Source organism: Pararhodospirillum photometricum DSM 122 (genome assembly GCF_000284415.1).
Taxonomy (GTDB): domain Bacteria; phylum Pseudomonadota; class Alphaproteobacteria; order Rhodospirillales; family Rhodospirillaceae; genus Pararhodospirillum; species Pararhodospirillum photometricum.
The window spans coordinates 1,407,686-1,630,834 of sequence record NC_017059.1 but is presented as its reverse complement, the minus strand read 5'-3'; the positions used below and the strand labels follow the sequence as shown (position 1 = coordinate 1,630,834).

Here is a 223,149-nt window from a genome sequence, read left to right as displayed (position 1 = left end):
GCAAGGTGGGGGCGATGATGTCGTTCATCACCTGATCGCGCAGGGCCTCGGTAAAGACCGGGGCCGGGGAGTAGGCGCCCATGCCGCCGGTGTTGGGGCCGGTGTCGCCGTCGCCCACCGCCTTGTGGTCCTGGGCGCCGACCAGGGGTAGGGCGCGCAAGCCGTCACACAGGGCAAAGAAGCTGACCTCCTCGCCTTCCAGAAACTCCTCAATGACCACCCGGTCGCCGGCGGCGCCGAACACCCGTGCGACCATGATGTCCTCGACCGCGGCCAGGGCCTCGGCGGCGGAGGGACACAGGATAACGCCCTTGCCAGCGGCCAAGCCATCGGCCTTGACCACCAAGGCGCCGTCGAAGGCACGGATGAAGGCGCGCGCCGCCTCGACCGTATCAAAGGAGCCGTAGCGCGCGGTGGGCACTCCGGCGCGGGTTAGCACATCCTTCATGAAGGCCTTGGAGCCCTCCAGGGCGGCGGCCGCCGCCCCGGGACCAAACACCGGGACCCCTTCCTCGCGCAGGCGATCGGCCAGCCCGAGAACCAGAGGCGCCTCGGGCCCCACGACCACCAACCCACCCCCTCGGCGAGGGCGATGGCCACCAAGGCGTCGATGTCGGTCACCGATCCGGGAATGCACCGGGCCACCTGGGCGATACCGGGATTGCCGGGCACGCACAAAATCTCGTCAGCTAGCGGGGAGCGGGCAAGCTTCCAACACAGTGCGTGTTCCCGTCCGCCGGATCCAATGACCAGGACCTTCATCGTGGGCTACTTCCTTATCTTCCGAGGGTCTTAACGGTCGAGAAGCCGACCACGCAAAGGAATGGAGGGGTCTGGGGAGGCCCGCCTCCCCAGCCTGCTTTTTTTACTTTAAAGGAACAAGCTCGACACCGACGCCTCCTGACTGACCCGGCGCATGGCCTCGGCCATCAGGGGCGCGATGGAGATCTGATGAATGTTGCGCGCCAGACGCATGGCCTCGGTGGCCTGGATGCTGTCGGTGATGCACAGGGAATCGAGGGGCGACGACGCCACGCGGGCCACGGCGCCGCCCGAAAGCACGCCATGGGTGACATAGGCCGCCACCGAGTTGGCCCCCGAGGCCTTGAGCGCCACCGCCGCGTTGCACAAGGTGCCGGCCGAGTCCACGATGTCATCGACCAAGATACAGTCGCGGCCGCGCACGTCGCCGATGATGTTCATCACCTCGGACACGCCGGCGCGCTCGCGGCGCTTGTCGATGATGGCGAGGTCGGCATCAATGCGCTTGGCGAGGTCGCGCGCGCGCACCACGCCGCCCACGTCGGGCGAGACCACCATGGGCCGTTCGCCCCGGAAATGCTCGATGATGTGCTTGGAGAACACCGGCGCGGCATACAGGTTGTCGAGCGGGATATCGAAAAAGCCCTGGATCTGGCCCGAGTGCAGGTCGAGCGTCACCACGCGGTTGGCGCCGGCGCTGGTGATCAGGTTGGCCACCAGCTTGGCGGTGATCGGGGTGCGCGGTCCGGTCTTGCGGTCCTGACGGGCGTAGCCAAAATAGGGGATCACCGCCGTGACGCGCCGCGCCGAGCCGCGCTTGAGGGCGTCGAGGGTGACCAGCAGTTCCATCAGATTGTCGTTGGCAGGGTAGCTGGTGGACTGAACGACGAAGACGTCTTCGCCGCGCACGTTTTCGAGGATCTCCACCCAAACTTCCATGTCGCTGAATCGCTTGACACTGGCGTGAGTGAGTTCAAGATTGAGAAAGCTGGCGATCGCCTCGGCCAGAGGGCGATTGCTGTTGCAGGCCAGGATTTTCATTCCGGGATTCCCAGTTGGCGGCGCGGGCAGGTGTCCGGGGGGCGGCGCAAAGGGCGGGGGGACCTCCCCGGTCCAGTCGGCGCGGACCTTAGCAACCCGTCATCAAGCTGTAAACCGCGCGCCGGGGAAATCCGCATGGCAGAGCCTCGGGCCTTGGGGGGTAAGTGCTCGTCACGAGCGCACAAACAGGGCGACCAGGACCACCAGCAGCAAAAACGAGGATCAGGATAATGGCCACGCTGACCAGGGCGGTCAGGATGTAGACCCAGCGCGTCAGTCGGGTGAGGCGGGTCGATAGGTTTTGGGTGTCGGCGTGGATTTGCCCCAAGGTCGCCAGGGTGTCGCGCACCTTGGCCACGGTATCGCTCAAGGGCGAGGCGGGGCCGGGAGTCCGGGGAACCGGAGAGGCCATGAGCGGTGTCCTTGTTGGGAGAGGGAAGGGAAGGCCGGGGAGGCGGGGCCTCCCCAGACCCCTCGGTCACGGGGGGSCTGCGGGAGCTTTGGCGGACGTGTGGGCTTCCTTGAGGCGCTCGTGGCTCTCGGCGTTGATCCGCCCTTGCTGGAACAGCTCGTCAAGCCAAGCCGTGTGCAGGGGCTCCAGCGCGGAGGTCTTGGTCAGGCGATCGGCGGCAGGCGCCATCACCACATTGAACCGCTCGAAGAAAAACAGTTTCGACGCCAGGCAGACCAGGGGAATATAGGCCTGGGGGCAAAAAATGTAGCCACAGCGCTTTTGCTGATCGTAGGCGTTCGACCATTTTTCCGGGTCGAAAAACAAAGTGGGCAGGCCAACCTCGCCGGCTTCGGTGCGCGTGAGGAGTAAGGTGCCCGAGGGTTTCATTTTGTTGGACGGGAAGTCCACCAGGACATGCTCGGGCTGTAAGGTCCTGGCGAGAGCGGCGAGGGCGGGAAGGGCTTGGCCAATTTCCCGGGCCTTGTCATAAATCCTGGTTGCGACATCCAGGGCTTGGTCTAGGCGCGCCACGGCGCGCGGAATTTGATGCCACAGCGCGGCCCGTTCCCGATCCTTGGCCTCCTCCGTCCAGTGGTCCAAACCGGCGATGAAGCGAACCGCGAAGGCAAAGGCCCGGTGGTAGAGCCGGCGCTCCAGGAGATTGCGGGCCAGCGCCAGGGAGCGGGGGCCGCCGCCTTGAAAGCCCTCAAGGGTTACGACGCCCCCCAGCAGGGCAATCATCAGGTCATCCGGCACGGTGGTATAAAGATCGTGGACGCCAAAGGGGGCGCCGCGCTCCTCCTCGGCCAGGATCACCAAGCGCTGGGCCATGGCTTCGGCCGCCCGGGTTTTGTGGTGGTAATAAAGGCGGTCGTACAGCAACACGCGCCCGACCAGCATTTGCTCATAAGCTCCGATGCCCGACAGGGAAATTCCCATTTCGTGCAGGCGCTGGTCGCGCGCCCTTTCGGCCCGCTTTTGCACGGCCCGGGCCCCGGACGGGGCGTTGGTGGGGGTCACTGTGATGACCTCCAGTTTGCTGATCAGGCGGTTGAGGTCGAGCCCCAGGGAGAGGCCGGCGTGGTGGCTGTCGCGGGCCATGTAATCAAGCTTGTCGGCATCGGTGGGGCCGCTCACGATCCCGCAGAGATAGTCGGCCTGCAAATGGCCGCGTGCTCCCAGGATCCGCGCCGCCACCGCAAGGCCCAAGGCCTCGCGCCGGCCGGGAAAGGGGAAGGCGGGATCGGCGAAGATTGCCCCCAGGGCCGGGCTGACAACCAGAAAAACAGCGACCAATTCCGACGCCGAGGGGGTGCCAATCCCCTCGAAATGTTCCTGCATCAGCCGGCGGGCGGCGCGCAGTTCCCCATCGTGGCGGGCCTCCAGGAGAGGCTCGCTGGCGTGGCTGAAAGGGCCATGCCCGATGTCGTGGAGCAAGGCGGCCAATCGGCAGACCATGCGGTCTTGCAGGGAAACCTCGGGAATGGCGGTGTCARGGGGGGCGTCGTAGTGTCGGCGATGATCCGCATGGCGCTCCAACCGCGTGATGATGCGCTCGGTAGCTTCCACAACCCCCCGAACATGCTCCAGGCGGTCGTGCCCTGCGCCGGGGTAAACGTAATGGGCGAGGCCAAGTTGGCGGACGCCACGCAGGCGTTGCAGCATCGGGCTATCGAGCAGGAGCACTTCCCAAGGCATCAGCTCGATGCTGCCCCACACCGGATCGTTGAACACTTTGGGGTGGGTCGGGACCCGGCGCTCGGCAAGCGCGGCACGGACATCCTCGGTCCAGTGCTCCGCCAAGGTGTCGAGCGCGGTCTTCAAGGTGGGGCACTGCTCCTTCAGCGCCGCCCCAAGGTCCTGGCGAGAAGGGGTCATGGGGAGCCTCGTGCGCGAGAGAGCCAAAGGCTCTGGAAAAGGGGAGCTAGGCCGCCGCGACCCAAGGTTCGTTGCCTTCGGTTTGCGTCAAGCGATCTGTTTCCTCGCCCAGGAACCGTCCCCACGCTGATGTTGGGAGGCGGCGCGTGGGATAGGCCACTTTCCAGCTGGCGACAAGCCATTCGGCCAACCGATACAGGTCAAGCATGGACCGCTTCCTCCTCTCCCTCAAGGACGACGTCTTCTTCCCACAGTAGGGAGGTCGAACCTCTTATAAACGAAAGTTCATTTTCACGAACGGTATCCAAAGCAACACTATCACGATCCCCTTTGGGGTCAACAATGACAGGGGCGGGGCTATCGGCTAAGTGGTGCTTGTTTGCCGAGACAAGTCGAGCGGAGAGCATTTCGCACATGCGGTAAATATAGTGCGCTGCAAAATCCGAGAAGATTCCCCAAGGCAAGAACACGTGTCGGAACGCCAAGAAGGGTGTTGATTCATCCGACGCGCGCACCCATACTCAGCCAGAGAAAAACGGGCGCAAGACCCGTCAGGAGGTTTCAGGAGCATGAACGGATCACCCGGAATCGGGGGCGTTGTGCTTGATTTCACTGTCTGAAAAAAAATCGATAAGGGAGACGTATCGTATGTCGGAGACCCATGACACCCCCACCTCGTCTGTTTCCCGTCGCGGCGTTTTGAAGGGCACGGTGGCGGCCGGTGCGGCGCTGGGTGCGCTCAGTCTGCCCACGATCTTGACCCGGCCCGCGTGGGCGCAAACGCCGTTTCGCAATGACCCCGGCAGCGCCAGCACCGTGACCTTTGGCTTCAACGTGCCGCAGACCGGCGCCTACGCCGACGAGGGCGCCGACGAACTGCGGGCCTTTGAGCTGGCGGTCAAGCACATCAACGGCGAGGGGGATGGCGGTCTGCTCAAGACGATGAAGCCGCTGGCCCTGCGCGGCAACGGCATCTTGGGCAAGAAGGTCCTGTTTGTGACCGGCGACACCCAGACCAAGGCCGACGCCGCCCGCGCCTCGGCCAAGCGCATGATCGAAAAGGACGGCGTGGTGATGTTCTCCGGCGGCTCGTCGTCGGCCGAAGCCATCGCCCAGCAGGCCCTGGCCCAGGAAATGGGCGTCATCTTCATGAACGGCCTGACCCACTCTAACGACACCACGGGCAAGGACCGGCGGCGCTATGGCTTCCGCCACTTCTTCAATGCCTACATGTCGGGTGTCGCCCTGGCCCCCGTGCTGAAGGAAGAACTGGGCTCGGATCGCCGCGCCTACCATCTGACCGCTGACTACACCTGGGGCTGGACCCAAGAAGAGTCGCTGAAAAAGGCTACCGAAGCCCTGGGCTGGGAAACCGTGGCCACCGTGCGCACCCCGCTGGGCGCCGGCGACTTCTCGCAGTATCTCACGCCGATCCTCAATTCCGGCGCCGACGTCTTGATCTTGAACCACTACGGCAAGGACATGGTCAACTCCCTGACCCAAGCCGTGCAGTTCGGGCTGCGTGGCAAGCAGGTCAACGGCAAGTCTTTTGAAATTGTTGTGCCGCTCTACTCGCGTCTGATGGCTCAGGGCGCCGGCGAGAACATCAAGGGGATTCTTGGCACCAAGAACTGGAACTGGTCTTTGCAGGACGAGGCCTCCCAGACCTTCGTCAAGTCGTTTGGTCAGGCCTTTGGCTTCCCGCCGTCGCAGGCGGCCCAGACCTGCTACGTCCAGACCCTGCTGTATGCCGACGCCGTGGAGCGGGCCGGGACCTTTGCCCCGCCGGCGGTGATCCGCGCCCTGGAAGATTATCGTTTCGATGGCACCGGCGATGGCCCGACCCTCTATCGCGGCGCCGACCACCAGTGCTTCAAGCGGGTGCTCGTCGTGCGCGGCAATATGAAGCCGAGCAGCCAGTTCGATCTGCTTGAAGTGGTCAAGGAAGTGCCGGCCGATGTCGTGACCTACGACCCGGCGATGTTCGGTGGCGAGCTCGGCCCCTACGAGGTCTGATTTTCGATCCTCGCCCGGAGACCGGCGGCCCGCGCTGAGGCAGGCCGCCGGCTCCGTCGTCTCCCGCCGACGCGAAAGCCCACCGCCATGGACGCATTTCTGCTGCAAGTCCTAAACGGACTTGACAAGGGGGGCGCGTATGCGCTGATCGCCCTTGGCCTGACACTGGTTTTTGGAACCCTCGGGGTTGTCAACTTCGCCCACGGCGCCTTGTTCATGCTGGGTGCCTTTTGCACGGTCACCCTGAACAAGCTGCTCAATACCTCGGTGCGGGTGCGCGACGAGAGCATCACCTTTTTCGAGGCCTACAAGGAGGTTCCCTACCTTGTGAAGTGGTTCGGCGCCACCGGCACCAGCATTTTGCAATGGACCGTACCGTTGTCGATCCTGCTGGCCATTCCGGTGATGATGCTGATCGGCCTCGTGATGGAACGGGGCTTGATCCGCCATTTTTACAAGCGGCCGCACGCCGAGCAGATCCTGGTGACTTTTGGCCTCGCGATTGTCCTGCAAGAGGTGGTCAAAGCCTTTTTCGGCGCCAATCCCATTCCACAAAGCGCGCCGCCCGGGGTGTCGGGCTCGGCGCCGCTGGGGGCGTGGTTCGGGCTGTCCGACACCTTGTCCTATCCCTGGTGGCGCTTGATCTACCTCGCCTTCTCGCTCTCGGTGATTGGCGCGGTGTTTGCCTTCCTGCAACGCACCACCTACGGCATGACCGTGCGCGCCGGCATGGCCGATCGCGAGACCGTGGGCCTGCTGGGCATCGACATCGAAAACCGCTTCACCTTGGTGTTCGGTCTGGCCGCCGTGGTCGCCGGTCTGGCCGGCGTCATGTACACCCCGGTGCTGCCGCCTGACTATCACATGGGCATGGACTTTTTGGTGTTGTCCTTCGTGGTGGTGGTGGTCGGCGGCATGGGCTCGCTGGGCGGCGCGGTGGCGGCCGGGTTCATGCTGGGCATTCTCCAGTCCTTTGCCTCCATGACCTTCTTTAAGAGCCTCGTGCCCGGCATCGACCAGATCATCATCTACGTCGTGGCCGTCGTCATCTTGCTGACCCGCCCCCGAGGCCTGATGGGCCGCAAGGGCGTGATGGAGAGCTGAGCATGACCCTGGAGTCTCCCCGCCGCGAGGCGCTGACGATGGCGGTGTTTTCCGCCGTGATCCTCGCCATGCCGCTCTGGCTGATACCCTTTGGCGCGGCGTATCCCGATCTTTTGCAGAAATTCGCGATCTACGGCATTTTTGCGATTGGCTTCAATCTTTTGTTTGGCCTGACCGGCTACTTGTCCTTCGGTCATGCCGCGTTTTTGGGCGTGGGCTCTTATACCGCCGTGTGGTCGTTCAAGTTGCTGACCATGAATGTGCTGCCGGCGGTGCTGTTTTCCACCGTACTGGCCGGGGGCTTTGCCGCCCTGATTGGCTATGTCTGCTTGCGGCGCTCGGGCATTTACTTCTCGATCCTGACCTTGGCCCTGGCCCAGATGTCCTACAACATGGCCTATTCGGTGCTCACGCCGATCACCAACGGCGAGACCGGCTTGCAGTTGGCCCTGGGCGATGCCCGGATCCTTGATCGCCTGTTTGGCATCGTGCCGGGCGCTGGTCTGCCGTCCACCAGCTTTTTCGGCCTGTCTATGCAGGGTTACAGCGGCTTTTACTTCTGTGCTATCATCTTGATTGGCGCCTTTTACATGGCCTTGCGCATTTTCAACTCGCCGTTCGGCCTCAAGCTGCGGGCGATCAAGTCGAACCAGACGCGCATGCTCTACACCGGCTTTCACCCCCGCCCCCACCTGCTCGCCGCCTTCATTTTGTCGGGCATGTACGCGGGGCTGGCGGGCAGCTTGCTCGCCGTCACCGACCCCTTGGCCGGTGCCGAGCGCATGCAGTGGACGGCCTCGGGCGAGGTGGTGCTCATGACCATCCTGGGCGGGGTCGGCACCTTGGTAGGGCCGCTGCTGGGCGCCGGGCTCATCAAGTACTTCGAGAACATCTTCAGCAGCTTCAACAGCCAGACCCTGCACGAGGTCTTTTCCTTTCTGCCGGGCTTCCTGGAAGACCCCTTGGTGTTCGTTCTCAGCCCCTTTGTGGGCGACGGCTGGAACCTGACCTTAGGCGTTTTGTTCATGCTGGTGGTCATCTTCCTGCCGGGCGGTCTCATGGAGGGCATCCGGCGGCTGGTCACCTTGGCCCGGCGGCTGGTGCGGGAACGGGCCCAGGCGCAAGAGCTGTTGGCGTCGTCGCGGGAGGGCCAGCGTCATGGCTGACGTCGTGTTGCATGTGAAGGACGTGTTCAAGAGCTTCGGTGGTCTGCGCGCCCTCAACAACGTCAACCTCGCCATCGAGCGCGGCAAGACCCACGCCATCATCGGGCCCAACGGCGCGGGCAAGTCTACCTTGCTCAACGCCATCATCGGCCGCCTCGTTCCCGACAGCGGATCCGTGACCTTCGAGGGCGACTCCATCACCGGCTTGCAGCCCTACGAGATCAACCAGAAGGGCGTGGTGCGCGTGTTCCAAACGCCCGAGATCTTTCCTGATCTCAGCTTGCTGCAAAACGTCATGATCCCGGTGTTGGCCAAGCGCGAAGGGTCGTTTCGCTTCAATCCGTTCGCCCGCCTGTTCGAGGACAAGGCGGTACGCGAGGAGGCGATGCGCATGCTGGAGGACGTGGGCCTCCAGGATCAAAGCCACCGCGAGGCGGCCAACCTCTCGCGCGGCGACAAGCGGCGCTTGGAAATGGCCATGGGTCTCGTCCAGCGCCCGCGCTTGCTGCTGCTCGACGAACCCACCGCCGGCATGTCGCGCCACGATACCAACCGCACCATCGACCTGCTCCAGGAGGTCAAGGCGCGGGGCCTGACCAAGGTCATCATCGAGCACGACATGCACGTGGTGTTCTCGCTGGCCGACCGCATCACGGTGCTGGCCCAAGGCACCATCATTTGCGAGGGGACGCCCGATGAAGTGCGGGGCAACCCCAAGGTTCAAGAAGCCTATCTGGGAGGTGCCCATCTATGAGTTCCGCTCCCGACACGACCCTGGTGCTGCCCGATCTCGAGGGTAAAAAGGCGCCAGGCCTCAAGCCGATCCAGTCCCTGGGCACCGCGCCGGCCTTTTTTTACTGCCGCGATGTTCATGCCTATTACGGCGAAAGCTATGTGGTGCAGGGCGTCAGCTTCGACATTCGCGAGGGCGAGATCCTGGCCTTTCTCGGGCGCAACGGCGCCGGCAAGACTTCGACCTTGCGGACCTTGGCCCGGCTCGACAACCCGGACCTGCGCCACGGTGAAATCTGGCTGGATCACAAGCCGCTCCATCGCATGAAGGCTCACCAAGCGGCGCGCAACGGCGTGGCTCTGGTGCCCGAGGACCGGCGCATCATTCCGGGACTCACCGTGGAGGAAAACCTGATCTTGGCCCAGATCGCGCCGCCCGTGGGCTGGTCGCTGGACCGCATCTACGAACTGTTTCCCCGGCTGGGGGAACGGCGCCACCAAGAAGGCATCACCTTGTCGGGCGGCGAGCAGCAGATGCTCGCCATCAGCCGGGCGTTGGCGCGCGATATCAAGCTGTTGCTGCTCGATGAGCCCTATGAGGGGCTGGCGCCGGTGATCGTCAAGGAAATCGAGCGGACCTTGGAGAGTGTGAAGACGCTTGGGATTACTACGATTATCGTTGAGCAGAATGCCATTGCCGCACTTCATTTGGCAGATCGGGCCATCATCATGGATATGGGGGAGATTGTCTTTGATGGGACGGCTCAGGAGGTGCTTGATAATGCCGAGTTGAGGCAGACGTATTTGGCGATTTAGGAAAAGAGAGAAAAGGCTGGGGAGGCGTGGCCTCCCCAGGCCCCTCGGTTCATGGGGGGAGACAAAGGGGGGAGGGAATGACGCCGAGGCATTTGTTTGTGCATCTCGATAGTTCGGCGGTGTGCGGTCGGCGGGTTGGCGTGACCCTGGCCTTGGCGCGGCGTTTTGACGCCCATGTCAGTGCGCTCTTTGCCCAGATCGACGGGGTGGTGCCGACCTATGGCTTGCCCGAGGGCTTGCCCAAGACGACCACCCACACGGGGGCCCATGCGTTGGAGCGCTTTGGTCAGCAAGCCCGGGCCGCCGAGGTTCGTTTCGAGGCCCATCTGGCGCCACCGGGCACGGCTGCCGATGTGGTCAAGCATACCCTGGAAGGGGCACGCGACAGCGATCTCGCCATCCTTGGTCAGTTTCTCGAGAGCCAGTCCGGGGGCGAGGTTCCGGCCGATCTGGTGGGGCAGGTCGTTGCCCACTGCGGCCGGCCGGCGCTGGTCATTCCCGGACACGGCGCCTTCGAGACCCTTGGGCGGCGGGTCCTTGTGGGCTGGAACGGCACCCGCGAGGCAGCCCGCGCGGTCAACGATGCCATTCCCTTGATGCGGGCCGCCGAGAGTGTCTATCTGTTGTCGATCGCCCCGCCCGCCGACATGAGCTTGGATCTGGAGACTCTGTCGGGCGGCTTGGTCCGCCACCTGCTGCGCCACGGCATCACGGCAACCCCCGTGCGCGAGCCGCGCCATGGCCTGTCGATTGCCGACACCCTGGTCTCGCGCGTTACTGATTATGGCTGCGACCTGCTGGTGCTCGGGGCCTACGGCCATCAGGGCCTGCACGCCATGGTTCGCACCGGCGTAACCCGGCCCTTGATCTCGCAAATGACCGTGCCGACCCTGCTCTCGCACTGAGGGGGTGGGGGGGGGCCGCCTCCCCAGCCTTCTTCTATCCGACCAGCCGCGGGGTATCGTGCCCGGTGGCCAGGGTGGTGACCCGGTTGCGACCCTCGCGCTTGGCCACGTACATCGCCTCATCGGCGTGGCGCTGAATCTCGGCGAGGCTCTGGCCGCTTGTGCTTTCGGCCACGCCGATACTGGCCGTGACCCCCAGGACCAGCGACCCGGTGGGAATGCGCAAGGCCTCGATGTCGCGGCGCAGGCTTTCCCCCAGGTCGAGGGCCCCGGCCAGGGCGGTATCGGGCAACAGCAAGGAAAACTCCTCGCCGCCAATGCGCCCGACCAGATCACTAGCTCGAACCGACCGACGCAAGGTGCCCGCCACGGTTTTCAGCACATCGTCGCCGGCTTCGTGGCCGTATTGGTCGTTGATCCGCTTGAAGTGGTCGAGGTCGATGAACAGCACGCAGCACGGCCGCCCGCCACGCTGGCTGGCGCGCAGCAGCCGCTCGCCCAGGGCGTAATAGGTGCGGCTGTTGAGCAAGTCGGTCAGGGGATCGCGCGTGGCCAGGGCATGCAGGCGCTGGTTGGCCTCGACCATGGCATGGTGAAACGAGATCGACTTGGCGGTAAAGGCGTGGATGAAGGCGGTGATGTACAAGATGGCGATGATCATCGTCATCTGGCCATTCAAGGAATAGGGCTGATCCAACAGGGGGTTGGCCAGCAGAATAAAGGCAATGGACGCCGCCGCCGTGACGGTTCCCGCGAGAGGCCCCAAAATCAGATGAACGGCCGGGATGTTGAGGAAAAACCAAACCACCCGCATCTCGTCCATCACGTTGAAAAAGAACGCCATGACATAGTTGGCGAAGGCCAGAACAGCATAATACCAAGCGACCGGAAACATCCACTGCCGCCGTCCCCGCAAAACGATCGCCATGACCAGCGTGGACAGCAGGAAAAACCAGTGAAACCGGAGAAAGACCGGATCGAACTCGATGAGTCCAGCATGCACCGTGCTTAGGAACAAGGCGGTGAGGAAAAACCCACAGTAAACAATGGCGTACAGCAGACGGAACTTGAACCGCAGATATTCCTCGCCTTCCTCGAAGGTGCTTTTGCCAAAAAACAACCCCTCCATGTCCCACATGATGCGCTCCCCCTCTKTTCTGATCAAGGATAGCACACTTCGATTGTAGACCAAAAGACAAGCTTCCAGGGGTGAGGGGTCTGGGGAGGCCCGCCTCCCCGGCCGTTCTTTTTTCCCGCTACCGGGCCTCGTCTTGCTCCGGCGCCCTCTGGGTAAACGCGCCGCGCAGTCCCTCGGGGTCGGTCGTCGCCCAGATCAGGCCGCCGATCCCCCCGGTAGCGACCGCCGACAGCCCATAAAGCACCGAACAGGTCAAGGCGAGGTCGGCCGGCAGGCCCAAAAGGCCAAAGCCCACGACCAAGGCCCCCTCGCGCAAGCCCCAGCCGGCGATCGAGACCGGGACGGCCGAGGTCAGGATGGCCGGGGGCACCACCAAGGCCAGGGCCAGCCAGGGCACCGGGGTCCCCAGGGCGTGGGTCGCCAGCCAGACCACGCTAATATCGAGAACGTGAGGCAAAACCATCAGGCCGGCGACGACGGGAGCGACGCGAGGGGTGAGCAACACGGCCCAGGCGCCGCGCGACAAGGCCACCGCCCCGGCCAGGGCCGGCATCCCGGCCAGCCGAGCGGGCACAAAACGCAAGGACAGCAAGATCACCAGACAGGCCAGACCGCCCAGCACCAGGGACAGCAAGCCGCTGATCACCACGGGGTCGTCGGTCTTGCTGGCTAGGAACGGCAGGCCGGCCACACAGACGCCGATCAGTCCGACGAAGCTGAACACGCGATCCGTGATGAGGGAGCGGGTGGCAAGACCAAGCGGCAAGCCCAGACGCCAGCCGTGCCACACCCGCAGCGCGTCGCCGCCAAAGGTCGAGGGCAGAGCTTGGTTGACGAACAGCCCCAACAGCACATTGCGCCAGCAGCGCGCGAAGGGCAGGGCCCAGCCCTGGACACCAAGCGCGAGCCGCCAGCGCTGGGCCGCGCCAAGGGCCTGGATCTGCAACAGGGCCAGGGCGGGGATCAGCATCCAGACCTGCGCCCCTTGCAGCCGCCCCAGGGGCCGCTCCATATCGAGGGAAGAGAGGATCAACGCTAGGAGCCCCATCGAGACGCCCAGTTTGAGCCCCCCAAAACCAACCGGCGCGCGCGCGGGCGTGTCATGCCAAACCATCCTTGTTTGTCGCGGGAAAACGCCGGAAGTGGAGAATGCGCCCCGGTCTTTGTCAAGCCATCCCCACGATCACGCTCTCGTCTCCTCGTCGCAAATGATGCCGCGATCAGAGGCAACCTTTTTGAGTTCTTTTAAAAAGTCCGCCAACAAAACAAAGACAAATAAATGCCCCGGGGATGACACACGACACGGCAACAGGGGCGTGATACACTCGCGCGTCCGGGAGCCGGCGTCACCCGAGCCCCCTTCGCCGGCCGGTCGCGTTTTGCGGCGAGCCTTTCTTCTTCGATCATGACGGGTGAGACGCCCATGAGACGCAACCGTTGCGCCAAGATTCTGGCCACCCTGGGCCCTGCGACCAGCACCGAAGGCACCTTGGAGGCCCTGATCCGGGCCGGGGCCGACATCGTGCGCCTGAACTTCAGCCATGGCTCCTTTGAGGATCATCGGCGCCGCTACGATCTGGTGCGCTCCGTGGAGCGCAAGCTCAACCGGCCCATCGGCGTGTTGATGGATCTGCAAGGCCCCAAGCTGCGGGTCGGTAGTTTTGTCGGCGGCAAGATCAAGCTGGAGACCGGCAACCACTTCCAGCTCGACATGGATCCCGAACTGGGCACCTTGGAACGGGTTCGGCTGCCCCATCCCGAGATTTTTCGCGCCGTTTCGGTCGGAACCGATCTGTTGCTCGATGATGGCCGCCTGCGCCTGCGCGTCGAGAGCATCGCCGAGAACGTGTTGATTACCCGGGTGATCGTGGGCGGGGTGCTCTCGGACAAAAAGGGCCTTAACGTGCCTAATGCCGTGCTGCCCATTTCGGCCCTGACCGAAAAAGACCGGCGCGACTTGGTCTTCGGCCTGGATCTGGGGGTGGACTGGGTGGCCCTGTCCTTTGTCCAGCGACCCGAGGACGTGGAAGAGGCCCGCACCTTGATCGGCGGGCGGGCCGGCATCATCAGCAAGCTCGAAAAGCCGAGCGCCATTGAGCACCTCAACGAGATCATCGACCTTTCCGACGCCATCATGGTGGCGCGCGGTGATCTGGGGGTCGAGGTGCCCCCCGAGCGGGTGCCCATCTTGCAAAAGCGGGTGCTCCAAGCCTGCCAGCAGGCGGGCAAGCCGGTGGTGGTGGCGACCCAGATGCTGGAGAGCATGGTGCAAGCGCCTACTCCCACCCGCGCCGAGGCCTCGGACGTGGCGACCGCCATCTATGATGGGGCCGATGCCGTGATGCTCTCGGCCGAGACCGCCGTGGGACAGTTCCCGGTCGAGGCGGTGGCGATCATGGACAAGATCATCCAGCAGGTCGAAAACGACGACTATTACCAAAGGCTGCGGGACAATCGGCGCGAAACGCCCGAAGGCACTGCCGCCGACGCGATTGCTGCTGCTGCGAGTCAGGTGGCGCAAACCATCGGCGCCGCCGTGATCGTGGCCTACACCTCCTCGGGCTCCACGCCGCTGCGCGTGGCCCGTCAGCGCCCGAGCGTGCCCATTCTCTGTCTCACCGCCCGTCAGCGCATCGCTCGGCGCATGGCCATTGTTTGGGGGATTCACTCCACCGTGGTGGGGCGCGACATTTCCAGTTTTTCGGAGATGGTCGAGATGGCCACCGACCGCGTTCTGACCGAGGGTTTTGCTGATATCGGCGAGCGCATCGTGGTGACGGCCGGGGTGCCGTTTGGCACGTCGGGCACCACCAATACCTTGCGCATCGCCTGGGTCGAGGGCAAGGACGGTCCCTGGGCCGAGTAAGGGGGACCAACGAGGGCGGGGGAGGCGGGACCTCCCCCAGATCCCTGCGACCCCTTGGGTGGACCAAAAGGAAAGGTTGGGAGGCGTTCGCCTCTCCCTGGGGTCGGCAGCGGCCCTTTTTTGTTGAGCTTTTCTCGGGAGACCAACAGATGAAGTATCTTCATACCATGGTGCGCGTCGCCGATCTTGAGGCGTCGCTGGGCTTTTACCGCGATCTGCTGGGGCTTGTGGAAGTGCGGCGCCTGGAGAGTGAAAAAGGACGTTACACTTTGGTCTACCTGGCTGCGCCCGATGATGCGGCCCGGGCGCGAGCCGAGCAGGCGCCCTTGGTGGAGCTGACCTATAACTGGGACCCCGAGGTCTATACCGGGGGGCGTAATTTTGGGCATCTCGCCTTTCAGGTCGAGAATATTTACGAGACCTGCCAGCGCTTTCTCGACGCCGGCCACCTCGTTAACCGGCCGCCGCGCGATGGATACATGGCTTTTGTGCGCTCACCCGACGGGATTTCCATCGAGTTCTTGCAAAAGGGAGCGCCGCTGCCGCCGGCCGCCCCGTGGACTGACATGCCCAACACCGGAAGCTGGTAAGGCATGAGGTAAGGCAATCTGCGCCGGGCGCGGTGTTCCACTTTCCGTTGATACGGGTCCGGGTTTTCGTTGACCGGGGCGTTGGTTGACGATACTTTCGGGTATACGTCTCTCCCCCCCTCCCGGGGAGCGGGGGGGAGCCCGCAAGAACAAGACGTCTGCACCAAGACGCCCTTCCTCGGAAAGCAGGGAGTGCCACGATGAACCGTTTTTCCATCGGACTTCGTATAGGGGCCGGCTTTCTTATCACCTTGCTGTTGCTCGCGTGCATCTCCCTGGTGGGGTTGCAGGGGATTTCGGAGGCCCGGTATGCGTTCTCCGACTACGCGCGTATCGCCGGCAACACCTTGGTGCTCAAAGGCATTGACCGTGACGTGGCAAACCTGCGCCGGACCATCTTGACCTTTGTCTCTTCCGGCGATCCCAAGGTTCTTGATCAGATCAAGGATCTGCAAGACGCCCTAGCGCGCGATCTCACTACCGTTCACGCCGCCGTCCATGACTCCGTGGTCCGTGAGGGGGTGGGGCGGATGAAGGGGCTGTTTGACGCGTACGCTCAGGACGTGGCCGAGGTGGTGCGGCTGCGCCAGGAACGCGATCGCCAAACCGCTAATTCCGATGGCTTTGGCCCCAAGCTGTCGGGCTTGGCGAACGGTCTGCAAGCGGCCGCCTTGGAGGAGGGCGAGTGGGGAGCCCTGGCCCGCAGCGTGGCGATTACGGCGTTGATCACCGACGCGCGCCTTTATGTTGTGCGCTTTCAGGGCCGCATCGAGCCGGCCTCGGCGCAAAAGGCGCTGAGTTTGCTGGCCGATCTGCAAACAAAAATCCGGGAGATCCTGCCTCAGGAAGAGGACCCCCGGCGGCGCGAAACCCTGAGCCAACTTCTGGAGACCGCCGCCGCCTATGCCAAGGCCTTCGACACCCAGGCCCAGGCCACCTTGGCCTATCAGACCCTCACCACCGACGCCATGCCCAAAAAAGCCGCAGCTTTCGGCGATGTGGCGCGCGAGGTGTCTCAGCGTCAAACCGACACCCTTGAGAGCTTGATGCAAACAACGACGCTGGACCTCGACGATACTTGGACCCTGGATATTGCCTTGTCGGTCCTGGCCCTGGTGTTTGGGATCGGGGCGGCGGCGGTGATCGCGCGCGGCATCACCGGGCCGGTCACGGCCATGACCGATGCCATGCGGCGGCTGGCCGAGGGCGATAAAACCATTCTCATCCCCGGGCAAGGGGCGCGCGATGAGATTGGGGCCATGGCCAAGGCTGTCCAAGTCTTTAAGGATAACGCCCGCCACGTCGAGAAGCTCCAGCAAGAGCAGGAAGAAAACAAGCGCCGCGCCGAGATCGAGCGCAAGGCGGCGGTGCGGCAGATGGCCGACGCCTTTGAAGCCAGCGTGGGGCAGGTGGTTCAGACCGTGACCTCGGCCGCCACCCAGCTTCAGGCCTCGTCGGCGCAAATGGCGGCCACGGCGCGTCAGACCAGCGCCCAGGCCGTGACGGTGGCGACCGCCGCCGAGCAGGCCTCCAACAACGTGGGCACCGTGGCCTCGGCCGCCGAGGAGTTGGCCAGTTCGGAAGCCGAAATCGGCCAGCACATTCAGCGCTCGGCCGTAGTGGCCGATCAGGCGGCCCAGCAAGCCCAGACCACCCATGCCACCGTGACCCAGATGGTCGAGGCCGTGGGCAAGATTGGCGAAATCGTCACCTTGATCAACGACATCGCCAGCCAGACCAACCTGCTGGCCTTGAACGCCACCATCGAGGCGGCCCGGGCCGGCGATGCTGGCAAGGGCTTTGCCGTCGTGGCGAACGAGGTCAAAACCCTGGCCACCCAGACGGCCCGGGCCACCGGCGAGATCGAAAGCCAGATCAGCCGGGTTCAGGCCGTGACCCACGAGGCGGCGCGGGCCATCGAAACGGTGATTACCACCATCACCGAGATCGACCGCATTTCCGGTTCGATCGCGGTGGCGATCGAGGAGCAGACCGCCGCCACCTCGGAAATCGCCCGCAATGTCGATCAGGCGTCCCAGGGCACCTTGGCGGTGACCGAAAACATTCAGTCCGTGCGCCAAGCGGCCGGGGAAACAGGCCATGCCGCCGAGGATATTGCCAATGCCGCCGCCGACCTGTCCCGTCAGGCCGAGATGCTGCGCGAGGAGGTCAAGAAGTTCCTCGATCAGGTCCGCCTCGACGATACCGAACGGACCTTGTTCACCTGGGACCGCAGCCTGGAAACCGGGGTGGCCGAGATTGACCGCCATCATCGTGACATGGTTGAAATGACCAACGGATTCTATCAAGACATGCTATCCGGCAAGGGAACGGTCCGTTTCCCCGAGGTCTTCGATACCGTCAATCGCACGTTCGACCAGCATTTCCAGGACGAAGAGCGCCTGATGCAGCGCTACACCTACGCCGACTACACGCAACACCGCGAGGTTCACCGCGAGACCCTCGAGACCATTGTTGCCTTCAAGGCACGGTATGCGCGCGGAGAAGACATCGGGCTTGAGTTTTTCCGCTATCTGACCCAATGGCTTCAAGAGCATCTGTCCACCCATGATGCCCGCTTGGCCCATTTCCTGCGGCAGAAGGGGACAGCGTGAGCGGGCAGCCCCAAAACAGACCGAGGGGTCTGGGGAGGCAAGCCTCCCCAGCCTTCTTTTTTTAATGGAGCGTGATGGTGCCGTCCGATCTTCCCGCCCTCGCCCAGACCCTGTTAGCCCGCCTGGGCGTCCCCGCTGCCACGACCGGGGCGCGCTTGGTGATCTCTCCCGTCGATGGCGCCGTCCTTGGAGCCGTGGACAACACCCCCCCCGAGGCCCTGGACGCCCTGATCGGCCGCGCCCAGGCGGCCTTCCTGGCATGGCGGGCGGTCCCCGCACCGGAGCGGGGCGCCTTGGTCCGTCTGCTCGGCGAGGAGCTTCGCCGCCACAAGGACGATCTCGGCCAACTGGTCAGCCTAGAAAGCGGCAAGATCCTCTCCGAAGGCTTGGGCGAAGTGCAGGAGATGATCGACATCTGCGACTTTGCCGTGGGCCTGTCGCGGCAACTGCACGGCCTGACCATCGCCTCCGAGCGCCCGGGCCACACCCTGCGCGAAACGTGGCATCCGCTGGGGGTGGTCGGCATCATCACGGCCTTCAACTTTCCCGTGGCGGTGTGGGCGTGGAATGCGGCGCTGGCCCTGGTGTGCGGCAATGCCCTGATCTGGAAGCCGTCCGAGCGCACCCCCCTGACGGCCCTTGCCTCGGCGGCCCTGCTGGCCCGGGCTAGCGTCACCTGGGCCGCGACCACGGGCCGACCGGTGCCGACCGATCTGTCAAGCGTGGTGATCGGTGACGCCCGGCTGGGCCAAGCCCTGGCCGACGACCGGCGGGTGCCTTTGGTCAGCGCCACCGGCTCGACCCGCATGGGCAAGGCCCTGGCACCCCGGGTGGCGGCCCGCCTGGGGCGCTCGCTTCTGGAACTGGGCGGCAACAACGCGGCCATCGTGGCGCCCAGCGCCGATCTTGATCTGGCGGTGCGGGCCATCACCTTTGCCGCCGTTGGGACCTGCGGCCAGCGCTGCACCAGCTTGCGCCGGCTGATTATCCACCACAGCGTGCGTCCGGCCCTGATGGCGCGGTTGCGGACGGTCTACGAGCGCCTGCGCATCGGTTCGCCTCTGGTGGACGGCACCTTGGTCGGTCCGCTGATTGGCGCCGATGCCTATCAGGCTTTCGAGCAGGCCCTGGAGCAGGCCCGCGCCGAAGGCGGCGTGGTCTGGGGCGGGGGGCGGGTGACGGTGCCGGGCTGCGAGGGAGGATTCTATCCCCGGCCGGCCCTGGTCGAGATGCCGGGCCAAACCGCCATGATGCGCGAGGAGACCTTTGCCCCGATTCTCTATGCGGTCGGCTACGACACGCTCGACGAGGCGATCGCCTTGCAAAACGATGTGCCGCAAGGACTGGCCTCCGCGCTGTTCACCACCGATCTGCGCGAGGCCGAAACCTTCCTGTCGGCCGAGGGCAGCGATTGCGGCATTGCCAACATCAACATCGGCCCGAGCGGTGCCGAGATTGGCGGCGCCTTTGGCGGCGAGAAGGACACCGGCGGCGGCCGCGAGTCGGGCTCCGATGCCTGGAAGGCCTACATGCGCCGCGCTACCAACACCGTCAACTACTCGCACGCCCTGCCCCTGGCCCAAGGCGTCCGCTTCGACCTCCAGGACTGAGGGGTCTGGGGAGGCCCGCCTCCCCAGCCTGTCTCTTTCTTTAGGGCGTCGGCGTGAACTCAGGCACCAGGGAAGCGACCGCCGCCAACGCCTGCTCGGTATCCTGCCCGGCACAGGCCTCGGCCAGCCGGGCAAAGGCCTCCCCCAACACCCGGGGATCCAACACCCGGGGCGCCGCCACCAGAAGCCCCGGGGTCGGAGTCGGCAGGGGCTGCTCGCGGCCGTGGAAAATTTCCTCGTACAGCTTTTCGCCCGGACGCAGCCCGGTGAAGTGGATGGCCACGTCCACCTCGGGCCGCAGGCCGGCCAACCGGATCATCTGGCGCGCCAAGTCGGCAATGCGCACCGGCTCGCCCATGTCGAGCACAAACAAGGACCCGCGATAACTCTCGTCGCCGCCCCCTAGGGCCGCAGCCTGCAACACCAGTTCCACCGCCTCGCGGATAGTCATGAAATAGCGGGTGATGTCGGGGTGGGTCACGGTCAGCGGCCCGCCCTTGGCCAACTGACGCTGGAACAGGGGCACGACCGAGCCGGTGGAGCCCAAAACGTTGCCAAAGCGCACGGTGACAAAGTGGGGGGCGCCGGGCTGGCCTCGGCCGGCCTGATCCAGGGACTGGCACCAGCTTTCGGCGAGGCGCTTTGAGGCCCCCATGACGCTGGTCGGGTTGACCGCCTTGTCGGTGGAGATCAGCACCATCACCGCGACGCCATGAGCCCGGCAGGCGTCGGCAACGATGCGGGTGCCAAGCGCGTTGGTGCACAGACCCTCCACCGGGTTGGCCTCGACCATGGGCACGTGCTTGAGGGCGGCGGCGTGGAAGACCAGATCGGGCCGCTCCTCGTGCATCAGCCGATGGATGCGTGCCCTGTCGCGCACGTCGGCCACGGCGGCGCGGCGCTCCAGGGGGGCCGCGCGCTCGGCCAGTTCCATGTCGATGCGATAGAGGGCGTATTCGCTGCTGTCGGCCAGGACGAGGCGGGCCGGCTCCAGGTCGGCGATCTGGCGCACCAGCTCGGAGCCAATGGAGCCGCCGGCCCCCGTCACCAGCACGCGCCGCCCCTTGACCAAGCTTAAAACCGGTTGGCGGTCGAGGATGGTTTGCGGCCGGCCCAGCAGGTCTTCCAGGGCCACCGGGCGCACGTCGAGGCGGTCCTCGCCGCTCTTGAGTTCGGTCAGGCGGGGCAGGCGGGCGAGGCTGAGGCCAAGGGCATCGGCGGCATCAAGCAAGGCCCGCACCCGGGCGCCGTCGAAGGTGTCCTTGGTCAGGATGACCTTGTGCGGGCGACGACCCTGGGCCTCGAGGGCCGCCACCACCCGCTCCAACTCATCCAAGGTGCCCAGAACCTCCAGGCCGCGCAGGCGCCGTCCCACCCGGGCGTCGGTCTCGCCCACGATGCCCACCGGCACATAGGGGGGATCGGTCTCGCGCTCGACGGCCCGCAGGAACATCTCGCACGGATCGCCCGCGCCCACCAGCAGCACCGGAATGCCCGTGCCGGTTGGGACCCGCTTGGCGTCAAAGGTACGATCCTTGAGCAGGCGGTAGAGAAAACGCGGGCCCCCCAGCAAGATGACCAGCACCAAGGCGTTGATGATTGGCACCGAGCGCGGCACATACTCGACCCGGTCCAGCAAAAAGATCGCGGGCAGGAACAAGATCAAGGTCAGGGCCGTGCCCCGCAAGATCGCCGCCAAGTCGTCGAGCGAGGCATACCGCCAGATTCCGACGTACATTTTTTGTGTATAAAAAGCGACCGCCGCGCACAGGGCAAACACCAAAGACCCGGTGGCGATGTCGGTCAGGCTGGCGTAGCCCGGCAAGGCGTCGCCCAGGCGCAAGGCCAGCGACAGCGGAAAGGACAACGCGGCCATGACCACGTCGTGGACAAAAACGATGCGGGCGCGGGCCGGCATGCGGGTGATCAGCGAGGAGAGTTTCACGCCAGCGTTCCTTGCAGGGCGTCAGGTCTTGGCCCCGACCCGGGCCAACGTCACAAGAAGGGCCGTCACCAGGGCCACCGCCCCGGCAAGGGCGGGCAGCGGGGACGCCAACGACAGCAGAGCCAGCAAGAAAAGCCCCCCATTGGTCAGGGCGTAGGCCCGCGCGACCCGGTCATGGGACCAGCCGCCCTGGACGGCCTTTTGGTAAAAGTGCTCGCGGTGAGCTTCCCAGGGCTTATGCCCCCGGCGCACGCGGTTGAGCAGGGTCAAGGTGGCATCGGCGAGGTAGGCGCCCGGCAAGATCACGGCCGCCGCCGCATGGCCCTGGGCGGCCAGCCCGAGCAGGGCGGCGCCGAGCAGGAAGCCAAGGGGGATGGACCCGACATCGCCCAGGAAAATGCGAGCCGGATGCCAGTTCCAGCGCAAAAAGCCCAACGCCGCGCCGGCCAGGATCGGGGCCACGGCCAAGCCCGGTCCCCCAACGTCTCCGGCCACGGCGGCCACGGCGAGGAGGCCCAGGCCCAGGCTAACGGTTTCAACACCGGCCAGCCCGTCAATGCCGTCCATGAAATTATAGAGGTTGAGGAACCACACCCACCCCAAGCCGATCCCCACCGCGCCAAGCCAGGGCGACACCAGCCCGCCCAGCGTCAAAGCGCCGGCCGGCAGGCAAAGCATCCCCAGAGCCACCGCGAGCAGATGGGCCAGCAGGCGCTTGCCCGCCGGCAACGGCCGCAGATCGTCCCAAAACGACAGGGCAGCCAATCCCGCCGCCAGCAGGCCCAGGCCAAAGACCCCGATCGGGGCTCCCGTCAACGCCCAGGTCAGCCCGGCCAGCGGCAGCGCCACGCCCATGACGGCCAAGCCGCCGCCCCGGGGAGTCGGGACCACGTGGCTGGACCGCGCGTTGGGAAGATCGAGAATGTGGCGTGCCCGCAGCACGGCAGCCAGCTTTCCCGTGGCCAGGGCCGACAGGGGAACGGCCACGGCGGCCGGAAGCAGGGCGGGCAGAAGGTCGTTGAGCATGGGCTTGTATAGTCTTGGCCAGCCCGAACCGCAATCCTGCTCGGTGTGACGGCAGTCATGCAGACCCTTCGCGCAGGAAAGGAGGGGTCTGGGGAGGCTCGCCTCCCCAGCCTTCTCTCATGCGGGGCCCTCGGTCAGACTGCCGTAAAGCGCGAGCACCGCGTCGCCGACCGCTTGGTCGGAATAGGCGCGGGCCACCCGCTCACGCGCTTGGAGGCCAAGGCGCCGGCAACGCTCGAGATCCTGGGCCAGCGTCGCCAAGGCATCGGCCAGCGCCTCGGCATCGCGGGCGGGGACGATCAGGCCGGTTTCGTTGGCCACCACAAGGTCGCGACAGCCGGGCACGTCGGTGGTGACGGCCGGCCGGGCGCAGGCGGCGGCTTCCAGCAGGGATTTGGGGAGGCCTTCGCGGTAGCTAGGCAGGACGGCCACGTGCGAGGTGGCCCACAGGGCCGGGATATCGTCGCGTTGCCCGAGGTACTCAACCACCCCCTCGGCGTGCCACGCCTGCAAGGTGGCTTCGTCCAGGCTGGCCGGGTTGCCGGGGTCGGGGGCACCAACAAGCCGGAGGCGATGCGCCACGCCCCGCTGGCGCAGCAGGCGGGCCGCCTGGATCAGTTCCCCCAAGCCCTTGTCGATCAGCATGCGCCCGACATAGGTGATGACGCAGGGCCCCTCGGGCAGGGGGGTGGGGGCGAAGGTGGTCAGATCGACGCCGGCCCCCGGGATCAGGGCAATGCGCTCGGGACGCACCAAGCCCCGATCGCGAAAAAAGGCCTGATCGTCGGTGTTTTGCACCACCAGCCGCCGCCGGGGACGGTTGAGGAACAGCCGCAACGCGGTTTCGATCACCGGCCGGACCAGCCGGGCCTTCAGGGTGTTGTTGATAAAAACATAGCCCAGGCCTTCGACCGAGCCGACCACCGGGACCCGCGCGGCCACGTCGGCCGCCAGGGCGCCATGGACCACGGGTTTCAGGGCGGCGGCGTGGATCAGGTCTGGCCGCTCGCGGCGCAGCACCCGGACCACCCGGGCCAGCAAGGCGAGTTCGGTCAGGGGGTTGACGCCCTGGCGGTTCCACGGCAGCTCAATGACCCGCACGCCTAAGCCTTCGATCGCCGCGCGATGGTGCTGCACGCGACACGCCACGGCCACGTCCCAGCCAGCGGCCACGGCGGCCTGGGCCATGGCGCGGCGATGCAGCCAAAAGGCCCAGTCCTCGGTGACCAGATACAACAGGCGCCGGCGCGGGGGGGGCTCGGGAGCCTTGGAGGGATCCATGAGGACCTCAGACCGTGGCAAAGCGGGCGCTGGTGCCGCGTTCCAGGGCGGCGGCGGTCAGGCGGTCGATTTTGAGGGAGTGGCGCATGATTTCCAGCAGCCGCAATTCCTCTTGCTTGAGCTCGCCATCGGCGGCGGCCACGTCGCAGGCCAGCGCGTAGGCGGTGGCTTTGAGGCGCGGCGGCAGGCTGGCGTCGATGAGGGCCATGGCTTCCTCAGCCCCGTCATCCTTTTCCAGGAGCCCGGCGCAGGCGCTGGCCACGGCGGGCAGGTCATCCAGGTCGAAATCGCGGAAAACGGGCAGGGTTCGCACCAAATCGCCGATCATGCGCAACTCGCTGTCGGACATTTCGGTATCGACGGCGGAAACCAGAACCATGCCATAGATCAGGGCCGCCTGAGGATTAAGCATGTCACCTCTCCGGGAGTGGTCAGAACGACGCAACCGGCTCCCCCCTAGGGAACCGGCGCCGATCATGGTGGGAAGGCCAGGGCGCCGCCGTCAAGGGGCTTCACGGGGCCAGCGTGGGGGAGGGGAAAAGAAAGGCTGGGAAGGCGGGGCCTCCCCCCAGACCTCTCGTTTCCGCTTCAGGGGCGCACGTTCTGCAAGAAGTCGTTGACCGCCCGCGACAGGGCCTGCATCTGCTGCGAGAGGCGGGTCCCGGCCTCGGAGAGGGAGCGCACGGTGGTGTTAAGGCTGTCGGCCCCCTGGCGCACGGCGCTGATGTCGTCGGCCACCTGTCCGGTGGCGCTGGAGGCTTGTTCGGCGCTGTGGGCGATGGCCCCCGAGGTGGCTCCTTGCTGCTCGACCGCCGAGGCGATGGACGAGGCCACGCCCTCCAGTTCTCCCAGCCGGCGGCTGATGGCGCCAATGGCCGCCACCGCGTCGCGCGAGGCTCTCTGGATGGCATCGACCTGACCGCTGATCTGTTCGGTGGCCTTGCTGGTCTGGTTGGCCAGGGTCTTGACCTCGCCCGCCACCACGGCAAAGCCCTTGCCCGCCTCGCCGGCCCGCGCCGCCTCGATGGTGGCGTTGAGGGCCAGCAGATTGGTTTGGCTGGCAATGTCGGTGATGAGCCCCATGACTTGACCGATCGCTTCGGCGGTGCCCAGCAGGCTGTCTACTTTGCCGTTGGCGAGGTCGGCCTCGCGGGCGGCGGCGCTGGCGGCTTCGGACGAGCGGGCGGCCTGTTGGGCGATCTCGCGCACCGAGGCGGCCAGTTCCTCAATGGCGGCGGCCACCGACTGAACGTTGTGGGCGGCATCGTCGGTGGCGGCGCCAGCCTGGGCACTCACCCGGTTGAGGCCGCTCGCTTCGTGGTCCAACTCAGTGGCCCCGGCGCTTACCGCGTCGGCCACGTGGCGCAAGGTTTCGAGCACGCCGCGAATGGTGCCCTCAAAGCTGGTGATGGCCTGTTCCAGGCGCTGGCGTCGGGTGCGGTCCGCCTCGGCCTGGGCTTGCTGTTCGCTCTTGAGCCGGTCCATGGTGGCCATGCCGTCGCGCAGGTTGACCAACGCCCGAGCCATGACGCCCAGTTCGTCGCCGCTGTCGCTGTCGGGCACCGGGGCCCTGTGATCGCCGCCGGCCACCCGGTCCATGACCTGGGACAAGCCCAGCAGGCGTTGCGAGACCAGCCGGTTGACAAAGCCGCTGGCCAGGACGACGCCGGCCAGGGCCAGCAGCCCCACCACGCTCAAAACGGCGATCATCTGCTGGCCCAGGCTGACCAACTGATCGCTGGTTTCGCGCATGTCGGCCTGGATTTCGCCTTCGGCGGTGTCGATGCGGGCGATAAAGCGGTCGAACGCTGCATCGAAGGCCTGGTCTTCGGTAGAGCCGGCGGCAACGTTGCCGCTTGATCCTCTGACATACAGTCGATGTCGCTCTTCGGCCGCCCGGCGGAAGGCGCTTAACGCCGCCTCGCTGTCGTCGAGGGCCGCGCGGATCTTGGGGTCGGTGACGGGCAGGAAGGAGCCTTCGTTGTTGCGGCCGCCGTTCTTGAGGGCGCCGACATACCAAGCGGCCTCGTCGAGCAGCGCCCAGACTTCCCCCGCCTCTTCGCCGCCATCCCCAGAGAGAATTTCTTCCAAGATCAAATGGGCGTGGGTGGCGGCCAGCTTGGCTTCCATGGTGGCGTCCACCTGTGGTGCCAGGGCCTGGATGGCGTATTCGCCGGTCTCGCGTTCCAGGAGGGCATAAGTCAGGCCCACACCTCCCACGCAGACCACGGCCAGGGCAGCGACCAGAAAGGCAAAACCTAGTTTTGCCCGGATGGAGCGTCCCGATGTCGTCATGATGGCTTGTCTCCCCTTGCCCGTCTCCCGGGGCGTGTTCCTACTCCGCCTTTGTTGATCGGGCGTGAGCTCTTGCAGAATACCACGTTTGGTTCAGGGGGCGTACCAGCAAAGGGAGAAGACTGGGGCGGTACGGTCTCGCTAGATCCTTCCCTCCCTAGGGCAACGAGGGGGCTCTTGCCGTCAGGGTTAGGCAGTGGGCCCGCACAATGGCCACCGCCTCGGCCAGGCCGACGCGCTCCACCGTCACGCCGGCGGGAAAGGCGCTGGTCAGGCGGGTGGGCATGCGGTTGTCGAGCATGACGAACACTCCTCGATCGTCGGCACGGCGTACCAATCGTCCAAAGGCCTGCTTGAGGCGGAGCCGGGTCAGGCGGTCGTCATAGGCCGACCCGCCCCAGGTTGCGCGCCGGGCCTTGTGCAGCAGATCGGGGCGGGGCCAGGGCACGCGGTCGAAGACGATCAGGCGCAAGGAGCGGCCCGGCACGTCCACGCCGTCGCGCACCGCGTCGGTGCCCAGCAGGCAGGCGTCTTCTTCGTCGCGGAAAATGGCGATCAGGGTGCCGATGTCCATGGCATCGACGTGCTGGGCATAAAGTGGCAGGCCGGCTTCCTCCAGGAGCGGCGCAATGCGGGCGTGCACGGCGCGCAGGCGGGCCACCGCCGTGAACAAGCCCAGGGCCCCGCCCCCCGCCGCCAGAAACAAAACCCGAAAGGCCGCCGCCACCTGCGCCGCATCTTCGCGGGGGACGTCGGTGACCACCAACACCCGGGTCGCATTGACGTAATCGAAGGGGGAGGGCACGGCGGCGCGCACACAGGAACCGGGCAGGTGCCGCAGGCCAACCCGGGCCTCGGCGGCGATCCAGGCCGCTTCGCTGTCGGTATTGCCGTCGCGCAGGGTGGCCGAGGTGACCAAAAAGCCCTGGGCCCGGCGCCCCAGAGTTTGGGCGAAGGGCTGGGTCGGGTCCACCCAATGGCGATGCAAGCCTACGTCCATCTCGCGGCCGTCTACCCGATCTAGGGTCAGCCACTCCACGAACTCGGCCGGCACGTCTTTGGCCAAACCATCGGCCATCGCCTTCCACGCCGCGAGCGGGCCGATGGCCCGGCGCTCCAGCGAGCGGACCATGGAGTCCAAGCGGGTGCGGGTCGAGGTTTCCAAGGTGTCGGCCTCGCTGTCCAGGCGTCGCGCCAAGGCACCGGCGTAGGCCTTGAGGGGCTCGACAAGGTCGGTGAGGGCGGCGGCCACGGCGCGCGCCGCTTCCAGAAGCTCGGGCTCGGCCGGGCGGGCTTCGGCCTCCAGGCTGTGGGGGCCCTCGACGCCTGGGGCGCGGGCCAGAACCTGCCGGCGGACCTCGATCAAGAAGTGTTCCACCGCACCCTTTGGTTGGGCGCCGGCCAGCCGGGCCGCCCAGCCGGGGCCGGGCAGGGCGCGGGCCGCCTCCAGGGCGTCGCTCAGGAGGGCGGCGGCGTCGCCCTCGGGATCAACCAGCCCCTCGGCGCGGCGGGCTAGGCCCCGGGCCCGCGAGCGGCCGCTCTCCTCGGCGCCCAGCAGCCAGCGCCGGGCCTCGGCGGTTTCAACGGCGCTCAGGTGGGCGGCAAAGGCGGCGTCGGCGGCATCGAACAGGTGATGGCCCTCGTCGAACACAAAGCGACCGGGCCGGCTGTCGTCGTCGATCCCCCCCAGCGCCGCTTGCACCATCACCAAAGCGTGGTTGGCCACCACCAGCCGCGCCCGTCGCGCCCGGCGAATGGTGCGCTCGATAAAACAACGATGGACGTGCTCGCAGGCCGAAAACAGGCATTCGCCGCGTCGGTCGGCCAGCCCCAAGGTGACCTCGCGTCCCAGCAGGTCGGCCAGCCAGCCCGGGAAGTCGCTGCCCACCATGTCGCCGTCGCGCGTGGCGAGAATCCAGCGCGCCATCAGGCCCAGGGCCGGGGCCTCGCTGGGCACGGCGGCAACCCGCGCCGCCGCTTCCTCGAAGTTGAGCAGGCAGAGGTAGTTTTCTCGCCCCTTGCGCACGACCACATGGGTGTTCTTGTCGTCGGGATTGGGGTAGAGGCGATCCAATTCGGTGTCGAGCTGGCGCTGGAGATTGCGGGTGTAGGTGCTGATCCACACCGTGGCCTCGTTGCGCTCGGCCCACAGGCTGGCCGGGGCAATGTAGCCCAGAGTCTTGCCCACGCCGGTCCCCGCCTCGGCCAACACCACCTGGGGGGTGTCGGGGTGGTGTCGGGGATCGAACGCCGCACACACCGCGCCCGTGTATTGGGCTTGTTGCGGTCGCGATTCTGCCTGCGGTCCCAGGACCTGGGCCAAGCGGGCCTGGGCCTCGCGCGGGCTGATGGGGGTGGTGCCGGGTGGCGGCTCCGGGGCCAACTCGGGCACCTCGGGCAGGGCGGTCCAGACAGCCAGCGCCCGCAGTTGGGCGGCCTGGGGCGGGGGCGGCCCGTCGCCCAGGGCTTGCAGCACCGCACTCCCCCAAGGCCAGCCCCCCCGCGCCATCAGGTGGGCCAGGGCCCGGACCTCGGGGCGGTGCTTGGCCGGGGTCAGGGCCAAATCATCAAGGAGGGTTTGCACGGCCCAGGGCAGAAGGCGGGCTTGCTCGGCCGGGGTTTCGGGCACCGGCAAGCCCAGGCTGCGGGCCAGACCGCGCGGCGTGGGGGCGCAAAACCGGGCGGGCCGCACGACTGTTCATGGCCCTCCCTTCCCCCCCCCTGTGTTTTGAAAAGCACGCTTTTCAAAACACAGGGGGGGGAAGGGAGGGCCAATTAATAAAAGAAAGCGGAGGTCTGGAGGCGTCAGCCTCCAGGCGGGGCCCGGGGCGGCAGCCCCGCGTCACTCCATTTGATGATCGCTCTTCGTTCCCGGCCTGCCCCCCCTGCTCTCGCTTGGCAGGAACCTTGACGCAGGCGCATGGGGGGCTTAAGTGGGCTTTTTGGCCCGATAGCAAGCGGATTTTCCTGCCATGGCCCTGCTTCCCATTCTGACGGCGCCCGATCCGCGCCTGAAACGCAAGGCCCTGCCGGTCGAGCGGGTTGATGCTGCCGTGGTGCGGCTGATGAACGACATGGTGGAGACCATGTATGCCGCGCCGGGGATTGGTCTGGCGGCGCCGCAGGTTGGGGTCCTCAAGCGGGTGATTGTTGTGGATCCGGCCCGCGAGGGTGAGGCGCCGCGTCCGATGCGCCTCGCCAATCCTGAGATTCTGTGGGCGTCCGAGGAGACCAAGCCGTATGAGGAAGGGTGCCTCTCGGTGCCCGAGCAATACGACACCGTGGTGCGGCCGGCCCAGGTCAAGGTGGCGTATCTGGACGAAACCGGGACCGCGCGGGAGATCGAGGCCGATGGGCTGCTGGCCGTGGTGTTGCAGCACGAGATCGACCACCTGAACGGCACCTTGTTTGTTGATCACCTCTCGGCCCTCAAGCGGGGGATGCTGCTGCGTCGGGCTAAGAAAGCGACCCGGTCGGGCGGGCCGCGCCGGGCAGCGGGCGAGGAAACGGGGGTGGTGGCGTGACGCTTTCGGTTGTTTTCATGGGGACCCCCGGGTTCTCCGTGCCGATCTTGGAGGCGCTGCACGCGCGCTTTTCGGTCGTTCATGTGTATTGCCAGCCGCCGCGCGCCGCCGGGCGGGGTCAGGCGCCCCGGCCGACCCCGGTGCACGCGGCGGCCCTGGACCTGGGCCTGCCGGTGTCCACCCCGGCGCGGTTGCGTGATGCCGAGGAGCAGGCCCGCTTTGCCGCGCTGAAGGCCGATGTGGCGGTGGTGGCGGCTTATGGCCTGATCCTGCCGCGCGCCATTTTGGAGGCGCCGCGCCTGGGCTGCGTCAACGTTCATGCCTCGCTGCTGCCGCGTTGGCGGGGGGCAGCGCCGATTCAGCGGGCCGTGTTGGCTGGCGATGCCGAGACCGGCGTGACCTTGATGCAGATGGACGAGGGCCTGGATACCGGGGCCATGCTGGCGGTTGAGCGCCTGCCCCTGACCGCCGAGGCTACGGGGGTGAGTGTGCACGATGCCCTGTCGGCCCTGGGGGCGCGCATGATCGTTCCGGGGCTTGAGGGCTTGGCCGCTGGCACCTTGGAGGCCCGTCCTCAGCCGGACGAGGGCATTACCTATGCCGCCAAGATCGACAAGGCCGAGGCCCGGCTTGATTGGAGCCAGACGGCCGACGAGGTGGACCGGCGCATTCGGGCTTTCTCGCCGTTCCCCGGGGCGTGGTTTCCCTTGGGCGACGAACGGGTGAAAGTGTTGATGAGCCGGGCCGAGGAGGGCAGCGGGGCGCCGGGCACCGTGCTCGACGACGGCTTGCTGGTGGCCTGTGGCCGGGGGGCCGTCCGGCTGCTCAGTGTGCAGCGGGCCGGCCGCGCGCCCTTGGCGGCCGCCGACTTCCTGCGCGGCCGGGCCTTGCCGGTGGGCAGCGTGTTGGCCGGCGCCTGACCATGCCGCGCTATCGTTTGACCGTGGAATATGACGGTCGGCCGTTTGTCGGCTGGCAACGCCAGGACAACGGCTTGTCGGTGCAAGAGGCCTTAGAGACGGCGGCCGAGCGCCTGTGCGGCCAGCCGGTGCGGGTCCATGGCTCGGGGCGTACCGATTCCGGGGTGCATGCCCTGGGGCAGGTGGCGCATCTTGATTTGCCGCGAGCCTATGGGGCGCCCACCGTGCGCAAGGCGCTGAACGCCCACGTGCGGCCGTGGCCGGTGGCGGTGGTTGCCAGTCAGGAGGTGGACGACACCTTTCACGCCCGTTTTTCGGCGGTTGAGCGGTCTTATCTTTATCGCCTGCTGAACCGCGAGGCGCCCCCGACCCTGGATCAGGGCAAGGTGTGGTGGGTGACGCGGCCGCTGGATGCCCAGGCCATGGACGAGGCGGCCCAGGTCTTGGTCGGGCGGCACGACTTCTCCAGCTTCCGCGCCAGCGAGTGCCAGGCCGAGAGCCCGGTCAAGACCCTGGCGGCCCTTCGGGTGCGTCGGGTGGGTGACGAGATCCACGTGACGACACGGGCCCGCTCGTTCCTTCATCACCAAGTGCGCAACATGGTGGGAACCTTGGAACTGGTAGGGGCGGGGCGTTGGACGCGGGCGGACGTGGCCGATGCTTTGGCGGCGTGTTCGCGTGCGGCGGCGGGGCCGACGGCGCCGGCGGAGGGGCTTTATTTTCGGGCGGTTCGGTACGACGGCGAGCCGCCGTTGGAGCCCTGATAAAGGAAGGCTGGGGAGGCGAGCCTCCCCAGACCCCTCCATTCCTGGGGATACGCTTCGATCGCAGGGCCAAAGGGACCGTGGGGTCTGGGGAGGCCTGCCTCCCCAGCCTTCCTTTTCTTTCACAACCCCTCCAATAAATCCCCTTGCTCCGCCGCCTCCTTGGCCTTGCGCCCGCGCGGCCGAGCCGGCTGGCCCGCCGTGGCCGGCACGGCGCCATCATGGAAATCAAGGGTCAGGGCCATGCCCGGGCTGACAGCCGCAGCGTTGGCCAGAATGCGGCCATCCTCGGCCCGGCGCACCACCACATACCCCCGGCGCAGCGCGGCGCGGTAGGACACGCTGTCCAGGCGCAAGGCGAGTTGGTTTAAGCGCTCGGCGCGGCGGGCGGTGTCGCGGGTTAAGCCTGCGTCCAGGCGCTGGGTCAGGTCGGCCAGGGTGCGCCGGCCCTGGGTTTCCAGGCGGGCGACGCTTTCGGGGCGCAGGCGACGGCCCATCTGCTCCAAGACGCGCGCCGCCTCGCGCAGGCCACGGGTTAGGGCGGCGTCGAGGCCGTGCTGGGCCCGCTCCAGGCTGTCGGCCTTGCGGGCGATGAGATCGGCGGGGCGGCGCAGGCGGGCGGCGACCAGCCGGACCCGCTCCTGGGCTTGATCGAGGAGGCGCCGGGGCGCGGCGTCCAAGCGGGCGGCGCGGTCGTCCAGGCGCTGCACATAGCCTTCCAGCAGGCGCTCCAACTGGGGCAGGCCGCGCGCGAGGCCGGCAACCCGAACCTCGCGGTCTTGTAAAAAGCGGCGCAGGGCGCCGTCTTGGCGGGTGGTGAGGTCGCGGACCTGGGCTTGCAGGTCAAGGCGCACCGGCACCGCCCGTTCCGCCGCTCCGGTGGGGGTCGGGGCGCGGTAGTCGGCGGCGTGGTCGATGAGGGTGACGTCGGTTTCGTGGCCCACGGCCGAGATCAGGGGGATGGCGCTGGCCGCCGCTGCGCGGACCACGGCCTCGTCGTTGAAGGCCATCAGGTCTTCCAGGCTGCCGCCGCCGCGCGCTACGATGAGAAGGTCGGGCCGGGGCACGGGGCCATCGGGGGCCAGGGCGTTGAAGCCTTCCAGAGCGGCGACGATTTGGGCCGGCGCTGCGTCGCCTTGCACCGCCACGGGCCAGACCAGGACTCGCACCGGGAAGCGGTCGGAGAGCCGGTGCAAGATGTCGCGGATCACCGCCCCGGTCGGCGAGGTCACAACGCCGATCACGCGGGGCAAGAAGGGCAGGGGGCGCTTGCGCTGGGGGTCGAACAGGCCTTCGGCGGCGAGACGGCGGCGGCGCTCCTCCAGCATTTTGAGCAAGGCGCCTTCGCCGGCCAGTTCCAGGCTTTCGATGATGATCTGATAGCTGGAGCGTCCGGGATAGGTGGTGAGGCGGCCGGTGGCGATGACCTCCAGGCCTTCTTCGGGGCGCAGGGTCATCTTGGCGAGGCTGCCGCGCCAGATGATGGCGTCGATCACCGCCTGATCGTCCTTGAGCCGCAAGTAGCAGTGGCCGGAGGACGCGGTTTTGGGCTGGCTGATTTCGCCGCGCACGCGCACATGGCCGAACGCTTCCTCAAGCGTGCGACGCAAGGCGCCGGAGAGTTCCGAGACCGAGAGCTCTGGAACGTTGCGGGCGGGGGAGGCGGCGGGATCGGTCATGATGGCGCCAGAGTGCCGCAAGCCCCGCAGCGGTGCAAGCCCGGCGGGGAACGAGAGAAGGCTGGGGAGGCGAGCCTTCTCTCTTCGTAAACGCCCCAGTCCCTTGATGGCCCTGAGGGGTGGCGGAGGTCCTATGGTCATCCGCGAGCAAAGAAGCTATGCTGTGCTCTCCCCAGTATGCAATGTGCATCGTTCCGGTCCGTCCCGTTTTCCCCGGCCCGAAAGGGCGTCCCTTCCTGTTTTCTGGCGAACAATGGCTCTCTGCCCTGAAGATCTCAGTCGGCGCCTCGCCGAACTTCACGATCAGTTTCAGCGTCAATACCCGGCCTTGTGTCGGATCGCCGTTGCCGTTTACGACAACGAGAGCGATCTGCTTAAGACGTTTGTTCACAGTACGCGCGGTGCGTCGCCCTTGCGATTATACGAAGCCAAGTTGTCAGACGTGCCGTCCTTGCAAGCTCTGGCCGAAACGGGTTTAAGCCGGGTCATCCCCGATCTGGCGGTCCTGCCGGGCTCGCTCAGTCACCACACCCAGGCCATTCGCGAGACCCCCTATCGCTCCAGCTACACCGTGCCGATTCGTCAGGGGGCGACGCTCCATGGTTTTTTGTTTTTTAATGCGACCGAGCCCGGATTCTTTAACGAGAGGGTGGTGGCAAGCCTTGATATTTATGCCCAGTTGATCAGCTTGCTGGTCATCAACGAAATTCTGCCGATCAACACCCTCAAGGGAGCGGTGCAGGCCGCCCGGGTGTTCAGTCGCCATCGGGACGACGAAACCGGGCAGCACCTGGAGCGCATGGCCCGCTACGCCCGCCTGATCGCGTGGGTCCTGGCGCCGCGCCATGATCTTGAGGATTGGTGGGTTGAATACGTCTATCGCTTTGCCCCGCTGCACGACGTGGGTAAGGTAGCCATTCCTGATGCGGTGTTGCTCAAGCCCGGTCGCCTGACCAGCGAGGAACTGAGGGTGATGCGGACCCACGTGGCCAAGGGAACGGAAATCATCGACGCCATGATCCAGAGCTTCGGTCTTGAGACCGTGCCCCATGTCTCGATCCTGCGCAACATCGTGACCTATCATCACGAGGCCCTAGACGGTACTGGCTATCCCCATGGGTTGACCGGCAGTGCCATTCCGCTGGAAGCCCGCATTACCGCCATCGCCGATGTGTTCGACGCCTTGACCAGCAAGCGTCCCTACAAGGGGGCGTGGTCGAACGAGGAGGCGGCGGCTTATTTGCGCGAGCATGCCGGTGTGCGGTTTGACGCCGAGGCGGTTGAGGCCTTGTTGTCGTGTCCCAACGAGATTCAGGCGATTCAGGCGCGCTATCGGGAGGATCCTTTGGGGTAAGGGGAACAAAAAAGGAAGGCTGGGGAGGCGGGCCTCCCCAGACCCCTCCTTATGATTAGAGGGCGCGGAGGGACTGGGTGACGGCGGCTTGGTCGAGGCCTTTGAGGCCGATGACGACGAGGCGAGACGCCGGGGTTTCGGTGGGGCGCCAGGGGCGGTCGTAGTAGCCGGAAACGCGCGGTCCCACCGCCTGGAGCAGGTGGCGCATGGGTTTACCGGGCACCATCAGGCCGCCTTTGATCCGCAAGATGTCGTGGGTGGTGATCACCGCGTGCAGGTCCTGGGCAAAGCGTGCCGGGTCGGCGACCGGTGCGAGGTCCACGCAGAAGCTTACAAAATCGTCGTGATCATGATCGGTGGCGGTGTCGTGGTGGCTGGGGCGGCTGTCCAGGTCGTCCTCAGCCCCGGCGGCGAGGCCCAGCGCGATGGCCGGATCCACCACGCCCTGGACCGTTTCCAGCACCTGGGTACCCGGGCGGCTCTGGGCGGCGACCAGGGCGTGGGCGCGGGCGATGGCCGGGGCGTCCAGCAGATCGACCTTGTTCAAGATCACCAGATCGGCGCAGCGCAGTTGGTCGGAGAACACTTCTTCCAGGGGATTGTCGTGGTCGGCGGCGGGCTCCTGCCCCGGGGCCGGTTCCTCGAAGCGGCCGGTGAGGAGAGCCGGGGCATCGACCACCGCAAGCACCCCATCCACCGTGACCCGGGCGCGGATGGCCGGCCAGTCGAAGGCCCGCACTAAGGGTTTGGGCAGGGCCAGCCCCGAGGTCTCGATCACGATGTGGTCGGGCGGGTTGGGGCGGTCAAGGAGGGCTTCCATGGTCGGGATGAAGGCGTCGGCCACGGTGCAGCACAGGCAGCCGTTGGCCAACTCGACGATTTCATCCTCAGCGCAGCCGGCCACGCCACAGGCGGCCAAGATGTCGCGGTCCATGCCCACGTCGCCGAACTCGTTGATGATCAAGGCGATGCGCCGCCCTTGGGCGTGAGTCATCATGTGACGCACCAAGGTGGTCTTGCCGGCGCCGAGAAAGCCGGTGATGACGGTGGCGGGCAGGACCCCTTGCGCGCCGCCCTGGAGGCCGTCGCCGCCACGGTGCGCGACTGCCCGGTGTGCGGCAATGTCGATACGCAAACCCCGTGCGGCATTTGTGCCGACTCTCGGCGCGATCCGAGCGTGGTGTGTGTGGTGCGCGACGTGGCCGACCTGTGGGCCCTGGAGCGCGGGGGCGCCTTTCGCGGGCGCTACCATGTGTTGGGCGGCTTGCTGTCCGCCCTGGACGGCATTGGGCCCGATGACTTGGGCCTTGACCGTCTGGAGGCCCGCCTGGGGCCCGAGGCGGTGCGCGAAGTGATCTTGGCATTGCCTGCTACGGTTGAGGGGCAGACGACGGCCCATGTCGTCGCCGATCGCCTGGAGCCCCGGGGCGTGCTGGTCTCCGGCTTGGCGCAGGGGGTGCCGGTCGGGGGGGAGCTGGAGTATCTTGATGACGGGACCTTGAGCGCGGCCTTGGCGGCGCGGCGTCCCGTGTAGGGGAAAAGGAAGGCTGGGGAGGCGCGGCCTCCCCAGACCCCTCGTGTCTTGGGGCTTTTTCYTCTCGTCCGATGGCCCCGGGATTTCCCCTGGCTTCTCCCGCGTTGCAACGCTATCCTTACTCAAACGGGGGCCAGGGGGGTAATCCGCCACCTAGCCAGAGGACCTGACGGGAGAAGCGGGCATGCCGTCCAAGGGATCAAAGAGCGCCGGTGCCGAAGCGCCGATCACCATCAAGAAATACGCCAATCGTCGTCTTTATAATACGGCGACCAGCAGTTACGTGACCCTTGATTATCTGTCGGGTATGGTTCGTGAGAATAAGGATTTTGTCGTTTACGATGCCAAGACGGGTGAGGACATCACCCGCTCAGTCTTGACCCAGATTATCGTCGAAGAAGAAGCCAAGGGGCAAAACCTGTTGCCGATCGGCTTTTTGCGTCAGCTCATCAGCTTTTATGGTGATAGTCTGGGGGGAGTTGTGCCCCAATACCTTGAATACACCATGCAGTCCTTTTCGCGGAACGAGGAGCAGATGCGCTCGATGATGAAATCGGCGCTGGATGGCCTCTTTCCTTTTCAGAACTTTGAAGAGATGAACAAGCGCAACCTCTCTTTTTTCGAGAACGCGCTCACCAGCTTTTTTAATCCTTTTCAGACCACGGGGGACGCGGCGGCGCCGCCGTCTCCGGCCTCTCCCCCCCGGGATGCCGAGGCGCTGCGCCAGGAACTGGAAGCCTTGCAGCAACAGTTGGCCCGCCTGACCGAAAACGAAAAAAAGGCGCCCCCCGCCGACGCCTCCTGAGCCCTCCCCCTCCCAGAAACGAGGGGTCTGGGGAGGCCTCGCCTCCCCAGCCGTTCCTTTTTTAGCGTCGTCTCACGCATCGTGCCGAGCACGAGAACTCACGTAAGTTTTCTCCTGCCGCTCGACAAACTCCAGAATGTAATCCCGCAACAAGTCGGCGCTACTGCGGTCGAGTGTTCTGGCGAGAGTCGTAAAACGCAGCTTCAAGTCTTCTTCCAGGCGGAAGGTGAACGTCGCATCCTTCATGACAGGGCGTCCTCTTGCGCTGTGAAGCGGGCCTGACCCGGCAAACCAGCCCTTGAATTTGCCAGGGAGACAGGCAAACTAATTCCTTTGCCGTTGGTCGCGCGCTCAGAAAGAACGCGCTGGTTTCGGCCTTTCCCCACCCAGGGAAAGCCAACGGGCAGTCCTCCTGGAAAGAGGGAGAGATCATGCTGATCGTCAAAGCTCTTGATGCCTCCTTGCGGGATGTTCCACCCGCTCCCCCTGCCGTGGCATCATCGAACGTCGGCGTTTTTGCGGGGGCCCTGGCGGCGCGCAGTCCGTCCGTTGATGCGGTCCGTCCATCTGGTGCCGACGCCTCGCGCGAGCGCCCCGCGCCGCCGACCCCACCGGAAGGGGGCGATACCGAGGAGGGAAGCCTTGCCGCCGCTCAAGCCTTGCGGTCGGTCGGCTTTGTCGCTCAAACCTTGGCCGAGGGCGTCAAGGCCGAGGGGGCGGACCGCCCCGTCACCTCCTTGTTGCGCCGCACTGCGGCCGCTGTTTACAGCTTTGTGATCAATGCCGTAAGCCATTTGTGGGGGGGCGCACGGCCCGGCTCGACCCTGGTCATGGGGCAAGAGGCCGCCGGTATGGGGATTGATCTGGAAGCGTGATGAGCCTTCGCCGCGACCGTCTCCCGGGACCCCGAAGGGGGGCGCCGGGAGGCGGGAAGGCAGAAGAACGCTCATTCGGCCGCGCGCGCCAGGGTGGGGTGCAGCTGTCGGCTCCCGCGTGTGAGCACCAGCAGGTTGCCCGCCACGACCAGGCCGAGGCCAAGGCCGGCTTCCAGGGTCCACTGGTAGCCCTCGAACACGGTGGACAGGGCCAGCGCCACCACCGGGAACATGACAGAGGCATACGACGCCCGGTCGGCGCCGATCCGCCCGAGCAAGGTGAGGTAGCACCAAAACGCCACCACCGAGCCCAGGACCGCGAGATAGAGCAGCGACAGCAGGTAGGGCGCCGAAAGATCAAGGACGAAGGACCGCCCCATGACCACCGCCATGCCCGCCAGGAACAAGGCCCCGTAGCCCATGCCCACAGCGGTGCCTTGCAAGACCGGAATGCCGGCGCGCTGATTGCGACCGGAAATCAGGTTGCCAAACGAGGCGAAAATGGTCGCGGCCACGCACAGCAATAAGCCCTTGAGCGCGCTGTCGGCGAGGGAGAGGTGGCCCAGTTCGGGGGCAAAGATCAGGGCAATGCCGCCCAAGCCCAAGGCAGCTCCCGCCACCACCCGCCCGCGCAGCGGCTGACGGAAGAACAAGGCGCCGAACAAGATGTTGAAGACGACAATGGAGGAGAAGGAAACCGCCACCAAGCCGCTGGTGAGAAGGCCCGTCGCATTATAAAACAGCAGGTAGTTCGCGCAAAACAGGCAAAAGCCGAGGGCAGCGGACCACAGGTGCTGAGAAAGGGAGAAGCGGGGCCATCCGCCTTGAAACCGCGACCACACGAGCATCAGCCCGCTGGCCAGGGCGAAGCGCCACACGAGGGAGACGGCAGGATCAACCACCCCGAGCTGGAACTCGATTGCCAGCCATGTTGATCCCCAAATTAAGACAGTCGTGATATAAAGCAGCGTATTTCTGGAGGGCATGTCCCTATCCTAATCTAAGACGTTGACTGTCTTCGGGGCCGTAGCCGATGTCGGCCATCATGCGGTCGTCGAGGCTCGACAGAAGGGCTTCGCTTTCTTTGCGCTCGGCGCGGGCGGCCATGGCGTCATAATGGCGGGCGAGCCAGCCTTCCATGCGGGATACCATATGGAATACGCCGTGATGTTTTGCGCTCTTTACGCGTGCGGACAGCGGAGCAGAGACGGTAATGCGGTGAGTGGTCATGATGAACCTCCTCGTTGGGATGACTGTCGGGAATGAGAGAGAGCGGGGGGGAGCGGGGGGGAGATGAAGGGTCATCCCCACCAACAAAATCATCTTGCGCCCTGGCCTCTTAAACCACAAACGAGTAATGTTGCCGGGTTGCATGAGGAAAACTAATCCGAAGGACGTGGAGAATGTCGCCTTCGCTTCCCCCCCTTAACGCACTCAGAACGTTTTCCGTTGCCGCGCGGCGGCTGTCCTTCACCTTGGCGGCCCAGGATCTTGGGGTTACGCAAGCCGCCGTCAGCCACCAGATCCGCAGCCTGGAGACTTGGCTGGGCGTTGATCTTTTTCGCCGACGCAACAAACAGGTGGTGCTCACCGAGGCCGGGCAGGTCTATGCCGTGGCGGTGGGACAGGCGCTCGACGAAATCGCCGAGGCCACCGCGGCCCTCGTGCGCCATGACCCGAGAGCGGGCAATCTCACACTGTCCACAATGTCGAGTTTCGCCATCAAGTGGATGGTTCACCGTCTCAGTGCCTTCATCAACACCCACCCTGAGGTGGCCGTCCGCCTGCACACCAGCATGGAACTCGCTTCCTTTGCCGGGGACGGCGTGGACGTGGCGATTCGCATGGCCCGCAAGATCGCCGATGGCCTGCATGCCGATCTGCTGTTGGAGGAAGAGCTGTTTCCGGTGTGCAGTCCGGCCTTGCTGCGCGGCGCGCGTCCGTTGGCCGCGCCGTCCGATCTGCGCTTCCATGTGCTTTTGCAAGACGTGGGGATCTCCTGGGCCTCGTGGCTCGACCCCCTGGGGCTCGGTGGGGTTGATGGCCTGCGACCGGCGCGTGGCCCGGGCTATCTCGATTCGGCCCTGGCCATCCAGGCATGTATCGACGGTCAGGGCGTGATGCTGGGGCGCACCGTGATCGTCGAGGAGGACATCAAGGCCGGCCGTCTGGTCGAGCCCTTCCACTTCCGGGTGCCCAATCCCATGAAATACTGGCTGGTCTGCCCCCCGAGCCACCTCACCCGCCCCGGAGTGCGTTCCTTTCGCGAGTGGATCCTGGCCGAGGCCGAGACCTGGGCCCGCGACCACCCCCCGGGCGCCGTGCTCGTGGCCCAGCCCGGGGCCTGAAAGGTGAGGGGGCTGGGCTCCCAGCCTTCCCTCCTTTTCTGGCCTCAGTCCGGGGTCAAGGACGCCGTTGGTCCTCCCGCCGCGCACACCCGATTGCGCCCCCCTTCCTTGGCCCGGTACAGCGCGTCGTCGGCCCGTTCCAGCACCCTGGCCAGGGATTCGCCGGGGGAGCGTACCGCCACGCCAAACGACGCGGTGATGCTCTGCGTCATCGGCGCCCCAAAGTCGAGCTCGGCCACCGCGCCGCGCAGGCGTTCGGCCATGACGCGCAGGGTTTCCAAGGAACTGCCAACCACGAAGATGGCAAACTCCTCCCCGCCCAGCCGAACCGGCAGATCGCTGGGCCGCATGTCACTCATCAGGCAGCGGGCCACGGCCCGCAAGACCTCATCGCCCTGGGCATGACCATAGCGGTCGTTCACGTGTTTGAAGTGGTCGATGTCGGCCATGATCACCCCCACGGCGGCATGGGGATCGCGGTCGTGCAGATCCATGAGCCGTCCCAGGGCTTCTTGCATGTAATAGCGCGAGAACAAGCCGGTCAGGGGATCGCGGATGGCGGTTTCGTAAAAGCGCTGGCGCTCGAGATCAAGGGCTCGATGCAAGATTTCTCGCTCAACCGCCACTTGGAGAGGCACGGTCATCTGGCGCAGCAGACCTTCCAGGGCGCCGCAGGCGGGCAGGGGGTTTTTTAAGGCTGGGGAGGCGCGGCCTCCCCAGACCCCTCATTCCCTTGATCGCCCTGATTTTGCCCCGGACCTGCCATGAGGTCGCCCCTTGGGATTGAGGCGAGGCTGCCGTATCCTCGAACGCTTTTTCCCCTCTCCAGTCTCCTCAAGGAGCCACCATGACCGAAGGATCCTCCGCCCTCGCCTCCGTTTGCGCCGCCGGGCTGCTGCCGGGCAAGGCGTATGTTGCCGGCGCCTGGATTGACGCCGATGCGGGCGGCACCTTCCCGGTCCTGGATCCGGCAAGCGGGGCCGAGATTGCCCGCGTGCCGGACCTGGGCGCCGCCGAAACCGAACGCGCCGTTGCCGCCGCCGAGGCCGCGTGGCCGGCGTGGCGCTCGCGCACGGCCAAGGAGCGCGCCACTGTGCTCAAGGCGTGGTACGCCCTCATCATGGAGCACCAAGACGCCCTGGCGCTGTTGATGAGCGCCGAGAACGGCAAGCCCCTGACCGAGGCGCGCGGCGAAGTGGCCTACGGCGCCAGCTTTGTGGAGTGGTTTGCCGAGGAAGCCAAGCGCCTGTATGGCGATGTGGTGCCCTCGCACGGCCGCGACAAGCGCCTCTTGGTGCTGCGCCAGCCGATTGGCGTGGTGGCGGCGATCACGCCTTGGAACTTCCCCTCGGCCATGATCACCCGCAAGGTCGCCCCGGCCCTGGCGGCGGGCTGCCCCGTGGTCATCAAGCCGGCCGAGGACACCCCGCTGTCGGCCCTGGCCCTGGCCGTGCTGGCGGAAAAGGCCGGGATGCCTGCCGGCCTTTTCAACGTGGTGACCTCGGCTGATCCGCGCGCCGTGGGCGGGGTTTTGACCGGCAGCCCGGTGGTGCGCAAATTGTCGTTCACCGGTTCGACCGAGGTCGGCAAGATCTTGATGGCCCAGTGCGCTGGCACCGTGAAGAAGGTCTCGCTGGAACTGGGCGGCAACGCGCCCTTTATCGTGTTCGACGATGCCGATCTCGATGCCGCCGTGGCCGGGGCGATTGCCTCCAAGTACCGCAACGCCGGCCAGACCTGTGTGTGCGCCAACCGCTTGTTGATCCAAGACAAGGTCTACGACGCCTTTGCCGAAAAGCTGGCGGCCCATGTGCGGACCATCACGGTGGGCCCGGCTCTGGAAGGCAAGGCGACCCAGGGGCCGCTGATCAATGCCGAGGGGTTGGCCAAGGTCGAGGCCCTGGTTGAGGATGCCCTGGGCAAGGGCGCTTGTGCCCTGGTGGGCGGCAAGCGGCACGCCCTGGGGGGGACCTTCTTTGAACCGACCATCCTGACCAACGTCACCGCCGACATGCGCATTGCCCGCGAGGAGATCTTTGGCCCGGTGGCGCCGCTCTATCGCTTCTCGACCGAGGAAGAGGCGATCCGTCTGGCTAACGACACCCCGTTTGGTCTCGCCGCCTACTTCTATGCCCGCGACGTGGGCCGGGTGTGGCGGGTGGCCGAGGGCCTGGAATACGGCATCGTTGGCATCAACGAGGGCATCATTTCCACCGAGGTGGCGCCGTTTGGCGGCATCAAGGAGTCGGGGATCGGGCGGGAGGGGTCTCGGTACGGGCTCGATGACTTTACGGAGCTGGGGGAGGCTCAATAAATAAAAAAGAAGAGGAGGTCTGGAGGCGTAGCCTCCAGGCGGGGTTCGGGGCGGCAGCCCCGCGTCCCCTGCGGCTTACGGACGCGAACAGCGCGGAAACACGCGAAAAAAGGCCTCGGTACTCAGGGCCTGGAACGCCTCGACGCTTACCCCCTTCAGCTCGGCCACGCGGGCCGCCGTGTGCACCACGTGGGCCGGCTCGTTGCGTTTGCCGCGAAACGGCACCGGCGCGAGGTATGGTGCATCGGTTTCGACGAGCAGGCGCTCGACCGGAACCTCGGCCAGAACATCGCGCACGTTCTGGGCTTTGGGGAAGGTGACAATGCCGGAGATGGAGAGATAAAGCCCGAGATCGAGGGCGGTGCGGGCGAGAGCCGGGCCGGAACTAAAGCAGTGGATCAGACCCGTGAACGGCCCTTTCTTCGCCTCGTCCTCCAAGATCCGCGCCATGTCCTCGTCGGCGTCGCGGGTATGGATGACCACGGGCAAGCCGCTCAAGCGCGCCGCCTCGAGATGGGCGCGAAAGGCGCGCTGCTGGGCCTCGCGCGGGCTGTGGTCGTAGAAGTAGTCGAGACCGGTCTCGCCAAAGCCCACCACCTTGGGCGACTGGGCAAGACGCACCAGGGTTTCGGCGTCGGTTTCCGGTTCCCGCCCCGCCTCGTGCGGATGGATGCCCACCGTGCACCAGACGTTGGGGAACCGCTCGGCCACGGCCAGCACCGCCGGAAAGCGGGTGACATGGGTCCCAATGGTCAGCACGGTGCCGACGCCCGCCGTGTGGGCCCGGGCCACCACCGTGTCCAGGTCCTCGGCGAAGTCGGGAAAATCCAGGTGGCAATGGCTGTCCACCAACATGGTCGTCTTCCTTGTCGCGAACGGGCGTCGTGCGGTCGGAAAAAAACCAAAGGCTGGGGAGGTGAGCCTCCCCAGGCTCCTCGGTCCTGGGGGGTCAGGCCTCCTCGACAAAGCGGGGGAACACCCCAGACGGCGCGGGCAGGACGAGACCGGGCTTGAGGCGATATCCCGGTGCCAGGGTGGCGAAGGTCCGCTCCTCGGGGTCCTGGCCCACCTGTTCGAGCAACCGGCCGGCGCTGTCGGGCACCACGGGCAGCAGGAGCAGGGCCAAGCGACGGATGACCTCGGCCAAAACATAAAGCACGGTGCCCATGCGCGCCACGTCGGTTTTACGCAGGGCCCAGGGGGCCTGACGATCAACGTAGCCGTTGGCGGCGCGCACAACGACCCACACGCTTTCCAGAGCCTCATGGAAGGCTTGACGGTCCAGGGCGGCCCGCATCGTCGGCAACAAGGCCTCGGCCGGCCCCAGAAGGGCCAGATCGTCCTCGGTCAGCGGCCCGGGTTCGGGCACGACGCCCCCGCAGTTGCGTGCGATCATTGAAAGCGTGCGCTGGGCGAGATTGCCCAGGTCGTTGGCCAACTCGCTGTTCATGCGTCCGACCATAGCCCGGTGGCTGAAGTCGCCATCGTTGCCAAACGGCACCTCGCGCAACAGAAAATAGCGCACGGGGTCCAGGCCATAGGTCTCGATCAAAGCCAGGGGGTCGATGACATTGCCGACGCTCTTGGAGATCTTGCGGCCCTCGTTGGTCCACCAGCCGTGGGCAAAGACCCGCTTGGGCGGTTCCAGGCCGGCGGCCATCAGGAAGGCCGGCCAATAGACCGTGTGGAAGCGCAGGATATCCTTGCCGACCATGTGCAAGTCGGCGGGCCAGCGCTCGGCATACTCGCCCGTGGTGTCGGGATAACCGACGGCGGTGATATAGTTGGTCAGGGCGTCGAGCCACACGTACATGATGTGCTTATCGTCACCCGGCACGGGCACGCCCCAGGAGAACGTGGTGCGCGAGACCGACAGGTCGGTCAGCCCCCCCTCGACGAAGCGGATGACTTCGTTTCGCCGGCTCTCGGGGGCAATGAAATCGGGGACGCGAGCGTAATAATCCAGCAGGGGCTGCTGCCACTTGGACAGGCGGAAGAAGTAGCTGGGCTCCTCAACCCACTCGACGGGGGCCCCGCTGGGCGCGCGGAAGCTGCCGTCGGGATCGCGGATGAGTTCGTCCTCGGCATGGAAGGCCTCGTCGCGCACCGAGTACCAGCCCTTGTAGGCCCCAAGATAGATCTCGCCTCGCTCCAGCAAGGTGGTCCACAAGGCCTGACAGGCCTTGATGTGACGCGCCTCGGTGGTGCGGATGAAATCGTCGTTGCTAAAGCCCATGGCCCGGGCCAGATCGCGAAAATTGGCCGACACGCCATCGGTGAAGGTCTGAGGATCGACGCCCGCAGCCTGGGCCGACTTCTCCACCTTTTGGCCGTGCTCGTCGGTGCCGGTCAGAAACTTGACGTCGTAGCCATCAAGACGCTTGAAACGCGCCAGCACATCGCAGGCCAAGGTGGTGTAGGCATGGCCGATGTGGGGCTTGTCATTGACGTAATAAATGGGGGTGGTCAGGGTGTAGCGGGGCTTGGACCCGGCCATGGCGGAGAACTCCCGGATCGGAAGACGAAGGGGCCCTTCCCGTCAGGGAGGCGCGAAGGTCCGCTCCACCAGATGAAAGGCGGACAAGACCGTCTGTTTGCGGTCAAGATGGACGGCGCGGGCCCGCTCGAACAGGGTGGAGACTTTTTCCCACACCTCGACCCAGCGATCAAGGGGGCGGCGGCGAAAAACATAGGCATCACGGCCTCTTCGCCGGGAAGCGCCCCCCCGGGAAGCGCGCCCCCGGAAAGCAAGGCGTGGGCACGAATGGCCCGGGCCAGCCACCACGGCAAAAGATCAGCCAGGGCGGCAAAGGCGGCATCATCGCGCGCGACCAGATCGCCCAGGGCATGCAAGCGCCGAACGTCCAGTCGCCCGCCGCCGGCCATCAGGCCCAGCATTTCCTGACACAAGGCCAAACCGCCTTGAGCCTGAAGGGTCAGGGCACGGCCTAGACTGCCCTCGGCGAGCCCCAGGACCATGCGCCGGTCCTCCCCACCGAGGTCAGGCAAGGCGCGGCCCAGAAGGGTGTCGAGCACCTCGGGCGCCAGGGGCTTGAGGCTTAGGCGCCGACAGCGCGAGCGCACCGTGGCCGGCAGGCGGGCCGGGTTATGGCAAACCAAGAGCAGCAAGGAACGCGGCGGCGGCTCTTCCAAGACCTTGAGCAAGGCGTTGGCCGCGTTGCGGTTCATGGTCTCGGCCTCGTCGATGAGCACAACGCGCCAGCCCCCTTCGGACGAGGTCAGCCCCATGAAGGTGGCAAGATCGCGCACATCGCCCACCACGATTTCCGCCCGGCGCCGCGCCGCCTTGTCCTCCATGAACCCGCGTTCAATGACCCGAAGATCGCCATGCGACCCGGCGGCCACCCGACGAAACACCGGGTCGTCCTCGGCCAGGGCCAAGGAGTCGGGTCGCCCCCCCAGAAGGTCGGCCCCGGCCTCGGGAGGATGGCGCAGGACATGGCGGGCAAAGCGATAGGCAAAGGTCGCCTTGCCAATCCCCTGGGGCCCGGAAATCAGCCACGCGTGGGCCAAGCGCCCGGAGGCCAGCGCTTCCAGAACCGTGTGCTCGGCCTCCTCATGCCMCACCAACTCGGGGTTTTGGCGTGGGCTGCGCTCCGTCACAACGCAACATCCGCGTCGGGAAAGGCGGCAAGGACAAGGGCCAGAAGGCGGTGGTGCACGCTCTCGACATCGGCCCGAGCGTCGATCACGCGGCAGCGACCGCCAGCCTCCCGGGCCAGATCCAAAAAGCCCTGGCGCACCCGCTCATGAAAGTCGCGATCAAACTGTTCGTAGCGCTGCTCCGCCCCGGCTCGCCCCCGGGCCCGCGCGAGGCCCTCGGCCACCGGCAGATCAAGAATCAACGTCAGGTCAGGCTGGAAACCGCCGCACACAAAGGCATGCAAGGCCTCAAGGTCGGCCAAGGGCAGACCATGGCCCGCCCCCTGATAGGCCCGTGTTGAATCGGCAAAGCGGTCACTGACCACCCAGGCGCCGCGCTCCAGGGCTGGCCACACGGTGCGCACCAGATGGTCGCGCCGAGCGGCGGCATGGAGCAAGGCCTCGGTACGGGCATCCCAGCGATCGGGCGTGCCCTCGACGAGCAAGCGGCGCACCGCCTCGGCGCCGGGGGCACCGCCGGGTTCACGGGTTTCAACAACCTCCAGGCCACGCTGGCGCAACGCGGCGACAAGGCGGGCGCGTTGGGTGGTCTTCCCTCCCCCTTCGCCTCCCTCCAAGGTGAGAAAGCGGCCCCGGGCCACGCTCACGCCCCCGGGGCCGGGGCCGGAGCCTCGCTTTCCGACAAAAAGGCGTGGACGCCGCTCATGATGAGATGCCCCATGGACGCAAACAGCCGCCCGACCCACGAGAGGGGCTCGACAGCGGACCCGGCGACCAGGGGAAAGGCCATAGAGGTCATTTCCGGCCCTTCCAGAACCAGCTTGGCCACGGGCGTTCCAGCGGCGATGGGAGCGGGCAGCGGTCCTTCGTACACCACCTTGATGCTCATGTCGCGATGGGCGGCGCGCGGCAAGGTGATGTGCAGGTCCTTGGGCACGACCAGGGGAACCTCGTCCTCGGCGCCCATCCACACCTCGGCCTGGGACACCACTTCGCCGGCCTTGAACAAGGTCACGTTCTCGAAATTGCGAAAGGCCCAGGTGATCAGGCGCTCGGCTTCCTCGGAGCGCTCCATGGTGCTGTTCAGACCGTTGATGACCATGATGACCCGGCGGTCGCCCTGCTTGGCCGAAGCGGTCAGACCATAGCCGGCGATGTTGGTATGCCCAGTTTTGAGGCCGTCTGCCCCCAGGTTCTTGTAAAGCAAGGGATTGCGGTTGTGCTGAACAATCCCGTTATACGTGAATTCGGTCTGGGAGTAGATCGAGTAATAGTTGGGAAAGTCGGTGATAATCCGCTCGGCCAAGGTCGCAAGGTCGCGCGCGGTCATGTAGTGGTTGGGGTCGGGCAGGCCGGTCGCATTGGCAAAGTTGCTGTCGGTCAGACCCAGTTCCTTGGCGCGGCGGGTCATTTGTCGCGCAAAGGTCGCCTCGTCCCCAGCGAGGTTCTCGGCCGCCACCACACAGGCATCATTGCCCGACTGAATGATAATGCCGTGCAGAATATCCTCGACTCGCACGGTCGAGCCCGGCTCCAGGAACATGGTGGACCCGCCGCTGGCCGCTCCCCCCATGCGCCACGCATTTTCGCTGACGGTAAAAACATCGTCAAACGACAAGGAGCCCTCGTGCAAGCGCTCGAAGATCATATAGGCGGTCATCAGCTTGCTCATCGAGGAGGGCGGCATCCGCGCCGCCGAATCCTTGTCGAGAAGGATGGTCTTGGTATCCAAATCCAGCAACAGGGCCTCACGCGCCTTGGTCTCGAAGGCGGCGGCGGGTCCGGCATTCAAAAGTCCCAAGGCGGCGAGCAGCGCCAGAAAGGCCAGCAGGAGAGGACGGCGGGGGGAGGCGATCACGACCTGTCGCTCCATCGGTTGGACCATGTTCTTGCAAACACGCTCGGAAACAGAAGGGGCCGGGGGCTTGAAAGCCTAGCAGCCGGACCCCGGCGAGGCGGTGGCCAGCGCGCGTCAAGAGGACGCTGGCCCGGGCCACGGCATCAGTCCGCGACAATCCGCGCTTCTGGATAGCCTGAAGCCTGGGTATTTCGCAAGATTTGGGACGCCGTATCCGCATCCGGGAAGGGACCCAGCCGGACACGATACAGCACATGGTCGCCAAAATTGACTGGAGCAATCTTGGCGGGCCCCAGACTCCGCAACCGCGTCTGCAAGGCCTTGGCATTGTCCATGCTGGCAAAGGCCCCAATCTGCACGTAACTTCCCTCCGGGGCATCGGCCCAGGTATCACGCGCTGGGACGTCCCGCCCGGCCGAAACATCCTGGCCGGCCGGCCCGGTCGCCCAGCCCGTCACGGGGGCGCGTGCCTCCGCCGCCCCGCGTGACGCCGACGCAGGGGCCGGGCGCGAAGAGGATGATGACGGCGGAAGGGAGACCCGCTCAACACGGGCGCGGGGCGGCGGGCTATCTAACGCCACGGTTTCCACCGTGCCACGCGGCGCGGCAACCGGCGGGGCCTCGGCGACAGCGGTGCCACTCAGGGCCTGAGCCTTGGCCTGCCGACTCTCCCAAGCCAGAACCTGCACCCGCACCTTGGTGCGCCCAGCCCGCTCGAAGCCCAAGGCCCGGGCCGCCGCGCGCGACATGTCGATAATGCGATCATTGACAAAAGGGCCGCGGTCGTTCACCCGCACGATGATCGAGCGCCCGTTGGCAAGATTGGTCACCTGAACAATGGAGGGCAAAGGCAAGATGGTATGAGCGGCGCTCAGGCGGTCCTGATCGAACACCTCGCCGTTGGCCGTGCGCTTACCGTGAAAGTCGCTGCCGTACCACGAGGCCTCACCGACTTCATTATAGTCGTAGTCTTCGCGGGGATAATACCAGCGCCCGCCGATCTGGTAGGGCTTGCCAATCTTGTAGGTTCCCCCCTCACCCGAGGGCCGGGCGCCGCCTCCGGTTGCCGGCCCCCCCGAGGGCGTCTCGGCACAGGCCGCCACAAAGCAGGAGAGGCCCAAAACCCCCCAAAGAAGTAAACGGCGAGGCGGTGCGGCAGACATGGGAGCGCTGACTTTCGTGCGCGAGGCCAAAAAAAGGATCACGGCGTGAGGGCGCGCAGGGCGTCAAGCACAGACGTGTCGGCGTAGCCATCGGCCGGACGCCCGAGCCCCGCCTGAAAGGCCCGAAGGGCCGCCCGGGTGCGAGCGCCGATCAGACCATCGGGCTCCCCCACATCATGCCCCAGTTGCCCCAGACGGGTTTGGATTTCGCGCACCTCACTGGTGCGCAAGGACCGGTCATCCAGAGGAGGCGGCTGCACCAAAGGCCCAGCGCCGGCCAAGCGATCGGCCAGGTAGCCCGCCGCGAGACCGTAGAAAATCGACTTGTTCCAGCGCAGAATAACATTGAAATTATCGTAAACAATAAACGCCGGCCCGCGCACGCCCGAGGGCAAAAGAATCGCGCCAGACAGCGTCGCCCCCTCGGGCAACGGCGCACCAGCCGCTGTCAAGACCCCCAGCGCCTGCCAGCGGGCCACCGGTTGCGGCTGGTCAAGGCCGGTGAGCGCCAGATCAAGCCCGGGCGGCAGCCGAACTTCCCGCCCCCAGGGCTCGCGCGGGTTCCAGCCCAGGGCGTGCAAATAGGCCGCGCCCGACGCCAGGGCATCGGCGCTGCTTTGCCAGGGATCGCGCCGCCCGTCCCCATCCCCATCGACAGCATGGGCGACAAAGGTCGAGGGCATAAACTGGGTCTGCCCCATGGCCCCGGCCCAAGACCCGATCAGGCGCTCGCGCGGCACATCGCCAGCCTCCAAGATGCGCAGGGCATCAAGTAACTGGGCCTTGAAGAAGGTCCCACGCCGGCCCTCGTAAGCCAAGGTCGCCAAGGTATCGATGACCGGGGTGCTGCCAATGATGGCCCCAAAGCTGGTCTCCAACCCCCACAACGCCACCAACACCGGGCCCGGCACCCCCGTCGCCTGCTCCAACCGCCCGAGCAAGGCGGCATGAACCTGAAGCAACTCTCGCCCTCATACCGCCAACCTCGCGAGCGTGCCCGATTACACCCTGAGCACGTCAAGTGCGGCCCTGGAACGGATCGCAGCGTGTGGCGGCACCTATAGCACCGGGTCCGCCGCTGGGTTGTGGGCGGTGGCCCTCACTGAGTCCGACACCACCTTCTACGCCAACACCGGCGGCCGCCTGGCCAAGGTGTGAGGAGGACACATGTACGCGACTGCTAAAGGCGCCATTATCGAAGCTTTACCGCCCGATTTGGCTGACTCCAGCGACGACACCCTAGCCGGCCACGGAATCTACCACGTGCGCGAAAGCACCCTGGCGTCTTTCGATTCGGCCACGCAGGCCCTGACCATGGACGGCGCCGCTTGGGGATATGACGAGAGCGGTTCCCTTCCGGTGATCACCCTAGCCTGGGCCGTGCGCTCCTTGACCGAGGCCGAGCTTCTGGCCCGGGCCCGGGCGCGGCGGCCCGAGATCGTGCGCCGGCTGCACGAGATCGACGCCGCGTCGATCCGTCCGGCGCGGGCGGTTGCCGCCGCACTGGCCCAGGGGAGCGCGCCCGATCCCGCCGACGTGGCCAAGGTGGCGGCCCTCGACGCCGAGGCCCAGGCCCTGCGCGGCCAATTGGTTCCCGAGGCAACTGCTTTGCCGTAGCCAGTAGGCGGCCTACCCACCTTCAGTAGCCCGCCGAAGCGGGCTTTTTATTGGAGAAACTCCTGATGGACACGACCCTGAATGACCTCCTGACCCTTTGGCCAGTGCTGCTGGCTCTTGCCGGCGCGGTCGGCTGGCTCCACCGGGCCTTGGCTCAGCTGGAAGCACGTCAGTCCGATCAACGGGCGCGGCTCTACGACCGCATGGACCGCTTCTGTGAGCGCGTCGAAGCGCGCTTCGTCCCGCGCGATGTGTGCGACGCTCGGCACCGGGCGCCGTCGGCAGCAGAGTAATGGCCATGACCACTGTTGACCAAATCCTCACCGACATCGTGCGCCGCGAAGGCGGGCTGGTTGATCACCCCGCCGATCCCGGCGGCATCACCAACCATGGCATTTCCCTGTGCTACGCCAAGGGCATTGGCCTTGACCTGGACGGCGACGGCGATACCGACGCGGACGACATCCGCCGGGTGACGCCGGCGGAGGCCGTTGAACGCTTCCGAGAGGACTTTTACCTGTCCCCCCGGATTCACACCCTTCCGGCCGCGCTCCAGCCGGTCCTGGTGGACTGGGCGGTCAACAGCGGTTCCGCGCCCCCGATCCTGGCGCTTCAACGGGCCCTTAATCAGGTGGTCGCGACGGCCGCCGATCTGTTCCCGGGTCTCGAAGCCATCACGGAGGATGGGCGCATCGGGCCCAGGACCCGGGCCCGCGCCCAGGCCGTGCTCGATCAGGTTCCGGCCGCCGTGATCGTCAACGAAATCTGCGACGCGCGCGTGCGGTTTTACCGCGCCCTGGCCGGTGCCCGTCCGTCGCAGCGCGTGTTCCTGCGCGGCTGGCTGGCTCGGGCCAACGCTTTTCGGGAGGTGGTGCGATGATCGGAGTAATTGCCAAGCTGCTGGGCGGGCCGCTGGTTTCCTTGGCCGGTGACATCGCGGCCAGGGTTGCGCCCAACAAGGACGCCCTGGCCGCGCAAGGCCACGGCGAAACCATGACTACCCTGCAAGGCTACGCCGCCGAGTTCACGGCGACGCGGCCCAACCGCACGTGGTGGGATAGCTTTGTCGATGGCCTGAACCGCTTGCCGCGCCCCTTTATGGCTTTCGGGGTGCTGGCGGTGATGGCCTGGGCGCCCTTGGACCCGATCGGCTTCGCGGAGGCCATGCGGGTCTACGCCCTGGTGCCCGAGTGGTTGACCGGCCTTCTTGGGGGTGTGGCTGCCTTTTACTTCGCGGCGCGGCACCTCGAGAAGCGCCTGGACGCGAAGAGCGTTGCGCCCGCCGAAGTGGCCCAGGTGATGGCCGACGTGGCCGCGCTCAAAGCCATGGGCGCCCCGACGCCCCCACCGGAAGCTGCGTCGATGGGCGACGGGGATTTTCGATTTGCAATGAGCAGCCCGGAGCCAATGCCGGATGGCGCCATCGCCGAATGGAACCGTCGGCGCAAGGCGGGGCGCCACTGATCTACGCAGAGTTTGTACCCTTCCGGCGAACTGTCCGGTGATTCCGGTCGGTTCGCCGGGCATTTTGTCCGTATGTCAAGCGGCTTGGTGTGTTTGGAAATTCCAGTCAGGCTAGACACTGGCGTCGCATCATATTGAGATACAACGACGCGAACAAACGTGGAAAAGTGACTAATACCTTTGTTATTAAACAAGAAGCGCCGGACTTTTAATCAGCGGGTCGCGCGTTCGAGTCGCGCCGGGCTCACCAATGAAGAAATAAGCCCCTGAAATCACTGCGATTTCGGGGGCTTTTTCTTGCGTGGGTCAGGGCGCGGGCAGCGCAATTCCGGGAGGAGGAGCGCAGGCTCTTGCGCCGACTTCAGCCAAAAAAGGGTCGGCGGTGCTGCCCCCGCCGAGCCCATAACGAATCGCCCCCCTAGGACGGCCGGCAGCGGCTCCGGCATAGGGCGATTGCAGGGGAGAAGTGTACCGCCCCAGGGGAGGGTGGGCAATCATGTTCACCGAGATCAGTGTAGAGAGAAAGGTCAGTGCAAAAGAAGGCCGGGGAGGCGCGGCCTCCCCAGACCCCTCGGTCTGTTTGGTTTTTCAGGTCTAGCGGAGTGTCTGGGGAGGCGGGAGGTCGTCCCCAGTCTGTCCCTCGGTCAGCCCCGTACACCAATTCCCMTGCTCTCACCACTCGTAACCATGCGGGCATAGTGCGCCACGGGACGCTGCTGTGGCGTAGGTCGGGTTGAGGACAGGGCGGCCCGGGAGACGCCGCCGCTCCCGGGCCAGATCGCCCCCCTAGGAGGACCGGCGGCGGTCTCGGCATAGGGTGATCCACGGGCGTATTGTAGCTGGATACCCCCGGAAAAACCAGCACCGATCCGTCTGTCAGCGAGGCGGTGACTCAGCCAAGAGGTGGTTCATCCCTGCGCATGCAGGGGATACATGACGTCTTTCTGGTCGGCCTTGAGAGCGTCAGGTTCATCCCTGCGCATGCAGGGGATACAAGTCCCCCTGGACACCAAGCTTCTCCCACGAGGGTTCATCCCTGCGCATGCAGGGGATACGTCATTCCCGACTGTGGCCGCGAGGTCCCATAGGGTTCATCCCTGCGCATGCAGGGGATACAGCAGCGCGGGAAATGGCACGATATAGTCCTTGGGTTCATCCCTGCGCATGCAGGGGATACGTAGCGCATCTGCGGCCACAGATCAGAGTCCTGGGTTCATCCCTGCGCATGCAGGGGATACTCGCTGCGCGTCGATGTGCGGGTTGCGGACCAGGGTTCATCCCTGCGCATGCAGGGGATACCCTCCCTGTAAGGGATTGGCAGGAATGGGGGAATGAGTCAAGGACTTTCAGGGTTCTTGGGGTTTGTTGTTAATGGGGCAATGGTGGGGCGTTTTACACGGAGAGTCGGGGAGGGGGGAAGGATTGGGGGGGAGTTCCATGGGCTTTTTTAAGATGGGATTCTTCATGAAGCCTTGAGAGGGGTGGTCCTTAAGGGGCTGCCTGGGCGGGGGCGGCAAGGTCGCGGGGGGTGGAAAAAATTTGGGGACAAGATCGGTTGATGGATTGCGTTTGTGCTCGTTGTTGGTCATTTTGAATGATGTAAAAATCTTTAAGGGAATATCCGGGGCAGACCATGCTGAAGGGCAGGCTAGGGCTTGAAAAGGCGCGCATTCCTCATAAAAGCCGTCATGGGCTTGTTTATCTTGAATACTGCCGTCTCTCTATTGATAACGGGAGCCTGACCCTGCGCTACGACGAGAGTGGGGAAGAAGCAGAGCTTCCCTATCAGGCGGTGAGTGCCATTCTTTTGGGGCCCGGCACAACGATCACGCACGACGCGATCCGTCATCTTTCCGCGCATGGCACCGCCTTCATGGCGGTAGGGAGTGAGGGGACTCGGCTTTATACGGCGCCGCCGCTGTTTGAGCGTTCCGCCGATCTTGCCCACAAGCAGGCGGTTTATTTTGCCTCGGACACCACGCGGTTGATGGTTGCGTTGCGGATGTACGAGAAGCGCTTTGGCGAGCGGCCCCGCGTTTCTTCTCTGGATGCTTTGCGCGGGATGGAGGCGCAGCGGATCAAACGTTCGTATGAACTGTTGGCGGCGCAGGAAAAAATCGACTGGAAAGGCCGTCACTTCGATCGCGGTGCGCCAGAGGCGGCCGATCTCCCCAACCAAGCCATCAATCACGCGGTCACAGCCTTGGAGGCAGCGGTCGCCATCGGTGTGGCGGCGACGGGCACGGTGCCCCAACTGGGCTTTCTCCACGAGGCTCCCGGCATCGCCTGGACCTTGGACCTGTGCGATCTCTACCGGACCACGGTTACTGTTCCCCTGGCCTTTCGGGCCGTGCGCGAGATCAACGAGGGTCGCCATCCCAACCAGCGTTTGGAGCGTGTGGTTCGTTTGATGATGGCCCGCGCCCTGACCCGCTCCTCCCTGATTGATACCGTGATCGACGACATCAAGGAGATTCTGGCCTGATGATCCTCATTTGCGCGTCCAACACGGTGGATCGGGTCCATGGCTTCCTGCGCTCATGCATGCTCAATCCCCATCCCGGGGTCTATGTCAGCGTGACCCTGGACGCGGGAAGCCGAGAGCGCGTTTGGACCATCCTCGAGGGCTGGTGGAACGCCGAACCCCAGGGAACCCTCCTTATGATGTATAAAGCCAAGGAAAAACCCATGGGACTCGACTTCCGATCCTTGGGAGTCCCCAAAAGAACCGTCGTCGAACGCGACGGCATTTATATGTTGATAACAAAGACCAAGAACACGGAAAGTCCTTGACTCATTCCCCCATTCCTGCCAATCCCTTACAGGGAGGGTATCCCCTGCATGCGCAGGGATGAACCCTCGCCCTCGGCCTCGAAGATCACTCCCGCCGCGTATCCCCTGCATGCGCAGGGATGAACCCTCCCCCTCATGGCCGAGGAGGTGCGACCCCTCGTATCCCCTGCATGCGCAGGGATGAACCCAAGGTCACTTTACCCCAAGGAGTGCTTTTGCGCGTGGGCGGGGTTTTTGGTAGTGGTCGGAGGTGGCAACACCCTCTATAATCTGACTGCTAGCCCCGCTGCTGACTCGACCCTGGGTTCCCAAGGCGGTGGAGTGGTTGACGGTAGAGGGTTCCTGCCGTCAACTTGGCCGATGGTGTAGAGAAATCCCACGTCGCGTGTCCCCTGCTTGCAGAGGCAAAGCCCCTGAGTCTGGGAGGGTGGTGCGCGGCGTTTTTGGAGCAAGGGGCTCTGCGCTTGCTTCCTCTCTCTGAGGAGAGGCGCCATACTCCTCTCATGCCGCCCTATGCCGAAGCCGCTGCCGGCTGCCCTAGGGGGGCGGCTGGGTCCGGGCGGAGGCAGCTTCGCCGGACCACCCTTTTCTCGCCCGTTCTGGAGACGAGAAACACGGATTTTCCGTCTCTAAAGGAATCGAGGGGTCTGGGGAGGCCGCGCCTCCCCAGCCTTCCTTTCCTCGTGGCCTTTTTTCCGGGGCCCTCACGTCTTCTCGAAAACCCACGACAACCCTTCATCGCAGGCATAGCGGACCTGAACAGGGCGGCCGTTGTAAAGGCCGGAGCCGACCCATCCGTTGTCTGGATCGGGGGTGAGGCACAGAACCGGGGTGAAGGAGAGGCGGCGGCGTTGGGCGAGGGGCAGGAGGGCGGCGAGGGCATCGAGAAAGGCTTGGTCGGTGGCTGGGGGGAGGAGGGGCTGGGGGACGCGCAGAAGGGAGCGGTCGAGATCCTCGCCAAGGAAGGCGGGGCCGGTGTCGCGGTGGGTGGCGAGGGCGACGGGGGCGGAGTCTCCGAGGCGGGTTGGGGGATGCTCTTCGTCGGGGCTGGAGCCGAGGATGCCGTTCTCTTGCCAGTCTTGGAGCAGGCCGTTGCGAAAGGCCAGGGTGTTGTGCCGGGCTTGGGCGCGCTCGGCCACGCCTTTTCCCTCGTTTTGGTTATGGCGGGGGTGCAGGGCTGGGGGGACGTTGGCGCACAGGGTATTGGTCTCGGCGTAGACGCTTTCCAGGAGGGGGCGGGCGTCTTCTTCGGGTTTCAGGGGGCCGGTGCTGGGTCGTCCGGGGATGGTTGTGGGGTCGATGAGATGGCGGGCGCCGAGCCATAGGCGGGCGTCGTCGGGGTAGAGGCGCTGGGAGCGGGGGAGGACGCGGGCGAGCCAGCCTTGGGGGCCGGCGTGGTCGGCGTCGTCGAGAGGGGGCATAAGGAGGAAGGCGGGGCTATCGGGGCGCTGGTCGGCGTGGCCTTGGGGAAGGCGGGCGCCTTGGGCATCGCGGGCATGACGGCGGCGGCGGCCCAGGCGTTGCAGCACGACGTCGGCGGGGGCGAGATCGCTGATCCACTCGTCAAAATCCAGATCCAGGCTTTGTTCGGCCACTTGGGTGGTGATCAGAACGCGTCCTGCCCGATCGGCGGGGGTGCTGTCCTTGCCAAACAGGGCTAGCACGGTGCGTTCGATCCGGGCGCGGTCGTGGGGGAGGTAGCGGGCGTGGAACAAGAGGGGGGGTGGTAGGCCGGCTTCGGTCAAGCGCGGGGCCAAGGCTTGGGCGGTTGCGCGGGCATCGTGGACGGTGTTGCGAAACCAGACGACGCAGCGGCCTTGGCTGGCCCAGTCGACCACCGCATCCTCGAGGGGGGCCTCGGCGTGCTGGGCCTGGAGGTGGACCGGGCGGGCGGGCTGGCGTAGGGGGACTGGGGTTTCCACGCGGCCCTGGGCGTGGTGGAGGGTGAGGAGGGGGAAGGCCTGTGACCCGGTGCTTGGCGCGGCGCGGTTGGGCCAGCCGGCGCCGTCGGCGAAGGCGGCGACCAGTTGTTCGCGCAGGCGGGTGGGCAAGGTGGCCGACATCAAGATGGCGGGATCGCCTTGGGCGGCGTGGTGGCGCAAAAGCTGCTCCAGGGCGCCCAGCATATAGTCGTCGTAGGCGTGCACTTCGTCCACCAGCAGGACCTTGCGCCACAGGCCCCAGAGGCGCACCGGGCCATGGCGCACGCGCAGGGCGCCCATCAAGGCTTGGTCCACGGTGCCGACGCCGGCTGGACTGAGCAAGGCGCGTTTGCTGCCTTGGGTGAACCACGCCTGGGCGTCGCCTTCGCCGGTTTCGAGGGCGGCGCGGCTGGCGACGGCGTGGAAGGCCTCGCTGTGGGCGCGTCGGCCATGGGCGAGCATGAACGAGGGGATGGTGGCGAACAGGCGCTCTAGCACGTCTTTCTTGCGCTGGAAGGCGCTTTCGGCGGTGGCGGTGGTGGGCAGGCCGGCATAGAACCCCCAGGCGCGGCCGGCGGTGAGCAGGCGATGGATGATCAGGTCGCCGGCCTCGGTTTTGCCGGCGCCTGGGGCGTCTTCGACAATGACCAGGAGGGCGCCTTCGGGCAGGACAGCGGGGTCCACGTGGCGGGCGCAGGCGGCTTGCAAGGGGGTGGGGCTGCTGGCCAGCCCGGGAAAGAGGGCGGCGAAGTCGAGCAGCGGGGCCGGGGCGGGCGGTGTCATGCCGGTGGGGGCCAGATCGGCCAGCAGGCGGCGGGCGGTGGGCTGGGCGTGGGTGTTGTAATAGTCGGCGAGGTCGAGGGGCTCGGCGTGGTAGGCAAAGGCCTCGGCCGAGCCTAGCCAGTCGCAGACGGAAAACAGGCCGTTGAGGGTGTAGGACAGCCGCTCGCAGGCCTCTTGCGTGGGCAACGCGCCGGACGGGGCGAACAAGGCCCGCATTTCCTCATGAAAAACCTGGGCCGCCTCCAGATCGGCGTCGGTTAGCCATGGGCTGAACTGGCTCAGGGTCGGTCCGGTGGTGGGCGGCTGTACCCCGTGGTGGCCGGTGGCGGCGGCGATGAGGGCGGCGACGCGGCTGAACTCGGTTCGGACGGCGGGGGCCGGGCCGAGACCGCGCTTGGCGTCGCGCCACAAGGTTCGCCAGAGCACAAACCCCAGGGTGTCGTGTCCCGCTTGGCGGCGGTCATAGGGGGCGACCGTCGCCTTGACCCCCAGGGCTTCGGCCAGATCGGGGCGCAGGTGCTGAAACGCTCCCGATACCTTGCCCAGATCGTGCAGGGCCAGGACCATCAAGAGCAGGCGTCTGGTGTCGTCGCGGGCCAAGCCCAGGCCGGCCGCCAGGGCTTCCAGGAGTCCGGGCCAAGCCTCAAAGGCGGCGTCCAGCACCGCCGCCACGTCTAGGCCATGGTAGGTCAAGCGGTGCCAGGGTGTGGAGCCCGCCTTGCCCCAGCGTTGCAGGCAATCCATGATTGGAATCCCTCAAAAAAAGCTGGATTTGTGAATACCCCTTTTGATAGTTTTCTTTCAAGAACGATCATAAAAGGGGAGGGGAAACCGGGATGGACGAGAGCTTGGCTCCTCTCCAATGGCTTGATGTGCTCCTGCCGGTGGTGCGACGTAGCGGGGCGCGGGATCGGGTCTGCTTTGCCGATTTGACCGGGGGGCGCGAGGATCCGGTGATGGGCTTGGACTGCCCCCATCCGCTGCTGGCCCTGAGTTTCGAGTTGCTGGCGACCCACATCTTGCAAATCGCCTACCCGCCGCCCGACGAGCGGACGTGGCGCCAGCGCCTGTTCGATCCCCCGTCGCCCGCCGCACTGCGAGACGCCTTGGCCCCTTACCGCGAGGCCTTCGTCTTGTGGGGCAGCGACACCCCGTTTTTGCAGGTCAAGCCTCTGAGTGCGTGGGAGTCTAAACCTCAGAATTTAGGCGTGCTTTTTTTTGATGCTCCGACAGAAGGTGCAAAAGAAAAACACAGGGATTTTTTTATTAAAAGAGGATGCGCAGTCGCTCTGCATGCAGCTTTTTTGGCTCCATTGTTGTATTCTGATAATGCTTTATTTTGCACGGGAGGTGGTGGTTATTTGGGGGTTCCGCACAAAAATCACTCCCCAAAATATCAGGTCCGGGGCCGAACTTTATGGGAAACTCTGTGGTTAAATGTCTTGGATCTATCAAGGGATCACAAGGCGCTTTGGCCGGTACCTATGGATGGACGAGCTTTCCCGTGGCTCCGGGAAGATGTTCGGCGGCTTGATCTTGGGAGACAAACCGAACACCTGAAAAAGAAGAGGACTGAAGCTAAGCAAAAGGTTTTGGAAACGGTTATTCCCGTTGGGATCGGCGACCGCCATCCGGCCGGGTTTGTTATGCCCCGGCGTTATCTACTCGATCCTCCCCGCCAAGGGGTTTGTGGTTTGAGCGGGGAAGTGGGGTGGGTGTTCGAAACCTATCAGCGTTGGACCCAAGGGCTCTCCTACAGTTCAGAGGGCTGGGTCTGGCCCTGTGTGGCCCCTCTGGAAAAGATTGATGCCGAGGGGCGGTCGCAAGGGCGCTGGTATGCCCAGGCCTCAAGCCCCTTGCGGCTGGAGGATTGGCTTTCCCCCGCTTTGGGCCATGAGCCTCCCCCGCCTGAAGGTAAGAGTGGTGTGATTGTCCATTCGCCTCCTGTGGTTCGGGCTCTGGCCGGGCGCCTGGGGGAGCTGGTGGATGCCTTTGAAAACGTGACAGGTGAGCAAGCGGCGGTGATTTCGGCGCCGACCCCGGAACTCCCCTTCTCAATCAAGGTCATCACCTTGTTTTACTTAGATTCCGATAAGCAGGTTGATGGACTGTCGGAGCGGAGCTTGCCCTTGTATCCCGTGGCTGGCGACGCGCGGCTGAGTGTGGTCAGCGACGCTACCCATCTGGCCCGCGCGGTGGCCGATGTGGCGCGGGCGCTGGCCCGCCGTGCCGCCACTGTGCTCAAGGCCGGCAACTCGGACGCGCGCCCCACGCTGCCCGGCCAATTATCCGATGCCTTGATGCGCTCCCTGGAGGGGCCCGTACTGGCCGCCTTGCCTCAGATCATTGAGAGCCTGCGCGATCCTGATCCCGACGTGGCCCGAGCCGCCGTGCGCGACGCCTTGCTCCAGCAGGCGCGGAAGAAGGCTCTGGATTTGTTTGATGAAGCGTTTCCCCTCTCGTTCCCCGACGCCTCGGCCCGGGCTATCGCCCAGGCCCGACGCGACTTGCGCAAAGATCTATGGGGGGTGCCCCCGGCCCAGCGGAAGAAGAAGGAGGTTTCGCCCTGATGTCTTCTGAACGCGCAAAATATTTGAACTTTTCCAAGGAAGAGTCGGCAACCACCACACTTCCCGTCCTTAAGGCATGGCACGCAAGGTTGGCCGACGACCGCCGCGCCCGGGCTGCCCTGCGCCGGGCGCAAAGTCTCGACGATGTGTGGCCGGAGGAAGCATTTTCCCGCCTGCGCCTGCATCTGTTGCCCCTGGCCTCGTTTAGCACGATGGCCTTGGCCCGAGTGGCTGTGGCCGTGGCCGAGGTGGACGAAGATCACGAGGTATCCTTGGCTCGCCGGGCCGCCAGCCTTGGAGTCCGGGGCAAGGCCTTGGTGTCGTCCGACCGCTTGCGGCTGCTCTTGGGATCAGAGGACCCGGACGAGTTCCTGCGCCTGCTGCGCGGGATCGTGGACCAGATTGATCGCCAAGTGAACGTGGCAGCCCTGGCCGATCTGGTGTTGTCCTGGGAGCATCCGAACGGCCGACTATGGGCGCGTCGAACAGTCTTTCTTGACTATTACGAAACCGCCCCCGCCGACGCCTAGAGCCCATCCCTTTCCTCTTAAGGAATGGAGGGGCCTGGGGAGGCCCGCCTCCCCAGCCTTCCTTTTTCTTACCTTGATCGCCCTCCAAGGGAAGGATCCCACGATGAAGCTGGACTTTCATGTGTTGACCGTCTACCCGCCCCACAACGTGAACCGCGACGAGGACGGCCGCCCCAAGACCGCTATGTTCGGGGGGACAGTACGCGGGCGGATTTCCAGCCAGGCCAAAAAACGGGCCATTCGCTTGTCCCCCCACTTCCAGGATCTGCAACGTGCTACCCGCACCCGCAAAACCGGGATCATAACATGGCGCGCCCTGGGCGAGGCTGGGGTGGAGGACGAAAAGATCCGCATCCTGGCGGCTTTGTCGGTCAACTTTGCCCTGGGTGGCGGGGGGAAGAAGCCGCAGAAGAAGACCGTGGCCGAGTTTTTGAAAGCTTTGGAGGAGAAGAAGAGCAGGGACAATATCGCCCGCATCCAGGCGGAACAGGCCTGCGATGAGAAAACGGCTCGGTTGTACGTTCTGGAGGAGGAGTTGCGCAGTGCTCAGGCGCTCGTCATCAGTACCAAGGAGATGGTGAAGCTGGACGCCTGGACGAAAACCTTGGCCGCAGCTTGTCGAGAGGCGGGCCAGAATGCTTGGAAGAAGGCTGAAACTCTCTGTGCCGAGCTGTGCGAGAAGAAGAGTCTGCTTTCAAAAGAGGACTTAGACGAGGATACGGTACTATTCGGTCGCATGGTGGCGGCCGATGCTAAACACAACGTCGAGGCCACCAGCATGGTAAGCCATGCTATCACGACCCATCGCTTCAGCATTGAGGGTGATTACTTTTCGGCAGCCGAAGAACTCAAAGATTTGGGCGAAACCGGCGCAGCTCACACCTCTTATGCGTTTTTTGGCTCTGGCGTTTATTATCAGCATGCGGTGCTGGACGTGGGGGCGCTGTGCCAGTCGCTGGGCAAAGACCGGGCGCGTCAGGCGGCCCTGGCCTTCGTTAATGGCTTGCTGGCCGCCCAGCCCGGGGGAAAGCGCAACAGCTATGCCTCGGACGTTCTGGCCGCGTACTTGCTATGCAGCCGAGGCACTGCCCCCAGCTTCAATGCGGCCCTGGCTTTTCTTGAGCCCGTGGTGCCCGAAAAGGGCCAGGACCTGTTGGCGGTGAGTGCCAAGCGCCTGCGCGAGTATTATGACACCGTGCGCACCGCTTATGACCTGTCCCTTGAACCACTGATCTTTGCCGCCGCCCCGTCACTGCGCGAGGGCAACGCACCCACCGCGCCAGAGGTGTGGACGGTGGACGCGGTGCACCGGTTTGTCGCCGAGACGGTCGGTGCGGTCGATACGGTCGGCGCGGCCTGAGGGAGCGCCATGGCAAGCCATCTGGTTTTCACGCTTTTGGCCCCGTTGGGGGCGTGGGGCAGCCCCACCTTGTCGTCGAGCAATGCCGCCTACAAGGCCACCGACACGGCGCCCAGCAAGTCGGCGGTGGTCGGGATTTTGGGGGCGGCGCTGGGCTGGGAACGCGGGCGGTTGGGGCCGCTGGCGGCTGGGCTGCTGCTGGCGGTGCGGGTGGACCATGAGCCCGTTGTTCAACCGGCGCCCGACTTTCATACGGTGCGCAAGGGGACCCGGCCTCCCGACCGCTCGCCGATGAGTCGCTCGGTGCGCAAGGGGGCGCGGCCTCCGGGCCGATCGCCGATGAGTCGCTTCGACGAGTTGCGCGCCGACCTCGCCGGGGGGGAGAGCGGGGGCGCCTTGCTCTCTCGCCGGGAAATCCTGGCCGAGGGCCTGTGGACCGTGGTGGTGCGGTTGCGCGCCGACGGGGACGCGGGGGTTGATCTGCCGGGGCTGGCGGCGGCCTTGCGGGCTCCTGTCTTCCCGCTGTACGCCGGGCGCAAGGCGTTTGGGCTGGGGCTGCCGCCCGATCCCGCCCTTGTTGAGGCCAGCGGGCCCTTGGCGGCCTTGGCGGCCTATGGCGGCGTCGCTTCCCGCCATCCGGCCCTGGCTTCTTGGCTTGCTTTCCGGGAGGAGAAGCGGTCCGAGTGCCGTTTTCTCAGCGATCCCGATTTTCCCGGCCTGGACGGGGCGGTCGCCCGGTTGGTCGAACGCCGCGACCATCTGGTGGTCCCCGAGGGGGCCGTCGATCAGGGGGGGCGTCGCTTTGCCGTGCGCTCCGAGGCCCAGGGAGTCATGCCATGTTCCTAAGCCGTGTCACCTTGCTTCCGCCCAACCCCCAGGCTTTTTTGCCTTGGTCGGTCCTCGGATGCGGGCCGACGACCCCAGCTTTGCCCACAAGCTGATTTGGACTTTGTTCGCCGATGCTCCCGACGCCTCGCGGGATTTCCTGTTTCATGTCACCGAGCGCCAGCCGTTCCAGGCCCTGGTCCGCTCCGAGCGCCAACCGGTCGATGGGCTGGGCTGCTGGAAGATCGAAACCCTTCCCTTTCAGCCCGCTTTGAGATCCGGCCTACGCTTGGCCTTTGCCCTTAATGCCGTGGCGACCAAGTGGGAAAAAGCCGCCCAGTCCGGCCAGCGTGGACGGCCGCACGACGCCGTGATGGCCGAATGGAAAGCCTTGCCTGCCGAGCGCCAGCGGCATGTGTCGCCCGACGAGATCGCCGATCCGGTAGGGCGCGACTGGCTGGCCCGCCAAGGGGCCGTCTTGGGCTTTGACCTTGACCACGACCAGACCCGCGTCCTGCGCTACGAGCGTCACCGCTTTCCCAACAAGGGCCGCTCGCCCATCACCGTGGGCAGCCTGAGCTTCCAGGGCGAGCTCACCGTCACCGCCCCGGCTGCCTTCGCGAAAGCCCTGAAGGAAGGGATCGGGCGGCAAAAGGCCTTTGGCTTCGGCATGCTGCACATCGCCTTGCCGTCGCCGAGTTAAGGAGGGGTTTGGGGAGGCTCGCCTCCCCAAGCGGGAGTTTGAGGGCGGCGGCCCGCATGGTCGGCGTCAGCCGAACCCGACCCGAACGACATCTTCAATCAAAAGTTGAACGCCATCGCGGCCTTGCCACGTGTCCGGGCGCAAGGTGCCGACAACGTGAACCGTGTCGCCCCGGGCGGTGAGCAGGGTTTGGCCGATCTCGGAATCGGCCGAGCGGAAGGCCATGGCCTTGAGGGAGCCGCCGCTCGGGCCGGACAGGACGCAGCGCACATGCCCAAGGCCGACGATATCCGACTTGACGATCCGGGCGCGGGCGATGGCGAAGCGGGGCTCGGGGTTGCCGTTGCCAAAGGGGCCGGCCCGCTCAAGCAGGCGCACCAAATCGGGGGTGGCGCCTTGCACATCAAGCAGGCCATCGAGTTCAACGACCGGCTCGACGCCGCCTTGGGCCTGTTGCTCGGCCAGCCGTTGCCCGAGAAACGCGCGGAAGGCGGGGATCTTGTCCTCGGCCACCGTGAAGCCGGCCGCCATGGCGTGACCGCCGCCGGCTTCGAGCAGGCCGGCCTCACGGGCGGCGATGATGACCCGCCCGAGGTCGATGCCGGTAACCGAGCGGCCCGAGCCCTTGGCGTAGCCGCCTTCAAGGGCGAGGGCGCAGGCCGGCAGGTTGTAGCGCTCCTTGAGCCGGCTGGCGACAATGCCGAGCACACCGGGATGCCAGTCCTGGCCCTGGGCGAACACCAGGGGGACGTCTTCTTGCGGCGTGCCCTCGACCTGCTCGATGGCCTGGAGCAGCACATCGTTTTCGATGTCCTTGCGCGCCCCGTTCCAGGCGTCGAGATGGCGGGCCATGTCGAGGCAGGCCACCGGGTCATCGCAAGACAGCAGGGCCTCGCCCATCGGCGCCTCGCCAACCCGGCCGCCGGCGTTGACCCGGGGCCCCAGCAGGAAGCCGAGATGGAAGGTGCCCAGCGCTTCCTTGATCCCCGAGACCTCGGCCAAGGCGACCAGACCGGGACGCTGGCCGCGCGCCATCACCTTGAGGCCCTGGCGGACCAAGGCCCGGTTGACGCCGACCAGGGGCACCATGTCGCAGACCGTGCCGAGCGCGACCAGATCGAGGAGGCTCATCAGGTCGGGGGGCGTGACGGATTTTTGGGTGTACCAGCCGATTTCGCGCAAGCGGCGATTGACCCCGACCGCCAGCAAAAACGCTACGCCGACCGCCGCCAAATGCGGATGCGGGCTGGTTTCGTCCAGGCGCTTGGGATTGATGATGGCGAGCGCCGGCGGCAGGGTGGTTCTGGCCTCGTGGTGGTCACAGACGATCACCTGCAGGCCGATGGTCCGGGCTTCCTCTAAAGCGGCAAAGGCGCTGACGCCGCAGTCCACGCAGACCACCACCCGGGCGCCCGCCTCGGCCAGCCGGCGCAAGGCGGGGCCGTTGGGGCCGTAGCCTTCGCGTTGGCGGTCGGGAATATGCACCAGCACCGTGACCCCGAGTGCCCGGAAAAACCGGTGGAGCAGGGCGGTCGAGGTGGCGCCGTCCACGTCGTAGTCGCCGAAAATGCCCAGGGTTTCGTTGGCGTCGATCGCCTGAACCAAGCGGTCCACGGCCCGGTCCATGTCTAGCAGATGGCTGGGGTCGGGCAGGAAGGTTGCCAACTTGGGATCGAGGTAGGCTTCGGCTTCTTCCGGCGTCACGCCGCGTCCGGCCAGGACCCGGCCCAGGATTTCCGGCATGGCAAGCCGTTGGCTGATGGCGAGGGCCATGCGGTCGTCGTAGGCCCGCTGGGTCCAGCGCCGGCCGCCGGCCGAGCGTTCGACCCCGAGAAGGGTGGGGGGGGGAAGGCACGGGGATGGTGTTCACAAGCAGGTTCCAAGGCCGGGAGGGTCGGACTGGCGTCCTTTGGCGTGATCGGAAGGCAGGCTGGGGAGGCACGGCCTCCCCAGACTCCTCGGTCCTTTAAAAGTCCACGGCCCTTCCTTTGGAGGAAGAAAGTCCCAGGGATTGAGGGGTCTGGGGAGGCCGTGCCTCCCATTAATTCTAATGGGCCGGATCGTGCCGAGGATCGTGGCGCAGATCGTGCCGGGTGTCGATGAGCCGGATCGAGCGGGTGCGCGAGCGCATGACCAGCGTATAAGACCGGGCACTGTCGGCATGCAGGCGCACGCCGCGCAACAAGGTGCCGTCGGTCACGCCGGTGGCGGCGAACATGGCTTCGCCCGGCACCAGATCGTCGAGGGAGAGGATGCGGGCGGGATCGCCCACGGCGGCGCGCACGGCAGCCTTTTCGGCGTCGGAGCGCACGAGCAGGCGGCCCTCCATGAAGCCCCCCAGGCAGCGCAGGCCGGCGGCGGCCAGCACACCCTCGGCGGCGCCGCCGGAGCCGATGTACATGTCCACGCCGGTTTCCGGCAGGCCCACGGCGATGACGCCCGACACGTCGCCGTCGGAAATGAGGGTGATGCGCGCCCCGACCTCGCGCAGGCGGTCGATCACGCCTTCGTTGCGCGGGCGGTCCAGCACGCAGACCAGCAAGGAGGCGACCGGCACGCCTCGGGCGGCGGCGAGCGCCTTGGCGTTCTCGGCCGGATCGGCGGCGAGGCTCACCGTGCCGGGCGGGACGCCAGGGCCGACCGCGATCTTTTCCATGTAGACCGGGGGCACCGCCAGCAAGCCGCCCTTGGGCGCGAGAGCCATGCACGCCGTGGCATTGGGGGCGCCCATGGCGCAGATGGTGCCGCCCTCCAGGGGGGTTACGCCCACATCAAGGGCCGGACCTTGCCCGTTGCCGGCCTTTTCGCCCAGCCGGAACAGGCCCTCGTCGGGATCGGCGGCCGGGCCCACGGTAATCGCGCCGTCCATGGGGACGGCAGTCAGGGCCTCGCGCATGGCGCTGGTGGCCGCCAGATCGGCGGCGCGTTCATCGCCTCGGCCCATGTGCCGGGCCGCAGCCAGGGCCGCCGCCTCGGTGACGCGGGCCACATCCAGGGCCAGATTACGGTCCAGGGCGGCTGCCAGGGCGGGGTCATTCTCGTATCGAAAACCAGCCGACACGGAGCAAACTCCTTCTTCTCGCCACAACGGGGAGACAGGGGGGATCAAGGAGCCAAACGCCGGGAGAGGGCCCCCGGCGCCTTGTTACAAGTCAGGGGAAGAGGGACAGGAGCGTCCTCTTCGGGTCAGCAGCGGCCAATGCGGATGACACGCGGCGGCGCCACCACCGTTTCCAGGGAGGCGAGCCGGCTCACGGCCCGGGCCAGCGGGGTTTCGTCGGTTTCGTGCAGAATCATCACTACCGGCACGGTCTCTCCGGGATCGCGGTCATGTTGCAGGATCGATTCCATGGAAACATGCTCGTCGCGCAAGATGCCCGCGATGTCGGCAAAGACGCCGGGGCGATCGAGCACGGTCAGACGGACATAGTAGCGCTCGGCCGGAGCGCAAGGGGCGGCGTTAGTGCCGACCTGCTCCAGATCGGCCACCGCGACTCCCAAGGTGGGGGCAAAGCGGCCGCACGCCAAGTCCACCAAGTCGGCCACCACCGCCGAGGCCGTGGGCCCTGCGCCGGCGCCCCGGCCCTGGAACACGCTGCGCCCCACAAAGTCGCCCTCGGTGACCACGGCGTTGTAAACGCCCTCGACCGGGGCCAGGGGCGAGTCGAGGGGCACCATCACCGGGGCCACGCGACAGTCCACGCCCTCGGGCCGGCGCTCGCCCGTGGCCAGCAGCTTGATGCGATAGCCCAACTCTCCGGCAAAGCGGATGTCGAGCGCCGAGAGGTGGCGGATGCCCTGCACCGAAACCGCCGCCAAGTCGATGGGCTGGCGGAAGGCAAGGCTGGCGAGCAAGGTCAGCTTGTGGGCGGCATCAATGCCGTCGATGTCGAAGCTGGGATCGGCCTCGGCGTAGCCCAGGTCCTGGGCCTCGACCAGCACGTCGTCGAAATCGCGCCCGGTCTCGCGCATCGTCGTCAGGATGTAGTTGCACGTCCCGTTGAGGATGCCTTGCACCGAGCGGATCTCATTGGCCGCCAGTCCTTCCCGCAGGGCCTTGATGATGGGGATCCCACCGGCCACCGCCGCCTCGTAGAACAGACCAAGGTCAGCCGCCTCGGCCTTTTGGGCCAGGGCGAGGCCGTGGTGGGCGAGCAGGGCCTTATTGGCGGTCACCACATGGCGGCCGGCCTCCAGCGCGGCTTCAACGGTGGCGCGGGCCGCCCCTTCCGATCCCCCAATGAGTTCCACCACCACGTCGGCTTCGGCTTCGCGGGCCATGGTCACCGGGTCAGTGAACCACGTGTAGGGCGACAGGTCGATGCCCCGGTCCCGGTTGTGGTCGCGGGCCGACACGGCGGTGACCACGATGGGCCGTCCGGCCCGGCGAGCCAGAAGGGCGGCCTGATCGCTCAACACGCGGAGCGTGCCGACCCCGACGGTTCCCAAACCAGCAACGGCGACGGTCAGGGGGGCGGATTTGTGGGGATCTTTCATGCGCGGATCGTTTCCTGATCGAAAGTCGGGAGGCTGGGAGACCCGAAGCGTGGGACGCTTGGGAAAAGGGTGAGCGTGAAACACGGCCTTCGGGGTGCCGCCTTTCGCAACGGCAGGACCTCCCGCCTCCTTTTGGTTGTTTGAGGGACCAAAAAGGAGGCAGGGGGCCACCCCAGGGGTTAATCGTCCGGGTGGGCCTCGTCCGGGGCCACGGTGGCGCCGGCCTGGGCCATGAAGGCCTTGATGTTGCGCACGGCCTGACGGATCCGGTGGCGGTTTTCCACCAAGGCAATGCGCACATGGTCGTCGCCATGTTCGCCAAAGCCCACACCGGGAGCCACGGCCACTTTGGCTTCCCGCATCAGGAGTTTCGAGAACTCCAAGGAGCCCATGTGCTCGAAGGGCTTGGGAATCGGCGCCCAGGCAAACATGGTGGCCGGCGGCGAGGGAACGTCCCACCCCGCTTGGGCCAAGCCCTCGATCAGCACATCGCGGCGGTCGCGATACAGCGTGCGGATTTCATCGATGCAGCCCTGGGGGCCGTTCAACGCCGCCGTTGCCGCCACCTGCACCGGCGTGAACGCGCCGTAGTCCAGATAAGACTTGATGCGCGTCAAGGCGCCGATCAGGTGCTTGTTGCCGGCTGCGAAACCAATGCGCCAGCCCGGCATGCTATAGGTCTTGGAAAGCGAGGTGAACTCGATACAAATATCGCGCGCGCCAGGGATCTGCAACACCGAGGGCGGCGGCTGGTCGTTGAAATAGATCTCCGCATACGCAAGATCCGAAAGAATCCAGATCTTGTGAAAACGACAGAAGTCCACAACCTGACCGTAAAAGTCGAGGTCGGCGACATAGGCCGTGGGGTTCGACGGGAAGTTCAGCAGCACCGCCATCGGCTTGGGCACCGAGTGCTGCATGCCCCGTTCGAGCGCTTGGAGAAAGTCCGGGCCGGGGTGGGCCGGAATATGGCGCACCGAGCCCCCGGCAATGATAAAGCCGAAGGCATGGATCGGATAGCTCGGGTTCGGCGCCAAGACCACATCGCCGGGGCTGGTGATCGCCTGGGCGAGATTGGCGAGCCCTTCCTTCGATCCCAGGGTGACGATGCACTCACTCTCGGGATCCAGCTCAACGTTGAAGCGCCGGGCATAATAGCCGGCCAACGCCTTGCGCAGCCCCGGAATCCCACGCGACATCGAATAGCGGTGGGCACGCGGATTGGCGGCCGCTTCGCACAGCTTGTCGATGATGTGTTTGGGGGTGGGCTGGTCGGGATTGCCCATCCCCAGATCGATGATGTCCTCGCCGGCGGCCCGTGCCTGGGCCTTCATCGCGTTTACCTCGGCGAACACGTAGGGCGGCAGGCGCTTGATCCGGTAGAACTCTGGGTGCATGGCCGTTTGGTCCATCAGGAGAAGAAGGCCCCTCCGGCCCCCAGGGGGAAGCACGGAGCGGACCCGGTGTCGGGAGCAAGGTCTCTCCCGGTCGGGGCTCCCGTTCCCCCCGGCCGGGCAGGGCACCGGCGCGGGAAGGCCGGGGTCCCTCAGTCGTCGAGGAAGACCTCGACGCGCTGAAAGCGTGCGTCGTTTGCTGGTGCGCCATCACTGGTGGCGCTAGCTGTCACCCGGTCGGCGGCGACGCGGGCCTGCTTCAAGGCGTTTGCCACCGCGTCGGCCCGTTGGGCAGCCAATTTCAGGGTCCGCACGTCGCCATAAGAGCCTTCGCCGGTTGATATAAAACCGACCACCCGCAAGCGACCGCCGTATTGCACCTGATAGGCGGCAATTTCCCGGATCACCTTGAGGTCGTTGGCGTCAAGCTCCGCCGAGCCGGTCGGGAAATAAATATCGCCGACTTTCGACGACGAGGCCGCAGGCCAACAACCCATCGGATCACATCGACGCGCACCGCCGCCATTTCGGCTTTCAGGTCGGCTTTGGTTTCTGCGAGCCCCGCCTTGGTCTCGGTCCTTGCCTCCGCGATGTCGGCCTTTAGCTCGTTCCTCACATCGGTGATCTTCGTCTCAAGCCGATGCGCCACGGCCTCCAGGTCCGCCTTGCTGGCGGCTTGGGTGTCCATGAACTCGGCCAGGGCTTCGACCTGCTCTTGGGTGAAGCCGGATCGCTGGAGCTTGAGGATTGCGGATGCGCTCATGGCTGGCCTCCTGCCTCGGTCGTTACCTAGTCACACGCTCTTCGCGGTGCCATCGGATCAACTCGTCCCCATCCACCAACACCACACGATCGGATTTTGCTGCCGAAGCCTGGGCTGGTGTAGAAAAATAGGACGTGGTGACAATGTATCCTTTAAGTGCCTCATTCTCTTCAATTACGCCCTTGAACTGCTGGACTTCCGGAGCGCCAACCAAGTTGTCTAGTGCGTACCGCTTGCATTGGATGACGATCAGGCCGTCCGGGCCGTCAACAAAGCCATCAACGCCCATGTCGTTCGACTTCTTCGTGACCCACGCACGCACGCCTTCGGCTTCAAAAAAGCTTACGACGTGAGCCTCGAAGGCGTAGGGATCCATCTTCATGAGGCGCTTGCGGGTCTCGGCCTCATCGACCGGCATCGCTGCGCGGCGAGGCCGGATCGGTTCGGCCCGCATAGCCTCCTTCATTGCTGCCGTTGTGCGCCTTGCAATTTCACCCCGGGCGATGATCTCAAGGATCATCACGCTCAGAGGCACAGCGCCAGCGGGGGTGCGGGAAATGTCGTCCAGGATAGCGCCGATCCCCGCCGACCCAAGAAACACCAGCAGCAAGGCAGGGAGCCCAACAGCCCCGCCAAACGCCGCAACCCCGACGCCTTGACCCCAGAAAACCGGCGTGGCAACAGCAGTTATTGGGATGGCAACCTTGAGGGACATCGGTATGGGGGCGTCCTTGTAGGATTTGATTGCCTCAACGATGCCTCGAACAAAAAGCGAAGCGGACTCCCTGCCGTCTATAGACCTGGATAGCTCTTTGGCCTTTTCGGCCTTGCTCCCGTCGCCCTCAAGGATTTCTTTGGAGTGATAAAGCCAGTCGGCGATATCTTGCTTACTGCTTGGCCGTAGCGAGGATATGGACCTCACAAAAAGGCCTGCCAGCCAAGAGCGTGCTCGGCCGATACCTTCTTCTTGTGGGCCTCCCTCTTCGGTCACTTGCTCCTCCCAAGCTATCCCGCACGCAGAAAAACACCCTCATCCTAAATATTACTCAGAAATAAGCGGCTCATCATAAAACCCTATTATATTGTAAATGCCAGCGCGCGCACGTTTCCACAACTCAGTTTCCGATGGGCTTATGTAGGATATTGCTTCTGTGTATGCTCTTGCAGCCCCATTTCTTTCGTTGATCTTTGCGAGGCATTCGGCCTTTATTGTTAAAGATAGAGCCGTAGTGTTTTTTAATTTTCTCAAAAGGGTTCTGTTTGCTGAAAAGTACTGTTTAGCGCTCAAACTAACGTTGCCAACGTCTATTGAGTTTTGGTTGGTAAGCGGAATCATAGCTGCGTCAACAAGTGATATAACTACCTTCGTTTTTTCTGATAGATCAGTTGATTGTTTGATGGCGGCTTCGCAATCTCCTCGATCGAATACTTCTCGCATAGACTTCTCTGCGGCCTGTATGTTGCTGATGCTTGATATTTCTAGCCTAGGTTCTTGACCGAACACAATTTCTGGAAGGGTCAACAAGGAAACAAACGCAAAAAAGGACGTTATTTCAATTCTTAAAGTTCTAAAAAATCTTATGAAGGAACGCTCCATTTCTTTAATTCCCTCGCGTGCTGTCATGCAATCTTGGGTGTATGGGTTAGACGCGCCGCCCAACGATCCAGACGACACGGCCAATAACAGTGAGGCGCTCCTCTTCAATTTCAATCATCGGATACGATTGATTGTCGCTGATAATGCGAATATTTTTGTCTTTGAAGTTAACGGAAAGCCGCTTAACCCAGCACGCATCATCAAATGACAGGGCATAAATACCGTCACGACGAACCCGGGATTGTGTCCTGTCAATCAATATCCAGTCGCCATTAGATAGTGTCGGCTCCATAGAATCTCCGGCAACTTTGACAACAGCTAAGTCATCGGGAGATGCGGAGGTTACCGCGCTCAACCACTGGCATTCGATGAACTGAAACCCTAATGGGGCTGAATCTGGCCCGATGATTGACCCATGCCCAGCCGAAAAATCTGCATCATATTGCGGAATGGCGGCGATGTCCTTGCCACACCATTCTATGATTGTGCTTTGCGAGGCACTTTCTTTTGAAATGGTCATGGGTTGACCTCCAAAGAAAATCTCGGACGCCTCTTCCCCTAACACGGCAACAATAGCGGATATCGTCTTTGCTGTCGGATTTTTCGACTTTCCGACAAGTATGTCTCTAATGGCGGTTTCGTTGAGACCAGCTTTAAGGGCAAGGGCCTTCTGCTTTAGCCCTTTTTTCTTCATTAGCTCGCCAAGGCGTTCCGGCATCGTGCTCATGTGGGAATGATCCCACACGGCATCACGCGGCGGAAGGCAGGAAGCGTCCCATTGACCTGATGGGATATGTCCCATATCATACCTCTATGAACGCGAAATTCTCACAGCTTGTGGCGGATATCGAATGCTTCTGTCGCGCCACTGGGATGGCGGAGACGACATTTGGTCGCGCTGCGGTAAACGACGGAAAGCTAGTCCGGCGTCTGCGTTCCGGCGGTCGGATGTGGCCGGAAAACGAACAGCGAGTTCGGGATTTCATGGAGCGCCACCGCGCTTCCCCCGACAAAGCCGCCTAACTCAAGGAGCCCCCGATGTTCACCACCCTAGTCTTCGGCGAGCCTCTCTTCTTTCCGGACCCAATCAGCGGCGAACCGTGTGCGGCCCTGGGCGTCGATGTTCAGGCTGTGGGCGGCACACCAATCGGGGAAGGTCTCGGGGTCGATGTAAGCGCGCTTCACGACTACCCCGCTCTTGCCCATGAGCTTCTCGCCCTTTTCGGCGCGGTATAGCCACTTTTCGTAGGTCGCCGGGAGGGCGTCGGCGTCCTCCATGATGTCCCGAACGCGGGGCCAATCTTCTCGACGGAACCACGCCATGCCGATGATCCGAACCGGTTTCATCTCTCGATCTCCTCGCCGGGTGCGGTTGCCGCCGCACGTTCCGGGTGACTGCTGACAAAGAGATCGTCCGATGATTCGGGGAAACGGGTCCATGTGAATCGCTATAGGTGCAAACAATGACCAAACCGCGCGAACCACTGTCTATCGAGGATGCCATCATGAAGGTGATGGTGGGTCTGGGGCGTGAGAAGGCGGCGGCCGTCGTCGGCAAAAGTGTCACGCACGTCTACCGGTGGACAGACCCAGACCACGACACCAAGCCCAACTGCGACCAGATGATGAAGCTGGATGCGGCTTACGTCGCCGCCGGTCTCGGGGAGGCGCCAATCCTCCGGGCTTATCAGGCGATTCTGGAGGCGGCATCGACCGCCCCGACCATCCCCCTGAGGATCGCCCAGAAAGGGAAGGCTGGGGAGGCGCGGCCTCCCAAACCCTCTTCCGAAAGAATGAGGGTTKGGGAGGCCGCGCCTCCCCAGCCTTCCCTTTTTTGGTTAGTACATGCTGGTCAGCACGTTGCGCAGGCGCTTCATCTCTTCCAGAGCGCGGCCGGTGCCCATCGCCACGCACGAGAGCTGATCATCGGCGATCGAGACGGGCAGGCCCGTGTGGGCGCGCAACACGTAGTCGAGGTTGGTCAGCAAGGCGCCCCCGCCGGTCAGCACAATGCCCTTGTCCACGATGTCGGCGGCCAGTTCGGGGGCGGTGTGCTCCAAGGCGACCTTCACCGCCTCGATGATAGCGCCCACCGGCTCGGCCAAGCTCTCGGCAATCTGGACTTCGCTGATCAGCAGTTCCTTAGGCACGCCGTTCATCAGGTCGCGGCCCTTGATTTCGATGGTGCGGTTGGCCCCGTCTTCCATGGGGCAGGCGCAGCCGATTTCCTTTTTGATCCGCTCGGCCGAACCTTCGCCGACCAGCAGGTTATGATTGCGCCGGATGTAGGCGATGATCGCCTCGTCCATCTTGTCGCCGCCGACGCGCACCGAGCGGGCATAGACGATGCCGCCCAACGACAGCACGGCCACCTCGGTGGTGCCCCCACCGATATCGACGACCATCGAGCCCGTGGGTTCGGTCACCGGCAGGCCGGCGCCAATGGCGGCGGCCATGGGCTCTTCGATCAGGAACACGCGCCGCGCGCCGGCCGCCTCGGCCGACTCCTGGATGGCGCGCCGTTCGACCGCCGTGGAGCCCGAGGGGACGCAGATCACCACCATGGGGCTGGCGAAGCTGCGGCGATTGTGCACCTTGCGGATGAAATGCTTAATCATTTCCTCCGCCACTTCAAAGTCGGCAATCACGCCGTCGCGTAAGGGGCGGATGGCCTGGATGTTTCCCGGGGTACGGCCGAGCATCTGCTTGGCCTCGTCGCCCACGGCAAGAACCTGCTTCTTGCCCTTGATGTCGGCGATCGCGACCACGGAGGGTTCGTTCAGGACGATGCCCCGGCCTTTCACGTAGACCAGCGTGTTGGCCGTGCCGAGGTCGATGGCCATGTCCGCAGAGAGCAGGCCGGTCATTCTGGAAAACATCGCTGTTTGCTCGCCGTTCGTGAGTCAAGGGCCGCACGCAAGGGGCGCGCGCACCGAAATGCGTGGATCATCCGCCGCTGGGTCGTTCCTGTCGAACCCGCTCCCCACACATCCACGCCCCACAGGCCGACAGTCGGACCCCGAGGGCCCCGGACGATCAGGACCAGCGGGAGGCACGGGGGCTCGGGTCACGCGTCGGCGAGGGAAGCGCTTCGCAAGAGGACCACGGCCCGCCCCCCCAAGGGGAGGCGGGCAGCGGCTCGACAGTGAAACGTCGATCGGCCTAACTTGTCAACGACCAAGACGGCAGGTCAGTTGCGCTCCTTGTCCACCAGACGGTTGGCGGCGATCCAGGGCATCATGCCGCGCAGGCGGGCGCCGACTTCCTCGATGGGGTGTTCGGCGTTGCGCCGGCGGGTGGCCTTGAAAGACGGCTGCCCGGCCTTGCACTCCAGCATCCAGTCGCGCACAAAGCGTCCAGACTGGATGTCGTCGAGCACGCGCTTCATTTCGGCGCGGGTTTCGTCGGTGATGATGCGCGGACCGGTGCGGTAGTCACCGTACTCGGCGGTGTTGGAGATCGAGTAGCGCATGTTAGCCATGCCGCCCTCGTACATCAGGTCCACGATCAGCTTCACTTCGTGCAGGCACTCGAAGTAGGCCATCTCGGGGGCGTAGCCGGCATTGACCAGGGTCTCGAAGCCGCCCTTGATCAGCTCGGTCAGGCCGCCGCACAGCACCACCTGCTCGCCGAACAGGTCGGTTTCGCACTCTTCCTTGAAGGTGGTCTCGATGATGCCCGAGCGCCCGCCGCCAATGGCCGAGGCGTAGGACAGGGCGATCTCCATGGCGTTGCCGCTGGCATTTTGGGCCACGGCCACGAGGCAGGGCACGCCGCCGCCCTTGACGTATTCGCCACGCACGGTGTGACCGGGGCCCTTGGGGGCGACCATGAACACGTCGAGGTCGGCGCGCGGCTCGATCAGGTTGAAGTGAATGTTGAGGCCGTGGGCAAAGGCCAGGGCCGCGCCTTCCTTCATGTTGGCGACGAGGTCGTCGCGGTACAGGTCGGCTTGCAGCTCGTCGGGGGTGAGGATCATCACCACGTCGGCCCAGGCGGCAGCCTCGGCCGGGGTCATGACCTTAAGGCCCTCGCGCTCGGCCTTGGCGCGGGTGGACGAGCCGGCGCGCAGCGCGACGCACACCTCGGCGACGCCCGAGTCACGCAGGTTCAGAACATGGGCATGACCCTGGGAGCCGTAGCCGACCACGGCCACCTTGCGGCCCTTGATCAGGTTCACGTCGGCGTCCCGGTCGTAATACACGCGCATGATAATCGTTCCTTCCTCAGGATGGCTTGCTGGCAGGTGCCCCAAAGCGGGCAAAACTCAGATGGGGTCACACCCACGGGCGATCGCGGCGACCCCCGTGCGTGTCACGTCCGTAAGCCCCAGGGGCTCCATCAGCGCAATAAAGGCGTTGATCTTTTCCGTTTTGCCCACAATCTCGAACACGAACGACTCGTTCGTGCTATCGACCACGCGGGCGCGGAAGATATCGGCAATCCGCAGCGATTCCACCCGCTTTTCGCCGGTGCCGGCCACCTTGACCAGCGCCAGCTCGCGCGAGACATGCGGGCCCTCGACCGTCAGGTCCGAGACCTTGTGCACCGGCACCAAGCGGCCCAACTGCGCCTTGATTTGCTCGATGATCATGGGCGTGCCGCTGGTCACCAAGGTGATGCGCGACAGGTGTTCCTGGGCGTTCACCTCGGCCACCGTCAGGCTTTCGATGTTGTAGCCCCGGCCCGAAAACAGGCCGATGACTCGGGCCAGGACCCCAGCCTCGTTATCAACAAGAACGGAAATGGTATGGCAGGCGATATCCTGATCAGACGCCTGGGACAAGATCGGCACGGGACGATTCCCTCCTCTTGGCGCTCCCCCTCGGGGGCGCGCGGCAGGTATGGCGCGAGGTCGGCGGACACCCGATCGGGGCATCCGCCGTTGCGGATCAAACGAGGATGGCACCCTCCTTCGAAATCGGCTGGCTCTCCTTGTCGGCCGGCCCCAGCAGCATCTGGTAATGCGGCGCCCCCGACGGGATCATGGGGAAGCAGTTCTCCGACGGATCAACAAGCACATCCACCAGCACCGGGCCGTCGATCGCCATCATCTGCCGAATGGTGTCGTCCAACGCTGCGGGATCGCTCACCCGCAGGCCCGCCGCGCCAAAGGCCTCGGCCAGCTTCACGATATCGGGCAAAGCTTCCGAGTAGCTCTCGGAATAGCGGCCGCCATGCAGCAGTTCCTGCCACTGGCGCACCATGCCCATATAATGGTTGTTGAGGATGAACACCTTGATCGGCAGGCGGTACTGCACCGCCGTAGCGATCTCCTGCATGTTCATCATGAACGACGCCTCGCCCGAGATGTCAACCACCAGGGACTCGGGATGGGCGATCTGCACGCCAATCGACGCGGGCAGGCCATAGCCCATGGTGCCCAGGCCGCCCGAGGTCATCCAGCGGTTCGGCTTTTCGAACTTGAAGAACTGCGCCGCCCACATCTGATGCTGGCCCACCTCGGTGGTGATCAGGGGATCGCGCTCGCGGGTCAGGTCATACAGACGCTGGATGGCGTACTGCGGCTTGATCACCGTGTCGGAGGGTTCGTAGCGCAGGCAGTCGCGCGCGCGCCATTCGTCGATGCGCTTCCACCACGCGCCGAGGGCCGCCTGATCGGGCCGGGCCTGACGCGCCTTCCACACCTTGATCATGTCCTCAAGCACGTGGCCGACGTCGCCGATGATCGGCAGGTCCACCCGCACGTTCTTGTTGACCGAGCTGGGGTCGATGTCGATCTGGATCTTGGTCGCGTTGGGGGCAAAGGCATCTAGGCGGCCGGTGACGCGGTCGTCAAAACGGGCGCCCACGGCGACCATGACGTCGCAATTGTGCATCGCCAGATTGGCCTCGTAGGTCCCGTGCATGCCCAACATGCCCAGGAACTGCGGGTCCGAGGCCGGGAAGGCGCCCAGGCCCATCAAGGTCAGGGTCACCGGATAGCCGGTCAGCCGGGCCAACTGGGTCAGGAGCTGGCAGGCGTGCGGGCCCGAGTTGATCACCCCGCCACCGCAATAGAAAATGGGCTGCTTGGCGTTGGCGATCAGGTCCACCGCCTGTTCAATGGCGCGAATGTCGCCCTTGATCTGCGGGCGGTAGCTCTTGTGGCGCACCCGGCTGGGCGGCGTGTACGGCGCCGGACGCAGGAGGATGTCCTTGGGCAGGTCGATGACCACCGGGCCTGGACGTCCCGTCGCCGCCACCTGGAACCCCTCGTGGATGACGCGGGCCAGATCCTCGGATTTCTTCACGAGATAGTTGTGCTTGGTGCACTGGCGGGTGATGCCGGTGGTGTCCGCTTCCTGGAAAGCGTCGTTGCCAATCAGATGAGTCGGCACCTGCCCGGTGAAGCACACCAGGGGGATCGAGTCCATCATGGCATCGGTCAGTCCCGTCACCGCGTTGGTCGCGCCGGGGCCGCTGGTCACCAGGACCACGCCGACTTTGCCCGTCGAGCGGGCATAGCCCTCGGCGGCGTGGACCGCCGCTTGTTCATGGCGGACGAGGATGTGCCGGATGTGGTTCTGCTTGAACAATTCGTCGTAAAGCGGAAGAACCGAGCCGCCCGGATAGCCGAAAAGTACGTCTACGCCCTGATCGGCCAGTGCCTTCAGAAGGATTTCGGCTCCGGACTTTTCCTGGTCAACCATTGTCTTCACCTGTTCAAGAGAACGGGAGGAGGGCCTCCACTCCCATACCACACCCCAACGGGCCCCCGGGGAGGGCCCAGGGTCGCCGCGACGCACGCTCCTTCCTCCCGCAACGAGGAAGGGACGGCAGACTAGTCGTTCGTGGGAGGTGGGTCAATACGGATCAGCGAATAAAATTATCAAGGGCTGGTATGATGCTTTCCAAATCTTGCGTATCCCCCCGCCCCTCCAGCCGCAGGTCCGCCACCATCTGGTGTCTGGCCCAGGTGGCCTGTCTTTTTGCGTATTGTCGGGTCGCCGCCTGAGCCTGTGCCACCGCCTCGGGCAGGCTCAGGGCGCCTCGCACGTGGGCCGCCAAGTCGGGAACGCCCACCGCGCGCATGACCGGCAAGGCTGGATTCAGATCCCGCGCCACCAAGGCCGCCACCTCGGCCACGGCTCCGGCCTCGACCATCGCCGCGAGGCGCGCGTCACACGCCGCCCGCACCGCATCGCGCGGCGGATCGACCAGGATCAAAAAGCTCCGGCCGGGCAGGGCAGGGCGCTGGGCCGGCGCCGCCCACCATTGGGCCAGCGAGCGTCCCGTTCCGATCAGCACCTCCCAGGCCCGCGCCAACCGCTGGGCATCGGATGGCCGCGGGGGGGTGGGGGATGGCTCATGAACAGAAAGAAAAAGGGGTTTGGGGCATCGCCCCAAGCGGGGCCCGGGGCGGCAGCCCCGCGTTACCGAGGCAAAACACCCCCGCCCTCCCAGACGCAGGACAAAGACGCGAGCATGACTAAGCCACCCCTGCCCATTCCCACCCGTGAAGTGGACAAGCCGCTGACTGCGACCTTGCGGCGGCGTTTTTACAAGAGCGTCGGTGTGACCGAGGGGCCCGAGGGGGCCGGGGTCCTTCTGGACGGACGCGCGGTGCGCACACCGGGCCGGGCCGGGCTGGTGGTACCGACCCTGGCGCTGGCCGAGGCACTGGCCGCCGAGTGGGCCGCTCAGGGCGAAAGCATCGATCCGGCCACCATGCCGTTGACGGCGCTTGCCAACACCGCGCTGGACCGGGTGGCCCCCGAGCGCTCGGCGATCCTCGACACCTTGGTGCGCTATGGGGGCACCGATCTTTTGTGTTATCGCGCCGACCAGCCGACCACCCTGGTGGAGCGCCAGGAGGCGGCTTGGTCTCCTTTGCTCGACTGGCTGGCCACCACCCACGGTCTCTCCTTGGTGGTCACGCGAGGCCTGATGCCCGTTGCCCAGCCCGAGCCGACTCTGGCCCGGTTGCGCTCGGTGCTGGAAGGCCTGGACCTGTGGGCCCTGACCGCCACCCAAGCCCTGGCGGCGGCCGGCGGATCGGTGGGTCTTGCCCTGGCGGTGGGGGGCGGACGGTTGAGCGCTGAGGAGGCGTTCACGCTTGCCCATCTTGATGACCTGTTCCAGGTCGAGCGCTGGGGCGACGATGCCGAAGCCCGCGCCCGCCGCGAGGCCCTGGCCGCCGACATGAGCGCCGCCCACCGGTTTTTGATCTTGGCGCGGCCAACGATCTGAGGGGTCTGGGGAGGCCCCCGCTTCCCCAGCCTTCTTTTTTTCCCGACCCGTTTCCCGACGACCAAGGAGAGAGATCATGAACCGAACGTCGGCGCCCTGGCGCGCGGCGGCGGGAGGCTTCCCCCTGGCGGCCCTGGTCCTAAGCGCCTGCCTGGGCGGCCCCAACATCGGCGTCACGACACAAGCCCCCCAGGATCACCCCAGCCCGGACGGCCCCGCCTGTGTGGCCCGGGTCACCCTGACCACCCCCCGAACCAGGGCCTCGACCGCTTTGAGATCACGTTTGGATACTGGCGTGATGCGGCGGGCAAGGACCAACTCGCCGCCGTGACGGCCGAGCGGATCCCCCCGGGCGCCTCCCGCGAGATCGAAGGCACGCTGGCCCCGACCCCCTGCGCCGCACTGACCCTGATGCGCGACCCCGTTGTTACCCAGTGCCGCCAGGGCGACGACGACTGCCGGGGGGCCATCGTTCTCAACGGCGGGTCAGACTGACTCCTCCGTCGTTTGGTAGCGATTGATCAAGGGAAGCTGAAGCAGGCTGAAAACCAGGGTCAGCGGCATGATGCCCCAAACTTTAAACGCCACCCAGGTATCGGAATCGAAGGACCGCCACACCACCTCATTGAGAGCGGCGAGCACGACAAAAAAGAAGACCCAGCGCCAAGTCAGACGGCGCCATCCTTCATCGCTGAGGGCAAAGGCTGTGCCCAGCGCCAGCTTCAAAAACAAGCGCCCTGTGGCCAAGCCGGCCACCAAGAGGGTGGCAAACAGCAGATTGACCACGGTGGGTTTGATTTTGATGAACAGTTCGTCGCCCAGAAAGACGGTGAGGCCGCCGAAGATCACGACGAAAACCCCGCCGACCAGGGGCATCACCGGGACCTTACGCAAGACAAGCCACGAGAGAACAAGAGAGACCACCGTCGCCGCGACGAAGACGGCGGTGGCGGTGACGAGGGTCGTGGTGGCGTTGGCCACAAAAAACACGACCAAGGGCCCTGCTTCCAGGGCCAGTTTGGCGAGCTGGTTCATGGGGCCGTACTATACGGACTTTTGCCCGGTTGGGGAGACCCCCGGGTCCATCACGGGAGAGAAAACAGCATGAAAACGGTGCGCGCGCGCATTCAAGGGCGCGTTCAGGGGGTATGGTACCGGGGCTGGACGGTCAAGACGGCCACCGGCTTGGGGCTAGCGGGCTGGGTGCGAAACCGTACCGATGGCTCGGTCGAGGCGCTGTTCCACGGGCCCGACGCCCAGGTGGACGCCATGCTGGCCGCCTGCCGCCAGGGCCCCCCGGCCGCCCGCGTGGACGCGGTCAGCCAGGAAAGCGCGCCGCCGCCCGAAAGCAGCGGGTTTAGCCAGATGCCGACCCGCTAAAAAAAGCAAGGCTGGGGAGGCAGGCCTCCCCAGACCCCACTTTGCCTGGGATCATGCCTCGTTCTCGGGAACTCCCAAGGAACGAGGGGTCTGGGGAGGCCTGCCTCCCCAGCCTTTTCTTCGCCCTTACTTCAAGATATCGGCGGCGACGTCGTTCAAGGCGCGCTCGAAGCGGTCCATCATGTCATCAACCTCGGCCTCGGAGATGATCAGGGGCGGGCTGAAGGCGATGGCATCGGCGGCCATGGCGCGCAGAATCACCCCATGCTCCTGGGCGCGCTCGACAATGCGCGGCCCCACCGCCAGGGTCGGCTCAAACGAGGCGTGGCTCGCCTTGTCCTTGACCATTTCCAAGGCGCCGATCAGACCAATGCCCCGGGCATCGCCGACCAGCGGGTGGTCGGCCAGGGCACGCAGGCGAGCCTGGAGGCGGGCACCACTGCGCGCGACGTTGCTCAGAATGTCGCGCTCGTCATACAGGCGCAGGGTTTCCAGGGCGACGGCGGCCGACACCGGGTGGGCCGAGTAGGTGTAGCCGTGGCCGAAGGTGCCAATCTTGCCCGAGTTGGTGCGCAAGGCTTGGTAGACCTTCTCGTTGACCAGCACCGCCGAGATCGGCAGGTAGGCGCTCGACAAGGCCTTGGCACAGGTCAAAATGTCGGGCTTGAGGTCGTAGGTCTGGCTGCCCCAGTACTGGCCGGTGCGACCGAAGCCACAAATCACTTCATCGGCGACAAAGAGGATGTCGTATTTACGCAGCACCTCTTGGATATACTCAAAATAGCGGCCCGGCGGCAGGATCACCCCGCCCGCGCCCATGACCGGCTCGGCAAAGAAAGCGGCCACCGTCTCGGGGCCCTCGGCCAGAATCAGCTCTTCCAGCTCGCGGGCACGACGGCGGGCAAATTCGTCCTCGCTCTCGCCGGGCAGCCCCTCGCGATAATACTGGGGCGAGCCGGTATGAAGAATGCGGGCGATGGGCAGGTCAAAATCGCGATGATTGGCCGGCAGGCAGGTCAGGCTGGCCGAGGCCACGGTCACGCCGTGATACGCGCGCTGGCGGGCAATGACCTTTTTCTTTTCCGGCCGCCCCACGGCGTTATTGTAGTACCAAATCATCTTGAGCGCGGTGTCGTTGGCCTCGGACCCCGAGTTCGCGAAGAAAACGCGGGCCATAGGCACCGGCGCCCGCTCGATCAGGGCCTGGGACAGCTCGATCCCGGGCGCATGCGACTTGTGGCTGAACATATGAAAGAACGGCAACTCTTTCATCTGACGGGTTGCCGCTTCAACCAGGCGAGGCTCATTGAAGCCGAGCGAGGCGCACCACAGGCCGGCCATTCCCTCGATGTAATCCCGTCCCGTCTCGTCGAAGACACGCACGCCCTCGCCGCGCACGGCGATCAGGGGGCCTTTGGTCTCGTGGGCGACGAGATTGGTATAAGGATGCAACACATACGAGAGATCGGCATCGCGCAGGGTGTTGGAGGTCATGGACAGCTCCTTGGTTATGGGCTGGGGCACTTTAGCGCGGCCGCATGGCGGCGAAAAGGCACGGACCGCCGCTCCCTTCCAGTTCTGCGGGGTCTTTCCCCAGCTTTCCCCCTCTTTTCCAGCGGTCGATGAGTCCGTGCGGTCGCGGCGTGCGTTCTTCGCCCCTCCGCCCTGCACAAACGGTATTTGACACCCGAAAGGGAAAACCCTGTCTCTTGTCTGCCCTGGATAAAATTTGATCTATTTTCCGGGCCGACAGCAAAGAAAAGCAGACGTCGGCGGCGGGAGCCCCCCCAAGGCTTTTCCCGCGGGACCACGCCGCGCAACGATCCCTTTCCCGAGGAGCCTCACCATGAGCCGGCTGTGCGCCTTGATCTTGAGCTTTTTTGCCCTTTGTGGACCAGCCCTTGCCCAAGGCACTCCCACCGAGGAAGACGTGAAGACCCTTACCCTGCAGGCTGCGAATTACATTGCGACCAACGGCATTGACGCCGCCAGCGCCGCGTTCACGCAGGAGGGCCCGTTCAAGTATGGTGAAATTTACGTTAACGTCATTGACTTCAACGGCAATTGGGTGATCTATCCCCCCAAACCAGAAAACAAAGGAAAAAATGTCCTCAACTTCATCGACGAGGACGGCAAGAAACTGGGGCAGGAAATCCTGGATACCGGCAAGGCCGGTGAGGGATGGACAACCTATCGCTGGAAAAATCCGGCCACCAACTTGATCCAACCAAAAGTAACTTACGTCAAACGCGTGCCAAACCAGGAATACATCGCTTACGTCGGCATTTATAAGTAACAGAAAAGCCTCACGCCTCCTCTCTTACGGCCAAAGGGACGCACAAGAATGCCCGGACTTGACCTTGTTCGGAAGATACCGCTGTCCTTGCGGGTGGTAGCGGCGCCCCTGTTGGCCCTGGCGTTGGCGGGGATCATCCTTGTCTTGTCGTCGGTTCGCTCGGACGAGGCCCTGAGGGCCATTGATGCCTTGCATCAAACGGCCTCGGACCAGCGGGCCCGGGTGGGGGCTTTGCTGGCCACGACCTATCAGGTCCATTCCGAGGTTTCGCGCCACTTGGCCCTGGTGGACTCCGGCATGTCCGAGGCCCGGCTGGCTGACCTTCGCCGGGCCATTGCCACCCACCTCGACACCGTGCGCACCCAGATCCAGGCGCTCTCGGTCGAAGCGGCCGGCGAGACCTTGGCCGATGTCACCCGGCGGGTGGAGACCTATGCCCAGGCGGTGGCTCAGATGAACGAGATGGCCCAGTCGGATCGCCTGATCGCCATCCCGTTGATGACCCACGTGGAGGCCGAGTTCACCGAGTTGGCCCGGCGCATCGAGACCTTGCAAAGCGAGTTGGGGCAGGCCACCACCCAGGCCGTCCTGGCCCAGCGCACCGCCTCGCAAGACGCGCAAAGCCGGTTTCTGACCGGCGGTGCCTTGGTGCTGGCCCTGTTTGTCGGGCTGTCCGGGCTGGTGGCCGCAAGCATCACCGGACCGCTCGGGCGTTTGACCACAGCCATGCGGGCCATTGCCAGCGGTGCCCTGGAGACCCCCATTGAGGGCACCCAGGCTCGCGATGCCGTGGGGGCCATGGCTCGTGCCCTGGATGTCCTCAAGGCTTACACCGTCGAAGCCGCCGAGTTGCGCACCCGCCAACAGCAACTGCACGACGAGGCCGAAGCCGGCAAGCGCGAAGCCTTGGCGCGCATGGCGCACGCCATTGAAGCCGAAGCCGGCCTCGCGGTGGATCGCGTCGTCGGCCACTCCCACACCATGGCCAGCCGCGCCGCCGAAATGGAGGCGTCGGCCTCGCGGGTTCTGGACCGGGCCACCACGGTGGCCGGCACGTCAAGCCAATCCCTGGCCACCGCACGACGCATGGCAGAGGCAACCGAGACGCTGGCCGGCTCCCTCAGCGCCGTGGGCACCCAGGTCAGCCAAGCCGAAGGCATGATCCAAGACGCTGTGGGCGCCGCCGGTGACGCCCAGCAGACCATGGAACGCCTCGCCGACGCCGTGGCGCGCATTGGGGCCGTTGCTGATCTGATTGCCACCATCGCCGGACAGACCAACCTCCTGGCCCTGAATGCGACCATCGAGGCGGCACGCGCCGGGGCGGCAGGCAAGGGGTTTGCCGTGGTGGCGGGAGAGGTCAAAACCCTCGCGGCCCAGACGGCCCACTCCACCCAGGAAATCACACGGCAAATCGGCGAGATCCGCGCTGTCACCGCCACCACGGTGACCTCGGTTGACGCGGTACGGGCCGCCATTGCCGAGGTGGGCGCCATCAGTTCTGCAATTGCCTCGGCCATTGAGGCCCAACGAGAGGCCACCGATGCCATTGCCCGCCATGTTCATGAAAGCACCCAGGCAGCCGAGGCCGTCGCCACCCGGATCACGGAAGTCTCGGAGGAAGCCGCCGGGACGGGGTCCCGGGCTGGCGAGGTCCGCTCCGTGGCTCAGGATGTGGCGGTGAGCGTCGAGACACTGCGCCAGAGTGTGGTGGATGTCGTGCGCCAAGCCCTGACCAAGGTATCGTGAGAGACGCCCCGGGGGGAGCCTACCCCCTCCCCCTCTTGCCTTGCCCGGCTTCTACGTTGCAAACCGCCCCCGTGGGCCAACCTCAGGCCGCGTCCTCGTCCTTGGAGCGGTTGGAACTGACGTAGGCGATCGCCGCATGTTCAGCGCAATAGGGCTTCCCCGGCAACGACGGCTTGCCACAGAAATGAAAGCCGGGGTCGCGTGGATCTCCGATGGGCCAGCGACAGGTGTGGGCAGAGAGATCGACGACCGAGCGGATCTTAGCGTCGGGCTTCGCGTCCTTTTTGGTGCGCTTGATCGGCGAGGGGCGGCTTTTCAGCCCCAAACGATGAGCCTTGCCCACCACGGCGTTCTTGGAGACCCCAAGTTCCTTGCCGATCTCCCCGGTGGTCAGTCCGTCGGCCCATAGTTTCTTGAGTTGTTCGATATTATCGTCGTTCCACACCATGAGACCTCGTTTCCTTCCGCCCTGGACCCGCTCCCTGGACCCGCGCTCCTCTGGCTGCGCTCACCGGACGGCCGACGCGCCAACGGAGCACTGTAGCCCATTTTTCGGGAGTCCAGGCAAAAAAAAGGCCGCGCAAGCGGCGCGGCCCGAGTTTAGGGAGGAAACGTCCAAGAAAGCCAACATGGCCGCAAGGACCTGCGTACCCGCCATGTTGCGCTGCAAAATATCGCTCTCTTCGCCCAGGGTGTAAAGCGTTTTTTTGCGCTGCCGCAGAGAAAGGCAGAACGCCCCGTCTTGCGTCTCCCCGTCCCCTCCTCACGGAACCACTTTGCCCCAATGAACATGTGGTATAAGGGAAGGGAAAGGGTCCGAGCCATCGCCTGTCTGCTCTCCCCCGCCACGAAAGATCGTCGCATGCCGCTAATCCCCTGGTCGGACAAGATGAGCGTTGGCAACACCACCATCGACCACGACCACCAGAATCTGATACATCGCCTGAACATGCTTCACGAGATCCTGCGCGGTGTCCGCCCTCGAGGAGAGACAGGTGTCTTGTTGCGTGACCTGATCACATACACCGAGTATCACTTCACCACCGAAGAACAGATCATGCGCCTCGCCCGCTACCCTGCGGCGGACGCTCACGCCCAACTCCACGAGAGCCTCAAGCAACGGCTCGGCGAGTTTTATGCACAGTACGACCAAAACCCGGAAGACTTCGACCTGCTGGGGCTTTTTGATTTTGTCTCGGAATGGCTGATGCGCCACATCCTGCGCGAGGACAAAAAGCTGGGCAGTTTCCTCGCCAGCCAAAAACGCCCCTACGCCCCCCAGGAATGGAGGGGCCGTGGGGAGGTTCGCCTCCCCAGCCTTCCTGATTTCCTTCCCCAGTGAGATCCCTCCCTTGCCCCGCCGGCGTTTGGCGGTTGCGGGGAATCGGTGGTCTTCCTATGATGCCGCTCCCCGGACGGGGCGCACGGCAGCGCCGGTGTGGGCCCGTCTTCCCGCCTTCTCCCGACCGAAAGACGACTGGCTACCATGCTCGATGTCCTGCGCAGAGGATCCAAATCCTGGTTCGCCAAGGCCCTTCTGGGGCTTCTCGTGCTCAGCTTCGGCGTTTGGGGCATTGCCGACTATCTTGTGCGCGGCGGTGGCCCCGAGCCGGCGATCATCGTGGGCGGCCAGTCCTTCGACGCCGACGTGGTGCGCGAGCGCTTCACCGAAGACTTGGCGCGCCTGCGTCGCCAGGGCCTGGACCTGCGGCCCGAGCAGGCCTTGGCCTTCGGTCTCCTGGATCGCACCGTGCGCACCTTCGTCCAAGGCGCCGTCCTTGATGAAAGCGGCCAGCGTCTGCACCTCACCGTCACCGACGAGACCCTGCGCGGCCTGATTGCCAGCGACAAGCAATTCCAGGACTCCCAGGGACGCTTCGACCGCGAGCGCCTCAACCGCCTGCTGACCGCCAACGGTCTGACCGAAAAGCGCTACGTCGAATTGCGCCGGCGCGAAATGATCCGCGAGGCCTTGATCGGCCCGGTGCTTGAAGGCGCTGCCGTCCCGGCCGTGGGGGCCGACCTCCTGGCCGCCCATATCTCCCAGCGCCGCTCGGGCACCGTGGTGCGCGTGCCGCTCACGGCAGTCGCCGACCCGCCGGCCGAGCCCGCCGATCCGGCTGCCCTGGAGCCGGTCTACCAAAACGCCCTGGCCCGCTTCACCGTACCCGAAACCCGCACCGTTTCCCTGCTGTCCCTGACCACGGCGGCGGTGATCAAGGACATCACCGTGTCCGACGAGGCCGTCCAGGAGGCCTACGACCAGCGGGCCGACCAGTTTGCCCAGCCGGCGACCCGTGCCTTGACCCAAGGCCTGTTCCCCAGCGAGGAGGCGGCCCGCGCCGCCCTGGCCGAGGTTCGCGCCGGCCGCTCCCTGGAAGACGCCACCCGGGCCCAGACCGGCAAGGCCGCCGTCGCCCTGCCCGCCGTCACCCGCGACGGCCTGCCCGCCCCCTTGGGCGACGCGGTGTTTGCCCAACCGGTGGGCCAGGTGGGCGAGCCCGTCCAGGGACCGTTTGGCTGGCATTTGTTCCTGGTGAGCGAAGAAACCCCGGCCCACACCCGGGCGCTGACCGAGGTCAAGGACGAACTGCGCGCCGCCCTCGCCGAGGAACAGGCGCAAGATGCCCTTTATGGCCTCTCGACCCGCCTGGAAGACACCCTGGCCGGTGGAGCCAGCCTAGAAGAGGCGGCCGCCCAGGTCGGCGGCGTCGTGCACACCCTGACCCTGCGCCGCGACGGCAGCGACGCCGAAGGCAAACCGCAAGAGGGCTTGCCGCGCGCCAAGACCTTCCTCACCACGGTGTTTGGTCTGCAAAAAGGGCCAAGCCACCCCAGTGACCGAGGAGGAGCGCGGCTTTTTCGTCGCCCGCCTCGACACCCAGACCCCCGCCACCCCGCGCCCGCTGGCCGAGGTCAAGACCGACGTGCTGACCCTGTGGCGCCAGCAAGAGCGCCAGCGCGCCGCCGAAACCCTGGCCGATGACCTGCTCACCCGCGCCCGGGCCGGCGATGTCAGTCTGGAAGCCCTGGCCCGGCAAACCCCGGGCGTGACCCTGGAGCCCCTGGGCCCCGTCACCCGCTCGGGCCAGAGCGGGCTGGGCCCCGACGCCGCGGCGCAAGAGCCGGCGCCGCGCCCCTTGGTGACTGCCTTGTTCGACACCCAGCCCGGCGCCCTGGCCCGCGTGGCCCTCGACGACGGCGCCGCCGTGCTCAAGGTGGAAAAAGCCGAGGCACCGGCGGCGGATGTCGCCACCCGGGAGCGCGACGCCGTGGCCCAGGCCTTGCGCCAGTCGGTCGCCGACGACCTGCTCAACGGATTCACCGATGCCCTCGCCGCCCAGGTCGGGGTCACGGTCAACCAGGGAGTCTTGAACGACGCCCTTCAGCCCGTTCGTTGATTTCCCTCACGCGGGAGCCCTTTCATGCCCATCGCCCTGCCCGGCCTCGACCAGAGTTTCGCCACCCTGTATGACGCCGGAACCCCGCAGGTGGTCTGGACCCATCTGGTGGCCGACCTGGAGACGCCCGTGTCGGCCATGCTCAAGCTGGCCGACTCCCAACCGTATTCCTTCCTGCTCGATTCGGTCGAGGGGGGAGCGATTCGCGGGCGGTATTCCTTCATTGGTCTCAAGCCAGACATCCTTTGGCGGGCCTGGGGCAACAAGGCGGAAATCAACCGCAAGGCGCGCCACGACCTGATGGCCTTCGAGCCTGATGGCGAGACCCTGGACTCCTTGCGCCGACTGGAGCACGAAAGCCGCATCGACTTGCCGCCCGGCCTGCCGCCGATGGCGGCCCTGGTCGCCGGCTATCTTGGCTATGATGCCGTGCGCTTGGCCGAGCCCACGGTGCCCGACGCCAATCCCGACCCCATCGGCGTGCCCGATGGCGTGTTCATGCGCCCCACCTTGATGGCCATTTTCGATAACGTCGCCCACCGCATCACCTTGGTGACACCGGTCCGTCCCCAGGCCGGGGTCAGTGCGGCGGCGGCCCACGAGGCGGCCCAGGTCCGGCTGGCCGACGCGGTGGCCGACCTTCAGCGCACCTTGCCCTATCGCCGCGAGGGGGCCCGCACCCTGGGCCCCTCGCCCACGCCGGTGCCGGCCATGACCCCCGAGGCCTATGGCGCCATGGTTGAAGCGGCCAAGGAGTACATCCTGGCCGGCGACATCTTTCAGGTGGTCTTGTCCCAGCGCATGACCATCCCCTTCCGGCTGCCGCCCTTTGCCCTGTACCGCAGCCTGCGCCGCACCAATCCCTCGCCGTTCATGTTCTATATCGACCTTGGCGATTTTCATCTGGTGGGGGCGAGCCCGGAAATTTTGGTGCGCCTGCGCGATGGCGAGGTCACCATCCGGCCCATTGCCGGCACCCGGCCACGCGGCAAGACCCCGGAGGAGGACAAGGCCCTGGCCGCCGACCTTCTGGCCGATCCCAAGGAACTGTCCGAACACCTCATGCTGCTGGATCTCGGCCGTAACGACGTCGGCCGGGTGGCCGAAATCGGCTCGGTCAAGGTACGTGACGACGAAAAAATGTACGTGGAGTACTACAGCCACGTCATGCACGTGGTCTCCAACGTCACCGGCCGCCTCGCCGCGCCCTACGACGCCGTCGATGCCCTGCTGGCCGGTTTCCCGGCCGGCACGGTCTCGGGAGCGCCCAAGGTGCGGGCGATGGAAATCATCGACGAACTGGAGCCCCTGCGCCGCGGCTTCTATGCCGGCTGCGTCGGATACTTCGCCGCCAACGGCTCCATGGACTCGTGTATTTCCCTGCGCACCTGCTTGGTCAAGGACGGCCAGATGCACGTCCAGGCCGGCGCCGGCATCGTCGCCGACAGTGTGCCCGAACGCGAGCACCAGGAGTGCATGAACAAGGCCATGGCCCTGATCCGGGCCGCCGAGGACGCCGTGCGCGAAGCCCTCTAACAGACCAAGGGGTCTGGGGAGGCCGCGCCTCCCCAGTCTTTTTTCTTCGACAGATCACGCCGCCAACAAAATTTCGGCCCGGGGAAACACCACCCGAAACGTGCTGCCCTGCCCAACCAGGGACTCCACGCTGACCCGCCCCCCATGGGTTTCCATGATTTTCTTGCACACCGCCAAGCCGATCCCGGTGCCCTCCGGCTGATCGCGGGGAACGAGGCGCTTGAAGATTTCGAACACCCGGTCAAAGTACTGAGCCTCGATGCCAATGCCGTTGTCGCGCACCCAGATTTCCCAGCCCTCGGGATGCTCGGCGCCCCCGATTTCCACCCGGCACGGACGCTCAGGGATCCGATATTTGAGGGCATTGCCGATCAGGTTTTGGAACAGACGCACCAAATCGGTGTACGCTCCCCGAACCTGGGGTAAGCCCGGGGCCACAGAGATCTCGGCGCCCGCCTCGTTGATGGCGACTTGAAGATTGATCAGGCTTTCGGCCACCACCTCGGCCAGCGGCACCACGGCGAGGTGCTGGCCATCCCGGCCAATACGGGAATAGAGCAAAAGATCGCCGATCATCCGATCCATGCGCTTGGCGCCATCAATGGCAAAGGCAAAATACTCGGCCAACTCGCCTTGCAAGGCATCGCCCATCCGGTGGCGGATGAGGCCGAGATAGCAACTGATCATGCGCATGGGTTCGCGGAGATCATGCGAGGTCACGTAGGCGAACTTTTCCAATTCTTCGTTAGCCCGGGCCAGCTTGTCGTGGGCGGCGCGCAGTTGCGCCTCGCTTTCCTTGGTGGCGGTGATGTCCAGGCACGAGCCAATATACCCTAAAAAGCTCCCCCGCCCGTCAAAGCGGGGTACGCCGTGGTCAAGCAACCAGTGATCGGTGCCGTCGTGGTGGTGAAGGCGGTATTCCATGAGAAACTCCCGCCGGGCCGCAAACGAGGTTTGATAGATCTCCAGGCATTGGGCGAGATCGTCGGGATGGACGCCTTCGGCCCAGCCGTTGCCGTACTCCTGCTCCAGGCTCCGCCCGGTAAAATCCAGCCAGACCTTGTTGAAGTAGTAGCAGAGGCCATCCAGGCCCGACATCCAGACCAACACCGAGGTGTTGTTGGCAAGAGCGTGAAACTTTTCCTCGCTTTCACGCAGGGCCGATTGGGTTTCTTTGTGCTCGGAAATATCCTGGACGGTCATGTAGAGGGTCAGAGGTTCCGGCGCCGCCCGATCCGCCTTCACGCTCACCAAAACGGGCAGCAAGCTGCCGTCACGGCACAAAAAGCGTTTTTCCAGATGGTAGCCGTTGGACAAGCCCGCCTTGATCCGCTCCTGAGCCTCCAGTTCGACCACCAGATCCTCGGGGGGCGTCAGGGCTGTCCAGTCCAGTGTTTCAAGAAGGTCGCGCGGATACTTCAGCATGTCGGCAAGCGGCTGGTTGACTTGGCTCCAGCGTCCCCCGCCTGGGGTCATCATGGCAATGCCCAGGAACGGCAGGTCAAAAAACCGCCTGAGCTGCGCGTCGCGATCGGGTTGAATGGGGTCCGACATGCTGTCTCCCTCCCCGTCGGGGGCGCTTCCGGCACGAAGCGCTCGCCTCCTCTTTCGCCTATCATAGACTAAGATCTGTGTTTTTGGAAAGAAAAAGGAGAATTGGTCCAAGGAAAATCGTGCAATGAGGGTAAATCTTGGACATAACCCGCTTGGTCGGGCTCGTGCTCCAGGGCAGGACATCCAAGGAAGGCTGGGGAGGCGCGGCCTCCCCAGACCCCTCGATTCCTTGGGGAAAAAGGCGGGTTAGAGCCAGCGGCGGGTTTGTTGGGTGTAGGCGGCGAACGCCTCGGGGAAGCGCTCACGCAGCACCGCCTCCTCGACGCGAATGTTCAGGCGCTCCACCAAAACCACGAACACCGGCACGACCAGCACCGGCATGACGGTGCCCAGCAGCACGGCAAAGCCGGCCAACCCCACGCTCAGGCCCAGATACATGGGGTTGCGGGTCCAGCGAAACGGGCCATCGGCCACCAGACAAGAGGGCGTCTGCCGGGGGCGAACCGGCGTGCCCCGGCGCATGACATGGCGCGCCGCCGTGATCGACAAGGTGGCGCCGGCCAGCATAATCACCAAGCCCAGCGCACGCGCCGGCCCACTTAGCCACACCGGGCCGGGTAGGATCAGCGCCAAGCCGGCCATGGTCAGGGCACTGGCGGCGAACAAGGCGGGAGGCAAGGACAACTTGGCAAGCATCGCACGATCTCCCTTGACCTGGCTCACGGCGCGTCGGCCAGAACCGGGATGTTGTCGATCAGTCGGGTGCGCCCCAGCTTGACAGCGACCAGCAGGCGCGCCGCTCGACGCGACCCCAAGGACGCGAGCGGCACCAGAGTTTCAGCATCGCGCAGATCCAGATAGTCGAGCGGCCCGAACCCGGCGGCGCTCAGGGCCGACCGTGCGCGCTCCAGAACCAAAGCGGCGGCTTCTCCGGCTCTCAAAGCGGCGGCGGCCTCTTGCAGCACGCGATGAAGGGTCGGGGCAACGGCCCGTTCGGCCGGGGACAGGTAGGCATTGCGCGACGACAGCGCCAGCCCGTCGGCCTCGCGCACCGTGGGGCCCGCCACGATCTTGACGGGAATGTCCAGGTCGGTCACCACGCGCCGGATGACCTGGACCTGCTGGTAGTCCTTTTCCCCGAACAGGGCCACGTCAGGCAGCACCCGCAGCAACAGCTTGGTCACGACGGTGGCCACGCCCTGAAAGTGGCCAGGTCGGTGATCCCCGCACAAGCCCTCGGACACCCCCGCCACGCTCACCGTGGTGGCGAAGCCCTCGGGATACATGCCGGCGACGTCGGGCGCATACAGCAGGTGGGCCCCGGCGGTGCGCAGGGCGGCAGCATCCTCGCCCTCCTGCCGGGGATAGGCGGCAAAATCCTCGGCCGGCCCGAACTGGGTCGGGTTCACGAACAACGACACCACCACCCGATCCGCATGGGCCAAGCCCAGACGCACCAACGAAAGGTGGCCATCGTGCAAGGCGCCCATGGTGGGCACCAAGGCCACGCGCAGACCGGCGGCCCGCCACGCGGCCACGTTCTGGCGCAGCACGGCGACGTCACGAACCAAGGAAAACGGCGGCTGAAAGGATACAGCTGAGGCGCTCATTGGCGATCCCTGCCTGTCAAAACAACACGGATGTCACACGGAAGCCTTGAGACCGAACACGTGTTCCGGCCCCGGAAAGCGCCGGGTCCGCACATCGGCGCTGTAGGCGGCGGCGGCCTCGCTCACCGCCCCGGACAGGTCGGCATAGCGGCGCACAAACCGCGGCGTGAAGTCGGAAAACAGACCCAAAACGTCGTCGATCACCAGCACTTGGCCGTCGCAGTCCACCGAAGCGCCAATGCCGATGGTCGGCACACTCACCGCCTGGGTCAACCGGGTGGCCACCGGCGCCAACGTGCCCTCGACCACCAAAGAGAACGCCCCGGCCTCGGCCACCGCCTGGGCATCGGCCATGATCGCCTGCGCCTCGGCCTCCTCGCGGCCTTGAGCCCGGAAGCCGCCCAGAGTGTGGACCATCTGCGGGCGCAGGCCGACATGCCCCATCACCGGCACGCCGCGCGCCACCAGGAAGGCAATGGTCTCGGCCATTTCCTGCCCGCCCTCGATCTTCACCGCCGTGGCGCCGGTTTCGGCCAGCACCCGTGCGGCGTTACGAAACGCCTGGGCCGGGCTTTCCTGGACCGAGCCAAAGGGCATGTCCACCACCACCAAGGCGCGCTGGGATCCGCGCACAACCGCCTGACCGTGCGCGATCATCATGTCCAGCGTGACGCCCAAAGTCGTGGGCAGGCCATAGAGGACCATGCCCAGGGAGTCGCCAACCAGCAAAACATCAACGTGGGGATCGAGCAGGCGGGCGATGGGGGTGGTATAGGCGGTCAGGCAGACAATCGGTTCTGCGCCTTTTCGCCCCAAAATATCACGAACGGTGCGGCGCCGATCGGCCGCGGGAGTGACGCTCATGGCTGTGCCCTTGGTCTCTAGGAGGGAAAGGGGGCGTGGCGCCGTGCGCCAGTGGGCATTCACACGATGCCGCGCTCCTCTTCGTACCTTTTAACGGTGCGTCGGGCCCGGCGAAGGGAAAGGAGGGTAGTCGCGGAGGGGCGCTCACCGCTCGGGGGGCGAAGAGGAGGAGGGCTCGGGGATAAAAAAGGCAAGGTTGGGGAGGCGCGGCCTCCCCAAGCCCCTCGGTCGATTGGGTTTTTTCTCAGCGTTCGACGAACGCTTTTTCGATGACATAATGTCCGGGCTGGCCGCCCGAGCCCTCGACAAAGCCGCGCCCCTCGAGAAGACGGGTGGTGTCGGCCAGCATGGCCGGACTGCCGCACAGCATCACCCGGTCGCGCTCCGGGGCCAAGGGCGACAGGCCCAGGTCCTCGGTCAGGCGGTTGCTTTCGATCAAGGTTGTGATGCGGCCTTGATGACGAAAGATCTCGCGGGTGACGCAGGGGTAGTAGGTCAGCTTGTCGCGCACCAGATCGCCAAAGTATTCGTTGCGCGGCAGGTCCGTTTCGATTTCGTCGCGGTAGGCCAGTTCGGAAACAAAGCGACAGCCATGCACCAAAACGACGCGTTCATAGCGCTCGTAGATCTCCGGGTCCTTGATGATCGACAAGAACGGTGCCAGCCCGGTTCCGGTCGCCAGCAGCCACAACACCCGGCCGGGCAACAGGTTGCCCGCCACCAACGACCCCGTCGGCTTGCGGCTCACCAAAATGGTGTCGCCCACCGTCAGGGTCTGCAAGCGGGAGGTCAAGGGACCGTCCGGCACCTTGATGCTCAGAAACTCCAGGCCATCCTCGTGGTTGGCGCTCACCATCGAATAGGCCCGCAGCAAGGGCCGTCCCTCGACCATCAGTCCGATCATGGAAAACTGCCCGTTCTCGAAGCGAAACCCGGGGTCGCGCGTCGTGCGGAAGCTGAACAGGCGATCGGTCCAGTGATGAACCTCGGTCACGGTCTCATGATTCAGGCTGCTCATGCCCCTCTATCCCTTCCCGGCGTGGGGCCATACCCCACCAACGCCCTCGGATATAGGGCGGCGTATCCAAAAAAAAAGGGGGACAGAGAGGCCTGGGAAGGTTCCCTTTCCCCAGCCTTCCTTTTTCCCCCGGGATCAGGGCATGAACTGCTCCCTCAGAATACGCTCTTCCAGGTTATGCTCGGGATCAAACAACAGATTGAGGGTCTGGTCGCGTCGTTCGCTGATGGTCACGCGCACCACATCGCGCACCTCAGTGAAATCGGCCGCCGCCGATACCGGGCGCTTGAGTTGCTCCAAGATCTCAATCTCGACCCGTGCCGTGTTGGGCAGCACGGCCCCGCGCCAGCGCCGGGGGCGAAACACGCTGATCGGCGTCAGGGCCAGCACATTGGAGCCCAGCGGCAAGATCGGGCCATGGGCCGAGGCGTTGTAGGCGGTGGAGCCGGCGGCGGTGGACAGCAGCACCCCGTCGCAGATCATTTCCTCCAGTCTCACCCGGCCATCCACACTAATGCGCAGCTTGGCCGCTTGGCGCGACTGGCGCAGCAACGCGACCTCGTTGATCGCCAGGGCGTCCTCGGCTTGACCCGTCGCGGTCACGGCCCGCAGCAGCAAAGGGGTGAGGCGAACCGAAGTGGCCACCTTAAGGCGTTCAATCAACGCCTCCTCGCGGTAGGTATTGAGCAAGAAGCCGACCGTGCCCCGGTTCATCCCATAGATGGCGGCTTGCTGACTCAAGGAGCCATGCAGCGTTTCCAGCATGAAGCCGTCGCCCCCCAGGGCCACGATCACATCGGCCCGCTCCGGCGGCACATGGCCGTAGCGGTGTTTAAGACGACGCAAAGACTCCTGAGCTTCCGGGGTCCGGGCGGCGACAAAGGCTATGTTTTCAAAATCCATCGTAAACCCGTCAGGGGCAAAAAGGGGGTGTTTGCCTGGGTAACGCGGGGCCCGGGGCGGCAGCCCCGCGTTACCCACGACAAGCTCACACCGCGCACCGCTCCAAAAAACGTTGAAACGGCCCGCCGGCCCGCGCCAGGGCAAAGGGCTCGCCCAGTTCTACCACTTGCCCTTTCTCCATGTAGGCTACGGTCTCGAGAAGATCGAGCCCCTGGGGCCGATGGGTGATGAGTAAAACCGGCCGATCCCCTGCCGCCGCCAGCACCCGGGCCAGCACCCGAGCCTCCAAGGCGGGATCCAACCCCTCGCCCGGTTCGTCGAGGATCAGCAGCGGAGCGCGGCCCAACAGGGCGCGGGCCAGGGACAAGCGCCGCGCCTCCCCCCCGACACAGCCCGCCCGCCCTCGCCGATCGGCGTGGACAAGCCCTCGGGCAGACCGGCCAGCCACTCGCCCAGACATACCGTCTCCAAAGCGGCCCGCAGGGTCGTGTCGTCGGCCTCGGGGGCGGCAATCAGCAGGTTATGGCGCAGGCTGGCCGCGACAAACATCGGGGTCTGCGGCGCCAGACTGGCCCGCGCCTCGGCCGAAGCGTCGGGACCCAGGCCGGCCAGCCGCCGCGCCACGGTGGTTTTGCCCGCCCCGCTCGGCCCCACCAACCCCACCCTGGCCCCGGGGCCCAGAGGCAAAAGCACGGGGGCGATCCCACTGGGCAAGGGAGCGCCCCCCGGCCGGCCCAGAGCGCGCAGGCGCCCCAAGGTGGTCAACGTCGCCTCCAGCCGGGTGGCGGCATCGGGCAGAGGCGCCAGCAAATCAAAGGCAGCCAGGGCCAGAAACACCACCAACGCCTTCTCCGGCCCGGGCAGGCCGCCGGGCAACGAGAGCAAGACGCCCCACACCGTGGCCAGGGCCAAGGTGGGCAAAAGGGCGGCGGCCAGGGCATCGCGCCGGGCGAAGCGCGCCTGGATCCCGGCCAGGGCCCGGGCGTGCGCGTCGATGCCAGCCAGATGGCGGCCAAGCGCGCCAAAGGACCAGAGTTCGTCCGCTCCCAGGGCCAAATCGGCCACCGCCTCGCGCAGACGCAGGCGCACGGCCACGCTGGCCCGCCCCGGCGCCCGCCCGAGCGCCACCAGCACGGCGCCGCCGCCCCCGCCGGCCATCAGCAGGCCCAGGGCACAAAGCACGGCAGCCTCAGGGGCATAGGCGGCGAGGACCCCAATCACCGCCAGTCCCCCAAGAACGGCCACCAGCCCGGGCACGGCAACATACAAGAACAGGCGTTGCAGCGCCTCGAGATCGCCCCCCAAGCGCGCGGCAAGATCGCCGCCGTGTGGCCCCTCGCGCCCCGGATCCTGGGCGGCCAAGGCCAGGAACAAGCGCGGGCGCAGGCGGGCAACCAGGGTCAAGGTGGCATCGTGGGTGACCAGCCGCTCCAGGTAGCGCCCGCCGGCCCGCCCGATGGCCAGAGCCCGGATCAGGGCGGCCGGAATGAAGTAGTTGAAACTCGCCCCGGCGAGACCGGCCAGGGCCATCCCGGTAAGAAACCAGCCGGCGATGCCAAGCAGGGCAAGGTTGGCCAGGGCGCTCGTCAGGGCGAGGGCACTGCCCAAGGTCAGGCGCCAGATCATGCGCGGGGCTCCAAGGCGGCGGCCACCAGGGGCGAGCGGGCGCCGAGCAGGCGGCGCAGGGCCCCATCCTCGGCACGCACGGCTTCAAAAGGTCCGTCCTGGACCACGCGACCGCCCTCCAGCACCACCACCCGGTCGGCGGCGCGCATGGTGGCGAGGCGGTGGGCGGCGACCACCACGGTTCGCCCCACGCGCAAGGCACGCAAAGCCTCCAGCAAGGCGGCCTCGCTGTCTTGGTCCAGACTGGCCGAGGGCTCGTCCATCAGCACCAACGGGGCTTCCATCAAAAAGGCGCGCGCCAGCGCCAGCCGACGGACCTCGCCCCCCGAAAGCCCGAGGCCGCCCTCGCCCACCCGGTAGGCCAGCCCCCCCCGGCTTTGGCCGCCACCACCTCCTCGGCAGCGGCCAGCCGCAAGGCCTCGACCAAGGCGGCCGGGCTGGCGTCGGGACCACCGAGGCGCAGCACGTCTTCCAAGGAGCCGGCAAACAGATGGGGCTGTTGCGGCACCCACATCGGCCGGTCGCGCTCGCCCTCCAGGGGGCGGCCCTCCACCAGGATCTGGCCGGCTTGGGGGGAAAGGCGCCCGCGCAGAAGGCCCAGCAGGGTGCTCTTGCCGGCGCCGCTCGGCCCGACCACAACGGTCAAACTGCCGGGCTCCAGGACCAAGGACAGGTCCTCCACGCCACCACCGCCGGGATGACGAAAGCGAACGCCCTGCATCTCGATCCGCGCGCCCTGCGTCCGGGGGGGGCGGCTCGGCTCGGCCGCAGAGGGCGACAGGTCACGGGGCGGCGCGTCGAGGCGCTGGGCGGCGGCCAGGGCTTCCATACGGGCGTGATAATGGGCCCCCAACTGGCGCAGGGGCGCGTAAAATTCCGGGGCCAGCAGCAGCAAGAACAAGCCGCGCTCATAGCCCATCTCGCCCCAAAACAAGCGAAAGCCAATAAACACCGCGACCAGGGCAATCCCCAGGGTCGCCAGAAACTCCAGAACCAGGGACGACAAAAACGCAACGCGCAGCACCCGCACGGTGACATCGCGCCACTCCTGGGCGCCCTGCCCCAGGCGCGTGGCCTCGGCCGCCACCGCGCCAAAGGCCCGCAAGACCGGTAAAGCCCGCACCACATCAAGAAAATAGGCGGAAAGCCGGGTCATCGCCGCCCACTGGGCGACATTGAGGCGGCCAGCGCGATCGCCAATCAACACCATGAACAGGGGAATCAGGGGGGCCGTGACCGCAAGAACCGCCGCCGAGATCCCATCCAGCGGCACCACCACGGCGAGCACGGCAAAGGGCAGAAGAACAGCCTGAACGCTGGCCGGCCAATAGCGGGCGAAAAAGGGCTCGACGGCCTCCACCCCTTCCACGACCAAAAACGCCGCCTCGCCCGCCGGCAAGGCGGTGCCGACCAGCCGCCGCCGCAAGGCCAGCCCGGCCCGCGCGCCCAACTGGCCGGCCAACCATGCCCCAGCGCCCAAGGCCAGAGCCCGGGTCAGCCCCAGCCCGGCCACCCAGGCCAGGGTCTGGCCCTCGGGCTGCTGGCCATGAATCACGACATCGTTCAAGGCACCGGCCAGAAGCCACGCCAGTGCAATCAACAGCCCCCCGGCGAGGGCCTGAACGCCGGCGAGAGCCCACAGCAACGGGCGCAACTCGCGACCCACGCGTTGCAACAGGGCCTTGGCGGGGTCGGGGGAGGGCGTGCCTTCCCCGGCCCCAGGGGTGTTAGTCGTCATCCGGTCCCAAAGCCTCCTCGGCCTCCAGCCACATCACATTGATGATGCCAAGAGACAAGGCCGCGGCCAAGCCCAGGATCCAGGTGAAATACCACATGCTTTTCTTCCTTTCCTGGCGTTCGTCGGGAGAGTCCTCCAGCGCCCCCACTAATACGCGGAAACACTGCGCGCTTTGATTTCCTCTACCGTGACTTTCCCCCACATACGGGAGTAGCACCACACCGTATAGGTCAACACCAAGGGCAGGAAAATCACCACCGCCCAGAACATGACACTCAAGGTCAAATGACTGGAGGTCGAATCCCACACCGTCAGGCTCGACCCCGGATGGGTGGACGACGGCATGATGAAGGGAAACATGCTAAAGCCAGCGGTGAGGATGATCCCGGCCTGGGCCAGGGCGCTCGACAAGAACGCCAGACCGGGCCGCGCCGCCACGCTGAACAGCACCGCCAACGCCGCCCCCAGGAAGCCGACCGCCGGCGCCAGCACCGCCAAGGGCATCCGCCCATAGACATCAAGCCACGCCCCCGGCGCCCGCACCACCTCCTTGGCCAGCGGATCGGGCAGACTGCCCGGCGCCGCCTGCGAAACCACCCGGTAGCCGTCGATCCCGAACGCCACCCACACCCCGGCCAGGGCAAAGGTCACGACCACCACGGCGCCCAGAATCAGCGCGGCCTGACGCGCCCGCCCGGCGAGGGGATCCACCGTGCGCAACTGCAACCACGTCGCACCGTGCAAGGCCAACATGGCAACGCTCACCACGCCACACAGCAGGGCAAACGGATTGAGAAGCGGCAGCAAGGCCAAGAACAGCGAGCCCTCGTAGTGGGAACGCAGCATGTCATCCAAGCGGAAAGGCACGCCCTGCAACAAGTTGCCGAAGGCCACGCCAAAGATCAGGGCCGGCACAAAGCCGCCGGCAAACAATCCCCAATCCCAAGCGGTGCGCCAGCGGGGATCGGGCAATTTTGAGCGATAATCAAAGCCTACCGGCCGAAAGAACAAGGCGAACAAGACCAGGAGCATCGCCATGTAAAAGCCGGAAAAGGCGGTCGCGTAGACAATGGGCCACGCGGCAAAGATGGCGCCACCCGCCGTGATCAGCCACACCTGATTGCCGTCCCAGTGCGGGCCAACCGTGTTGATGATCACACGGCGCTCGGTATCCTCCTTGCCCAGGAAGGGCAACAGCATGCCGACGCCCATGTCCATGCCATCGGTAATGGCAAAGCCGATCAACAAGACGCCGACCAGCAGCCACCATACCAGCTTGAGGGTTTCGTAATCCAAGATCATGGCGGCTCTCCCTACTCAGCCGGCGCATAGCCGGGACGAGGGCCGGCGGCCTCGCCGTGATAGCGACCGGTGGCCAGGGTGGCCGGGCCCTTGCGGGCGAAATGAACCATCAGGTACATCTCGATCACCAGCAAGAAGGTGTAGAAAATCAAGAAGCCGGCCAAGCTGAACACCAGTTCACCCGTGGTCAGGCTCGACGTGGCCAGGAAGGTGGGCAGCACCTCGCCAATCGCCCAGGGCTGACGGCCAAACTCGGCCACGAACCAGCCGACCTCACAGGCAATCCACGGCAGGGGAATGGACCAGACCAAGGCCTTGAGCAGCCACGGCTTATCCTGAATCGTCCGGCGAATGGTGTACCAGAAGGACAAGACGATCAGCCCCAGCATGACAAAGCCCAATCCCACCATAACCCGGAAGCTAAAGAACAACGGCGTAACCGGGGGAATGGTATCGCGAGCCGCCTGGGCGATCTGGGCCTCGGTGGCGTCGCTGACTTGGGTGGTGTAGCGCTTGAGCAGCAGGCCGTAGCCCAGGTCCTTCTTGTGGAACTCGAAATCATGCCGAACGGCCGGGGAGTCATCGCCGGCCCGGATTTTTTCCAGGGCGTCGTAGGCCACCATGCCGTTGCGGATCCGCTCCTCGTGGCGGGCCATGAGATCACGCAGGCCCGTAACCTCGGTATCGAGGGAGCGGGTGGCGATCAGGCCCAGCAGCCAGGGGATCTGGATCTCGGCATCCTTCTCCATGGCCTTGTCGTCGGGCAGGCCGAAAATGGTGAAGGGGGCCGGCGGCTTTTCGGTGGTGTACTCGGCCTCAATTGCCGCGAGCTTGACCCGCTGCACGTCGCCCAGCTCATAGCCGCTCTCGTCACCCAGCACGATCACCGAGAGCACCGAGGCCAAGCCAAAGCCGGTGGCCACCGCAAACGAGCGCTTGGCAAACCCCAAGTCGCGCCGCTTGAGCATGTACCACGCGCTGATGCCCATCACGAACATGGCGGCGGTCACGTAGCCGGCGGCCACGGTATGCACAAACTTCACCTGGGCCACGGGATTGAGCACGACCTCGAAAAAGCTGGTCATCTCCATGCGCATGGTTTCCGGCGAAAACGAAGAACCCACCGGATTTTGCATCCAGCCGTTGGCCACCAAAATCCACAGCGCCGAAAAATTGGAGCCCAGCGCGGTCAAGAAGGTCACCGCCAAATGCTGGCGCTTGCTTAACTTGTCCCACCCCAGGAAGAACAAGCCGATAAACGTACTTTCCAGGAAGAAGGCCATCAAGCCTTCGATCGCAAGCGGTGCGCCGAACACATCGCCAACATAGTGAGAATAATAGGCCCAGTTCGTGCCAAACTGAAACTCCATGGTCAAGCCCGTGGTCACGCCAAGAGCAAAATTGATCCCAAAGAGCTTTCCCCAAAACCGAGTCATGTCCTTATAAATGACTTTGCCGGTCATCACATAGACCGACTCCATCATGAACACCATCCAGGACAAGCCCAGCGTCAGGGGGACGAACAGGAAATGATACATGGCCGTAGCGGCGAACTGCCATCGCGACAAGGCGATGAAGGTCTCGTCGATCATGCTCGACTCCTTGCTTCCCTCGCAGGACATCCCCCGAGCGACCCAGGCCCCGCGCCTCGGATCTCCCCCTGTCCGATCCGCACAGCCTGACCGCTCCGGCGTCACCCGTTTTATCGTATCCCGCGACCTAGCCGCATTGAAAAACGGCGTCCCTTCAAATTTATCGGAATGTACGAGATAACCAATTGTTTTTGAAAAAAACTCGCCCCTACAAGAAAAACGGGCGCTTCCCCGACAACAGGGGGCTCACGGGAAAATACATTCTTTTTGCTGTATTGCCACCCCGCGAGTCGAAGCCAGATCAGGCGAGGGCCCCTTAAGAAAGGCTGGGGAGGCGCGGCCTCCCCAGACCCCTCGAAACAGGGGCGTTCTTCCGAAACCGAGGGGTCTGGGGAGGCCGCGCCTCCCCAGCCTTCCCCTTTTCCTTCGTCACCCGGTGCGTAGCGACCCCAAGAAACTGGCCACGCGCTGGCGCAAGTCCTCAACCTGGGCGGCCAAGCGGGTTGCGGCGGCGTGAACGACCTCGGCCGACGTCCCGGTGCCCCGCGCCGCCTCGTGCAGGCGCAAGGCTCCCTCGGCCACCTGGGTGGAGCCATCGGAGGCCTGCTGGATGGCTCGCGAAATTTCCCGGGTCGCCGCGCCTTGTTCCTCAATGGCGGCGGCAATGGTGGCCGAGATTTCGTTGACGTGGCCCACCGTGCCGACAATGTGCTCGATATCCTGGACGCTCTGGCCGGTGCGCGCCTGGACCTCGTTGATCTGGCGGGCAATTTCCTCGGTGGCCCGGCTGGTCTGGTTGGCCAGCGTCTTGACCTCGCCCGCGACCACGGCAAAGCCCTTGCCGGCCTCGCCGGCCCGAGCGGCCTCGATGGTGGCGTTAAGCGCCAGGAGATTGGTCTGGCTCGCGATGTCGGTAATGAGAGTCACCACCTCGCCAATGCGCGAGGCCGCCTCGAACAAGGCGCGCACGCCGTCGTTGGTGCCCTGGGCCAAGGCCACGGCCTCGCCGACCACGGCGGTGGAGCGATGGACCTGCCCGGCGATTTCCTGCACCGAGGCGGCCATTTCCTCGGCGGCGCTGGCCACCGACTGAACGTTGGCCGTGGTCTCGCGCAGAGCGCTCCCCACCTCGCCCGCCTGCCCCAAGGCCTCACGGGCGGTATCGCGCAAGGCGCCGGCCGTTCGGTCAAGGTCGCTAGCGGCCACCGACAAGGCATTCAAGATGGAGCCGATTTCTTGTTCAAAGCGCTGGGCCAGGGCGAGGCGGGTCTGGCGCGTTTCCTCGGCTTGGCGCGCTTCGGCGGCGCGGGCCTCGTCTTGAAGCCGCCGGGCGGCGCGGGCGTTATCGCGAAAAACGTGCAGCGCCCGGGCCATGGCGCCCATTTCGTCCTGACGCCGCGCGGCGGGCACACTGACCTCCAAGTCGCCCTGGGACAGCCGCGCCATACTCTCCTTCATCAGCGACAACGGCTTGGTCACGGCCCGGATGGCAGCAAACGACAGGCCACCCGCCAGGGACATGACCACCGCCGCCACCCCCAGCAAGGCGAGCAACCGACGCTTGAACAGGACATCGATGTCGTCCATGTACACCCCGGTCCCAACGATCCAGCCCCAGGGGGCGAAGACGCCAACATAGGTTTCCTTGGGCACGGGAGTCGTCTGGCCCGGGTGCGGCCACTGGTAGGCAATGAGGGCGCTGCCGCCGTGAGCGGTGCGCTCGGTCATGGCGCGAAACAAAAGGAAGCCCGCCGGATCCTTGACATCGGCGACGCTCTTGCCTTCCAGGCCCGGCGCGGTGCGATGCGCCACCAGCCGATGCTCGCGGTCCATGATGAAAAGATAGTTGTTGTCGCCAAACGCCATGCCCCGCACCGCCGCCAACGCGCGCGTGCGGGCTTCGTCAAGGGGAAGGCGACCTTGCACCGCCTGCTGGTGGAACGCCTCAACCAAACTGAGCGCCGCCTCGACATGTTCCTCCAGCAACACACGGCGCTCGGACAGCATGGTCTCGCGCTGCATGACCAGGGCCGCGCCCACGATCGCCATGAGCCCCAGTACCATCACCAGGACCGGCAGACTGATCCGAGCGCCCAACGGCATCATCCCCTTCATCGGGCTTCTTTCCTCATTTTTTCCTCAAGATGGCTTTGTCGGCCCAGGACCCTCCAACACCAATGGGTCCCGCCTGGGGGAGCGGAACACACCATAAGGATCCATAACGGCGTGGAGGGCGCTGAACCGCCCGCATCTGCAATCGCGGTGAGATCGTTACGACGACGGATTTTCTTCAATCCACGGTCGTAATGTTTTAGGAAAGCTATTCTTTCATATGACCTTATCGTGACGCAAGGCGGCGATCTCGGCCTCGGCGAGACCCAGGCTCTGCAAAATTCGCACGGTGTCGGCGCCCAGGACGGGTCCTGCCGCCTCCAGCCGTCCCGGAGTGGCGGAAAGGCGCGGCAAGACCGCGGGCACCAGAACACTGCCCAGGCCCTCGACCGGCAAACGGGCCAGATTGCCCCGCGCTTGGACGTGCGGATCGGCCACCAGATCGGCCACCGTGTTGATGGCGCCACAGGGCACGTCGCCTTGCTCACACAGGCTGACGACCGCCTCACGCGGTCGCTCTGCGGTCCAGGCGGCCACCAAGCCATCCACGGCATCGCGCGCCGCCAGACGGTGCGACAGGGGACCAAAGGCATCGGGATGAGCGAGCCCCGGTCGCTCCATCACCCGGGCAAGGCGGGCAAACATTTTGTCGTTGGTGCAGGCAATCGCAACCCAGCGGCCGTCACCACAAACAAAGTGCCCATGGGGGCAGGCGTTGACGGTCCCAGCGCCCTCGGGGCCGCGCACCCGCCCAGTCTGGTCGTACACCGGGATCATTTCATCCAACACCCGCAGCACGCTTTCATAGAGCCCAAGATCGATCACCTGCCCCTGCCCGGTCTGGTCGCGGTGGCGCAAGGCGAGCAGCACGCCCACCGCGCCAAACAACCCGCTCATATAATCGGCCAGACTGGTGGAGCCCGGGGTCACCGGCGGTCCTCCGGGCATCCCCGCAAGGTGGGTGAGCCCACCCACCGCATGGGCAATGCGCGCAAAGCCCGGGCGGTCGCGATAGGGCCCGTCCTGACCATAGCCGGAGATCCGCAGCATCACGAGACGGGGGTTGAGCGCTTGAAGATCCTCCCAGCCCACCCCCCATTTCTCCAAGGTGCCGGGGCGAAAGTTTTCGCACACCACGTCGGCGCTGGCCGCCAAGGTCTTGAACAGCGCGCTCCCCCGAGGATCACGCAGATTGAGGGTCAAGGACGCCTTGTTGCGCGCCTCTGACAGCCAAGCCAAGGTGTCGCCGCGCTCGGTGGGCGTGCCGAAGCGCCGCAAGGGATCCCCCTCCCCCGGCTGCTCGATTTTGATCACCTCCGCCCCGAACTCTCCCAACAGCGCCGCCGTGAACGGCGCGGCAATAAAGGTCGCAAGGTCGAGAACCCGAACCCCCGCCAACGGCAACGCGCTCATGAACGCCCCTCCCGCCACGCGGCCACCAGCCGTCCGGCATTGCGCCCAAACGCAGCAACCTCCCGCAGCACACTGCCCACCCTCGCCCGCCGCCCCTCGGGTCCCGGCGCCGCCACGCCCAGCACCACAAGCCCCGGCCCGGCCCGCAGCCGGAAAAACAACATGGCCCGGGGCAGGTGCACCTGATCCGTGACCACCATCAGCCGCCGGATCCCCCGCTCGCGGGCCAGTCGCACCACGTGATGGGCGTTTTGGGCCGTGTTGAGCGATGTCGCCTCCAAAATCAAACGCCCCCGGTCCACCCCCTGGGCCTCCAGCCAACGAGCCATGACCTCGGCTTCGCTCGGCCGGTCCGGGCCCTGGGTGGCCCCCCCGGAGACGATGACAAAGGCACGAGCAAAGCGGCGCGCCAGCCCCAAAGCCAGCGTCAAACGCCGAAGAAGTACAGGAGGAAGACTCCCGTTTTCAGTTAGCGCAGCGCCAAGAACAACCAGAGAAAACGCCCGGTCTGCTCTCTCTGGCTGTGAGGGCGCCGAATTTTGCTTCCAACCCGTCTCCGGGCCCGGGGTAACAGTAGACATCCGCGGCCGATCCTCCGATTATTAAACCCATCGGCCCGCCGGCCGCCCCACCCCGACCGCAACCTTTCCGGACCGTGTGAAAAAGCGCAAATGGCGTCTATCGGGCCTATTTCCCTGTTCCGAGAAAAAACCTCCATTCACAAGACCAGTGGCGGCCGCCCCGGTGTTGTTGACGAGGGAGCCCTTCTCATCCGCTCTAACCGAATCATCCTGGAACTTGCCGCCACCAACCGCAAGGAGCAGGTGGTGATTCGCGGACAGACGGTCCCAAACACGTTGCGTGTAGCGTCCATGGTTGTGGAGCGATTTTTACGCGACCCCCAGGTGTTTCATCGCGACGTGCCGCTGGACTGGGAAGATCTCTGGATGCGCCGGCGCAGCGATTACGATCGCCGCTTTCACCCGGATTCCTGGGTGTCGATCCATGTCGGCGGCCACACTGTCTTTTCGACCAAGGGCTCCGAGCCCATCAACATGATCGAACAGGTGGCCAAAGGGCAGGACTTGACGGATGATATCATTCGCCAAGCCACCAAGAGCCTGTTTGCCACCACCTCCGACGTGGTGGTGCAGCACGAAAGCCAGACGGCGGTGGTGTTCACGCCGTTTGATACCCACCTGCGGGCCGCCGTCTTGGAGCGCCGCGGCGGTCGAACCGGCTCGTTTTCCGTTTCCGCCTTCCACGCGCCCGACAACAAGATCCGCCTGGGAGCCTTCGTCGGGCTGGTCGGTGATTTGGTCGAGGCCGTTACCTTGCGGGAATTTTTGGAGCGCGTGCGCGCCCAGATGGAAGAAAGCGGCCAACCCCCGAAAGGTATCTCCCACGATCACCTGTCCGCCGCCTTAGGCCGCAAGCGCCAGTGTGTGGAATTCATCATGGCCTTCGAGCGAGCCACCAAGGTTCAGTATCGGCCGGATCGCMCCGCGATATYGACCCCCCCCAAGACCTCGGCCCCTTGATCCAGGAGGCAGCGATGCGCCCCCGTCACCGTAACAGCGAGGTCCTTCTGGCCTGGGTCCCGGTCCAGGGCGCCACCGTGGTGGACGTGGGCTGTGGCGATGGCGCCTTAGCCCGAACCCTGGTCCAAGCCGGAGCCGCCCGCGTGGTTGGCCTGGAGGTCAGCGCCCGCCAGCTCGCTCGGGCCGCCCGTACCCCCCTTCCGCCCGAGGTCATGATCCTGAAGGGAGGGGCCCAAGCCCTGCCCTTGGCCGACGCCTCGGCCGATGCCGTGATTTTTTTTAATAGCCTGCATCATGTGCCAAAGGCTCTGATGCCACAGGCCCTGGCTGAAGCGGCGCGTGTCGTGCGATCCGGCGGCTGGATCTATGTCGGCGAGCCCATCGCCGAGGGCCCCCACTTCGACCTCCTGCGCCCCGTGGACGACGAAACAGAGGTCCGTGCCGCCGCCTTGGCGTGCGTGCGTCAGGCGGTGGCCGATGGTCTCTCCTTGGAGCGGGAGCAGGAATACCTGCATACGGTTCGCCTCGCCTCGTTCGAGGCCCTGCGCGAGCGCACCGCCGCCGCTAACCCAGAGCGCGAAGCGGTGTTTGATGCCCATGAGACCTCGCTGCGGGCGGCGTTCGATCGTCTGGGCCGGCGCGACGCCGACGGTGCTACCCTGTTCGACCAGCCCATGCGCGCTCTTTTGCTGCGCAAGCCCTGAGCGACGGGAGGTAAAAAAAGAAACGGCTGGGGTGGCGGGGCCTCCCCAGCCCCCTCGTTCCCGCGTCGCATCAAAGCCCATGCATCACGCAGACCATTTCGGGGACAAAACAGAGCGACCCGCCCTCCCCCTTGCGCATTGCACCCAATCAATGGACGCATACCTCCCTTGTACGTCCGACGCATTCCACGTCGGCCAGTTCGTGCTAGCGTTTTGTTAAGGGTTGGTTCCGAGTCGCAGCGTCACTCGCCCCCCGGATCCCTCCCGTGAGAAGGGGCACTCTCAAGCCCCCAAAAGCCGAACCGAACCGTGGGAGGGTTTCATGATCACCCTGCATGATTGCGTGGGGCTGTGCGATGCATTCCCCGAAGAAGTGGACGTCGTGGCCAGCCACGAAGGCCTGTCGCTCATTGTCGCCGCTGAAAAGGCCCATCATGTGCTCCAGACCCAATGGGGCGGCCCCGCCTTGCGGCAGATGATCCAAGACGAAGCCCATCGCGCCCGACGGGCTGGTCGTCACGAGAGGGCACGTGACCTGGAAGACTTGCACGACAAGGCAAACGAGCGCTATCCGGGCGGCGTAGACCGCCGGCGGCGGAGCCGATAAAAAAGGAAGGCTGGGGAGGCGGGCCTCCCCAGACCCCTCGTTTACCCCCYTTGACATCCAGCCTTTGAGCTACAATCTAACGATTGTTTCAACCGGTGTCGCCTCCTTGAGGCCCAACATCCGGCCCGACCGCCGGTCTCCCCGGCGATCTTGGCCCTCCCCTCTTCCTTTGAGCATGGCCTGCATCGAAGAAAAAAAGGGCGCCCTTCTTTCGAAGGACGCCCTTTTTTTAGGGTCGCGGCGAGGCGGCTTAGTCCTCGTCGTCCTCGTCGCTCAGGACGGGGCCGGAGTTCTTACCCTTGGCCTCGGGGTCGCGATCGACCAGCTCGATGATGGCCATGGGGGCGGCGTCGCCGTAGCGGAAGCCAGCCTTCAGGACACGGGTATAACCGCCGTTACGGTCCTTGTAGCGCTCGGCCAGGACGGAGAACAGCTTGGCCACCTGATCGTTGTCGCGCAGCAGGGCGAAGGCCTGGCGACGGTGATGCAAGGTGCCCTTCTTGCCCAGGGTGATGAGCTTCTCAACCACCGGCCGCAGTTCCTTGGCCTTGGGCAGGGTGGTCTTGATCTGCTCGTGCTTGATCAGGGCAACGGACAGGCCAGCGAACAGCGCCTTGCGCTCGCTGCTGGTACGCCCAAGTTTACGGCCGGACAATCTATGACGCATGACGCGGTTCCTTTCTCGTTACGGCGGCGCCTGCAACACGCCGATTGCGACCGCCCACGCCTCCCGCTGCCGGAGCGGTCAAGCGCGTGGACGACGGCCCGCCGGACGCGGGCCGATTTGGCATGGCTCAGTAGTGCTCTTCGAGCTTCTTGGCCAAGTCCTCGATGTTCTCGGGGGGCCAATTGGGAATTTCCATGCCCAGGTGCAGACCCATCTGGGCGAGAACTTCCTTGATCTCGTTGAGCGACTTTCGCCCGAAGTTGGGCGTGCGCAACATCTCGGCCTCGGTCTTCTGAACCAGATCGCCGATATAGATGATGTTGTCGTTCTTCAGGCAATTGGCCGAGCGGACCGACAGTTCCAACTCGTCCACCTTGCGCAGAAGGTTCTTGTTGAACGGCAGTTCGTCCTCGCGCTTTTCCTCGGAGGTCAATTGCGGTTCTTCGAAGTTGATGAAGAGCTGCAACTGATCTTGGAGAATACGCGCCGCCAGGGCGACCGCATCCTCGGGACTGACAGAGCCATCGGTCTCGACGACCATGGACAGCTTGTCGTAGTCCGTGACTTGGCCGACACGACTGTTATCGACCTTGTAGGACACTTTACGCACCGGCGAAAAGATGGAGTCGATGGGGATATACCCGATCGGCGCATCCTCGGGACGGTTCTGGGTCGAGGGCACATACCCCTTGCCCATCCCCACCGTAAATTCCATGGACAGGGTCGCACCCTCGTCCAGGTGACAAATGACGAGCCCGGGATTCATGATCTCGATATCCGGCCCGGTCTCGATCTGGGCGGCGGTGACCTCGCCCGGCCCGGAGGCCTTGAGGCTCATGCGCCGCGGCCCCTCGACATGCATACGCAACGCGAGATCCTTGATATTCAAGATCACGTCGGTCACGTCTTCACGCACGCCAGGGATAGACGAGAATTCGTGCAGAACACCATCGATCTGAATGGCGGTCACTGCCGCGCCCTGGAGGGACGACAACAACACCCGGCGCAAGGCATTGCCGAGCGTCAAGCCGAATCCCCGCTCCAGCGGCTCGGCCACCACGGTGGCGATCATTTTCGATCCGCCCACGGGCTCAATATTGAGCTTGGAGGGCTTGATCAGTTCTTGCCAATTTTTCTGGATCAAGGACATCGCGGCTTCCTGAACATCGGGGTCGGCGGAGAGGACGAGATTCTTTCTCGCCCGGCGCCGGGAACCCCGGCGATCCGCAAACAAAAGGTCGGGAGCGCCGTCAGACGCGGCGGCGCTTACGCGGCCGGCAGCCGTTATGCGGAATGGGGGTCACGTCCTTGATGGCGCTGACCTGGAAGCCCACCGCCTGCAAGGCGCGCAGAGCGGATTCACGCCCCGACCCCGGACCCTTGACCATGACCTCAAGGGTCTTCATGCCGTGTTCCTGAGCCTTGCGACCGGCGTCCTCGGCGGCCACCTGCGCGGCATAGGGGGTGGACTTACGCGACCCCTTGAAGCCCTGGGCGCCGGCAGAGGACCACGAAATCGTGTTGCCCTGCACGTCGGTGATGGTAATCATGGTGTTATTGAACGACGCGCTGACGTGGGCGATGCCCGACGTGATATTCTTGCGCTCGCGCTTGCGCATTCTCTGAGCTGGCTTAGCCATCCTAAGGTCCCGTTCTTTGTAACCGGGTGCCCGCCTTGACAAGGCTGGGCCCATTCTACCCAACTCCGCCGAAGCGGATTACTTCTTCTTGCCGGCAATCGGCTTGGCCGGACCCTTGCGGGTACGGGCATTGGTGTGGGTGCGCTGGCCACGAACCGGCAGACCCTTACGGTGACGCAGGCCACGGTAGCAGCCCAGATCCATGATGCGCTTGATGTTCATGGCCACTTCACGCCGCAGGTCACCTTCGACCTTGAACTCGGCGTCGATCAGCTCACGAATGCGCACGACTTCGTCATCAGACAGATTGTTCACGCGCCGGTTTTCGGCAATGCCGACCCGTTCGCAAATTTCGCCCGCCTTCGTCCGGCCAATGCCGTAAATGTAGGTCAGGGCAACACAAACCCGCTTGTTGGACGGGATATTAACGCCAGCGATACGCGCCAAGGCCGTTACTCCTCAACTCTGATCCTTAGGGGGTGGGAACTCACCCGGTGGGGTGTCACGAACAAACGCGCCCGCCTGCGCGAACCCATATCCCGCGCCCCCGGTTTCAACGGAAACCGAGGCGCGGGAGTATAGGAACTTGAGCGCAAGAGTCAACCGCGTTTATTGTTTTACCGCTCTTCGAGGATACCCTCAAGTTCGCGGGTTACGGCATCCATGGGCAAGGTGCCGTCAACGACGCTCAACAAGCCCTTGGTCCCGTAATACGGCAGGATCGGGGCCGTCTGTTGATGATAAACCTCAAGCCGCTTGCGCAGGGTGTCCGCATTGTCGTCGGCACGAACGTTGGCCCCGGCCTCAGCGACCCGCTTGGTGATGCGGTCAAACAGAATACGATCCTCGACCCGCAACTCGATGACGGCCGAGATCGCCACCCCTTTGGCGGCCAACATGGCATCCAGAGCCTCGGCCTGGGGGACAGTGCGCGGGAACCCGTCGAGAATGAACCCCTTGGCGCAGTCCGGCTGGTCGATCCGCTCACTGATCATGCCGACCATCACCTCATCGGGAACCAGGGCCCCGGCATCCATGATGCTCTTGGCCTTCACCCCCAACTCGGTGCCAGCCGTCACGGCGGCCCGCAGCATATCGCCCGTGGACAGCTGCTTCAGCGCATACTTGCTCTCCAGACGAGCCGCCTGGGTTCCCTTGCCGCTGCCCGGCGGGCCCATGAAAATAACGATCCGTTTCCCCGTCATCCGCGTTTGCCTTTCAACTTGGCCTTCTTGATGAGGCCCTCATACTGATGGGCCAGAAGATGCGACTGAATCTGCGCCACCGTGTCCATGGTCACTGTGACCACGATCAACAAGCTGGTGCCGCCGAAGTAGAAAGGCACCCCTGCGTGAGCGATCAGGAATTCAGGCAGGATGGAAATCAAGATCAGGTACAGGGCACCCACCGCCGTCAACCGGGTGAGCACATAGTCCAGGTACTGCGCGGTGTTCTTGCCGGGCCGAATGCCCGGAATAAACCCGCCGTATTTTTTCAAGTTGTCCGCCGTGTCCTCGGGATTGAACACGACCGCCGTATAGAAAAACGCAAAGAAGGCGATGAGCAGGGCGTAGAGAACCATGTACAGCGGCTGGCCATGGCCGAGCCACGTGGTAATCATCCCCAACCACTCGGGCCCCTGCCCTGCCGAGAACTGAGCCACGGTCATGGGCAACAACAACAAGGAACTGGCAAAAATCGGCGGAATAACGCCCGGCGTATTGATCTTCAACGGCAAATGGCTGCTCTCGCCGCCAAAAACCCGGTTCCCTTGCTGTCGCTTGGGATACTGGATCAAAATGCGGCGCTGGGCCCGCTCCATGAACACAATAAAGGCGACCACGACCACGGCCATCACCAAGATGCCCAAGATCACCGCCGGACTGAGCACGCCGGTGCGTCCCAGCTCAAGGGTGCTCGCCAGAGCCACCGGAAGCTGCGCCACGATGCCCGTAAAAATAATCAGCGAAATGCCATTCCCCACACCGCGGGCCGTGATCTGTTCGCCCAGCCACATCAGGAACAAGGTTCCGCCCAGCAGGGTGACCACGGTCGTAAAGCGGAAGAACCATCCGGGATCCGACACCGCCGGTCCCGTCGAACTGGTCATGCTTTCGAGGCCGATGGCAATGCCATAAGCCTGCAACAACGTGATCAGAACGGTGAGATAGCGGGTATACTGGTTGATCCGCTTGCGGCCGGACTCGCCCTCCTTCTTCAACGCTTCCAGGCTCGGACTGAGCGAGGTCATCAACTGCATGATGATGGACGCGGAGATGTAGGGCATGATGTTGATGGCAAAAATGGTCATGCGCGACAGTGCGCCACCGGCGAACATGTCAAACATGCCCAAAATACCGCCGCCCTGACGGGCGAAGATATCGGCCATGGCCTGGGAATCAATCCCCGGCAAGGGAATGTACGTCCCTATGCGATAAACAATGAGGGCGCCCAGGGTGAACCACAGGCGCTTCTTCAATTCGGTCGCTTTGGCAAAGACGCCAAAGTTCATATTGGCGGCGAGTTGTTCGGCGGCGGACGCCATCCGTCGTGCTCCCTGACACAAGAGTCGCCGACCCCCCGGGGCCCGGGGGGATCGGCGCGTCGGTCGGTTAGGCGTCGGTCGCCTCGGCCCCACCATGGACCTTCAGCGTGCCGCCGGCCTTTTCCACCGCCTCGCGGGCCGTGGCCGAAGCCCCGGCCACTTCGATGGTCAACGCAACGTTCAGCTCACCCTTGCCGAGGAGCCGCACGCCGTCAAGAGCGCGGCGCAGCACGCCGGCCTTGACCAAGGTCTCGGCCGTCACCGGCGCCGCGGCATCAAGACGACCGGCTTCAACGGCCTCTTGCAAGCGGCCGACGTTGATCACGGCGAAGGACTGCCGGCTCGGGTTGTTAAACCCGCGCTTGGGCAGACGCCGATACAACGGCATCTGGCCGCCTTCGAACCCGTTGATGGACACACCGGTCCGCGACTTCTGACCCTTGACGCCTCGGCCGGCGGTCTTGCCCTTGCCAGAGCCGATACCGCGACCGACGCGAATCCGGGCCTTGGTGGCGCCCGGGTTGTCGCGCAGTTCATTCAATTTCATGGCGAACAACCTTCCTCAGGCTTCCTCGACGCGGACCAGGTGCGCGACCTTGGCGATCATGCCCCGCACGGCGGGGGTATCTTCAAGGTCGCGGGTGCGGTGCATCTTGTTAAGACCCAGGCCCACCAGAGTGGCCCGTTGATCAGAACGGCGGCCGATGGGGCTGCCGATCTGCGTGACCTTAACGGTCTTCTTTTCGCTGGTCATGAGGCGCAACGCTCCCTCGCCCATCACTCGCTGACCGCGACGGCGGCGGCGCCGTCACGACGACCAACGATGTCGGCCACCTTTTTGCCACGGCGCGCCGCCACCTGGCGCGGCGCCTGGCTGTTGGCCAGGGCGTCGAAGGTCGCCTTGATCATGTTGTAGGGGTTGGTCGTGCCGGTGCATTTGCCGACCACGTCCTGAACGCCCATCGTCTCGAAAACGGCGCGCATCGGGCCGCCCGAGATGATGCCGGTGCCCGACGGCGCCGAGCGCAGCGTGACCCGACCGGCGCCGAAGTGCCCGTCGATGTCATGATGCAGCGTGCGACCTTCGCGCAGCGGCACCTTAATCATGGTGCGCTTGGCCTGATCAGTGGCCTTGCGAATCGCCTCGGGCACTTCGCGGGCCTTGCCCGTGCCGTAACCGACGCGCCCCTTGCCATCGCCCACCACCACCAAAGCGGCGAAGGCGAAGCGACGGCCGCCCTTGACCACTTTAGCGACGCGGTTGATGTGGACGAGCTTGTCTTGGAACTCGTCGTCGCGCTCCTCGCGCGGGGCCCGGTTGCCGCGCTCTTCCTGATTGCCGCGCTGGCGGCGTTCGTTGCTGGGTGTGCGTGCCATCCCTTATCCCCTAGAACGAAAGCCCGGCCTCGCGGGCGGCATCCGCCAGCGCCTGCACGCGCCCATGATACTTGTAGCCCCCGCGGTCGAAAACCACGGCTGTGACTCCGGCGGCTTGCGCGCGCTGGGCGATCAGCTTGCCGACTTCGGCCGCTGCCGCCTTGTCGCCCCCCTTGGCCACGGACCCGCGAAGGTCCTTGTCGAGGGTCGAGGCCGCCGCCAGGGTCACACCCTGGGCGTCGTCGATGATCTGGGCGTACATATGCTTGTTCGAGCGGAACACCGAAAGACGGGGACGCCCGGCGCTCTTCACCCGGATCTGATAGCGCGCGCGCGACCGGCGGCGCTGGAACAGTTCCTTTGCGGACTGCATGGTCGGGCTCCCTACTTCTTCTTGCCTTCCTTGCGGAGAATCCACTCGCCGGTGTACTTCACACCCTTGCCCTTGTAGGGCTCGGGCGGACGGAACCCGCGAATCTCCGAGGCGACCTGACCAACCCGCTGCTTGTCCATGCCCGAAATCTCGATCGAAGTCGGAGTCGGAGCAACAATCTTAAGGTCGGCCGGGATGGGGTACTCGATGTCGTGGGAATACCCCAGCGACAGCTTCAGCACGGATCCCTGAACGGCGGCCTTGTAGCCGACGCCCACCATCTCCAGCTTGCGCGTGAACCCGGCGGTGACGCCGATGATCATGTTGTTGATGCGCGCGCGGGTGGTGCCCCACTGCATGCGCGCAGTCTTGGTCTCGCCCCGGGGCTTGACCCAGATCTGATTTTCTTCGAGAGAGGTAACAACCTCCTCGGCGGCTTCGTAGCGCAACTCGCCCAGCTTGCCTTTCGCCACCACGACATTGTCGTTGACGGTGACCGTGACGCCCTGGGGAACCGCGACGGGATACTTCCCAACACGTGACATGTGTTCGCTCCCCCTTGGCTTAGAACACGCGGCAGAGGACTTCGCCGCCCACGTTGGCCTGCCGAGCCTCGTGGTCGCTCATCACCCCGCGCGGGGTGGACAAAATGGAAATACCCAGGCCGTTATAGACCTTCGGCAGATCCTTGATCTTGGAGTACACGCGCCGGCCCGGCGTGGAAACGCGGGCGATCTCGCGGATCACCGGCTCTCCTTCGTGGTACTTCAACTCGACCCGCAGCTCGGACACGCCGGTGCGGATATCGATCTTTTCATAGCCACGGATGTAGCCTTCGCGCACCAGCACATCCAGAACGCCCGCGCGCAGCGTGGACGCCGGCGTGGCAACGCTCGACTTGCGAGCCCGCTGACCGTTACGGATGCGGGTCAGCATATCGCCCAGGGGATCAGACAACGCCATCGTTCGGTCCTCCCCTTACCAGCTCGACTTCACCATGCCGGGAATCTGACCCTGGGAGGCCAGATCGCGCAGCATGACACGACCGAGTTTGAACTTGCGATAGACGCCGTGCGGACGACCCGACAGCTCGCAACGATTGTGAATACGCACCTTGGCCCCATTACGCGGCAACTGGGCCAACTTGAGGACGGCTTCGAAGCGATCCTCGGGCTCCAACGCGCGGTCCTTGATCTGCTTCTTCAGCGCGGCCCGCTTGGCGGCATCGCGCGTGGCCATGCGTTCGCGCTTCTTATTGCGCTGAACGGCGGAAATCTTTGCCATACCCGGTGTCTCCCGCTTACTTCATGAAGGGCATGTCGAAACCTTCGAGAAGGGCCTTGGCCTCCTCGTCGGTCCGCGCGGTGGTGCAGATGGTGATGTCCATGCCCCGAACCTTATCGACGCGGTCATAGTCGATTTCGGGGAAGACGATCTGCTCGCGGATGCCCATGTTGTAGTTCCCCCGGCCGTCAAAAGACTTGGCAGGGACCCCACGGAAGTCGCGAACACGCGGCAGGGCAATCGTAACCAGACGGTCCAGAAACTCGTACATGCGCTCACGCCGCAAGGTCACCTTGCAGCCCACGATCATGTTTTCGCGGATCTTGAACCCGGCAATGGACTTGCGGGCACGGGTGATGATGGGCTTCTGGCCGGAAATAGACGTGAGGTCGGTCAACGGCCCCTCGATCAGCTTCCGGTCCTGGGAGGCCTCGCCCACCCCCATGTTGATGACGATCTTCTCAAGCTCGGGCACCTGCATGACGTTGGTGTAGCCGAACTTCTCCATCAGGGACGCCTTGACGACGGTCTGATAGTGCTGCTTCAGTCGTGCCATCGTCCCTGCCTCACTTGTCGATCACTTCACCGGAGCGCTTGGCAAAGCGCACCTTGCGACCGTCTTCAAGAACCTTGAACCCGACGCGAGTCGGGGCTCCATCCTTGGGATCCTCGTGCGCAACGTTCGACACGTGGATCGGGGCCTCCATCTCGACGATGCCCCCGGCGGCGCCGGCGGTGGGACGCTGATGCCGCTTGACCACGTTGACGCCCTGGACCACGACCCGGCTCTCCTTGGGGATCGCGCGCAGCACGACACCCTTGCGGCCTTTGTCACGCCCCGTCAGGACGACAACCCGGTCGCCCTTCTTAATCTTGGCAGCGGACATTACAGCACCTCCGGAGCCAGCGAGATGATCTTCATGAACTTCTTGGCGCGCAGTTCGCGCACCACCGGTCCAAAGATGCGCGTACCGATGGGCTCGTTCTGCTTGTTCAGCAGGACGGCGGCGTTGCGATCAAACCGGATGGCCGACCCGTCCGGGCGACGAATTTCCTTGGCCGTGCGCACAATCACCGCACGGTGGACGTCGCCCTTCTTCACGCGCCCCCGGGGAATCGCGTCCTTGACGGACACGACGATCACGTCGCCGACTTCGGCGATCATCCGCTTCGAGCCGCCCAGCACCTTGATGCACTGCACCTGGCGGGCGCCCGAATTATCGGCGACGTCGAGCCGCGTCTGCATCTGGATCATTGATTAGGTCCTTATGTTCACGGATGGTTACCAGCAAACCCCGATGCCGGGTTCGGCCGGTCCTATTCCGCGTTATCCAGGATGACTTCCCAGGTCTTGGTCCGGGAAATCGGAGCGCATTCGCGAATGCGCACGATATCCCCGGTCTTGAACTGGTTATTTTCATCATGCGCCGAGAACTTCTTCGAACGCTTGATGAACTTCTTGTAAATGGGATGCTTGAAGCGACGTTCGACCTTGACCACAATGGTCTTGTCCATCTTGTCGCTGACCACAACCCCTTGCAAAATGCGCTTCGGCATAATCCTGTCCCTTCCCGCGCCTTACTCGGCCTGCCCGGCCCGCTCATTTTGAACGGTCTTGATCCGCGCGATATCGCGACGGATCTGGCGCACGCGGGCAGTATTTTCCAACTGACCGCTCGCCGCCTTAAAGCGCAGGTTGAACTGTTCTTTCTTCAGTTCCAGGACTGCCGCGCGAAGCTCGTCTTCCGACTTGCCCCGCAGGGTACCCACGTCCGTCATCGCTTAGGCCTCCCCGATTCGGGCAACAAACTTGGTCTTGATCGGCAGCTTGGCCGCCGCGAGCTCGAAAGCACCGCGGGCGATTTCCTCGCTGACCCCGTCCAGCTCGAACATGATGCGGCCGGGCTTGATCCGGACCACCCAATACTCGGGCGAGCCCTTACCGGAGCCCATACGGACTTCGGCAGGCTTTCGCGACACGGGAACGTCTGGGAACACGCGGATCCACAGGCGTCCCTGACGCTTCATGAAGCGGGTAATGGTCCGTCGGGCCGCTTCGAGCTGGCGCGCGGTCACGCGCTCCGGCTCCAAGGCCTTCAGACCGTAGGCCCCGAAATTAAGCTCAGTTCCGCCTTTAGACAAGCCATGAATGCGGCCCTTGTGCTGCTTGCGGAACTTTGTGCGCTTGGGTGAGAGCATGATCGTCCGTTCCCTTCCTTAGCGGCCCAGATCCTGGGCGCGCTTGTCCTGGGCCATCGGGTCGTGCTCCATGATCTCGCCCTTAAACACCCAGACTTTCACACCACACACACCATAGGTCGTGTGCGCCGACGCAGTCCCATAATCGACATCGGCCCGCAGCGTGTGCAGCGGCACGCGGCCTTCACGGTACCATTCGGTCCGGGCAATTTCCGCCCCGCCCAAACGACCGCCGCAGTTGATTCGGATGCCCTGGGCGCCCAGGCGCATCGCCGACTGCACGGCCCGCTTCATCGCACGGCGGAAAGCCACGCGACGCTCCAGCTGCTGCGCGATGTTCTCGGCCACCAACTGCGCGTCCAGTTCCGGCTTGCGGATCTCGACGATGTTGAGGTGAACCTCGTTGCCGGTCATCTGCTGCAGCTTGCGCCGCAGATTCTCGATGTCCTGGCCCTTCTTGCCGATCACCACACCCGGACGCGCCGTGTGAATGGTGATGCGCGCCTTCTTGGCCGGACGCTCGATGACGATGCGCGACACGCCAGCCTGCGCCAGCTTGCCCTTCAGGAAGGACTTAATGCGCAGGTCTTCGTGCAACAGCTTCGCGTACTCGCGCCCCGCGAACCAGCGCGAGTCCCACGTCCGGTTGATGCCCAGACGCAAGCCGATCGGATTGACCTTCTGTCCCATTACGCCGTCTCCTCGCGCTCGCGCACCACGATGGTCAAATTGCTGAAGGGCTTCTGGATCTTGCCCACGCGCCCACGAGCGCGCGCATGCCAGCGCTTCATCACCAGCGACTTGCCCACGTAGGCCTCGGCGACCACCAGACGGTCAACGTCGAGCTGGTGGTTGTTTTCGGCATTGGCAATGGCCGACTCGAGGGTCTTCAGCACCGTGCCGGCAATGCGGCGCGGCGAGAAGGCGAGCTCGGCCAGGGCGGCCTCGGCCGTCTTGCCGCGAATGGTTTCGGCCACGAGATTCAACTTGTAAGGGCTGGTGCGGATCATCTTGGCGACAGCACGCGCCTCGGTCTCCGCCACCCGCCGTTCGTTTGCCTGCTTGCCCATGGCTTACTTCCTCTTCGCCTTCTTATCGACGGCGTGGCCGTGGTACGTCCGCGTGGGCGCGAACTCGCCGAACTTGTGCCCGACCATCTGTTCGGTCACCAGCACCGGAATGAACTTGTGCCCATTGTAGACGCCGAAAGTCAGACCCACGAACTGCGGCATAATGGTCGAGCGACGCGACCAGATCTTGATGACCTCGTTGCGGCCCGAGGAGCGCGCCTTTTCGGCCTTAACGAGGAGGTATCCGTCAACAAACGGACCTTTCCATACGGAACGAGCCACGGCAGCTACTCCTTAACGCTTCTTCTTGGCGAGGTGACGCGACCGCATGATCAGCGAATCGGTCTTCTTATTGGAACGGGTCCGCTTGCCCTTCGTGGGTTTGCCCCACGGAGTCACCGGATGCCGTCCCCCGGAGGTCCGGCCCTCGCCGCCACCATGCGGGTGGTCGACCGGGTTCATGACCACGCCGCGAACGTGCGGGCGACGACCCTTCCAGCGATTACGCCCGGCCTTGCCGAGGTTTTCGTTCTGGTTATCCGGGTTCGACACCGCGCCGACCGTGGCCAGGCACTCGCCGCGCACCAGGCGCAGTTCGCCAGAGGACAGGCGCAGCTGGGCATAGCCCGCGTCCTTGCCCACCAGCTGACCGTAACACCCGGCAGAGCGCGCCAGCTGACCGCCCTTGCCCGGCTTCATCTCAATGTTATGGATGATCGTGCCGACGGGCATGTTCTTCAGCGGCATGGTATTGCCGGGCTTGATGTCCGCACGGTCGGCCGAGATCACCACGTCGCCCACGGCCAGGCGCTGCGGCGCCAGGATGTAGGACAGCTCGCCGTCCTCATAGCGAATGAGGGCGATGAAGGCGGTGCGGTTCGGGTCGTACTCCAGACGCTCGACCGTGGCGGGAACATCCACCTTGGTCCGCTTGAAGTCAACCAGACGATACCGCCGCTTGTTGCCGCCGCCCCGCTGCCACGCCGTAATCCGGCCCTGGTTATTGCGCCCACCGGTCTTGGTCAGACCTTCGGTCAACGCCTTAACAGGCTTGCCCTTGTACAGCTCGGAGCGATCCACCAACACCAGACCGCGCGTGCCCGGGGTGATCGGGTTAAATTGCTTCAGCGCCATCGGATCAGATCCCCGCCGTCACATCGATGGAGTGGCCCTCGGCCAGGGTGACGATGGCCTTCTTGGAATCCGAGCGGCTGCCCAGCGTCCCGCGGAAGCGCTTCACCTTCCCCTTGGTGCGAAGGGTGTTGACCGCCTTGACCTTGACCTTGAACAGCGCCTCGACGGCGGCCTTGATCTCGGGCTTGGTCGCGTCCAGCGGCACGCGGAAAATGACCTGGCCGTGCTCGCCGATCAGGGACGCCTTCTCGGTGATCACGGGCGAGCGTACGATATCGTACAGCCGCTCGTCGTTGATGCGCGGGGTCGCGTTCATTGCAGACGCTCCTCAAGGTGCTTCACGGCGTCCAGCGTCAGGACGAGGGTGTCCCGGCGCAAGATGTCGTAGACATTCGCTCCCTGGCTGGGGAGCACATCGATGCCGACGATGTTCCGCGCGGCCAGGGCGAACTTTTCGTCCACCTCGGGGCCGTCGATGAACAGCGCCTTGTTCAGGCCCAGGGCCTTGACCTGCGCCAGCAGGTCCTTGGTCTTGCCGTTCTCGGACTTGGCCTGATCCAAGATCAGGATTTCGCCCGCAGCGACCTTGGCCGACAGCGCCGTCTTCAGACCCAGCTTGCGGACCTTCTTGGGCAGATCGTGGGCGTGCGAGCGCACCACCGGCCCGAAGATGGTCGCGCCACCGCGGAACTGCGGCGAGCGCTTGGAGCCCTGACGGGCGTTACCCGTCCCCTTCTGCTTGAAGGGCTTGGCCGTCGTGCCGGAGATCTCGCTGATCCCCTTGGTCTTGTGGGTCCCGGCCTGGCGCTTCGCCAGCTGCCAGCGGACCAGACGGTGCAGCAGGTCCGCGCGAACCGGAAGGCCGAACACGGCCTCCGACAGCTCCACCGACCCGGCGTTCGCGCCGTCGAGGGTCTTCACCTCAAACTTCATCGCAGATTACTCCTTCTCGCCGTCAATGGCGGGCGACTCGGGAGCAGTCTCCAACCCCGACGCCTTCAGACCCGCAGGCAGAGGCACGCCGTCGGGGCGCTTGACCTTCACAGCGTCACGCACCTCAAGCCACGCCCCTTCGGCACCCGGCACCGACCCCTTGACCAGGATCAGGCCTCGGTCGGCGTCGGTCGCGACCACAGTCAGGCTCTGCTGGGTCATGCGCACATCGCCCATGTGCCCGGCCATCTTCTTGCCCTTGAACACGCGGCCGGGGTCCTGACACTGACCCGTCGAACCGTGCGAGCGGTGGCTGACCGACACGCCGTGGCTGGCTTCCAGACCACGGAAATTGTGCCGCTTCATCGCACCCGCAAAACCACGGCCGATGGTGATGCCCGCGACATCCACCTTCTGCCCGGCAATGAAGTGAGCGGCCGACAGCTCGGCGCCGGGTTCCAGGAGGCAGTCTTCACTGACTCGGAACTCCACCACCTTGCGCTTGGGCTCAACCTTCGCCTTCGCGTAGTGACCGCGAAGGGCTTTTGACGTGCGCTTGACCTTGGCAACGCCGGCGCCGAGCTGAACGGCCGTGTAGCCGTCCGTCGTCTCGGTGCGCACCGCCACCACCTGACAGGACTCAACCTTGAGCACCGTCACCGGCACATGGGCGCCTTCTTCGTTAAACAGGCGGGTCATCCCCACCTTTTGGGCAATAAGACCGGAACGCATGGTCCGACATCCTCACTCAATCTAGGCGTCAAAGCTTGATTTCGACGTCCACGCCGGCCGCCAGGTCGAGCTTCATGAGCGCATCCACGGTTTGAGGCGTCGGATCAACGATGTCCAGCAACCGCTTGTGGGTGCGGATCTCGAACTGCTCGCGGGACTTCTTGTCAATGTGCGGCGAGCGATTCAGGGTGAACTTCTCGATCCGCGTCGGCAGCGGGATCGGCCCGCGCACCTGGGCGCCCGTCCGCTTGGCGGTCGACACGATTTCCCGGGTGGACTGATCCAGTACCCGGTGATCGAACGCCTTGAGGCGGATGCGAATGTTCTGGCTGTCCATCATGGCCATCGTCCGATCCAGACTTTCAACAAAACCGTCATCAAAAACCATGGACGCCCGCCCGACGCAAGACCGGGACGAGCGTCCGGTGAAATTACTTCAGGATCGAAGCAACCACGCCCGCGCCAACGGTGCGGCCGCCTTCGCGGATCGCGAAGCGCAGACCTTCATCCATGGCGATGGGGGCGATCAGGTTGACCTTCATCGCGATGTTATCGCCCGGCATCACCATCTCGGTGCCCTCGGGCAGCTCGATGGTCCCGGTCACGTCCGTGGTACGGAAGTAGAACTGCGGACGATAGTTGGAGAAGAACGGCGTGTGACGGCCCCCTTCTTCCTTGGTCAGAATGTAGCACTCGCACTTGAACTCGGTGTGCGGCGTGATCGAGCCGGGCTTGGCCAGAACCTGACCGCGCTCCACGTCGTCGCGCTTGGTGCCACGCAGCAGGGCGCCGATGTTGTCGCCCGCTTCGCCCTGGTCGAGCAGCTTGCGGAACATTTCAACGCCGGTGCAGGTCGTCTTGACGGTCGGACGAATGCCGACGATCTCGACTTCCTCACCCACCTTCACCACGCCGCGCTCCACGCGACCGGTCACCACGGTGCCACGACCCGAGATCGAGAACACGTCTTCGATCGGCATCAGGAAGGCTTGTCCTTGGGACGGTCCGGCTGCGGAATGCTGGGGAGGCCCGCCTCCCCCAGCCTTCCCTTCGCCTGCTTTCAAACCGCAGAAGAAAGGAAAGACCGTGAGACATCGTCGTCATGCCCTGCGGCGGCGGGTGCAGCGGCTGGCCGTCTGGGCGCGGCGGTTGCGGTTGGCCCGGGGGCTTGCCGTGGTGCTGTTCCTGGCCGCCCTGGTCAGCGGGGCGGTCACGTTTTATGTGCTGTCCAACCCGACGCCGAACTCCCGGGCCATTTGGGTGCTGCTCAACGTCGATCTGGTCATCATCTTGGTGCTGGGGGTCCTGGTGCTGCGCTCGGGGGTGCGGCTGTGGACGGAGCGGCGCACCGGCCGCGCCAGTTCGCGCCTGCACGTGCGCCTGACGGTGTTGTTCAGCGCCGTGGCCATTACCCCGGCGATCTTGCTGGCGGTGTTTTCGGCCCTGGCTTTTCAACTGGGCTTCGAGAGCTGGTTTGATGACAAGGTTTCGACCGCTATTGAGGAATCGCAGGAGGTTGCCGAGGCTTATCTCAAGGCTCACCTGAACGCCATCGCCGGCGATGCCGCGTTGATGGCCAACGATCTCAATCGGGAATGGCGCCGCCTGCCGAATCAGCAGGTTCTCAACCAGTTTCTCAGTACCCTTTCCTTGGTCCGCAATCTTTCGGAAGTGGTGATCTTCACCGCCGACGGCACGGTGATCGGCCGGGCCGGATATACGATTTCTCTGCGTTTTGAACAGGTTCCCTCCTTTCTCATCGAGCAGGCCAACAAGGGGGAAGTGGTGGTGATGCCGGGGCAGGCCAACGACCGGGTCCGCGCTTTGGTTGAGTTGGCCGTGCCTTCGACCTACCTGTACATCGGGCGTTTTGTCGATCCTGCGGTGAGTGATCATATTGAAAAGGCCAACGCCGCCGTGGGTGAATATCTGGTATTTAAGGCCCAGAGCGCCCATCTTCAGATTCTTTACTTCTTGAGCTACATCGTTGTTTCTTTGTTGCTTTTGTTGGCGGCCATCTGGATGGGCATGAGTATTGCCAACCGCCTTGCCCGGCCAATCATGCAATTGGTTGACGCCGCCGAGAAGGTCAGCGAAGGCAACCTAGCGGTGCGGGTCCCCGAGACCCTGTCCAGCGACGAAGTGGCCTTGCTCGGCCGCGCCTTCAACCGCATGACCACCCGGCTTGAAAGCCAACACCGCCGCCTGACCGCCGCCAACGAGGAGCTGGATGAACGGCGCCGCTTTACCGAAACCGTGCTGGCTGGCGTCTCGGCCGGTGTGATCGGGGTGGATCCCGAGGGCCGCATCAAACTACCCAATCCCTCGGCCACAGCCTTGGTGGGCGAGACCCTGGAGAACTGGATCGGTCAGCCCATTGGCGCGGTCTTGCCCGACCTGGGGGCCTTGCTCACCGATGCCCGGCAACGGCCTGACCGGCCGGTGGAGCGGGAAATTGTTCTGGTCACGCCGGCCCGGCGTTCCCTGACCGTGCTGGTCCGGGTGGCGGCGGAGTGCTCGGAGGATGGCGTGACGGGCTTTGTCTTTACGTTTGATGACATCACCGAACTCCAGGCGGCGCAGCGCAAGGCAGCTTGGGCGGATGTGGCCCGACGCATTGCCCACGAGATCAAAAACCCCCTGACTCCCATCCAATTGTCGGCTGAACGGCTCAAGCGCAAGTATTTGCGCCAGATCACCGAAGATCCCGAAACCTTTGCGCGCTGCACCGACATCATCGTTCGTCACGTGAGTGATATTGGTCAGATGGTGGACGAGTTCAGCGCCTTTGCTCGCATGCCCGCCCCCGAGATTCGCGAGGCCGACCTTGCGGAGATCGTCTCGCAGGCGGTATTCTTGCAAAGCTCGGCCTATGGACGAATCGCCTACGAAACCTCTTTGCCTGCGGCGCCGGTGCGGGTGGCCTGCGACAGTCGCCAGATCTCCCAAGCCCTGACCAATCTGTTGAAAAACGCCGTGGAGGCCATTGAAGGGCGGGAGCGGCCTCCCGAGGGCGCGCCCCCCTTGCCAGAGGGACGGATCCGGGTCACTCTGAGCGTGACTGAGACGGGGGCTGCGGTGGCCCTACACGATAATGGACGGGGGCTGCCCCCCGACATGGAGCCCATGCGCCTGACCGAGCCTTATGTGACCACGCGCAGCAAGGGGACCGGTCTGGGCCTCGCCATTGTCAAGAAAATCCTGGAGGACCACGGGGGAACTCTGATACTGGAGAACGCTCCTGAGGGCGGTGCCGTTATTTCTTTCACGCTTCCCCTGGACCCCTCCGCCCCGTCTCTCGCCGTGCGGCAAGACGGGGCCGGTACCTTGCTCTCTGAGCCCCTGACTTTGGCCAAGCCTTTCCATGGCGCATGACATTCTGATCGTCGATGACGAAGAAGACATCCGCATGATGCTCGCCGGCATCTTGGAGGATGAAGGCTATGAAACCCGCGAGGCCCTGGACGCCGATTCGTGTCTGCGCGCCGTGGACGACCGCGTTCCCTCGGTGGTCATCTTGGACATCTGGATGCAAGGCAGCCGGCTTGATGGACTGGAGGTCCTAAAGCTGCTCAAGCGTGATTATCCGCTGCTGCCGGTGGTGATGATCAGCGGCCATGGCACCATCGAAACGGCGGTGAGTGCCATCAAGCAAGGGGCCTTCGACTTCATCGAAAAACCCTTCAAGGCCGATCGCTTGCTGCTGATCATCCAGCGGGCCATCGAGACCATGCGCCTAAAGCGGGAGAACGCCGAGTTGCGCCTGCGCGCGGGACCCGAGGTCGCCCTCATCGGAGCGGCCCCGGCCATGCAGCAGGTCATTCAGACCGTGGCCAAGGTCGCGCCCACCGGGTCGCGCGTCTTGATTTCCGGGCCGCCGGGCACCGGCAAGGAAGTGGTGGCGCGCATGATCCATACCCGCTCCCCCCGGGCGAGCCAACCCCTGGTGGTTGTGAACTGCGCAGCCATGCACCCTGACCGCATGGAAGCCGAGTTGCTGGGGACCGAAGCCGAGGGGGACGGCCCGCGCAAGATCGGTCTGTTCGAGCAGGCCGACGGGGGGACCTTGCTGCTGGACGAGGTGGCCGACATGCCCTTGGAGACCCAGGGCAAGATCGTGCGCATCTTGCAAGATCAGACCTTCGAGCGCCTGGGGGGCGGGCGGCGTATCCGGGTGGATGTGCGCGTCATCGCTAGCACCAACCGAGACCTCCAGCGCGAGATTGCCGAGGGGCGCTTTCGCGAGGACCTGTTTTATCGGCTGAATGTGGTGCCCTTGCGCCTGCCGCCCTTGCGGGAACGGCGCGAGGATGTGGAGGCCCTGGCCCTGCATTTCATGGAACGCGCGGCCCAGGTGTCGGGCTTGGTGCCCCGGCCTCTGGGCGAGGATGCCCTGGCCGCCATGCAGGCCTATGACTGGCCGGGCAATGTGCGCCAATTGCGCAACGTGATGGACTGGCTGCTGATCATGGCCCCTGGGGAAGTCCGCGACCCCATTCGGGCCGACATGCTGCCCTCCGAGATCACCGCCGTGACGCCGGATTCCTTGCGCCTGGACCGCTCCGGCGAAATCATGGCACTGCCCTTGCGAGAGGCGCGCGAAATGTTTGAGCGTGACTACCTGATTGCCCAGGTGACTCGGTTTGGCGGCAACGTTTCACGCACCGCCGAGTTTGTCGGCATGGAACGCTCGGCCTTGCACCGCAAGCTCAAGAGTCTGGGCGTGGCCGGCGTGGATCGTCTGAAAGGATGAGGGCGGCCTTTTTCCCCCTCCCTCTGGGCACGAGGTCTGAGCGATGAAAGTCATCATCTGCGGTGCGGGTCAGGTGGGTTTTTCCATTGGCCGCTATCTGGCGGCCGAAAACAACGACGTCACCATCATTGATCAGCGCCCCGACCTGATCCGGCAGGTGACCGATGCCCTCGACGTGCAGGCGATCTTGGGGCATGCCTCCTTGCCCAATGTGTTGGAGGCGGCAGGGGCCGCCGATGCCGACATGCTGATCGCCGTCACCCACGCCGACGAAGTCAACATGGTGGCGTGTCAGGTCGCCCATTCCCTGTTCAACGTGCCCACCAAGATGGCCCGGGTGCGCAATCAAAGTTATCTGCAAGCCCACTGGGCTAACTTGTTCTCCCGCGAGAACATGCCCATTGATGTGATCATCAGTCCCGAGATCGAAGTGGCCCGTGCGGTGACCCGGCGGCTCCTGGTGCCGGGCGCCATGGACGTGATTCCCCTGGCCAATGACCGGGTGCGGCTGATGGGGGTGCGCTGCACCGAAAAAACTCCGGTGGTCCACACGCCCCTGCGCCAGTTGACCCAGTTGTTTCCCGACTTGAACATCGTCGTGGTCGGCATTGTGCGCAACGGGCGCGCCAATGTGCCCAGCGCCGACGACCAAATGCTGCCCGGCGACGAGGTCTATTTCGTCGTGGCCTCGGATCGCACCGAGCGGGCCTTGTCGGCGTTTGGTCACGAAGAAGGGGCGGCCCGGCGAGTCCTGGTGCTGGGAGGAGGCAACATCGGCCTGTTTCTAGCCCAGGCTCTGGAGCGGGACTTCCCCCAGGTCACGGTCAAGGTCATCGAGGCCAATGGCGAACGGGCCCAGTGGGTCGCCAAGACCCTGAGCGGACGCACCACCGTCTTGATGGGCGATGCCCGCGACCCCGACTTGCTGCTGGAAGCGGGTGTAGCCCAGACCGAGGCGGTCATTGCCGTGACCAATGAGGACGAAACCAATGTGCTGGCTTCTCTGCTGGCCAAACGCCACGGCTGCCAAAGAACCATCACTCTCGTCAACAAAAGCACCTATAACAGCTTGGTCAGCGCGCTGGGCATTGACGTTGCGGTCAACCCGCGGGCCATCACGGTATCGAAGATCCTTCAGCACGTGCGCCGGGGGCGGATCCACTCTGTCCACTCGCTCCACGAGGGGTACGGCGAGTTGATCGAGGCCGACGCTCTGGAGACCTCGCCGCTCGTCGGCAAGCCGCTCAAGGAAGCCAACCTGCCCGCTGGGGTGTTGCTGGGCGCGATCGTGCGGGGTGACACGGTCATCAGTCCCCGGGCCACCACGGTTGTCCAGGCGGGGGATCGCATTATTTTGTTCGCCACCTCGGCCGCCATCAAGAAAGTCGAGAAGCTTTTCTCGGTCCGGCTGGAGTTCTTTTAGGTTTTGGGGTGAAAAAAGGAGTCGCGCCATGTCGCGCATTGCCTATGTCAATGGCCGGTATGTGCCGCACAGTCAGGCCATGGTTCATGTCGAGGATCGCGGCTATCAGTTTTCGGATGGCATCTACGAGGTGACGGGCGTCTACAAGGGCCGTCCCATTGATGCCGAGGGTCACTGGGAGCGGCTGGAGCGGTCCTTGCGGGAGCTCTCCATCGCCATGCCCATGAGTCGCCGCGCTCTCGATTTCGTCGCAAGCCAAGTGGTGCGGCGCAACCGGGTGGTCACGGGCATTGTGTATATCCAGGTGACGCGAGGCGTGTGGCCGCGCAATCATCCGTTCCCGCCCAAGGTCACCCCGCCCGCCCTGGTGATGACTGCCCGCAATGGCTTGGGGCCTGGGCAAGCGGTCGCCGAGCGCGGCGTGAGCGTGTATAGCCAGCCCGACATCCGCTGGGGCCGGCGCGACATCAAGACCGTCTCCTTGCTGCCCAATGTGCTGGCCAAGGAAAAGGCCCATCACGAGGGCGGGTTCGAGGCCCTGCTGGTCGCTTCCGATGGGACCGTGACCGAATGCGCCTCCTCCAATGCCTGGATCATCACCCGCGACGGCGTTCTGGTCACTCGGGCCCTGTCCAATGACATCCTGCCCGGGATCACCCGCGCGCGCTTGCGTGAGCTGGCGCTGGGCATGGGCATGCAGATCGAGGAACGCTCCTTCACCCTGGACGAGGCCAAGGCCGCCCGTGAGGTGTTCATCTCCTCGACCGGCTCCTTCGCCCTGCCGGTCGTGCGCATCGACGAGACCGTGATCGGCAACGGCGTGCCCGGGACCCTGACGCTGGGGCTGCGCGCCCGCTATCTGGAATTCCTGGAGTCCTTGAGCGGGCCCAAGTGGTATGATGGACACTGATCTGTCCGGGGACAGCCTGGTTTTTCCCCGGGCCGTTCTCCTCGACTGGGACAACACGGTGGTGGATTCCTGGCCTTGCATCCACGAGGCCATCACCACCACCTTGGTGGCTATGGGCCACGCCCCCTGGACCTTGGAGGAAACCCGCACCCGCGTGGGCCTGTCCATGCGCGAGGCCTTTCCGCTTCTCTTCAAGGAGAGGTGGCAGGAGGCGGGCCAGATCTTCATGGCCCGGTTTCGCGAGATCCACCTGGAGGCGCTGGTGCCCTTGCCCGGCGCGCTCGCCATGGTACGGGCGTTGAGCGGGCAGGGGATCCGCCTGGGGGTGGTCTCCAACAAGACCGGCGCTCTTTTGCGCCAGGAGGCCCAGGTGTTAGGCATTGCCGAGCTGTTTGACGCGTTGGTCGGGGCAGGGGATGCCCCGCGCGACAAGCCGGCACCCGATCCCGCCTTTCAGGCCCTGGCTCCCTCGGGGCTGGCCCCAGGGCCCGAGGTCTGGATGGTGGGCGATGCCGTGGTGGACATGGAGCTGGCTCATGCCCTGGGCGGCCCCGGGATCTTGTTGCGCCCCGAGGCGCCCCGGCCCGGCGAGTTCGGCGCAACCCCACCGTGTCGGCATGTCACGTCCTGCGACGCGGTGCTGGCATTGGTGGCGGCCGTCGGGGAAACCGCGGGTGCTTCGTTTGCAAAGACCGCCCAGGGGTGATAACCAGGGGCCGTGCCGCACTGCGATACATCAGGACATCCCCGGTGGCGGGGATCTCCCTTCCCTTAGGGACAAGAACGAGAGCGTGAAAGGGCCTTCCATGCCGGCCGAAAAGAGCCAGAATGTTCAAGACGTTTTTCTGAACCACATTCGCAAGAACAAGGCGCCGGTTACCATTTTCCTGGTCAATGGCGTGAAACTGCAGGGCATTGTGACTTGGTTTGACAATTTTTCCCTGCTGCTGCGTCGCGATGGCCATACCCAGCTTGTCTACAAGCACGCCATTTCCACCATCATGCCGTCGTCTCCCGTGCAACTCTTCGAGCCGAGCCGCGACGAGGCCGAGGCGGGAGCCTGACCCGGGTGACAACCTTCGAGTACGAAGGGCCGCCCCCGCCCACGCGGGCGGCGGTTCTCCATCCCAGCCTGCGCAAGGGCCCCGCCAAGGCCCGTTCCCCTCAAGATTGCCTGGAAGAAGCCAAAGGCCTTGCGACGGCCATTACCCTCGACGTGGTGCTGGCCGAAGTTGTGCCGCTCACCCGGCGGGTGCCCGCCACCTGCTTGGGCGGCGGTGCCGTGGAGCGGATCAAGGAGGAGGTCGAGCGCGAGTCGATTGCCCTGGTGGTCGTCGATACCCAGCTCACCCCCATCCAGCAGCGCAACCTCGAACGGGAGTGGGCGTGCAAGGTCATCGACCGCACCGGCCTGATCTTGGAAATCTTTGGCGAGCGGGCCCGCACCGCCGAGGGTAAGCTCCAGGTCGAACTGGCCCACCTGACCTACCAGCGCTCGCGCTTGGTGCGCAGTTGGACCCACTTGGAACGCCAGCGCGGCGGCAGTGGCTTCCTGGGGGGGCCCGGTGAAACCCAGATCGAACTCGACCGCCGCTTGATTGACGATCGCATCGTCCGGCTCAAACGCGAGCTGGAAGAGGTGCGACGCACCCGGGGCCTGCACCGCGAGGCCCGCAAGCGGGTGCCTTATCCGGTGGTGGCCCTGGTCGGCTATACCAACGCCGGCAAATCCACCTTGTTCAACCAGTTGACCGCCGGTGGCGTGCTCGCGAAGGACATGCTGTTCGCCACCTTGGACCCGACCATGCGGGCCCTTGACCTGCCCTCGGGACGCAAGGTGATCTTGTCGGACACGGTGGGCTTTGTCTCCGACCTGCCGCACGAACTGGTCGCCGCCTTCCGCGCCACCTTGGAAGAGGTTCAGGCCGCCGATGTGATCGTGCATGTGCGCGACATCGCCGGGCTCGACACCGAGGCCCAGAAAGCCGACGTCGAAGACGTCTTGCGCGGCATGGACCTGGAGGAGCGTCAGCCCCTGGAGGCCTTGAATAAAGCCGATTGTCTCGACCCCGAGGAGCGTGCCCGGCTGGAGGAAGACTTGGCGCCTGATAGCGATCAGGTCATGCTCTCGGCCTTGACCGGCGAGGGGCTGGATCGGCTGCTGGCCCGGATCGACGCCCGCTTGGCGTTGGCCCGTCTGGTTCTGGAGGTGCGTCTTCCCTTGGAGGATGGAGCCACCTTGGCGTGGTTGTACCGCAAGGGCGAGGTGCTGGAACGTCGGGATGACGAGGACCACTGTGTGTTGACGGTTCGGCTCGACCCCGCCGATGTCGGGCGTCTGCCGCCGGCCTACCGGCCGCCCAGTCCGCCGGACACGTTATTTTAGAAAGGCTGGGGAGGCGCGGCCTCCCCAGACCCCGCGTTTCTTGAGGGGATAAAGGGGAGGTCTGGAGGCATGCGGATTGATCCAGACACGGTCACGCAGGTGATCCGCGAGGTCGTGGACGACGAGGTTCTGCCGCGCTTTCGCGCCCTGGGGCCTGGGGATGTGCGGACCAAGACCGGACCGCAGGACTTGGTCACCGAGGCCGATCTTCGGGCCGAGGTCGCCTTGTCACGCCGCCTGACCGAGTTGCTGCCAGGATCCCAGGTGGTTGGCGAGGAGGCCATCCATGCCCATCCTGAGGGCTTGCGGGCCTTGAGGGAGGCGGATCCGGTCTGGGTGATTGATCCCGTGGATGGCACCGGCAACTTTGCTGCGGGCCACCCGCTGTTCGCCTGCATCGTCGCCCTGGTTCACCAGGGGCAGACCCTCATGGGGTGGATCGACCATTGCCTGGAACGGCGCACGACCGTCGCCGTGTCCGGCGGGGGAACGTGGTGTGCCGGCCAGCCCGTGCACCTGACCCCGGCGCTCCCCTCGGCGGCCCTGGTCGGCCACGTGGGCGGCCGGCCGTTTCAACGCGCCCTGGAGCCTCATGTGCGGGTCGAGCGGGTCGGCTCCGCCGCGCATGCCTATCTCGCCATGCTGGCCGGCACCGCTGACTTTGCCGCCTTCACCCGCATGAAGGTCTGGGATCATGCCGCCGGGATATTGATGATCCAGGAGGCGGGCGGCGCCGCTCGCCTGCATGATGGCCGGGCCTACGCCCCGACTCTGTCCGAGGGCCACCCCCTCCTGGCCCGCGATGAACCGACCTGGACTAGGCTCGCCGCCCTTTTATCCGATAAGGCCGGGGAGGCGCGGCCTCCCCAGACCCCTCGTTCCCCTTGAGAGATCCCCCGGGATTGGAGGGGTCTGGGGAGGCCACGCCTTCCCGGCCTTCCTTTTACCTCTCCACCGGAGGCGGCGCCGAAGACTTGAGGTCCACCTCCAAAACCGGCCGCTCGGCGCTCAAGCTGATATCCCAATCATAGGCCACGAAGTTCTGGAACCCCCGGGCCGTCACGTGCTTGGGGTTGCCGCGCAGAGGCTTGGCATCGGTCACCACCCGGAACTTGCCCGTGACATGCAAGCCGGCCTGGGCGATCTGCTCGCGCTGGGAGGACTTGAGGGCCTGGGAGCGGACCATGGCCCGGCCATCCTCGAAGGTTTCGATGATGATCAGGGGATCGGTGCGGCGGACAAATACCATCTGGTCGCGCGGCCCCAGGCGTCCCGATCGCTCATACAAGACGGCAAAGCGCCCCTGACCCAGGGATCGAATCTCCTTGAACCCATTGTCGCGCTTGAGATCGCGCAGAAGGGCTTGGGTTTTTTCCTGAATCTCCACCGCCGAGAGCTTCTTGCCCTTGATCTCCTGCACCAGCGGTGCCCACACCAGCTCTCCCTTGTAGGTCAGGGCGTAATCTCCGTTCCGTCCCAAGCGCACCTCGGCCAGGAAGTGATCGGGCAGCCAGCATGAGGTCAGGAGAACGAGACAAGCCAAGAGGGCGCCCAGACGCGGGGCGCAGGCGCTCAGGCGAGAGCGGTCTTGCCGCTGCGTTCGCGCCGTTTGGCATCGGCCCATAGCTCCTCCATTTCGTCCAAGGTGGCATCGGCCGGGGACTGGCCGCGGGCGGCGAGGCCGGCCTCGACATGACGGAAGCGACGCTCGAACTTGGCGTTGGCCAGACGCAAGGCCCGCTCCGGGTCCTGGCCCAGCTTACGGGCGAGTTGGGCGACGACAAAGAGCATGTCGCCCAGTTCGCCGGCCACCAGCTCGGGATCGCTGCCTGCCGTTAGTTCATCCTGAAGCTCGCGGACTTCCTCGTCCAGCTTTTCAAAGACGGCGGCCGGGGTCGGCCAGTCAAAGCCGACAGGCGCCACGCGCTGGCCCAGTTTTTGCGCCCGGGACAAGGCGGGCAGGGCCTGGGTCACGCCATCAAGGACGCTGGGGGCTTGGCCGCTGGCCGCAGCCCGGGCCGCGCGCTCGGCGGCCTTCTGGCGCTCCCAGGCCTGGGTTTGCGCCTGGGCGTCGCGCACGGCCTCGTCGCCAAACACGTGGGGATGGCGACGGACCAGCTTGTCGGCCATGGCGGTGGCCACGTCGTCGAAGGTGAACAGGCCCTGCTCCTCGGCAAGGCAGGCGTGATAGACGACCTGAAAGAGCAGGTCGCCCAGTTCATCACGCAGATCCGCTGTCGTTCCCCGCTCGATGGCATCGACCACTTCATACGCTTCTTCAAGGGTATGGGGGGCGATGCTGGCAAAGGTCTGCACCTTGTCCCAGGGGCATCCCGTTTCGGGATCGCGCAGGCGGACCATGATCGCGCGCAGGCGGTCGATCGGGGAAGGGGCCATGACAACAGGTCTCCAGAGCAGGGAAGCGACGGCGTGTCGTTACGCCTTGCCGATAAAGGCGGGCAGGGCGAAGGCGGCGGCGTGAACGTTGTCGGTATAATAGCGTGTCTGGGTCAGGCCGGCCGCCTGGACCCGGGCGGTGATGACCTCGGGGGCGGGGACGGCCCGACTGGCGTCGTCGCTAGCCCACCCCAGGGTCATGAAGCCCCCGACATAGGTGGGAGCGGCCAGGACATAGGCGCCCACAGAAGCGAAGCTCTGGCGGAGATTAGCCTGCACGCGGGGCAACTCGTCAGGCTGGAGGAAGGGGACGCCCGCCTGCACCACCAAAATGCCGCCCTCGGTCAGGCAGCGCTTGCAGTCGGCATAAAACTCGGGAGTGAACAGCCCAGCGGCCGGGCCGGTGGGGTCGGTGGAATCGACCAAGATCACATCGAAGCGCTCGGTGGTCTCGGCCACGAAGCGGATGCCATCGGCGATCAGCAGGTGGGTGCGGGGGTCGTCGAAGGCGCCGGCGCTCACCGAGGGCATGTACTCCAGGCCGCGATCGACCACCGAGCGGTCGATTTCCACCATGGTGGCCTGTTCGACGCCCGGGTGACGCAGAACCTCGCGCAAGGTGCCTCCGTCGCCGCCGCCGATGATCAGAACGCGGCGGGCGGCGCCGTGGCCGATCAGCGGCACGTGGGCCATCATTTCGTGATAGACAAACTCATCGCGCTCGGTCAGTTGGGTCACGCCATCAAGCAACATCACCCGGCCAAAGGTCGGATTCTCAAGGATCACCAGATCCTGCAGATCCGTCTTTTCGCGGTACAGGACGCGCGAAGCCAGAAAGGTTTGGCGCCAGGCGGGATGAAGGGTTTCGGCAATCCAGTCGTCGGTCATGGTGCTCTTGAGTCGCTTATAGGGGGTGGAAAGGGGGAGTCGGGGCAGGAAACCTCACTCCCGGCCCTGGCGCAACCTTTTAAAGGACAGGCTGGGGAGCGCGGCCTCCCCAGGCCCCTCCCTTCCTGGAGGACACGCCCGCCTGGTCGCCGATCATGACATTTTGGCCCGGGGACCGTTTTCCTCTTGCGTGGGGGGGAAAAAGGGGTAAGGTCCCCTTCCGAATAAAGCGCACCTGACCCGGGATGATGTTTTGGGGGGTGCGTTTGTTTTTGGGTTCACACCACACACGAGGCTTGTTCACCACGAAACAAGACCCTTCGGGTTCAACGCTGGTTAGAGGGATTGAGAATATGCGTCACGCATCCCCCCAATTGGCGGTGAATACTGAAGCGGAGGCCCGCGAAGCCCGAGCAGAGGTAAGATCCGTTCCGTCCGTCGCTCTTAAGGTTGTCGAGTCCCAACTCCCCTTGAGTGACGACAGATTAGACCATTTTATCACCGAGAATGGTCTAACGTTCGCGGGCAGGCATTTGATTCTGGACCTGTGGAATGCCACCGGCCTGGATGACATTGACCTGATCGAGCGCGCCATGCGTCATGCCGTGGACGTGGCTGGGGCCACTTTGTTGCACATCCATCTGCATCACTTCTCGCCCAATGGCGGGGTGTCCGGGGTGGCGGTGTTGGCAGAGTCGCACATCAGCATCCATACGTGGCCCGAGTGCGGCTACGCGGCCCTCGATATTTTTATGTGCGGCAACGCCCAGCCTTTGCGGGCGGTTCCGGTGTTCCGCGAGGCGTTCAAGGCCGGCCAGGCCAACCTTTCCGAACATAAACGCGGCATGATCTAACGTCCGTTACGACGGTCGTTGGTGCGTCTTCGTTGAGCGATCCCGGAGCAGGGGGGCGTGAGGGCCTTTCCCTGCCCGTCGCTTCCCTTCTGCTCATCCGGCAACTTCTTGCACCGAGCGCCGTCCCCTGCCGGGGCCGTCACGGGCCGAAGACCGGGCTTCCCTTTAGTGGAGAGTCCGATGCGTTCCCATGCCTTTTTCGCCGATGCCCCCTCCGCCCTCCCGGACCTCGAGTGCGAGGAGCGCGCCAGCGCCCCGACGTTGAGCTTGGTGGCCCCCGCCCCGCAGTGGGTGGCCCCGGGCCTGACCGCCAAGATGGCGGCCTTCCTGGCCGAAGAACCGCAAACCCCCTGCTTGGTGGTGGACCTCGACGTCGTTGAGGACAACTTCCGCCGCTTGCGCGCGGCGCTGCCCGAGGCCGAGGTGTTCTACGCCGTCAAGGCCAATCCGGCCCGCCCGCTGCTGGCCCGCCTCGTCGGTCTGGGCTCGTCCTTCGACACCGCGAGCCTGCCCGAAATCGACATGTGCCTGGATGTGGGCGCCGATCCGGCGCGCATCTCGTATGGCAATACCATCAAAAAGGCCCGTGACATCGCCGCCGCCTATGAGCGCGGCGTGCGCCTTTACGCCTTCGACGCCGAGGAAGAGCTGGAGAAGATCGCCCAGCATGCCCCGGGCTCTCAGGTGTTCTGCCGCCTGTTCGTCGATAACAAGGGCGCCCAGTGGCCGCTGTCGCGCAAGTTTGGCTGCTCGGTGCGCATGGCCGGCGACCTGCTGCGCAAGGCCCAAAGCCTGGGGCTGGAGCCGCATGGCCTGTCCTTTCACGTCGGCTCGCAGCAAAACGACCCGGGGCAGTGGGATGTGGCCCTCTCCCTGGTCGCCGGCCTGTTCGCCGAGCTGGCCGAGGACGGCATTCACCTGGGCATGGTCAACTTGGGGGGAGGGCTGCCCACGCCCTACGGCGCCCCGGTCATGACTGTTGAGGCTTATGGGGCCAAAATCCAGGAGACCGTCGGCCGCCTGTTCCCGACCCGTCCGCGCCTGATCGTCGAGCCCGGCCGCTACATGGGCGGTAACGCCGGCATCTTGGAAACCGAGGTGGTGCTGGTGTCGCGCAAGGACCAAGCCGAGGAGCGCCGCTGGGTGTATGTCGATGCCGGACGCTTTAACGGTCTGGCCGAGACCGAGGGGGAGGCGATCGTCTACCCCATGGTGTCCCCCCGCGACGGTGACCCGGACGGTCCGGTGATCCTGGCGGGCCCGACCTGCGACAGCGTGGACATCCTTTATGACAAGAGCGGCATTCGACTGCCCTTGAGCCTGCGCGCCGGCGACCGCCTGCGCCTGCTCTCGGCCGGTGCCTATACCACCACCTACGCCTCGGTGGGCTTCAACGGCTTTTCGCCGATCAAGGCCCACTACCTCTAAGAGCCTCTTAAAGAACGGAGCGGTCCGGGGAAGCAGCGCCTCCCCGGACTGTTTGATTCTGCCTGAATGCCAACACAATCGGGTTTGCAGGTAGAGCGCTTGCGCTTATGCCCCCTTGCGACCTTCCTCGTCGCCCCCTCACAATACCCCTTGCAGTATAGCAGAAAAGCTGGTTTTTCGCTTAATTATGCCTATTTACCCTTAGGTCTCCCGGCCTTGGGACTCGAGGGCCAAGACAGTGTTCTTCGGCCTGCGGGAAACAAAACAAAAATGCCTTGAGGCAGGGGGCTTGGTGGTGTGCGGGGAGGAAGAGAAAGGGATGACCATGCGGCAGGGAGGCCACGCCCAGCACGGCTTCGGCCAGGGCGAAACAAATGAGGAATACGAGCGTCTGCGCGCGTTTCATGGCTTGGATCGGGCCTGTTGCGCCACCTTGAAACGATTGGGTGAGCGGTTTGAAGGCGTCCTTCCCGGACACGCGCGGGCCTTCTACGACCATGTCATGGCCGACCCCGCCATGACCGAGAGCATCAACGCCTCGGGCGGGGTCGAACGCCTTAAAAAACTCCAGCAAGAGCACTGGCGGACCCTGTTCGCCGCCCCCGCCGGCCCCCAGCATCAGGAGGCGGCCAAGCGGGTCGGCTTGGCCCACGAGCGCATTGGCCTGTCTCCCGAGTGGTTTATCGGCGGAACCTTGAAGCAGGCCGAGTTGTTCGTCGGGACCGTGCTAGAGCAGCACCGCCGCCCGGCCGAGGCACGCGAGGCGATCATTGCGGTGCTGCGCGCCTTGTTCTTCGACATGGGCCAGTCGGTGGGCTCCTACGAGCATCGGGGCGTCGCGGCCCTGGTGGAAAGCGAAATCCTCAGCTTGTCCGATATGCTGGAGCGCGAAGCCATTAATACGGTTGCGGAAATCGGCCACAAGGCCGCGCGTTTCAATCAAATCGCCGGGCAGGTTGCCAAGCGTTCAGAAGCCCTGGATCAGATTGCCGCCGAGTTGGCCCAGACCGCCACCCAGGTTGCGGTGGAAATCCAGTCCGTTGCCTCGGCGGCCATGCAGCTTCACACCCTGGGGGCCGCCATCGCCCAGCGGATCGAGGGCACCGCCGATGCGTCGCGCGCCATGGCCGATAATGCCCGGCTGGCCTCGGATACGGTGGCCGATTTGCAAGGCGCCGCTGACCAAATCGCCGATGTTGTCCACCTGATCCGCACCATTGCCGCCCAAACCCGCCTTCTGGCCCTGAATGCCGCCATCGAGGCGGCGCGGGCAGGCGATGCCGGCCGGGGCTTTGCTGTGGTGGCCGGCGAGGTCAAAACCCTGGCCAGCCAGACCGATGCCAGCATTGGCGATGTCTCGGCCCGAGCCCAGGAAATCCATCAGGGCACGGTGAGCACTGCCGGGCGTATCGAGACCGTGGTGCGCTCGATCACCGACATGGAACGCGCTGCCGGGGAAATCGCCCTGGCCGCGCGCGAACAGCAAGCCGCCTCGGACGATATCGCCCGCTGTGTGAACGGCGCAGCGCAAGGGGCGGCGCGCGTCGCCGAGCGCATGCGCGACATCGCCCAGCAGGCCGAAGCCAACAACAGCAGCTCGGATTGCCTGACCGACATGTCCGACGGCCTCAAACGCGACATGGCGGTGTTGCGCGACCGGATCATGGGGATTGTCCGAACCTCCACCACCCACGACACCCATGTCCGGGTGCCCGTGGCCATTGAGGCCAATGTTCGCGAGTCCAACAGCGTCAGCCACCCCATCATGATCGTCGATCTATCCACGGCCGGCGCCCTGATCCGGTCCCGCGATGGGCAACAGCCCCGGTCTTGGCCGATGGGAACATCGTTGACCCTCACCCTATCCACGCCGGCCTCCCTGGGCGAGGTGGCGTGTCGGGTCCTTATGCCCTCGGGGACAGCAACCCATGTTCAGTTCACCAGCCTTAATACCACCCAGCGTCAGGACTTGGGCGATGCCCTCAAGGCTATCAAAGCTCGAGATGACCGCATGGCGGCCTTGTGCCAAGAGGTCGCCGCTACTGTGATCCGCCTGTTCGAGGACGGCCTGCGGACCCGCAAGATCGGACGCGATGAGCTGTTTGACGAAAACTACGAGCCGATTCCTGGAACCGATCCGGTCCAGATGCGCACCCGCTTCCTCGATTTCGCCGACCGGGTGTTGCCAGCGGTGCTTGACGGAGCCGTGACGCGACTTCCCGACATTGTTTTTTGCGTCGCCATCGACCGCAACGCCTACATTCCCACCCACAACGCCGCCTACAGCAAACCTCAGCGGCCCGATGATCCGGTGTGGAACACGGCCAACGCTCGTAACCGCCGCATTTTTGATGATCGCGCCGGCCTGTTGGCCGCGCATAATCGCGAACCAGTGTTCTTCCAGACGTATGATCGCAATATGGGCGGCGGCAAGGTGGTGTTTCTCAAGGAAGTGGACGTCCCGATCACCCTCCAAGGTGAGCACTGGGGGGGGCTGCGCTTGGCTTATCGGGGATAGGAAATGAAGGCTGGGGAGGCGCGCTCTCCCCAGACCCCTCGTCTTTTTGAGGACAAGGGCTATAATCGCCGCGCTCGGAATCAGGGCGGCGAGGGGAGGGGACGTGTCCATGCGTGCGTATCGGCGTCGGCTCGGGGGCGTGGCCCTGGGCGTCGTTTTCCTGGCGCCCAGCGCCTGGGCTGAGGATTTGGAATTCACCCTCTTGAATGCTGTGGACAGCGACCTTGTGGCCTTTCAGGTTGCGCCCGCCGGCAACGACGACTGGGGGCGCAACCTGCTCAAGCACCGGCTGCCCCGTGGAGTCGAAACCCAGGTTCTGATCCCCAACGGCATGCCGTCTTGCACCTATGATGTGCGCGGGACCTTCGCCAACGGCGAGGTTTTGGAGGAAGACGCCCTGGATGCCTGCGACTTGGGGGGGTATACCTTCGAGAAATGAAGGCAGCAGGGGGCTGGGGAGGCCGCACCTCCCCAGAGACTTCCTTTAATCTACGACACCTTGCGCGCTCCCAACCGCCGCCGCCGCTCTCGCGCCTTCGGCACGAGAGGCAAGGTGACCTGGAACGTGCATCCTGGCCCCCCTCCTACCGCTTGGGCCCGAATGCTGCCACCATGGTGTTCAATCAGTTTCTTGCAGATCGCCAAGCCAATCCCGGTCCCGCCGGCCCGCGCCATCCCCGAGCGCAAGCGCCGGAACATGCCAAACACCGCCTCTTCCTCGCCGGCTTCAAGACCGATACCGTTGTCGCGAACCTGGATCGACGCCTGCCCCGCGTCGCCCGAGGCCTCGATCCGAATCTCCAAGGGACGCTCGGGATCGCGATATTTAAGGGCGTTGCCGATCAGGTTCTCAAAAACCCGCTCCAAATCCGACTCGGTTCCGCGAACCACGGGTAGGGCAGGGGAGATCTCAATCCGCGCCTTGGTTTCCTCGATAGCCGGGGCCAAGGTACGCAAAACGCGCTCCAGCACCGCAGCGAGAGAAACCGCCGTGCTGTCGCCGGAATCACGCCCGACACAGGCATAGTCTAAAAGATCGGCGATCAGCTGATCCATCCGCTGGGCGCCGCGCACCGCCTCTCCGATGAAATCCAGGGCGTCCGGGCTCAAATCGGCCCCCATGCGCCTCAAGAGAAGCTGGAGGTAGGAGGTGATCATGCGCAAGGGTTGGCGCAGATCATGGGAGACCGCATACGCAAACTGCTCTAGTTCAATATTAATGGCCCGCAGCTGGGCCTCATTGGTCTTGAGGGTTGTGATGTCGGAAAACAGGCAAACGTAATGAGTGGTCTGACCAGCCGCATCACGCACCGCATTGATGGTGACCAATTCTGGATAGACTTCGCCGGATTTCCGCTGGTTCCAGATCTCTCCCCGCCAAGATCCCGTTTCCCGCAAGCTTTGCCACATCGCCTGATAAAAAGCCGCATCATGGTGCCCCGAGGCCAAAAGCCGTGGCGTCTGGCCGAGAACCTCTTCCGCGGCATACCCCGTAACGGTGGTAAAAGCCGGGTTGACCCGAATGATCGTCTCATCGGGCGTCGTCACCATGATCGCTTCGGCGCTGGTATCTAAGATCGCGTCCGCAAGGCGTGCCTTGGTTTCCGCCAGAACCCGTGCGGTGATGTTGAGGTGGCTGACCGCCACGCCTCCYCAGGCACTTTCTCGAATGGGCGTCGCTTCCATCAGAAACCAACGTTGTTCCGTCGGGGAATGGCACGGATATTCCCATTGAAAAAAATCACGGCGACCGGTCAAAACCTCTTTCAGGCCATGGGTGACCTCATCAACGTCATCGCGCTCTGGCCCTTTAACAGCCTGACAAACCTCCAGATAATTGACCCCGCGCCAGTCCAGGTCCACCGGGGCTCCGTTGGCCGAGCCAAACTCCACCCAGCCCTTGTTGACGTGGCGAATTGTCCCTTCGCGGTCCAAGATCACGAGGTTTTCGGGAATGGCGTCGATATACGAGGACAGCCGCTGGGCTTCCATTGCCGGGACACTGCCCTCGAGAAACGTCACGCAGGCACCGCCCCAAGGTGGCGGTAAGGGCGAGAGGACCACATGGACCAGTCCGCCCGGCCCAGGGACGTAGCGATCCACCGGGCGCCTGTCCGTTTGGGCCGTGTGCAGGTCGCGGGCAAAGTCGGGATAGCGGAGGGCACCCGGCGCCTCTTGGATCACCTCAGCGGGGGTCCAGGTCACCCAAGAGGGGAGGGGGGCGCTTCCCTCTCTCATCCGCGAGTGTTCATCCAGATAAACGACACTGACCACCATCGCAAGGACGCTCCGGCCTCTCTGCGAACCAATCCCTGATGTCCCGGCCTGACGGCATTGGGCGATGGGGCCGGACCCTTCCTCTTGAGGATATAGATACGTCTCCCAGGCTGGCTCGGCAAGAGAGCCATGGGATATGGGATTTTTGATTGTCGCATAATGTATATTATGAATAGAGGGCGACAAAATAGGTAAGGGCGAAAGGCGGTGACCAAAGGCGCATCTGCGATGGTTGTTTTTTTAGGGGAGATGGCCGCTTTTAGGGACGTCTACTGCCATGGCAGTTTTTCGCGACGAAGGGGGAGATTCTGTCTGCCATCGTAGGCGTATCTGCGGGGATTGGCTGCAATGGCAGTTAAAAAGAAAGGCTGGGGAGGCAAGCCTCCCCAGCCCCCTCATCGCCTTCTACTTACCCGTTGTCGCGATCGCGGTTGGCGAAGAACTGACGGGCCGAGACCAGGATCTCGCGTTTGCCCACGTGATTGGGGGGGCTGACCACCCCTTCGTTTTCCATCCGCTCGACAAGGCGGGCGGCGCGGTTATAGCCGATTTGCAGATGCCGCTGCACAAAGCTGACCGAGACCTTGTCCTCGCGGAGAATGACCGCCAGGGCTTGGCTATACAGGTCTCCCTCCTCGCCGTCGTCGGAGAAGGAGTCCTCAAGACCGCCCCCGCCGCTGCCACCCTGAGTGCTGGGGATATAGTCGTCGTCTTCATCCTCGGTGACCGAGTACACGTAATCGGGTGATCCCAGGTGACGCAGGTGCGCCACGACGGCCTCGACCTCCTTGTCCGAGACAAAGGCGCCGTGGACGCGGCTGATGCGTCCCCCAGCTCGCATGAACAGCATATCGCCCTGCCCTAGCAGTTGCTCGGCACCGGACTCACCCAAGATGGTGCGGCTGTCGATCTTGCTGGTCACCTGGAAGCTGATGCGGGTCGGGAAGTTGGCTTTGATCGTGCCGGTAATGACATCCACGCTGGGCCGCTGGGTCGCCATGATCAGATGAATCCCGGCCGCCCGCGCCATCTGGGCCAAGCGCTGGATCAGCGTCTCAATCTCCTTGCCGGCGACCAGCATTAAGTCGGCCATTTCATCGACCACGACGACGATGCAGGGCAACGGCTCCAGGCGAACGATGCGATCTTCGAAAATCGGCTCGCGGCGTTCCTTGTCGTAGCCGACCTGCACGCGGCTAGTCACCTGCTCGCCCCGGGCGTTGATGTCGATTACCCGAGCGTTATAGCCATCAAGATTGCGCACGCCGAGGAGCGCCATGGCCCGGTAGCGGTTTTCCATTTCCCGCACCACCCACTTAAGGGCCGACACCGCCTTGTTGGGGTCGGTCACCACCGGGGTGAGCAGGTGGGGAATGTCGTCGTAAACCGACAACTCCAACATCTTGGGGTCAATCATGATCAGGCGGCACTGATCGGGCTGAAGGTGGTAGAGCATGGACAAGATCATGCCATTGATGCCCACCGACTTGCCCGAGCCGGTGGTGCCGGCGATCAGCAGGTGGGGCATGCGGGCCAGATCGACCACCACGGGCTCGCCGCCGATATCCTTGCCCAGGGCCATGGGCAAGCGGGCCCGGGACTGAGTCCAGGCTTCCGAATCCAAGATCTCGCGCAGATAAACGGTTTCGCGGCTCTCGTTGGGCAGTTCGATCCCGATGACGCTGCGGCCGGGGACCAAGGCGATACGGCAGGTGACCGCGCTCATGGAGCGGGCGATGTCGTCGGCCAGATTAATGATGGTCGAGGATTTGGTCCCGGGGACGGGTTCCAGTTCGAACAAGGTCACGCACGGGCCCGGACGCACTTCCATGATCTCGCCCCGGACCCGGAAGTTCCGCAGCACCGTTTCCAGCTTGGCCGCGCGCTCGGCCAGCTCGTTCTCGTCGCTCTCTTCTTGCGGTTGTTGATCGGGCAGGAAAAGAAGGGTGGTGGGAGGCAGCGTGCCGAGACTCTCTTCCTGTGCGTCGGCCTCCTCGTCCACAACAACAGCATCGCCCGCCCCGGGTGCGCCGGTCCCCTGATCCCAGACCGGTTCGGTGGGGGGACTCGCGCGGTCGCCATCGGGCTCGCCGCTGTCGGCCGAGGAGGGAGCGGCGTCGGCTAAGGGGGTGAGCTCGGGCCGGTTGTCGTGGCCTTCCTCCAGCGCACCATCGCTATCGTCATCCAAGGGAGTCAAAACGCCGTCGTCCGGTCCCCCTTCATCAAGCGCTTCGTCGAGAAGATCTCTGGAGGCGGCCTCTGGGTCCGCCTGGGGGACTTCTTCGAGGGGGGGGGCATCGCGACCGGCCAGGAAGCTGGCGATCAGGTGCTCGCGCCCGCCCCCCTGCCCGTCTTCGTCGCTGTCGTCCTCTTTCTCGGGGATGGTCAGGTCCCCGTCCAGGGCAGGCGCGGTGGTCTGGCCGCTCACCGGGCCTCCGCCGATCTTGGTGGCCAGCGGCGGGGCGCCAACCCGCACGGGCTGGGGCAAGTGGTCGAACTCGTGGGTGTCGATCCAGTGACCGGTATCGTCGTCGTCCCCCTCCCCGCCCGCGTCGGGGTCGCGCTCCAAGGCAGCGCGTTCGGCCTCAGCCCATTCGATCCCGGCGACGAAGGCATAGGCGATGGCGGTGGCGGCTTCCTCGTCGCCCGTGCCGGTTCCCCAGATGACGGCGGCCTGGGGCCGGCCGCGATCGGCTTCAATAAACCACTCAGGGGGGCCGTCCTCCGGCCATTCCGACAGACGCAGGGCAAAGGGGCGGTCGTTAAGAGCACACCAAAGGTTGAATTCCTCCGCACCCGTGCCGCGCGCGGGGGTCGAGGAAGCCGGCGCCGGGCCGTTGGGAACCGAGCGAGTGGTCATCACGACACCCTGTAAGCTGCAACCATCATTTTCTCCACGTCACCGTCGTGGGACAGGAAAGGCAAGACGAGACGCTCCCAGGTCTGCTCTTCTCCGTCGAACACGCCAGTATAGACGCGCGCCACAGGCATCTGCTCCAGGCGCACTTGTTCGTATTCCCGCTTGAGGATGTCGCGCTGTTCGCGGGGTAGGGCGTCGATGGACTGGCCCACGCGATCGCCGTCGAATATCTCGGCGTACTCGGCGCTGTAATATCCATAAACGAAGCGGCCCTCCCCTTCGACCTTGATCACCACCATGTGGGATAACCAGGGTCGCAGGTCCGCCGGATCGACATCGACGGCCATGGGAACTTCGCCTTTGTCGCACAACTCCAGCCACTTCTGGTAGAGGCGCTTCAGGTCCGGATGCCGCAACATCAGGGCCAGATTGTTCGCGCTCATGACTCCCCCCGACCAAAGGTGCTATTGGCGTTCAATGACATGTGGTTATCCTGGAATGTGACGGCGAATGCAAGGGCTGCCTCGGGGCATGGACAGGGCGATCGGGTGAACGTTGAAGGGCAGGCTCCCCAGACCCCTCGTTCCCTTCGGTTCTTCGAACGAGGCGATGCCTGCGGGCATGATAGCCCGACTTGGCTCCCTAGTAATCCCGTTTCCAGAGCAGGCCGGCACTGCCCGCCCCCGACGCGCCGGCCTTGGTTTCAAGACTGAGGGACGGGGTCAGATCAACCTGAACCTCGACGGCGCTGTCCCCCAGGCTCATCCCCTGGACGACGCCGATGTAGACATTCTCCCGCAAATAGGCTCCGGCCTGAACGGTCGTGGCTCCTCCCTCGCTCTCGCCTAGCTTGAGAACGTCAAGGCCGGTGATGCCCCGCACGGTGTCCATGAAGCTGCCTCCGGTGGCCAGCCCCCCCACCTCCCCCACGGCCCGCGCCAACTGGACCGCCTCAATGACCGAGAGCTGGCCCGAGCTTTTGCCAAACAGGATATGGGCGATCACCTCGTCTTGGGGCAGACTGGGCTCGGAAGAAAAGCTGACCTGGGGCGAGGACACCGGCCCGGTGATGCGGGCTACCGCGGTGATCTTACCAGCGGTGTTGGTGGCCCGGATGTCCAAGTTCGGATCAAGCCGCCGCCCGCCATCAAAGCGCAACGCGCTCTGACGCAAGGAAAAATTGCGCCCCAGCAACTCGACCTGCCCTCTCAGGTTTTCAATGGCACCGACAACAACGGGTTGATCTGGGGTTCCTGTGATATGCAGCGCCCCTTTCCATTCGGTATCGATGCCCTTTCCCGTGACATACACCCGGTTCGGCAAGGTCACGCGGACATCAAGATCCAAGGGAGCGGCTCGAACCGGCCCCGCCGCCGTCTGCGCGGCCAGGGCATCGTCCAGGGTCAGCGGTCCCCCGGGGCCGCCGATTTCAAGCACCTCCAGCTCCGGCACTCCAGCCCCCAAGGTGTCGATCAAGCGCACGGCGACCTTTTGCGTTGTTATCTCGCCCGTCAGGTGTCCCCCCTGCGGCCCCAGGGCCAGGGCCAACACGGCGTCCAGGCTGGCGGTCACGTCATCGCGCCGCACCAAGGTCGCCCGGGTGGCTTCCAGCGCCGCCGTGCCCACGGGGTGGGCGAGATCACTGAAGGAGAAGGTCCCGTTGGCCTTCAGGGATCCGGGGCCGCCATCCGTACCCGCCAGGGTAAAACGCACGGTTCGGGAGGCATCGGCGTCGAGATCAAGGCTCACGTTCTCCACCACGGTGCCGGTGAGCAGGTTCTCATAGCGGCCGCGCTCCAGCGTGACCTGCCCCGTAACTCCCGGGGCGCCCAGGGTGCCGGCAAGCTGGAGATCAAGGGTGGTGGCGCCCGCCGGGCGGTGGTCCACCCAGGGGGTCAGGTCCCAAAGAGCACGGAGGTCTCCCGACCAGCGCAAGCTTCCGGCGATCGGGGTGCTCGGGGGAAAGCGAAGACCAGCCCCTGGCGTTAAGGTCACGGAAGCCTGCAAGGGGGTGGGCGACAAGCCCTCCAAACTGAGGTCGGCACTCAGGGTTTTGTCGAGGGTGGCGCTCAGGCGGGCCTGGAGCGTGTGCCCTTCCAGAGCCCCGGCCCGCAGCGCGCGCCCCACCAGCGTGGCCGTACCAAGGGGACGGGCCAGGGAGCCGCCTCCCTCCAAGGTGCCATCCACCTGCCCTTCCAGTCCCAGCCCGGGCGCCACCAGGGAGACAAGGTCGAGGGGAAAGGCCTGAAGCGTGAGCCGCAGGCGATCGCCGCGCCGCCCCAACAAGGCCCCACTCACCTCGAGGCGGCCCCGGTCCAGGCCAACCGCCAGGGGATCGACAAACCGCACGCCCCCGCCCCCGGCTTGATCGTGGCCGGAGCGATCAGGCTCAGGCGATGCCGACCGGCCCGGGCCTCCAGGGTCTCCAAGCGCAGCGTTCCGCCCTTGCCCGGCCGCAGGCTGAGGGCGGCCCCGAGCGGAGCCGATCCCTGTGGGGTCTGGAGCACTCCGCCCTCGAGAGAGGCCTGAACCGCTGGGGTCTCCAGGGGGCCTTTCACCCCGATCCCCATATGGCGCCACGTCGCCGGCCCGGCCGCCCCTCCGGTTAGGCTGGCCTCCAGGGCCACAACCGGACGGGTCAGGGGAGTGTCGATCCGGCCTTTGAGCACCAAGGCTCCCAATCGCGCCGATCCGCTGCTCAGAGCGGGCGAGCGGGCGTCCAGGCTCAGGGTCCGGCCATCGTAGGCCACCCGTCCCGTCAGCGCTCCGCCCAGAGCTGGGAGTCCCAGGGGCCCCAGGGCGGCCAGATCAGGAACATCAAAGGTGAGGGTAGCGGTGGAGGCGGCCAGCGTGGTCCCGTCGATCCGGGCCTTGCCCTCCCCCCGCGCCCGCCCCGCCTCCAGCCGCAGACCCTCCAGGGTCAGGACCTTAGAGCCAGTCTCCAGGCGAAACGGCAAACTGGCCCGCAGCGGCACGGAGCCAACCCGCCCGCCCACGGTCAGATCGCCCTGGGGAGCGTCCATGCCGCGGGCGTTCAAGGTCGCCACCACGTCGCGCCACGCGGGGCCGGCCCCGTCAAGGCGCGGCACCCGGGCTTCCAGCCGCAAGGCGGGATCGGCGAGCGGTCCGTGCGCTTCAAGAGTGACACTCACCGGTCCCCCGCTGATCCCGGCATCGAGACGGGTCAGGGCGTCCAGGGTCAAGGCGAGGCGAGCGTCGAGCCCCTCGGGACCCCACCGCCCCTCCCCGCTTCCCTCCAGCCCCTGGTCGGTCACGAGGCGCAGGTCCTCAACCCGGAGAGCCTCGTCCTCACGGTGCAGACGTGCCGTCAGGACCGGAGCCGGCCCCAGCACCGGCACCCCCCCCGAGATGATACCCCTCCAGCCGGACCTCCACGGTGCCCGCCCGCCCCGACAGGTCGCGAGGCTCCACCGTCAACCGTGCTTGCCCCGTCAGTCCCCCATCCAGCCGGGCGAGATCGGGCAGATCCAGCACCAGACGGCCCTCGGCCAGACGCCCGGTCTGGGGGAACACGGTGAGGTTGGCCTCGAGGGTGGTGGCGTCGCCCGTGAGCACAGCCTGCGTGAGCGTCAGGACGTGGGTCTGCGGATCCCAGAGGCCTCTGGCTTGCAAAACCGGCGCGGCCCCCAGCATCCTCCCCTGTCCTGGGAGAACCAGACCGGTCGGGGTGGCTTCCAGGGCCAACACCAGACGATGGGCATCCGCAGGGGTCGCGGTGACGCGCAGCGCCCAGGCCTCGGCGCCCACCCCCTCTGTCACGCGTATCGCCCCTGTCGAGAGGGTCACCTCTCCCTTTGGCTGGCTGAGGCGCCCCTCTGCCTCGGCGCGCAGGTGAAGGGCCGCCAGGGACGCCCCCGGAAGCAAGGCCGCAACAAGCGGGGGGCTTGTGGCTTCCAGCCCAAGCTTGGCGGCAAAGCGATCGTCTTCCAGCCAGCCCTCGAGATGGGCCTGCCAGCCCGCCCCCGTCACCGCCGAGGGCGTCAAGGTCACTCGCCCTTGGCTGTCGCGCTCCGCGCCAAGAACGACCTCAAGGCGCTCTCCGACCGCGGCCTGCCACAAGGCAGGGGCAGCAGGTCCCGGAAGGACCCCCAGCCCCAGGGACAGCCGGCCGGTCCCCTCCGAGTCCACGGCGGCGGTCATCCGACCAGACGCCTGAACCAACGCACCGGCGTCGGCCTTGATAAAGCCCTCCCACCCGGTCAACGGCCCCTCGCCGTCCACTCGAAGGTCAAGAGGGGGCAGCCCGGGCAGGTTCAGCAGGCGCGCCACCACCCCCCCGGCCGGTTCGGCGGCGGCAAGGTGCAGCCGCAAGGGCGCGGGGCTGGGTCCCAGGGCGGCTTCCAGGGACAGGCTCCCCGGGATGGCGTCGGTCCGCGCCAGATCAAGGCGGACGTGGAGCCGCTCGTCCGGGCCGGGCCGGCTGTCCCCCGTGATCCGAAGCTGGGTCCGTTGCCCCACAAGCGCCTCGCCCAACGTCAGGTCGCGAACGTCCAGCGCGCCAACCCGCACCCGGGTCAACCAACGCAGTTTAAAAAATCCCTCGTCGTCTGAGGGCGTCGGGTCGGGGGGAAGGATCGGAAGGCGCTCAAAGGTGAGATCCCGGGCCGTCAGGGCTTCGACCCGCAGCAGGCCCCGCCCAAGTGCGCTCGGTGACCAGGAAAGCCGAACCTGCTCTGCCGCCAACCAGACCCCCTGCGGATCGGCCAAACGCAGGTCGTGAACCGTAAGGCTGGAGAATACCGACCCCTCCACGCTCCCCACGGTGAGGCGCACTCCCTGGGGATCGGCCAGGGCCGCCTCAACCGTGGCCTTGAGCCAGTCACGCCCGGCCTGCGTCTCGAGAAACGCCCCGCCCGCGCCGGCCAGAGCCAAGAGCAGCCCCACCACCCCAGCCACCGCCCAGCCCACGACACGGCGCCAGAGTCCACGGCGGGGGGAAAGGACTGGATCGGGATGGGTCTCGGTCATCAGAACGCTTGCCCCAGACTGATATACACTTGGAAGGAATCGTCATCCTTACGCGGGTTGAGGGGCACGCCGATGTCGGCACGGATAGGACCAAAGCCGGTGTGATAGCGCACGCCCAGCCCCGCGCCCCAGCGCACGGATTCGCTCACCGTGGGCCAAGGGTCGGTGCCCACGGTTCCGCCCTCCAGAAACGGGACAAGGCCAATACTCTCCGTGATCCGTATCCGCAGTTCGGCGCCGATCTCCGCGGCGGAGCGCCCGCCCAAAGGATCGCCGTCAGAGGCCAAGGGGCCAATGCGCTGATGTCCGAAGCCCCGCACCGAGCCGCCGCCCCCGGCATAGAGGCGGCGGTTGGGGGGCACGTGTCCAAGATCGGCCCCCAGAAGGGAACTGAGCCGGGCCCGCCCGGCCAGCACGACCCGATCCTCCCAGATGGCCTGATACACCGAGCCCGTCAGATCGGCGACCAGGAAGGCGGTGGTCGTCTCGGAAACCAACCCGGCGAGAGGGGTGAGACCGAGAGCCGCGCGCGTCCCGGTCGTGGGGTCCAGCGGCGAGTTTGAGGTGTCGCGCACCACCTGAAACGGGAGCCCCACCAAACTCTGATCGTGCAAGGTATCGTTGTCGTCGTCGGGCCAGGTCAGGCGGTCATAGTCCAAGACCACGCCGCCAGTGACTCGCCACGCGTCACTCAGTTGGCGCTCGATCCCAACGCCCACTTCGTTAGTGTACCCGGTGTAGGCCTCCTGGTCCTCGCGGGCAAGACGGGCGGTGCCGGTCAGGGTTTGCCGGGGGTCGAGAAAATAAGGTTTGCGAAACTGCCCGGTGAGGGCCTGTTGCGTGAGGGCCCCCACCGCCTCGACGCGCAAGGTCTCACCGCCCCCCAGGAAATTGCGGTGTTCCCAGCGCCCCGTGGCCCCCGGCCCCTGATCGGTGCCATAGGACAGCCCGCCCGAGATCGTGCGTGGTGGGCCCTCGGTGACGACCAACACAATAGGCACGCGACCGCTCTCGTCTACCGCCGTGTCGGGAGCGAGATCGAGGGTGGCGAACAGCCGGGTCTCCGAGAGGCGGCGGCGAAACTCGCGAAGCTGGCGCTCATCGTAGAGCTCGCCCTCCTGCCACGGTCGCATCGCCAGCACATAGCTCTCCTTGACCTCGGCCAGTCCCGTGACCCGCAGCGACCCAAAGGTCGCCCGGGAGCCGCTCTCCAGCTTGTAGGTCACTTTCATGGTCTTACGGCTGTGATCCACCACCACGACCCGGTCTGTGACCCGGGCCAGGGGATAGCCCTCGCGCTGACGCCCCAGGGCCACCGTCCCCTCACCCTTCAGAACATCGTCGGCCAGCGCCGGGCTTCCCAGAGCCAGCCCCGCCGCCTGGGCCGCTCGCTCGGCTGGCCACAAAGAGGGAGAGTCGGTGGATATTTCGGGGGTGATCTCCTCAATGTTCACCGCTTCAAGGGTATAGAGAGGGCCCGCTTCAACCTGAATTTCCACCTTCGCCGGCTTATCCCCCGTTTCCACAGCTCCTTTCGTTGCGGCGGCATAATATCCACGGGAGCGCAGGGCCTTGTGGAAAAGCTCCAGGTCGGCCTCCATCCGACGGCGCAGACCAGCCCCACTAAACGGCGGATCGTCCCGGAGAGACACCAAGCGAGAAACCCTTTCAAGATAAGGCTTGAGAGAGTTATCCTCACTATTCACATCTAGAGAAACGCCATACACCAAGGCCTCTTCGGGAGGCTCATCGGCCCGAACCGCCCCGGCTAGAACGACAATAATACTAAGAAGCAACCCGAGGTGAGGCGGAGGTCTAGAGCGCATGATCGTCCTCCTCTCCCGCCAGACGTCAGGGAACAATCCCCAGGGAGAACACATCTCCCGGCGGGGCCATGAGGTCGTAAGCCAGCTTGCCACACACGAGTAAAACGACCAAAGCCAGCAAAACGCGCAACTGTTCGCCGCGCAGCCGCGCCCCGGCCCGCGCCCCGGCCCGGGCGCCCACGACCGCCCCGGCCAGCAACAGCAAGGCCAGAAAGACATCCACGGTCTGGTTAAAGGCGGCCTGCAAGATGGCGGTGCACGCCGCTACAAAAATGATCTGGAACAAGCTGGTTCCCACCACAACCTGGGTCGGCATCCCCAGGAGGTAGATCATGGCAGGCACCATCACAAAGCCCCCCCCCACCCCCATGACCGCGGCCAGGATGCCCACGAGCATGCCAATGCCCAAGGGCAGCAAAGCGCTGATGTAGAGCTTGGAGTGGCGAAAGCGCATTTTAAAGGGTAGGCCGTGCATCCAGGTGTGCCGACCGGGGCCGCGCGCCACCGAGCTGGTCGAGCCTTTGCGCCGACGCACCAGGGTCAGGGCGCTTTCCAGGAACATAAGGCCACCAACGATGCCCAGGAAAACGACGTAGGACAACGAGATCGCCAGATCAATGTGGCCCAGGCGGCGCAAAAGGGAGAAGAGCCAAACGCCAATGACCGAGCCGACCAGCCCCCCGGCCAGCAGGACAAGGCCCATTTTGATGTCCACATTGCCGCGTCGCATGTGGGCCAGGACCCCGGCCATTGAGGAGGCGACGATCTGGTTGGCCTGCGTGCCCACAGCAACCGCGGGAGGAACGCCATAGAGGATGAGCAAGGGGGTCAGCAGAAAGCCGCCCCCGACCCCAAACAGCCCCGAGACGATAGCCAACCACGCCTCCCATGCCGAGAATGAGAAAGGCATTAACTGACATTTCAGCAATGGGCAGATAAACTTGCATGCCGCTTTCCCCGCTCCAGGCTCCCTTTGATAAGAGCGTTTTTGGGGAAGAGAGGCAACCCTTACGGCTTGCCTGAGGGCATTATTAAGGGAAGGCTGGGGAGGCGCGGCCTCCCCAGACCCCTCGGCTCCTTGGAGCACAGCCTCGCTCGAAGGGCCTGAACAGAACGAGGGGTCTGGGGAGGCCGCGCCTCCCCAGCCTTCCTCTTAATGACTCAAAATCTGCCGCAAAAACTGCTTGGTCCGCTCATTTTGCGGAGCAGTAAAGAACGGCTCGGGCGGGGCGATCTCGACAATCTCCCCCTTATCCATGAACACCACCCGGTCAGCGACCCGTCGCGCGAACCCCATCTCGTGGGTCACGCAGATCATGGTCATCCCCTCGGCCGCCAACTCCTCCATGACATCCAGCACCTCGCTGACCATCTCGGGATCAAGCGCCGAGGTTGGCTCGTCAAAGAGCATGATGCGCGGCCGCATGCACAAGGCCCGAGCGATGGCTGCTCGCTGTTGTTGCCCCCCGGAAAGCTGGCCCGGGTATTTGTGCGCCTGATCGGGAATATGCACCCGCGCCAGCAAGGACAAGGCCAGCGCCTCGGCCTCGGCTCGGGGCAGCTTGCGCAACCAGAGGGGGGCCAGGGTGCAGTTTTCCAAGATGGTCATGTGCGGAAAGAGGTTGAAGCCCTGGAACACCATGCCGACCTCGCGGCGAATCAGTTCCAGACGCTTGACGTTGTCCGACAGCTCGACGCCCTCGACCAGGATGCGCCCGCTGTCGTGGGGGACGAGGCGGTTAATGCAGCGGATGAGCGTTGACTTGCCCGAGCCTGAAGGACCACACAAAACCACCTTTTCCCCCTGATGAACGACCAGGGAAATATCGCGCAGAACCTGATGGTCGCCGAAGGCTTTGCTCACGTTTTCCAGGTGGATCATCTCCCCCTTGGGCGGGGAGGTCGGGTCACTCATGGGGAGGCTCCGGTCAGGGACGGGTGTGGGAGAAGCGGGACTCGATGCGTGCCTGGACGGTCTCGAAGATGATCGAGAGCACCCAATAAAGAACGGCCGCCGTCAGCAACATTTCCATATAGCGATAGGTAGACCGCCCATAGCTCTGGGACAAGAACATGATTTCCCAAAGCCCCATCACCGAAACCAGGGACGAATCCTTGAGCATCGAGATGAACTGAGCACCTAGCGGGGGAATAATCAGCTTGAACGCCTGGGGCAAAACCACCTTGTACATGACCAGCCAGCCCGGCAGACCAAGCGCGATGGCCGCCTCGCGCTGGCTTTGCGGGACCGACTGGATGCCGGCGCGAAAAATTTCGCTGATATAGGCGCCATAGCACAACGAGAGGGCAGCAATGCCCGAGGGAATGGCAGTCGGCACCGGCCCTAACTGCGGCAGCCCCAAATAAATCAAAAGAATTTGGACCAGAAGTGGCGTCCCACGGAAAAACGAGGTGTAAAAAGTTGCCAGACCAAACGCCACCGCGCTGTTCGACAAGCGCCCAAGGGCCGAAACAAAGCCCAAGATGGTTGAGAACACCATAGCCATGGCGCACAAAAATAGGGTGAGTGGCACCCCCTGGAGAAAGCCGTTGGGCGTCAGTTTGAGCCCGAGCAGAAACGGCAGTTTCTCAACGATCAGAGAGACTTTGAGATCGAAGTTGGAAACGAACAATAGGAACGTGAAGGCCAGGACGCCCCAAACGCCCCATACCCGTGTCTTGAACGATATGCGCACCGTTTCCCACCCTCGCCACAAAGCGGGCTCCCGCCCCAAGGGAACGGGAGCCCATAAACACCAAAAAAGCCGATCACCCCTTACTTGGTGATGTCGGCACCGATCCACTTCATGGAAATCTGCGACAAAGTACCGTCTTGACGCATCTCGTCAATGACCGAGGCCACCTTGGCCTTCCACTCGGGATCGCCCTTGTCCACGGCGATGGCATTGGGGTCGGCAAACAGGGGCTCGCCCACAACGCGGAATTTGTCGGGAGACTTGTCCACCCGCGGCTTGATGGTCACCATGTTGCCTACGATGCCATCCAGGCGCTTGCCACCGCCCAGGGCAAGATCCTGGAAGGCCAGTTCCTCGCTCTCGAAAGGCGTCGGGACCACGGCATCAAACGGATACTCAACCGGCTTGCCGCCCTCAATCGTCAGGTTCTTCTGGGTGTATTTTTCATACGGCGTGCCGGACTGAACGCCAATCTTCTTGCCCGAAAGATCCTTGATGCTCTGGGCAGTGGTATTGTCGGCGCTGACGACGAGAACAGCCGGGGTGTTGTAATAGGTGGTCACGAAGTCGAGAACCTCGGCGCGCTCCTTGCTCGGCGTCATCGAGCAGATGCAAACGTCCCAGCGGCCTTTCCAGTTTCCAGCGGTGATGACCTCCCAGGAGGGGGTTTCGATTTTCAAGGTCGCGCCCAGACGCTTGGCGAATTCCTTGGCGACATCCACGTCGAACCCATCCATCTCGTTCTTGTCGTTCAGGAACGAGAACGGCGGGTAGCTCTGGTCCAGCACCTGGACCAGGGTCTTGGAAGCGGTCACGCGATCAAGCGTTTCGCCAGCCTGGGCCCCACTCGCCCCCAGGACCAGAGCCAGGGCGGCGGCGGCGCCCCATCCCCATCGTGCGGTCATTTGCTTTCCCCTCGTTGTAACACACTTGCCTAATGTATAACCCGACCTACAATACGCCGTCTTCATAGCAACATTTCCTTCATCGCAACAACGGAGAACGCCCTTGGCAACGGTACGGGTGCTGGATGGTGGCATGGGTCGGGAACTCAAACGCCGGGGGGCGCCATTTCGTCAACCGGAATGGTCGGCCCTGGCGCTCCTCGAGGGGCCTGGGTTTGTGACCCTGGCGCACCAAGCTTTTCTCGAGGCGGGTGCATCGATTCTGACGACCAACAGCTATGCCGTGGTGCCCTTTCACCTGGGGCAGGAGCGCTTCGAGGCGCGCGGGACCGAGTTGGCGGCGCTGGCGGGACGTCTGGCCCGCGAGGTGGCCGATCGCGCGTCGCCGGCGGCGATCGTGGCGGGCTCCCTGCCCCCGGCCCTGGGCTCCTATCGCCCCGACCTGTTCGACGAGGCCGCCTCCATCGCCATTCACCAAAAGCTGATCGAGGGTCTTGCGCCTTTCGTGGATGTCTGGCTGGCCGAAACCCAAAGCTCCATCGCCGAGGTCAGGGCCGCGCGAACCGCCTTGGGGAACGATCCCAAGCCCTTGTGGCTGTCGTTCACCCTGGACGACGAACCCGTCGCCGGTCCGGTGCTCCGCTCGGGCGAGCCCGTGGCCGTGGCGGTCGAGGAGGCCCTGGCGTTGGGGGCGCGGGCTGTTTTGTTCAATTGCAGCCAGCCGGAGGTGATGGGCGCGGCGGTGACGACGGCGCGCGAGGAAGCCCGCAAGGCCGGTGTCTCCCTGGACCTTGGAGTCTATGCCAACGCCTTCCCCCCGACACCCAAGGACGCCAAGGCCAACGAAACCCTGGACGAACTGCGGCCCGACCTCGATCCCGCCCGCTATGCCGCCTGGGCCCAAGCCTGGGTGGACCAGGGAGCCACGATCATCGGCGGCTGCTGTGGCATCACCCCGGAACATATCAACGCCCTGGCTCGCGCTCTAAAATGACCCAGCCAAAAAAAAGGGTTTGACAATCGGGCTCCAGAACGGCACATTGCGGCCCTCGCACCGAGGCAGTGCACGGTGCCCCTGTGGTGGAACTGGTAGACGCGGCAGACTCAAAATCTGTTTCCCGCAAGGGAGTGGGAGTTCGAGTCTCCCCGGGGGCACCAATCACACACTCGATGTTGCCGAAAAAGACGGGACCTGGAAACAGGTTGCCGTCTTTTTGGCGTTTTGGGGTTTGCGGCGAGAGTTGTGAGGGCTTTATCTATAAAAATCTATTTTTGGAGATCTCTTGCGGGGGGCTCCGGGGTTCATCTTGCGAACCTGGGTGAACTGTGTCTCTATCCATAGATCGACGCTAGTAATTATCTATAATTATCGAGAGCGTCCCCTGGAATCGAGATCAAGGAGCCCTGGATGACCGCCGATCCCGCCGTTGCGCCCCCCCAGCCCGAGCCCCAGGACGGCCAGATCCGCCATGACTGGACGGTGGAGGAGATTGAGACCCTCCAAGCCCTGCCCCTCCTGGAGTTGGTGGGGCGGGCCAATGCCGTTCACCGCCGCCACCACGACCCCAATGCCATTCAGAAAGCCAGCCTGCTCAACATCAAGACCGGGGGATGCTCCGAAGATTGCGCGTACTGCCCGCAGTCGGCCCACCACCGCGATGTCGAGCTGACCCGCGAAGCCTTGATGGATCCAACCCGGGTCATCGAGCAGGCCCGCGAGGCCAAAGCGGCCGGGGCCGAGCGCTTTTGCATGGGGGCCGCGTGGCGTCAGCCGCCCGGCGGTCGCGAGTTCGAGGCGGTGCTGGCCATGGTGCGCGGGGTCGGGGCCCTGGGCCTCGAAACCTGCATGACCCTGGGGATGCTGACCGATGCCCAGGCCCAAGCCCTGGCCGAAGCCGGCCTCACCGCCTACAACCACAATCTGGACACCAGCCCCGAGTTTTACGGCAGCATCATCACCACCCGCACCTACGAAGACCGCCTGCGCACCCTTGCGGCCGTGCGCGCCGCTGGCATCGAGGTCTGCTGCGGCGGCATCATCGGCATGGGGGAAAGCCTGCGCGACCGGGCCAGTTTGATTCGGACCCTGGCCAACTTCACCCCCACCCCGACAGCGTGCCGATCAATGTCCTGGTCCCGGTGGCGGGAACCCCGCTGGCCGACCGGCCGGCCACCGATCCCCTCGACTTGGTGCGCATGATCGCCACCACCCGCCTTGCCCTGCCCGCCTCCCAGGTCCGCCTCTCGGCGGGACGGGCCAGCTTGAGCCTGGAAGCCCAGGTTTTGTGCTTTGTTGCCGGCGCTAACTCGATTTTCTTGGGGGATGCTCTGCTGACCACCCCCAACGCCGAGCTGGCGGCTGACCGCGCTTTGTTCGCGGCCCTGGCCTAAAAGGAAGACTGGGGAGGCTTGCCTCCCCAGACCCCTCCAATCCTGGGGTATCTCTCAACGCGAAGAGCCAACGGGAACGAGGGGCCTGGGGAGGCAAGCCTCCCCAGCCTTCCCTTTACGTCCTGCGCCGTCCAGGATAAGGATCATTCTCCTCCCGACCTCCTGGAGACCCCGTCATGATGCGTCTGCCCCGCGCGGCCCTGGTCGTTGGAGCCCTGCTCCTGCCTCTGGCGGCCCAGGCCCAAACCCTGGCGCCCCCCGCCCCTGTGGCCGACGGCGAGTCCCTGCCCGCCCTCCAAGGGCCCATCGCTGTCCGCGACCTCCTGCGCCTGCCCGTGCGCACCTACGGCGATGCGCCCCCCGTGGCCGTGGTGGACGACCTGCTGATCAAGGCCGATGGCACCTTGGACAAGCTCGTCTTGAGCGATGGCAGCTTCCTGCGCATGGGACTCGACGCCAAGCGGGTGGCGTTCCCGTATAGCGCCGCGACCATCGTCCCCGGCGCCGATGGCCGGGCCGCCTTCGTGCGGATCAACATCGCCAAGACCTACGGACAGGTTGTGCGCGAGTTTTTATACGCCCTGATCTCGCCGACCGATTTCGCCGTCAAGGCCCTGATCGACGCGCCCATCGCCACCTCGGACCAGCCCCAGGCCGGTCGCCTCATGAATCTTTGGCTGTCGCCGGCCGGGGAGTTGGACCGCGCGGATCTGGATATCTTCGTGGGCGGGCGTAGCGTTTCGTGGACTGTTCACGCACCTTTCCGCTCTCTGACCCTGGAGCGCGCTGATCCCGAGGAGCCCACCCGGGTTTCCACGTCACTTTCCCTGGCCAAACTGCGCGACCTTCCCGGCGAGGGACTGCCTCCGGCAAGCATGCCGGCGCCGGCTGTTCAGCCGCCCTCCTCGCTTTCTCCCCTGGCGCCGCCCAGCGGGTTTGGGACCGGGGCGCCGCTTGCGCCGCTGCCCAGTGCCGGGGGGCAGTACTGAGAGACCGAGGGGCCTGGGGAGAAAGCGCCTCCCCAGCCTTCCCTTTATCGTCGCAACAGCCCCGGCAAAAAGGTCAAGAGGGCCACGACGACCATGGACGGGCCAGCCGGGGTATCCAGCGCCAAGGACAGGGCCAGCCCGCCGCCCACCGCGATCCCCCCGAGGACCGATGCCAGTGCGGCCATGGCTTCCGGCGAGCGTGACCACGGCCGGGCGGCAGCGGCCGGAATGACCATCAAGGCCGTGATCAGCAGCACGCCCACCACCTTGAGCCCCAAGGCCACCACACTGGCCACGAGGACCATGATGAAAATATCCAAGCGGGTGGTGGGGACCCCCTCGGCGCGCGCGAGATCAGGGTCCAAGGTCGCAGCCAGCAAGGGGCGCCACGCCAGCACCAAGGCGCCGAGCATCACCGCCCCCGCCCCCCACAAGATGGCCAGATCGCCCCAACTTACCGCCAGAACATCGCCCAGCAACAAGCCCAGCAGATCCACCCGGTTGGCCATCAGGGCGACGCACACCAAGCCCAATGCCAGGGCTCCATGGGAGAAAACCCCAAGAAAGGTATCCAGCCCCAGCGACCGCCGCCGCGCCACCGTGCCCAAAAAGACGCTCAAGCCGAGCGCCACACCCAACACCCCGACCAACGGCGGGGATCCGCTCGCCACCCCGAGGGCAACACCCAGCAAGGCAGCATGGGCCATGGTGTCACCAAAATAGGCCATGCGCCGCCAGACCACAAAGCACCCTAAAGGGCCGGCGATCAGGGCCAGCCCGACACCGGCCAAGAGGGCCCGCACCAAAAAGTCGTCGATCATGAGGGATCTTGCCCGCTCAAGGGGTGATGGTGGTGGGCGTAAAGGGCCAGACTGCCGGCCCGCGGGCCAAACAAGGCCTGGAAAGCCGGCAGATCAGCCACCGCATGGGGCGGCCCGGAACAGCAGACCGTACCATTCAAGCAAGCAACCGTGTCGGTGGCAGCCATGACCACGTGCAGGTCATGCGAGATCATCAAGACGGCGCAGCCTCTTTCGGCGCGAACCCGGGCAATCAGGTCATAAAGCGCGGCCTCGCCGGCGTAGTCCACGCCCTGCACCGGTTCGTCGAGCACCAGAAGAGCGGGATCGCGCAACAAGGCGCGGGCCAAAAGGACCCGTTGAAATTCGCCGCCCGACAGCCCGGCCACCGGGGCATCGATCAGCCCGGCCACCCCGGTTTCGGTCAGGGCAGCCACAACCCGAGCGCGCGGCACGGTGCGCGGTAGCGTGGCCAAGCGGAACACCGACAAGGGTAACACCGGATCTAGGCTCAGGCGTTGGGGGACGTAACCGATGTGTTCCGAGGGCGGCCGGCGGATCCGGCCTTCGGCCACCGGCACAAGGCCAAGAACGGCTTTGACCAAGGTGGTTTTCCCCGCACCATTCGGACCAATCACACTCAGAATCTCTCCCGGATGAACACGGAGAGAAACATGGCGTAAAAGCCAACGATTTCCGATCTTTACGCCAACATCCTCAATGACGACAAGAGGCTCCGCCATCCCCGTCCCCCTGTGTTTCCCGACACCCCCGACACACCCCCGTCACCTCGACCACCGCCGCCCCCTCGGGCACGAACCGGGCCGCCCCACAGGCCTCCTCCAGGGCGTGGGCCACCCCGGGGCCGTCCAGTTCGATGACCGTGCGGCACGCCCGGCAGATCAAAAACTGAGCGGCATGCCCAGCCCCCCGGTCCCCGGCATGACACGCAACAAAGCCATTGAGGCTGGCAATCCGGTGCACCAGCCCAACCCCCATCAAGTGTTCCAAGGCACGATACACGCTCATAGGAGCCGGGCGGGAGCCCGTAGCCGCCAGGATTTCCAAGATATCGTAAGCGCCAAGAACCCGCTGGGGCTGGGCCTGCAAGACCGCCAGGACCCGTTGGCGGGCCGGCGTCAGGGATCCGGCGGCACAGGCCGCCCTGCCCGCCTCGTCCCTTGTCCGTCGCTCCATAGCCTCCTCCTGGGGTGATATAATATAACATAACATCGGGCGCCGATCGTGATAGTGTAACGGTCCTGATGTCAGACCGGGAGGATTTCTCCATGCGTTTTCGGATCGCCCTTGGACTCTTGGTGCTCGGCGTCGCCCCGGCGTGGGCCGAAGTACCCCGGGTTGCGGCCAGCATCGCCCCCGTCCAGAGTTTGGTGGCCTCGGTGATGGGCGATTTAGGGACACCAGCCCTGATCGTCTCGAGCGGCGCCTCGCCCCACGGCTATGCCCTGAAGCCTTCGCAAGCGCGCAGCCTTCAAGACGCGGCCCTGGTGGTGTGGGTGGGACCTGCCCTGGAGACCTTTTTGGTGGCGCCGCTGGAGCGCCTGAGTCCGCAAGCCAAGCGCTTGGCCCTGACAAGCCTGCCCGGGGTGCGCCTCTTGCCCTTGCGCCAGGGAGGCGACTGGGAGCCCCATGACCATGAGCATGACCATGAGACGGGCGCGGCGGACCATGAGGAGCATGACCACGACGACGATCATGACCACGAAGCGGGCGGCATTGACCCACACCTGTGGTTGGATCCGACCAACGCCCAGGTTTTGGTGGGGGCGGTCGCGGACGCCCTGGCCGATCTGGACCCCGAGCACGCCCCAACCTATCGGGCCAATGCCGCCGCCACAAAAACCCGTCTGGAAGGCCTGGATCGGGCGTTGCAGGAGCGGCTGGCGCCGGTCCGKGGTCGGTCGTTTTTGGTGTTTCACGACGGCTATCAATACCTGGAAGCGCGCTATGGCCTGACCGGCGTTGGAGCGATCACCCTGCACCCGGAAACACCGCCCGGAGCGCAGCGCATGCGTCAGATCCGCGAGCGCCTTAAAACCCAGGGGGTCGCCTGCATTTTTGCCGAGCCCCAGTTTTCGCCGGCCATGGTGCACACGGTCGCCGAGGGCACCCCGGCCCACACCAGCACCTTAGATCCCCTCGGAGCGGCCCATCCCCCGGGTCCCGCCCTGTATGAGCAAACCCTGAACGATCTCGGCCGCGCTCTTGCCGAGTGCTTGACGCCATAGAACGCCGGGGCCTCACCCGCGTTTCCTCCTATTGCGTCCAGGGCCGTCGCCCCCGCGCCTCGGCCACGGTTTCCACCCGGACGTGGCCGTCATGGGCAATCCACAGGGCATGGCTGCCKTTTTCCCGCAACGCGGCGGCATCAATGAACAGGCCGGGGCSCACGACGCGAACCTCGCCAGTTCGCGGGAGCTGGAGGGTGAGGGTCCCGCGCTGATACAGGCACAGGGTGGGCGTACAGTCGAGGGGGCCGAGCCGGCCAGCCCGGGGAAAGGGGATCTGAGCCCCGCCATAGGTTTCGGCCCACACCATGCGGGTGAAACGTTCGCGGCGGCGGTCATTGATCAGATAGCCGCCCTCTCCCCGGACCGCGACCAGATACCCCCCTTCCCCCACCAGAACGTCAGGCGGGGGGAGAAAGAAAGGAAACGCAACGCCAAAAGCGATCGGAATCACCCCCGCCCAGCGCCAGGACCGCTGCCATAGGCACAACCAGAGGGCCCCCAAGGCCGCCACCCCCAAGGCCCAGGCGGGCCCGGAAGGAACGCTCATCACGGCCCCAGGCCACGCAGCCACCGTCTTGGCAACGCTCACGGTCACGCCCAGCCCCCACCCCATGGCGGTGACCGCCAGTTTTTCCAGGCCAAAGGGCATGAGGAGCATGGCGGCAACCCCCCAGGGCATGACCCAAAAACTGGTGACAGGAACCCCGATCATGTTGGCTGGAAGGCCATAGAGGGCGACGCGATGGAAGTGGTGGGCGGCAAAGGGGGTGGAGGCCAGGGTCCCGACCGCCGAGGAGGCGATCACCCCTGCCGCGTAAATCACGCCAACCCGCCAAACGCCGCCAGCCCGTCGCCACGTCAAAAGGCGGGGGGTGAGGGCACTGAAGAGAGCGATCAACCCGAGAACGGCGCCAAAGGACATCTGGAACGAAGGTCCCAGCAAGGACAACGGGGCAAAAGCCAGGACCGCCAGGGCGGTAACGGCCAGGGTCCGCAGGGATAGCGCCGTGCGATCGACCAAAACGGCCAGCATGAGCAGAGAGACCATGAGAAAGGACCGCTGGGCCGGAACCTCGGCACCCGACAACCCCAAATAAAAAAGGCAACTGGCCAGGGCAATGAGCGCCGCCAGCTTTTTGATCGGCCAGCGCAGGGCCACCCACGGCCACAGGGACAATCCGGCCCGCACCACGACAAACACCAAGCCCCCGGCCAGAGTCATGTTCAAGCCGGAGATGGCCAGGATATGGGCGAGCCCGGCGTCGCGATAGGCCTGCATGACCTCCTGGGGAATGGCACGGGTATCGCCGGTCAGCATAGCAGCGGCCAGGGGGCCGGTTTCGGACGTTCCCGCGGCAATCAGGCGGGCGGTGACGCGGGCCCGCAGCGCCTCAAGGTCGAGGGCAAACCGCTCGACCCCGAAGGCTGCCGGCGCTGAACGGGCGCGCAGAGGACCCAGGGCAACCCCCACGGCGCCGATCTCCTTGAACCACAGGGCTCGCGCCAAATCATACCCCCCGGGGACCACCGGACGTGGAGGGGGGGTCAAGCGGGCAAACGTGGCCACGCGCAGGCCAGGGACCGGAGCCACGCTGTCAGTGACCCGAGCCTGAGCCCGCAAACGCAGGCGGGCCGGGGTCTGGTCGGGGGGCAGGCCCTTGATCCAGAGGTCGTCCAGGACAACGCGCCAGCCCCGCTCCAGGGGTTCGACGGAACGGACCCGCCCCTCCACCCCCACCGGCCCCAGAGGGGAGGACAAGACAGGAGCGCCGAGCATCACGGTCGCGGCCTGGGCAAGAAAGGCCCCCGCGGCACCGATGGCCAGCGCCCCGAGAAGGATGCGCACGCCATCCCCGGCCCAACGGCGGGCCCCCAGGGAAAGAAGCAACACACTCCCGAGGCTGGCGGCGAGCACGCCGGGAGGGGGCTCGCTGGGCAAGGCGAAGTAGCCGGCAATGCCTCCGCCAAAAACAACGGGCGCCCAGAGGACCAGGGAGCCCGGCTCACGCTCCAGGAGACGGGCCAGCCAGGAAGGTGGAGGGTCGGGAAGGCGAGCGCTGTCATCCCAGGGGTCCGGGGCTGGAAGGGAGGGGGGTTTGATGCTCATGATGCCTCCCTGCCGCTGGCCCCTTCCGGCGCGGTCATGCTAAAAAACGCCTCAGTCGATCTTCCGACCATAAAGCAAACTGAGTCTCTCCATGACCGTTGTCACTCGTTTCGCGCCCTCGCCGACCGGCTTCCTGCACATCGGAGGCGCGCGCACCGCCTTGTTCAACTGGCTTTTCGCCCGACACCACGGCGGCCGTTTTCTGTTGCGCATTGAGGATACCGACCGGGCCCGGTCCACACCGGAAGCGGTTGCGGCCATTCTTGACGGGCTGGCCTGGATGGGCATCGACTGGGAGGGCGAGCCGGTCTACCAGTTTGCCCGCGCCGCCCGCCACGTCGAGGCGGCCCTGTCGCTGGTCGAAAAAGGGCTGGCCTATCGCTGCTATTGCACGGCGGATGAGCTGACCGCCATGCGCGAGGACCTCAAGGCCCGGGGCCTGCCGCCGCGCTATGACGGGCGCTGGCGCGACCGTGATCCCGCCGATGCTCCGGTGGGGGTGGCGCCGGTGATTCGCCTCAAGGCGCCCCAAAGCGGCGAAACGGTCATCGACGATCTCGTGCAAGGCACGGTCACCGTGGCCAACAGCCAGCTTGACGACATGATCTTGCTGCGCAGCGATGGCACGCCCACCTACATGCTTTCTGTGGTTGTGGACGACCATGACATGGGCATCACCCATGTGATTCGCGGGGACGACCATCTGACCAATGCCTTCCGCCAGACCCAGCTTTACCGGGCCCTGGGATGGGAGGTTCCGCGCTTTGCCCACATTCCGCTGATCCATGGGCCGGACGGCGCCAAGCTGTCCAAGCGCCATGGCGCGTTGGGGGCGGATGCGTATCGTGACATGGGCTTCCTGCCCGAAGCCTTGCGCAATTATCTGACGCGTCTGGGCTGGGCCCATGGCGATGCCGAGATCTTTTCCAGCGATCAGGCGGCCGAGTGGTTCACCCTGGACGGCGTGGGGCGCTCCCCGGCCCGCTTTGATCTCCAGAAGCTGACGGCACTCAACGCTCACTATATCCGCGAGGCGACCCCGGCCACCTTGGTGGCACCGACCGTGGCGCGTCTCGAAAGCACGGGACTGTCGGTGGACACGCAAGGCCAGCGGCGCTTGGCGCTGGGGATGGCCGGTTTACGCGATCGGGCCAAGACCTTGGTCGAGTTGGCGCAGTCGGCGGCCTTTTATGTGCGCTCGATCCCCCTGCCCTATGATGCCAAGGCGCGTGCCGCGGTGACCGGCGACGGCGGGGCCTTGCTGGCGGAGTTGCGCGCAGCCCTGGCCGGCGTGGAGACGTGGACGCGGGACGCCCTGGAGGCCCTGGCCCGGACGCAATCGGAAAGTCGCAGTGTAAAGCTGGGCCAGATTGCCCAACCGATTCGCGCCGCCCTCACCGGTTCGACCGTGTCGCCGCCGGTGTTCGAGGTCATGGAAGTGCTGGGACAGACGGAGACTTTGGCCCGACTCGATGCCGCCCTGGCGGGACGTTGGCAGGAGGCCGCGACGGGCCAGTGAGGCTTCGCTGGGAAAATATCCTTGCGTGGGGGGCGGAAAAGAAAGCCCCCCAAAGCCCGACCTTGGTGTAAGGTGGGGCTTAAGGGGGGTCCGCCTGGGGACGGGGATCGCTGATCCACCCTTTTGCCGTGGGCCGTCATGCCCGGGATCAGGGACGCCTGCCCTTCCACCGCGGCAGACCTTGGCACGATGCCTTTTCGGGGATCGGGTTCGGGAATGCGCAAGACTGGGGAATGAGCCGATGACCGACACCAAAAACTCGGTGACGATGATCGACAATCGCACCGGAAAGACGTTTAATTTTCCAATTCTGCACGGGACTGATGGTCCTGACGTCGTCGATATTCGCAAGTTTTACGGCGAAACCGGCATGTTTACCTACGATCCCGGCTATATGTCCACCGGGAGCTGTTCTTCAGCCATCACCTACATTGATGGCGACGCGGGGATTTTGCGCTATCGCGGCTACGACATAGCCGAACTGGCCGAGCACTGTGACTTCATGGAAGTCGCCTACCTCCTGCTCCGGGGGGATCTCCCCAATGCCAAGGAGAAAACCGACTTCCAGTGGACCATTTCGCATCACACCATGGTCCACGAACAGCTCCATAAATTCGTGGACGGCTTCCGCCGTGACGCCCATCCCATGGCCATCATGTGCGGCGTTGTCGGAGCCCTGTCGGCGTTCTATCACGACTCAATCGACATTACCGATGCCCACCAGCGCATGATCGCCCAGCACCGGCTGGTCGCAAAGATGCCTACCATCGCCGCCTGGGCCTACAAATACTCCCAAGGTCAGCCCTTCAGCTACCCGCGCAACAAACTGACTTATGCCGAAAACTTCCTGCACATGATGTTCAGCACCCCGTGCGAGGAGTACGAGGTCAACCCGGTCCTGGCCCGCGCCATGGACCGCATCTTGATTTTGCACGCCGACCACGAACAAAACGCCTCGACCTCGACCGTGCGTCTGGCCGGGTCGTCGGGCGCCAATCCGTTTGCCTGTATCGCGGCGGGCATTGCCTCGCTGTGGGGACCGGCGCATGGCGGGGCCAATGAAGCCGTGCTGAACATGCTCAACCAGATTGGCACGCCGGATCGCGTCGGCGAGTTCGTCAAGCGGGCCAAGAACAAGGACGACTCCTTCCGTCTGATGGGCTTTGGCCACCGCGTTTACAAAAACTACGACCCCCGCGCCAAGCTCATGGCCAGAACCTGCCACGAGGTGCTCAATGAGCTGGGGTGCAAGGACGAGCCGCTTCTGAAAATTGCTATGGAGCTTGAGAGGATCGCCCTAGAGGACGATTATTTCATCGAAAAGAAGCTCTACCCCAATGTAGATTTTTATTCTGGAATTGTCTTCCGGGCCATGGGCATTCCCACCACCATGTTCACCTGCCTGTTCGCCCTGGCGCGGACAGTGGGATGGATCAGTCAGTGGAAGGAAATGATCGAGGATCCCGACCAGAAGATTGGCCGTCCGCGCCAGTTGTACCAAGGCGCCCAGGCCCGGCCGTTCCTCTCCATGGAGCAGCGCGTTTAAGCGATCCCGGAGCAACAAGAAGATAAGGCTGGGGAGGCTTGCCTCCCCAGATCCGTTGGTCTTTTTGTTCTCAGGCCAAGGTGACGGTGCGCGGGCTCACTCCCAGACCCCGGGCCAGCCGCTCCAGGCGCTTGGCGAAAACCTCGGGCTGGTAAATGGGATCGTGTCCCGGAACATGCAGGGTCAGGGCCCCGTCTTGCAAGGTCAGGGCCGTGCGGGAGATCAGACCAGGCGCCCCTCCACTCACCGCATAGCCCAAGCGCAGGGCGTGGCCGATGGTGCGCACACGACTCAAGGTCGCCGAGTCCAGCAGTTTTTCCGCCCGGTCCACCCAATCATCCCCGGGATCGCTGGTGTAGCGATGGCGCACGGCCAAGGCCAGACAGGCGCGGTCGGTGTGGCTCAGACCCATGAACGGCATTTTGAGCACCCGATGAAAGGCCTGATCGGCGCGGTAATCGGGGTGCTCGGACCAGAAGACATCCCCAATCAAGCAGGTAGCAAGGCGCAGCCGGCTGTCCCTCTGGCTCTCGCCGAGAAACAGGGGAGCCATCCAGGCAAACAACTCTCGCCCCTGACCAGGGAACCGCCCGGCGGCCCGGGCCAGAGCCTCGCAGGCGCTGATCAGCGGATCTTGGGTTTGAACCTCAGGAGGCAGGGTTTGAAAAAACCGCCCTTCCCGCATGCCATAAACGGAAAAGACCAGATGGTCGGGCCGCGCTTCTTGCAACAAGCGTTCCAGGAGGACGGTGGCGATGGTCAGATGAGGCACACGCTTGCGGCTGATCCCGTCAATGCCTTCTAGAGCCTTGCGCGGCAAGCGGGCAATCAGGTCAAACAGCCGCAGGGCCTCGTCGTACGGCAGTGAAAAATTATCAAGCACGTGCAAGGGATAGCCGATCTGCTCGATACACACCCGAGCCAAGGTGCGCCACGCGCCCCCCACGGCATACAAGGACCGGCCCCGGCACTGGGAGAGCCAGGGCAGCCGCAACAGATGATCATCAATGATCTCACACGCCCGGGCCCGATCGTTGCCCGAGGCTTCGGACAAGCGCAACACGCCAAGCGGCATGGTGGTATACTGATCAAAATGACCGTCGTGGACCATGACCAGTTCCAACGAGCCGCCGCCGAGATCGGCAACCATGCCGTTGGCGTCGGGCAGCCCGCACAACACCCCAAGGGCGGCCATGCGCGCCTCGTCCTCGCCGCTTAGAACGGTGACGGGATGGCCGGTGGCCGCCTCGATCTCGGCGACGAAGGCCGGACCGTCCCAGGCATCGCGGATGGCGGCGGTCGCCACCAGATCCAAAGTGCCGACCCCCATCGCCTCGGCCAAGCGAGCGTAGCGCGATACGGCCGCCAGGGCCAACCCCTTCCCTTCGGGATTGAGCAGCTCCGAGGCCCCCAGGCCCCGCCCCAGGCCGCAGGTGGCCTTTTCATTGAGAAGGGGTAAAGGTGTCCGTCCGGTGCCGCGATAGACCACCAGACGCACCGAGTTCGAGCCGATATCGACGACCCCGAGTGGGGGGGCCTCCGCCTCCAAGACAGAGGCCGTCGTAACCGGCGGGGTGGGCGAAAAACACGTCGCCATGCGTTCAGCCTCGTGGATTGAAAACAAGAGAGGGCACGGCCTTTTCCGGTCCCGTCAAGGCCGAGCCACGCCCGGAGAGGCTGGGATTGGTCATGAAGTAGGTGTGGGCTGAGAAAGCGTCATCCCCCGCCACCACACGCAGGAACTCGCCCTCGGCCGTCAAATACCAGGACTGGGCCCGGTCGTTGAGATTGGCCACCATGATCTGCTCGACCACCTGGGCCTTCACGGTGGGGTTTTCAATGGGCACCAAAGTTTCCACCCGCCTCTCCAGGTTCCGGGGCATCCAGTCCGCCGACGAGATGTAGACCAGGGCATTGGGTCCCGGCAACGGTTCCCCGTTGCCAAAGCAGGCGATACGTGAATGCTCCAAAAAGCGCCCGACAATGGATTTCACCCGGATGTTCTCGGACAAGCCCGGCACTCCGGGCCGCAGGCAGCAAATCCCCCGCACCACCAAATCGATCTGCACCCCCTCCCCCGAGGCCCGGTAGAGGGCATCGATCAGGTCGGCGTCCACCAAGGAGTTGACCTTGGCCCAGATGGTGCCAGGCCGTCCGGCCCGTGCATGGGCGGCCTCGGCGGCGATGCGTTCCATCAGCGTTTCTTTGAGGCCCAGGGGGGCAACTCGCAGCTTTTCCATGCGCTCGGGTGTCGCGTAGCCCGTCATGTAATTAAAGGCTCGGGCCGCATCTTGGCAGAGATCGGGATCGGCAGTAAAGAAGGACAAGTCGGTATAAATTTTGGCGGTGATGGGGTGATAATTACCCGTACCAAAATGAACATAAGGCCGAAGCTCCCCGCTCTCCCGGCGAATGACCATGGAGATCTTGGCGTGCGTCTTGAGGTCCATGAAGCCATAGACCACGTTCGCTCCGGCCCGTTCCAGGTCACGGGCCCAGCGAATATTGGCTTCCTCGTCGAAGCGGGCCTTGAGCTCGACCATGGCCGTCACCGACTTGCCGGCCTCCGCCGCTTCGATCAGCGCCGCCACGATGGGCGAGTTGTTGGAGGTCCGATATAGGGTCTGCTTGATGGACAAGACGTTGGGGTCACGCGCTGCTTGGCGCAGGAACTGCACCACTACGTCGAAGGACTCGTAAGGATGATGGACAATGATGTCCTTCTTGCGGATCGCGGCGAAGCAATCGCCGCCAAAGTCACGGATGCGTTCGGGAAAACGCGCGGTAAACGGCGGGAACTGAAGGTCAGGACGATCATCGGTGATCAGTTGCTTTAAGTCGGCCAGTCCAATGGGACCCTTGACCTTGAAGAGATCTTCTTCGGCCACGTCCATCTCGTCACAGATCATCTTGACCAGATCTTCAGGCATATCGGCATTCAAGGTCAGGCGGATGCAATGGCCGCGCCGCCGCCGCTTGAGGGCGGACTCAAAGCTCATCACCAAATCCTCCGCCTCTTCATCCACGTCCATGACCGAATCGCGGATCACCCGGAAATGCCCCCCCTGGCTGACCTTGAAGCCGGGGAACAGCCGATCAAGGAACAGGCTGACCATATCCTCAAGAAATACGAAACGAATCTCCCGTCGATCCTCGCCCGGCAACCGAATGAAGCGCGACACGTGGTTGGGTAGCGGTACGAGCGCCCGCAAGGAGGCGTGATCGCTCAGGCGCACCAAGTGCAACACCAAGGCGTGCCCAAGATTGGGAATGAACGGAAAGGGATGGGCCGGATCAATGGCCAGCGGGGTCAGCACCGGGAAGACCTGCTGACGAAAAAACGCCTCGATCCACGCCCGCTCCTCTGGGCTCAGGTCATCCAGACTGAGCACCGACACCCCGGCCTGAGCCATCTCGTGGCGCAAATCGGTCCAGGCGTCTTGCTGCTCCTCCAGAAGACGCCGCGCCATGCGATTGATGGCGGCCAATTGTTGGGCGGGGGTCAGGCCATCGGGACTGACCTGCTTGACCCCGGCCGAGACCTGTCCCTTCAACCCGGCGACCCGTACCATATAGAATTCGTCAAGGTTCGAGCCAGAAATGGACAAGAAGCGCACCCGCTCCATCAGCGGATGACGCGGATTGCGCGCCTCCTCCATCACCCGGAAATTGAAGCCCAGCCAGGACTGTTCGCGATTGATGAAGCGCTCGGGCATGTCCAGGGTAAAGGTCCGCTCAAACGCGGCAACGGGGCGGGCTCCCGGGCGGGGGCTGGCGTCCGGCGCGGCCGGGGGCGCAACAGTGGTCATGGCTGGCCTTCCTTCCTGAACCTTGCGAAGATGGCAGCGCAGGAGCGCCCCATCGACAAACGGAGCCGTTTGTACGACACCAAAGGGGTGCCTGGAAAGTTACCCGCCCCGAGCCGGATCTTCTTTCATGATTATGAAACGTTTGCTGCTGTTGCGCCATGCCAAGTCCGACTGGAGTCAGGCGGGACAAGATGATATCGACCGCGCCCTGGCGCCTCGGGGCACGGCGGCGGCCGAGCGCATGGCGGCGGTGGTGGGGGCGGGACCGCTGGACGCGGTCTTGTGTTCTCCGGCGAGGCGCGCCCGCGAAACCCTGGCGCTGGTCCGGCCGGCCTTGCCAGCGGACCTCCCCATTCTCGAGGAACCGGGCCTTTATGTCTTTGAACCCGACCCCTTGCTCGCCCATCTGCGAGCCCTGCCCGAGGCGTACACGTCGGTGTTGGTGGTCGGCCACAACCCGGCGCTGGAGCGCGTCGCCTTGACCTTGGCCGGCCCCAACAGCGCGCCCGCAGCCCTGGCCCTGCTGCGCCACAAGTTCCCCACCGCGGCGCTGGCCGAGATCCACACCGCGGGGCCGTGGACCGCGCTTGCCCCCTTGCGCGCCCACCTCGTTGCCTTCACCCGCCCGCGCGACCTGCCCTCATCGTGACCGAGGGGGCTGGGGAGGCAAGCCTCCCCAGCCTTTTCCTTGTGCCGCTCCGCTCACGCGACGAGCACCGCCCCCTTGCCCTGCAAATGGGACAGGAACGCCCGACCAATGGCGGGAAAATCCGGCCCTCCCGGCACCGCCGGAACCGGACTCATCATGGAGGTCAGCAGCCGCAACCGGGCTTCGGGGGCCGCGACCTGAGCAGCGCGCAGCCCCGCCAGCAAATCCTCCACCGTGCTCTTCACACAATGGGACAACGCCTCGCCGGCAATGGCAATTTCGTTGTAGGCTGCTAGCGCTTGCGCAGCGCGACGCCCTGCGGCGGTCCCCTCGGGATCTTGCGGATCCTCGACCTCGCAGCCAAAGGCGCTATAGTGCTCGACGCGGGGATTGAGCCCCTTGATGAGCCACCTGACAGCGCGATGCTGGCGACGCTGCCAGTCCAGAAGGGCGCGGGCCACTTCGGGGTGGACCTGATGGCCAGGCGTCCCGACAAGGCAGTGTTCGGGCCAAACCATATGGGTATAGCGCCCCGCCGCTTCGAGCCTTTCCAAATAGGACACCACCCACGCCGTCAACTCAGGATCGGCGGGTCCCCACTCCCCGCGTGCAACGGCCTCTCGGGTGACAAGGGTGAACGGCGCGGGCGGATGCCCTTCGGCATCTTGCCAAAAAGACGGATGCCCGATGTCGTAGGCACCGTGGCTATCAAGGGTCACGGCGATCGCCTCATAGCGATCCCCTTCGGCATCAAGATGTCGGGCGAGCCGCTCCATATCGCCCCAGGCGCCGGGGACGGCCAGGGCCCCGGCGGCGGGGCCGTCACAAAAATCGCATTGAGGATCGATGATCAGCAAACAGGCGCTCATGGCGGGACATCCCTCGGGCGAACAGGGGGGGAGAAGACGGTTGTACCGATCTCGCCTCACCCCCGCAACCTGCTCAAACCATCCCGATCCCTCGGGGCTTGCCGCTCGAATAAAGCCAGACGGTCTGTAAGCCGGGTTCTGTCCGCTCCGGCACGCCGGAGGGGATGGCCATTCATCTGGGACGCCCGTCGCCGGACGCCTCGCGCGATACTACCCGGACGGCGGCCCGGAAAACGCTGCCTGTGCCACCCCGAAAGGCAAGCACGTGCCGTCCCTATTCGATCTTGCTCCCGGTGGGGTTTACCATGCCGCCCCCGTTGCCGGGGCCGCGGTGCGCTTTTACCGCACCCTTTCACCCTTGCCGACCCTGTAGGCCGGCGGTCTGCTCTCTGTGGCACTTTCCCTGKGGTCGCCCCCGCCGGGCGTTACCCGGCACCGTGTTTCCGTGGAGCCCGGACTTTCCTCCCCGCCCAAGGGCGAAGCGGCCATCCGACCGTCTGGCCGGGTGGTTATAGGGGCAGAGAACAGGCAGAGCAAGAAAAAGCGCGATGAGAGGGCGCGCCTGTATCAATAGACTCTTTACACCCTGCCCCGCATCCTGTTGCTCCCCGTGGGAACGGAGGTCTACACTCCGCGGGGAAACGGTCGTATGCGGATCGACCGGCTTTCTCTCCCAGGACGGGCGCAACGCGAAGAGGCATCCATGGCCAGAAAGACCAAGGCAGCAGCCAAACCCTCGGCCCCCCCCTTCCCCCGCCGACAGCCAGGAGGCACTGCTCGACCGGGCCTTGTCGCTTCACCAGCAAGGACAGTTGGCAGAGGCGGAAACCCTGTATCGGACGGTGCTCGACCAGGATGGACGCAATCCCACAGCCCTCAAATATCTGGGAGCTGTCTTGATGCAGCTCGGGCGTCCCCAAGAGGCGCGCCCCCTTTTGCTCATCGCGGCCGGACACGACAAGAACGACCCGGAAATCTTTGATTTTCTTGGAAATGCCCTGGCTCAAGCCGACGAAAAACAAAAGGCCCTGGAGTCGTTTTGCCGAGCCTTGTCCCTCAACCCCACGTTTACGTCGGCCTGGAACAATCTGGGCATGATGCACAAGCGCTTCAACGAGGCACCTCAGGCTGAGTTTTGCTTTCAGCGCGCCTTGTCGATCAACCCGAAGATGACGGAAGCGCTGAACAACTACGGCAATCTTCTGCGCGACCTGCGCCGCTTTGACGAAGCCGAGAAAAAGTACAATCAACTTCTGGACGTCGATCCTTATAATGCCAACGGCTGGTTTGGCTTGGCCTCTCTGCGCAAAAGCCAACGCCGTTACGCGGAAGCGGCCGAGCTTTACTTGAAGACGGTCAAGTATCGAAAGAACTTTCAGGATGCTTGGCTCGGGTTGTCGTCGGCCTATTTTTTTCAGGGGCGGCTTCTTGATTGCAAGTATGCCATTGAGCAAGCCCTGATCATCAACGCTAATAATTCCGACGCCCTGGATAAGATGGGAACCGTTCTGATCCAGTTGCGGGATTACCAGGAAGCAGAAAAGTTTTACAAGGCTTCTTTGGCACTTGACCCTAATAATGCCTCGGTTCTCAACAACATGGCGGGCCTTCTTTTCAAGAGTCGCCGCTACCGCGAGGCGTTCGACACCTACTCCCGCTGTGTTTCCTTGCATCCTGAGAATGCCATGGCGTGGATGAACATGGGGGAACTGGCCCGCCGGGCCAACCGGCCTAACCAAGCCATGGAATATTATAAAAAATCCTTGGAATATCGCCCAGACTACCCTGAAGCGATCAGCAATATCGGGATGATCGACATTCAGTTCTCGGATCTGGACATGGCGGAAAGCCGCTTCCGCCGAGCCATTGAAATCGCCCCTGACATGATTCTGGTGCGCGACAACCTCTTGTTCGCCCTCAACTACAAGGCCAGCATTACGGCGGAGGAGCTGTTTCGCGAATACCAGATTTATAACGATATTGTGGAAGCCAAGACGGAAAAGCGCTTCACCCACGAGGCCCACCCCCGGCCCGAGGGGCGACGCCTGCGCATCGGCTATTCCTCCCCCGACCTGCGCGCCCACGCCTGCTTGTTCTTTATCGAGGCGCTGTTTCGCTGCCACAACCACGATCGCGTCGAGACCTTTGCCTACGCCAACGTTTCCGAACCGGATGTGCACACCGATCGCGTCAAGGCCTACTTCGATCACTGGATCGACGTGGTGCCGATGAACGACGAGGCCATGGCTCAACGGATCCACGATGATCAAATCGACGTGTTGGTGGATCTGGCAGGCCATACCGGCGGCAACCGCTTGCCGGTTTTCGTCATGCGCCCGGCCCCGATCCAAGTCAGCTATCTTGGCTATGGCTATACCACGGGCTTGACCAGTATCGACTACTATCTGGGCGACGAAAACCTGACCCCCCCGGGGAGCGAGCCCTATTTTAGCGAATCCCTCTGGCATTTGCCTCCCCCCATGTATTGCTACGAGTTGGACGAATCCAAGACCATCCCCGTCAATGACTTGCCTGCCCTGACCAAGGGCTACGTGACCTTTGGCACGCTCTCGCGCACCATTCGCCTCAATGATGGGGTACTCCTGACCTGGAAGCGCATTCTCGACCGCGTCCCCAACAGCCGGCTGCGCCTGGACCAAAAGCCGTTTGTGGAAGAGGCCACGCGCGAAAAGTTCTGGGAGCGCCTTGAAACCCTGGGCATCCCACGCGAGCGGGTTGAACTGTGTTGCACCCGGCCGCACTGGGCGGCCTATCATGATATCGACATCACCTTGGACTGCTGGCCCCACAACGCGGGCACAACCACCTTGGAATCCCTGTGGATGGGGGTCCCGGTCTTGTCCAAGACGGACCGGCCCTCGGTGGGACGGGTTGGCGCTTCCTTGCTCTGTCCTTTGGATTTAGGCGAGTGGGTGGTGGACAGCATTGACGAGTATGTTGACAAAGCCGTGGCGTACGCCAACTCCCTCCCTCTGCTGGCGGAGTTGCGGCACCAATTGCGCGACCGCGTCAAGACCAGCGCCATGATGGATCCAGAAGACTTCGTGTCTCGGATCGAGAACGCCTATGAACAGATGGTCACCACGTGGTGGGCGGGGAGATAAAGCCATGAAGGCGGTCATTCTGGCGGGCGGTCTCGGCACGCGCATTTCCGAGGAAACCCATCTGCGGCCCAAACCGATGATCGAAATCGGCGGGCGGCCTATCCTTTGGCACATCCTCAAAAGCTACGCCGCCCATGGCATCAGTGACTTCATCATTTGCTGCGGCTATAAGGGCTATGTCATCAAAGAGTACTTCGCCAACTACTTCATGCACATGTCTGATGTGACCTTTGACCTGGGCAACAACACCATGCAGGTCCACCAGCACAAGGCGGAGCCCTGGCGAGTCACGCTGGTGGATACGGGCGAAGACACCATGACGGGCGGACGTCTGAAGCGGGTCGCTCACTACCTCGAGGGCGAGGAAGCGTTCTGCTTTACGTATGGGGACGGGGTGTCTGACATCGACATTTCGGCCACCTTGGCCTTCCATCGCGCCCACGGGCGGCTGGCCACGGTCACGGCGGTGCGCCCGCCCGGCCGGTTTGGCGCCCTGTCGCTTGCGGGTGAGGTGGTCCAGGGCTTTGTGGAAAAGCCCTCCGGGGGGGGAAGCTGGATCAACGGCGGCTATTTTGTCCTCTCGCCCCGCGTCATCGACACCATCGACGGCGACGAGACCAGTTGGGAACTGGACCCCATGGCCCGGCTGGTCGCCGATGACCAGATGCGCGCCTACTGTCACGATGGCTTCTGGCAGCCCATGGACACCTTGCGCGAAAAGAATTTGCTGGAAGATCTCTGGGTTCAGGGCAAGGCCCCATGGAAAAAATGGTAACTCCCCCCACTCCGGCGTTCTGGCGGGGCAAGCGGGTTTTGGTCACCGGACACACCGGTTTCAAAGGGGGATGGCTGACCCTGTGGCTGCACACGCTGGGCGCTCGGATCACCGCCTTGGCCCTGCCGCCGCAGACCACCCCCAGCTTGTTTGAGTTGGCGCGGGTGGCGGCGGTCTGCGAGAGCCATTTTCTCGATATCCGGGAGGCGCAGGCCGTGGCCGAGCGGATCCGCGCCGCCCGGCCCGAGATCGTCTTGCACCTAGCGGCCCAGCCCCTGGTCCGCGCCAGTTACCGCGACCCCGTGGAAACCTTTGCCAGCAACGTGATGGGCACCGCCCACGTCCTTGAGGCCCTGCGCGGTCTCGACGGCGTGCGCGTGGCGGTCATGATCACCACCGACAAGGTTTATCACAACAAGGAATGGCCCCACCCCTATCGCGAGACGGATCGGCTGGGCGGCCATGACCCCTACAGCGCCAGCAAGGCGGCGGCGGAAGTCGTCATCGCCTGTTACCGCGACGCTTTTTTGACCGCCCAGGGGGTGGCGGTGGCCAGCGCTCGGGCCGGTAACGTGATCGGGGGCGGAGACTGGTCGGCCGATCGGCTGATTCCCGACGCGGTGCGGGCCTGGGAAGCGGGCCGCGTCCTGGAGGTCCGCCGCCCCCAGGCGACCCGCCCCTGGCAGCATGTGCTGGAGCCTCTGGCCGGGTATCTGAGCTTGGCCGAGCACCTGTGGGCCCACCCCGAGGCGGCGTCTGCCTACAATTTTGGGCCCCTGCCCCACGAGGCAGCGACGGTCCGCACGGTCATTGAACAGGCGCGCGTATTTTTTGGCCGGGGCGAGGCGGCCTATGGCGATGGCCGTGACGGCCCGCACGAGGCTGGCTTGCTGGCACTCGACGTGGCCAAGGCCCAGACCGTGCTCGGCTTCACGCCGCGCTGGTCGTTGGAGCAAACCCTGCAAAGGACACTGGGCTGGTATCGAGCCCTGAGCGAGGGCACAGCGGCCCGCGACTTGTGCGAGGCTGACCTTGCGGCCTACAGCGCCGGAGGTCCTCCATGACGGGGCGTCTTGCGGTACGGGATCTCCCCCTGCCCGGCTTGAAGCGGGTGGAGCGCCAGCGGTTGGGCGATCACCGGGGCTTTTTGTCCCGGTTGTTCTGTGCCGAAACCTTGGAAGCGGCCGGCTGGCGCAAGCCCCTTGCCCAGATCAACCAGACCCTCACCCGCGAGCGGGGAACTGTGCGCGGCCTGCACTATCAGAAGCCACCGGCGGCCGAGATCAAGCTGGTGATGTGCCTGAAAGGGGCCATCTGGGATGTGGCCGTGGACGTGCGCCGGGGCTCGTCCACCTTCTTGCACCACCATGGAGAGATCCTCTCGGAAGAGAACGGCTATGCTCTGCTGATTCCCGAAGGCTTTGCCCATGGGTTCCAGGCGCTCACCGCCGATGTGGAACTCCTGTACTGCCATTCCGCCCCCCATGCGCCCGATCTGGAAGCGGGCCTGAACGTGGCTGATCCCCGCCTAGCCCTGCCCTGGCCGCTGCCGGTGACGGGCCTGTCGGTGCGGGATGCGGGGCAGGCCTTGCTAACCCCTGACTTTGAAGGAGTGGTGCTGTGAGATGCCGTCATTGTGGAAAAGAGCTGTCGTTGCCTTTTCTCGACCTCGGCAGCGCCCCTCCCTCCAATGCCTACCTGAGGGCCGAGGGACTGCGGGGGCCCGAAACGTGGTATCCCCTGCGCCTTCTGGTCTGTGAGGGCTGCTGGCTGGTCCAGACCGAGGATCACGCGGGCCGCGAGGCCTTGTTTACGGAGGACTACGCCTATTTCAGTTCGTTCTCGACGTCGTGGCTGGCCCATGCCGAGCGTTATGTCGGGGGCATGACGGAGCGGTTGGGGCTGGGGCCCGAGAGTCTGGTCATCGAGGTGGCGGCCAACGACGGCTATCTCCTGCAATACGTCAAGGCCGCCGGCATTCCCTGCCTTGGCATCGAGCCCACGGCGGGCACGGCAGCGGCGGCGCGCGCTAAGGGGATCGAGATCGTCGAGCGCTTTTTTGGGCAGGCCCTGGCGCGGGAACTGGCGGCCGCGGGACGGCGGGCCGACCTGATGGCGGCCAACAACGTGTTGGCCCATGTCCCGGATATCAATGACTTTGTCGGAGGCTTTGCCTGTCTGTTGCAGCCCCGGGGGGTCGCGACCTTCGAGTTTCCCCACCTGTTGCGCATGGTCGGGCAGAACCAGTTCGACACGGCCTACCACGAGCACTATTCCTATCTCTCGCTCTCGAGTGTGGAGCGTCTTTTCAAAGCCAATGGCTTGACGGTCTTTGATGTCGAGGACCTCCCCACCCACGGGGGCAGCCTGCGGGTCCATGCCCAGCGGAGTGACACCGGCCCCCGGCCCCGAACCCCGGCGGTGGACGCCCTGCTTGCGGCCGAGACGCGGGCGGGGATGGCGACCCCGGCGTTTTACCAAGCGTTTCAGGGGGCGGCCGAACGGGTCAAAAACGATCTGGTCGCCTTCTTGATCGATGCCCACCGCCAGGGACGGCGGGTCGGGGCTTATGGGGCGGCGGCCAAAGGAAACACCCTTCTCAACTTTGCCGGCATCCGGCCCGACCTGTTGCCTTATGTCGTGGATCGGAACCCGGCCAAGCAGGGCAAGTTCCTGCCGGGCAGTCGCATTCCCGTGGTCAGCGAGGATGTGTTGTTCGACCATAAACCCGATGACATTCTCATTTTGCCCTGGAACCTGAAAGACGAGATCCAACAGCAGCTTGCGGCAGTGCGCACCTGGGGGGGGCGCTTTGTCACGGCCGTGCCGACCTTGGAGGTCCTGTGATCGACATCGACCCAACCGCCCGGGTCTCGCCCCTGGCTGATCTTGAAGACTCGGTCAAGGGCTCGCGCATCGTCGTGGGCCCGCATTCGGTCATTGACAGCTTCGTCAAGATCAAGCCGGCGGGAGGCCCCGGAGATCTGGTGATCGGCGCCCATACCGTGATCAACTCCGGCTGCGTGCTCTATACCGGCAACGGTCTGACTATCGGCGATTACGTCGCGGTGGCGGCCAATTGCACCTTTGCCCCGGTCAATCACGCCTTCGCCGATGCCGGCCGCCTGATCCGCGAGCAGGGCTTTTTGCCGTCGCGCGGCGGCATTGTGGTCGAGGATGACGTGTGGCTGGGCGCCAACTGCGTGTTGCTTGACGGCGCGGTCTTGCACCAGGGCTGCGTGGTTGGGGCCGGATCGGTGGTGCGGGGTGAACTGGAGCCTTACACGATCTATGGCGGCACCCCCTTGCGCATCTTGGGGCGGCGCACCCACCAGACGGCGGAGGCTCCATGAGGTTTACGATCCTGGGGGCCACGGGGCTGATTGGCGGACATCTGGTGGCAACCCTGAGCGCCCAGGGGCACAGTGTCGCCGTTCCCCCGCGCGACGCCGATCCCGCGACGTTTGAGGATCCCGGGCATATCATTTACGCCATCGGCCTCACCGCCGACTTTCGTCAGCGCCCCTTTGACACGGTGGACGCCCACGTCACGCGCCTAGCGCAGGTCCTGCGGCGCTGTCCTTTCGAGTCTTTGCTCTACCTGTCCTCAACGCGGGTGTATTCCCGTACTTCTTGCACCCTTGAAGACACCCCCCTCCCCGTCGCCCCACACTCCCCGGGAGATTTATACCAGATTTCGAAGCTTATGGGGGAATCTCTATGCCTCCATGGAGGCCGAGCAAACGTGCGCATCGCCCGCCTCTCGAACGTGGTCGCCCCGGACACTATCCCCCGCGACACCTTTGTTTCGGCGCTCGCCCAGGCGGCGGAAAAAGGGCACATTTATCTCGAATCTGCCTTGTCTTCCGTCAAGGACTACATCACCCTCGCGGATGTCGGCGCCTTGCTGCCTCGCATTGCCGTGGGGGGGCGTGAGAGGATTTACAACGTGGCCAGTGGTGTTCAGACCTCCCATCGACAGTGGATCGACCATTTCGTCGCAACGACGGGCTGTACCTGGGAGGTCGCACCTCAGGCCCTGGAGACCTCGTTTCCACCGATTGACATTACCCGCTTGCGTCAGGAGTTTGCCTTTACACCCTCATCCGTTTTCTGACCATCGTCTGCGTTGCAGAAGGAGGAGCAGCCGTATGGATCGTTATATTACGTCGTCTTTTTTCGGGATCAAAGATCCTCAAAATTTTGTTAATGGTCTTCAGCAACTAGTTTTTTCACTCAATGGAAAAAAGAGCATCTATGCTGGAGATAATTTAATCGCGTTACATCGCAATATGGGCTTTTTGGAAGACCAAGCCTTGCGCAACGCTCATGCCACCCATTTTCCGGGGGCGCAAGCGGCCGGCCTTCTGTGGCGCTTGCATGTCCTGACCTGGGCTGTGGGACAAGCTCGGCGGGTACCGGGCGATCTGGTGGAGTGCAGCGCCCATGAAGGTCGGCTGGTGCGCGTCGTCTGTGATGTTCTGGGGGAAGCCCCGGACAGACGCTTTCATCTGTTTGAACACACCAACGCCTCCCGTCCCTCCCCGGCGCTGAGAGATCGTTTGGCTGGTCTGCAGACGGTTGTGCTCCACGAGGGCCACATGACCGATCTTCTGGCGGCTCCCCTCCCCGAGGCCATTGCTTTCTTGCATCTCGCCCTCACCGATGGCGAAGCGGCGATGGTGGCCTTGACCTCCCTCTTTGAGCGCTTGGTTCCCGGCGGGCTCCTGGTTCTGGATACCTATGGATGGCAAGGTTATACCGAGCAGCAAATCAGGGAAGAGCTTTGGCTGGGAGAACGAGGCTGCTATGTCCTTGAACTTCCAACAGGCCAAGGCATCGTTATCCGATAGCGTCGTGAGGGATGGCTAAAAAATAACAAGAAAATTTTCTTTATTTTAAGACCCAAGTCTCTGATCGCATCAGAGGATCTTTAAGGATTTTCCATGAAAATATATAATCACCCCTCTTTTTATGGTCTTTCTGACACTAAATATTTTATTAACGGCGTTATCGAAATAGTATCCTCTCTTCAAAAGAAAGAGGGAACGTATATCGGTGACAATATGATTGTTTTAAACAGAAACCTTAGCTTTCTTGACGACCCTATCTTTATGACAGCCTTTCGGACTCATATTACCGAGGAAAAGGACAAGGCCCTGTTGTGGCGGATGCACACCCTTTTGTGGGGGGCCCGCAAGGCCCTTGCTCTGGAGGGGGACTTCGTCGAGTGCGCCTGCTACAAAGGAAACTCGGCCCGGGTGTTGTGCGAGGCCCTGCGATTCGAAACCATCGACAAAAAATACTACCTCTATGATCTGTTCGAGCATGACCAAACCATGCCCCACCACGAGCTCCCCGCCCACAGCAAAGAGCTTTATGGCGCAGTTCAGGCTCGCTTCCGTGCTTACAACAACGTCATCGTCACCCAAGGGCGGGTGCCGGAGATCCTGGCGCACGTGGCTCCAGAAAAGATTGCCTTCTTGCACTTGGACCTAAACAATACCCAGGCGGAACTCGGCGCCTTGGAACTTCTCTTCGATCGTCTGGTCCCCGGGGCAGTGCTCGTGCTCGACGACTACGGCTGGAGCGCCTACAAGGATCAAAAGGACGCCGAGGATCTCTGGTTTGCCGCGCGCGGGTATTCCGTCTTGGAACTCCCGACTGGCCAGGGCCTCCTCATCAAATAGGGATACCCCATGACCCCGCCCAAGACCCCCATCGAAGCCTTCCATGACGAGCGGCGCCAGCGCATCGCCGGTTATCATCAGAATCCCGGCTTTCAGACCCTGTCCCGGCAGTGGCTGGAAGCCTCGATGCGCGAGAAGTACGTTTATAACTTCGATTGGCTGGGACGGCCCATCATCCAGTATCCCCAGGACATCGTCGGCTACCAGGAACTGGTGTGGGCGGTGAAACCCGACCTGATCATCGAAACCGGCATTGCCCACGGCGGCTCCCTGATCCTCAGCGCCTCCTTGCTGGCCCTTCTCGACTACACCGACGCCCTCACCCAAGGCACGGTGGTGGATCCCAGCCAGCGGCAGCGCAAAGTGGTGGGGGTGGATATCGACATCCGCCCCCACAACCGGGAAGCCATTGAGGCCCACCCCCTCGGCTCCCTTGATCCAGATGATCCAGGGCTCCAGCATCAGCCCGGACACTGTGGCCCAAGTCCACGCGGCGGCCCAAGGATACGAGCGGGTGCTTGTGTGCCTTGATTCCATGCACACCCACGACCACGTGCTGGCCGAGTTGGAGGCCTATGGCGCCCTGGTCAGCCCGGGAAGCTATTGTGTGGTCTTTGACACCTTCGTCGAGGACATGCCCTCCGACTTGTTCCCCGACCGGCCCTGGGATCCCGGCAACAGTCCCAAGACGGCGGTGCGCGCCTTTTTGCGCGACCATCCCGAGTTCGAGATTGACCCCAGCATTCCCGATAAGCTGCTGGTCAGTGTTGCCCCCGATGGCTACTTGCGTCGGCGATAAGACGAGTGTAGGGGTGTGATTACTTTGAGAGGGGAATTTGAAAAGCCTGAGAGAAAAATTCCCCAGGAAATACGCCATGTTATGGCGTGCCATTGCTCCGAGGTTGAACGATCAAGAATGAGCGGAAGTGATCGAACAACGATTGGGAGGTGGCTGGAAAATGCCCGGGGAACTCCTGAGAACGACCTTTTATCACACTTGATGCACGGTTGTCACACCCCGGTCAGGATGAACGGGGAGACGCGAACGTCTCCGATATCGCCGGAGACCGATGCCTCGACGGCGAAGCCCAGGACAAAGACCTGGGCGCCGGAGGCGGGGGCGGCTTTGACCGCGCATCCCTCGGCGTCGGCCGTCACGGGCTCTCCGGCGGCGACCGTGCCCCCGAAGCGCACTTCAGCAAGGTTGGAAAGCGCTATATCCACCACGCCCTTCGCGTCCGCTCCCGTCTCGATCGAACAGCCAAGAAGGGAAGCCGTCCCTCCCTGGGCTTCGCTGATCCCTCCCGCCTGTGGATAGGTGACGATCCGGTAAGGGCGAATGGCCGTCTTGGCCCGATAGCTTTTCACGAACATCGTTCATCCCTTCGTTGTTAATTTCGATCATCAGTCATCGGCAATGGCGTTCTCGATGAAGTATCCCAGCGACGGGGCGGCGATGACTTCCTCGACGCTTTCCCCCACCCGCACCACAGTACCGCCCCTCATGCCGATATTTTTGTCAGGCCATTGCCCCGCAAGCCGGGCGCCGAACTGGGCTGTGAAGCCAAAGCTCGGGCTTTCGGACGGGCCGCCCAGGTCGTCTAAAAAGTAAAGGGCAATGTGGGGACCCCACGCCCGTTGCAACTCGGGCGTCTGTCCTTTTCGGGCGATGTTGACGAACGCCTCGCCCACCAGAACCCGGTCCAGTTCGAATAGGGCCGCGACATCCTGTTGCCGGACAAACCCGCTGTCGCCCGAGGTGTGGTTGATCGCCTTCACAACGGCGGGATGGCGGGCAAACTTGGTGAAGGCGCGGCGCCCGAACACCATGACGTTCGGGCGGTAGATCATCCCGTCCATGATGTCGGTTAGAAGCCCGATGGGGTCGCTTGCGGCGTCGGAGAACTGAGCGGCGCCGGAAAGGGTGGTCTTGTTGGCAGCGGGGTAGGAAGACTCATCAAACAGCTTTTCGGCCACCCTGATTTCCCGGCGAAGAGCAATCAGATTGGCGAGGCGCTCCGACGTGCGGGCGATTAGGTTCTTTTGGGCAGCGGGGGCGTTGTCCACGTCCGCCTGCGGAACCTCGTCATCAAGCGCGTGATCCGTCGTCGCCCCATTGCGCTCCGAAGCGGTGAAGACAACCTTGTTGGGACGCGCCCGACGCCCGACCGCCGTTTCGGGGATGGTAAGCCCTTGGGAAAGATCATATTCGGAATAGCGGTAGTTCATGCCCGCCACGGGAAAGCGGGGAAGGGCCTCGTCGGCGATCATCCGGCGGTTTTTGAACGCCATAACGATGGGGGTAAGCTGGTTATCAACCGGAAAAGGAAACTGTTGCGGCATGGTCGAAGGCTCCACCTATTTGGGGGTGTACAGATGGGGGGGGAGCGTCGGAGAAGGACACCGCGCGGCCCTTCGAGCGTTCCTGGCCCACCCATTGCGTAATCCGGTCGGCCGTCGATGCCACGGCCTCCCCGTCGTCGCCTTCCTGATCCGGCCCGGCGATTTCACCGTAATGCACGGTAACGGGCTGACCCTCCAGGTACGTTTTTAGGAAGGCGTGAACCGAGAGGGTGGTTTCTTGTCCCCCTTCGTTGAAGCAAACGCTTTCGCCTTGCTGGCTCTGGACGATGTCCAAAACCTGCCGGATGCCCTCGGCGAAACAGGGCAGAAGGCGCCCGTCGGCCAGGAGGCGATCCACAAGCGCGGTATGGGCGGCGGATGCCCGCAGACGGGTCAGTTCCTGGCGTAGCCGGGTATTTTCTGCCGCCAGACCACCAGCCTCCCCAAAATCCAGGGTCACGGCTCCATCTCCCTCGGCAAAGGCGACCGGCTGCAACCCTTTGATGGCGGGCGGGGTCGCGCCCAGGAAGCCAAGGTGGCGCAAGTACCAATGCCCGGGGCGCGGGTTGCCGGGAGCGCTGGGGGCGTAGAGCGAGGCCGAGCGGTTGCGGAAGGCGCCTTCCTTCACCAGGGCGGCGAAGCTTGGCGCCACCTTGTGCAAGGTGGCCTTCAGGGCGCCCTCGGCGAAGCGAAGCGACCGGACCCACCCATAGGCGGGATCATCGCTTTTGGGGTGGCCGATAACCACGGGCGCTTCGTAAAGGGCCGGGTCATAACCGGAGGCAAGGTCGGAGACCTCACCTTCGGAAAAGGTTAATGCGCGTCCGCTGCTGTCGGTGTGGGAGCCCGGACGGAAAATTTCGAGTTCAAGTCCCTCCACGGGAACCTCCTTGCGTGGCGTCATGGGCGAGTTCTTCGGGAGAATGCTCCCAAAGGTCGTTTTTGGTTCAAAAAGTGGGGGTGCCCGTTTTTTTGGGGGCGGGAAGGCGGGGCCGGACGGTTCGGCCCCAGGGTGCGGCGCCATCGGCCTTGCGCATCCTGCCCCCGTCAGCCCCCCGTCAGCGGGGACGTTGCCGGGGAAGGGATGCGGCAGGGCGAGAGGAAGTCGTCGCAGGTCGGGAAGAAGGGGAGGCGCGGGCGGTGGCCTTGCGGCGGGCTTCCTGAAGGATCTGGTAGACCCGGCCCTCGGAAAGGCCAAGGTCCAGGGCGATGGACCGGATCTTCCATCCCGCCTTCTTGCGCAGGGCAATCACCCTTTCGCGGCGCCGGGTGGCGCGGCGGCTGGGGATGCGGACACGCTCCCCGGAAAAGATCTGGCAAAACCGCGCCGCGTCGTCTTGCCCCAGGGCCTGAACAAGGATCGGGTTGGGGGTGTCGCCCTTGGCAATATAAAGGCTTGTCCCGCCCAGGGCATCGACCAAGCGGTTTACCGCCTTCTCTCCGATGTATTCCATCAGTTCCGAGAAGACGAGATCCGTGCCAGGGGCATCGCTTGACGGGGCATCGTGCAACATGGGGCGTCCTTTAGCTCAAGATCTTGAGCTAAAGTTTGCCGCCTTACACGGATTTCCGAACCTCAAGGGCTTGAGGTCGGGGATTTTTATTTGGTTTCAAATTTTTGTAAAAGGCGCCAGCATATGCCAGCGCCTTTGATGATAAATAGGGCTTCATCCCCCATTGAAGCGGGTTTATTCGGACGGTGCAGCCGCTTTTTTCCGACGTCGCGGAGCGGGCGGGGGCTTGACGGCTTCGTCATTCTGGAGACCCTGGGCGGCGGTTCTTCGAGCTTTCATGGATTTCAGGGCGCCAATGACCTTCCTGGCATCGTCATAGCCGAGGAACCGAATAGAAGAGATATGGAAGGTGTGTTCCAGCCAGCGCCCGAGGGTAAAATCGTTTGCCTCCTCTCCTTTGAACTCCCCCCACAACGCCCGCATCAAATCGACCTGTCGGGGCGAGGCCATGCCGGGACGCACACCATAATTCCTTTTCGCCGCTGTCGATACGAAGCCAAGTCCTTCAAAGGCGCGCATAAGGGCTTGAAATCCATTCGCGTCAAGGTCCCGGCTACTGTCAACGCCGGCAACTCTCTTCAGAATGGCGCGGTAATCCTCATCCTCTAATCCAAGCTTATTCTTGGCTAGGTGGATGATCTTATTTTGATTTTCCGATAGAGGCATGTCACCTACTCCGTACCGGAGTATTTGACGCCATGCGAAAACCCATCCCTCCAGGTCTTTTTCATCCTCTCATCCGCAAGAGCTTCAAGGGGAAGTCCAACCCTTTTAAGGGTATCAACCTCCATGGTCGTCATGCGATGGCGGACGTTCTCTTCAGTGTCCGCGATGCAATCCCGCATCCAAGAGAGAATTTTATACAATCCCCGCCGGTCTTCCGGAGTCATGCCCGTTTCGATCTCGTCAAAGGTCATGGTGAGGGCGACGAACGAGGCAACGCTTTTGATGTCGTCGAGGGCTTCACACGGATGCGGGGTATTGCTCATTCCATTTCCTCCAAGGCGAGTTCGGACCATGCGGCGGCAAGGCGCTTCATGCTCCCCCCTTGCGGATCCAGGGGTCGAGCGCTGCGCTCCACGCCGGTGGCAGCGGGGCGAGGTCGGGCACGATCAGGACGCCCGGCCCCTGGGCCAGCAAGGCCGGGACGGTGCCCTCGCGGATTTCGGCATGGGGGGCGAGAGCGCGACCAATGAAATACAGCGGATCAAGCAAGGGCACGCCGCGGCCCCGGCGTTCCTGGTCGCGCAGCACCAAGCCGACGCTGTGCGGCGCCGCGGCCTCGCCAAGCAAAATCCGGGTTCCGACGCTGGGCAGCGGGTCGGGGCCGGCCAGCGAGAGATCAAGGGCCGAGCGTCCCGACCGCCCCCCCCGGGCGGGCGGGGGGGAATGAGAAGGGTCTGGGCCCGGGAGGTTCCCGCCGCAAAGCTCAAGGCGGCCCGGGCCAGGATCCGTCCCTCGGGATCAAGCAGACGCACCCACACATCAAGGGGCGCCGCCGCCGATCCGTCGGGGCGTCGGGCCGTGACCTCGAAGGAGCCATCATCGCCCCGCTGGGGAGGATCAAGCACCAAAGCGCCAACGCCTCCGGCCGCGTCTCCGAGGACGGTCAGGGGGGCGCGTTGGGCCAGGGCCTCGGCGAGGCGTTGGCCGGCGCCGGCGCTGCTACCACTCGAACGGCCGGGCCTCAGGGCCTCGGCCAGGGCGGTGGTGTCCTCCAGGCCATCGTGGATCCAGACGGCCCGCGCCAGCGGTATTGCCTCGGTGTCCAGGCGCGCGAGACGCTCCAGGGCCGCCGTGCGGTCGGTGCCCCAGGGATGCGGCGTCAGGGCCTGGACCTCGGCCAAAACCTCGGGGGCACGGCGCGGGGCCAGGGGGGGCCAGGGGTCGGCTTGGCGCGCCGTGGTCAGCAGCACCACCGGCTGGTTGCGTCGGGCCGCCTGCTCCAACACCTCGGCGGCGGCGTCCTGGCGGGCTTGCCAGTCAGTGGCGGCGGCCCAACTGTCGTCGAGCACCAGCAGCACCGCTTGGGGGCCGGCCGCCGGAGGGGCGCCTTCGAAAACGGGGCGCGCCAGCCCCAGCACGGCCAGCACCACGATCAACACCCGCAGGAGCAGCAGCCACCAAGGCGAGCGGGCCGAGACCTGTTCCTCGGCCTTAAGGCCGCGGAGCAGCCGCAGGGCGGGAAACACCGTGCGCCGGGGCGCGGGCGGCGTGACGCGCAGCAGCCACCAAAGCGCTGGCAACGCGGCCAGGGCGGCGAGGGCCCAGGGGGTTGCCAGGGAGAGGGTGGCCGGATCCGGCATGGGGGGCTCCTTGTGGGCAAAGAAAGAGGGGGATGGAGGAAAAAGGAAGGCTGGGGAGGCTCGCCTCCCCAGACCCCTCGGTCAGTTGGCGTTTCGCGTGCGACAAAGCCCCAGGGGAGGAGGGGGCTGGGGAGGCGAGCCTCCCCAGCCTTCCTTCTCTCTTCCCCCCCCGCTCATCCGCTCGTTCTCGCCGTCGGCCCCGATGTCCCCGGCGTCCGGCGCGGCGGGGTTTCCGACAAAGCGCGATAGAGCGCCAGCAAGGCGAGGCGCGGCGGTTGGTCGGTGTGGTGGGCCAGGAAGCCCCAGCCGTGGCGCCGGGCCAGGGCGGCGATCTGGTCACGATGCGCGGCGAGGCGGCGCTGGTAGCGGGTGCGCACCGCCTCGACCCGGTCCACCAGCACCGGGGGTTCGCCCTCCAGGCCATCAAAGCGCATGCGCCCCTCGAACGGCAGGGTCTCCTCGGCCGGGTCAAGGATCTGCACCAGATGTCCCCGCACCCCGGCGCCAGCCAGCCGGCGCAAGCCGGCGCGCAAGTCCTCAATGGGGTCGAGGAAATCCCCCAAGATCACCATGCGGCCGTGGCGGGCGATCGGCGCGCTCCAGGCGGCCTCGGGGCCGTGGGCATTGCTCTCCAGGCTCAGGGCGAGGGCCATGCGGACCAAGGCGGCACGGCCCTGGGCCGGCAAGGTGTCGTGCCCGGCCAGGGCGATGCGTTCGCCGCCTCGCACCAAAAGCGAGGCCAGGGCCAAGGCGAGTTCCATGGCACGGGCCGCCTTCCACGGTAGGGAGCGCCGGCTGGCGTAGGCCATGGACGGGCTGCGGTCGCAGGCGATCCAGATGGCCTGGGCCGCCTCCCACTCGTGCTCGCGCACGAACAAGGGATCGGCCCGGGCGCTGCGCCGCCAGTCGATGCGCGAGGGGGAATCGCCGGGCTGGTGGCGGCGGAACTCCCAGAAGTCCTCCCCCGGCCCGGCCCGGCGCCGGCCGTGAATGCCCAGGGCGACGCTCGACGCGATGCGCTCGGCGGCGACCAGAAGAGGCGGCAGCAAGGCGGCCGTGGCCTCGGCCCGGTCAAGCCGGGGCAAGGCAGCTGCACGGGGCGGGGCGGGCTCGGTCATGGTCAGGCAATCAGACGGGTCAAGCGCTCGATGACCTGAGCCATCGGCACGCCATCGGCGCGCGCACTGAAGGTCAGGGCCATGCGATGGCGCAGGACCGGCGGGGCCAGGGCGATCACATCCTCGATATCGGGCGCGGTGCGGCCATCAAGCAAGGCGCGGGCCCGCGCTGCCAAGGCCAGGGACTGACTGGCGCGTGGCCCTGGTCCCCAGGCCACGAGGTCGCGAATGTCGCGCAAGGGGGAGGAATCGGGCCGTCCCGCCCGGACCAAGGTTAAGATGGCCTGGACCACCGCCTCGCCCACCGGCACGCGCCGCACCAGGGCCTGGGCGGCCAACAGGTCGGCGGCGGCCATCACCGGCCGGGGGCGGATTTCGCTGGCGCCGGTGGTGGTGGCCAGCATGCGCCGCTCGGCGGCTTCGTCGGGATAGCCCACGTTGACCTGGGTCAAGAAACGGTCCAACTGGGCCTCGGGCAAGGGATACGTGCCCTCCTGCTCGATGGGGTTTTGGGTAGCCAGCACGTGGAAGGGCCGGGGCAGGTCGTGGGCCAGACCGGCCACGCTGACTTGGCGCTCCTGCATGGACTGCAACAGGGCCGATTGGGTGCGCGGGCTGGCCCGGTTGATTTCGTCGGCCAGCAGGAGTTGGCAGAACACCGGGCCGGGCAAGAACCGAAACCCGCGCCGGCCTTCGGGTGTTTCCTCCAGGACCTCCGAGCCCAAAATGTCGGCGGGCATGAGGTCGGGGGTGAACTGCACGCGCTTGTCCTCCAGGCCCAAGACCACGCCTAGGGTTTGCGCCAGACGGGTTTTGCCCAGGCCGGGCAGGCCGATCAGCAGAGCGTGGCCGCCCGACAGCAAAGTGACGAGAACCTCGGTGATCACGGTTTCCTGTCCGTGAATGACCTCGGCCACCGCCGCGCGCGCCTCCTTGATTCGCGCCATCAACCTTTCTACCTCTTGAAGGTCAGACGCAACGGCACTGGCGGGGGACGTGGTGGACATGGACACGATGAACCTCCGCACATGATGAGGGGCCCGAGGACCCGGTGACCTTATGACCCATAATGTAAGTATCGACCCCCCTTCCCGCACCCCCCCCTCTGCGGTGGCTTTCGGGGCGACGGGACAAGACGCCGACGACTGCGGGGACCTTCCCTTGCGCATTGATGCCGAGGGCCTATGGACCTATCGCGGATCGCCGATCGGCCGCAAGGAAATGGTCTGTCTTTTCGCGACCATGTTGCGCCGAGCCCGCGATGGCTCCTTCTGGCTGATCGCCCCGGGGGAGCGGGTGCGTATTGCGGTGGAGGATGCCCCGTTTTTGGCGGTGGAGATGTTCAAGTCCGGCGGCTGTGGCGAGGGACAGGTTCTGTCGTTTCGCACCAACGTGGACGAGATCGTCACCGTGGACGCGGCTCACCCCTTGCGCGTTGAGCACGATCCCCTGACCGGCGAGCCGCGCCCCTATGTCTTGGTGCGTCCCGGCCTGGAAGCCCGCCTGACCCGCGCCGTGTTCTATCAACTCGCGGCCCGGGCGGTGGAACGTCACGATGGCGAGACCACCTGTTACGGGGTGTGGAGCAGCGGCGGATTTTTTCGCCTGGGCTGCTTCGATGGCAGCGGGGCGGTGATGGGCGCCGCCACGACGCCCTGCGCGTGTTCGGAGAAACCCTCCTGAGCCCCCCGCAAGAGCCCGTCTTGCAAGAGCGGTCATGGTCGCGCGAGCGCCTGCGCACCGCCTTGCGCCAGACCCAGGGGGTGGGTTGGGGATCGGACGAGGGGGTGTCGCGCCGGCTGGGCGGCGAAAGCTTGGGGGCAGAGGGCGATACCGCCCGTCCGGCCGCTGTTTTGGTGCCCCTGGTCGAGCGCCCCGAGGGACTGAACGTTCTGTTGACCCGGCGCACCGCCCATCTGGCCCATCATGCGGGGCAGATTGCCTTCCCCGGGGGGCGAGCCGAGGCCTCCGACCCCTCGCCCGAGGCGACCGCCTTGCGCGAGGCCTTCGAGGAGACGGGGCTGGGCGGGGAGAGTGTGGACATTTTGGGACGTCTCGATGACTATAGAACCGTGACGGGGTTTCATGTGACCCCGGTGGTGGGGGCGGTGACGCCGCCGTTGGATCTGCGTCTCGATCCCCACGAGGTGGCGATCGCCTTCGAGGTGCCGTTGGCCTTTATCCTCGACGAGAGCAACCATCGCCGGGAGGTTCGCGAGACCCCGAGGGGCGGTCGGCGGGCGTATTTTGCCATTCCCTATCACGAACATTACATCTGGGGGGCGACGGCGGCCATGCTGATCAATCTATGCGCCGTGATGCGCCGCGAAGGCCTGGGCGTATGATCCGGGCCGTTCTGGCGTTGCTGGTGCCCGTTCTTGTGCCGTGGGTGGGCTGGGTGCTGTGGGCTGAAGTTGCCCGGCGTCGCGGGCGGCCCCGGCCCGAGGTGCCGGTGGTGGCCTTGGTGGTGACCGCCATGGCGCTGATGCTCCTGGGGGCTGGGGTTTTGGCCTTCATGTCGGCCGACGGTGGCGAGCCGCCGGGAACCTCCTACACCCCGCCTCGTGCCCTTGACGTCAACCCCGAGGCTTGGCCGGTCACGCCCCGCCCCTGAGCCCCGGGGTCCTCGAAGCGGACGCCCGATCATGACCGCCAGACTGCCCCGGCTTGAAGACCGCCCCCCCGTTGGCCAACTGGGGCCTGAGCCCTGGTTGAGCGCCCCGGCCACCCGCGCCGTTCTGGCCGCCCTGACCGCCGAGGGCGGGCAGGCCCGCTTCGTTGGCGGCTGCGTGCGCGATGCCCTGGTGCATCGGCCCTCCAACGACATCGACATCGCCACCACCGAGCCGCCGCCCCGGGTCATGGCCTTGCTGGAGCAGGCCGGGATCGCGGCCCTTCCCACCGGGCTGGCTCATGGCACCGTCACCGCCCGGGTGGACGGTCGTTCCTTCGAGATCACCACGTTGCGCCGCGACGTGGCCTGCGACGGGCGCCACGCCCATGTGGCGTTTTGCACCAGCTTCTACGAGGACGCCAAACGGCGCGATTTCACCATCAACGCTCTGTCTGCCGATGCCGAGGGCCGGGTTTACGACTATTTCGATGGGATTGCCGATCTGGCGGCGGGGCGGGTGCGGTTTGTGGGCCGGGCGCAGGACCGCTTGCAGGAAGATTTCCTGCGAATCATGCGCTACTTCCGGTTCCATGCGTGGTACGGCCTGCCCCCCGCCGACGAGGAGGCTCTGGCGGCCTGCGCCAGTCTGGCCCCGGGGCTGGACACGCTGGCTGGTGAGCGGGTGCGTGTCGAGATGCTGCGCTTGCTGGCGGCCCCCGACCCAGCCGGGGTCTTGGCGCTGATGCAAGGCCGGGTGCTGGAACGGCTGCTGCCCGGGGTGGTGGATCTCGCGCCGTTGCGGGTCCTGGTCATGCTGGAAACCCGGGGGCTGGTGGTGCCGGGAATCGCCCCTGATCCCCTGCGCCGTCTGGCGGCGGCACTGGGCGCTGTGCCGGGAGGGGGAACGGGGCATACGCCTTTGGATCTGCCGATGCTGATTGAGCGCTACCGGTTCAGCCGGAGCGAGGCCCGGCGTTTGGCGGCCTTGCTTGATCTCGAGTCGGAGCACTGGCCCGATCCCGACCGCGACTCGGGAAGCCTGCGGCTCCTGCTCGATGCCCTGGGACGGGAGGTCTGTCGGGACCGCGCCTTGCTGGCTTGGGCTGCGGAACGGGTGCGGGTTCCCTTTGCCCGATCCCAACGTTCTCAAGGCTGGCTCAGGCTTTTGGAGGACATTCTTAAGTGGGATCCTCCCCCCTTTCCCCTGTCGGGGCGCGACGTTCTGGCCCGAGGGGGCCAGGGACCCGAGGTGGGGCGGCTTTTACGCGAGGTTCGGCGTCTTTGGCTGCTCGACGGTGCCGTGGGGGGGCGTGACGAGGCCCTGACCTGGCTGGAGGCCCTGGGGGCGAGAGCCGACGAAGAGGGATAAATAGTCCTATAATTCATGGGGTTATCAAAGGTCCTTTCCGCCCCGCCCCCCCCTTGCGCCCCGGGGAAAGGCCGCGCGCTTTGGGCTTTTCAGATAAAACGAATTGGACTATACCCCCGACGGGTCTGCCGCGTTGCGCCGTGAGTGGGGGCGCGAAGGTATGCGAACGTGGCAGCCGTGATTCCGGGAGAAGGCCTGAGGCAAAAAGGCACACCGGGGTTGCATGTGGGCGGTTCCGGGAAGCGGTTCTTCACAGGGAATCGTCACAGGGCGACGCGACATCGCGGGCAGTGCAGGCTCTCCCCAGACTTTCGGTGGAACGTTGGCCTCTCTTCCCCGTCCGTCGGCAAGGCGGACCCGGACGACCTTTGGTCGTGGGGTCCCGTGGTGAAGTGGTGTACCGGGGCTGTTGGGATGCAACCGCATCTCCCGTGGCCGACTGGAGATGGGGAAACCGGATCCGGAACGCCGAGGGCAACCGAGAGAGGACTATCAGGATGGCTGAAGCCGAAGAGACGATGACGATCATGGGGAAGGAAATTCCCCGCCGGGACTTCCTGATCTACGGAAGTGCCGGCATGGGGGCCTTGGGGGCGGCACTCGCCGCTTGGCCGTTTGTTGATTCCATGAATCCCGCGGCCGACACCCTGGCGCTGGCCACCACCGAGGTGAACATCGGGTCGGTGCAGGAAGGCCAGTCGATCACCGTGACTTGGCAGGGCAAGCCGGTGTTCGTGCGTCACCGCACGGCCAAGGAAATCGAGATGGCCCGCGGTGTCGATGTCGGCACCTTGCGCGACCCTCAGGCCGATGACGTGCGGGTCCAAAAAGAGCAGTGGCTGATCTTGGTCGGCATCTGCACGCACCTGGGCTGCATTCCGCTGGGCCAGAAGTCGGGCGAGCCGCGCGGCGAGTTTGGCGGGTGGTTCTGCCCGTGCCACGGCTCGCACTACGACACGGCCGGCCGCGCCCGCAAGGGGCCTGCGCCGCGCAATCTGGCGGTGCCGCCGTACAAGTTCGTGGACGACACCACCATCCTGATCGGTTAGGAGCCGCCGGACGATGTCGAAGTATACCCCTCCGACCTGGAACAACAAGTTCGTGCGCTGGTTTGACGAGCGTCTGCCGATCGTCACCCTGATGCACAAGGAGCTGGTGGTTTATCCTGCTCCCCGGAATCTTAACTACTGGTGGAGCTTCGGGTCTCTGGCCGGTATTACCCTGGTGATCATGATCGCCACGGGTATTTTCCTGGCGATGTACTACGTTCCGCACGTTGCCCACGCTTTCGACTCCGTCGAGCGCATCATGCGCGATGTCAACTACGGTTGGCTGCTGCGCTACATGCACATGAACGGCGCGTCGATGTTCTTCATTCTGACCTACATCCACATCTTCCGAGGCCTCTACTTCGGGTCTTACAAGGCCCCGCGCGAGGTCTTGTGGTGGGTCGGCGTGATCATTCTCTTCTTGATGATCATCACCGCCTTCTTGGGCTATGTGCTGCCCTGGGGCCAGATGTCCTTCTGGGGCGCCACCGTGATCACCAACTTGGTCTCGGCCGTGCCGGTCGTGGGGCAGGATCTGGTGCGCTGGCTGTGGGGTGGCTTCACCGTGGACAATCCCACGCTGAACCGCTTCTTCTCGCTGCACTACCTGATGCCGATGCTCATCGTCGCCGTGGTGATGATGCACCTGTGGGCCCTGCACGTGAAGAAGTCCAACAACCCGCTGGGCATCGACTGCAAGGCGCCGAACGACTACCTGCCGTTCCACCCCTACTACACCGTCAAGGACATGTTCGGCCTCGGCGTGTTCTTGCTGATCTATGCGTATTTCGTCTTCTTCGCGCCCAACTTCTTCGGCGAACCGGACAACTACATCCCGGCCAACCCGATGGTCACCCCGGCGCACATCGTCCCCGAGTGGTACTTCCTGCCGTTCTACGCCATTCTGCGCGCTGTGCCCGACAAGCTGGGCGGCGTTCTGGCCATGCTCTCGGCGATTTTGGTGCTGTTCGTCCTGCCCTGGCTCGACACCTCCAAGGTGCGCTCGGCCACCTTCCGTCCGATGTACAAGTGGTTCTTCTGGGCCTTCCTCGCCGACTGCCTGTTCTTGGGCTGGCTGGGCGCTCAGATGGCCGAAGAGCCCTACATTACCCTGACCCAGATCGCGACCGTCTACTACTTCGCGCACTTCCTGGTGATCCTCCCGGCGCTGGGCTGGTTCGAAAAGCCCGACCCGCTGCCGGAAAGCATCAGCGCGCCGGTCACCACCCAGGCCTGACGGCGAAACCCAAGGAGTTCACGAGACATGAAGACGATCGTCAAGAGAACCCTGGCGGCTGCCGGTCTGGTGGCGGCCCTGGCCAGCCCGGCCCTGGCCTCGGGCAACGCCGGCGGTCCCCAGCTCGACAAGCAGAGCTGGAGCTGGACCGGCCTGTTCGGCGGCTATAGCGAAAAGCAGCTCAAGAACGGCTTCGAGGTCTACCGCCAGGTCTGTGCCAACTGCCATCCGCTCAAGCACCTGTACTACCGCGACCTCCTCAAGATCGGCTACACCGAGACCGAGGTGAAGGACATTGCGGCCCGCTACCAGGTCAAGGATGGCCCGGACGATAACGGCGAAATGTTCGATCGCCCGGCGACCCCGGCCGATCATTTTGTGGGCCCGTTCGCCAACGACAAGATCGCCGCCATGATCAATGGCGGGGCCGTGCCCCCCGATCTGTCGCTGATGACCAAGGCCCGCAAGCAAGGCCCGGATTACGTCTACAACCTTCTCCACGGCTTTGCTTCCGACGCCCCCGGCCAGCCGGCCGAGTGGTGGCTGAAGCAGCAGGAGAAGCACGGCCTCGACGCCACCTTCCCCGAGACGAAGTACTTCAACGACTTCTTCCCCGGGTATGCGATCTCCATGCCGCCGCAGCTGCGCGAAGGCGCGGTGACCCTGCCCAACGGTAAGGAGCCCTCGGTGGATGAGATGGCCCGCGACGTGGTCACCTTCCTCAACTGGGCGGCCGAGCCGGAGCTGGAAAGCCGCAAGACCATGGGCCTCCTGACCTTGCTGTATCTCGGCGTGCTCACGACCTTGCTGTTCGGCCTCAAGAAGTACATCTGGCGCAACGTCCACCACTAAGGGTTTGACGCCATCCTGAGCGGGCCGCCGGATCCCCCACCGGCGGCCCCCTTTTTTTCCCCGGCCCCCTTGCAGGGGGGATGGGGGTCCCCCCACGTCAGTCGGTGGACACGACTGACCGTGGCGAGGGCGGCCATGTATGAGCAGACCACCGAAGGCATTTTGGTCAGGGTTCAGCCCGTTTTCGTGCCCGCCCAGTCGGAGCCCGACGCGGGCCGCTTCGTTTGGGCCTACCACGTGACCATCGTGAATAAAGGCGCCGAAACCGTGCGCCTGATCCGCCGCCATTGGCGCATCATTGATGCCCTGGGCCGCATCCAGGAAATCGACGGCGACGGCGTGGTGGGCGAACAGCCCGTGCTGGAGCCGGGCAGCCTGTTTGGCTATACCTCGGGGGCCCCGCTGCCCACGCCCTCGGGAGTGATGAGCGGCAGTTACCTCATGACTACCGAGGAAGGCCGGGCCTTCCACGTGGCCATTCCCCCCTTCAGCCTGGATAGTCCCCACCAGGAGAAGAACTTGAACTAAGCTTATACGACCGGTGATCCATCCGGGCACCGGGGTCGTAAAGCGCATACCTCCAAAAGACGGGAGGTCCGGGACCCAGGCCCGGTGTCGCCGGGGCCGCGTGCACCCTCACGCCGCCCCACGAGTCCTCAACGGGGCAGCCCGCACGGCGGCCCGGTGCGACAAGGAACCGAACCGTGACCAGCATCATCGACCGGGGAGAGCCGCGCGTGGTTCTCGATCCTCTTGAGGGCGGAGCTTTGAGCAAGCCGTCGTATCCCACCCACAAGCCGTCCCGCCAGGAAGCCGAAGAAGCGGTGCGTGTGCTCCTGCGCTGGGCCGGCGACGATCCCAACCGCGAGGGCCTCTTCGACACCCCGGCCCGCGTCGTGCGCGCCTACGAAGAATTCTTCGAGGGCTATGGCGCCGATCCCGAAGAAATCTTGCGCCGCACCTTCGAGGAGGTCGAGGGCTACGACGAAATGGTCCTCCTGCGCGACATCCGTTTGGAAAGCCACTGCGAGCACCACATGGTGCCGATCATCGGCAAGGTTCACATCGCCTACCTGCCCAACCGTCGGGTGGTCGGTATTTCCAAACTGGCCCGCGTCGCCGAGGCCTACGCCAAGCGCCTCCAGATCCAAGAAACCATGACGGCCCAGATCGCCAACGCCATCAACACCGTCTTGGAGCCCAAGGGCGTCGCCGTCGTCGTCGAGGCCGCCCACCAGTGCATGACCACCCGCGGCATTCGCAAGCCCGGCGTGACCATGGTCACCAGCCGCATGCTCGGCGCCTTCCGCGACAACTCCGATACCCGGCGCGAGTTCCTCCATCTGATCGGGCAAGTTCGCGACGCCAGCCTTGGGGCCTAGGAAAGGGAAGGCTGGGGAGGCCGGGCCTCCCCAGACCCCTCGGGAAGGAGAGGGGGGGCAGGGTCAAAAATGTGGCGATACTCAATTTCATTTATATTTATTCTAAGATTTCCCTCTTGATCCCCGCCGAGGGGGGCCAATCTTCCCTGAGTGTGTTGTCTTTGGGAAGGGGAGTCTAGGATGGCTGGGGGAACTTGTCCGATTGTCCACGGAGGGAATACCACCGTTGGGCGATCCAATGTCGAGTGGTGGCCGCAGGCTCTCAATCTTGACATTTTGCATCAGCACGACGCCAAGACCAACCCGATGGATCCCGGGTTCAGCTATCGCGAGGCGGTTCGCCGTCTTGATGTTGCCCAGCTCAAGAGGGACCTGCTGGCCCTGTTGACCACCAGTCAGCCCTGGTGGCCGGCGGATTGGGGGCACTATGGCGGTCTGATGATCCGCATGGCGTGGCACGCGGCGGGCTCGTATCGGATTGCCGATGGGCGGGGCGGCGCCGGCACCGGCAATCAGCGCTTCGCGCCGCTGAACGCTTGGCCCGACAACGTCAACCTGGACAAGGCTCGGCGCCTGCTGTGGCCGATCAAGAAAAAGTACGGCAATCAAATCAGTTGGGCTGATCTGATCATTTTGGCCGGAACCCTAGCCTACGAGTCGATGGGGCTCAAAACCTTTGGCTTTGCCTTTGGGCGCGAAGACATCTGGCACTCCGAGAAGGACATCAACTGGGGGGCGGAAAAGCAGTGGCTGGCGGAAAATCGCTATGAAGGTAAAAGCCGCGAGGTCATGGACAACCCCCTGGCCGCCGTGCAAATGGGCCTGATCTATGTCAACCCGGAAGGGGTCAACGGGCAGCCCGACCCGCTGCGCACCGCCCAGGATGTGCGTGTGACCTTCGCGCGTATGGCGATGGACGACGAAGAGACCGTTGCCCTGACCGCCGGCGGGCACACCGTGGGCAAGTGCCACGGCAACGGGGATCCGAAGCACCTAGGGGCCGATCCCGAGGCCGCCGACCTGGAAGACCAGGGGTTGGGCTGGCTTAACAAGACCGGTCGGGGCGTGGGGCGCAACACGGTGACCAGCGGCATTGAAGGCGCCTGGACGCCCCACCCCACCCGCTGGGACGGGGGCTACTTCCACATGCTCTTTACCTATGACTGGGTCTTGAGCAAAAGTCCGGCCGGGGCGTGGCAGTGGGAGCCCGTTAATGTTCGGGAGGAAGACCGGCCGACGGATGTCGAGGATCCCTCGATCCATTGTACCCCCATCATGACCGACGCCGACATGGCCATGATCAAGGATCCCGTATATCGGGCAATTTCCGAACGTTTCTATCAGGATCCTGACTATTTTGCCGACGTCTTCGCCCGCGCGTGGTTCAAGCTGACCCACCGGGACATGGGGCCGAAAGCTCGCTACCTGGGGCCCGATGTGCCGGCGGAAGACCTGATCTGGCAAGATCCGGTGCCGGCCGGGCCCACCGACTACGACATCCCCGCCGTCAAGGCCCGGATCGCCGCCAGTGGTCTTGGCATCGCCGAGCGGGTGGCAACAGCCTGGGACAGTGCCCGCACCTTCCGGGGCTCGGACATGCGCGGGGGGGGCAATGGCGCCCGGCTGCGCCTTGCCCCGCAAAAAGACTGGGAAGGCAACGAACCCGCCCGTTTGGCCAAGGTGCTCTCGGTCCTGGAATCCATTGCCGCCGACACCGGCGCCAGTCTGGCCGACGTCATCGTTTTGGCGGGCTGCGTGGCGGTGGAGGAAGCGGCGCGGGCGGCCGGCGTCCCCCTTGAGGTGCCCTTTGCCCCCGGGCGTGGCGATGCCACCGAGGCCCAAACCGACGCGCCTTCCTTTGCCGTGCTCGAACCCGTGCACGATGGCTACCGCAATTGGCTGAAGGGCGAGACCGCCCCGAGGCCCGAGGAACTGTTGCTGGAACGCACCCAGTTGATGGGGCTCACGGCCCGCGAGATGACCGTGTTGGTCGGGGGGCTGCGCGTTCTGGGCGCCAACCACGGTGGCCGCCGTCACGGCGTGTTCACGACCCGCGACGGGGTGCTGACCCCTGACTTTTTCGTCACCCTCACCGACATGTCCTTGACCTGGGTCCCGGTGGGCCACGGTCTTTACGAGGTCCGGGATCGGGCGAGCGGCGCCGTCCACGCCACGGCAACGCGGGTCGATCTGGTGTTCGGTGCCAATGCCGTGCTGCGTGCCTACGCCGAGGTGTATGCCCAGGACGACAACCGGGAAAAGTTTGTCCGCGACTTCGTGGCCGCCTGGGTCAAGGTCATGAACGCCGATCGCTTCGATCTGACGTAACGTCCCCCCCCCTGGCCTGGGCAAGCCCGCTTTCCCAGGTCGGGGGGTCCCAAAAGGGGGCGGTCCTTCTCACCGCCCCCGGGCGATATCCAAAAACACCTGCTCCAGCCGATCGCGCCCATAGCGCTCGCGCAACTCGGCCGGTGAGCCCTGCTCGACCAAACGGCTGTCCTTCATGATCAGGACGTCATCGCACAAGCGCTCGACTTCCTCCATGTTGTGACTGGCCAACAGCACGGTTGCCCCGGTCCGACGCCGCCACGTCTCCAAGGTGGTGCGAACCCAGTCGCCGGTGTCGGGGTCGAGGGAGGCGGTGGGCTCGTCGAGCAACAAAACCTGGGGATCGTTGAGGAGTGCCTTGGCCAGGGCGACCCGGGTTTTCTGCCCGGCCGAAAGCTCGCCGGCCGGCCGGTCCAGCAGGTCTTCCAGATCCAGATCCCGTGCGCGCGCCTTCAAGGCAGCGGCCGGGTGGCGCAGGCCGTAGAGGTGGGCGTAGACCGTCAGGTTCTCGCGCACCGTCAGACGGTGGGGCAGATCGACGTAGGGGCTGGAAAAATTCATGAAGGGCAGGGCGCGATGGCGGTCGCGGGCCATGTCAATGCCCAGCACCCGCGCCTCTCCCGACGAGGGCAGCAGCAGGCCCAGCAGCATGGACAAGGTGGTGGTTTTGCCGGCGCCGTTGCCGCCGAGCAAGCCGACCACTCGGTCGCGCGCGATGGTGAAGGTGAGGGCGTCCACGGCGGTGACGCTCCCTTTGCGCCGGTCCTGATAGACCTTGGTGAGGGCCCGGGCTTCTAGGGCGGGAGAATCGGGGTGGGACATCGGGGTCTCCAGGCTGCGGCATGGCAAAAACCATAGGGGGCCATGCCGGGGCGGGCAAGGGGGCCCGGGAAAGAGAGAAACGGAAGGCTGGGGAGGCTTGCCTCCCCAGACCCCTCATTCCCGAAGGCCCTTCGCGTCGAGGTAAGCCTCCCCAGCCTTCCCTTACCCCTACCGCCCCCGGCGAGGATCCTGAACGCTTCTTGACTTATGCGGCAAATCGGGCCATCTCGTGAGCAAAGTCCTACGTCCAGACTGTGGTGATTGGCCCGCTGGTGTCGGGCCGGCTCCCCCTGCAAAGGCCCTTGGCATGTTCATCCAAACCGAAACGACCCCCAATCCCGCCAGTCTCAAGTTTTTGCCCGGTCGGGCCGTGCTGCCGCAGGGCGGGCGCGACTTTGCCGATGCCGCCCAGGCCCGGGTGTCGCCGCTGGCCCAGCGTCTGTTCGAGATCGAGGGAGTGAGCGGGGTGTTTCTCGGCACCGATTTTGTCACGGTCACCAAGGCCGAGGCCGAGGACTGGACGGTGTTGAAGCCCCTGGTGCTGGGCTCCTTGATGGATCATTTCACCGCCAACGCCCCGGTGCTGGCCGACGATGCCGGCAGTGTCGATGACGCCGAGGAAGCGTTGTCCGAGGCCGACCGGGAGGTGGTTCGTCAAGTCCGCGAGTTGCTGGAAACCCGGGTGCGGCCGGTGGTGGCGCAAGACGGCGGCGACATCGTGTTTCATGCCTACCGCGAGGGGGTGGTGTATCTCTATATGCGCGGGTCGTGTGCGGGATGTCCGAGTTCGACGGCGACGCTTAAGCGCGGGGTTGAGACGCTGTTGCGGCACTATATTCCGGCGGTGCAGTCTGTTGAGGCGGTGCGCTAAGGGAAGGCCGGGGAGGCTCGCCTCCCCAGACCCCTCTTTTTGGGCGGTTTGAAGGCGCGGGGGGCCTTCTGGCAGGCCATCAGCCGAATGCGTGGGCCCCGGCGGGGAGTTTTTTCGTGTCGATTCTGACTGAGATCACCGAGGCGGACTTTAACGTCACGCTCGATATTGTTTATGCCACGTCCGCTAATTTCACGGGCCAGCCGGTTTATGCCCGGGCGGCGTGCTACCTTCATCCCGATGCCGCCGCCGCCTTGCGCGTGGCCGTTGATTTGGCGGCCCGCCAGGGCTTGCGGCTGCATGTGTTCGATGGCTTTCGTCCCTCCGAGGCGCAGTGGCTGCTGTGGAACCACACGCCCGATCCGACCTTTATCAGCGATCCCCGGCGCGGGTCGCCCCATAGCATGGGCGCGGCGGTCGATCTAACGCTGGCCGATGCCGCGACCGGGGCGCGGCTCGACATGGGCACCGGTTTTGACGACCTGACCCCGGCCTCGCACCATGGCGCCACCACCCTCAGCGCCGAGGCGCAGCGCAACCGCTTTTTGCTCCTGGGGATCATGACCGCGGCCGGATGGGACTTTTACCGCAATGAGTGGTGGCATTACCAGTTGTTCAAAGCGCGCGAGCGCTATCCGGTGCTGTCTGACGGTGCCGCTGGCACCAAGATGATGGCGGAGCCGGCATCGTGACCCCTGGTTTCCTGACCCTGGCCCTTGATACCGCCCTGGCTGCCTGTTCCGTTGCCCTGGTCTCGCCCGATGGCGTGTTGGCGACCCGGCACCAGCCCATGGAGCGCGGCCAAGCCGAGGCTCTGGTCCCGCTGATCGCCGCCGTGATGGCCGAGGCCGACCAGACCCCTTCGGCCCTGGGGCAGGTGGCCGTGACCATTGGCCCCGGCTCGTTCACCGGCTTGCGGGTCGGGCTGGCCACAGCGCGTGGTCTGGGGGTCGCCTTGGGCTGCCCGGTGCGCGGGGTCGGCGTGGCCGAAGCCCTGGCCGATGCGGTGATGGACCACGATCGCGCCGCGTCCGAGGCGTCGGTGCTGGTGGTGATCGATTCCAAGCGCGGCGATCTCTTCGTGCAGCGCTTTGCCGGGCGGGATGCCCAGGGTTTGCCCCGAGCGGTGGATTCGCCCCGCGCCGTCAGCCTCGACGAGGCGCAGGCCCTGGCCGAGGGGGCGTCCTTTGTCGCGGGCGATGGGGCGCTCAAGGTCGGTCGGGCGCCGGTGGTGGTCTTTCCCGATCCGGTGCGGGTGGCCCGGTTGGCGGCACGCCGTCCCCCTGAAGCGGCGCTTGCCCCCCTGCCGCTTTATCTGCGTCCCCCCGACGCCGTCCTCGCGCCCAACGGCGGGCGGCTCTGGGCATGAGCCCCCCGGAGATCCTGGCGGTCGGCGGCGAGGCGGCCCTGGTCTTGGCGGTGTTGCACGAGGCCGCCTTTGCCCCCCGACGCGAGCGCCCGTGGTCGGCCGGCGAGATCCGCGACCTGCTGCTCCTGCCCGGCGTGTCGGCCCTGTTGGCCGGCCAAGATCCCCCGCTCGGCATGGTCATGGTCCAGGTCACAGCCGGCGAGGCGGAAATCCTGACCCTGGCCGTGGACCCCGAGGCGCGGCGGTGCGGCGTGGGCGGCTTGATGCTCGACCACGCCCTCAGGCTCGCCCGCCACCAGGGCGCCTTGACCATGCTTCTTGAGGTCGCCGAGGACAATCCACCGGCTCTGGCTCTCTACAACAGCCGCGACTTCACCCCGCGCGGCCGACGGCCCCGCTACTACAGCCGCGACGACGGCTCGACCGCCGATGCCCTGATCCTCGGGCGCTGCCTGCGCGACCTGAAGGGCTGAGTTCAAGCAACGAGGGGGGCTGGGGACCAGCCTGCCCTGGATCACGCGCTCGCGCCTCCCTCTAGGACTCTGACGCCAAAACAGCGCTGCGGGCCTTGGGGAGGTAGCGATACAGGGTCGAGGGCGCGACCCCCAGGCGTCGAGCCACATCCTCAACCGAGATTTCGGGATCACGCAACAAGGCCTTGGCGACGGTCAGGTCCTTGGCGGTCAGGGCCGGGGGGCGGCCGCCGACCCGGCCGCGCGCCCGGGCCGCCTCCAGGCCGGCGCGGGTTCGTTCCCGGATCACGCCGCGTTCAAACTCCGCTAGGGCGGCGAACAGGTGGAAGACAAGGCGGCCGCCGGTGGTTTGGGTGTCGATGGCTTCGGTGAGGGAGCGAAAGCCGATCCCGCGACCGCCCAAGTCTTCCACGGTTTCGATCAACTGCTTCAAGGAACGGGCCAGTCGATCGAGCTTCCAGACCACGAGGGTGTCGCCGGTTCGGGTGTAGTCCAAGGCGGCCAAAAGCTGGGGGCGGTCCCGCTGGGCCCCGGAAGCCTTCTCGGTAAAGATCTTTTCACAGCCGGCTGCCTTTAGGGCGTCAAGTTGCAGGGCGAGGTCCTGTTCTTGCGTGGAAACGCGGGCGTATCCGACCAGCATCGCCGTCTCCTGTCGTCGGGACTTTTCCTCTTATACCATGGAACGTCCGCCGGGGCTTGACGGACTGGAGGTGTCTTTGGGGGATCAGGGGGCAAGGACAAGGACAGGCTGGGGAGGCACGGCCTCCCCAGACCCCTCGGATCCAAATTGGTCATCTCAAAGTTCTTGTCACTCCATTTGTTACCGGCCGTCTACTCCAGCCAATAATTTTAAGTCGCAACGATTGAGATTGGGGGGATTATAAAAAAATTATGACCATGATAAAATCATGGTTCCCTGACCATTATCGGCGGGGTAAATAAAAATTTTGTACGGCCACAATAGGCGCTCAACATGAATGTTCAGCGCATAAATTTCTTTACGCGTCCATGATTCCTTTTTCCAAAAATGTTGCAGATCATACGCAAACGCATTGACCCACCCAGTAAGCTGTTGCGCGGCTATCGCGGCTCCAGCAGGCGTTTCTGGAGTCGGCAAGGGAGCTTTCCCAAGGCCGTCGAGATGGCCAATTAGCCGGGCCGAGTCAATCAAGATTTCGGTCACGGCACGGTGGGAGGCACGAAAAAGTTTAATATGATCGCGATCTACTCGGTGTATCTCTTTTGATTTCAGAATATTACTTCTGAATAATTCGAGGGATTTGGCAAGGTTATTTGAAAAAAAATCTTCAAAAATATCATTTGCCCCAAAATTTGCACTATCATAAGCATAGCGATAAGCACGTAATGCCTTACGCATAGCAAGATGTAATTCTCCATCATAATCTTTTTTATTTACAGACTGCGATAGGAAACCTGGTAGTGTAGTTTCGATTTTGTTAACCACATTTGCAATAGATAGACCAGCGACAATTAAATGCAACGCAATCTCTTTAATTTGAACTTCACCACCAAAAAATGACATGGCAAATATTTTATCAAGAACGATGCGTACCATTATATTCCCATTTTTCGTCACTAAAAGAGCGGCGGCTCTCGGTACAATAAAGTCTGGATCTTCCTCGTAATGTGCGTTATTAGAAAAATAATTACTTAGTTCACTAATTGATTTGTCAAAATCTGATGTGAACGTAATGCCATCTAAATGCGTTAGGTTTAGTCGAGGAGATGTTTTTTTAACAATATCCGGGATAATTATACTGAGATAATCAATCTCTTCTTTTTTAGAAAAGCCAATAAAAGTTAGTTCGTAACCTAAGGCAGGCCCAAAAACTGTTGGGGGCGTTGTTTTGTTTTGTGATGGACTGAGATCCCAGATGTCTCTTAATGCATCGTTTACAATTGAGGCGATATTTCCTTCCCAGCGCTTCCCAATTTGTTCACTTAAATTCGCATAATTAGATGATGTTGCGATAAAAATCTCATCGCTACACTCTGATGCATCATAATTAAATCTAGAAATATCTGGAGTTGCCCTGCCTGGGCGAGTCCCAACAAGTAATTTTTGGGATGTCAAAGGCATAACAACGGTAGAAGCTGTCGATGCCATGATATAAGGAAGGAACAGGCCTTGTTCTTCATCGAAGCCAAGCGCGATGCAGTCCGGCATAATTGCGCCATTCTCTGGCGCAGGATGTATATTCCACTTAAATTCTTTCAGATTGTGCTTTCGGGGCGGCGCAAGACCCCCTGTGTGGAGGGCTTCGGTGTTCGTCCGGGTCGTTCCCGACGACGCCCAGGCCCTGCTGGGCCGCGAGGTCGCCGATTTGCCGGTGCCGGCCTGGACCCCGGACGGCCCCCGGCTGGGATGCGAGGCGAGCCAGCGGGCCGTCGCTTGGCAAATGCTGACCTGCCCGGCGGATGCCCCGGGCCGCTCGCTCTATCTGTCGGCCAAAGGCCTGGAGCTGCTGGCCAGCCTCGCCCTGCCCTCCCGCGACCCGGCGCCCCTGGGGTTGGCCGGGACCCAACGGCTGTACGAGGCCCGCGACATCTTGCTGGCCACTTTGGAGGCGCCACCCAGCGTGCCTGAGTTGGCCCGCGCCGTGGGTCTCAGTGCCCGCAGCCTGTCGCGGGGGTTTTCCCGGCTGTTTGGCCAACCGGTCTATGCCTTTGTCAAGGCGCGGCGCCTGGAACGGGCCCGACGCCTGATCGAGACCGATGCCCTGACCATCGCCGAGGCTGCTTATGCCATCGGCTATCACCCGAGCCACCTGTCCACCGCCTTTCGCCGCCATTTTGGCGTGGCGCCCTCGGCCCTGCGCCCGCCCCGCTAACCCACCGCTCCGCCCCTCAAGAACCGGGGGTGGTCATACGGCGAGAAGCCTATCTTTTGGGGGAGGCCTCGGGGGCTTTGATTTCCCCCTTTTTTGCGGTAAAATAGCTTCTAAAGGGTATGTGGTGCGGGGAGCGAGGCGGGCCTGCCTCCTTTCGGTGCCTCTGCGTTTGGAGAGGTGGGGAGGCTCCCATGGATCAGGCAATCGTCGATTTTGCGTCCATCAAAACCCTTGTCGTGGACGACGAGCCCTTCAGCTTGTCCATCGTAGTGCGGATCTTGAGGGACCTTAGGTTTTCCGCCATCCTGGACGCCCCCAACGGCCAGAAGGCGCTGGATCTTTACGAAGAAGGCAAGGCCCCGGACGTCTCGATCATTGATTTCAACATGCCGGGCCTAAACGGCTTGCAGGTGCTTAAGGCCGTGCGCACCGGTCGCACGCGTCTGCCCCGCGACCACCGCATCTTGATGCTCACCGGCAACGCCGACTTTGGGTTGGTCCAGGCGGCCATTGCCCTGGATGTCGATTCCTTCATCGCCAAGCCGGCCTCCAAGATGATTCTGTCGGCCCGGCTGGAAAAAGTGTTGGCCGAACCCCCGGAGCTGAAGCCGGTGGAAGAGTATGAGGCGGTGGACATTGAGGCCGTCAATCGCCGCTTCCTGGGCCACGACCCGCTGGGCACCCCCCGCACCGCCGCCCCCGTCGAGGACAAGGCCGACTACCAGATCCGCCGCGTGGCGCTGGAGGCGTTGCAGCCCGGGGTTCTCGTGGCGCGCAACATCCTCAGTCCCTCGGGCGATCTCCTGATCCGGCGCGGCACGGCCCTGACCGAGCGCTTTATTCGTCGTCTCAAGGAGTTGCAAGACGTCCTCAACCTTCAGAGCCTGGAAATCCTCGTTCCGGCCAAAAAGGAACCGCGGTGACCAACGATGCCTCCTCATTGTTGTTCGACGCCGCCCCGCTGCCCATGGTCTTGTGCCAGTTCCCGGGGGGAGAGATCCGCCGGGCCAATCGGCGGGCCGTTGAACTGTTCATGATCGAGTTGAAGCCCGAGGATACCCTGGGCGCCATCATTGGTCCGCGGGTCTTTCAGGAGTTCCTGGCCTCATTGCAAAAGCACGGCGGCTTCCTCGACGACTACGAGGCCCTGCCCATGACCGCCTACGGCGAGGCCTTCCCGTGCAGCCTGTCGGGCCAGATCGTCGCTCTCGACGACACCCGCTCCATCCTGGTCGGCATGACCGACATCACCGAGCGCAAGCTGGCCGAAGAGAGCCTGCGCCGGTTCTTCGAGGCCGGGCCGCTGGCCATGCTCCTGGTCCGGCTTAAGGACGCCGTTGTCACCAGGATCAACCGCAGAGCCTCTGAACTGCTGTCGCTGGGGGGGCAGGCGTCCACCGATGCCCCGGAAAGCCTGACCTTGCATCGTTTCCTTGGCCCCCGGGCCGCCGAGGACTTCCTCGCCCAATTGTGCGAGGGCGGCTTTGTCGATGCCTTCGAGGCCGAGTTGGCCACCGACTACGGCGAAAGCTTCTTTGCCCTGATTTCCGGCCAGATGGTCATTGTCCGGGACGAGCGATCGGTCCTGGTGGGCGTCACCGACATCACCGAGCGCAAACGGGCCGAGGAAGCCCTCCAGCGTGCCAAGGAAACCGCCGAGCAGGCGACCCAGGCCAAGTCCTCCTTCCTGGCGACCATGAGTCATGAGATCCGCACGCCCATGAATGGGGTGCTCGGCATGCTGGATCTTCTGGGCCGCACCCCCCTGTCCGACGAGCAGGGGGAAATGGTCGAGATTGTCAGCCAATCGGCCTCGGCCTTGTTGACCATCATTGATGATATCCTCGACTTTTCCAAAATCGAGGCCGGGAAACTGACCCTGGAATGGCTGCCCATCAGCCTGCGCGCGTGGGTCGAGGTGGTGGTTCATGTCGTCGTGCCCCGGGCCCAGCAAAAGGACCTTGAAATTGCTTGGTGGGTTCAAGATCTCCTGCCCTCGGGCTTTTTCGGCGACCCGGTGCGGCTGCGCCAGATTTTGCTCAATCTTCTGGGCAATGCCATCAAGTTCACCGATCGCGGCCGCGTTCTTCTGCGGGTCGAGGGGATCGAGGAACCGGATCAAACCGGTCGCCTGCGCTTTTCCGTGACCGATACCGGCATCGGCCTCAGCGAGGCCCAGCAACAAAGCCTGTTCCAGCCGTTCTCCCAGGCCGATGGCTCCACCACCCGGCGCTTCGGCGGTACCGGCCTTGGGCTGTCGATTTGCCGCCGTCTGGTCGAGATGATGCACGGCACCCTTGGGGTCAGCAGCACTCCCGGACAGGGCAGCACCTTTTTGGGTCGAGGTGCCGCTGGTGGCCGCGCCCGATCCCTCCCCGGCCCCGCCGGCCAAACCCCTGGAGGGGGTGCGCCTTCTGGTGGTGGATGACTTGCCCGAAACCCGGGCCACCCTTGCCGCGCAAGGGCGTCGCCTGGGGGCCGGGGTTGAAACCGGCGCCCCCGAGGCCCTCGCTCGTTTGCTCGACAAGGCCAAGCCCTTCCAGGTCGCCCTAGTCGATCTGGAGGATACCCCCGCGGTGGCCTTGCGCTCCCTGATCGAGCGGTTGGGGCCCGAGCGCATCGTGCCCCTGACCCGCGGCCCCCTCGATCAGGCCCGATCCCGCTGCGACGCGCTCGCCCTGTCGCCCCCGCTCTTGAAACCGCCGCGGGCGACCGCCTTGCTGAAAGCCCTTCTCACCGCCACCGGTCGCGCCACGCTCCACGAGGAAAGCGACGCCCCGGTCTCGGCGCCCGTCTCCCTGACCCCCGACCAAGCCCTGGCCCAGGGCCGGCTCATCTTGGTGGCCGAGGACAACGCCATCAATCGACGGGTCATCTCTCGCCAACTGGGCGAACTGGGGCACCCGTTTGACATGGCCAGTGACGGTGAGGTGGCCTGGGACATGCTCAGGCAAAAAGCCTACGGCCTGCTCCTCACCGACTGTCTCATGCCCCGGCTCGACGGCTACGACCTGACCCGACGCATCCGTCAGCAAGAAAGCAAGGGAGGCCCTCGCCTTCCCGTCATTGCTCTGACGGCCAATGCCGTGGAATCGGAAATGCAACGCTGCCGGGATGCGGGCATGGACGATTTTCTGACCAAGCCGGTCGCCCTTGAAACCCTGGGCGCCATTCTCGACGAGTGGCTGCCCTCGACGGTCTCCTCCCCCGTCTCCGTGTCGGCGGTCGTTTCCCAGGAACGCCCGGTGGAGCGGGTCCTGGATTTGCGAAAATTTGCCGACATCATCGGGACCGATGACCCAGAAACCGTTCGGGAGTTCATGGGCTTTTTTGTCGAGACCTTCGATCAGGCCCTGCCCCCCCTGCATGCCGCGCTTGCCGCCCACGACCGGCCGGCCCTGCGCCAAGCCGCCCACGCCGCCAAAGGCGCCGCCCGCAATGCCTGCGCCCTGGTGCTGGCGGCGCGCCTCGACCTCTTGGAAGAGCAGTCCATCACCGAGGCTTCCTTCGAGGATCTTGCCCCCCTCCTGGCCGCCGTCGAAACGGCCTACGCCGACGTGCGCGCCTTGATCCAGGCCCCAGAAGCCCCGCCTTCCCAGGAGGTGTCCTGACCAAATAAAATGGGTCTGGGGAGGCCCGCCTCCCCAGCCTTCTCTCTTTAGCGCGAGGCCACAGGCTTCTGGCGCTGGGCCCGGCTGGCCAGCCCCACCCCGGCGATCGCCACCAACACTCCCAGACCCTGCGACCAGTCGGGCATCCGCCCCACCGCCGCCGCCACGACCAGCGCCGAGACCGGCACAAGGTTGAACAACACCGAGGTCGCCGCCGCGCCGCGTTGCGCAATCCCAACCTGCCAGAAAACAAAGGCCAGGACCGAGCCGATCAGCGCCATGTGCCCGCTCGCCAGCCAGAACACCGGCGACGCGTCACTCAGCAGCCGCAGCGGGGTCTCCATCGTAAAGGCGATGGCGGCCAGTGCGGCGGCGCCAAACACCATGGTCCACACCGTGGTTTCAAGGGCCGTCGCTTGCGTGACCCAGCGCCGGCAGCCCACCGAATAGAGCGCCCACGCGACGCTGCCGCCGGCGATCAGCCAATCCCCCGGCGCAAGGCGCGCCCCCGAAAACGCCCCGACCGTCAGGGCCACACCCATCAGGCTCACGCCAAGGCCCACCAGCGTCAGGGCCGTCGGGCGGCGGCGGTGAAACAAGGACTCCAAAACGGTGGTCGTCAACGGGCTGGTGCCCATGATGAGGGCGGCGGTGACCGGGCTGGAGGTCGCCATCCCCAAGAACAGCGCCGCGTTGAACCCGGTGACGCCAATCAGCCCCAGCAGGGCGAAGGCCACCGCGTTGCGTCGCAAGACGCTGAAATCAAGGCCTCGCGTCGCGGCCAGCCACAGCACGGCCGCCGCCGCCGCCAGGACAAAGCGCAGGGCGGCCGCCGTCCACGGCGCCATCTCCGTGAGGACGATACGGGTGGCCTCGAAGTTGGTGCCCCAGAACACGGCGGCCAGGGCGCTCAGAAGAAACGCCCGGGTGTCCAAGGGCAAGGACAGGGGCAGGGCTCGGGAGGCAAGGGAGGAGTCGGTCATGGGATCAGCCTCAAGAGGAGGGGAATGGCCCCGATGATCCCCTTTCGAGGTTGCCCCGGATATGGAAGAATAGGGAAACCCGTTTTCGGATTATGGAAAGCCATGCCCCCCAACTGGGACGACCTGCGCGTGTTTCTGGCGCTTGCCCGCGAAGGCAGCCTGACCGGCGCGGCGCGGCGGTTGGGGGCTGGCGTTGCCACCGTGTCGCGGCGCATTGAGCGGTTCGAGGCGGCGCTCGGCGTGCCCCTGTTCTTGCGTCATCAAAGCGGCTACAGCCTGACCGACCAGGGCCTCGCTCTCTTGCCGCGTGCCGAAGCCGCCGAGGAGGCGCTGGCCGGGCTGCGCCAGGAGGCGGGTGAGCAGGACCAGATCCGGGGCCATGTGCGGATCGCCAGCATCGAGAGCCTGATCACCCCCCTCCTGATCCCGGCCCTCGCCCCCCTGCTGGCGGCGCATCCCGGCCTGGATGTCGAGATCCTGTTCAGCACGCAGGCCGTCAACCTGCACCGCCACGATGCCGATCTGGCACTGCGCATGCTGCGGCCCGATCATGGGCATCTGCGGGTGCGCCAACTGGTGGTGATGGGGTTTGGCCTCTATGGCCCGCCGGACGGCGCGCGGCCGCGGCGGCAGGTTTCCTGGCCCGAGCACCTCAGCCTCGGCACCGTTCTCGCCTGGTCCCGGGCCTTCGCCGGGCCGGACACGCCGCGCTTTGCCGTCAACACGCTGGAGGCTCAGATCAAGGCGGTCGGCCAGGGTCTGGGCGTGGCCGTGCTGCCGCACTTTCTGGCCCGGCCGGCCGGCTTGACCCTGATCGCCGCACGGTTGCCGGACGGCGGCGCCATGGAGCGTCCCGTTTTCATGGTCTCCCACGCCGACCTCGCCGGCTCCCGCCGCGTTGCCGCCGTGGCCGAGGTCATCACTGACGCGATCACCGCCCGGCGTGGTGAGTTTGGCGCGGGGGGGTGAGGGCAAGGGGGGAGACGATAAGGAAAGGCTGGGGAGGTGCGCCGTCTTTTGGGAGGCGACGGGGAACAGCTTCCCCCGCGATCCTTCTGATCTTCTGAGCCGAAGCAAAAACCCGGCAGAAGCCGGGTTTGAAGATGTCATTTTTAACTAAAATTGGCGGAGGGAGTGGGATTCGAACCCACGATACGCTTTTGGCGTATACACACTTTCCAGGCGTGCGCCTTCGACCGCTCGGCCATCCCTCCGCCGGAGGCCCCATCGGATTGCTCCAGGGACCGCGTCACTCCCCTTGGGAGGGGTGCTCGGCAGGTGGCGGAAACTAATCGGATTTCTGGGAGGGGGCAAGGCCTTTTTTATCCAGGGGTGATTTTTTTCGGCGCTGTCGGCAAAACGCCGGGGGACCGTGAGGAGGATCCGGTTTTGCTTGGGATCATCGGACTGCCGCCCCGCGCCACCCCATCAGGCAACAGTCCAGGAGGGAGGGGAGAGGGCCCCCGCCTCGCTCAAGGCGGCCTCCAAGTCCTCGAGGGGCAGGCGCCAGGGCTTGTCATGCGGCGCCAGCGGATCCCAGGCGCCCAGGGTCTCCCCCACCACGCAGCCATAGCGCAGCCCCAGAAGATTTGCCATGCGCCGGAAGACCCAGTTCAGGTAGCTGTCCATGTGCAGTTCGCACACGGTCGTGCCGGGGCCGCAAAACACCAAGTTGGTCAGCCCCGCGCCGTGGGGCGCCACGATGACGCGGGCCTCGGCCATCAAGCGGGCTTGCTCGTGCACCGACACGCCTTCCAGGGGGATGATGTCGAAGCCCGCCGCCGCCAAGCGGGCGATGATCTCTGGTTCGTTGACCAAGGGGCGCTTGGCCGAGGGGCCCCGGGCGAGATAGAGCTTGCGCTCTCCCGGGCCTCGGGGCCGCAGGCCGGGATAAAGATCAAGGTTCTCGTGGCGCAAATTCCAACCAAAGTCGTTCAGGTTGGGGACGAAAACCAAGTCGTCCACAACAACGGTGCGGCCTCGATCGATTTCGTGAAAGCGTAGCGGGCGGGCGCCGGCCGCCAGCGCCAGGGTTTCTTGCTGGAAGGGAAGGGTGATCGGCGGCAGCAAAAACAGGTCGTCGCGGTGGTCGGGCAGGAGCTGCGGCAGTTTGGCCAGGACATCCACCTGCCAGTGGTAGTAATTCGTTTCACCGCCTCCCAGCAAATGCACCGCCCGACCGGCGACTCGGTTGATGCCGGCGCTTTGCAGTTCGATGAGTTTTCCGGTTTCAGGATCAACGACCAAAAGGTGTTCTTCAAACACCACGTTGTGCAGCGTTTCGTTGACCATATGCAGGCAGTCGCCCGGCCCCTCCGGGTTGGGGAGGCCGACCAGCATGACCCCGCAACACGACTGGACCACCGCATCACGCACCCGGGCCACACGGATCGCCGGAGCCGTGTAGGCGTCCTCGCGCCACGCACCGGGGTAGGGACGTTCAATCACCCGGTTTTGATCAAAACAACGCACGCCGAAGGCCAGGGGGGCCAGCAAGATCTTGACCGCTGGCGCCACCTCGCGAACCGTCGCGCGATCCAGGGCTTCCAGGTCGGCGAGGTCGATGCGCAACGGGAGGGTCATGGCGGGGCCCCCTGGCCTTCAAACGGCGGCTCTTCCTCGGCGGCCTTCTTGCGCCGGGTTTTCTTGGCGGGCGCCGACGCGGCTTCGGGGCTGGCGGTGCTTTCGTCTTCCGCCGCCGGCGCCTTGGCCTTGCGGGTCGTGGGGGTCTTGCGCGGCGCGGCTTTCTTCTTCTCGGTTTTCTTTTCTGCGGGCGCGCCGGCATCCTTGGCCAGGCGGGCTTTCAGCACCTCAAGCGCCCGCTCCAGGGTCAGGCCGGCCGGGTCCTCGCCCTTGGGCAAAGTGGCGCGGGTGGCGCCGTGCTGGACGTAGGGGCCGAACCGGCCATCGTGGATCGTCACCGGCTTGGCGTCTTCCGGGTGATCGCCCAGGCTCTTGGCCGGCTGGCGCGCCCGGCCGCCGCGAGCGCTTTCGGCCAGCAAGACCACGGCCCGGTTGAGGCCGATCGACAAGATATCCTCGTCCTTGGGCACCGACTTGTAAATGTCGCCGTGCTTGAGGTAGGGGCCGAAGCGCCCGATGCCCGCCGTGATCATGGCGTGGGTTTCCGGGTGCTCGCCGATGTCGCGCGGCAAGGCGAGCAGTTTGAGGGCAATGTCGAGGTCGATGCCGGCCGGTTCCATGGTGTTGGGAATGGAGACGCGCGGCGGCTTGACAGCCTTCTTGCCCTTTTCCGCCTTGGCCGCTTCGCCTTTTTGCACATAGGGGCCGTAGGGGCCTTTGCGCAGGGTGACTTCCTCGCCATCGGGGGCGAGGCCCAGGACCTTGACGCCGTCTTCCAGGCCCGTGGCTTGTCCCTCGCCGTCGCCCTTGGCCACCAKGGGCCGGGTGAACTTGCACTCGGGATAGCCGGAGCATCCGACGAAGGCGCCGAACTTGCCGATTCTCAGGCCCAGTTTGCCGCTGTTGCACACCGGACAGACACGGGGGTCGCGACCATCGGCGGTTGGCGGAAACAGGTGCGGGCCCAACTCGGCGTCGAGGGCATCGAGCACTTCCGAGACCCGAAGGGTGGCGGTGTCGTCGATGGCGGCCTTGAAGTCACGCCAGAAGGCTTCCAGCACCGTCTTCCAGCCCAGGGCGCCATCGGAGATCTCGTCGAGCTGGTTTTCCAGATCGGCGGTGAAGGAATACTGGACGTAGCGTGAGAAGAAGTTTTCAAGAAAGGTCGTGACCAGCCGGCCCCGATCTTCAGGCACAAAGCGGCGGTTATCGAGCCGGACGTACTCGCGGTCTTGCAACACCGACAGGATCGACGCATAGGTCGAGGGCCGGCCGATGCCCAGCTCTTCCATGCGCTTCACCAAGCTGGCTTCGGTATAGCGCGGCGGCGGCTGGGTGAAGTGCTGGTCGGCCCGCGCCGATTCCCGCGTCAGGGCCTCGCCTTCGGCCAGCGGGGGCAGGAGGCGGTTTTCGTCGTCGTCGCTGCTGTCGCCGGTGTCGGGCCGGTCGTCGTGGTCCTCACGGTAAACCTTCAAGAAGCCGTCGAAGCGCACCACCGAGCCGGTGGCCCGCAAGACCACGGTGCGGGCCGGGTCGGTGATGTCCACCACCACCTGATCAAGAATGGCGCTGGCCATCTGGCTGGCGACGGTGCGCTTCCAGATCAACTCATAGAGTTTGCGCTGCTCTTGGGTCAGGAAGGGGGCGACCTCGGCCGGGCTGCGGCTGACGTCGGTGGGGCGGATGGCCTCGTGGGCTTCCTGGGCGTTCTTGGCCTTGGTCTTGTAGACCCGGGGCTGGTCGGGCAGGTAGTCGCGGCCGAACTCGTCTTGGATCAAGGCGCGGGTCGCCGTCACCGCCTCGGGGGCGATCGACACGCCATCGGTTCGCATATAGGTGATAAGGCCGACGGTCTCGCCGCCCAGGTCCACGCCCTCGTAGAGCTTTTGCGCCACGGTCATGGTCTGGCGGGCGCTGAAATAGAGCTTGCGCGAGGCTTCTTGCTGCAAGGTCGAGGTGGTGAACGGCGCCGCCGGGTGACGCTTGGCCTGCTTGCGCTCCACCGTGGCCACGCTCAACCGCGCCGCTTCGACCGCCGCCAGGGCCGCGTCGGCGGCCGTCTTGTCGGGCAGGTCGAACTTGTCGAGCTTGTGGCCGTTGAGGTGGGTCAGGCGGGCTTTGAACGGTTGGCCGGCCTCGGTCGCCAGGAGGGCCTCGACGCTCCAGTACTCGCGGGTGACGAAGCGTTCGATCTCCTGTTCGCGCTCGCACACCAGCCGCAGCGCCACCGACTGCACCCGTCCCGCCGAGCGCGAGCCGGGCAGTTTGCGCCACAGCACCGGCGACAGGGTAAAGCCCACCAGATAGTCAAGCGCCCGGCGCGCCAGATAGGCCTCGACCAGGGGGTGGTCGAGGTCGCGGGCGTTGTTCAGGGCCTCTTCGACCGCCGAGCGGGTGATGGCGTTGAAGGTGATGCGCTGCACCGACTTGCCCACCAGGGCCTTGCGGCTTTCCAGCACCTCGCGCACATGCCACGAAATGGCCTCGCCCTCGCGATCCGGGTCGGTGGCCAGCAGCAAGGCGTCGGCGTGTTCCAGGGCCTGGATGATCTCTCGGAGGTGGCGCTCGGAGCGTTCGTCCACCTCCCAGTCCATGGCGAAGCCCTCGTCGGGCCGCACCGAGCCGTCCTTGGGCGGCAGGTCACGGACATGGCCATACGAGGCCAGAACCTTGTAGTTCTTGCCAAGATACTTGTTGATCGTCTTGGCCTTGGCGGGAGATTCGACGACGACGACGTGCATGAGCCGGAAGGACTCCTACGGGACCCGGGAAGGACGGGAAAGTCAGGGGGCAGCCGCCAGGGCGACCCGATTCCCCGGATGACGGTCCAAACGCCCGGCGAGCTCCAGTTCCAAAAGAACAACGGCCACCACGGCGGGTGACAATTGGCATCGTCGGATGAGTTCGTCAACAGGGACGGGACTCCAGTCCAGGGCCGCCAGCACCCGCGGCCGGGCGGCCTCGATGTCGGCCTCGGACGTCGCGGCCGGCGGCGGCGGGACAAAAACCTGGCTTTGCGGTTCGCCCATCGGCCTCGTCAGCAGCGGCTCCAGGACCTGGAGAACGTCGGCGGCGTTTTCAATCAGGGCCGCTCCGGTCTTGATCAGGCCGTTGGTGCCCTGGGCCCGGGCATCGAGCGGCGAGCCCGGGACGGCCATCACCTCGCGGCCCTGTTCGGCCGCCAGACGCGCCGTGATCAGCGAGCCCGAGCGCGGCGATGCCTCCACCACCACCACGCCCAGCGCCAACCCGCTGATGATCCGGTTGCGCCGGGGAAAGTGCCGGGCCTGCGGCTGCTCCCCGGGCGGCATTTCCGAAACCACCAAGCCCGCCTCGACGATCCGCTGATAAAGTGCCGCGTTTTCCGCCGGGTAGATCACATCGACCCCCCCGGCCATCACCGCCACGGTGCCGCCGCTCAGGGCGCCTTGATGCGCCGCCGTGTCCAGGCCCCGGGCCAGCCCGGAGACCACCACCAAGCCCGCCTGTCCCAACTCGGCCGCCAACCGCTCGGCAAACCGGCACCCGTTGGCGGAGGCGTTGCGGGCGCCCACCAGGGCCACCATGGGCCGCGTCAGGAGGCCGGGCGAGCCCAGCGTGCACAGGATCGGCGGGGCGTCTTCCAGGGCGGCCAGGGGGAGGGGATACGGGGGCTCGCCCAGGAACAGCATCTGGGCTCCCAGGGCCGTGAGGGCATCGAGTTCCCGCCGCGCCGCCGCCGCCGGAAAAACCTTGATCGGCTTGGCCCGCCCGCCGCGCCGCGCCAGGTCGGGCAGGGCGTCGAGCGCGGCGGTGGCGCTGCCGTAGCGGCCCAGTAGTTTGCGCCACGTCACCGGTCCCACGTTTTCGGAGCGGATCAGGCGCAGGCGATCCAGTTTTTCGGCGGCGGTCAGCACCGTGGTTCCCCCGGGAGTGGTTGGGTCTTTGGGGGAGGGTACTCTAAAAAGGTGTTTCGGGAAGAGGGGGCAACAGGGGGAAAGAAAAAAGGAAGGCTGGGGAGGCGGGCCTCCCCCAGGCCCCCTGCGTTCCTTAGGGTATCTCCCTGGGGAAAGCAGCCAATGCGAGAGGGGGGGTGCGGGATTTCTCTCGTAAATTTAATGTCGCACGGCCTTGCGCCCCCTTCTGTCGCCGGTAATGTAAAGCACATTTCAAAAATCGGCCGTCGAAGGACGGTTTTGCGCGCAAGAGGACACTCATGGTCAAGCGTTACACCCTTGGTCGCGCTGGCGCTTTCGTGATGCTGGGGCTCGCCGTGGCGGCCTGCGACGAGAAAACCGCCGGCCCGCCGCCCGCGCCGCCGCCGCCCGAGGTGGCGGTGGTCGAGGTGCAGCCCCAGCGGGTGGGGTTGACCACCGAGTTGCCCGGCCGCACCGCCGCCTACCGCGTGGCCGAGGTGCGGCCCCAGGTGGGGGGGCTGATCCAAAAGCGGCTGTTCACCGAAGGGACCGACGTCAAGGCCGGCCAGCAGCTCTATCAGATCGACCCGGCGCCCTACGCTGCGGAGTTGCAAAAGGCCCGGGCTGAACTGGAAAAAGCCGAGGCCACGGCGCGAGCCGCCCGCCTCAAGGCCGAGCGCTATCGCAAGCTGGTCTCCGGCGACGTGGTCAGCCGTCAGACCTTCGACGACGCGGTGGCCGCCGACGCCGAGGCCGACGCCGCCATCGGCGTGGCCCGTGCGGCGGTCGAGGTGGCGCGGATCAATCTGGATTACACCAAGGTCCTGGCCCCCATCAGCGGGCGCATCGGCGCCTCGGCGGTGACCGAGGGCGCGCTGGTGACCGCCAGCCAAACCGCGGCCCTGGCCACCGTCACCCAACTCGATCCCATCAATGTCAACATCACCCAATCCAGCGCCGAGTTGATGCGCCTGCGCCGGGACATCGACAGCGGCCGGGTGGAAAAAGCCCCGGTGGCCACGGTGCGCCTCAAGATCGACGGGCTCCAGACCTACGAAATCCCGGGCACTTTGCAGTTCGCCGAGGTCACCGTCGATCCCAGTACCGGCTCGGTTCGCCTGCGCGCCGAGTTCCCCAATCCCCAAGGCGTGCTGCTGCCCGGTTTGTTCGTGCGGGCCGTGGTCGAGCAGGCGGTGCGTGACGAGACTCTTCTCGTGCCGCAGCAATCCTTGGTCCGCCGGCCCGATGGCAGTGCCATCGTGTGGGTCGTTGATGCCGAGAACAAGGTCGCGCCGCGCCCCGTCCAGGTCGGTCAGGCGCTCGGTGACCGCTGGCTGATCACCGAGGGCCTCTCGGCCGGTGACAAGGTGGTGGTCCAGGGCCTGCAACGCCTCAAGCCCGGCATCCCCGTGCGGGTGGCCGCGCCGCCGCCGGCCAAGAGCTGAGGACCCCGCCATGTCGCGATTTTTCATCGACCGCCCGGTCTTCGCCTGGGTGATCGCCTTGCTGATCATGATGGCCGGCGCGCTGGCCATCTTGGAACTGCCGATCGCCCAGTATCCCAAGATTGCTCCCCCGGCCGTTTCCATCACCGCGAGCTATCCCGGGGCTTCGGCCCGCACCCTGGAGAACACGGTCACCCAGGTCATCGAGCAAAAGCTGAACGGTATCGACGGGCTGGCCTATCTGTCCTCCACCAGCGACTCGACCGGCAACGTCTCCATCACCTTGACCTTCGATGCCGGCACCGATCCCGATGTTGCCCAGGTCCAGGTGCAAAACAAGCTGCAACTGGCGACCCCCCTGCTGCCGCTCGCCGTGCAGCAGCAGGGCCTGACGGTCAGCAAGGCGGTCAAGAGCTTCTTGATGGTGGTGGCCTTCGTTTCAAGCGACGGGCGCCTCACCCAGTATGACATTTCCGACTTCGTCGCCTCCAACCTGCAAGAGCCGATCAGCCGGGTGGACGGCGTGGGCGAGGTCACGGTGTTCGGCCAGCAGCACGCTATGCGCATCTGGCTCGACCCCACCAAGCTCAACGCCTATGGCCTCGCGACCACCGATGTGGTCAAGGCTATCAAGGCGCAAAACGCCGAGATCACCGCCGGGCAACTGGGCGGCCTGCCCGCCATGCCGGGTCAGCAGCTCAACGCCACCATCATCGCCCAAACCCAGCTCCAGAGCGTGGAGGAGTTCGGGGCGATCTTGGTGCGGGTCAACCCGGACGGCTCCTCCTTGCGTTTGGCCGACGTCGCTCGCATCGAGCTGGGGGCCCAGAGTTACGACGTGGTCAGCCGCTACAACGGCAAGCCCGCCTCGGGTCTTGGCATCAAGCTCTCGGCCGACGCCAACGCCCTGGACACCGCCCAGGCCGTGCGCGCCCGCATCGAGCAACTGAAGCCCTTCTTCCCCCCGGGGATGGAGGTCCAGTACCCCTACGACACCACGCCATTTGTGAAACTATCCATCGAGGAAGTGGTCAAGACCCTGGCCGAGGCCATCGTCCTGGTCTTCCTGGTGATGTACCTTTTCTTGCAGAACTTCCGCGCTACCCTCATTCCGACCATCGCCGTGCCGGTGGTGTTGCTGGGCACTTTTGGGGTGCTGGCCGCGTTGGGGTTCACCATCAACACCTTGACCATGTTCGGGATGGTGTTGGCGATCGGCTTGCTGGTGGACGACGCCATCGTGGTGGTGGAAAACGTCGAACGTGTGATGCACGAAGAAAAGCTCCCACCGCGCGAAGCGACCCGGCGCTCCATGGACCAGATCACCGGCGCCCTGGTCGGCATCGGTCTGGTGCTTTCGGCGGTGTTCATCCCCATGGCCTTTTTTGGTGGCTCGGTCGGGGTGATTTACCGCCAGTTTTCCATCACCTTGGTTTCGGCCATGGCGCTCTCGGTGCTGGTGGCCCTCGTTCTGACCCCGGCTTTGTGCGCCACCTTGCTTAAGCCCGCCGACATCGAGCACGCCCACAAGACCGGCTTTTTCGGTTGGTTCAACCGGGCCTTTGATGGGGGCAACCGCGTTTATCTGGGGGGGGTGCGCGGGATTCTCGGGCGCAAGAAACGCTTTTTCCTGCTGTTCTTTTTGCTGGTCGGCGGCCTTGGCCTGCTGTTTTCTCGCCTGCCCACGGCCTTCCTGCCCGAGGAAGACCAGGGCATCTTGTTCACTCAGATCGCCCTGCCGCCCGGCGCCACCACCGAGCGCACCTTGGAGGTGATCAAGCAGGTTGAACATCACTACCTGGAAACCGAAAAAGACACGGTCAACGGCCTGTTCGCCATCGCCGGGTTCAGCTTCAGTGGGCGCGGTCAGAATACCGGCATCGCCTTCGTCAACCTCAAGAACTGGAGTTTGCGCGAGGACCCGGACAAGAAGGTGGGCGCGGTGGTCAAGCGGGCCATGCGGGTCTTTTCGGGCATCCGCGACGCCATGGTCTTTGCCTTCACGCCGCCGGCTGTGATCGAGCTGGGTAATGCGTCCGGGTTTGATTTCCAGTTGCTCGATCTGGGCGGGGTGGGGCATCAAGCCTTGATCCAGGCCCGCAACCAGCTTCTGGGCATGGCGGCGCAAAACCCGATCATGACCGCGGTGCGCCCCAATGGTCTTGATGATACGCCCCAGTTCCGCGTGAGCGTGGACCGCCACAAAGCCAGCGCGCTGGGCCTGTCGCTCGACGACATCAACACCACCTTGTCGGCGGCCTGGGGTGGCAGTTACGTGAACGACTTCATCGACAAGGGCCGGGTCAAGAAGGTCTATGTCCAGGCCGATGCCCCGTATCGCATGCTGCCCTCCGACATCGACCGCTGGTACGTGCGCAACGACAAGGGCCTGATGGTGCCGTTCTCGGCCTTTTCCGACGCCACCTGGGTGTATGGTTCGCCCCGTCTGGAGCGCTACAACGGCGTGTCGTCGCGCGCGATTCAGGGCCAGCCCGTCCCGGGGCGCAGCACCGGCGAGGTGATGGCCGCCCTGGAGGCGATGGCTGCCCAGTTACCCCCCGGCATTGGCTACCAGTGGAGCGGCTTGTCCTATGAAGAACGCCTGTCGGGCTCTCAGGCTCCGGCGCTCTACGCCATTTCCATTCTTGTGGTGTTCTTGTGTCTGGCCGCTCTCTATGAAAGTTGGTCCATTCCGTTTGCTGTCATGATGGCGGTGCCGCTCGGCATCCTGGGGGCCGTGGCGGCGGCCCATCTGCGCGGGCTGCCTAATGACGTGTACTTCCAGGTTGGCCTGCTCACCACGGTGGGTCTCTCGGCCAAGAATGCCATCTTGATCGTCGAGTTTGCCCGGGCTTTGTATGACCAGGGCATGAGCCTCGCCGAGGCAGCGATCGAGGCGGCGCGTCAGCGTCTGCGGCCCATTCTCATGACCTCGCTCGCCTTCATCCTGGGCGTGCTGCCGTTGGCCCTCGCCGATGGGGCGGGCTCGGGCAGCCAGAACGCCATCGGGGTGGGCGTGATGGGCGGCATGATCGCAGCCACTGTGCTGGGCATCCTGTTCGTTCCGTTGTTCTTCGTGGCCATTCTTGGGCTGTTTGGTCGCCGGGGCCATCGGACGAAGGAGGCCTGAAAGCCGACGAGAGGAAGGGAGGGGCCTGAGGAGGTGCGCCTCCCCAAGCCCCTCCTTTCCCTCATGACCCCGAAAAAAAGCATTGCGGCCACATTGTGGCCGTTGACAGGCAGCTCGCGTCTGAATATGGTCTGTTCCAGAGACAAGCAGGGCGCACACAGCACTCTGCGACCTTCCAAAAAACATCTGGCTGTGCTAGGCGGCGAGATGAAAAAGGAAGGAGAAGCAAAGGCCTCTGTTGAAGGGTCGCGTTTCTGTCGAATTCAAATTTATCTCGTTTCTCTTGGAGGGAATATCATGGCTGACAAGGTTTATCCGTCGGGTCTGACCGAAGCCGAAGCTCAGGAATTCCACGGCTGGTACACGAAGGGCTTGGCCCTGTGGGTTGTGCTGTCCGCCGCGGCGCACGTGTTCACCTACAACTACCTGCCCTGGTTCTAAGAAGCTCGGTTGAGCCT

General features: G+C 64.8%; 218 protein-coding genes, 2 tRNA genes, 1 other RNA gene, 5 pseudogenes and 1 CRISPR repeat array (1 of these 227 running past the window's edge). Of the genes and pseudogenes, 98 read left to right on the top strand and 128 right to left on the bottom strand.

Annotation, left to right across the window (positions count from 1 at the left end; all coding sequences use genetic code 11):
* The 5 genes and pseudogenes from purD to RSPPHO_RS19775 form a co-directional block, all read right to left on the bottom strand.
* A pseudogene (gene purD, locus RSPPHO_RS07205) lies at nucleotides 1-762 on the bottom strand (phosphoribosylamine--glycine ligase); it reaches 506 nt to the left of the window's first position.
* Nucleotides 763-870: 108 nt separating this feature from the next.
* Nucleotides 871-1,803: a ribose-phosphate pyrophosphokinase gene (locus tag RSPPHO_RS07200; RefSeq protein WP_014414605.1), complete on the bottom strand. Its 933-nt coding sequence runs from the start codon at nucleotides 1,801-1,803 to the stop codon at nucleotides 871-873.
* Nucleotides 1,804-1,891: 88 nt separating this feature from the next.
* Nucleotides 1,892-2,215, bottom strand: a complete 324-nt coding sequence (locus RSPPHO_RS07195) for a hypothetical protein (RefSeq protein WP_041794706.1) — start codon at nucleotides 2,213-2,215, stop codon at nucleotides 1,892-1,894.
* Nucleotides 2,216-2,281: 66 nt separating this feature from the next.
* Nucleotides 2,282-4,135: an HD domain-containing protein gene (locus tag RSPPHO_RS07190; protein WP_051013745.1), complete on the bottom strand. Its 1,854-nt coding sequence runs from the start codon at nucleotides 4,133-4,135 to the stop codon at nucleotides 2,282-2,284.
* Nucleotides 4,136-4,181: 46 nt separating this feature from the next.
* Entirely contained in the window at nucleotides 4,182-4,343 is a 162-nt protein-coding gene (locus RSPPHO_RS19775) for a hypothetical protein (RefSeq protein ID WP_157879126.1), read from the bottom strand.
* A 440-nt stretch (nucleotides 4,344-4,783) separates the two neighbouring features.
* On the opposite strand from RSPPHO_RS19775, the gene RSPPHO_RS07180 reads away from it, so the two are divergent.
* The 6 genes from RSPPHO_RS07180 (at nucleotide 4,784) to RSPPHO_RS07155 (ending at nucleotide 10,874) form a co-directional block, all read left to right on the top strand.
* Complete coding sequence (locus tag RSPPHO_RS07180; protein ID WP_157879125.1) at nucleotides 4,784-6,151, top strand: substrate-binding protein; 1,368 nt, start codon at nucleotides 4,784-4,786, stop codon at nucleotides 6,149-6,151.
* An 87-nt stretch (nucleotides 6,152-6,238) separates the two neighbouring features.
* On the top strand, nucleotides 6,239-7,255 hold the full coding sequence (locus RSPPHO_RS07175) for a branched-chain amino acid ABC transporter permease (protein ID WP_014414602.1): 1,017 nt from the start codon (nucleotides 6,239-6,241) through the stop codon (nucleotides 7,253-7,255).
* A gap of 2 nt (nucleotides 7,256-7,257) precedes the next feature.
* Entirely contained in the window at nucleotides 7,258-8,421 is a 1,164-nt protein-coding gene (locus RSPPHO_RS07170; protein WP_014414601.1) for a branched-chain amino acid ABC transporter permease, read from the top strand.
* On the top strand, nucleotides 8,414-9,175 hold the full coding sequence (locus tag RSPPHO_RS07165; RefSeq protein WP_014414600.1) for an ABC transporter ATP-binding protein: 762 nt from the start codon (nucleotides 8,414-8,416) through the stop codon (nucleotides 9,173-9,175). Before RSPPHO_RS07170 ends, RSPPHO_RS07165 begins: the two co-directional genes overlap by 8 nt.
* Nucleotides 9,172-9,969, top strand: coding sequence for an ABC transporter ATP-binding protein (locus tag RSPPHO_RS07160; protein WP_014414599.1), 798 nt, complete (start codon nucleotides 9,172-9,174; stop codon nucleotides 9,967-9,969). Before RSPPHO_RS07165 ends, RSPPHO_RS07160 begins: the two co-directional genes overlap by 4 nt.
* A 77-nt stretch (nucleotides 9,970-10,046) precedes the next feature.
* On the top strand, nucleotides 10,047-10,874 hold the full coding sequence (locus tag RSPPHO_RS07155; protein ID WP_157879124.1) for a universal stress protein: 828 nt from the start codon (nucleotides 10,047-10,049) through the stop codon (nucleotides 10,872-10,874).
* 34 nt (nucleotides 10,875-10,908) lie between these two features.
* Here the strand turns inward: RSPPHO_RS07155 and RSPPHO_RS07150 are convergent, their stop codons facing one another.
* Complete coding sequence (locus tag RSPPHO_RS07150; RefSeq protein ID WP_242390594.1) at nucleotides 10,909-12,012, bottom strand: GGDEF domain-containing protein; 1,104 nt, start codon at nucleotides 12,010-12,012, stop codon at nucleotides 10,909-10,911.
* A gap of 118 nt (nucleotides 12,013-12,130) precedes the next feature.
* Nucleotides 12,131-13,045 carry a lysylphosphatidylglycerol synthase transmembrane domain-containing protein gene (locus RSPPHO_RS07145; RefSeq protein ID WP_242390593.1) on the bottom strand — a complete coding sequence of 305 codons (915 nt, stop codon included), beginning with the start codon at nucleotides 13,043-13,045 and terminating at the stop codon, nucleotides 12,131-12,133.
* Between the two features lie 390 nt (nucleotides 13,046-13,435).
* On the opposite strand from RSPPHO_RS07145, the gene pyk reads away from it, so the two are divergent.
* From pyk to amaB, 4 genes are all read left to right on the top strand, one after another.
* Entirely contained in the window at nucleotides 13,436-14,878 is a 1,443-nt protein-coding gene (gene pyk, locus RSPPHO_RS07140) for a pyruvate kinase (RefSeq protein WP_041794703.1), read from the top strand.
* A 149-nt stretch (nucleotides 14,879-15,027) separates the two neighbouring features.
* Nucleotides 15,028-15,468, top strand: coding sequence for a VOC family protein (locus RSPPHO_RS07135; RefSeq protein WP_014414594.1), 441 nt, complete (start codon nucleotides 15,028-15,030; stop codon nucleotides 15,466-15,468).
* A gap of 200 nt (nucleotides 15,469-15,668) precedes the next feature.
* Nucleotides 15,669-18,083, top strand: coding sequence for a bacteriohemerythrin (locus RSPPHO_RS07130; RefSeq protein ID WP_014414593.1), 2,415 nt, complete (start codon nucleotides 15,669-15,671; stop codon nucleotides 18,081-18,083).
* A gap of 74 nt (nucleotides 18,084-18,157) precedes the next feature.
* On the top strand, nucleotides 18,158-19,693 hold the full coding sequence (amaB, locus tag RSPPHO_RS07125) for an L-piperidine-6-carboxylate dehydrogenase (protein ID WP_051013744.1): 1,536 nt from the start codon (nucleotides 18,158-18,160) through the stop codon (nucleotides 19,691-19,693).
* Nucleotides 19,694-19,733: 40 nt separating this feature from the next.
* Here the strand turns inward: amaB and RSPPHO_RS07120 are convergent, their stop codons facing one another.
* From RSPPHO_RS07120 to RSPPHO_RS07095, 6 genes are all read right to left on the bottom strand, one after another.
* On the bottom strand, nucleotides 19,734-21,638 hold the full coding sequence (locus RSPPHO_RS07120) for a polysaccharide biosynthesis protein (RefSeq protein ID WP_014414591.1): 1,905 nt from the start codon (nucleotides 21,636-21,638) through the stop codon (nucleotides 19,734-19,736).
* 21 nt (nucleotides 21,639-21,659) lie between these two features.
* A complete protein-coding gene (locus RSPPHO_RS07115; RefSeq protein WP_014414590.1) occupies nucleotides 21,660-22,664 on the bottom strand; it encodes an MraY family glycosyltransferase in 1,005 nt (334 codons plus the stop codon).
* Between the two features lie 117 nt (nucleotides 22,665-22,781).
* The gene (locus RSPPHO_RS07110; protein ID WP_051013743.1) at nucleotides 22,782-23,945 is read right to left on the bottom strand and encodes a glycosyltransferase family 4 protein; all 1,164 of its coding nucleotides are present in this window, start codon (nucleotides 23,943-23,945) and stop codon (nucleotides 22,782-22,784) included.
* A 7-nt stretch (nucleotides 23,946-23,952) separates the two neighbouring features.
* Nucleotides 23,953-24,357 (bottom strand): tellurite resistance TerB family protein, encoded by a 405-nt coding sequence (locus RSPPHO_RS07105; RefSeq protein ID WP_041794702.1) that lies wholly within the window; start codon nucleotides 24,355-24,357, stop codon nucleotides 23,953-23,955.
* Nucleotides 24,358-24,533: 176 nt separating this feature from the next.
* Nucleotides 24,534-26,240 (bottom strand): methyl-accepting chemotaxis protein, encoded by a 1,707-nt coding sequence (locus tag RSPPHO_RS07100; RefSeq protein ID WP_014414587.1) that lies wholly within the window; start codon nucleotides 26,238-26,240, stop codon nucleotides 24,534-24,536.
* Between the two features lie 157 nt (nucleotides 26,241-26,397).
* Entirely contained in the window at nucleotides 26,398-28,932 is a 2,535-nt protein-coding gene (locus RSPPHO_RS07095) for an ATP-dependent DNA helicase (protein WP_014414586.1), read from the bottom strand.
* A gap of 280 nt (nucleotides 28,933-29,212) precedes the next feature.
* Here RSPPHO_RS07095 and def point away from each other — a divergent pair, with 280 nt between their 5' ends.
* Genes def through truA form a run of 3 tightly spaced genes read left to right on the top strand, consistent with a single transcriptional unit; the run spans nucleotide 29,213 to nucleotide 31,448 of the window.
* Nucleotides 29,213-29,764: a peptide deformylase gene (gene def / locus RSPPHO_RS07090; protein WP_014414585.1), complete on the top strand. Its 552-nt coding sequence runs from the start codon at nucleotides 29,213-29,215 to the stop codon at nucleotides 29,762-29,764.
* On the top strand, nucleotides 29,761-30,684 hold the full coding sequence (fmt, locus tag RSPPHO_RS07085) for a methionyl-tRNA formyltransferase (protein WP_014414584.1): 924 nt from the start codon (nucleotides 29,761-29,763) through the stop codon (nucleotides 30,682-30,684). The genes def and fmt overlap by 4 nt, the downstream gene beginning before the upstream one ends.
* 2 nt (nucleotides 30,685-30,686) lie before the next feature.
* Nucleotides 30,687-31,448 (top strand): tRNA pseudouridine(38-40) synthase TruA, encoded by a 762-nt coding sequence (gene truA, locus RSPPHO_RS07080; protein ID WP_041794701.1) that lies wholly within the window; start codon nucleotides 30,687-30,689, stop codon nucleotides 31,446-31,448.
* A gap of 122 nt (nucleotides 31,449-31,570) precedes the next feature.
* Here the strand turns inward: truA and xseA are convergent, their stop codons facing one another.
* The gene (gene xseA / locus RSPPHO_RS07075) at nucleotides 31,571-33,127 is read right to left on the bottom strand and encodes an exodeoxyribonuclease VII large subunit (protein ID WP_041794700.1); all 1,557 of its coding nucleotides are present in this window, start codon (nucleotides 33,125-33,127) and stop codon (nucleotides 31,571-31,573) included.
* A gap of 253 nt (nucleotides 33,128-33,380) precedes the next feature.
* On the opposite strand from xseA, the gene RSPPHO_RS07070 reads away from it, so the two are divergent.
* A complete protein-coding gene (locus tag RSPPHO_RS07070) occupies nucleotides 33,381-34,481 on the top strand; it encodes an HD domain-containing phosphohydrolase (RefSeq protein WP_041794699.1) in 1,101 nt (366 codons plus the stop codon).
* 55 nt (nucleotides 34,482-34,536) lie between these two features.
* Here the strand turns inward: RSPPHO_RS07070 and cobW are convergent, their stop codons facing one another.
* On the bottom strand, nucleotides 34,537-35,478 hold the full coding sequence (gene cobW, locus RSPPHO_RS07065) for a cobalamin biosynthesis protein CobW (protein WP_242390592.1): 942 nt from the start codon (nucleotides 35,476-35,478) through the stop codon (nucleotides 34,537-34,539).
* Nucleotides 35,479-35,541: 63 nt separating this feature from the next.
* On the opposite strand from cobW, the pseudogene recR reads away from it, so the two are divergent.
* Both recR and phaR read left to right on the top strand, forming a co-directional pair.
* Nucleotides 35,542-36,015: pseudogene (gene recR, locus RSPPHO_RS07060) on the top strand (recombination mediator RecR); the annotation flags it as partial.
* 184 nt (nucleotides 36,016-36,199) lie between these two features.
* Entirely contained in the window at nucleotides 36,200-36,820 is a 621-nt protein-coding gene (phaR, locus tag RSPPHO_RS07055; protein ID WP_014414578.1) for a polyhydroxyalkanoate synthesis repressor PhaR, read from the top strand.
* A 72-nt stretch (nucleotides 36,821-36,892) separates the two neighbouring features.
* Here the strand turns inward: phaR and RSPPHO_RS18805 are convergent, their stop codons facing one another.
* Nucleotides 36,893-37,066, bottom strand: coding sequence for a CopG family ribbon-helix-helix protein (locus RSPPHO_RS18805; protein WP_014414577.1), 174 nt, complete (start codon nucleotides 37,064-37,066; stop codon nucleotides 36,893-36,895).
* A gap of 185 nt (nucleotides 37,067-37,251) precedes the next feature.
* On the opposite strand from RSPPHO_RS18805, the gene RSPPHO_RS07050 reads away from it, so the two are divergent.
* Nucleotides 37,252-37,695 (top strand): hypothetical protein, encoded by a 444-nt coding sequence (locus tag RSPPHO_RS07050; protein ID WP_041794698.1) that lies wholly within the window; start codon nucleotides 37,252-37,254, stop codon nucleotides 37,693-37,695.
* A gap of 71 nt (nucleotides 37,696-37,766) precedes the next feature.
* Here RSPPHO_RS07050 and RSPPHO_RS07045 read toward each other — a convergent pair whose 3' ends face one another.
* Together RSPPHO_RS07045 and RSPPHO_RS07040 are read right to left on the bottom strand one after the other, a co-directional pair.
* A complete protein-coding gene (locus RSPPHO_RS07045; RefSeq protein WP_014414576.1) occupies nucleotides 37,767-38,681 on the bottom strand; it encodes a DMT family transporter in 915 nt (304 codons plus the stop codon).
* Nucleotides 38,682-38,685: 4 nt separating this feature from the next.
* Complete coding sequence (locus RSPPHO_RS07040) at nucleotides 38,686-38,925, bottom strand: DUF1127 domain-containing protein (protein WP_014414575.1); 240 nt, start codon at nucleotides 38,923-38,925, stop codon at nucleotides 38,686-38,688.
* Between the two features lie 173 nt (nucleotides 38,926-39,098).
* On the opposite strand from RSPPHO_RS07040, the gene gcvA reads away from it, so the two are divergent.
* Complete coding sequence (gene gcvA, locus RSPPHO_RS07035) at nucleotides 39,099-40,043, top strand: transcriptional regulator GcvA (RefSeq protein ID WP_014414574.1); 945 nt, start codon at nucleotides 39,099-39,101, stop codon at nucleotides 40,041-40,043.
* 44 nt (nucleotides 40,044-40,087) lie between these two features.
* On the opposite strand, the gene RSPPHO_RS07030 is transcribed toward gcvA, so the two are convergent.
* A complete protein-coding gene (locus RSPPHO_RS07030; protein ID WP_014414573.1) occupies nucleotides 40,088-40,687 on the bottom strand; it encodes a GGDEF domain-containing protein in 600 nt (199 codons plus the stop codon).
* Between the two features lie 203 nt (nucleotides 40,688-40,890).
* Here RSPPHO_RS07030 and RSPPHO_RS07025 point away from each other — a divergent pair, with 203 nt between their 5' ends.
* Nucleotides 40,891-42,357 carry an NAD-dependent succinate-semialdehyde dehydrogenase gene (locus tag RSPPHO_RS07025; RefSeq protein ID WP_041794697.1) on the top strand — a complete coding sequence of 489 codons (1,467 nt, stop codon included), beginning with the start codon at nucleotides 40,891-40,893 and terminating at the stop codon, nucleotides 42,355-42,357.
* A 75-nt stretch (nucleotides 42,358-42,432) separates the two neighbouring features.
* Here the strand turns inward: RSPPHO_RS07025 and RSPPHO_RS07020 are convergent, their stop codons facing one another.
* From RSPPHO_RS07020 to RSPPHO_RS06990, 7 genes are all read right to left on the bottom strand, one after another.
* Complete coding sequence (locus RSPPHO_RS07020; RefSeq protein ID WP_041794696.1) at nucleotides 42,433-43,212, bottom strand: TatD family hydrolase; 780 nt, start codon at nucleotides 43,210-43,212, stop codon at nucleotides 42,433-42,435.
* Between the two features lie 94 nt (nucleotides 43,213-43,306).
* The gene (gene metG / locus RSPPHO_RS07015; RefSeq protein ID WP_014414571.1) at nucleotides 43,307-44,854 is read right to left on the bottom strand and encodes a methionine--tRNA ligase; all 1,548 of its coding nucleotides are present in this window, start codon (nucleotides 44,852-44,854) and stop codon (nucleotides 43,307-43,309) included.
* A complete protein-coding gene (locus RSPPHO_RS07010; protein ID WP_014414570.1) occupies nucleotides 44,824-45,981 on the bottom strand; it encodes a DNA polymerase III subunit delta' in 1,158 nt (385 codons plus the stop codon). Before RSPPHO_RS07010 ends, metG begins: the two co-directional genes overlap by 31 nt.
* A complete protein-coding gene (gene tmk / locus RSPPHO_RS07005; RefSeq protein WP_041794695.1) occupies nucleotides 45,978-46,622 on the bottom strand; it encodes a dTMP kinase in 645 nt (214 codons plus the stop codon). The genes RSPPHO_RS07010 and tmk overlap by 4 nt, the downstream gene beginning before the upstream one ends.
* A gap of 2 nt (nucleotides 46,623-46,624) precedes the next feature.
* The gene (locus tag RSPPHO_RS07000) at nucleotides 46,625-47,866 is read right to left on the bottom strand and encodes a D-alanyl-D-alanine carboxypeptidase family protein (RefSeq protein ID WP_014414568.1); all 1,242 of its coding nucleotides are present in this window, start codon (nucleotides 47,864-47,866) and stop codon (nucleotides 46,625-46,627) included.
* A 116-nt stretch (nucleotides 47,867-47,982) separates the two neighbouring features.
* Complete coding sequence (locus RSPPHO_RS06995) at nucleotides 47,983-49,002, bottom strand: septal ring lytic transglycosylase RlpA family protein (protein WP_041794694.1); 1,020 nt, start codon at nucleotides 49,000-49,002, stop codon at nucleotides 47,983-47,985.
* Nucleotides 49,003-49,040: 38 nt separating this feature from the next.
* Nucleotides 49,041-49,964 (bottom strand): lytic murein transglycosylase, encoded by a 924-nt coding sequence (locus tag RSPPHO_RS06990; protein WP_014414566.1) that lies wholly within the window; start codon nucleotides 49,962-49,964, stop codon nucleotides 49,041-49,043.
* A gap of 31 nt (nucleotides 49,965-49,995) precedes the next feature.
* On the opposite strand from RSPPHO_RS06990, the gene RSPPHO_RS19770 reads away from it, so the two are divergent.
* From RSPPHO_RS19770 to cas2e, 7 genes are all read left to right on the top strand, one after another.
* Nucleotides 49,996-50,160: a hypothetical protein gene (locus RSPPHO_RS19770; RefSeq protein WP_014414565.1), complete on the top strand. Its 165-nt coding sequence runs from the start codon at nucleotides 49,996-49,998 to the stop codon at nucleotides 50,158-50,160.
* Nucleotides 50,161-50,169: 9 nt separating this feature from the next.
* Complete coding sequence (locus RSPPHO_RS06985) at nucleotides 50,170-50,619, top strand: hypothetical protein (protein ID WP_014414564.1); 450 nt, start codon at nucleotides 50,170-50,172, stop codon at nucleotides 50,617-50,619.
* 65 nt (nucleotides 50,620-50,684) lie between these two features.
* A complete protein-coding gene (locus tag RSPPHO_RS06980; protein WP_041794693.1) occupies nucleotides 50,685-50,912 on the top strand; it encodes a hypothetical protein in 228 nt (75 codons plus the stop codon).
* 5 nt (nucleotides 50,913-50,917) lie between these two features.
* Entirely contained in the window at nucleotides 50,918-51,499 is a 582-nt protein-coding gene (locus RSPPHO_RS06975) for a glycoside hydrolase family 108 protein (RefSeq protein WP_242390590.1), read from the top strand.
* A complete protein-coding gene (locus RSPPHO_RS06970) occupies nucleotides 51,496-52,083 on the top strand; it encodes a 3TM-type holin (protein WP_014414562.1) in 588 nt (195 codons plus the stop codon). Before RSPPHO_RS06975 ends, RSPPHO_RS06970 begins: the two co-directional genes overlap by 4 nt.
* A 904-nt stretch (nucleotides 52,084-52,987) precedes the next feature.
* Nucleotides 52,988-53,382: direct repeats of the CRISPR family, unit length 29 nt; unit sequence GGGTTCATCCCTGCGCATGCAGGGGATAC.
* A 334-nt stretch (nucleotides 53,383-53,716) separates the two neighbouring features.
* On the top strand, nucleotides 53,717-54,568 hold the full coding sequence (gene cas1e / locus RSPPHO_RS06965; RefSeq protein WP_014414561.1) for a type I-E CRISPR-associated endonuclease Cas1e: 852 nt from the start codon (nucleotides 53,717-53,719) through the stop codon (nucleotides 54,566-54,568).
* Nucleotides 54,568-54,876 carry a type I-E CRISPR-associated endoribonuclease Cas2e gene (cas2e, locus tag RSPPHO_RS06960; RefSeq protein WP_014414560.1) on the top strand — a complete coding sequence of 103 codons (309 nt, stop codon included), beginning with the start codon at nucleotides 54,568-54,570 and terminating at the stop codon, nucleotides 54,874-54,876. Before cas1e ends, cas2e begins: the two co-directional genes overlap by 1 nt.
* 704 nt (nucleotides 54,877-55,580) lie before the next feature.
* Here cas2e and RSPPHO_RS06955 read toward each other — a convergent pair.
* The gene (locus tag RSPPHO_RS06955; RefSeq protein WP_014414559.1) at nucleotides 55,581-58,325 is read right to left on the bottom strand and encodes a CRISPR-associated helicase/endonuclease Cas3; all 2,745 of its coding nucleotides are present in this window, start codon (nucleotides 58,323-58,325) and stop codon (nucleotides 55,581-55,583) included.
* Between the two features lie 92 nt (nucleotides 58,326-58,417).
* Between RSPPHO_RS06955 and casA the strand changes: the two genes are divergently transcribed.
* The 5 genes from casA (at nucleotide 58,418) to cas6e (ending at nucleotide 63,569) form a co-directional block, all read left to right on the top strand.
* Nucleotides 58,418-60,151: a type I-E CRISPR-associated protein Cse1/CasA gene (gene casA, locus RSPPHO_RS06950; RefSeq protein WP_014414558.1), complete on the top strand. Its 1,734-nt coding sequence runs from the start codon at nucleotides 58,418-58,420 to the stop codon at nucleotides 60,149-60,151.
* A complete protein-coding gene (gene casB / locus RSPPHO_RS06945) occupies nucleotides 60,151-60,681 on the top strand; it encodes a type I-E CRISPR-associated protein Cse2/CasB (protein ID WP_041794691.1) in 531 nt (176 codons plus the stop codon). Before casA ends, casB begins: the two co-directional genes overlap by 1 nt.
* A gap of 103 nt (nucleotides 60,682-60,784) precedes the next feature.
* Complete coding sequence (locus RSPPHO_RS06940) at nucleotides 60,785-62,041, top strand: type I-E CRISPR-associated protein Cas7/Cse4/CasC (protein WP_041794690.1); 1,257 nt, start codon at nucleotides 60,785-60,787, stop codon at nucleotides 62,039-62,041.
* 9 nt (nucleotides 62,042-62,050) lie between these two features.
* Nucleotides 62,051-62,887, top strand: coding sequence for a CRISPR-associated protein Cas5 (gene cas5 / locus RSPPHO_RS06935; RefSeq protein ID WP_014414555.1), 837 nt, complete (start codon nucleotides 62,051-62,053; stop codon nucleotides 62,885-62,887).
* A 43-nt stretch (nucleotides 62,888-62,930) separates the two neighbouring features.
* Entirely contained in the window at nucleotides 62,931-63,569 is a 639-nt protein-coding gene (gene cas6e / locus RSPPHO_RS06930; RefSeq protein WP_157879122.1) for a type I-E CRISPR-associated protein Cas6/Cse3/CasE, read from the top strand.
* A 66-nt stretch (nucleotides 63,570-63,635) separates the two neighbouring features.
* Here the strand turns inward: cas6e and recJ are convergent, their stop codons facing one another.
* The 15 genes and pseudogenes from recJ to RSPPHO_RS06865 form a co-directional block, all read right to left on the bottom strand.
* A complete protein-coding gene (gene recJ, locus RSPPHO_RS06925; protein WP_014414553.1) occupies nucleotides 63,636-65,342 on the bottom strand; it encodes a single-stranded-DNA-specific exonuclease RecJ in 1,707 nt (568 codons plus the stop codon).
* Nucleotides 65,343-65,616: 274 nt separating this feature from the next.
* On the bottom strand, nucleotides 65,617-66,630 hold the full coding sequence (glpX, locus tag RSPPHO_RS06920) for a class II fructose-bisphosphatase (protein ID WP_041794689.1): 1,014 nt from the start codon (nucleotides 66,628-66,630) through the stop codon (nucleotides 65,617-65,619).
* A gap of 125 nt (nucleotides 66,631-66,755) precedes the next feature.
* Nucleotides 66,756-68,066, bottom strand: a complete 1,311-nt coding sequence (locus tag RSPPHO_RS06915; RefSeq protein ID WP_041794688.1) for a homoserine dehydrogenase — start codon at nucleotides 68,064-68,066, stop codon at nucleotides 66,756-66,758.
* Nucleotides 68,067-68,245: 179 nt separating this feature from the next.
* Nucleotides 68,246-69,463 (bottom strand): LL-diaminopimelate aminotransferase, encoded by a 1,218-nt coding sequence (locus RSPPHO_RS06910; RefSeq protein WP_041796807.1) that lies wholly within the window; start codon nucleotides 69,461-69,463, stop codon nucleotides 68,246-68,248.
* Nucleotides 69,464-69,612: 149 nt separating this feature from the next.
* Nucleotides 69,613-69,867: an OmpA family protein gene (locus RSPPHO_RS06905; RefSeq protein ID WP_051013741.1), complete on the bottom strand. Its 255-nt coding sequence runs from the start codon at nucleotides 69,865-69,867 to the stop codon at nucleotides 69,613-69,615.
* Entirely contained in the window at nucleotides 69,864-70,223 is a 360-nt protein-coding gene (locus tag RSPPHO_RS19765) for a CCDC90 family protein (protein WP_051013740.1), read from the bottom strand. Before RSPPHO_RS19765 ends, RSPPHO_RS06905 begins: the two co-directional genes overlap by 4 nt.
* 22 nt (nucleotides 70,224-70,245) lie before the next feature.
* Nucleotides 70,246-71,214: a restriction endonuclease gene (locus RSPPHO_RS06900; RefSeq protein WP_197535630.1), complete on the bottom strand. Its 969-nt coding sequence runs from the start codon at nucleotides 71,212-71,214 to the stop codon at nucleotides 70,246-70,248.
* A 51-nt stretch (nucleotides 71,215-71,265) separates the two neighbouring features.
* Nucleotides 71,266-71,847 (bottom strand): hypothetical protein, encoded by a 582-nt coding sequence (locus RSPPHO_RS19760; RefSeq protein WP_157879121.1) that lies wholly within the window; start codon nucleotides 71,845-71,847, stop codon nucleotides 71,266-71,268.
* A gap of 19 nt (nucleotides 71,848-71,866) precedes the next feature.
* On the bottom strand, nucleotides 71,867-72,547 hold the full coding sequence (locus RSPPHO_RS17680) for a S24 family peptidase (RefSeq protein WP_051013739.1): 681 nt from the start codon (nucleotides 72,545-72,547) through the stop codon (nucleotides 71,867-71,869).
* A 323-nt stretch (nucleotides 72,548-72,870) separates the two neighbouring features.
* Nucleotides 72,871-73,167 (bottom strand): hypothetical protein, encoded by a 297-nt coding sequence (locus RSPPHO_RS06890; protein WP_014414547.1) that lies wholly within the window; start codon nucleotides 73,165-73,167, stop codon nucleotides 72,871-72,873.
* Nucleotides 73,168-73,658: 491 nt separating this feature from the next.
* Complete coding sequence (locus RSPPHO_RS06885) at nucleotides 73,659-74,699, bottom strand: rod shape-determining protein (RefSeq protein ID WP_014414546.1); 1,041 nt, start codon at nucleotides 74,697-74,699, stop codon at nucleotides 73,659-73,661.
* 311 nt (nucleotides 74,700-75,010) lie between these two features.
* Nucleotides 75,011-76,030: a ketol-acid reductoisomerase gene (gene ilvC, locus RSPPHO_RS06880; RefSeq protein WP_041794687.1), complete on the bottom strand. Its 1,020-nt coding sequence runs from the start codon at nucleotides 76,028-76,030 to the stop codon at nucleotides 75,011-75,013.
* Between the two features lie 57 nt (nucleotides 76,031-76,087).
* Entirely contained in the window at nucleotides 76,088-76,615 is a 528-nt protein-coding gene (gene ilvN / locus RSPPHO_RS06875; protein ID WP_041794686.1) for an acetolactate synthase small subunit, read from the bottom strand.
* 97 nt (nucleotides 76,616-76,712) lie between these two features.
* Complete coding sequence (locus RSPPHO_RS06870) at nucleotides 76,713-78,473, bottom strand: acetolactate synthase 3 large subunit (RefSeq protein WP_041794685.1); 1,761 nt, start codon at nucleotides 78,471-78,473, stop codon at nucleotides 76,713-76,715.
* A 163-nt stretch (nucleotides 78,474-78,636) separates the two neighbouring features.
* Nucleotides 78,637-79,110: pseudogene (locus RSPPHO_RS06865) on the bottom strand (tRNA (adenosine(37)-N6)-dimethylallyltransferase MiaA); the annotation flags it as partial.
* A gap of 138 nt (nucleotides 79,111-79,248) precedes the next feature.
* On the opposite strand from RSPPHO_RS06865, the gene RSPPHO_RS06860 reads away from it, so the two are divergent.
* The 3 genes from RSPPHO_RS06860 (at nucleotide 79,249) to RSPPHO_RS19755 (ending at nucleotide 80,508) form a co-directional block, all read left to right on the top strand.
* Nucleotides 79,249-80,013: an ATP12 family chaperone protein gene (locus tag RSPPHO_RS06860; RefSeq protein WP_157879120.1), complete on the top strand. Its 765-nt coding sequence runs from the start codon at nucleotides 79,249-79,251 to the stop codon at nucleotides 80,011-80,013.
* A gap of 76 nt (nucleotides 80,014-80,089) precedes the next feature.
* Entirely contained in the window at nucleotides 80,090-80,344 is a 255-nt protein-coding gene (locus RSPPHO_RS06855; RefSeq protein WP_041794684.1) for a hypothetical protein, read from the top strand.
* On the top strand, nucleotides 80,341-80,508 hold the full coding sequence (locus RSPPHO_RS19755; protein ID WP_014414540.1) for a hypothetical protein: 168 nt from the start codon (nucleotides 80,341-80,343) through the stop codon (nucleotides 80,506-80,508). The genes RSPPHO_RS06855 and RSPPHO_RS19755 overlap by 4 nt, the downstream gene beginning before the upstream one ends.
* Here RSPPHO_RS19755 and RSPPHO_RS06850 read toward each other — a convergent pair.
* Nucleotides 80,500-81,048, bottom strand: a complete 549-nt coding sequence (locus RSPPHO_RS06850) for a septation protein A (RefSeq protein ID WP_014414539.1) — start codon at nucleotides 81,046-81,048, stop codon at nucleotides 80,500-80,502. The two genes, RSPPHO_RS19755 and RSPPHO_RS06850, sit on opposite strands and share 9 nt — an antisense overlap.
* A 69-nt stretch (nucleotides 81,049-81,117) precedes the next feature.
* On the opposite strand from RSPPHO_RS06850, the gene RSPPHO_RS06845 reads away from it, so the two are divergent.
* Nucleotides 81,118-81,393 carry an acylphosphatase gene (locus tag RSPPHO_RS06845; protein ID WP_041794683.1) on the top strand — a complete coding sequence of 92 codons (276 nt, stop codon included), beginning with the start codon at nucleotides 81,118-81,120 and terminating at the stop codon, nucleotides 81,391-81,393.
* A gap of 126 nt (nucleotides 81,394-81,519) precedes the next feature.
* On the opposite strand, the gene RSPPHO_RS06840 is transcribed toward RSPPHO_RS06845, so the two are convergent.
* A complete protein-coding gene (locus RSPPHO_RS06840; RefSeq protein WP_041794682.1) occupies nucleotides 81,520-82,887 on the bottom strand; it encodes an aspartate aminotransferase family protein in 1,368 nt (455 codons plus the stop codon).
* Nucleotides 82,888-83,239: 352 nt separating this feature from the next.
* On the opposite strand from RSPPHO_RS06840, the gene RSPPHO_RS06835 reads away from it, so the two are divergent.
* Together RSPPHO_RS06835 and RSPPHO_RS17675 are read left to right on the top strand one after the other, a co-directional pair.
* Nucleotides 83,240-83,689: a cache domain-containing protein gene (locus RSPPHO_RS06835; protein ID WP_157879119.1), complete on the top strand. Its 450-nt coding sequence runs from the start codon at nucleotides 83,240-83,242 to the stop codon at nucleotides 83,687-83,689.
* Nucleotides 83,690-83,737: 48 nt separating this feature from the next.
* Nucleotides 83,738-85,438 (top strand): methyl-accepting chemotaxis protein, encoded by a 1,701-nt coding sequence (locus RSPPHO_RS17675; RefSeq protein ID WP_014414535.1) that lies wholly within the window; start codon nucleotides 83,738-83,740, stop codon nucleotides 85,436-85,438.
* 82 nt (nucleotides 85,439-85,520) lie between these two features.
* Here the strand turns inward: RSPPHO_RS17675 and RSPPHO_RS06825 are convergent, their stop codons facing one another.
* The gene (locus tag RSPPHO_RS06825; RefSeq protein ID WP_014414534.1) at nucleotides 85,521-85,886 is read right to left on the bottom strand and encodes a GcrA family cell cycle regulator; all 366 of its coding nucleotides are present in this window, start codon (nucleotides 85,884-85,886) and stop codon (nucleotides 85,521-85,523) included.
* Nucleotides 85,887-86,300: 414 nt separating this feature from the next.
* Between RSPPHO_RS06825 and RSPPHO_RS06820 the strand changes: the two genes are divergently transcribed.
* The 4 genes from RSPPHO_RS06820 (at nucleotide 86,301) to trpE (ending at nucleotide 90,375) form a co-directional block, all read left to right on the top strand.
* Nucleotides 86,301-86,780: a bacteriohemerythrin gene (locus RSPPHO_RS06820; RefSeq protein WP_051013737.1), complete on the top strand. Its 480-nt coding sequence runs from the start codon at nucleotides 86,301-86,303 to the stop codon at nucleotides 86,778-86,780.
* Nucleotides 86,781-86,924: 144 nt separating this feature from the next.
* Nucleotides 86,925-88,424, top strand: a complete 1,500-nt coding sequence (locus RSPPHO_RS06815; RefSeq protein ID WP_242390589.1) for a peptidylprolyl isomerase — start codon at nucleotides 86,925-86,927, stop codon at nucleotides 88,422-88,424.
* Nucleotides 88,366-88,839: a hypothetical protein gene (locus tag RSPPHO_RS20935; protein WP_081581671.1), complete on the top strand. Its 474-nt coding sequence runs from the start codon at nucleotides 88,366-88,368 to the stop codon at nucleotides 88,837-88,839. Before RSPPHO_RS06815 ends, RSPPHO_RS20935 begins: the two co-directional genes overlap by 59 nt.
* Before the next feature lie 24 nt (nucleotides 88,840-88,863).
* On the top strand, nucleotides 88,864-90,375 hold the full coding sequence (gene trpE / locus RSPPHO_RS06810; RefSeq protein ID WP_014414530.1) for an anthranilate synthase component I: 1,512 nt from the start codon (nucleotides 88,864-88,866) through the stop codon (nucleotides 90,373-90,375).
* A gap of 54 nt (nucleotides 90,376-90,429) precedes the next feature.
* Here the strand turns inward: trpE and RSPPHO_RS06805 are convergent, their stop codons facing one another.
* The 16 genes from RSPPHO_RS06805 to RSPPHO_RS19750 all read right to left on the bottom strand — a co-directional run bounded on the left by RSPPHO_RS06805 (nucleotide 90,430) and on the right by RSPPHO_RS19750 (nucleotide 106,688).
* Nucleotides 90,430-91,929, bottom strand: a complete 1,500-nt coding sequence (locus tag RSPPHO_RS06805; RefSeq protein WP_051013736.1) for a sensor histidine kinase — start codon at nucleotides 91,927-91,929, stop codon at nucleotides 90,430-90,432.
* 246 nt (nucleotides 91,930-92,175) lie between these two features.
* Nucleotides 92,176-92,625 carry a methyltransferase family protein gene (locus tag RSPPHO_RS06800; RefSeq protein ID WP_041794681.1) on the bottom strand — a complete coding sequence of 150 codons (450 nt, stop codon included), beginning with the start codon at nucleotides 92,623-92,625 and terminating at the stop codon, nucleotides 92,176-92,178.
* 23 nt (nucleotides 92,626-92,648) lie between these two features.
* The gene (panC, locus tag RSPPHO_RS06795; protein WP_014414527.1) at nucleotides 92,649-93,539 is read right to left on the bottom strand and encodes a pantoate--beta-alanine ligase; all 891 of its coding nucleotides are present in this window, start codon (nucleotides 93,537-93,539) and stop codon (nucleotides 92,649-92,651) included.
* 33 nt (nucleotides 93,540-93,572) lie between these two features.
* Entirely contained in the window at nucleotides 93,573-94,403 is an 831-nt protein-coding gene (panB, locus tag RSPPHO_RS06790) for a 3-methyl-2-oxobutanoate hydroxymethyltransferase (RefSeq protein WP_041794680.1), read from the bottom strand.
* A gap of 244 nt (nucleotides 94,404-94,647) precedes the next feature.
* Nucleotides 94,648-95,421 (bottom strand): ferredoxin--NADP reductase, encoded by a 774-nt coding sequence (locus RSPPHO_RS06785; RefSeq protein ID WP_014414525.1) that lies wholly within the window; start codon nucleotides 95,419-95,421, stop codon nucleotides 94,648-94,650.
* A 135-nt stretch (nucleotides 95,422-95,556) separates the two neighbouring features.
* Entirely contained in the window at nucleotides 95,557-96,324 is a 768-nt protein-coding gene (locus RSPPHO_RS06780) for an NAD kinase (RefSeq protein ID WP_041794679.1), read from the bottom strand.
* Nucleotides 96,325-96,409: 85 nt separating this feature from the next.
* Complete coding sequence (locus RSPPHO_RS06775) at nucleotides 96,410-96,691, bottom strand: hypothetical protein (RefSeq protein ID WP_041794678.1); 282 nt, start codon at nucleotides 96,689-96,691, stop codon at nucleotides 96,410-96,412.
* Complete coding sequence (locus RSPPHO_RS06770) at nucleotides 96,649-97,950, bottom strand: ABC transporter domain-containing protein (protein WP_014414523.1); 1,302 nt, start codon at nucleotides 97,948-97,950, stop codon at nucleotides 96,649-96,651. The genes RSPPHO_RS06775 and RSPPHO_RS06770 overlap by 43 nt, the downstream gene beginning before the upstream one ends.
* A complete protein-coding gene (locus RSPPHO_RS17670) occupies nucleotides 97,947-98,303 on the bottom strand; it encodes an ATP-binding cassette domain-containing protein (protein WP_014414522.1) in 357 nt (118 codons plus the stop codon). The genes RSPPHO_RS06770 and RSPPHO_RS17670 overlap by 4 nt, the downstream gene beginning before the upstream one ends.
* Entirely contained in the window at nucleotides 98,234-99,688 is a 1,455-nt protein-coding gene (locus tag RSPPHO_RS06765; RefSeq protein WP_014414521.1) for an ABC transporter ATP-binding protein/permease, read from the bottom strand. Before RSPPHO_RS06765 ends, RSPPHO_RS17670 begins: the two co-directional genes overlap by 70 nt.
* Nucleotides 99,678-99,785, bottom strand: a complete 108-nt coding sequence (gene cydX, locus RSPPHO_RS18340; RefSeq protein WP_069187540.1) for a cytochrome bd-I oxidase subunit CydX — start codon at nucleotides 99,783-99,785, stop codon at nucleotides 99,678-99,680. The genes RSPPHO_RS06765 and cydX overlap by 11 nt, the downstream gene beginning before the upstream one ends.
* Nucleotides 99,786-99,835: 50 nt before the next feature.
* On the bottom strand, nucleotides 99,836-100,990 hold the full coding sequence (gene cydB, locus RSPPHO_RS06760; protein ID WP_014414519.1) for a cytochrome d ubiquinol oxidase subunit II: 1,155 nt from the start codon (nucleotides 100,988-100,990) through the stop codon (nucleotides 99,836-99,838).
* An 11-nt stretch (nucleotides 100,991-101,001) separates the two neighbouring features.
* Complete coding sequence (locus RSPPHO_RS06755) at nucleotides 101,002-102,582, bottom strand: cytochrome ubiquinol oxidase subunit I (RefSeq protein WP_051013735.1); 1,581 nt, start codon at nucleotides 102,580-102,582, stop codon at nucleotides 101,002-101,004.
* 429 nt (nucleotides 102,583-103,011) lie between these two features.
* Nucleotides 103,012-104,697, bottom strand: a complete 1,686-nt coding sequence (locus RSPPHO_RS06750) for a methyl-accepting chemotaxis protein (protein ID WP_014414517.1) — start codon at nucleotides 104,695-104,697, stop codon at nucleotides 103,012-103,014.
* A 213-nt stretch (nucleotides 104,698-104,910) separates the two neighbouring features.
* The gene (locus RSPPHO_RS06745) at nucleotides 104,911-106,107 is read right to left on the bottom strand and encodes a CaiB/BaiF CoA transferase family protein (RefSeq protein ID WP_041794677.1); all 1,197 of its coding nucleotides are present in this window, start codon (nucleotides 106,105-106,107) and stop codon (nucleotides 104,911-104,913) included.
* Nucleotides 106,104-106,688: a YdcF family protein gene (locus RSPPHO_RS19750; RefSeq protein ID WP_157879118.1), complete on the bottom strand. Its 585-nt coding sequence runs from the start codon at nucleotides 106,686-106,688 to the stop codon at nucleotides 106,104-106,106. The genes RSPPHO_RS06745 and RSPPHO_RS19750 overlap by 4 nt, the downstream gene beginning before the upstream one ends.
* 90 nt (nucleotides 106,689-106,778) lie before the next feature.
* On the opposite strand from RSPPHO_RS19750, the gene RSPPHO_RS06735 reads away from it, so the two are divergent.
* The 3 genes from RSPPHO_RS06735 to RSPPHO_RS06725 all read left to right on the top strand — a co-directional run bounded on the left by RSPPHO_RS06735 (nucleotide 106,779) and on the right by RSPPHO_RS06725 (nucleotide 108,959).
* Nucleotides 106,779-107,648: a hypothetical protein gene (locus tag RSPPHO_RS06735; protein ID WP_051013734.1), complete on the top strand. Its 870-nt coding sequence runs from the start codon at nucleotides 106,779-106,781 to the stop codon at nucleotides 107,646-107,648.
* 14 nt (nucleotides 107,649-107,662) lie between these two features.
* Entirely contained in the window at nucleotides 107,663-108,352 is a 690-nt protein-coding gene (locus RSPPHO_RS06730) for a class I SAM-dependent methyltransferase (protein ID WP_041794676.1), read from the top strand.
* A 322-nt stretch (nucleotides 108,353-108,674) separates the two neighbouring features.
* A complete protein-coding gene (locus RSPPHO_RS06725; protein ID WP_041794675.1) occupies nucleotides 108,675-108,959 on the top strand; it encodes a hypothetical protein in 285 nt (94 codons plus the stop codon).
* A gap of 250 nt (nucleotides 108,960-109,209) precedes the next feature.
* Here the strand turns inward: RSPPHO_RS06725 and rplQ are convergent, their stop codons facing one another.
* The 28 genes and pseudogenes from rplQ to RSPPHO_RS06585 all read right to left on the bottom strand — a co-directional run.
* Nucleotides 109,210-109,626 carry a 50S ribosomal protein L17 gene (rplQ, locus tag RSPPHO_RS06720; RefSeq protein ID WP_014414512.1) on the bottom strand — a complete coding sequence of 139 codons (417 nt, stop codon included), beginning with the start codon at nucleotides 109,624-109,626 and terminating at the stop codon, nucleotides 109,210-109,212.
* Between the two features lie 127 nt (nucleotides 109,627-109,753).
* Nucleotides 109,754-110,770, bottom strand: coding sequence for a DNA-directed RNA polymerase subunit alpha (locus tag RSPPHO_RS06715; RefSeq protein WP_041796784.1), 1,017 nt, complete (start codon nucleotides 110,768-110,770; stop codon nucleotides 109,754-109,756).
* Between the two features lie 106 nt (nucleotides 110,771-110,876).
* Complete coding sequence (rpsK, locus tag RSPPHO_RS06710; protein ID WP_041794674.1) at nucleotides 110,877-111,266, bottom strand: 30S ribosomal protein S11; 390 nt, start codon at nucleotides 111,264-111,266, stop codon at nucleotides 110,877-110,879.
* Nucleotides 111,267-111,344: 78 nt separating this feature from the next.
* A complete protein-coding gene (gene rpsM / locus RSPPHO_RS06705) occupies nucleotides 111,345-111,713 on the bottom strand; it encodes a 30S ribosomal protein S13 (RefSeq protein WP_014414509.1) in 369 nt (122 codons plus the stop codon).
* Nucleotides 111,714-111,883: 170 nt separating this feature from the next.
* Nucleotides 111,884-112,471 (bottom strand): adenylate kinase, encoded by a 588-nt coding sequence (locus RSPPHO_RS06700; RefSeq protein WP_014414508.1) that lies wholly within the window; start codon nucleotides 112,469-112,471, stop codon nucleotides 111,884-111,886.
* Entirely contained in the window at nucleotides 112,468-113,811 is a 1,344-nt protein-coding gene (gene secY, locus RSPPHO_RS06695) for a preprotein translocase subunit SecY (RefSeq protein ID WP_041794673.1), read from the bottom strand. The genes RSPPHO_RS06700 and secY overlap by 4 nt, the downstream gene beginning before the upstream one ends.
* Nucleotides 113,812-113,878: 67 nt before the next feature.
* Nucleotides 113,879-114,358, bottom strand: a complete 480-nt coding sequence (gene rplO / locus RSPPHO_RS06690; RefSeq protein ID WP_041794672.1) for a 50S ribosomal protein L15 — start codon at nucleotides 114,356-114,358, stop codon at nucleotides 113,879-113,881.
* A gap of 15 nt (nucleotides 114,359-114,373) precedes the next feature.
* Nucleotides 114,374-114,565 (bottom strand): 50S ribosomal protein L30, encoded by a 192-nt coding sequence (gene rpmD, locus RSPPHO_RS06685; protein WP_041796783.1) that lies wholly within the window; start codon nucleotides 114,563-114,565, stop codon nucleotides 114,374-114,376.
* Nucleotides 114,566-114,588: 23 nt separating this feature from the next.
* Nucleotides 114,589-115,188: a 30S ribosomal protein S5 gene (gene rpsE, locus RSPPHO_RS06680; RefSeq protein WP_014414504.1), complete on the bottom strand. Its 600-nt coding sequence runs from the start codon at nucleotides 115,186-115,188 to the stop codon at nucleotides 114,589-114,591.
* Nucleotides 115,189-115,198: 10 nt separating this feature from the next.
* Nucleotides 115,199-115,561 (bottom strand): 50S ribosomal protein L18, encoded by a 363-nt coding sequence (gene rplR, locus RSPPHO_RS06675; RefSeq protein WP_041794671.1) that lies wholly within the window; start codon nucleotides 115,559-115,561, stop codon nucleotides 115,199-115,201.
* An 11-nt stretch (nucleotides 115,562-115,572) separates the two neighbouring features.
* Nucleotides 115,573-116,106, bottom strand: coding sequence for a 50S ribosomal protein L6 (gene rplF / locus RSPPHO_RS06670; protein WP_014414502.1), 534 nt, complete (start codon nucleotides 116,104-116,106; stop codon nucleotides 115,573-115,575).
* A 19-nt stretch (nucleotides 116,107-116,125) separates the two neighbouring features.
* Nucleotides 116,126-116,524, bottom strand: coding sequence for a 30S ribosomal protein S8 (rpsH, locus tag RSPPHO_RS06665; protein ID WP_014414501.1), 399 nt, complete (start codon nucleotides 116,522-116,524; stop codon nucleotides 116,126-116,128).
* A 15-nt stretch (nucleotides 116,525-116,539) separates the two neighbouring features.
* Nucleotides 116,540-116,845 (bottom strand): 30S ribosomal protein S14, encoded by a 306-nt coding sequence (rpsN, locus tag RSPPHO_RS06660; RefSeq protein ID WP_014414500.1) that lies wholly within the window; start codon nucleotides 116,843-116,845, stop codon nucleotides 116,540-116,542.
* A gap of 16 nt (nucleotides 116,846-116,861) precedes the next feature.
* Nucleotides 116,862-117,401, bottom strand: coding sequence for a 50S ribosomal protein L5 (gene rplE / locus RSPPHO_RS06655; protein ID WP_014414499.1), 540 nt, complete (start codon nucleotides 117,399-117,401; stop codon nucleotides 116,862-116,864).
* Between the two features lie 10 nt (nucleotides 117,402-117,411).
* Nucleotides 117,412-117,732 carry a 50S ribosomal protein L24 gene (gene rplX / locus RSPPHO_RS06650; RefSeq protein ID WP_014414498.1) on the bottom strand — a complete coding sequence of 107 codons (321 nt, stop codon included), beginning with the start codon at nucleotides 117,730-117,732 and terminating at the stop codon, nucleotides 117,412-117,414.
* Nucleotides 117,732-118,100: a 50S ribosomal protein L14 gene (rplN, locus tag RSPPHO_RS06645; RefSeq protein ID WP_014414497.1), complete on the bottom strand. Its 369-nt coding sequence runs from the start codon at nucleotides 118,098-118,100 to the stop codon at nucleotides 117,732-117,734. The genes rplX and rplN overlap by 1 nt, the downstream gene beginning before the upstream one ends.
* Before the next feature lie 62 nt (nucleotides 118,101-118,162).
* Complete coding sequence (rpsQ, locus tag RSPPHO_RS06640; protein ID WP_014414496.1) at nucleotides 118,163-118,402, bottom strand: 30S ribosomal protein S17; 240 nt, start codon at nucleotides 118,400-118,402, stop codon at nucleotides 118,163-118,165.
* A 21-nt stretch (nucleotides 118,403-118,423) separates the two neighbouring features.
* Entirely contained in the window at nucleotides 118,424-118,624 is a 201-nt protein-coding gene (gene rpmC / locus RSPPHO_RS06635) for a 50S ribosomal protein L29 (protein ID WP_014414495.1), read from the bottom strand.
* 3 nt (nucleotides 118,625-118,627) lie between these two features.
* Complete coding sequence (rplP, locus tag RSPPHO_RS06630; protein ID WP_014414494.1) at nucleotides 118,628-119,044, bottom strand: 50S ribosomal protein L16; 417 nt, start codon at nucleotides 119,042-119,044, stop codon at nucleotides 118,628-118,630.
* Between the two features lie 18 nt (nucleotides 119,045-119,062).
* A complete protein-coding gene (gene rpsC / locus RSPPHO_RS06625; protein ID WP_014414493.1) occupies nucleotides 119,063-119,734 on the bottom strand; it encodes a 30S ribosomal protein S3 in 672 nt (223 codons plus the stop codon).
* Nucleotides 119,734-120,114, bottom strand: coding sequence for a 50S ribosomal protein L22 (gene rplV / locus RSPPHO_RS06620; RefSeq protein WP_014414492.1), 381 nt, complete (start codon nucleotides 120,112-120,114; stop codon nucleotides 119,734-119,736). Before rplV ends, rpsC begins: the two co-directional genes overlap by 1 nt.
* 3 nt (nucleotides 120,115-120,117) lie before the next feature.
* Nucleotides 120,118-120,396, bottom strand: coding sequence for a 30S ribosomal protein S19 (gene rpsS / locus RSPPHO_RS06615; RefSeq protein WP_014414491.1), 279 nt, complete (start codon nucleotides 120,394-120,396; stop codon nucleotides 120,118-120,120).
* Between the two features lie 12 nt (nucleotides 120,397-120,408).
* On the bottom strand, nucleotides 120,409-121,248 hold the full coding sequence (gene rplB / locus RSPPHO_RS06610) for a 50S ribosomal protein L2 (protein ID WP_014414490.1): 840 nt from the start codon (nucleotides 121,246-121,248) through the stop codon (nucleotides 120,409-120,411).
* A gap of 4 nt (nucleotides 121,249-121,252) precedes the next feature.
* Nucleotides 121,253-121,564: a 50S ribosomal protein L23 gene (locus RSPPHO_RS06605; RefSeq protein WP_014414489.1), complete on the bottom strand. Its 312-nt coding sequence runs from the start codon at nucleotides 121,562-121,564 to the stop codon at nucleotides 121,253-121,255.
* On the bottom strand, nucleotides 121,561-122,181 hold the full coding sequence (gene rplD, locus RSPPHO_RS06600) for a 50S ribosomal protein L4 (protein WP_014414488.1): 621 nt from the start codon (nucleotides 122,179-122,181) through the stop codon (nucleotides 121,561-121,563). Before rplD ends, RSPPHO_RS06605 begins: the two co-directional genes overlap by 4 nt.
* Nucleotides 122,182-122,187: 6 nt before the next feature.
* The gene (gene rplC, locus RSPPHO_RS06595; RefSeq protein ID WP_014414487.1) at nucleotides 122,188-122,913 is read right to left on the bottom strand and encodes a 50S ribosomal protein L3; all 726 of its coding nucleotides are present in this window, start codon (nucleotides 122,911-122,913) and stop codon (nucleotides 122,188-122,190) included.
* Nucleotides 122,914-122,941: 28 nt separating this feature from the next.
* The gene (rpsJ, locus tag RSPPHO_RS06590; RefSeq protein WP_041796781.1) at nucleotides 122,942-123,250 is read right to left on the bottom strand and encodes a 30S ribosomal protein S10; all 309 of its coding nucleotides are present in this window, start codon (nucleotides 123,248-123,250) and stop codon (nucleotides 122,942-122,944) included.
* A gap of 94 nt (nucleotides 123,251-123,344) precedes the next feature.
* Nucleotides 123,345-123,931 (bottom strand): annotated as a pseudogene (locus tag RSPPHO_RS06585) (EF-Tu C-terminal domain-related protein); the annotation flags it as partial.
* 68 nt (nucleotides 123,932-123,999) lie between these two features.
* Here RSPPHO_RS06585 and RSPPHO_RS06580 point away from each other — a divergent pair.
* The 8 genes from RSPPHO_RS06580 (at nucleotide 124,000) to RSPPHO_RS06545 (ending at nucleotide 133,273) form a co-directional block, all read left to right on the top strand.
* On the top strand, nucleotides 124,000-126,288 hold the full coding sequence (locus RSPPHO_RS06580) for a sensor histidine kinase NtrY-like (protein ID WP_014414484.1): 2,289 nt from the start codon (nucleotides 124,000-124,002) through the stop codon (nucleotides 126,286-126,288).
* Nucleotides 126,278-127,666, top strand: coding sequence for a nitrogen assimilation response regulator NtrX (ntrX, locus tag RSPPHO_RS06575; protein ID WP_014414483.1), 1,389 nt, complete (start codon nucleotides 126,278-126,280; stop codon nucleotides 127,664-127,666). Before RSPPHO_RS06580 ends, ntrX begins: the two co-directional genes overlap by 11 nt.
* Before the next feature lie 43 nt (nucleotides 127,667-127,709).
* The gene (trkA, locus tag RSPPHO_RS06570) at nucleotides 127,710-129,089 is read left to right on the top strand and encodes a Trk system potassium transporter TrkA (RefSeq protein ID WP_014414482.1); all 1,380 of its coding nucleotides are present in this window, start codon (nucleotides 127,710-127,712) and stop codon (nucleotides 129,087-129,089) included.
* Nucleotides 129,090-129,117: 28 nt separating this feature from the next.
* On the top strand, nucleotides 129,118-129,999 hold the full coding sequence (locus tag RSPPHO_RS06565) for a D-amino-acid transaminase (RefSeq protein ID WP_041794670.1): 882 nt from the start codon (nucleotides 129,118-129,120) through the stop codon (nucleotides 129,997-129,999).
* A complete protein-coding gene (locus RSPPHO_RS06560; protein ID WP_014414480.1) occupies nucleotides 129,986-130,705 on the top strand; it encodes an HAD family hydrolase in 720 nt (239 codons plus the stop codon). The genes RSPPHO_RS06565 and RSPPHO_RS06560 overlap by 14 nt, the downstream gene beginning before the upstream one ends.
* A gap of 100 nt (nucleotides 130,706-130,805) precedes the next feature.
* Nucleotides 130,806-131,063 (top strand): RNA chaperone Hfq, encoded by a 258-nt coding sequence (gene hfq, locus RSPPHO_RS06555; protein ID WP_041794669.1) that lies wholly within the window; start codon nucleotides 130,806-130,808, stop codon nucleotides 131,061-131,063.
* A 5-nt stretch (nucleotides 131,064-131,068) separates the two neighbouring features.
* Complete coding sequence (gene hflX, locus RSPPHO_RS06550; protein WP_014414478.1) at nucleotides 131,069-132,385, top strand: GTPase HflX; 1,317 nt, start codon at nucleotides 131,069-131,071, stop codon at nucleotides 132,383-132,385.
* A gap of 69 nt (nucleotides 132,386-132,454) precedes the next feature.
* Nucleotides 132,455-133,273 carry an inositol monophosphatase family protein gene (locus RSPPHO_RS06545; protein ID WP_014414477.1) on the top strand — a complete coding sequence of 273 codons (819 nt, stop codon included), beginning with the start codon at nucleotides 132,455-132,457 and terminating at the stop codon, nucleotides 133,271-133,273.
* 55 nt (nucleotides 133,274-133,328) lie between these two features.
* Here RSPPHO_RS06545 and RSPPHO_RS06540 read toward each other — a convergent pair whose 3' ends face one another.
* The 3 genes from RSPPHO_RS06540 to speE are packed head-to-tail and all read right to left on the bottom strand — an operon-like array spanning nucleotide 133,329 to nucleotide 135,670.
* Complete coding sequence (locus RSPPHO_RS06540) at nucleotides 133,329-133,928, bottom strand: hypothetical protein (RefSeq protein ID WP_242390586.1); 600 nt, start codon at nucleotides 133,926-133,928, stop codon at nucleotides 133,329-133,331.
* A gap of 29 nt (nucleotides 133,929-133,957) precedes the next feature.
* Nucleotides 133,958-134,782 carry a nucleoside triphosphate pyrophosphohydrolase gene (gene mazG / locus RSPPHO_RS06535; protein ID WP_014414475.1) on the bottom strand — a complete coding sequence of 275 codons (825 nt, stop codon included), beginning with the start codon at nucleotides 134,780-134,782 and terminating at the stop codon, nucleotides 133,958-133,960.
* A gap of 39 nt (nucleotides 134,783-134,821) precedes the next feature.
* Nucleotides 134,822-135,670: a polyamine aminopropyltransferase gene (speE, locus tag RSPPHO_RS06530; RefSeq protein WP_014414474.1), complete on the bottom strand. Its 849-nt coding sequence runs from the start codon at nucleotides 135,668-135,670 to the stop codon at nucleotides 134,822-134,824.
* Between the two features lie 245 nt (nucleotides 135,671-135,915).
* Here speE and speD point away from each other — a divergent pair, with 245 nt between their 5' ends.
* The 4 genes from speD (at nucleotide 135,916) to RSPPHO_RS06510 (ending at nucleotide 140,909) form a co-directional block, all read left to right on the top strand.
* On the top strand, nucleotides 135,916-136,524 hold the full coding sequence (gene speD / locus RSPPHO_RS06525; protein WP_014414473.1) for an adenosylmethionine decarboxylase: 609 nt from the start codon (nucleotides 135,916-135,918) through the stop codon (nucleotides 136,522-136,524).
* 303 nt (nucleotides 136,525-136,827) lie between these two features.
* Nucleotides 136,828-137,952, top strand: coding sequence for a type III PLP-dependent enzyme (locus RSPPHO_RS06520; RefSeq protein ID WP_041796775.1), 1,125 nt, complete (start codon nucleotides 136,828-136,830; stop codon nucleotides 137,950-137,952).
* A gap of 319 nt (nucleotides 137,953-138,271) precedes the next feature.
* The gene (locus tag RSPPHO_RS06515; protein ID WP_041794666.1) at nucleotides 138,272-140,470 is read left to right on the top strand and encodes a methyl-accepting chemotaxis protein; all 2,199 of its coding nucleotides are present in this window, start codon (nucleotides 138,272-138,274) and stop codon (nucleotides 140,468-140,470) included.
* Nucleotides 140,471-140,579: 109 nt separating this feature from the next.
* Nucleotides 140,580-140,909: a hypothetical protein gene (locus RSPPHO_RS06510; protein ID WP_041794664.1), complete on the top strand. Its 330-nt coding sequence runs from the start codon at nucleotides 140,580-140,582 to the stop codon at nucleotides 140,907-140,909.
* 50 nt (nucleotides 140,910-140,959) lie between these two features.
* On the opposite strand, the gene RSPPHO_RS17665 is transcribed toward RSPPHO_RS06510, so the two are convergent.
* From RSPPHO_RS17665 to RSPPHO_RS06455, 11 genes and pseudogenes are all read right to left on the bottom strand, one after another.
* Nucleotides 140,960-142,573 (bottom strand): sensor histidine kinase, encoded by a 1,614-nt coding sequence (locus tag RSPPHO_RS17665; protein WP_162138087.1) that lies wholly within the window; start codon nucleotides 142,571-142,573, stop codon nucleotides 140,960-140,962.
* Nucleotides 142,574-143,156: 583 nt separating this feature from the next.
* Complete coding sequence (locus tag RSPPHO_RS06500) at nucleotides 143,157-145,607, bottom strand: DNA translocase FtsK (protein ID WP_041794663.1); 2,451 nt, start codon at nucleotides 145,605-145,607, stop codon at nucleotides 143,157-143,159.
* Entirely contained in the window at nucleotides 145,607-146,050 is a 444-nt protein-coding gene (locus tag RSPPHO_RS06495; protein ID WP_014414467.1) for a PAS domain-containing protein, read from the bottom strand. The genes RSPPHO_RS06500 and RSPPHO_RS06495 overlap by 1 nt, the downstream gene beginning before the upstream one ends.
* A 199-nt stretch (nucleotides 146,051-146,249) precedes the next feature.
* On the bottom strand, nucleotides 146,250-147,956 hold the full coding sequence (locus RSPPHO_RS06490; RefSeq protein ID WP_041794662.1) for a translocation/assembly module TamB domain-containing protein: 1,707 nt from the start codon (nucleotides 147,954-147,956) through the stop codon (nucleotides 146,250-146,252).
* Nucleotides 147,902-148,960 carry a translocation/assembly module TamB domain-containing protein gene (locus RSPPHO_RS19745; protein ID WP_157879115.1) on the bottom strand — a complete coding sequence of 353 codons (1,059 nt, stop codon included), beginning with the start codon at nucleotides 148,958-148,960 and terminating at the stop codon, nucleotides 147,902-147,904. The genes RSPPHO_RS06490 and RSPPHO_RS19745 overlap by 55 nt, the downstream gene beginning before the upstream one ends.
* A complete protein-coding gene (locus tag RSPPHO_RS06480) occupies nucleotides 148,917-150,596 on the bottom strand; it encodes a translocation/assembly module TamB domain-containing protein (protein WP_014414464.1) in 1,680 nt (559 codons plus the stop codon). The genes RSPPHO_RS19745 and RSPPHO_RS06480 overlap by 44 nt, the downstream gene beginning before the upstream one ends.
* Complete coding sequence (locus RSPPHO_RS06475; protein WP_157879114.1) at nucleotides 150,596-152,422, bottom strand: autotransporter assembly complex protein TamA; 1,827 nt, start codon at nucleotides 152,420-152,422, stop codon at nucleotides 150,596-150,598. Before RSPPHO_RS06475 ends, RSPPHO_RS06480 begins: the two co-directional genes overlap by 1 nt.
* Before the next feature lie 25 nt (nucleotides 152,423-152,447).
* Nucleotides 152,448-153,369: pseudogene (locus RSPPHO_RS06470) on the bottom strand (sulfite exporter TauE/SafE family protein).
* A 206-nt stretch (nucleotides 153,370-153,575) separates the two neighbouring features.
* Nucleotides 153,576-154,337 (bottom strand): amino acid ABC transporter ATP-binding protein, encoded by a 762-nt coding sequence (locus tag RSPPHO_RS06465; RefSeq protein WP_014414461.1) that lies wholly within the window; start codon nucleotides 154,335-154,337, stop codon nucleotides 153,576-153,578.
* A gap of 13 nt (nucleotides 154,338-154,350) precedes the next feature.
* Nucleotides 154,351-155,118: an amino acid ABC transporter permease gene (locus tag RSPPHO_RS06460; RefSeq protein WP_242390585.1), complete on the bottom strand. Its 768-nt coding sequence runs from the start codon at nucleotides 155,116-155,118 to the stop codon at nucleotides 154,351-154,353.
* Nucleotides 155,119-155,198: 80 nt separating this feature from the next.
* The gene (locus RSPPHO_RS06455; protein WP_051013730.1) at nucleotides 155,199-156,023 is read right to left on the bottom strand and encodes a transporter substrate-binding domain-containing protein; all 825 of its coding nucleotides are present in this window, start codon (nucleotides 156,021-156,023) and stop codon (nucleotides 155,199-155,201) included.
* 103 nt (nucleotides 156,024-156,126) lie between these two features.
* Between RSPPHO_RS06455 and RSPPHO_RS06450 the strand changes: the two genes are divergently transcribed.
* The 5 genes from RSPPHO_RS06450 to RSPPHO_RS06435 all read left to right on the top strand — a co-directional run bounded on the left by RSPPHO_RS06450 (nucleotide 156,127) and on the right by RSPPHO_RS06435 (nucleotide 159,403).
* Nucleotides 156,127-157,017, top strand: a complete 891-nt coding sequence (locus tag RSPPHO_RS06450; RefSeq protein WP_014414458.1) for a homocysteine S-methyltransferase family protein — start codon at nucleotides 156,127-156,129, stop codon at nucleotides 157,015-157,017.
* A gap of 77 nt (nucleotides 157,018-157,094) precedes the next feature.
* A tRNA-Leu gene (locus tag RSPPHO_RS06445) sits at nucleotides 157,095-157,181 on the top strand.
* A gap of 250 nt (nucleotides 157,182-157,431) precedes the next feature.
* A complete protein-coding gene (gene bioB / locus RSPPHO_RS06440) occupies nucleotides 157,432-158,223 on the top strand; it encodes a biotin synthase BioB (protein ID WP_014414457.1) in 792 nt (263 codons plus the stop codon).
* On the top strand, nucleotides 158,163-158,414 hold the full coding sequence (locus RSPPHO_RS21910) for a biotin synthase BioB (RefSeq protein ID WP_422610583.1): 252 nt from the start codon (nucleotides 158,163-158,165) through the stop codon (nucleotides 158,412-158,414). Before bioB ends, RSPPHO_RS21910 begins: the two co-directional genes overlap by 61 nt.
* A gap of 176 nt (nucleotides 158,415-158,590) precedes the next feature.
* A complete protein-coding gene (locus tag RSPPHO_RS06435; protein ID WP_014414455.1) occupies nucleotides 158,591-159,403 on the top strand; it encodes a hypothetical protein in 813 nt (270 codons plus the stop codon).
* Nucleotides 159,404-159,447: 44 nt separating this feature from the next.
* Here the strand turns inward: RSPPHO_RS06435 and RSPPHO_RS06430 are convergent, their stop codons facing one another.
* Genes RSPPHO_RS06430 through RSPPHO_RS06420 form a run of 3 tightly spaced genes read right to left on the bottom strand, consistent with a single transcriptional unit; the run spans nucleotide 159,448 to nucleotide 161,400 of the window.
* Entirely contained in the window at nucleotides 159,448-160,224 is a 777-nt protein-coding gene (locus RSPPHO_RS06430; protein ID WP_014414454.1) for a metal ABC transporter permease, read from the bottom strand.
* Complete coding sequence (locus tag RSPPHO_RS06425) at nucleotides 160,221-160,946, bottom strand: ATP-binding cassette domain-containing protein (RefSeq protein WP_014414453.1); 726 nt, start codon at nucleotides 160,944-160,946, stop codon at nucleotides 160,221-160,223. Before RSPPHO_RS06425 ends, RSPPHO_RS06430 begins: the two co-directional genes overlap by 4 nt.
* Nucleotides 160,921-161,400, bottom strand: coding sequence for a Fur family transcriptional regulator (locus RSPPHO_RS06420; protein WP_051013728.1), 480 nt, complete (start codon nucleotides 161,398-161,400; stop codon nucleotides 160,921-160,923). Before RSPPHO_RS06420 ends, RSPPHO_RS06425 begins: the two co-directional genes overlap by 26 nt.
* Before the next feature lie 92 nt (nucleotides 161,401-161,492).
* On the opposite strand from RSPPHO_RS06420, the gene RSPPHO_RS06415 reads away from it, so the two are divergent.
* On the top strand, nucleotides 161,493-162,452 hold the full coding sequence (locus RSPPHO_RS06415; RefSeq protein ID WP_157879113.1) for a zinc ABC transporter substrate-binding protein: 960 nt from the start codon (nucleotides 161,493-161,495) through the stop codon (nucleotides 162,450-162,452).
* A gap of 28 nt (nucleotides 162,453-162,480) precedes the next feature.
* On the opposite strand, the gene RSPPHO_RS06410 is transcribed toward RSPPHO_RS06415, so the two are convergent.
* A complete protein-coding gene (locus tag RSPPHO_RS06410; RefSeq protein ID WP_014414451.1) occupies nucleotides 162,481-164,562 on the bottom strand; it encodes a ComEC/Rec2 family competence protein in 2,082 nt (693 codons plus the stop codon).
* Between the two features lie 91 nt (nucleotides 164,563-164,653).
* On the opposite strand from RSPPHO_RS06410, the gene gltX reads away from it, so the two are divergent.
* Nucleotides 164,654-166,081 (top strand): glutamate--tRNA ligase, encoded by a 1,428-nt coding sequence (gene gltX / locus RSPPHO_RS06405; RefSeq protein ID WP_014414450.1) that lies wholly within the window; start codon nucleotides 164,654-164,656, stop codon nucleotides 166,079-166,081.
* A gap of 241 nt (nucleotides 166,082-166,322) precedes the next feature.
* Nucleotides 166,323-167,627, top strand: a complete 1,305-nt coding sequence (gene gltA, locus RSPPHO_RS06400; RefSeq protein WP_041794660.1) for a citrate synthase — start codon at nucleotides 166,323-166,325, stop codon at nucleotides 167,625-167,627.
* 70 nt (nucleotides 167,628-167,697) lie between these two features.
* Here the strand turns inward: gltA and RSPPHO_RS06395 are convergent, their stop codons facing one another.
* Nucleotides 167,698-169,224 (bottom strand): Ppx/GppA family phosphatase, encoded by a 1,527-nt coding sequence (locus RSPPHO_RS06395; RefSeq protein WP_081581666.1) that lies wholly within the window; start codon nucleotides 169,222-169,224, stop codon nucleotides 167,698-167,700.
* Nucleotides 169,225-169,228: 4 nt separating this feature from the next.
* Nucleotides 169,229-171,436: an RNA degradosome polyphosphate kinase gene (locus RSPPHO_RS06390; RefSeq protein ID WP_014414447.1), complete on the bottom strand. Its 2,208-nt coding sequence runs from the start codon at nucleotides 171,434-171,436 to the stop codon at nucleotides 169,229-169,231.
* 127 nt (nucleotides 171,437-171,563) lie between these two features.
* On the opposite strand from RSPPHO_RS06390, the gene RSPPHO_RS06385 reads away from it, so the two are divergent.
* The gene (locus tag RSPPHO_RS06385; protein WP_242390583.1) at nucleotides 171,564-172,085 is read left to right on the top strand and encodes a SixA phosphatase family protein; all 522 of its coding nucleotides are present in this window, start codon (nucleotides 171,564-171,566) and stop codon (nucleotides 172,083-172,085) included.
* 53 nt (nucleotides 172,086-172,138) lie between these two features.
* Here RSPPHO_RS06385 and RSPPHO_RS06380 read toward each other — a convergent pair whose 3' ends face one another.
* Nucleotides 172,139-172,954, bottom strand: a complete 816-nt coding sequence (locus RSPPHO_RS06380) for a cysteine hydrolase family protein (protein WP_041794659.1) — start codon at nucleotides 172,952-172,954, stop codon at nucleotides 172,139-172,141.
* A gap of 111 nt (nucleotides 172,955-173,065) precedes the next feature.
* Nucleotides 173,066-173,455: RNase P RNA component class A (gene rnpB / locus RSPPHO_RS18265), an RNA gene on the bottom strand.
* A 47-nt stretch (nucleotides 173,456-173,502) separates the two neighbouring features.
* Here rnpB and RSPPHO_RS17660 point away from each other — a divergent pair.
* The 11 genes from RSPPHO_RS17660 (at nucleotide 173,503) to RSPPHO_RS20930 (ending at nucleotide 183,343) form a co-directional block, all read left to right on the top strand.
* On the top strand, nucleotides 173,503-176,079 hold the full coding sequence (locus RSPPHO_RS17660; RefSeq protein ID WP_014414444.1) for a tetratricopeptide repeat protein: 2,577 nt from the start codon (nucleotides 173,503-173,505) through the stop codon (nucleotides 176,077-176,079).
* Nucleotides 176,080-176,083: 4 nt separating this feature from the next.
* Nucleotides 176,084-176,854: a glucose-1-phosphate cytidylyltransferase gene (gene rfbF / locus RSPPHO_RS06370; RefSeq protein ID WP_041794658.1), complete on the top strand. Its 771-nt coding sequence runs from the start codon at nucleotides 176,084-176,086 to the stop codon at nucleotides 176,852-176,854.
* Complete coding sequence (gene rfbG / locus RSPPHO_RS06365) at nucleotides 176,848-177,918, top strand: CDP-glucose 4,6-dehydratase (RefSeq protein ID WP_041794657.1); 1,071 nt, start codon at nucleotides 176,848-176,850, stop codon at nucleotides 177,916-177,918. The genes rfbF and rfbG overlap by 7 nt, the downstream gene beginning before the upstream one ends.
* Nucleotides 177,915-178,478, top strand: a complete 564-nt coding sequence (locus RSPPHO_RS06360) for a dTDP-4-dehydrorhamnose 3,5-epimerase family protein (protein ID WP_014414441.1) — start codon at nucleotides 177,915-177,917, stop codon at nucleotides 178,476-178,478. Before rfbG ends, RSPPHO_RS06360 begins: the two co-directional genes overlap by 4 nt.
* Nucleotides 178,475-179,701: a class I SAM-dependent methyltransferase gene (locus RSPPHO_RS06355; protein WP_014414440.1), complete on the top strand. Its 1,227-nt coding sequence runs from the start codon at nucleotides 178,475-178,477 to the stop codon at nucleotides 179,699-179,701. The genes RSPPHO_RS06360 and RSPPHO_RS06355 overlap by 4 nt, the downstream gene beginning before the upstream one ends.
* Nucleotides 179,698-180,207, top strand: coding sequence for an acyltransferase (locus RSPPHO_RS06350; RefSeq protein ID WP_014414439.1), 510 nt, complete (start codon nucleotides 179,698-179,700; stop codon nucleotides 180,205-180,207). Before RSPPHO_RS06355 ends, RSPPHO_RS06350 begins: the two co-directional genes overlap by 4 nt.
* Nucleotides 180,204-180,971, top strand: coding sequence for an NAD-dependent epimerase/dehydratase family protein (locus RSPPHO_RS06345; protein WP_014414438.1), 768 nt, complete (start codon nucleotides 180,204-180,206; stop codon nucleotides 180,969-180,971). The genes RSPPHO_RS06350 and RSPPHO_RS06345 overlap by 4 nt, the downstream gene beginning before the upstream one ends.
* A 34-nt stretch (nucleotides 180,972-181,005) precedes the next feature.
* Complete coding sequence (locus tag RSPPHO_RS06340; protein WP_014414437.1) at nucleotides 181,006-181,707, top strand: class I SAM-dependent methyltransferase; 702 nt, start codon at nucleotides 181,006-181,008, stop codon at nucleotides 181,705-181,707.
* A gap of 261 nt (nucleotides 181,708-181,968) precedes the next feature.
* Nucleotides 181,969-182,544, top strand: coding sequence for a class I SAM-dependent methyltransferase (locus RSPPHO_RS06335; RefSeq protein WP_157879112.1), 576 nt, complete (start codon nucleotides 181,969-181,971; stop codon nucleotides 182,542-182,544).
* Between the two features lie 9 nt (nucleotides 182,545-182,553).
* Nucleotides 182,554-183,075 (top strand): CmcI family methyltransferase, encoded by a 522-nt coding sequence (locus tag RSPPHO_RS06330; protein ID WP_014414435.1) that lies wholly within the window; start codon nucleotides 182,554-182,556, stop codon nucleotides 183,073-183,075.
* Nucleotides 182,987-183,343, top strand: a complete 357-nt coding sequence (locus RSPPHO_RS20930) for a cephalosporin hydroxylase family protein (protein ID WP_242390581.1) — start codon at nucleotides 182,987-182,989, stop codon at nucleotides 183,341-183,343. The genes RSPPHO_RS06330 and RSPPHO_RS20930 overlap by 89 nt, the downstream gene beginning before the upstream one ends.
* A 212-nt stretch (nucleotides 183,344-183,555) precedes the next feature.
* On the opposite strand, the gene RSPPHO_RS06325 is transcribed toward RSPPHO_RS20930, so the two are convergent.
* From RSPPHO_RS06325 to RSPPHO_RS06285, 9 genes are all read right to left on the bottom strand, one after another.
* Nucleotides 183,556-183,918, bottom strand: a complete 363-nt coding sequence (locus RSPPHO_RS06325; protein WP_014414433.1) for a DUF2190 family protein — start codon at nucleotides 183,916-183,918, stop codon at nucleotides 183,556-183,558.
* A 30-nt stretch (nucleotides 183,919-183,948) separates the two neighbouring features.
* A complete protein-coding gene (locus RSPPHO_RS06320) occupies nucleotides 183,949-184,887 on the bottom strand; it encodes a major capsid protein (RefSeq protein ID WP_041794656.1) in 939 nt (312 codons plus the stop codon).
* Complete coding sequence (locus RSPPHO_RS17655; protein WP_051013725.1) at nucleotides 184,859-185,791, bottom strand: hypothetical protein; 933 nt, start codon at nucleotides 185,789-185,791, stop codon at nucleotides 184,859-184,861. Before RSPPHO_RS17655 ends, RSPPHO_RS06320 begins: the two co-directional genes overlap by 29 nt.
* A gap of 154 nt (nucleotides 185,792-185,945) precedes the next feature.
* Nucleotides 185,946-186,401, bottom strand: a complete 456-nt coding sequence (locus tag RSPPHO_RS06310) for a Mor transcription activator family protein (protein WP_014414431.1) — start codon at nucleotides 186,399-186,401, stop codon at nucleotides 185,946-185,948.
* A 174-nt stretch (nucleotides 186,402-186,575) separates the two neighbouring features.
* Nucleotides 186,576-187,067, bottom strand: coding sequence for a regulatory protein GemA (locus tag RSPPHO_RS06305; RefSeq protein WP_051013724.1), 492 nt, complete (start codon nucleotides 187,065-187,067; stop codon nucleotides 186,576-186,578).
* Between the two features lie 5 nt (nucleotides 187,068-187,072).
* On the bottom strand, nucleotides 187,073-187,390 hold the full coding sequence (locus RSPPHO_RS06300) for a hypothetical protein (protein ID WP_041793767.1): 318 nt from the start codon (nucleotides 187,388-187,390) through the stop codon (nucleotides 187,073-187,075).
* Between the two features lie 123 nt (nucleotides 187,391-187,513).
* The gene (locus tag RSPPHO_RS06295) at nucleotides 187,514-188,707 is read right to left on the bottom strand and encodes a BatA domain-containing protein (protein ID WP_014414430.1); all 1,194 of its coding nucleotides are present in this window, start codon (nucleotides 188,705-188,707) and stop codon (nucleotides 187,514-187,516) included.
* 173 nt (nucleotides 188,708-188,880) lie between these two features.
* On the bottom strand, nucleotides 188,881-189,825 hold the full coding sequence (locus RSPPHO_RS06290; RefSeq protein ID WP_014414429.1) for a DUF58 domain-containing protein: 945 nt from the start codon (nucleotides 189,823-189,825) through the stop codon (nucleotides 188,881-188,883).
* A gap of 2 nt (nucleotides 189,826-189,827) precedes the next feature.
* The gene (locus RSPPHO_RS06285; RefSeq protein WP_157879111.1) at nucleotides 189,828-190,772 is read right to left on the bottom strand and encodes an AAA family ATPase; all 945 of its coding nucleotides are present in this window, start codon (nucleotides 190,770-190,772) and stop codon (nucleotides 189,828-189,830) included.
* Between the two features lie 112 nt (nucleotides 190,773-190,884).
* On the opposite strand from RSPPHO_RS06285, the gene RSPPHO_RS06280 reads away from it, so the two are divergent.
* The 10 genes from RSPPHO_RS06280 to katG all read left to right on the top strand — a co-directional run bounded on the left by RSPPHO_RS06280 (nucleotide 190,885) and on the right by katG (nucleotide 200,656).
* The gene (locus tag RSPPHO_RS06280; protein ID WP_014414427.1) at nucleotides 190,885-191,508 is read left to right on the top strand and encodes a DUF1285 domain-containing protein; all 624 of its coding nucleotides are present in this window, start codon (nucleotides 190,885-190,887) and stop codon (nucleotides 191,506-191,508) included.
* Nucleotides 191,487-192,170 carry a CoA pyrophosphatase gene (locus RSPPHO_RS06275; RefSeq protein WP_242390580.1) on the top strand — a complete coding sequence of 228 codons (684 nt, stop codon included), beginning with the start codon at nucleotides 191,487-191,489 and terminating at the stop codon, nucleotides 192,168-192,170. The genes RSPPHO_RS06280 and RSPPHO_RS06275 overlap by 22 nt, the downstream gene beginning before the upstream one ends.
* Nucleotides 192,167-192,439 (top strand): hypothetical protein, encoded by a 273-nt coding sequence (locus tag RSPPHO_RS06270; protein ID WP_041794654.1) that lies wholly within the window; start codon nucleotides 192,167-192,169, stop codon nucleotides 192,437-192,439. The genes RSPPHO_RS06275 and RSPPHO_RS06270 overlap by 4 nt, the downstream gene beginning before the upstream one ends.
* A gap of 31 nt (nucleotides 192,440-192,470) precedes the next feature.
* On the top strand, nucleotides 192,471-193,808 hold the full coding sequence (locus RSPPHO_RS06265; protein ID WP_157879110.1) for a CCA tRNA nucleotidyltransferase: 1,338 nt from the start codon (nucleotides 192,471-192,473) through the stop codon (nucleotides 193,806-193,808).
* A gap of 497 nt (nucleotides 193,809-194,305) precedes the next feature.
* On the top strand, nucleotides 194,306-194,857 hold the full coding sequence (gene petA / locus RSPPHO_RS06260; protein WP_041794653.1) for a ubiquinol-cytochrome c reductase iron-sulfur subunit: 552 nt from the start codon (nucleotides 194,306-194,308) through the stop codon (nucleotides 194,855-194,857).
* A gap of 13 nt (nucleotides 194,858-194,870) precedes the next feature.
* The gene (locus tag RSPPHO_RS06255) at nucleotides 194,871-196,094 is read left to right on the top strand and encodes a cytochrome b (protein ID WP_014414422.1); all 1,224 of its coding nucleotides are present in this window, start codon (nucleotides 194,871-194,873) and stop codon (nucleotides 196,092-196,094) included.
* Between the two features lie 27 nt (nucleotides 196,095-196,121).
* Nucleotides 196,122-196,946 (top strand): cytochrome c1, encoded by an 825-nt coding sequence (locus RSPPHO_RS06250; protein ID WP_014414421.1) that lies wholly within the window; start codon nucleotides 196,122-196,124, stop codon nucleotides 196,944-196,946.
* Nucleotides 196,947-197,081: 135 nt separating this feature from the next.
* The gene (gene apaG, locus RSPPHO_RS06245) at nucleotides 197,082-197,474 is read left to right on the top strand and encodes a Co2+/Mg2+ efflux protein ApaG (RefSeq protein WP_041794652.1); all 393 of its coding nucleotides are present in this window, start codon (nucleotides 197,082-197,084) and stop codon (nucleotides 197,472-197,474) included.
* Nucleotides 197,475-197,683: 209 nt separating this feature from the next.
* Complete coding sequence (folE, locus tag RSPPHO_RS06240) at nucleotides 197,684-198,328, top strand: GTP cyclohydrolase I FolE (RefSeq protein WP_051013999.1); 645 nt, start codon at nucleotides 197,684-197,686, stop codon at nucleotides 198,326-198,328.
* A 180-nt stretch (nucleotides 198,329-198,508) separates the two neighbouring features.
* Complete coding sequence (gene katG / locus RSPPHO_RS06235) at nucleotides 198,509-200,656, top strand: catalase/peroxidase HPI (protein WP_041794651.1); 2,148 nt, start codon at nucleotides 198,509-198,511, stop codon at nucleotides 200,654-200,656.
* Between the two features lie 69 nt (nucleotides 200,657-200,725).
* Here katG and RSPPHO_RS06230 read toward each other — a convergent pair whose 3' ends face one another.
* Nucleotides 200,726-201,478: an ABC transporter ATP-binding protein gene (locus RSPPHO_RS06230; protein WP_041794650.1), complete on the bottom strand. Its 753-nt coding sequence runs from the start codon at nucleotides 201,476-201,478 to the stop codon at nucleotides 200,726-200,728.
* Between the two features lie 307 nt (nucleotides 201,479-201,785).
* On the opposite strand from RSPPHO_RS06230, the gene RSPPHO_RS06225 reads away from it, so the two are divergent.
* The 4 genes from RSPPHO_RS06225 (at nucleotide 201,786) to RSPPHO_RS06210 (ending at nucleotide 204,191) form a co-directional block, all read left to right on the top strand.
* Complete coding sequence (locus tag RSPPHO_RS06225) at nucleotides 201,786-202,349, top strand: NifU family protein (protein WP_041794645.1); 564 nt, start codon at nucleotides 201,786-201,788, stop codon at nucleotides 202,347-202,349.
* Between the two features lie 122 nt (nucleotides 202,350-202,471).
* A complete protein-coding gene (gene ddpX / locus RSPPHO_RS06220; protein ID WP_041796734.1) occupies nucleotides 202,472-203,041 on the top strand; it encodes a D-alanyl-D-alanine dipeptidase in 570 nt (189 codons plus the stop codon).
* Complete coding sequence (gene tsaB, locus RSPPHO_RS06215; protein WP_014414414.1) at nucleotides 203,038-203,718, top strand: tRNA (adenosine(37)-N6)-threonylcarbamoyltransferase complex dimerization subunit type 1 TsaB; 681 nt, start codon at nucleotides 203,038-203,040, stop codon at nucleotides 203,716-203,718. The genes ddpX and tsaB overlap by 4 nt, the downstream gene beginning before the upstream one ends.
* Nucleotides 203,715-204,191 (top strand): GNAT family N-acetyltransferase, encoded by a 477-nt coding sequence (locus RSPPHO_RS06210; protein ID WP_014414413.1) that lies wholly within the window; start codon nucleotides 203,715-203,717, stop codon nucleotides 204,189-204,191. Before tsaB ends, RSPPHO_RS06210 begins: the two co-directional genes overlap by 4 nt.
* A gap of 61 nt (nucleotides 204,192-204,252) precedes the next feature.
* Here RSPPHO_RS06210 and RSPPHO_RS06205 read toward each other — a convergent pair whose 3' ends face one another.
* Nucleotides 204,253-204,831, bottom strand: coding sequence for a recombinase family protein (locus RSPPHO_RS06205; protein WP_014414412.1), 579 nt, complete (start codon nucleotides 204,829-204,831; stop codon nucleotides 204,253-204,255).
* Nucleotides 204,832-205,080: 249 nt separating this feature from the next.
* Nucleotides 205,081-206,379, bottom strand: a complete 1,299-nt coding sequence (locus RSPPHO_RS19740) for a hypothetical protein (RefSeq protein WP_157879109.1) — start codon at nucleotides 206,377-206,379, stop codon at nucleotides 205,081-205,083.
* A gap of 97 nt (nucleotides 206,380-206,476) precedes the next feature.
* On the opposite strand from RSPPHO_RS19740, the gene RSPPHO_RS06200 reads away from it, so the two are divergent.
* The 4 genes from RSPPHO_RS06200 to RSPPHO_RS17645 all read left to right on the top strand — a co-directional run bounded on the left by RSPPHO_RS06200 (nucleotide 206,477) and on the right by RSPPHO_RS17645 (nucleotide 210,654).
* Nucleotides 206,477-207,043, top strand: coding sequence for a helix-turn-helix transcriptional regulator (locus RSPPHO_RS06200; protein ID WP_014414411.1), 567 nt, complete (start codon nucleotides 206,477-206,479; stop codon nucleotides 207,041-207,043).
* A gap of 191 nt (nucleotides 207,044-207,234) precedes the next feature.
* Nucleotides 207,235-207,966, top strand: a complete 732-nt coding sequence (locus tag RSPPHO_RS06195) for a response regulator transcription factor (protein ID WP_041794640.1) — start codon at nucleotides 207,235-207,237, stop codon at nucleotides 207,964-207,966.
* Nucleotides 207,963-209,471: a PAS domain-containing hybrid sensor histidine kinase/response regulator gene (locus RSPPHO_RS17650; RefSeq protein WP_014414409.1), complete on the top strand. Its 1,509-nt coding sequence runs from the start codon at nucleotides 207,963-207,965 to the stop codon at nucleotides 209,469-209,471. Before RSPPHO_RS06195 ends, RSPPHO_RS17650 begins: the two co-directional genes overlap by 4 nt.
* Nucleotides 209,398-210,654, top strand: coding sequence for a response regulator (locus RSPPHO_RS17645; protein WP_157879108.1), 1,257 nt, complete (start codon nucleotides 209,398-209,400; stop codon nucleotides 210,652-210,654). Before RSPPHO_RS17650 ends, RSPPHO_RS17645 begins: the two co-directional genes overlap by 74 nt.
* 47 nt (nucleotides 210,655-210,701) lie before the next feature.
* Here the strand turns inward: RSPPHO_RS17645 and RSPPHO_RS06185 are convergent, their stop codons facing one another.
* The gene (locus RSPPHO_RS06185; protein ID WP_014414407.1) at nucleotides 210,702-211,637 is read right to left on the bottom strand and encodes a DMT family transporter; all 936 of its coding nucleotides are present in this window, start codon (nucleotides 211,635-211,637) and stop codon (nucleotides 210,702-210,704) included.
* 102 nt (nucleotides 211,638-211,739) lie between these two features.
* On the opposite strand from RSPPHO_RS06185, the gene RSPPHO_RS06180 reads away from it, so the two are divergent.
* Nucleotides 211,740-212,606, top strand: coding sequence for a LysR family transcriptional regulator (locus RSPPHO_RS06180; protein WP_041794638.1), 867 nt, complete (start codon nucleotides 211,740-211,742; stop codon nucleotides 212,604-212,606).
* Between the two features lie 154 nt (nucleotides 212,607-212,760).
* Here the strand turns inward: RSPPHO_RS06180 and RSPPHO_RS06175 are convergent.
* From RSPPHO_RS06175 to dprA, 4 genes are all read right to left on the bottom strand, one after another.
* Nucleotides 212,761-212,851: transfer RNA gene (locus RSPPHO_RS06175), tRNA-Ser, on the bottom strand.
* A 214-nt stretch (nucleotides 212,852-213,065) separates the two neighbouring features.
* A complete protein-coding gene (locus RSPPHO_RS17640; protein WP_014414405.1) occupies nucleotides 213,066-214,220 on the bottom strand; it encodes a glycosyltransferase family 61 protein in 1,155 nt (384 codons plus the stop codon).
* On the bottom strand, nucleotides 214,217-216,961 hold the full coding sequence (topA, locus tag RSPPHO_RS06165; protein ID WP_014414404.1) for a type I DNA topoisomerase: 2,745 nt from the start codon (nucleotides 216,959-216,961) through the stop codon (nucleotides 214,217-214,219). Before topA ends, RSPPHO_RS17640 begins: the two co-directional genes overlap by 4 nt.
* A gap of 42 nt (nucleotides 216,962-217,003) precedes the next feature.
* Nucleotides 217,004-218,116, bottom strand: a complete 1,113-nt coding sequence (dprA, locus tag RSPPHO_RS06160) for a DNA-processing protein DprA (protein ID WP_014414403.1) — start codon at nucleotides 218,114-218,116, stop codon at nucleotides 217,004-217,006.
* Between the two features lie 299 nt (nucleotides 218,117-218,415).
* Between dprA and RSPPHO_RS06155 the strand changes: the two genes are divergently transcribed.
* The 3 genes from RSPPHO_RS06155 to RSPPHO_RS20925 are packed head-to-tail and all read left to right on the top strand — an operon-like array spanning nucleotide 218,416 to nucleotide 223,132.
* The gene (locus RSPPHO_RS06155; RefSeq protein ID WP_014414402.1) at nucleotides 218,416-219,561 is read left to right on the top strand and encodes an efflux RND transporter periplasmic adaptor subunit; all 1,146 of its coding nucleotides are present in this window, start codon (nucleotides 218,416-218,418) and stop codon (nucleotides 219,559-219,561) included.
* Between the two features lie 10 nt (nucleotides 219,562-219,571).
* Nucleotides 219,572-222,691 carry an efflux RND transporter permease subunit gene (locus tag RSPPHO_RS06150; protein WP_041794636.1) on the top strand — a complete coding sequence of 1,040 codons (3,120 nt, stop codon included), beginning with the start codon at nucleotides 219,572-219,574 and terminating at the stop codon, nucleotides 222,689-222,691.
* A gap of 33 nt (nucleotides 222,692-222,724) precedes the next feature.
* The gene (locus RSPPHO_RS20925; protein WP_242390579.1) at nucleotides 222,725-223,132 is read left to right on the top strand and encodes a light-harvesting protein; all 408 of its coding nucleotides are present in this window, start codon (nucleotides 222,725-222,727) and stop codon (nucleotides 223,130-223,132) included.
* Nucleotides 223,133-223,149 lie beyond the last annotated feature (17 nt).

Bases quoted from the DNA above. Each gene is read 5' to 3' on its own strand.
- RSPPHO_RS07200 (WP_014414605.1), bottom strand. From the start codon at position 1,803: ATGAAAATCCTGGCCTGCAACAGCAATCGCCCTCTGGCCGAGGCGATC.
- RSPPHO_RS07195 (WP_041794706.1), bottom strand. From the start codon at position 2,215: ATGGCCTCTCCGGTTCCCCGGACTCCCGGCCCCGCCTCGCCCTTGAGC.
- RSPPHO_RS19775 (WP_157879126.1), bottom strand. From the start codon at position 4,343: ATGCTTGACCTGTATCGGTTGGCCGAATGGCTTGTCGCCAGCTGGAAA.
- RSPPHO_RS07180 (WP_157879125.1), top strand. From the start codon at position 4,784: ATGTCGGAGACCCATGACACCCCCACCTCGTCTGTTTCCCGTCGCGGC.
- RSPPHO_RS07175 (WP_014414602.1), top strand. From the start codon at position 6,239: ATGGACGCATTTCTGCTGCAAGTCCTAAACGGACTTGACAAGGGGGGC.
- RSPPHO_RS07170 (WP_014414601.1), top strand. From the start codon at position 7,258: ATGACCCTGGAGTCTCCCCGCCGCGAGGCGCTGACGATGGCGGTGTTT.
- RSPPHO_RS07165 (WP_014414600.1), top strand. From the start codon at position 8,414: ATGGCTGACGTCGTGTTGCATGTGAAGGACGTGTTCAAGAGCTTCGGT.
- RSPPHO_RS07160 (WP_014414599.1), top strand. From the start codon at position 9,172: ATGAGTTCCGCTCCCGACACGACCCTGGTGCTGCCCGATCTCGAGGGT.
- RSPPHO_RS07155 (WP_157879124.1), top strand. From the start codon at position 10,047: ATGACGCCGAGGCATTTGTTTGTGCATCTCGATAGTTCGGCGGTGTGC.
- RSPPHO_RS07150 (WP_242390594.1), bottom strand. From the start codon at position 12,012: ATGTGGGACATGGAGGGGTTGTTTTTTGGCAAAAGCACCTTCGAGGAA.
- pyk (WP_041794703.1), top strand. From the start codon at position 13,436: ATGAGACGCAACCGTTGCGCCAAGATTCTGGCCACCCTGGGCCCTGCG.
- RSPPHO_RS07135 (WP_014414594.1), top strand. From the start codon at position 15,028: ATGAAGTATCTTCATACCATGGTGCGCGTCGCCGATCTTGAGGCGTCG.
- RSPPHO_RS07130 (WP_014414593.1), top strand. From the start codon at position 15,669: ATGAACCGTTTTTCCATCGGACTTCGTATAGGGGCCGGCTTTCTTATC.
- amaB (WP_051013744.1), top strand. From the start codon at position 18,158: ATGGTGCCGTCCGATCTTCCCGCCCTCGCCCAGACCCTGTTAGCCCGC.
- RSPPHO_RS07115 (WP_014414590.1), bottom strand. From the start codon at position 22,664: ATGCTCAACGACCTTCTGCCCGCCCTGCTTCCGGCCGCCGTGGCCGTT.
- RSPPHO_RS07110 (WP_051013743.1), bottom strand. From the start codon at position 23,945: ATGGATCCCTCCAAGGCTCCCGAGCCCCCCCCGCGCCGGCGCCTGTTG.
- RSPPHO_RS07105 (WP_041794702.1), bottom strand. From the start codon at position 24,357: ATGCTTAATCCTCAGGCGGCCCTGATCTATGGCATGGTTCTGGTTTCC.
- RSPPHO_RS07100 (WP_014414587.1), bottom strand. From the start codon at position 26,240: ATGACGACATCGGGACGCTCCATCCGGGCAAAACTAGGTTTTGCCTTT.
- def (WP_014414585.1), top strand. From the start codon at position 29,213: ATGGCCCTGCTTCCCATTCTGACGGCGCCCGATCCGCGCCTGAAACGC.
- truA (WP_041794701.1), top strand. From the start codon at position 30,687: ATGCCGCGCTATCGTTTGACCGTGGAATATGACGGTCGGCCGTTTGTC.
- xseA (WP_041794700.1), bottom strand. From the start codon at position 33,127: ATGACCGATCCCGCCGCCTCCCCCGCCCGCAACGTTCCAGAGCTCTCG.
- RSPPHO_RS07070 (WP_041794699.1), top strand. From the start codon at position 33,381: ATGGCTCTCTGCCCTGAAGATCTCAGTCGGCGCCTCGCCGAACTTCAC.
- cobW (WP_242390592.1), bottom strand. From the start codon at position 35,478: ATGATGACTCACGCCCAAGGGCGGCGCATCGCCTTGATCATCAACGAG.
- phaR (WP_014414578.1), top strand. From the start codon at position 36,200: ATGCCGTCCAAGGGATCAAAGAGCGCCGGTGCCGAAGCGCCGATCACC.
- RSPPHO_RS18805 (WP_014414577.1), bottom strand. From the start codon at position 37,066: ATGAAGGATGCGACGTTCACCTTCCGCCTGGAAGAAGACTTGAAGCTG.
- RSPPHO_RS07050 (WP_041794698.1), top strand. From the start codon at position 37,252: ATGCTGATCGTCAAAGCTCTTGATGCCTCCTTGCGGGATGTTCCACCC.
- RSPPHO_RS07045 (WP_014414576.1), bottom strand. From the start codon at position 38,681: ATGCCCTCCAGAAATACGCTGCTTTATATCACGACTGTCTTAATTTGG.
- RSPPHO_RS07040 (WP_014414575.1), bottom strand. From the start codon at position 38,925: ATGACCACTCACCGCATTACCGTCTCTGCTCCGCTGTCCGCACGCGTA.
- gcvA (WP_014414574.1), top strand. From the start codon at position 39,099: ATGTCGCCTTCGCTTCCCCCCCTTAACGCACTCAGAACGTTTTCCGTT.
- RSPPHO_RS07030 (WP_014414573.1), bottom strand. From the start codon at position 40,687: ATGACCGTGCCTCTCCAAGTGGCGGTTGAGCGAGAAATCTTGCATCGA.
- RSPPHO_RS07025 (WP_041794697.1), top strand. From the start codon at position 40,891: ATGACCGAAGGATCCTCCGCCCTCGCCTCCGTTTGCGCCGCCGGGCTG.
- RSPPHO_RS07020 (WP_041794696.1), bottom strand. From the start codon at position 43,212: ATGTTGGTGGACAGCCATTGCCACCTGGATTTTCCCGACTTCGCCGAG.
- metG (WP_014414571.1), bottom strand. From the start codon at position 44,854: ATGGCCGGGTCCAAGCCCCGCTACACCCTGACCACCCCCATTTATTAC.
- RSPPHO_RS07000 (WP_014414568.1), bottom strand. From the start codon at position 47,866: ATGGTCCAACCGATGGAGCGACAGGTCGTGATCGCCTCCCCCCGCCGT.
- RSPPHO_RS06995 (WP_041794694.1), bottom strand. From the start codon at position 49,002: ATGTCTGCCGCACCGCCTCGCCGTTTACTTCTTTGGGGGGTTTTGGGC.
- RSPPHO_RS06985 (WP_014414564.1), top strand. From the start codon at position 50,170: ATGTACGCGACTGCTAAAGGCGCCATTATCGAAGCTTTACCGCCCGAT.
- RSPPHO_RS06980 (WP_041794693.1), top strand. From the start codon at position 50,685: ATGGACACGACCCTGAATGACCTCCTGACCCTTTGGCCAGTGCTGCTG.
- RSPPHO_RS06975 (WP_242390590.1), top strand. From the start codon at position 50,918: ATGACCACTGTTGACCAAATCCTCACCGACATCGTGCGCCGCGAAGGC.
- RSPPHO_RS06970 (WP_014414562.1), top strand. From the start codon at position 51,496: ATGATCGGAGTAATTGCCAAGCTGCTGGGCGGGCCGCTGGTTTCCTTG.
- cas1e (WP_014414561.1), top strand. From the start codon at position 53,717: ATGCTGAAGGGCAGGCTAGGGCTTGAAAAGGCGCGCATTCCTCATAAA.
- cas2e (WP_014414560.1), top strand. From the start codon at position 54,568: ATGATCCTCATTTGCGCGTCCAACACGGTGGATCGGGTCCATGGCTTC.
- RSPPHO_RS06955 (WP_014414559.1), bottom strand. From the start codon at position 58,325: ATGGATTGCCTGCAACGCTGGGGCAAGGCGGGCTCCACACCCTGGCAC.
- casA (WP_014414558.1), top strand. From the start codon at position 58,418: ATGGACGAGAGCTTGGCTCCTCTCCAATGGCTTGATGTGCTCCTGCCG.
- casB (WP_041794691.1), top strand. From the start codon at position 60,151: ATGTCTTCTGAACGCGCAAAATATTTGAACTTTTCCAAGGAAGAGTCG.
- RSPPHO_RS06940 (WP_041794690.1), top strand. From the start codon at position 60,785: ATGAAGCTGGACTTTCATGTGTTGACCGTCTACCCGCCCCACAACGTG.
- cas5 (WP_014414555.1), top strand. From the start codon at position 62,051: ATGGCAAGCCATCTGGTTTTCACGCTTTTGGCCCCGTTGGGGGCGTGG.
- recJ (WP_014414553.1), bottom strand. From the start codon at position 65,342: ATGGCCCTCGCCATCAGCCAACGGCTTGCCATGCCGGAAATCCTGGGC.
- RSPPHO_RS06915 (WP_041794688.1), bottom strand. From the start codon at position 68,066: ATGAAAGATCCCCACAAATCCGCCCCCCTGACCGTCGCCGTTGCTGGT.
- RSPPHO_RS06910 (WP_041796807.1), bottom strand. From the start codon at position 69,463: ATGCACCCAGAGTTCTACCGGATCAAGCGCCTGCCGCCCTACGTGTTC.
- RSPPHO_RS19765 (WP_051013740.1), bottom strand. From the start codon at position 70,223: ATGAGCGCATCCGCAATCCTCAAGCTCCAGCGATCCGGCTTCACCCAA.
- RSPPHO_RS19760 (WP_157879121.1), bottom strand. From the start codon at position 71,847: ATGACAGCACGCGAGGGAATTAAAGAAATGGAGCGTTCCTTCATAAGA.
- RSPPHO_RS17680 (WP_051013739.1), bottom strand. From the start codon at position 72,547: ATGAGCACGATGCCGGAACGCCTTGGCGAGCTAATGAAGAAAAAAGGG.
- RSPPHO_RS06890 (WP_014414547.1), bottom strand. From the start codon at position 73,167: ATGAAACCGGTTCGGATCATCGGCATGGCGTGGTTCCGTCGAGAAGAT.
- RSPPHO_RS06885 (WP_014414546.1), bottom strand. From the start codon at position 74,699: ATGTTTTCCAGAATGACCGGCCTGCTCTCTGCGGACATGGCCATCGAC.
- ilvC (WP_041794687.1), bottom strand. From the start codon at position 76,030: ATGCGCGTGTATTACGACCGGGACGCCGACGTGAACCTGATCAAGGGC.
- RSPPHO_RS06870 (WP_041794685.1), bottom strand. From the start codon at position 78,473: ATGGTTGACCAGGAAAAGTCCGGAGCCGAAATCCTTCTGAAGGCACTG.
- RSPPHO_RS06860 (WP_157879120.1), top strand. From the start codon at position 79,249: ATGACTAAGCCACCCCTGCCCATTCCCACCCGTGAAGTGGACAAGCCG.
- RSPPHO_RS06855 (WP_041794684.1), top strand. From the start codon at position 80,090: ATGAACCGAACGTCGGCGCCCTGGCGCGCGGCGGCGGGAGGCTTCCCC.
- RSPPHO_RS06850 (WP_014414539.1), bottom strand. From the start codon at position 81,048: ATGAACCAGCTCGCCAAACTGGCCCTGGAAGCAGGGCCCTTGGTCGTG.
- RSPPHO_RS06845 (WP_041794683.1), top strand. From the start codon at position 81,118: ATGAAAACGGTGCGCGCGCGCATTCAAGGGCGCGTTCAGGGGGTATGG.
- RSPPHO_RS06840 (WP_041794682.1), bottom strand. From the start codon at position 82,887: ATGACCTCCAACACCCTGCGCGATGCCGATCTCTCGTATGTGTTGCAT.
- RSPPHO_RS06835 (WP_157879119.1), top strand. From the start codon at position 83,240: ATGAGCCGGCTGTGCGCCTTGATCTTGAGCTTTTTTGCCCTTTGTGGA.
- RSPPHO_RS17675 (WP_014414535.1), top strand. From the start codon at position 83,738: ATGCCCGGACTTGACCTTGTTCGGAAGATACCGCTGTCCTTGCGGGTG.
- RSPPHO_RS06825 (WP_014414534.1), bottom strand. From the start codon at position 85,886: ATGGTGTGGAACGACGATAATATCGAACAACTCAAGAAACTATGGGCC.
- RSPPHO_RS06820 (WP_051013737.1), top strand. From the start codon at position 86,301: ATGCCGCTAATCCCCTGGTCGGACAAGATGAGCGTTGGCAACACCACC.
- RSPPHO_RS06815 (WP_242390589.1), top strand. From the start codon at position 86,925: ATGCTCGATGTCCTGCGCAGAGGATCCAAATCCTGGTTCGCCAAGGCC.
- trpE (WP_014414530.1), top strand. From the start codon at position 88,864: ATGCCCATCGCCCTGCCCGGCCTCGACCAGAGTTTCGCCACCCTGTAT.
- RSPPHO_RS06805 (WP_051013736.1), bottom strand. From the start codon at position 91,929: ATGTCGGACCCCATTCAACCCGATCGCGACGCGCAGCTCAGGCGGTTT.
- RSPPHO_RS06800 (WP_041794681.1), bottom strand. From the start codon at position 92,625: ATGCTTGCCAAGTTGTCCTTGCCTCCCGCCTTGTTCGCCGCCAGTGCC.
- panC (WP_014414527.1), bottom strand. From the start codon at position 93,539: ATGAGCGCCTCAGCTGTATCCTTTCAGCCGCCGTTTTCCTTGGTTCGT.
- panB (WP_041794680.1), bottom strand. From the start codon at position 94,403: ATGAGCGTCACTCCCGCGGCCGATCGGCGCCGCACCGTTCGTGATATT.
- RSPPHO_RS06785 (WP_014414525.1), bottom strand. From the start codon at position 95,421: ATGAGCAGCCTGAATCATGAGACCGTGACCGAGGTTCATCACTGGACC.
- RSPPHO_RS06780 (WP_041794679.1), bottom strand. From the start codon at position 96,324: ATGGATTTTGAAAACATAGCCTTTGTCGCCGCCCGGACCCCGGAAGCT.
- RSPPHO_RS06770 (WP_014414523.1), bottom strand. From the start codon at position 97,950: ATGATCTGGCGCCTGACCTTGGGCAGTGCCCTCGCCCTGACGAGCGCC.
- RSPPHO_RS06765 (WP_014414521.1), bottom strand. From the start codon at position 99,688: ATGACGACTAACACCCCTGGGGCCGGGGAAGGCACGCCCTCCCCCGAC.
- cydX (WP_069187540.1), bottom strand. From the start codon at position 99,785: ATGTGGTATTTCACCTGGATCCTGGGCTTGGCCGCGGCCTTGTCTCTT.
- cydB (WP_014414519.1), bottom strand. From the start codon at position 100,990: ATGATCTTGGATTACGAAACCCTCAAGCTGGTATGGTGGCTGCTGGTC.
- RSPPHO_RS06755 (WP_051013735.1), bottom strand. From the start codon at position 102,582: ATGATCGACGAGACCTTCATCGCCTTGTCGCGATGGCAGTTCGCCGCT.
- RSPPHO_RS06750 (WP_014414517.1), bottom strand. From the start codon at position 104,697: ATGAAGGGGATGATGCCGTTGGGCGCTCGGATCAGTCTGCCGGTCCTG.
- RSPPHO_RS06745 (WP_041794677.1), bottom strand. From the start codon at position 106,107: ATGAGCGCGTTGCCGTTGGCGGGGGTTCGGGTTCTCGACCTTGCGACC.
- RSPPHO_RS19750 (WP_157879118.1), bottom strand. From the start codon at position 106,688: ATGTCTACTGTTACCCCGGGCCCGGAGACGGGTTGGAAGCAAAATTCG.
- RSPPHO_RS06730 (WP_041794676.1), top strand. From the start codon at position 107,663: ATGCGCCCCCGTCACCGTAACAGCGAGGTCCTTCTGGCCTGGGTCCCG.
- RSPPHO_RS06725 (WP_041794675.1), top strand. From the start codon at position 108,675: ATGATCACCCTGCATGATTGCGTGGGGCTGTGCGATGCATTCCCCGAA.
- rplQ (WP_014414512.1), bottom strand. From the start codon at position 109,626: ATGCGTCATAGATTGTCCGGCCGTAAACTTGGGCGTACCAGCAGCGAG.
- rpsK (WP_041794674.1), bottom strand. From the start codon at position 111,266: ATGGCTAAGCCAGCTCAGAGAATGCGCAAGCGCGAGCGCAAGAATATC.
- RSPPHO_RS06700 (WP_014414508.1), bottom strand. From the start codon at position 112,471: ATGACGGGGAAACGGATCGTTATTTTCATGGGCCCGCCGGGCAGCGGC.
- secY (WP_041794673.1), bottom strand. From the start codon at position 113,811: ATGGCGTCCGCCGCCGAACAACTCGCCGCCAATATGAACTTTGGCGTC.
- rplO (WP_041794672.1), bottom strand. From the start codon at position 114,358: ATGAAATTGAATGAACTGCGCGACAACCCGGGCGCCACCAAGGCCCGG.
- rpmD (WP_041796783.1), bottom strand. From the start codon at position 114,565: ATGACCAGCGAAAAGAAGACCGTTAAGGTCACGCAGATCGGCAGCCCC.
- rpsE (WP_014414504.1), bottom strand. From the start codon at position 115,188: ATGGCACGCACACCCAGCAACGAACGCCGCCAGCGCGGCAATCAGGAA.
- rplR (WP_041794671.1), bottom strand. From the start codon at position 115,561: ATGCAGTCCGCAAAGGAACTGTTCCAGCGCCGCCGGTCGCGCGCGCGC.
- rplF (WP_014414502.1), bottom strand. From the start codon at position 116,106: ATGTCACGTGTTGGGAAGTATCCCGTCGCGGTTCCCCAGGGCGTCACG.
- rpsH (WP_014414501.1), bottom strand. From the start codon at position 116,524: ATGGCGTTGTCTGATCCCCTGGGCGATATGCTGACCCGCATCCGTAAC.
- rpsN (WP_014414500.1), bottom strand. From the start codon at position 116,845: ATGGCAAAGATTTCCGCCGTTCAGCGCAATAAGAAGCGCGAACGCATG.
- rplE (WP_014414499.1), bottom strand. From the start codon at position 117,401: ATGGCACGACTGAAGCAGCACTATCAGACCGTCGTCAAGGCGTCCCTG.
- rplX (WP_014414498.1), bottom strand. From the start codon at position 117,732: ATGTCCGCTGCCAAGATTAAGAAGGGCGACCGGGTTGTCGTCCTGACG.
- rplN (WP_014414497.1), bottom strand. From the start codon at position 118,100: ATGATCCAGATGCAGACGCGGCTCGACGTCGCCGATAATTCGGGCGCC.
- rpsQ (WP_014414496.1), bottom strand. From the start codon at position 118,402: ATGCCGAAGCGCATTTTGCAAGGGGTTGTGGTCAGCGACAAGATGGAC.
- rpmC (WP_014414495.1), bottom strand. From the start codon at position 118,624: ATGACGGACGTGGGTACCCTGCGGGGCAAGTCGGAAGACGAGCTTCGC.
- rplP (WP_014414494.1), bottom strand. From the start codon at position 119,044: ATGCTCTCACCCAAGCGCACAAAGTTCCGCAAGCAGCACAAGGGCCGC.
- rpsC (WP_014414493.1), bottom strand. From the start codon at position 119,734: ATGGGACAGAAGGTCAATCCGATCGGCTTGCGTCTGGGCATCAACCGG.
- rplV (WP_014414492.1), bottom strand. From the start codon at position 120,114: ATGGGCAAGCAGGCAAACGAACGGCGGGTGGCGGAGACCGAGGCGCGT.
- rplB (WP_014414490.1), bottom strand. From the start codon at position 121,248: ATGGCGCTGAAGCAATTTAACCCGATCACCCCGGGCACGCGCGGTCTG.
- RSPPHO_RS06605 (WP_014414489.1), bottom strand. From the start codon at position 121,564: ATGAACGCGACCCCGCGCATCAACGACGAGCGGCTGTACGATATCGTA.
- rplD (WP_014414488.1), bottom strand. From the start codon at position 122,181: ATGAAGTTTGAGGTGAAGACCCTCGACGGCGCGAACGCCGGGTCGGTG.
- rplC (WP_014414487.1), bottom strand. From the start codon at position 122,913: ATGCGTTCCGGTCTTATTGCCCAAAAGGTGGGGATGACCCGCCTGTTT.
- rpsJ (WP_041796781.1), bottom strand. From the start codon at position 123,250: ATGGACAGCCAGAACATTCGCATCCGCCTCAAGGCGTTCGATCACCGG.
- ntrX (WP_014414483.1), top strand. From the start codon at position 126,278: ATGGCGCATGACATTCTGATCGTCGATGACGAAGAAGACATCCGCATG.
- trkA (WP_014414482.1), top strand. From the start codon at position 127,710: ATGAAAGTCATCATCTGCGGTGCGGGTCAGGTGGGTTTTTCCATTGGC.
- RSPPHO_RS06565 (WP_041794670.1), top strand. From the start codon at position 129,118: ATGTCGCGCATTGCCTATGTCAATGGCCGGTATGTGCCGCACAGTCAG.
- RSPPHO_RS06560 (WP_014414480.1), top strand. From the start codon at position 129,986: ATGATGGACACTGATCTGTCCGGGGACAGCCTGGTTTTTCCCCGGGCC.
- hfq (WP_041794669.1), top strand. From the start codon at position 130,806: ATGCCGGCCGAAAAGAGCCAGAATGTTCAAGACGTTTTTCTGAACCAC.
- RSPPHO_RS06545 (WP_014414477.1), top strand. From the start codon at position 132,455: ATGCGGATTGATCCAGACACGGTCACGCAGGTGATCCGCGAGGTCGTG.
- mazG (WP_014414475.1), bottom strand. From the start codon at position 134,782: ATGGCCCCTTCCCCGATCGACCGCCTGCGCGCGATCATGGTCCGCCTG.
- speE (WP_014414474.1), bottom strand. From the start codon at position 135,670: ATGACCGACGACTGGATTGCCGAAACCCTTCATCCCGCCTGGCGCCAA.
- speD (WP_014414473.1), top strand. From the start codon at position 135,916: ATGATGTTTTGGGGGGTGCGTTTGTTTTTGGGTTCACACCACACACGA.
- RSPPHO_RS06515 (WP_041794666.1), top strand. From the start codon at position 138,272: ATGACCATGCGGCAGGGAGGCCACGCCCAGCACGGCTTCGGCCAGGGC.
- RSPPHO_RS06510 (WP_041794664.1), top strand. From the start codon at position 140,580: ATGCGTGCGTATCGGCGTCGGCTCGGGGGCGTGGCCCTGGGCGTCGTT.
- RSPPHO_RS06500 (WP_041794663.1), bottom strand. From the start codon at position 145,607: ATGACCACTCGCTCGGTTCCCAACGGCCCGGCGCCGGCTTCCTCGACC.
- RSPPHO_RS06495 (WP_014414467.1), bottom strand. From the start codon at position 146,050: ATGAGCGCGAACAATCTGGCCCTGATGTTGCGGCATCCGGACCTGAAG.
- RSPPHO_RS06480 (WP_014414464.1), bottom strand. From the start codon at position 150,596: ATGACCGAGACCCATCCCGATCCAGTCCTTTCCCCCCGCCGTGGACTC.
- RSPPHO_RS06475 (WP_157879114.1), bottom strand. From the start codon at position 152,422: ATGCGCTCTAGACCTCCGCCTCACCTCGGGTTGCTTCTTAGTATTATT.
- RSPPHO_RS06465 (WP_014414461.1), bottom strand. From the start codon at position 154,337: ATGAGTGACCCGACCTCCCCGCCCAAGGGGGAGATGATCCACCTGGAA.
- RSPPHO_RS06455 (WP_051013730.1), bottom strand. From the start codon at position 156,023: ATGACCGCACGATGGGGATGGGGCGCCGCCGCCGCCCTGGCTCTGGTC.
- bioB (WP_014414457.1), top strand. From the start codon at position 157,432: ATGACCGCCGATCCCGCCGTTGCGCCCCCCCAGCCCGAGCCCCAGGAC.
- RSPPHO_RS06435 (WP_014414455.1), top strand. From the start codon at position 158,591: ATGATGCGTCTGCCCCGCGCGGCCCTGGTCGTTGGAGCCCTGCTCCTG.
- RSPPHO_RS06430 (WP_014414454.1), bottom strand. From the start codon at position 160,224: ATGATCGACGACTTTTTGGTGCGGGCCCTCTTGGCCGGTGTCGGGCTG.
- RSPPHO_RS06425 (WP_014414453.1), bottom strand. From the start codon at position 160,946: ATGGCGGAGCCTCTTGTCGTCATTGAGGATGTTGGCGTAAAGATCGGA.
- RSPPHO_RS06420 (WP_051013728.1), bottom strand. From the start codon at position 161,400: ATGGAGCGACGGACAAGGGACGAGGCGGGCAGGGCGGCCTGTGCCGCC.
- gltX (WP_014414450.1), top strand. From the start codon at position 164,654: ATGACCGTTGTCACTCGTTTCGCGCCCTCGCCGACCGGCTTCCTGCAC.
- gltA (WP_041794660.1), top strand. From the start codon at position 166,323: ATGACCGACACCAAAAACTCGGTGACGATGATCGACAATCGCACCGGA.
- RSPPHO_RS06395 (WP_081581666.1), bottom strand. From the start codon at position 169,224: ATGGCGACGTGTTTTTCGCCCACCCCGCCGGTTACGACGGCCTCTGTC.
- RSPPHO_RS06390 (WP_014414447.1), bottom strand. From the start codon at position 171,436: ATGACCACTGTTGCGCCCCCGGCCGCGCCGGACGCCAGCCCCCGCCCG.
- RSPPHO_RS06385 (WP_242390583.1), top strand. From the start codon at position 171,564: ATGATTATGAAACGTTTGCTGCTGTTGCGCCATGCCAAGTCCGACTGG.
- RSPPHO_RS06380 (WP_041794659.1), bottom strand. From the start codon at position 172,954: ATGAGCGCCTGTTTGCTGATCATCGATCCTCAATGCGATTTTTGTGAC.
- RSPPHO_RS17660 (WP_014414444.1), top strand. From the start codon at position 173,503: ATGAGAGGGCGCGCCTGTATCAATAGACTCTTTACACCCTGCCCCGCA.
- rfbF (WP_041794658.1), top strand. From the start codon at position 176,084: ATGAAGGCGGTCATTCTGGCGGGCGGTCTCGGCACGCGCATTTCCGAG.
- rfbG (WP_041794657.1), top strand. From the start codon at position 176,848: ATGGTAACTCCCCCCACTCCGGCGTTCTGGCGGGGCAAGCGGGTTTTG.
- RSPPHO_RS06360 (WP_014414441.1), top strand. From the start codon at position 177,915: ATGACGGGGCGTCTTGCGGTACGGGATCTCCCCCTGCCCGGCTTGAAG.
- RSPPHO_RS06345 (WP_014414438.1), top strand. From the start codon at position 180,204: ATGAGGTTTACGATCCTGGGGGCCACGGGGCTGATTGGCGGACATCTG.
- RSPPHO_RS06340 (WP_014414437.1), top strand. From the start codon at position 181,006: ATGGATCGTTATATTACGTCGTCTTTTTTCGGGATCAAAGATCCTCAA.
- RSPPHO_RS06335 (WP_157879112.1), top strand. From the start codon at position 181,969: ATGACAGCCTTTCGGACTCATATTACCGAGGAAAAGGACAAGGCCCTG.
- RSPPHO_RS06330 (WP_014414435.1), top strand. From the start codon at position 182,554: ATGACCCCGCCCAAGACCCCCATCGAAGCCTTCCATGACGAGCGGCGC.
- RSPPHO_RS20930 (WP_242390581.1), top strand. From the start codon at position 182,987: ATGATCCAGGGCTCCAGCATCAGCCCGGACACTGTGGCCCAAGTCCAC.
- RSPPHO_RS06325 (WP_014414433.1), bottom strand. From the start codon at position 183,918: ATGTTCGTGAAAAGCTATCGGGCCAAGACGGCCATTCGCCCTTACCGG.
- RSPPHO_RS06320 (WP_041794656.1), bottom strand. From the start codon at position 184,887: ATGCCGCAACAGTTTCCTTTTCCGGTTGATAACCAGCTTACCCCCATC.
- RSPPHO_RS17655 (WP_051013725.1), bottom strand. From the start codon at position 185,791: ATGACGCCACGCAAGGAGGTTCCCGTGGAGGGACTTGAACTCGAAATT.
- RSPPHO_RS06310 (WP_014414431.1), bottom strand. From the start codon at position 186,401: ATGTTGCACGATGCCCCGTCAAGCGATGCCCCTGGCACGGATCTCGTC.
- RSPPHO_RS06305 (WP_051013724.1), bottom strand. From the start codon at position 187,067: ATGCCTCTATCGGAAAATCAAAATAAGATCATCCACCTAGCCAAGAAT.
- RSPPHO_RS06300 (WP_041793767.1), bottom strand. From the start codon at position 187,390: ATGAGCAATACCCCGCATCCGTGTGAAGCCCTCGACGACATCAAAAGC.
- RSPPHO_RS06295 (WP_014414430.1), bottom strand. From the start codon at position 188,707: ATGCCGGATCCGGCCACCCTCTCCCTGGCAACCCCCTGGGCCCTCGCC.
- RSPPHO_RS06290 (WP_014414429.1), bottom strand. From the start codon at position 189,825: ATGACCGAGCCCGCCCCGCCCCGTGCAGCTGCCTTGCCCCGGCTTGAC.
- RSPPHO_RS06285 (WP_157879111.1), bottom strand. From the start codon at position 190,772: ATGGCGCGAATCAAGGAGGCGCGCGCGGCGGTGGCCGAGGTCATTCAC.
- RSPPHO_RS06280 (WP_014414427.1), top strand. From the start codon at position 190,885: ATGACCCATAATGTAAGTATCGACCCCCCTTCCCGCACCCCCCCCTCT.
- RSPPHO_RS06270 (WP_041794654.1), top strand. From the start codon at position 192,167: ATGATCCGGGCCGTTCTGGCGTTGCTGGTGCCCGTTCTTGTGCCGTGG.
- RSPPHO_RS06265 (WP_157879110.1), top strand. From the start codon at position 192,471: ATGACCGCCAGACTGCCCCGGCTTGAAGACCGCCCCCCCGTTGGCCAA.
- petA (WP_041794653.1), top strand. From the start codon at position 194,306: ATGGCTGAAGCCGAAGAGACGATGACGATCATGGGGAAGGAAATTCCC.
- RSPPHO_RS06255 (WP_014414422.1), top strand. From the start codon at position 194,871: ATGTCGAAGTATACCCCTCCGACCTGGAACAACAAGTTCGTGCGCTGG.
- RSPPHO_RS06250 (WP_014414421.1), top strand. From the start codon at position 196,122: ATGAAGACGATCGTCAAGAGAACCCTGGCGGCTGCCGGTCTGGTGGCG.
- apaG (WP_041794652.1), top strand. From the start codon at position 197,082: ATGTATGAGCAGACCACCGAAGGCATTTTGGTCAGGGTTCAGCCCGTT.
- katG (WP_041794651.1), top strand. From the start codon at position 198,509: ATGGCTGGGGGAACTTGTCCGATTGTCCACGGAGGGAATACCACCGTT.
- RSPPHO_RS06230 (WP_041794650.1), bottom strand. From the start codon at position 201,478: ATGTCCCACCCCGATTCTCCCGCCCTAGAAGCCCGGGCCCTCACCAAG.
- RSPPHO_RS06225 (WP_041794645.1), top strand. From the start codon at position 201,786: ATGTTCATCCAAACCGAAACGACCCCCAATCCCGCCAGTCTCAAGTTT.
- RSPPHO_RS06210 (WP_014414413.1), top strand. From the start codon at position 203,715: ATGAGCCCCCCGGAGATCCTGGCGGTCGGCGGCGAGGCGGCCCTGGTC.
- RSPPHO_RS06205 (WP_014414412.1), bottom strand. From the start codon at position 204,831: ATGCTGGTCGGATACGCCCGCGTTTCCACGCAAGAACAGGACCTCGCC.
- RSPPHO_RS19740 (WP_157879109.1), bottom strand. From the start codon at position 206,379: ATGCCGGACTGCATCGCGCTTGGCTTCGATGAAGAACAAGGCCTGTTC.
- RSPPHO_RS06195 (WP_041794640.1), top strand. From the start codon at position 207,235: ATGGATCAGGCAATCGTCGATTTTGCGTCCATCAAAACCCTTGTCGTG.
- RSPPHO_RS06185 (WP_014414407.1), bottom strand. From the start codon at position 211,637: ATGACCGACTCCTCCCTTGCCTCCCGAGCCCTGCCCCTGTCCTTGCCC.
- RSPPHO_RS06180 (WP_041794638.1), top strand. From the start codon at position 211,740: ATGCCCCCCAACTGGGACGACCTGCGCGTGTTTCTGGCGCTTGCCCGC.
- RSPPHO_RS17640 (WP_014414405.1), bottom strand. From the start codon at position 214,220: ATGACCCTCCCGTTGCGCATCGACCTCGCCGACCTGGAAGCCCTGGAT.
- RSPPHO_RS06155 (WP_014414402.1), top strand. From the start codon at position 218,416: ATGGTCAAGCGTTACACCCTTGGTCGCGCTGGCGCTTTCGTGATGCTG.
- RSPPHO_RS06150 (WP_041794636.1), top strand. From the start codon at position 219,572: ATGTCGCGATTTTTCATCGACCGCCCGGTCTTCGCCTGGGTGATCGCC.